The 185,610-nt window shown below is 69.3% G+C and carries 155 protein-coding genes, 2 tRNA genes and 2 pseudogenes; 73 read left to right on the top strand and 86 right to left on the bottom strand.

Features of this window, described 5'->3' with window-relative positions:
• Window positions 1-146: 146 nt before the first annotated feature.
• The gene (locus ABZX37_RS08130) at window positions 147-2,648 is read right to left on the bottom strand and encodes an ABC transporter permease (protein WP_354737187.1); all 2,502 of its coding nucleotides are present in this window, start codon (window positions 2,646-2,648) and stop codon (window positions 147-149) included.
• A 3-nt stretch (window positions 2,649-2,651) separates the two neighbouring features.
• Window positions 2,652-3,353 (bottom strand): ABC transporter ATP-binding protein, encoded by a 702-nt coding sequence (locus ABZX37_RS08125; RefSeq protein ID WP_354737205.1) that lies wholly within the window; start codon window positions 3,351-3,353, stop codon window positions 2,652-2,654.
• A 205-nt stretch (window positions 3,354-3,558) separates the two neighbouring features.
• Here ABZX37_RS08125 and ABZX37_RS08120 point away from each other — a divergent pair, with 205 nt between their 5' ends.
• The 14 genes from ABZX37_RS08120 (at window position 3,559) to ABZX37_RS08055 (ending at window position 24,073) form a co-directional block, all read left to right on the top strand.
• The gene (locus tag ABZX37_RS08120) at window positions 3,559-4,800 is read left to right on the top strand and encodes a sensor domain-containing protein (protein ID WP_354737185.1); all 1,242 of its coding nucleotides are present in this window, start codon (window positions 3,559-3,561) and stop codon (window positions 4,798-4,800) included.
• Entirely contained in the window at window positions 4,788-5,432 is a 645-nt protein-coding gene (locus ABZX37_RS08115; RefSeq protein WP_354737183.1) for a response regulator transcription factor, read from the top strand. The genes ABZX37_RS08120 and ABZX37_RS08115 overlap by 13 nt, the downstream gene beginning before the upstream one ends.
• Before the next feature lie 196 nt (window positions 5,433-5,628).
• A complete protein-coding gene (locus ABZX37_RS08110; protein WP_354737181.1) occupies window positions 5,629-6,177 on the top strand; it encodes a DUF1062 domain-containing protein in 549 nt (182 codons plus the stop codon).
• 416 nt (window positions 6,178-6,593) lie between these two features.
• Complete coding sequence (locus tag ABZX37_RS08105; RefSeq protein ID WP_344284506.1) at window positions 6,594-6,932, top strand: WXG100 family type VII secretion target; 339 nt, start codon at window positions 6,594-6,596, stop codon at window positions 6,930-6,932.
• A gap of 31 nt (window positions 6,933-6,963) precedes the next feature.
• Window positions 6,964-7,263 carry a WXG100 family type VII secretion target gene (locus ABZX37_RS08100; RefSeq protein ID WP_116206728.1) on the top strand — a complete coding sequence of 100 codons (300 nt, stop codon included), beginning with the start codon at window positions 6,964-6,966 and terminating at the stop codon, window positions 7,261-7,263.
• A gap of 46 nt (window positions 7,264-7,309) precedes the next feature.
• Window positions 7,310-7,864 carry a hypothetical protein gene (locus ABZX37_RS08095; RefSeq protein ID WP_354737179.1) on the top strand — a complete coding sequence of 185 codons (555 nt, stop codon included), beginning with the start codon at window positions 7,310-7,312 and terminating at the stop codon, window positions 7,862-7,864.
• Window positions 7,865-7,930: 66 nt separating this feature from the next.
• Window positions 7,931-11,449: a hypothetical protein gene (locus ABZX37_RS08090; RefSeq protein WP_354737177.1), complete on the top strand. Its 3,519-nt coding sequence runs from the start codon at window positions 7,931-7,933 to the stop codon at window positions 11,447-11,449.
• Window positions 11,446-15,462 (top strand): type VII secretion protein EccCa, encoded by a 4,017-nt coding sequence (gene eccCa, locus ABZX37_RS08085; RefSeq protein ID WP_354737175.1) that lies wholly within the window; start codon window positions 11,446-11,448, stop codon window positions 15,460-15,462. The genes ABZX37_RS08090 and eccCa overlap by 4 nt, the downstream gene beginning before the upstream one ends.
• Entirely contained in the window at window positions 15,459-16,844 is a 1,386-nt protein-coding gene (eccD, locus tag ABZX37_RS08080; protein ID WP_354737173.1) for a type VII secretion integral membrane protein EccD, read from the top strand. Before eccCa ends, eccD begins: the two co-directional genes overlap by 4 nt.
• A gap of 16 nt (window positions 16,845-16,860) precedes the next feature.
• Window positions 16,861-17,091 (top strand): type VII secretion protein EccB, encoded by a 231-nt coding sequence (locus ABZX37_RS08075; protein ID WP_063631965.1) that lies wholly within the window; start codon window positions 16,861-16,863, stop codon window positions 17,089-17,091.
• A 13-nt stretch (window positions 17,092-17,104) separates the two neighbouring features.
• Entirely contained in the window at window positions 17,105-19,570 is a 2,466-nt protein-coding gene (locus ABZX37_RS08070; RefSeq protein WP_354737171.1) for a hypothetical protein, read from the top strand.
• Between the two features lie 27 nt (window positions 19,571-19,597).
• Window positions 19,598-22,882, top strand: a complete 3,285-nt coding sequence (locus ABZX37_RS08065; RefSeq protein ID WP_354737169.1) for a right-handed parallel beta-helix repeat-containing protein — start codon at window positions 19,598-19,600, stop codon at window positions 22,880-22,882.
• 16 nt (window positions 22,883-22,898) lie between these two features.
• Entirely contained in the window at window positions 22,899-23,297 is a 399-nt protein-coding gene (locus ABZX37_RS08060; RefSeq protein ID WP_354737168.1) for a YbaB/EbfC family nucleoid-associated protein, read from the top strand.
• Entirely contained in the window at window positions 23,294-24,073 is a 780-nt protein-coding gene (locus ABZX37_RS08055; protein WP_354737166.1) for a hypothetical protein, read from the top strand. Before ABZX37_RS08060 ends, ABZX37_RS08055 begins: the two co-directional genes overlap by 4 nt.
• Here ABZX37_RS08055 and ABZX37_RS08050 read toward each other — a convergent pair.
• The 4 genes from ABZX37_RS08050 to ABZX37_RS08035 form a co-directional block, all read right to left on the bottom strand.
• Window positions 24,037-24,942, bottom strand: a complete 906-nt coding sequence (locus ABZX37_RS08050) for a hypothetical protein (protein ID WP_354737164.1) — start codon at window positions 24,940-24,942, stop codon at window positions 24,037-24,039. The genes ABZX37_RS08055 and ABZX37_RS08050 overlap by 37 nt on opposite strands.
• A 320-nt stretch (window positions 24,943-25,262) precedes the next feature.
• Window positions 25,263-26,147, bottom strand: coding sequence for a hypothetical protein (locus ABZX37_RS08045; RefSeq protein ID WP_354737162.1), 885 nt, complete (start codon window positions 26,145-26,147; stop codon window positions 25,263-25,265).
• Between the two features lie 420 nt (window positions 26,148-26,567).
• The gene (locus ABZX37_RS08040) at window positions 26,568-26,882 is read right to left on the bottom strand and encodes a hypothetical protein (protein ID WP_354737160.1); all 315 of its coding nucleotides are present in this window, start codon (window positions 26,880-26,882) and stop codon (window positions 26,568-26,570) included.
• Between the two features lie 93 nt (window positions 26,883-26,975).
• A complete protein-coding gene (locus tag ABZX37_RS08035; RefSeq protein ID WP_354737158.1) occupies window positions 26,976-27,329 on the bottom strand; it encodes a hypothetical protein in 354 nt (117 codons plus the stop codon).
• A gap of 271 nt (window positions 27,330-27,600) precedes the next feature.
• On the opposite strand from ABZX37_RS08035, the gene ABZX37_RS08030 reads away from it, so the two are divergent.
• On the top strand, window positions 27,601-38,535 hold the full coding sequence (locus tag ABZX37_RS08030; RefSeq protein ID WP_354737156.1) for a TcdA/TcdB catalytic glycosyltransferase domain-containing protein: 10,935 nt from the start codon (window positions 27,601-27,603) through the stop codon (window positions 38,533-38,535).
• Between the two features lie 43 nt (window positions 38,536-38,578).
• Complete coding sequence (locus ABZX37_RS08025) at window positions 38,579-39,100, top strand: type VII secretion system-associated protein (RefSeq protein WP_354737154.1); 522 nt, start codon at window positions 38,579-38,581, stop codon at window positions 39,098-39,100.
• On the opposite strand, the gene ABZX37_RS08020 is transcribed toward ABZX37_RS08025, so the two are convergent.
• The 8 genes from ABZX37_RS08020 to ABZX37_RS07985 form a co-directional block, all read right to left on the bottom strand.
• Window positions 39,090-40,229: an alpha/beta hydrolase gene (locus ABZX37_RS08020; protein ID WP_354737152.1), complete on the bottom strand. Its 1,140-nt coding sequence runs from the start codon at window positions 40,227-40,229 to the stop codon at window positions 39,090-39,092. The two genes, ABZX37_RS08025 and ABZX37_RS08020, sit on opposite strands and share 11 nt — an antisense overlap.
• Before the next feature lie 18 nt (window positions 40,230-40,247).
• Window positions 40,248-41,291 carry an alcohol dehydrogenase catalytic domain-containing protein gene (locus ABZX37_RS08015; protein WP_354737151.1) on the bottom strand — a complete coding sequence of 348 codons (1,044 nt, stop codon included), beginning with the start codon at window positions 41,289-41,291 and terminating at the stop codon, window positions 40,248-40,250.
• Complete coding sequence (locus tag ABZX37_RS08010) at window positions 41,288-42,502, bottom strand: MFS transporter (protein WP_354737149.1); 1,215 nt, start codon at window positions 42,500-42,502, stop codon at window positions 41,288-41,290. Before ABZX37_RS08010 ends, ABZX37_RS08015 begins: the two co-directional genes overlap by 4 nt.
• A 30-nt stretch (window positions 42,503-42,532) precedes the next feature.
• Window positions 42,533-43,411: an intradiol ring-cleavage dioxygenase gene (locus ABZX37_RS08005; RefSeq protein WP_354737147.1), complete on the bottom strand. Its 879-nt coding sequence runs from the start codon at window positions 43,409-43,411 to the stop codon at window positions 42,533-42,535.
• Complete coding sequence (locus ABZX37_RS08000; RefSeq protein WP_354737145.1) at window positions 43,408-44,451, bottom strand: maleylacetate reductase; 1,044 nt, start codon at window positions 44,449-44,451, stop codon at window positions 43,408-43,410. Before ABZX37_RS08000 ends, ABZX37_RS08005 begins: the two co-directional genes overlap by 4 nt.
• A complete protein-coding gene (locus tag ABZX37_RS07995; RefSeq protein WP_354737143.1) occupies window positions 44,451-44,846 on the bottom strand; it encodes a nuclear transport factor 2 family protein in 396 nt (131 codons plus the stop codon). Before ABZX37_RS07995 ends, ABZX37_RS08000 begins: the two co-directional genes overlap by 1 nt.
• A gap of 19 nt (window positions 44,847-44,865) precedes the next feature.
• Window positions 44,866-45,699 (bottom strand): NAD(P)-dependent oxidoreductase, encoded by an 834-nt coding sequence (locus ABZX37_RS07990; protein ID WP_354737141.1) that lies wholly within the window; start codon window positions 45,697-45,699, stop codon window positions 44,866-44,868.
• A gap of 109 nt (window positions 45,700-45,808) precedes the next feature.
• Window positions 45,809-46,537, bottom strand: a complete 729-nt coding sequence (locus ABZX37_RS07985) for a helix-turn-helix domain-containing protein (RefSeq protein ID WP_354737139.1) — start codon at window positions 46,535-46,537, stop codon at window positions 45,809-45,811.
• A 100-nt stretch (window positions 46,538-46,637) separates the two neighbouring features.
• On the opposite strand from ABZX37_RS07985, the gene ABZX37_RS07980 reads away from it, so the two are divergent.
• The gene (locus ABZX37_RS07980) at window positions 46,638-47,369 is read left to right on the top strand and encodes a hypothetical protein (RefSeq protein WP_354737137.1); all 732 of its coding nucleotides are present in this window, start codon (window positions 46,638-46,640) and stop codon (window positions 47,367-47,369) included.
• 867 nt (window positions 47,370-48,236) lie between these two features.
• Here the strand turns inward: ABZX37_RS07980 and ABZX37_RS07975 are convergent.
• Window positions 48,237-49,247 carry a helix-turn-helix domain-containing protein gene (locus ABZX37_RS07975; RefSeq protein WP_354737135.1) on the bottom strand — a complete coding sequence of 337 codons (1,011 nt, stop codon included), beginning with the start codon at window positions 49,245-49,247 and terminating at the stop codon, window positions 48,237-48,239.
• Between the two features lie 168 nt (window positions 49,248-49,415).
• Here ABZX37_RS07975 and ABZX37_RS07970 point away from each other — a divergent pair, with 168 nt between their 5' ends.
• Window positions 49,416-51,308, top strand: a complete 1,893-nt coding sequence (locus ABZX37_RS07970; protein ID WP_354737133.1) for a putative Ig domain-containing protein — start codon at window positions 49,416-49,418, stop codon at window positions 51,306-51,308.
• Between the two features lie 137 nt (window positions 51,309-51,445).
• Here the strand turns inward: ABZX37_RS07970 and ABZX37_RS07965 are convergent, their stop codons facing one another.
• Window positions 51,446-52,408: a hypothetical protein gene (locus ABZX37_RS07965; RefSeq protein ID WP_354737132.1), complete on the bottom strand. Its 963-nt coding sequence runs from the start codon at window positions 52,406-52,408 to the stop codon at window positions 51,446-51,448.
• Between the two features lie 175 nt (window positions 52,409-52,583).
• On the opposite strand from ABZX37_RS07965, the gene ABZX37_RS07960 reads away from it, so the two are divergent.
• Window positions 52,584-53,174 (top strand): hypothetical protein, encoded by a 591-nt coding sequence (locus ABZX37_RS07960; protein WP_354737130.1) that lies wholly within the window; start codon window positions 52,584-52,586, stop codon window positions 53,172-53,174.
• A gap of 46 nt (window positions 53,175-53,220) precedes the next feature.
• Here ABZX37_RS07960 and ABZX37_RS07955 read toward each other — a convergent pair whose 3' ends face one another.
• Genes ABZX37_RS07955 through ABZX37_RS07940 form a run of 4 tightly spaced genes read right to left on the bottom strand, consistent with a single transcriptional unit; the run spans window position 53,221 to window position 56,941 of the window.
• Window positions 53,221-54,138: a ribokinase gene (locus ABZX37_RS07955; protein WP_354737128.1), complete on the bottom strand. Its 918-nt coding sequence runs from the start codon at window positions 54,136-54,138 to the stop codon at window positions 53,221-53,223.
• Window positions 54,135-55,169 (bottom strand): phosphotriesterase-related protein, encoded by a 1,035-nt coding sequence (locus ABZX37_RS07950; RefSeq protein WP_354737126.1) that lies wholly within the window; start codon window positions 55,167-55,169, stop codon window positions 54,135-54,137. The genes ABZX37_RS07955 and ABZX37_RS07950 overlap by 4 nt, the downstream gene beginning before the upstream one ends.
• Entirely contained in the window at window positions 55,162-56,157 is a 996-nt protein-coding gene (locus ABZX37_RS07945) for a DMT family transporter (protein ID WP_354737124.1), read from the bottom strand. Before ABZX37_RS07945 ends, ABZX37_RS07950 begins: the two co-directional genes overlap by 8 nt.
• A gap of 31 nt (window positions 56,158-56,188) precedes the next feature.
• A complete protein-coding gene (locus tag ABZX37_RS07940) occupies window positions 56,189-56,941 on the bottom strand; it encodes a glutamine amidotransferase (RefSeq protein WP_354737122.1) in 753 nt (250 codons plus the stop codon).
• A gap of 113 nt (window positions 56,942-57,054) precedes the next feature.
• On the opposite strand from ABZX37_RS07940, the gene ABZX37_RS07935 reads away from it, so the two are divergent.
• The 5 genes from ABZX37_RS07935 (at window position 57,055) to ABZX37_RS07915 (ending at window position 61,511) form a co-directional block, all read left to right on the top strand.
• The gene (locus ABZX37_RS07935) at window positions 57,055-58,044 is read left to right on the top strand and encodes a LacI family DNA-binding transcriptional regulator (protein WP_354737121.1); all 990 of its coding nucleotides are present in this window, start codon (window positions 57,055-57,057) and stop codon (window positions 58,042-58,044) included.
• Window positions 58,041-59,099, top strand: a complete 1,059-nt coding sequence (locus ABZX37_RS07930; RefSeq protein WP_354737119.1) for a M20/M25/M40 family metallo-hydrolase — start codon at window positions 58,041-58,043, stop codon at window positions 59,097-59,099. The genes ABZX37_RS07935 and ABZX37_RS07930 overlap by 4 nt, the downstream gene beginning before the upstream one ends.
• 244 nt (window positions 59,100-59,343) lie before the next feature.
• On the top strand, window positions 59,344-59,907 hold the full coding sequence (locus ABZX37_RS07925) for a hypothetical protein (protein WP_354737117.1): 564 nt from the start codon (window positions 59,344-59,346) through the stop codon (window positions 59,905-59,907).
• A 146-nt stretch (window positions 59,908-60,053) separates the two neighbouring features.
• Window positions 60,054-61,079 carry an aldo/keto reductase gene (locus ABZX37_RS07920; RefSeq protein ID WP_354737116.1) on the top strand — a complete coding sequence of 342 codons (1,026 nt, stop codon included), beginning with the start codon at window positions 60,054-60,056 and terminating at the stop codon, window positions 61,077-61,079.
• 15 nt (window positions 61,080-61,094) lie between these two features.
• Complete coding sequence (locus ABZX37_RS07915; protein WP_354737114.1) at window positions 61,095-61,511, top strand: SRPBCC family protein; 417 nt, start codon at window positions 61,095-61,097, stop codon at window positions 61,509-61,511.
• Window positions 61,512-61,578: 67 nt separating this feature from the next.
• Here ABZX37_RS07915 and ABZX37_RS07910 read toward each other — a convergent pair whose 3' ends face one another.
• On the bottom strand, window positions 61,579-62,676 hold the full coding sequence (locus ABZX37_RS07910) for an FAD-dependent oxidoreductase (RefSeq protein WP_354737112.1): 1,098 nt from the start codon (window positions 62,674-62,676) through the stop codon (window positions 61,579-61,581).
• A gap of 93 nt (window positions 62,677-62,769) precedes the next feature.
• On the opposite strand from ABZX37_RS07910, the gene ABZX37_RS07905 reads away from it, so the two are divergent.
• Genes ABZX37_RS07905 through ABZX37_RS07890 form a run of 4 tightly spaced genes read left to right on the top strand, consistent with a single transcriptional unit; the run spans window position 62,770 to window position 66,341 of the window.
• Entirely contained in the window at window positions 62,770-63,033 is a 264-nt protein-coding gene (locus ABZX37_RS07905) for a hypothetical protein (protein WP_354737110.1), read from the top strand.
• 43 nt (window positions 63,034-63,076) lie between these two features.
• Window positions 63,077-63,886, top strand: coding sequence for a GAF and ANTAR domain-containing protein (locus ABZX37_RS07900; protein WP_354737108.1), 810 nt, complete (start codon window positions 63,077-63,079; stop codon window positions 63,884-63,886).
• Window positions 63,883-64,953, top strand: coding sequence for a GAF domain-containing protein (locus ABZX37_RS07895; protein WP_354737106.1), 1,071 nt, complete (start codon window positions 63,883-63,885; stop codon window positions 64,951-64,953). Before ABZX37_RS07900 ends, ABZX37_RS07895 begins: the two co-directional genes overlap by 4 nt.
• A complete protein-coding gene (locus ABZX37_RS07890; protein WP_354737203.1) occupies window positions 64,953-66,341 on the top strand; it encodes an ATPase domain-containing protein in 1,389 nt (462 codons plus the stop codon). The genes ABZX37_RS07895 and ABZX37_RS07890 overlap by 1 nt, the downstream gene beginning before the upstream one ends.
• Before the next feature lie 47 nt (window positions 66,342-66,388).
• Here the strand turns inward: ABZX37_RS07890 and ABZX37_RS07885 are convergent, their stop codons facing one another.
• Both ABZX37_RS07885 and ABZX37_RS07880 read right to left on the bottom strand, forming a co-directional pair.
• Window positions 66,389-67,075, bottom strand: a complete 687-nt coding sequence (locus tag ABZX37_RS07885) for a TMEM175 family protein (protein WP_354737104.1) — start codon at window positions 67,073-67,075, stop codon at window positions 66,389-66,391.
• 168 nt (window positions 67,076-67,243) lie between these two features.
• The gene (locus ABZX37_RS07880; protein ID WP_354737103.1) at window positions 67,244-68,197 is read right to left on the bottom strand and encodes a hypothetical protein; all 954 of its coding nucleotides are present in this window, start codon (window positions 68,195-68,197) and stop codon (window positions 67,244-67,246) included.
• Between the two features lie 395 nt (window positions 68,198-68,592).
• Between ABZX37_RS07880 and ABZX37_RS07875 the strand changes: the two genes are divergently transcribed.
• The 4 genes from ABZX37_RS07875 (at window position 68,593) to ABZX37_RS07860 (ending at window position 72,367) form a co-directional block, all read left to right on the top strand.
• Complete coding sequence (locus ABZX37_RS07875; RefSeq protein ID WP_354737101.1) at window positions 68,593-68,799, top strand: hypothetical protein; 207 nt, start codon at window positions 68,593-68,595, stop codon at window positions 68,797-68,799.
• Between the two features lie 5 nt (window positions 68,800-68,804).
• Complete coding sequence (locus tag ABZX37_RS07870) at window positions 68,805-69,872, top strand: serine hydrolase domain-containing protein (RefSeq protein WP_354737099.1); 1,068 nt, start codon at window positions 68,805-68,807, stop codon at window positions 69,870-69,872.
• Window positions 69,873-69,897: 25 nt separating this feature from the next.
• On the top strand, window positions 69,898-70,959 hold the full coding sequence (locus ABZX37_RS07865; RefSeq protein ID WP_354737097.1) for a serine hydrolase domain-containing protein: 1,062 nt from the start codon (window positions 69,898-69,900) through the stop codon (window positions 70,957-70,959).
• 196 nt (window positions 70,960-71,155) lie between these two features.
• Window positions 71,156-72,367, top strand: coding sequence for an LppP/LprE family lipoprotein (locus tag ABZX37_RS07860; RefSeq protein ID WP_354737095.1), 1,212 nt, complete (start codon window positions 71,156-71,158; stop codon window positions 72,365-72,367).
• A gap of 38 nt (window positions 72,368-72,405) precedes the next feature.
• On the opposite strand, the gene ABZX37_RS07855 is transcribed toward ABZX37_RS07860, so the two are convergent.
• Entirely contained in the window at window positions 72,406-73,041 is a 636-nt protein-coding gene (locus ABZX37_RS07855; RefSeq protein WP_354737093.1) for a hypothetical protein, read from the bottom strand.
• Window positions 73,042-73,263: 222 nt separating this feature from the next.
• On the opposite strand from ABZX37_RS07855, the gene ABZX37_RS07850 reads away from it, so the two are divergent.
• On the top strand, window positions 73,264-73,593 hold the full coding sequence (locus ABZX37_RS07850; protein WP_354737091.1) for a hypothetical protein: 330 nt from the start codon (window positions 73,264-73,266) through the stop codon (window positions 73,591-73,593).
• Here ABZX37_RS07850 and ABZX37_RS07845 read toward each other — a convergent pair.
• The 3 genes and pseudogenes from ABZX37_RS07845 to ABZX37_RS07835 all read right to left on the bottom strand — a co-directional run.
• Window positions 73,583-73,852 carry a hypothetical protein gene (locus ABZX37_RS07845; RefSeq protein WP_354737089.1) on the bottom strand — a complete coding sequence of 90 codons (270 nt, stop codon included), beginning with the start codon at window positions 73,850-73,852 and terminating at the stop codon, window positions 73,583-73,585. The two genes, ABZX37_RS07850 and ABZX37_RS07845, sit on opposite strands and share 11 nt — an antisense overlap.
• 839 nt (window positions 73,853-74,691) lie before the next feature.
• The gene (locus ABZX37_RS07840) at window positions 74,692-75,513 is read right to left on the bottom strand and encodes a hydrolase (protein ID WP_354737087.1); all 822 of its coding nucleotides are present in this window, start codon (window positions 75,511-75,513) and stop codon (window positions 74,692-74,694) included.
• Between the two features lie 355 nt (window positions 75,514-75,868).
• Window positions 75,869-76,111: pseudogene (locus ABZX37_RS07835) on the bottom strand (cytochrome P450); the annotation flags it as partial.
• On the opposite strand from ABZX37_RS07835, the gene ABZX37_RS07830 reads away from it, so the two are divergent.
• The 3 genes from ABZX37_RS07830 (at window position 76,092) to ABZX37_RS07820 (ending at window position 78,513) form a co-directional block, all read left to right on the top strand.
• Entirely contained in the window at window positions 76,092-76,418 is a 327-nt protein-coding gene (locus ABZX37_RS07830) for a hypothetical protein (protein ID WP_354737207.1), read from the top strand. The pseudogene ABZX37_RS07835 and the gene ABZX37_RS07830 overlap by 20 nt on opposite strands.
• 77 nt (window positions 76,419-76,495) lie before the next feature.
• Window positions 76,496-76,693 (top strand): hypothetical protein, encoded by a 198-nt coding sequence (locus ABZX37_RS07825; RefSeq protein ID WP_354737085.1) that lies wholly within the window; start codon window positions 76,496-76,498, stop codon window positions 76,691-76,693.
• Complete coding sequence (locus tag ABZX37_RS07820; protein WP_354737083.1) at window positions 76,693-78,513, top strand: HEXXH motif-containing putative peptide modification protein; 1,821 nt, start codon at window positions 76,693-76,695, stop codon at window positions 78,511-78,513. The genes ABZX37_RS07825 and ABZX37_RS07820 overlap by 1 nt, the downstream gene beginning before the upstream one ends.
• 3 nt (window positions 78,514-78,516) lie before the next feature.
• Here ABZX37_RS07820 and fxsT read toward each other — a convergent pair whose 3' ends face one another.
• From fxsT to ABZX37_RS07790, 6 genes are all read right to left on the bottom strand, one after another.
• Entirely contained in the window at window positions 78,517-82,917 is a 4,401-nt protein-coding gene (fxsT, locus tag ABZX37_RS07815; protein ID WP_354737082.1) for an FxSxx-COOH system tetratricopeptide repeat protein, read from the bottom strand.
• A gap of 1 nt (window position 82,918) precedes the next feature.
• A complete protein-coding gene (locus tag ABZX37_RS07810) occupies window positions 82,919-84,001 on the bottom strand; it encodes a MoxR family ATPase (RefSeq protein WP_354737080.1) in 1,083 nt (360 codons plus the stop codon).
• A 13-nt stretch (window positions 84,002-84,014) separates the two neighbouring features.
• Window positions 84,015-85,718, bottom strand: a complete 1,704-nt coding sequence (locus tag ABZX37_RS07805) for a hypothetical protein (RefSeq protein WP_354737078.1) — start codon at window positions 85,716-85,718, stop codon at window positions 84,015-84,017.
• A gap of 391 nt (window positions 85,719-86,109) precedes the next feature.
• Entirely contained in the window at window positions 86,110-86,262 is a 153-nt protein-coding gene (locus ABZX37_RS07800) for a hypothetical protein (RefSeq protein WP_354737076.1), read from the bottom strand.
• A 546-nt stretch (window positions 86,263-86,808) separates the two neighbouring features.
• Window positions 86,809-87,483 (bottom strand): hypothetical protein, encoded by a 675-nt coding sequence (locus ABZX37_RS07795; protein WP_354737074.1) that lies wholly within the window; start codon window positions 87,481-87,483, stop codon window positions 86,809-86,811.
• 247 nt (window positions 87,484-87,730) lie between these two features.
• Window positions 87,731-87,807: transfer RNA gene (locus ABZX37_RS07790), tRNA-Ile, on the bottom strand.
• Between the two features lie 154 nt (window positions 87,808-87,961).
• On the opposite strand from ABZX37_RS07790, the gene ABZX37_RS07785 reads away from it, so the two are divergent.
• Complete coding sequence (locus ABZX37_RS07785) at window positions 87,962-88,222, top strand: hypothetical protein (RefSeq protein ID WP_354737072.1); 261 nt, start codon at window positions 87,962-87,964, stop codon at window positions 88,220-88,222.
• 31 nt (window positions 88,223-88,253) lie between these two features.
• On the opposite strand, the gene ABZX37_RS07780 is transcribed toward ABZX37_RS07785, so the two are convergent.
• Window positions 88,254-88,844: a TetR/AcrR family transcriptional regulator gene (locus tag ABZX37_RS07780; RefSeq protein ID WP_354737070.1), complete on the bottom strand. Its 591-nt coding sequence runs from the start codon at window positions 88,842-88,844 to the stop codon at window positions 88,254-88,256.
• Window positions 88,845-88,889: 45 nt separating this feature from the next.
• Between ABZX37_RS07780 and ABZX37_RS07775 the strand changes: the two genes are divergently transcribed.
• On the top strand, window positions 88,890-89,339 hold the full coding sequence (locus ABZX37_RS07775) for an SRPBCC family protein (RefSeq protein WP_354737068.1): 450 nt from the start codon (window positions 88,890-88,892) through the stop codon (window positions 89,337-89,339).
• A 42-nt stretch (window positions 89,340-89,381) separates the two neighbouring features.
• Here ABZX37_RS07775 and infA read toward each other — a convergent pair whose 3' ends face one another.
• The 3 genes from infA to ABZX37_RS07760 all read right to left on the bottom strand — a co-directional run bounded on the left by infA (window position 89,382) and on the right by ABZX37_RS07760 (window position 91,151).
• Entirely contained in the window at window positions 89,382-89,603 is a 222-nt protein-coding gene (gene infA / locus ABZX37_RS07770; RefSeq protein WP_116202922.1) for a translation initiation factor IF-1, read from the bottom strand.
• On the bottom strand, window positions 89,593-90,375 hold the full coding sequence (locus ABZX37_RS07765; protein ID WP_354737065.1) for a GNAT family N-acetyltransferase: 783 nt from the start codon (window positions 90,373-90,375) through the stop codon (window positions 89,593-89,595). Before ABZX37_RS07765 ends, infA begins: the two co-directional genes overlap by 11 nt.
• Window positions 90,376-90,506: 131 nt before the next feature.
• A complete protein-coding gene (locus ABZX37_RS07760) occupies window positions 90,507-91,151 on the bottom strand; it encodes a DsbA family protein (RefSeq protein ID WP_354737063.1) in 645 nt (214 codons plus the stop codon).
• A 17-nt stretch (window positions 91,152-91,168) separates the two neighbouring features.
• On the opposite strand from ABZX37_RS07760, the gene soxR reads away from it, so the two are divergent.
• A complete protein-coding gene (gene soxR / locus ABZX37_RS07755) occupies window positions 91,169-91,621 on the top strand; it encodes a redox-sensitive transcriptional activator SoxR (protein WP_344284167.1) in 453 nt (150 codons plus the stop codon).
• 249 nt (window positions 91,622-91,870) lie between these two features.
• Here soxR and ABZX37_RS07750 read toward each other — a convergent pair whose 3' ends face one another.
• Window positions 91,871-94,123 carry an ATP-binding cassette domain-containing protein gene (locus ABZX37_RS07750; protein WP_354737061.1) on the bottom strand — a complete coding sequence of 751 codons (2,253 nt, stop codon included), beginning with the start codon at window positions 94,121-94,123 and terminating at the stop codon, window positions 91,871-91,873.
• Window positions 94,124-94,428: 305 nt separating this feature from the next.
• On the opposite strand from ABZX37_RS07750, the gene ABZX37_RS07745 reads away from it, so the two are divergent.
• A complete protein-coding gene (locus tag ABZX37_RS07745; protein WP_354737059.1) occupies window positions 94,429-95,529 on the top strand; it encodes an aldo/keto reductase in 1,101 nt (366 codons plus the stop codon).
• A gap of 829 nt (window positions 95,530-96,358) precedes the next feature.
• Window positions 96,359-98,539: an RNA polymerase recycling motor ATPase HelR gene (gene helR / locus ABZX37_RS07740; RefSeq protein WP_354737057.1), complete on the top strand. Its 2,181-nt coding sequence runs from the start codon at window positions 96,359-96,361 to the stop codon at window positions 98,537-98,539.
• A gap of 3 nt (window positions 98,540-98,542) precedes the next feature.
• Here the strand turns inward: helR and ABZX37_RS07735 are convergent, their stop codons facing one another.
• The gene (locus ABZX37_RS07735) at window positions 98,543-99,508 is read right to left on the bottom strand and encodes an AsnC family transcriptional regulator (protein ID WP_354737055.1); all 966 of its coding nucleotides are present in this window, start codon (window positions 99,506-99,508) and stop codon (window positions 98,543-98,545) included.
• Window positions 99,509-99,619: 111 nt separating this feature from the next.
• Here ABZX37_RS07735 and ABZX37_RS07730 point away from each other — a divergent pair, with 111 nt between their 5' ends.
• Window positions 99,620-101,032, top strand: coding sequence for an amidase (locus tag ABZX37_RS07730; protein WP_354737053.1), 1,413 nt, complete (start codon window positions 99,620-99,622; stop codon window positions 101,030-101,032).
• 45 nt (window positions 101,033-101,077) lie between these two features.
• Here the strand turns inward: ABZX37_RS07730 and ABZX37_RS07725 are convergent, their stop codons facing one another.
• Entirely contained in the window at window positions 101,078-104,206 is a 3,129-nt protein-coding gene (locus ABZX37_RS07725; protein ID WP_354737051.1) for a BTAD domain-containing putative transcriptional regulator, read from the bottom strand.
• Between the two features lie 95 nt (window positions 104,207-104,301).
• On the opposite strand from ABZX37_RS07725, the gene ABZX37_RS07720 reads away from it, so the two are divergent.
• From ABZX37_RS07720 to ABZX37_RS07710, 3 genes are all read left to right on the top strand, one after another.
• Window positions 104,302-105,168 (top strand): NAD(P)-binding domain-containing protein, encoded by an 867-nt coding sequence (locus tag ABZX37_RS07720; RefSeq protein WP_354737049.1) that lies wholly within the window; start codon window positions 104,302-104,304, stop codon window positions 105,166-105,168.
• A gap of 10 nt (window positions 105,169-105,178) precedes the next feature.
• A complete protein-coding gene (locus ABZX37_RS07715) occupies window positions 105,179-106,039 on the top strand; it encodes an NAD(P)-binding domain-containing protein (RefSeq protein ID WP_354737047.1) in 861 nt (286 codons plus the stop codon).
• Between the two features lie 176 nt (window positions 106,040-106,215).
• Window positions 106,216-107,178, top strand: a complete 963-nt coding sequence (locus ABZX37_RS07710) for a helix-turn-helix domain-containing protein (protein ID WP_354737045.1) — start codon at window positions 106,216-106,218, stop codon at window positions 107,176-107,178.
• Window positions 107,179-107,412: 234 nt separating this feature from the next.
• Here the strand turns inward: ABZX37_RS07710 and ABZX37_RS07705 are convergent, their stop codons facing one another.
• Window positions 107,413-108,327, bottom strand: a complete 915-nt coding sequence (locus tag ABZX37_RS07705) for a hypothetical protein (RefSeq protein WP_354737043.1) — start codon at window positions 108,325-108,327, stop codon at window positions 107,413-107,415.
• 184 nt (window positions 108,328-108,511) lie between these two features.
• On the opposite strand from ABZX37_RS07705, the gene ABZX37_RS07700 reads away from it, so the two are divergent.
• Entirely contained in the window at window positions 108,512-109,255 is a 744-nt protein-coding gene (locus ABZX37_RS07700) for a trypsin-like serine protease (RefSeq protein ID WP_354737041.1), read from the top strand.
• Here ABZX37_RS07700 and ABZX37_RS07695 read toward each other — a convergent pair.
• Together ABZX37_RS07695 and ABZX37_RS07690 are read right to left on the bottom strand one after the other, a co-directional pair.
• The gene (locus ABZX37_RS07695; RefSeq protein WP_354737039.1) at window positions 109,234-109,914 is read right to left on the bottom strand and encodes a bifunctional DNA primase/polymerase; all 681 of its coding nucleotides are present in this window, start codon (window positions 109,912-109,914) and stop codon (window positions 109,234-109,236) included. The genes ABZX37_RS07700 and ABZX37_RS07695 overlap by 22 nt on opposite strands.
• Before the next feature lie 201 nt (window positions 109,915-110,115).
• The gene (locus ABZX37_RS07690) at window positions 110,116-110,532 is read right to left on the bottom strand and encodes a hypothetical protein (protein ID WP_354737037.1); all 417 of its coding nucleotides are present in this window, start codon (window positions 110,530-110,532) and stop codon (window positions 110,116-110,118) included.
• A 319-nt stretch (window positions 110,533-110,851) separates the two neighbouring features.
• Here ABZX37_RS07690 and ABZX37_RS07685 point away from each other — a divergent pair, with 319 nt between their 5' ends.
• A complete protein-coding gene (locus ABZX37_RS07685; RefSeq protein WP_354737036.1) occupies window positions 110,852-111,532 on the top strand; it encodes a response regulator transcription factor in 681 nt (226 codons plus the stop codon).
• 5 nt (window positions 111,533-111,537) lie between these two features.
• Window positions 111,538-112,842, top strand: a complete 1,305-nt coding sequence (locus tag ABZX37_RS07680) for a HAMP domain-containing sensor histidine kinase (RefSeq protein ID WP_354737201.1) — start codon at window positions 111,538-111,540, stop codon at window positions 112,840-112,842.
• Here the strand turns inward: ABZX37_RS07680 and ABZX37_RS07675 are convergent.
• The 3 genes from ABZX37_RS07675 to ABZX37_RS07665 all read right to left on the bottom strand — a co-directional run bounded on the left by ABZX37_RS07675 (window position 112,831) and on the right by ABZX37_RS07665 (window position 116,919).
• Complete coding sequence (locus tag ABZX37_RS07675) at window positions 112,831-114,054, bottom strand: DUF1501 domain-containing protein (RefSeq protein ID WP_354737034.1); 1,224 nt, start codon at window positions 114,052-114,054, stop codon at window positions 112,831-112,833. The genes ABZX37_RS07680 and ABZX37_RS07675 overlap by 12 nt on opposite strands.
• A gap of 6 nt (window positions 114,055-114,060) precedes the next feature.
• Window positions 114,061-115,359, bottom strand: a complete 1,299-nt coding sequence (locus ABZX37_RS07670) for a DUF1800 domain-containing protein (protein WP_354737032.1) — start codon at window positions 115,357-115,359, stop codon at window positions 114,061-114,063.
• Between the two features lie 750 nt (window positions 115,360-116,109).
• Complete coding sequence (locus ABZX37_RS07665; protein ID WP_354737030.1) at window positions 116,110-116,919, bottom strand: hypothetical protein; 810 nt, start codon at window positions 116,917-116,919, stop codon at window positions 116,110-116,112.
• A 270-nt stretch (window positions 116,920-117,189) separates the two neighbouring features.
• On the opposite strand from ABZX37_RS07665, the gene vanY-N reads away from it, so the two are divergent.
• Both vanY-N and ABZX37_RS07655 read left to right on the top strand, forming a co-directional pair.
• Window positions 117,190-117,759, top strand: a complete 570-nt coding sequence (vanY-N, locus tag ABZX37_RS07660) for a D,D-peptidase/D,D-carboxypeptidase VanY-N (RefSeq protein WP_354737028.1) — start codon at window positions 117,190-117,192, stop codon at window positions 117,757-117,759.
• A gap of 4 nt (window positions 117,760-117,763) precedes the next feature.
• On the top strand, window positions 117,764-118,399 hold the full coding sequence (locus tag ABZX37_RS07655) for a TetR/AcrR family transcriptional regulator (RefSeq protein WP_354737026.1): 636 nt from the start codon (window positions 117,764-117,766) through the stop codon (window positions 118,397-118,399).
• A 166-nt stretch (window positions 118,400-118,565) separates the two neighbouring features.
• On the opposite strand, the gene ABZX37_RS07650 is transcribed toward ABZX37_RS07655, so the two are convergent.
• Window positions 118,566-119,009, bottom strand: coding sequence for a MarR family transcriptional regulator (locus ABZX37_RS07650; RefSeq protein ID WP_354737024.1), 444 nt, complete (start codon window positions 119,007-119,009; stop codon window positions 118,566-118,568).
• Between the two features lie 167 nt (window positions 119,010-119,176).
• Here ABZX37_RS07650 and ABZX37_RS07645 point away from each other — a divergent pair, with 167 nt between their 5' ends.
• From ABZX37_RS07645 to ABZX37_RS07635, 3 genes are all read left to right on the top strand, one after another.
• Entirely contained in the window at window positions 119,177-120,397 is a 1,221-nt protein-coding gene (locus tag ABZX37_RS07645; protein WP_354737022.1) for an MFS transporter, read from the top strand.
• A gap of 572 nt (window positions 120,398-120,969) precedes the next feature.
• Window positions 120,970-121,473 carry an acyl-CoA thioesterase gene (locus ABZX37_RS07640; protein WP_354737021.1) on the top strand — a complete coding sequence of 168 codons (504 nt, stop codon included), beginning with the start codon at window positions 120,970-120,972 and terminating at the stop codon, window positions 121,471-121,473.
• Window positions 121,474-121,892: 419 nt separating this feature from the next.
• Window positions 121,893-123,512 (top strand): alpha/beta hydrolase, encoded by a 1,620-nt coding sequence (locus ABZX37_RS07635; protein ID WP_354737019.1) that lies wholly within the window; start codon window positions 121,893-121,895, stop codon window positions 123,510-123,512.
• Between the two features lie 339 nt (window positions 123,513-123,851).
• On the opposite strand, the gene ABZX37_RS07630 is transcribed toward ABZX37_RS07635, so the two are convergent.
• The 3 genes from ABZX37_RS07630 to ABZX37_RS07620 form a co-directional block, all read right to left on the bottom strand.
• Entirely contained in the window at window positions 123,852-124,403 is a 552-nt protein-coding gene (locus ABZX37_RS07630) for a hypothetical protein (protein ID WP_354737017.1), read from the bottom strand.
• A 320-nt stretch (window positions 124,404-124,723) separates the two neighbouring features.
• Complete coding sequence (locus ABZX37_RS07625; RefSeq protein ID WP_354737015.1) at window positions 124,724-125,389, bottom strand: hypothetical protein; 666 nt, start codon at window positions 125,387-125,389, stop codon at window positions 124,724-124,726.
• Window positions 125,390-125,542: 153 nt separating this feature from the next.
• Window positions 125,543-126,151 carry a VanZ family protein gene (locus tag ABZX37_RS07620; protein ID WP_354737013.1) on the bottom strand — a complete coding sequence of 203 codons (609 nt, stop codon included), beginning with the start codon at window positions 126,149-126,151 and terminating at the stop codon, window positions 125,543-125,545.
• A 352-nt stretch (window positions 126,152-126,503) separates the two neighbouring features.
• Here ABZX37_RS07620 and ABZX37_RS07615 point away from each other — a divergent pair, with 352 nt between their 5' ends.
• The 5 genes from ABZX37_RS07615 to ABZX37_RS07595 all read left to right on the top strand — a co-directional run bounded on the left by ABZX37_RS07615 (window position 126,504) and on the right by ABZX37_RS07595 (window position 133,189).
• Window positions 126,504-126,725 (top strand): DUF1905 domain-containing protein, encoded by a 222-nt coding sequence (locus ABZX37_RS07615; protein WP_354737011.1) that lies wholly within the window; start codon window positions 126,504-126,506, stop codon window positions 126,723-126,725.
• Window positions 126,726-127,079: 354 nt separating this feature from the next.
• Window positions 127,080-129,257 (top strand): trehalase family glycosidase, encoded by a 2,178-nt coding sequence (locus tag ABZX37_RS07610; protein WP_354737009.1) that lies wholly within the window; start codon window positions 127,080-127,082, stop codon window positions 129,255-129,257.
• Between the two features lie 949 nt (window positions 129,258-130,206).
• On the top strand, window positions 130,207-130,941 hold the full coding sequence (locus ABZX37_RS07605) for a dihydrofolate reductase family protein (RefSeq protein WP_354737008.1): 735 nt from the start codon (window positions 130,207-130,209) through the stop codon (window positions 130,939-130,941).
• 44 nt (window positions 130,942-130,985) lie between these two features.
• Window positions 130,986-131,969 carry a GTP cyclohydrolase, FolE2/MptA family gene (locus ABZX37_RS07600; RefSeq protein ID WP_354737006.1) on the top strand — a complete coding sequence of 328 codons (984 nt, stop codon included), beginning with the start codon at window positions 130,986-130,988 and terminating at the stop codon, window positions 131,967-131,969.
• The gene (locus ABZX37_RS07595) at window positions 131,966-133,189 is read left to right on the top strand and encodes a hypothetical protein (RefSeq protein WP_354737004.1); all 1,224 of its coding nucleotides are present in this window, start codon (window positions 131,966-131,968) and stop codon (window positions 133,187-133,189) included. Before ABZX37_RS07600 ends, ABZX37_RS07595 begins: the two co-directional genes overlap by 4 nt.
• On the opposite strand, the gene ABZX37_RS07590 is transcribed toward ABZX37_RS07595, so the two are convergent.
• From ABZX37_RS07590 to ABZX37_RS07580, 3 genes are all read right to left on the bottom strand, one after another.
• Window positions 133,186-134,487, bottom strand: a complete 1,302-nt coding sequence (locus ABZX37_RS07590) for a DNA methyltransferase (RefSeq protein WP_354737002.1) — start codon at window positions 134,485-134,487, stop codon at window positions 133,186-133,188. The two genes, ABZX37_RS07595 and ABZX37_RS07590, sit on opposite strands and share 4 nt — an antisense overlap.
• Window positions 134,488-134,567: 80 nt before the next feature.
• Complete coding sequence (locus tag ABZX37_RS07585; RefSeq protein ID WP_354737000.1) at window positions 134,568-135,530, bottom strand: 2OG-Fe(II) oxygenase family protein; 963 nt, start codon at window positions 135,528-135,530, stop codon at window positions 134,568-134,570.
• 27 nt (window positions 135,531-135,557) lie between these two features.
• A complete protein-coding gene (locus tag ABZX37_RS07580) occupies window positions 135,558-136,409 on the bottom strand; it encodes a mycofactocin-coupled SDR family oxidoreductase (protein WP_354736998.1) in 852 nt (283 codons plus the stop codon).
• A gap of 75 nt (window positions 136,410-136,484) precedes the next feature.
• Between ABZX37_RS07580 and ABZX37_RS07575 the strand changes: the two genes are divergently transcribed.
• Complete coding sequence (locus tag ABZX37_RS07575) at window positions 136,485-137,315, top strand: LLM class F420-dependent oxidoreductase (protein WP_354736996.1); 831 nt, start codon at window positions 136,485-136,487, stop codon at window positions 137,313-137,315.
• A 13-nt stretch (window positions 137,316-137,328) separates the two neighbouring features.
• Here ABZX37_RS07575 and ABZX37_RS07570 read toward each other — a convergent pair whose 3' ends face one another.
• Window positions 137,329-138,033, bottom strand: a complete 705-nt coding sequence (locus tag ABZX37_RS07570; protein WP_354736994.1) for an FkbM family methyltransferase — start codon at window positions 138,031-138,033, stop codon at window positions 137,329-137,331.
• A gap of 950 nt (window positions 138,034-138,983) precedes the next feature.
• On the opposite strand from ABZX37_RS07570, the gene ABZX37_RS07565 reads away from it, so the two are divergent.
• The gene (locus ABZX37_RS07565) at window positions 138,984-139,196 is read left to right on the top strand and encodes a hypothetical protein (RefSeq protein WP_354736992.1); all 213 of its coding nucleotides are present in this window, start codon (window positions 138,984-138,986) and stop codon (window positions 139,194-139,196) included.
• 127 nt (window positions 139,197-139,323) lie between these two features.
• Complete coding sequence (locus tag ABZX37_RS07560) at window positions 139,324-139,782, top strand: hypothetical protein (RefSeq protein ID WP_354736990.1); 459 nt, start codon at window positions 139,324-139,326, stop codon at window positions 139,780-139,782.
• A 159-nt stretch (window positions 139,783-139,941) separates the two neighbouring features.
• Here ABZX37_RS07560 and ABZX37_RS07555 read toward each other — a convergent pair whose 3' ends face one another.
• Together ABZX37_RS07555 and ABZX37_RS07550 are read right to left on the bottom strand one after the other, a co-directional pair.
• On the bottom strand, window positions 139,942-140,190 hold the full coding sequence (locus tag ABZX37_RS07555) for a hypothetical protein (protein WP_354736988.1): 249 nt from the start codon (window positions 140,188-140,190) through the stop codon (window positions 139,942-139,944).
• Window positions 140,191-140,806: 616 nt separating this feature from the next.
• Window positions 140,807-141,304 (bottom strand): hypothetical protein, encoded by a 498-nt coding sequence (locus tag ABZX37_RS07550; protein WP_354736986.1) that lies wholly within the window; start codon window positions 141,302-141,304, stop codon window positions 140,807-140,809.
• Between the two features lie 343 nt (window positions 141,305-141,647).
• On the opposite strand from ABZX37_RS07550, the gene ABZX37_RS07545 reads away from it, so the two are divergent.
• Complete coding sequence (locus tag ABZX37_RS07545) at window positions 141,648-142,082, top strand: hypothetical protein (RefSeq protein WP_354736984.1); 435 nt, start codon at window positions 141,648-141,650, stop codon at window positions 142,080-142,082.
• 480 nt (window positions 142,083-142,562) lie between these two features.
• Here ABZX37_RS07545 and ABZX37_RS07540 read toward each other — a convergent pair.
• The 5 genes and pseudogenes from ABZX37_RS07540 to ABZX37_RS07520 form a co-directional block, all read right to left on the bottom strand.
• Window positions 142,563-142,763 (bottom strand): annotated as a pseudogene (locus ABZX37_RS07540) (tetratricopeptide repeat protein); the annotation flags it as partial.
• 433 nt (window positions 142,764-143,196) lie between these two features.
• Window positions 143,197-143,607, bottom strand: coding sequence for a hypothetical protein (locus ABZX37_RS07535; RefSeq protein ID WP_354736982.1), 411 nt, complete (start codon window positions 143,605-143,607; stop codon window positions 143,197-143,199).
• A gap of 55 nt (window positions 143,608-143,662) precedes the next feature.
• On the bottom strand, window positions 143,663-143,944 hold the full coding sequence (locus tag ABZX37_RS07530) for a hypothetical protein (protein WP_354736980.1): 282 nt from the start codon (window positions 143,942-143,944) through the stop codon (window positions 143,663-143,665).
• Window positions 143,945-144,139: 195 nt separating this feature from the next.
• Window positions 144,140-145,471 (bottom strand): hypothetical protein, encoded by a 1,332-nt coding sequence (locus ABZX37_RS07525; protein ID WP_354736978.1) that lies wholly within the window; start codon window positions 145,469-145,471, stop codon window positions 144,140-144,142.
• A gap of 978 nt (window positions 145,472-146,449) precedes the next feature.
• On the bottom strand, window positions 146,450-149,242 hold the full coding sequence (locus tag ABZX37_RS07520; protein ID WP_354736976.1) for a BTAD domain-containing putative transcriptional regulator: 2,793 nt from the start codon (window positions 149,240-149,242) through the stop codon (window positions 146,450-146,452).
• A 763-nt stretch (window positions 149,243-150,005) separates the two neighbouring features.
• Here ABZX37_RS07520 and ABZX37_RS07515 point away from each other — a divergent pair.
• Together ABZX37_RS07515 and ABZX37_RS07510 are read left to right on the top strand one after the other, a co-directional pair.
• Window positions 150,006-150,524 (top strand): hypothetical protein, encoded by a 519-nt coding sequence (locus tag ABZX37_RS07515; RefSeq protein ID WP_354736974.1) that lies wholly within the window; start codon window positions 150,006-150,008, stop codon window positions 150,522-150,524.
• A gap of 98 nt (window positions 150,525-150,622) precedes the next feature.
• Window positions 150,623-151,129 carry an RICIN domain-containing protein gene (locus tag ABZX37_RS07510; RefSeq protein ID WP_354736972.1) on the top strand — a complete coding sequence of 169 codons (507 nt, stop codon included), beginning with the start codon at window positions 150,623-150,625 and terminating at the stop codon, window positions 151,127-151,129.
• A 260-nt stretch (window positions 151,130-151,389) separates the two neighbouring features.
• On the opposite strand, the gene ABZX37_RS07505 is transcribed toward ABZX37_RS07510, so the two are convergent.
• The 4 genes from ABZX37_RS07505 to ABZX37_RS07490 all read right to left on the bottom strand — a co-directional run bounded on the left by ABZX37_RS07505 (window position 151,390) and on the right by ABZX37_RS07490 (window position 153,755).
• Window positions 151,390-152,103, bottom strand: coding sequence for a hypothetical protein (locus tag ABZX37_RS07505; RefSeq protein WP_354736970.1), 714 nt, complete (start codon window positions 152,101-152,103; stop codon window positions 151,390-151,392).
• 75 nt (window positions 152,104-152,178) lie between these two features.
• Window positions 152,179-152,526 carry a hypothetical protein gene (locus tag ABZX37_RS07500; protein WP_354736968.1) on the bottom strand — a complete coding sequence of 116 codons (348 nt, stop codon included), beginning with the start codon at window positions 152,524-152,526 and terminating at the stop codon, window positions 152,179-152,181.
• Between the two features lie 102 nt (window positions 152,527-152,628).
• A complete protein-coding gene (locus tag ABZX37_RS07495) occupies window positions 152,629-153,309 on the bottom strand; it encodes an alpha/beta hydrolase (RefSeq protein ID WP_354736966.1) in 681 nt (226 codons plus the stop codon).
• A 74-nt stretch (window positions 153,310-153,383) separates the two neighbouring features.
• Window positions 153,384-153,755: a VOC family protein gene (locus ABZX37_RS07490; protein ID WP_354736964.1), complete on the bottom strand. Its 372-nt coding sequence runs from the start codon at window positions 153,753-153,755 to the stop codon at window positions 153,384-153,386.
• A 224-nt stretch (window positions 153,756-153,979) separates the two neighbouring features.
• Between ABZX37_RS07490 and ABZX37_RS07485 the strand changes: the two genes are divergently transcribed.
• From ABZX37_RS07485 to ABZX37_RS07465, 5 genes are all read left to right on the top strand, one after another.
• Window positions 153,980-154,753 (top strand): class I SAM-dependent methyltransferase, encoded by a 774-nt coding sequence (locus ABZX37_RS07485; RefSeq protein ID WP_354736962.1) that lies wholly within the window; start codon window positions 153,980-153,982, stop codon window positions 154,751-154,753.
• Window positions 154,754-154,970: 217 nt separating this feature from the next.
• Window positions 154,971-156,326, top strand: coding sequence for a HEAT repeat domain-containing protein (locus ABZX37_RS07480; protein ID WP_354736960.1), 1,356 nt, complete (start codon window positions 154,971-154,973; stop codon window positions 156,324-156,326).
• 90 nt (window positions 156,327-156,416) lie between these two features.
• Window positions 156,417-156,836 carry a barnase inhibitor gene (locus ABZX37_RS07475; RefSeq protein WP_354736958.1) on the top strand — a complete coding sequence of 140 codons (420 nt, stop codon included), beginning with the start codon at window positions 156,417-156,419 and terminating at the stop codon, window positions 156,834-156,836.
• A gap of 46 nt (window positions 156,837-156,882) precedes the next feature.
• Window positions 156,883-157,830 (top strand): RNA-binding protein, encoded by a 948-nt coding sequence (locus tag ABZX37_RS07470; protein WP_354736956.1) that lies wholly within the window; start codon window positions 156,883-156,885, stop codon window positions 157,828-157,830.
• Between the two features lie 369 nt (window positions 157,831-158,199).
• A complete protein-coding gene (locus tag ABZX37_RS07465; RefSeq protein ID WP_354736954.1) occupies window positions 158,200-158,661 on the top strand; it encodes a hypothetical protein in 462 nt (153 codons plus the stop codon).
• A gap of 37 nt (window positions 158,662-158,698) precedes the next feature.
• Here the strand turns inward: ABZX37_RS07465 and ABZX37_RS07460 are convergent, their stop codons facing one another.
• Entirely contained in the window at window positions 158,699-159,256 is a 558-nt protein-coding gene (locus tag ABZX37_RS07460) for a hypothetical protein (protein ID WP_354736952.1), read from the bottom strand.
• On the opposite strand from ABZX37_RS07460, the gene ABZX37_RS07455 reads away from it, so the two are divergent.
• Window positions 159,255-159,674: a hypothetical protein gene (locus ABZX37_RS07455; RefSeq protein WP_354736950.1), complete on the top strand. Its 420-nt coding sequence runs from the start codon at window positions 159,255-159,257 to the stop codon at window positions 159,672-159,674. The two genes, ABZX37_RS07460 and ABZX37_RS07455, sit on opposite strands and share 2 nt — an antisense overlap.
• A gap of 153 nt (window positions 159,675-159,827) precedes the next feature.
• On the opposite strand, the gene ABZX37_RS07450 is transcribed toward ABZX37_RS07455, so the two are convergent.
• Together ABZX37_RS07450 and ABZX37_RS07445 are read right to left on the bottom strand one after the other, a co-directional pair.
• The gene (locus ABZX37_RS07450) at window positions 159,828-162,950 is read right to left on the bottom strand and encodes an NACHT domain-containing protein (RefSeq protein WP_354736948.1); all 3,123 of its coding nucleotides are present in this window, start codon (window positions 162,948-162,950) and stop codon (window positions 159,828-159,830) included.
• Window positions 162,951-163,225: 275 nt separating this feature from the next.
• Entirely contained in the window at window positions 163,226-164,689 is a 1,464-nt protein-coding gene (locus ABZX37_RS07445) for an FAD-dependent monooxygenase (protein ID WP_354736946.1), read from the bottom strand.
• Between the two features lie 83 nt (window positions 164,690-164,772).
• Here ABZX37_RS07445 and ABZX37_RS07440 point away from each other — a divergent pair, with 83 nt between their 5' ends.
• Window positions 164,773-165,378 carry a TetR family transcriptional regulator gene (locus tag ABZX37_RS07440; RefSeq protein ID WP_354736944.1) on the top strand — a complete coding sequence of 202 codons (606 nt, stop codon included), beginning with the start codon at window positions 164,773-164,775 and terminating at the stop codon, window positions 165,376-165,378.
• 669 nt (window positions 165,379-166,047) lie between these two features.
• Here ABZX37_RS07440 and ABZX37_RS07435 read toward each other — a convergent pair.
• Window positions 166,048-166,120 (bottom strand) — tRNA-Asn (locus ABZX37_RS07435).
• Between the two features lie 177 nt (window positions 166,121-166,297).
• On the opposite strand from ABZX37_RS07435, the gene ABZX37_RS07430 reads away from it, so the two are divergent.
• Window positions 166,298-166,477 (top strand): hypothetical protein, encoded by a 180-nt coding sequence (locus tag ABZX37_RS07430; RefSeq protein WP_116204675.1) that lies wholly within the window; start codon window positions 166,298-166,300, stop codon window positions 166,475-166,477.
• Between the two features lie 34 nt (window positions 166,478-166,511).
• On the opposite strand, the gene ABZX37_RS07425 is transcribed toward ABZX37_RS07430, so the two are convergent.
• Genes ABZX37_RS07425 through dnaG form a run of 4 tightly spaced genes read right to left on the bottom strand, consistent with a single transcriptional unit; the run spans window position 166,512 to window position 170,355 of the window.
• Complete coding sequence (locus ABZX37_RS07425) at window positions 166,512-167,087, bottom strand: class I SAM-dependent methyltransferase (RefSeq protein WP_354736942.1); 576 nt, start codon at window positions 167,085-167,087, stop codon at window positions 166,512-166,514.
• Complete coding sequence (locus tag ABZX37_RS07420; protein WP_354736940.1) at window positions 167,087-167,854, bottom strand: trans-aconitate 2-methyltransferase; 768 nt, start codon at window positions 167,852-167,854, stop codon at window positions 167,087-167,089. Before ABZX37_RS07420 ends, ABZX37_RS07425 begins: the two co-directional genes overlap by 1 nt.
• Before the next feature lie 52 nt (window positions 167,855-167,906).
• On the bottom strand, window positions 167,907-168,431 hold the full coding sequence (locus tag ABZX37_RS07415) for a hypothetical protein (protein ID WP_354736938.1): 525 nt from the start codon (window positions 168,429-168,431) through the stop codon (window positions 167,907-167,909).
• 1 nt (window position 168,432) lies between these two features.
• Window positions 168,433-170,355: a DNA primase gene (dnaG, locus tag ABZX37_RS07410; RefSeq protein ID WP_354736936.1), complete on the bottom strand. Its 1,923-nt coding sequence runs from the start codon at window positions 170,353-170,355 to the stop codon at window positions 168,433-168,435.
• A gap of 42 nt (window positions 170,356-170,397) precedes the next feature.
• Here dnaG and ABZX37_RS07405 point away from each other — a divergent pair, with 42 nt between their 5' ends.
• Window positions 170,398-171,339: a sigma-70 family RNA polymerase sigma factor gene (locus tag ABZX37_RS07405; protein ID WP_354736934.1), complete on the top strand. Its 942-nt coding sequence runs from the start codon at window positions 170,398-170,400 to the stop codon at window positions 171,337-171,339.
• A 21-nt stretch (window positions 171,340-171,360) separates the two neighbouring features.
• On the opposite strand, the gene ABZX37_RS07400 is transcribed toward ABZX37_RS07405, so the two are convergent.
• From ABZX37_RS07400 to ABZX37_RS07340, 13 genes are all read right to left on the bottom strand, one after another.
• Complete coding sequence (locus ABZX37_RS07400; protein ID WP_354736932.1) at window positions 171,361-171,927, bottom strand: carboxymuconolactone decarboxylase family protein; 567 nt, start codon at window positions 171,925-171,927, stop codon at window positions 171,361-171,363.
• 63 nt (window positions 171,928-171,990) lie between these two features.
• A complete protein-coding gene (locus tag ABZX37_RS07395) occupies window positions 171,991-173,724 on the bottom strand; it encodes a glycosyl transferase (RefSeq protein ID WP_354737199.1) in 1,734 nt (577 codons plus the stop codon).
• 92 nt (window positions 173,725-173,816) lie between these two features.
• A complete protein-coding gene (locus ABZX37_RS07390; protein ID WP_354736930.1) occupies window positions 173,817-174,890 on the bottom strand; it encodes a serpin family protein in 1,074 nt (357 codons plus the stop codon).
• Window positions 174,891-174,924: 34 nt separating this feature from the next.
• Complete coding sequence (locus tag ABZX37_RS07385; protein ID WP_354736928.1) at window positions 174,925-176,223, bottom strand: deoxyguanosinetriphosphate triphosphohydrolase; 1,299 nt, start codon at window positions 176,221-176,223, stop codon at window positions 174,925-174,927.
• Window positions 176,224-176,253: 30 nt separating this feature from the next.
• Window positions 176,254-176,910 (bottom strand): YdcF family protein, encoded by a 657-nt coding sequence (locus tag ABZX37_RS07380; RefSeq protein WP_354736926.1) that lies wholly within the window; start codon window positions 176,908-176,910, stop codon window positions 176,254-176,256.
• A gap of 260 nt (window positions 176,911-177,170) precedes the next feature.
• Window positions 177,171-177,776, bottom strand: coding sequence for a response regulator transcription factor (locus ABZX37_RS07375; protein ID WP_009080931.1), 606 nt, complete (start codon window positions 177,774-177,776; stop codon window positions 177,171-177,173).
• Window positions 177,773-179,002: a sensor histidine kinase gene (locus tag ABZX37_RS07370; protein ID WP_354736924.1), complete on the bottom strand. Its 1,230-nt coding sequence runs from the start codon at window positions 179,000-179,002 to the stop codon at window positions 177,773-177,775. Before ABZX37_RS07370 ends, ABZX37_RS07375 begins: the two co-directional genes overlap by 4 nt.
• Window positions 179,003-179,025: 23 nt before the next feature.
• On the bottom strand, window positions 179,026-179,766 hold the full coding sequence (locus ABZX37_RS07365) for an ABC transporter permease (RefSeq protein ID WP_354736922.1): 741 nt from the start codon (window positions 179,764-179,766) through the stop codon (window positions 179,026-179,028).
• Window positions 179,763-180,692 carry an ABC transporter ATP-binding protein gene (locus ABZX37_RS07360; protein ID WP_354736920.1) on the bottom strand — a complete coding sequence of 310 codons (930 nt, stop codon included), beginning with the start codon at window positions 180,690-180,692 and terminating at the stop codon, window positions 179,763-179,765. Before ABZX37_RS07360 ends, ABZX37_RS07365 begins: the two co-directional genes overlap by 4 nt.
• Window positions 180,693-181,062: 370 nt before the next feature.
• Window positions 181,063-182,451, bottom strand: coding sequence for a glycine--tRNA ligase (locus ABZX37_RS07355; RefSeq protein WP_354736918.1), 1,389 nt, complete (start codon window positions 182,449-182,451; stop codon window positions 181,063-181,065).
• 85 nt (window positions 182,452-182,536) lie between these two features.
• Window positions 182,537-183,196, bottom strand: coding sequence for a class F sortase (locus ABZX37_RS07350; protein ID WP_354736916.1), 660 nt, complete (start codon window positions 183,194-183,196; stop codon window positions 182,537-182,539).
• A gap of 185 nt (window positions 183,197-183,381) precedes the next feature.
• On the bottom strand, window positions 183,382-184,020 hold the full coding sequence (locus tag ABZX37_RS07345) for a class F sortase (protein ID WP_354736914.1): 639 nt from the start codon (window positions 184,018-184,020) through the stop codon (window positions 183,382-183,384).
• Window positions 184,021-184,023: 3 nt separating this feature from the next.
• Window positions 184,024-185,133 carry a hypothetical protein gene (locus tag ABZX37_RS07340; protein WP_354736912.1) on the bottom strand — a complete coding sequence of 370 codons (1,110 nt, stop codon included), beginning with the start codon at window positions 185,131-185,133 and terminating at the stop codon, window positions 184,024-184,026.
• Window positions 185,134-185,610 lie beyond the last annotated feature (477 nt).

The raw sequence follows: 185,610 nt of genomic DNA, 5'->3' as shown, positions 1-185,610 counted from the left end.
CCACGAAGCCATGATCTACATCGCCATGATCATGACCATGTCCCGACGACTCACCCGCAACACAGACCAGTGACATCAGTTCTCAGACGCCCTCTGAGGGAATCTGATTCCCTCAGGGTTCCCCTCACGTACGGTCAGCTGGCTGGCTACTCGCGCATGCCGATCGCGTCCACCGGCCGGGCACGCAGCGCGAGCTTCGCGGGCACCAGCACCGACGCGGCGCCCACCAGCGCGGTCGCGGCGACGATCCCCAAATACAACAGCGGCGGGATGCTCGGAATCGGCGACCCGGTGAGACCGAGGCTCACAGTGGCCAGCGGGATCAGCGGGACCGCCGAGCCCACCGCCACCGCGATCAGCACCACCGTCAGGGCCTCGATCCGCAGCACCTTCAGCACCTGGTCCCGCGTCATCCCGACCAGCCGCAGCAGCGCGAACTCGCGCGTCCGGGCCAGCGTGGTCATCACCAGCGTGTTCGCCACCGCCAGCGCGATGTAGGCGAAGACCAGCACCAGCGGCAACGCGCTGCTCAGCACGGAAGCAGTCGCCGCGTCGCGTTGTTCTTCGGACAGGCCTGCCTTGGCCGACACGGTCAGTCCCGGATATTTCCCGGACAGGCTCGCCAGATCTGTCCCGGGGCGGGCCCGGACGAGGATCTGCTGGTCCAGCTGCCGGGAGCTGTGTGCGAAGACGTCGTCGTGCGCCAAGGTGACGTCGCCGAATCCCCTGCCCCGCTGGTAGATCGCGACGACGGCCGGGGTCGCGGCGAAGCCGTCCGGGAGGTTCAGCTTGATCTGCTCGCCGACTTTGACGCCGAGGGTGCTCGCCGCGCTGGCACTCAGGGCGACCTTTCCCGGGGCCAGATCAGCGAGGTTTCCTGCCGAGACACCAAGATCCATCGTCTGGGAAGCGTTGTCGACGGTGATGCCTTGGGCGGGGAATTCGAAGATCTCCGGCGAATCGAGCACCTTTGTCGACGCGAACACCTGCACCCGCGTCACGCCGGTCGCGGCCTCGACGCCCGATAACGCGGCGGCGTCCCGGACGGCGTCGGCTGGCAGGCCGCCCGCCTCGCCGGTGAGCGTGTACTGCGCGGTGATCCCCTCGTCGGCCTGGTCGGCGGCCGCGGCGCCGAGGGTGGCGGGAATGAACAACTGCACGCAGGCGAACCCGATCGCCAGCACCAGCGGTCCGATCCCAGCCGCCAGCCGACGCGCGTTCGCTCGGGTGTTGGCGGCGGCGAGGTAGCCGTATTCCTTGAACCGCCGGGTGATCGGCTTGGCCAGCAATCGCGTCGCGAACGCCGCTACCGGAGGTGCCAGCAGCAGGACCGCAATGATCATGATCAACCCGCCGCTGCCCGCGCCCGCCACGGCGAAGACGCCGGAGAAAAACACCGGGAGCAGCGACGCGGCCAGGCCGAGCAGCAACAACAGCACCCCGAGCGTCCGACGGCCGCCGCTGATTCCTGGCTGCTCGGCTGCGGCGTCGCTCAAGGCCTCGACCGGTCGTACCGACGAGGCTTTCCACGCCACCGCGAACGTCGCGATCTGTGCCGTCGCCACCCCGGCGAGCACCGCGACCAGCATCGGCAGAATACCGACAGAGAAAGAGAAATCGCTCGGTACGACGCCGATCAGGACGAGCGCGCCGCGCAACAATTGCGCGGCGAGAATCCCGGGCAGGCACCCGATCGCCGACGCCACGACCGACAGCACCAAGGCTTCCACCGCCAGCATTTTCCAGATCTGGCGCGGAGTCGCCGCGATCGCGCGCAGCACGGCCAATTCGCGGCGACGCTGGTGGGCGCTCAACGCGAGAGTGCTTGCCACCACCAGAATCGCGATCAGCAGCACGGTGCCGCCGAGCGAACCCGCGATCTCCTGCAGCGCGCCGCGCGCCGAGGCGACGTCGGGGTTCTCAATCCGGCTCCGGTCGTCTCCCGTCGTCACCTCCGCACCGGAGCCCAGCCGCGAGGTCAGCCGGTCGGCCAGCTCGTCAGGATCGACGCCAGGCCGGGGAAACACTCCGACGGCGTCCACCCGGTCGCCGCGTCCGGCCAAGCTCTCCGCTTCCGTATCAGCGAAAAACACGACGGGTGTGCGGAGTTCTCCGTCCACACCGGACAGTTTCGCCACGCCTGCGACGCGGTAGTCGGCCGCGGCTTTGGTCGTCTGGATCCGGACCACAGCCCCGGGTTCCTTGGCCAGTCCGGCGTCCAGCACGACCTCGCCCGGCCGTTGCGGTTCGCGACCGTCGACGAGATCGAACGGACCGAGCCGGGCGCTCGACCACCGATGTCCGGTTGCAGTCGTATCGCCCAGCACCGCGGGAAAACTCACGTCCGGCACCACTGACCCGACGCCGTCGGTCCCGGCGATCTTCCGCACGCTCTCGCGCGTCAGCGGGGCCGGTTCCTTGAGCGGCTTGGACTTGGTCTTGCCGTTTTCCCGCACCTCGAACGATTTCGGGCCGCCGACGACCACCGGGACCCCGGCGTACCGCTGCGGCGCCACCCCGGCTTCCGTCCCGGACTGCAGGAGAATGCCGAACGCCGTGACCAGCATGGCCGCGCCGAGAAGAGCGACGAACGCTCCCGCGAAACCGGAAGCGCGTCCGCGCAACGTTTTGACCGCGAGTTCGAACATCGCTCACCACTCCCCGAGCGTGGTCATCCGCTCGGCCACGCGGTCCGGGGCCGGCTCGGTCATCTCGTCGGCGAGCGCGCCGTCGGCGAGGAAGACCACGCGGTGCGCGTAGGACGCAGCCACCGGGTCGTGGGTCACCATGATCACCGTCTGGCCCGTCTCGTCCACGAGCTGCCGCAACAGCTCGAGCACCTGACGGCCGGTCCGGGTGTCGAGCGCGCCGGTCGGTTCGTCGGCGAACACCACCTCGGGCCGCGGCGCGAGCGCGCGGGCGATCGCCACCCGCTGCTGCTGGCCGCCGGACAACTGCGCCGGACGCCGGTTCAGCCGGTCGGCGAGCCCGACGCGCCGCACGATCTCCTCCAGCCAGGCCGGGTCGGGAACCAGCCCGGCCATCCGCGCCGGGAGCGAGATGTTGTCCGCGACAGTCAGCGACGTCAGCAGGTTGTAAGCCTGGAAGACGAACCCGACCCGCTCGCGGCGGAGCACGGTCAGCGCGGTCTCGTCCAGCCCGGCGAGATCAGTGCCGCCGAGCAGCACCGTTCCGCTCGTCGGCCGGTCCAGCCCGGCGGCGCAGTGCAGGAAGGTGCTCTTGCCTGCGCCGGACGGGCCCATCACCGCGGTGAACGATCCTCGGCCGAACCGGACGGTCAGGTCGCGCAACGCGGTCACCTCGCCCGCGCCGGAACCGTAGGTCTTGCGCACCGAGCGCAGCGAGACCACGTCGTCCGGCGGGGCTCCGGTCTCGGCCGGTGCCAGGCGTTGCCGTTTCTCGCGTGCCACTTCGTCCTCCGGGTGCGGTGATCTTGCTTTTCCCGGACGCTACGGATCCGGGAACCCGCCGGACAGCACGTATCCTGCAGATCCCAGGTGCAGAAAACTGCACCCGCGAATCTTCCGAGGGGGTCGGATGGGGCCGGTGCGCGCGAACCGGTTCAGCGTCCGGGACCACCTCGCCGGATTCGGCACGTCCTTCCGCTACCTCGCCGTCGGCGCCGCGATCGGTCTCGGCGGCCTGCTGCTCTTCTGGCTGGCCGCGGGCAGTCTGCTGCTGAGCCTGGCCGGGATCGGGCTCCCGTTGCTGGTCCTCCTCGTCCCGCTGCTGCGCCGGTTCGCCCGCGCGCAACGGAACCGGATCGAACGGCTGCTGGGCACGCCGGTCGCCGAGAAGTACGCGGTCCCCGGTTCGCCGCTCGGCGTGCTCAAGGACCGGGCGGTCTGGAAGGACCTGGCGTTCCTCGCGGCCACCACCGTCGTCGGCACCCCGCTGTGTTTCGTCGGGCTGAGCCTGCTGTCCGGCGCGCTCTGCTGGGGCACCGCGCCGATCTGGTGGACCGTCCTGCCGCCCGCCGCACACCTCACGTTCCGACCGGTCACGAGCTGGGCCGAAGCCTTCGGCGCGACCGGCATCGGCCTGGGGTACGCCGCTGGGCTGATCCTCCTGGTGCCGCTGCTGGCCCGCGGGCACGCGATGCTCGCCCGGGCGTTGCTGCGCCCGCCGCGCGGCAGCAAGCAGACCCGCCGGATCGAAGAGCTGACTGTCACCCGCGCCGAAGCCCTCGAAGCGCACGGGGCCGAGCTGCGGCGGATCGAACGGGACCTGCACGACGGCACCCAGGCCGGGCTCGTCGCGATCTCGCTCCGGCTCGGGTTGATCAAGCACGCCCTCGAGAATCAGCCGGACAGCGCGCTCAGGCTGGTCGACGACGCGCAGGAGCTGACCGAGCATTCGCTGGCGTCGCTGCGCACGATCGTCCGCGGGATCTATCCGCCGCTGCTGACCGACCGCGGCCTGGTCGGCGCGGTGCAAGCGCTTGCGTCGAGCAGTGCGATCCCGGTCGGGGTCGACGTCTCCGGCTCCGGGCAGGCCCCGGCCGCGGTGGAGGCGGCGGCCTACTTCGCGGTCGCCGAGGCGCTGACGAACATCGCCAAGCACAGCGGGGCCGACCGGGCGTGGATTACGCTCGCGCTCGACCGGGAAAGGATCGGGATCACTGTGCGGGACAACGGGAAGGGCGGCGCCGCGGAGAACTTCGGCACCGGGCTGGCCGGGATCCGGCGCCGGGTCGCGGCCTTCGACGGCAGCTTCGAGCTGAGCAGCCCCGAAGGCGGCCCGACGGTGCTGCGGGCGGAGCTGCCGTGCGTGTCGTGATCGCCGACGACAACGCCTTCATCCGGGAAGGCCTGGCGTTGATGCTGTCCACGGTCGGCCACGAGGTGTGCGCCGTGCTGGAGCGCGGGCCGGACGTGCTGCCCGCGTTGCTGGAGCACCGGCCCGACCTCGCCGTCCTGGACGTCCGGCTCCCGCCGGGCTTCACCGACGAGGGGCTGCGGGCGGCCGCGGCGGCGCGCGCGGAGATTCCGGGCCTGCCGGTGCTGATGCTGTCGCAGTACGTCGAGCACGCCTACGCGGCCGAACTGCTGGCCGGCGGCGCGTCCGGGGTCGGCTACCTGCTGAAGGACCGGGTCGGGCGGATCGAGGAATTCCGCGACGCCATGGACCGGGTGGCCGCCGGCGGCACGGTGATGGACCCGGAGGTCGTCTCGCAGCTGATGGCGCGCCGGCGAGCCGCAGACGCGCTCGACGTGCTCAGCCCCCGCGAGCGCGAGGTGCTCGCGCTGATGGCCGAGGGCCACGGCAACGGCGCGATCGCCGGGAAGCTGTTCATCGCGGAAACGTCGGTGAACAAGCACGTGGGCAACATCTTCGCCCGGCTGGGGCTGTCCGCGGGCACCGGCGACCACCGGCGGGTGCGGGCCGTGCTCGCCTATCTCAACGCCTGACCCGCGGCGCTCAGCCGGAAATCCAGTGGAGCCGCGCCCGCGCCCGCGGCTACTGTCGCCCGACCAGTGTCGGCCAGGCAAGGACGTGCCGTTGTACCTCGCGTGAGGCATCCCAAGCTCTGATCCCGTCGCGCGCCGCGTTGTGCGCCGCGCTTCTTCGTGCTGCGGAATTCTCACTGGAAATCGGTGTACTCCTGTGCTCTACAACTGGACAGTCCTGCCCACTTGCCTGCCGCTCGTCCGGCGGCGCTGCCACACGTGCGCGTCCGGACGCTTCCGGACCGGCGGCAAGTTCCGGGTCAACGCCCATCACAAACTCATCGACGCCTGGCTCCTCGTGCTCTGTACCGGCTGCGGGGAAACGGCGAAACTCACCGTGTTCGAACGGGCGAGGGTGCGCACGGTCCGGCCGGAACTGCTGGACCGCTTGCACCACAACGATCCCGGCCTCGCCGCCGAGCTCCTCCAGGACCCGGTCCTGCTGCGGCGCAACCGCGTCGCGCTCGACTGGGACGGCGCCTGGCGGCTCGACACCGGTGGTTCGGACCACTTGGACCAGGACGCGATCGACGTCTCGGTCGGTTTCGCGGCCCGGATCCCGGTCCGGCCGGTACGGCTGATCGCCGAGGGCTGCGGGCTCGCCCGGGCCGAGGTCGAACGGCTGCTCTCCGGCGGGAAGGTCGTGTCGGGAGTCCGGCTGAGCGGCAAGCTCTCCGGCGACTTCGCCTTCACGCTCAAGTACTGAGCCAAGTCCGTGAGGGGAACCCTCCGGGACTCTGAGTCCCGCAGGGTTCCCCTCACGGACAGCTGTCTGTCCACAACAGACTCCGCAAGTCCATTCCCGACTTCCGCTCGCATGAGCGCGAACCGCGAACCAGGGCACCAGCGCTGCCTGAACGGGCACTCGTGCGTAACCGGATCGCACGGAAGGCGTTGCCGCAGCTCAGCGCCCCCCAGGTGGAGGAGCCGCTTGCCCCGCCGTCCGCGCGCCGGTGTTCAGAAGGGAACAACGCGGCGACAACCCGTAGACCGGCGCTTACCGTAAGTCCGCAGTCTCCCCCGTGCTCTGTCGTATCGGCCGAACGAAGGGCATCCGCGGCGACGTCGGCGGTCTGGCATGCCAGTCCGTCATATCCGGAGAACCCGACCAGAGGAGAAAGCATGGCTTCGCAGGACGGCGCCCGCGTCGACACCAGCGTCATGCGCAAGGGCGCGCAGACGATCAGCGACACCGGGCAGAACATCACCGGGGTGAACCAGAAGGTCGACGGCACCATGCAGACGCTGTTCGGCACCTGGCGCTCGGACTCGGCGAACGTGTTCAACCAGGCCATGGGCCAGTTCGACCAGACGGTCCGCAAGATCGTGCAGAAGCTGGACGAGCTTTCGCAGAACGTGCAGACCTCGGCGAGCGAGTACGACAGCCGGGACTCGGACAACACCTCCACCGCCAACAACGCCGCCACGGTCATCGGCGGCGGCGGCCTGCAGGGCTTCTGATCCCCCTCCTTCCCACGAAAGGACGCTTCCCATGGCTTTGGGCCAGTTCCAGATCAGCTTCGCGACCATGCAGGACACCGTCGGGCAGGCGAAGCAGCAGTCGAACCAGATCACCGAGCTGCTGGACCAGATGAAGGCGGTCATCGAGGGCCAGCGCGAAAACTGGACCGGTGTCGCGGCGGACATGTTCCACGAGACCTACAACTACTGCCACCAGGCGGCGCTCACGCTGCCGCAGGCGCTCGACGCCGCCGCGCAGACCCTCGGCCAGATCAACGAGGGCACCTCGAACACCGAGGGCAACAACGCGAAGCGGTTCGCCTCGAACTGACGCCGCCGTCGCGGGCGCAACTGACCTGAAAGGAGGGTGACCGGCCATGGTTTCGTTGGGCGACACCGATTACGGAATGCACAACGACACGTCGAACAAGCATCAGACGACGTCGGACGACGGCAAGTTCCACAGCCCGGGCGACCAGGCTCCGCCGGACGTGAAGAACGAGTGGATCCCGCCGGGCGACGTCGGCAAGCCGCCGCCGGTGCCGGGCGGTTCCGAGCATCCGGGCAAGGGCGTCACCGCGGTCAACACCGAGGCGATGCGCACGTTCGCGAAGAACCTGCAGTCGCTCGCGGACGGGCCGCTGAAGGACCTGCCGACGAAGCTCGACGGGGTCCAGCTCAAGCCCGGCGTGTTCCTGACGGCGCAGAACAAGATCTTCACGCCGATCCAGGGCGCGAACTCGCTGCGGGACACCACCCGCACCGCGATCCACGACCTCTGCAAAGCGCTCGACGAGGTGGCGGACGCGGTGAACAAGGCCTCGAAGGCGTACGACAACGCCGACGAGGTCAACAAGATGTCGGCCGACGACTACAACCAGTACTTCAACACAGTCAGCGGCCACATCACCGGCGCCGGTCAGAAACCCTGACCGGACGGGCGGCGGTCTTTCCCGGTTCTCGCCGGGGTCTCTCAGGTTCGAAGCGATCGAGGGAAGATGGCGGACGACAACAACACCCACGGGTTCACCTCGGACGACAACGGGGTCTGGCCGGACACCACGCAGACCGGCAACCAGAACAGCACCGGTGACCCGTCGAAGGATTTCGACGGCCTGACGTGGAAGCAGATCGAAGCGGCGATCCTCGGCGGCGGTTCGCTGTCGGGCGGCCAGGACAACCGGGACAAGGCCTACGGCAACGTCAACTGGCAGTCGCTTCAGGACGCGGCCGGGGTGTTTCAGGAGACGCAGCAGAACCTCGCGATGGTCGCTCAGTCCATTCAGGACCAGACCGCCGCCCTCGCCGGACCGGACGGTCCGTGGAAGGGCGACGCCGCGACGAAGTTCAAGGACATGATGACCGCGCTGGGCAACAAGTTCTCCGATCTGGCGGACCGGATCGGCGACGGCGGCGGGTCGAACAACGTGCCGAACAACCTCGTCAATTCCGCGGCGTACCTCAAGTGGGCGCAGGACACGATCCGCTACATCGACAGCTATTACGCCAGCCAGGTCCTCGCCCAGGGCAGCAAATACCACCTCAGCGACGGGCGCGCGTACATCTCGCAGTTCCCCGAGGCCGTCGAGATGATGACCAACGACATGCGCAAGGTCGGCGGGCAGCTCGCGCAGAAGTACAACACCGTGCACGTCAACGCGGGCAAGACGACCCCGCCGCCGACTCCTGGTGGCGGCGACGGCAACACGCCCAAGCCTCCTCCGCCCCCGCCGACTCCTCCCCCGCCGCCCACGCCTCCGCCACCTCCGCCGCCGGTGACTCCTCCCCCGCCGCCGCCCACTTCTCCGCCGCCGCCACCGGTGACGCAGCCGCCTCCTACTCCGAAACCGCCGCCCGTGTCACCGCCTCCGGGTGGCGGCAACGGTGCTCCTCCGCCGGTGAACAAGGCCGCGATTCCGCCGCCTCCCAACGGGGTCAACGGTCCCAACGGTCCGGGCGGCCCTGGCGGGAGCAATGTGCCGCCGCCGTTGAAGAACGCCCTCGTGTCACCGCCGCCGGGCGACCTCAAGGGTCCCGGGGGCAACGGCACGCCGCCTCCGATCACCGCTGCTTCCATTCCGCCGCCGCCTAACGGGGTTGGCGGGAACAAGTCGCCGAACCCGCAGAAGCCGCCGGGTTCGGAGGTCAAACCGCCGTCGATTCCCGCGCCGCCGGGCGATTCCGGCAGCGTGAAGCCGCCGAAGGTCTCACCGCCGCCGGGCGACGTTTCGGGAGGGAACAACCTCAAGTCTCCGTCCATCCCGCCCCCGCCCGGGGCTTCCGGCAACAACCTGGGCGGGCACGTCAACCCGCCGTCGATCCCCGCCCCGCCGGGAAGCTCGGGCGGGTCCGGGCACGTGAATCCCGCGTCGATCCCGCCGCCTCCGGGAGATTCCGGCGGCAACCTGGCGAACAACGCGCTCAACCCGGCGCACCTGCCGCCGGGCCTCAGCAACCCGCCGGGCAACCAGAACCCGGGCGGCAGCGGCATCCCGATGATGCCGCCGGGAGGCATGGGCGGCGGTGGCGGGCTGAACCCGCCGTCCGCGGAGCGTCCGGATTCGTCCGGGTTGCTCGGCAACATCAAGAAGCCGTGGATCAGTCCTCCGCCGGACGGCATCGGCAACCCCGATTCGCACGGCGAAACTCCCCCGCTCAGCTCGGCCAAGTGGGCTCCGCCGCCCGGCGCGAGCGGCGGGACCGGCGACGGCGCGAGCGGCAACAGCGTCGGCGGGCCGGGCGACAGCGGTCCGGGCGCGATCAAGGGCCTCGGCGAAAGCGATCTGCCGAAGGTGCCGAATCCGGTCGGGAACCACGAGCAGGTTCCCGGTGGCGGGACTCCGCCGATGGTGCCGCCGGGCGGGATGGGCGGCGGCAGCGGAATGAACACGCCCGCCGCGGAGCGTCCGGATTCCTCCGGGCTGCTCGGCAGCATCAAAAAGCCGTGGATCAGCCCTCCGCCCGACGGCATCGGCAACCCCGACGCCCACGGCGACACGCCACCGCTGCACTCGGCCAAGTGGGCCCCGCCGCCCAGCGCGAACGGCGGGACCGGCGACGGCGCGAGCGGCAACGGCGTAGGTGAGCCGGTCGGCCCTGGGGTGAAGGGGCTCGGCGAGAGCGACCTGCCCAAGCTTCCCGACCCTGTCGCCAACCACGAGCAGCAACAACTCCCGGCCTCGGGAACGCCACCGATGGTCCCGCCGGGCGGCATGGGCGGCGGCAGCGGCATGAACACGCCCGCCGCCGAACGACCCGACTCCTCCGGACTCCTCGGCAACGTCCAGGAGCCATGGCTGAGCGCACCGCCCGACGGCATCGGCAACCCCGACGCCCACGGCGACACACCACCGCTGCACTCGGCCAAGTGGGCCCCGCCGCCCGGCGCGGACGGCGGAACCGGCGACGGCGCGAGCGGCCCCGGAGTCAGCGGCAACGGCATCGGCGGCCCGGGCAGTGAGCCGATCGACCCGGGTATGAAGGGCCGCGGGGAAAGCGACCTGCCGAAGCTGCCCGACCCCGTCGCCAACCACGAGCAGCAACAACTCCCAGCTTCGGGAACCCCGCCAATGGTCCCGCCGGGCGGCATGGGCGGCGGCAGCGGCATGAACACGCCCGCCGCCGAACGACCCGACTCCTCCGGGCTGCTCGGCAACGTCCAGGAGCCATGGACGGCCGATCTGCCTGGCGGCGTCGGCGACCCGAGCACGTCCGGGGAGACGCCACCGAACGAATCCGCTGGCTGGGCTCCTCCGGCACCTGGCATGCCGATGGTCCCGCCGGGCAACACCGGCAACGGGACGCCCGCCGAACGACCCGACTCGGCCGGACTGCTCGGCGACGTCCAGCAACCCTGGGCGGCAAGCGCACCGTCGGGCATCGGAGACCCCAGCGCACAAGGCGAAACCCCGCCAAGCACCTCAGCAGGCTGGGCGACCGGCGCTGGCATCCCGATCGTCCCCCCAGTCAGCAACGGGACGAGCACGCCCGAACGACCGGACTCCGCCGAGCTGCTCACCGAAGTCCAGCAACCCTGGGTCTCTTCGGCCACTGTGGACGCACCCGCCAACACCGGCTGGGCCGCCACGAGCAACGACAACGACCTCGTCCGCATCGCAGTCGTGCAACCCCTCGACCACGAGGACACCTCGGCCTGGGACGTGGGCACCGCCGAATTCCTCCCCGGTCTGCTGCCGGTCACCACACCGGCAGAAGACCGTCCCGCGGAAATCACCACCGATTTCCTGCAGCGCACCGACGAGCCGTGGCGGCCGAACCAAGCCGACGAGGAACCCGCGCTCGGCACCTACCAGCGGGTCCGCGGCGGTCCGGCCGAGGTCGTCCCCGACGAGTTGCCCACCTGCGGCGACGCGCCGGAACCCGAGGAGCCCGAAGCGGACACCGCCGAAGAAGAGACCGAGGAAGAAGAGGAACGCACCATGGCCGACCTGCTCCGGCAGGACGACGCGGCCTGGGGCAAGCCAGCACACCGCAGCTCCCCGGGGGTGCTCGAATGAGCACGGAAACCGTCAAGCGCGGCCCGCGCGCCGCGGGCCCGGAAATGCCCGAGGGCCAGGAAGAACTGCAAGAACCGCCCGTCATGGCGGAACCGGCGGCGCGCGATTTCAACTCGCTGCTGATGATGCTGCCGATGGCCATCGGGTCGCTGGTGATGGTGCTGGCGTTCTCGGGCGTCGCGGGCAGTTCGCCGTTCACCTACGTGATCGGCGGCGGCATGGGCGTGTCGATGATCGCGATGAGCCTCGGACAGCTCTCCCGCGCCGCCGCCGAGCGCAAGCGCAAGATGCAGGCCGAGCGGCGGGACTATCTGCGCTACATCGGCCAGGTCCGCGAGCGGGCCCGTTCGACCGCTGAGGACCAGCGGCACGCGGTGGCCTGGAACAACCCGTCCCCGGATTCGCTGTGGTCGCTGGCGATGGGCCCGCGGCTGTGGGAACGCCGGATCAGCCACGAGGACTTCGCGCGGGTGCGGATCGGGCTGGGCACGCAGCAGTCGGCATTGGAGCTGGTGCCGCCGGTGACCAAGCCGATCGAGGACCTCGAACCGCTGTCGGCGATCTCGCTGCGCCGGTTCACCGAGACCTACCGCACGCTGTCCGGCATCCCGACCGCGGTGGGACTGCGGAGCTTCACCAGCGTCGAGTTCGACGGAGATCCGGAAGCGGCCGTCGGGCTGGTCCGGGCGATGCTCGCGCAACTGGTCGCCTTCCATTCGCCGGACGAACTGCGGCTCGCGGTGCTCACCACCGAAGCCGCGCAGGCGCAGTGGGACTGGGTGAAGTGGTTGCCGCACAACAACCACCCGACGCTCCGCGACGCCGCCGGCCCGCTCCGGCTGCTCGCCGCCGACCACGACGAGCTGATGGACCTCCTCGGCCCGGACGTGGCCGATCGCGACGACCACGACAAGACCGTCGGGCCGACGACGACGGAGCCGTTCGTGGTGGTCGTCGCGCATCTGGCGGCGATCCCGGAATCCTCGCGGCTGGTCGGCGCGGGCCTGCGCAACGTCGTCCTGCTGGACGTCACCGGCGCGCTCCCCGGCGGCCCCAAGGTGCTGCGACTGACCACAAAGGACGGTCTGGTCGAGTTCCCGGCGGGCAGCGGAGTGGGTTCCGCGACCCGCGACGAGCTGTCGGTGACCCAGGTGGAAGGCCTCGCCCGGCTGCTCGCGCCGAAACGGACCAGCGGCACCCTGGAGATCGCCGACCAGCCGCTGGAAAGCGACTTCGGACTGACCGCGCTGCTCGGCATCAAGGACGTGCACACCTTCGACATCCCGGGCCAGTGGCGGCCGAGGGCAGCTCAGCGCGCTCGGATGTCGGTGCCGATCGGCGTGACCGAGGACGGCGAGATCGTCGAACTGGACCTGAAGGAATCCGCGCAGGGCGGCATGGGCCCGCACGGGATGCTGATCGGCGCGACCGGGTCCGGCAAGTCGGAGCTGCTGCGCACGCTCGTGCTCGGGCTGGCCGCGACGCATTCGTCCGAGATCCTCAACTTCGTGCTCGTCGACTTCAAGGGCGGCGCGACGTTCCTCGGGATGGACCGGCTGCCGCACACCTCGGCGACCATCACCAACCTCGCCGACGAACTGCCGCTGGTCGACCGCATGCAGGACTCGCTCAACGGCGAGATGGTGCGCCGCCAGGAACAACTGCGCGCGAGCGGCTACCCGTCGCTGTACGAATACGAAAAGGCCCGCGCGGCCGGCGAACAGCTGGCCCCGATGCCGACGCTGTTCCTGGTGGTCGACGAGTTCTCCGAACTGCTGAGCGCCAAGCCGGAGTTCATGGAGCTGTTTGTCTCCGTCGGACGGCTGGGCCGCAGCCTCGGCGTACACCTGCTGCTCGCGTCGCAGCGGCTGGACGAGGGCCGCATCCACCGCGTCGAGGGTCACCTGTCGTACCGGATCGCGCTGCGCACCTTCTCCTCGATGGAGTCTCGCAGCGTGATCGGCGCAGGCAGCGCATACGAGCTGCCGCCGGAACCAGGCAACGGTTACCTGAAGATCGACACCACGAACCTGGTGCGGTTCAAGGCCGCTTACGTCTCCGGTCCAGTGCCTGCGGGCAACGGCGAGAACTCCGCGGTCGCCGCGGCACGGGCCAGCCGCGAGGTCGTCCCGTTCCGCACCGAAGCCCGGCCCGCCAAGCTGATCATCCGCGACGACGAGCCGGAACCGGCCGAGAAACAGTCCGATGTGGACGCTCTGGAAGCAGCCGTGCCCGGCGGGCCAACACTCGCCGACGCGTTCATCGACAGGCTGACCGGCGCGGGCCCGGCGGCCCGTCAGGTGTGGCTGCCGCCGCTGGCCGAATCGCCGAGCCTCGATTCGCTGCTGCCGAGCGTCACGCCGGACCCGGTGCGTGGGATGGCGGTGGCCGACCCGGCGCACTGGGGCAGGCTCCGGGTGCCGATGGGGATGATCGACCGGCCGTTCGAGCAGGTCCGCGAACTGCTGACGGCGGACCTGTCGTCGGCGGCCGGGCACGTCGCGGTGGTCGGCGGGCCGAAGACCGGCAAGTCGACGCTGCTGCGCACGCTCGTGCTGGCGCTGGCGATGACGCACACCCCGCAGGAGGTCCAGTTCTACGGGCTGGACTTCGGCGGCGGCGGGATCATGTCGCTGTCCGGGCTGCCGCACGTCGGTTCGGTCGCCACCCGGCTCGAGCGCGACCGGGTCGTCCGGACCATCGAGGAAATCTCGCAGGTCATGGAAGGCCGCGAGACGCTGTTCTCCGAGCACGGCATCGAATCCATGGACGCCTACCGCGCGTTGCGCCGCAGCGGCCAGATCGAGGACCCGTTCGGCGACGTGTTCCTGGTGGTCGACGGCTGGTACAGCCTCAAGAACGACTACAGCGACCTCGAGCAGAAGATCGGCGAGCTGGCCTCGCGCGGCCTGTCCTTCGGGGTGCACGTGGTGATCGGCGCGACCCGCTGGTCGGAGATCCGGCCCTACCTGCGCGACCTGCTGCAGACCCGGTTCGAACTGCGGCTCGGCGATCCGATGGAGTCGGAAATCGGCTCGCGCAAAGCGAAAACGGTGCCGAACCAGCCGGGCCGCGGCCTGACCCCGGACGGCCTGCACTTCCTCGCCGGACTGCCGCGAATGGACGGCAGCGGCAACACCGACGACCTCGCCGCCGCGGCCAAGGCGGTCGCCGAAGAGGTGCATCTGTTCTGGCCGGGCGCACCGGCTCCGTCGGTACGGCTGCTGCCCGCGAAACTGCCGATGGCGCAGCTTCCCGCGCCGGACGGCGACCTGCGGATCGCCCTCGGCCAGGACGAGCAGCGGCTGCTGCCGGTGTGGCACGACTTCGCGGCCACTCCGCACCTGCTTGCCTTCGGCGACAACGAAACCGGCAAGACCAACCTGCTGCGGGTGGTGCTGCGTTCAGTGCTGGCGCGCTACTCGTCGAGCGAGGCGAAGATCGTGCTGGCCGACCCGAGCCGCCAGCTGGACGTCGAAGTGCCCGAGGAATACCGCGTCGGGTACGCGACCACCACCGAGGCGTTGCAGGAATTGGCGCAGCAGGCCAGCGTTTCGCTGACCCCGCGCGTGCCGGACCAGACCATCACCGCGGACCGCCTCAAGCGCCGCGACTGGTGGACCGGCCCCCGGCTGTTCTTCGTGGTGGACGACTACCAGCTGCTGACCAGCGGCATGGGCTCGCCGCTGGAACCGCTGTTGTCGTTGCTGTCGCAGGGTTCCTACATCGGGTTCCACCTGATCCTCAGCCGCAGCACGTCCGGCGCGATGCGCGCGCTGAGCGACTCGGTGGTCCGCCGGATCTGGGAACTCGGCAGCCCGGGCGTGGTGTTCTCCTACCCCAAGGAAGAGGGCAAGTTCCTCGGCGAGGCGGCCCCGCGCCAGCTGCCCGCCGGCCGCGCGCAGCTCGTCACCCGCCGCGGCGTGAAGCTCGTGCAGACCGCGATCGCGGAAGAGGACCGGGCCGACGAGGGCTGGTCCCCGCTCGCGACGACCGAAAGGGGCGTGCGATGACCGCGTCGACCGGCGAACTGTGCCGGATCACCGTGTACGGGCCGCAGGGCCGGGCGGATCTGGCGGTGCCGATGTCCGTCCCGCTGACCAGCCTGCTGCCGGTGCTGCTGGAACACACCGGCAGCCGGGAGGACCTCGGCGACGGCTGGGTGCTGCAGCGCCTCGGCGAGGAGCCGCTGGACGCGTCGGGCACGCCGGAGTCGCTGGACTGGAAGGAGGGCGAGGAATTCCACCTTCGCCCTCGCACGGATCCGTTGCCGGAGCTGGATTTCGACGACATCGCGGACGGCATGGCCACTGCGGTGAGCCGGCACCCTGGCCGCTGGCGTCCGGAGTTCAACCGCGGCCTGTTCCTCGGGTTCGCGATCTTCTCTCTCCTGGTGCTCGCCAAGGTGCTGCTCTACCCGGGTTCGGCCGGGCTGACCGCGGTCGGCGGCGGCGTGGTGTCGCTCGGGCTGCTCGTCGCGGCCGTGGCGACCGGGGTGCGTTCCGACGACAAGGCGCTGCTGACGTTGCTCGGGCTCGGCGGCTGCGCGTTCGCGTTCCTCGCCGGTGCGGTCGCGGTGGCCGGACTCGATCCCGCGTTCGACCTGCAGGGCGCACCGATTTTGACCGGCTGCCTGACGTTCGCGCTGGCCGGCGGTCTCGTGCTCGGAGGACGGGCGGCGTGGTCGCACGCCATCCCGTTCGTGCCGTTCGGCGCGGTCGTCGCGACCGGACTCGCCGGAGCGCTTTCGCTCTGGCTGCACCTCGGCGCCGGGTTCACCACCGAGCAGGCGGCCGGACTGGTGTCGTTCGTGCTGGTCGGGCTGATGGTGTTCGCGCCGCGGATCGGCATCCGGTTCGCTCGCATCCGCGGGCCGCAGCTGCCGCGTTCGGCCGGGGAACTGCAGTACGACATCGAACCGATGCCCGCCGCGCAGATGGTGCACCAGACCGGGTACGCCGACGGTTACCTCACCATCGCCTGCCTTGCCGCCACGGCCGTTTTCGTCGGCTGCTTCCCGTTCCTGGTCGGCCACGGGCTGTTCCCGACCATCCTCGGCGGGCTGGTGTCCGCCGCGGTGCTGATGCGTTCGCGGGCGCTGCTCGGCGTGTGGCAACGGGTTCCGCTCGCCGCCGCCGGGGCGATCGGTCTGGTGCTGCTCGGGCTGTCGCTGATCCAGCCGTTGCCGACGCCGTGGCGAGGCGCCTGTCTCGCCGGGCTGTGCCTGGTGTTCTTCCTGCTCCTGCTGGCGATGCTGCGCCCGCCGCCGCGGCGGTTGCTGCCGATCTGGGGGCACCTGGCGAACTGGCTGGAAACGCTGAGCGCGGTGGCGATGATCCCGATCCTGCTGCAGTTGTTCGGCGTCTACGCGTGGGCCGTCGGGCTCACGTCCTGAGCGAGGGAGGGGTGACATGGTGCAGACGCAGAAGGACCACGTCGAGGCGTATTCGTTCCTGATCGGGCGGATGACCTCGGCGCTGGTGCTCGGCGACGCGAGCCACCTCGACGTGCCCGCCCGGCGGGCCTGGGTCGGCCTGCTCGTCGGGCTGGTCCTCGGGCTGCTGATCGCGGTCGGGTTCTTCGTGTACGGGCTGATCGCGCACCACACGGGCGCGGCTCCGGCCGTCGGCCGCCGAGTCTGAGAAGGAGGCAGCCATGGAACTCTCGCTGATCCGGCGCGGCGACGGCGCTTTGGAGAAGAAGACCGTCGGCAACGCGCTGGTCGTGCACCTCGCGGAGGGGATGACCGGCGAGGCGCAGTCGCTCGCGCTCGGCGTCGCGGCCGATCCCGACCACGACCTGGTCGTCGTGGACCTGCCGGTCGATTCGCCGATCGCGATGTGGGAATCGGTGGCCAAGGCGCTCCCCCGCCGCCGCCGCGGCGTGCGGCTGGTCATCGGCGGCCGCTCGCGCGAGACGACCGCGCTGGCCGGGCAGTGGCTGGCCGAGCGGATCAACCGCCCGGTGCTCGCGCCGGACGGTTCGGTGATCCCGAGCGCGGGCGGCGCGCTGTTCGTCCACGCCGGACGCGGCGGCGGCTGGGTGCGCTTCCGGCCGGGCCGTCCGCCGGCTTGGGAGGCGAAGCGGTTCCCGCGTCCGGCTTGGGATTCCGGGATCGCCGCCGAGCTGACCCCGACGAGTTCGCGCGGGGTCGCCGAACCGCTGCCGGGCGGATTGTGGGTCCGTCCGGTCGGTTTCGACGCTCCTCAACGGCACCATCGCACGGCGCTGATCTCCCGGATGCCCGCGCAGCACGACACCATGACCATCGTCCTGGGCTGCCCCGGCTGCCCGCCGCTGGCGCTGGACGACGCGGCCCGGCTGTGGGTCCAACTGCCGGAGAAGGTGCGGGCCAAGGCGCGGTTCGTGCAGTACGGCCCGATGTCGGTGCCCGGCGAGGCCACCATCGGGCAGGCGCTGGCGGACCTGCTCGGCAAGCCGGTCGCGTTCTACGCGGGCGTGCCGGTCGGTTCGCCGCAGCTGCCGACGCTGCGGACCGTGATGCACGACGGGCGCTTCGGCTGGCGTCCGTTCACCACCGAACTCGGGTACGAACCAGGCTCGGCCGCCGTCTTGCCTGAGCTGCTGTCGCACCGTCCGCCGATCCACGGACTCGACCAGGTCTCCCCCGCGGTGTACTGGTACTCGCCGGACGCGGTGGTCGAGGTCGTGCAGTCCGGTCTGCTGGTGCGTCCGCCGCAGGACGGTCCGTCGACGGCCGCGGTCCGCGAGATCACTCTTGACGCCGCGGTGCACAACCTGACCTTTGACGCGGCTGACGAGGGCTCGGTGTCGCGGATGCGGTTGCTGGCGGAGGATTTGCTGGCGCGGCTGGATGAGGAGACTCGCCGGATGAGCCGGGTGTTGCCTGCTGCTGCGTTGCTCGCGGAGCGTGCGCGACCTCGGGTGGTGACTCGGGCGTTGGAGGCGATCGAGTCCGGGCATCCGGCGCCGGTTGTTGCCGCGGCTCCTCCGGCGGCTTACTTGCCCGCGGCTCCGGCGGCGTTGGGGATTGCTGCGCCTACGGAGGTTCCTGGGGCGATCGCTGCTCCTAGCCCCGTGGTCACGCCCGTCGTTGCGCCTGCCGTTGTGCCTGCCGCTCCGGCTGTTCCCCCGGCCAAGGCCTCCGCTGCTCCTCCCGCAGCGGTGCCGGTCAGCCGCATCGCTCCGGCGGACGTCGCCCCGGCTAAGCCCGTCGAACCGCCGGTCGCCAAGCCCGCCGCCCCGGTCGCGGAGAAGGTGCCCACGCCGTCCAGCCCAGTGTCCGCTTCGGACAAGCCGGAGCCCGCGCCGAAACCCTCGGCAGACCTGCGCTTCCAGGAGACCCCCGGCGCGGAATCGACCGCCCTGCTGCCCAAACGCGGCGCGGACAAGGAACGCCAGTGGCTGCGCAAATCGCTCGGCGCGGAGTACGGCCTGATGTCGAACACCGTCGCGCGGATCCTGTCCGAACACCCGGGGTTCCAAGGCGTGCTGTCGACCTCGTCCTCGGCCGAGGTGCTGACCGACGCGGTGGCCGTGCAGCTTTACCTGTCCCCCAAGGGGTCCACGATCGACGCCGGGCTGCGGCGCGGCGCGAACGGTCCGCACGTGCCGGTCGCCCGATGCGTCGTGGCCGGGCTGAGCCGCCTGCCCTCGCACCGCGGTCCGGCCACTTTCGCCACCGAGCTGCCGCCGCCGGTGTGGCCGCTGCTGGACGGGCGGAAAGTGCTGACCGAATGGGGCTTCCTGAACGCGCTGACGCAACCGTCGTCCACTGTGGACGGCGAGACGGACGTGCTGGTGTGGTCGATCACCGGACGACGCACCAAATTGCTGGAACCGAGCGAGGGCGGCGTCGAAAACCGGGTGCTGTTCGTGCCGGGAACCAGCTTCAAGGTGCTCGAAACGCGCAAACCGGCCGCGGGAGCGCGGGGTGCGGTGCTGCTGCGGGAACTGACCGCGAGCGAGATCGACGAGACCGGCCGGGTCGCGAATGACCGGGCGTCGCTGGACGAGCTGGCGATGAACTCGCTCCGGCAGAAGCTCGAGACGTGGGCGGAAGCGGGCGAGGACCTGGTCCGGACCGTGATGGACGAGCAGGCGGCGGAGCGGTTCGGGGCGCTCCCGGGCCTGGCCTGAGTGCGGAGAGGCGGAGAGGCGGAGACGATGAACCGACAGCTGCTCGTGGTCGGCGGCGACCGGCCGGGTGCGTTCGGAACCATCGGCGCGGCGCTGGCGCAGGCGCAGCCGGGGGCGACGATCAGCGTCCACCCGGGACGGTACGAGGAGAACCTCGTGGTGAACCGGATGGTGTCGCTGGTGGCCGAACAAGGCGCGGGCACCGTGGAAATCGCGGCGAGCACCGGAAGCGTGCTCGTCGCGAACGCCGAAGCGGTGCAGTTGAGCGGATTCATCCTGACCGGTGCCGACGACCAACTGGTCACTGTGGACGTTGTCCGCGGCGAGGCGGCGCTGGACGGCTGCCGGCTGTCCGGGAATTCGTGGGCGACTTTGCTGGCCCGCCTGGAGGGTTCGCTCGCACTGCGCGGATGCACGGTGACCAGCACCGGCGGCGCCGGGGTCGTGATCGCCTCGCCGGTGCAATCGGCCATTGAGGACACTGAGATCGTCGATGCCGCGTCGTCCGGCGTGGTCGTGGCCGAGACCGGTTCGGTGCTGCTGCGCCGTTGCGCGGTGCGGGGCGCGGCGGGCAACGGGGTGTGCGTCAACGGCGAAGCGGTCGCGATTGTCGAGCAGTGCGAGATCGTCGGCGCGCAGAAACCGGCGATGGTCGTGGAACAGCAGGGGCGCGCGACCATCACTGGGCTGACCGTGCGGGACAGTGCGAACGTCGACCTGTACGTCACCAGCAAGGGCCGAGTTTCCGTGGCGTCGTCGCAGTTCCGGTCGGCGCCGATGCAGGCCGCGCACATCGCCGCGTCCGCCGAACCGCTGCTGCGCGAGTGTGTGTTCGCCGGGGCTGGCACGAACGCGGTGCAGGCCACCGGAACCGCCGCGCCGCAGTTCGTGGACTGCACCTTCGAGGGTTCACCGGTCACGATCCTGGTCGACGACCAGGCGCGGCCGCGGTTCGAACGCGCCACCGTTCGGGGTTCTACGCACACCGCGATGTCGGTCAGCGCGGATTCCGCCGTGACCGTCGGCGGGCTGCGGATGACGCCGGACAGCGGCGTCGGGATCGTCCTCTCCGGACAGTCCACCTTGGACCTTGCCGACGCCTCCATCGACACTGGCCGGGAAGCCGGGGTGCAGGTCACCGAGGACGCCCGTCTGACGGTGACCGACATTCGGGTCGACTCGACGGCGGACAAGGCGGTCTCGTTCGCTGGCGGCGCGCCGTCCTCGGCGAAGTCGGTGCAGGTGCGCGGCGGCGGCCTGCACATTTCCGGAACCGCGGAAATCTCCTTGCAGGACTGCGAGGTCATCGACTCCACAGTGGACGGGATCACCGTCGCCGCGGGCTCGGCGCTGACCGCTTCCCGCTGCCGGGTGCGCAATGCGCGAGGCAACGGCGTGTACGTCGGCGCTCAGGCGTCGTTCACCGAATGCGAGGTCCTCGGTGCGGGCGAGGACGGCTTCCACGTGGAAACCACCGAACCGGTCAGCATCCGGGACTGCGTGGTCAACGACGCCTCCGGCGAACTCGTGAGCGGCGAACACGCGGACGTCGACAACCTGCTCACCGATTCCGCACGCCCGCTCGAAGTGCTGGCCGGTCCGGCCAGCGACGTCGCGGAGCAGACCGTGAGCGAGGCCGCTGGCGAGGTGCTCGAAGGCCCGCTGGGCGACCTGGAGGCGCTGGTCGGGCTGGCCGGGGTGAAGAAGGAGGTCACCGGCCTGATCAACCTGATCAAGATGTCGCAGATGCGCGAGCGGATGGGCCTGCCGATGCCGCCGATGTCGCGGCACCTGGTGTTCGCGGGCCCGCCCGGCACGGGCAAGACGACCGTCGCCCGGCTGTACGGCACGGTGCTCGCCGAACTGGGCATCCTGTCGAAGGGGCACATGATCGAGGTGGCCCGCCAGGACCTGGTCGGCCAGTACATCGGGTCCACCGCGATCAAGACCACCGAGGTCGTGGAGAAGGCCGTCGGCGGGGTGCTGTTCATCGACGAGGCGTACACGCTGAGCGCGCCGACCGGCGGTTCCGGCCCGGACTTCGGGCAGGAAGCCATCGACGCGCTGATGAAGATCATGGAGGACCAGCGCGATTCGCTGGTGGTGATCGTCGCGGGCTATTCCGAGCAGATGGAGCAGTTCCTGCAGTCGAACCCCGGTCTCGCTTCGCGGTTCACGCGCACCATCGAATTCCCGAACTACAGCGTCGACGAACTGGTCACCATCACGACCGGCCTGACCCGCAAGCACTACTACGAAATGACCGACGACGCGCTGGCCGCGTTGCGCGAGTATTTCGAGCGGGTGCCGAAGAACTCGACGTTCGGCAACGGTCGCGTCGCGCGCAAGCTGTTCGAGGCGATGGTGAACAACCAGGCGTCGCGGCTGGCGCTGTACCCGCCGTCCAAAGACATCGAGCTGAACCGCCTCACCGCCGACGACCTGCAAGCCGAGCTGACGCAACTGCCTTCCGCGGCCAAGTCTTCCGTTTCGGTCACCGCCGACCCCGCCGCCGCGGTCAAAACCAGCGCGGGCTGGAAACGCCTCAGCGGACTGGTCGGCCAGAACTCGGTACGAGAGAACGCCGAACGACTGCTGCTCAAACTCGGCCGCCTCACCCACGAACGGCAACCGCTGGGCCACCAAGCGAACCTGGTGATCAGCGGCAAACGCGGCACCGGACGCTCCGAGTACGCTCAGTTATACGCGCAAATCCTCTCGGAATTCGGCATGACTCCCACGGGACAACTGGTTCACCGCAACCTCGCCGAAGAACTGTCACCGCAATGGCCGGGCCAAGCCGAACACCTGGTCCGCGCCGCGGTGGAAGACGCGTCCGGCGGCACCCTGGTCGTCGACCTGGACGGCGACTGGGACACCTCGCAGCACACCCCCGGCATCGAAGCCCTGGAAGCACTGTCCGAAATGGTCTCCCGACGCCCCGCCGACCCGGTCGTGGTGTTCACCGGCGAAAGCGACCGCGTCGGCGAACTGCTCGCCCAACTGCCCACCCTGCGCGACGCCTTCCCGTACGGCTGGCAACTCGCCGAGTACACAGTGGACGAACTAGCCGAAATCGCGGTCCGCTTGCTGGTCCGACGCGGCCACGAGGTCCCCGACGACGTCCGGGACGCACTCGCCCACGAACTCTCCGCAGCCTCCGACCACACCGCGCACGCCGCGCACGAACTCGCCCGCACCCTCTCGGCCGCCGCCGCGTCCCGCACGCTAGCCGCCGCCGACCTGCGCGGCATCCGCCCGCCCGACACCGGCGCCATGGCCCTCGGCCCCGGCCTGGCCTCGGTCGGCTGACCCCGGGAGGAAACCGATGACTTCGCACCACGAAAAGATGCTCGAAGACGCGATGGCCGCCTATCAGCACCAACGCGACCACTTCGACCAAGCGCGCCAGGACATCGAAACCGCCACCAGCACCGTCACTTCCGCCCGCCGCGAGGTGACCGCGACCGTCGGCCGTACCGGCGAATTGACCGAACTTTCCTTCCCCACCAGCGCCTACAAACGCATGGCACCCGCGGAACTCGCTTCAGTGATCGTGCACACCATCTCCGCCGCCCGCCAGAAATCCGTCGCCGCGGCCGCGGAATTGATGGCCCCCATGCTTCCGCCAGGCATCTCGGCCCAGGACCTGATGAGCGGAAAAGTGGACGTCAACGCCCTGTTCTCGGCGCGAGTGCCGGGATTCGACGAAGGGAATCTGTCATGACAGACCAGTTTTTCGTCGACGCCGACGGCCTGGACGGCGGCCGCGACGGCTTCGACGGCAAGAGCGCCGAACTGCGCACGCTCGCCCAGCTGGTGCAAAGCCTGGCGAACCCCAGCCGGATCCAGGACGCGGCCGGAAACGACAAGAACGGCAACGAGTTCTCGAAGACGCACATCCAGTCGGCGGGCGAGATCTACAACGGCATCAATGCCTGGGCGCTGGCGGTGGAAGCGACGCGCGACGCGATCGGCGACATGGCGACGTCGTTCCGCGAGGCCGACCAGGGTGCCTATGACGGTTCCAACGCTCTGTTCAAGAATTTCACCGACCTCAACCACAAGGTCCGCAAAGCTGACCCTGGCTCCGAGGCACCGCCGACTGAGTACCAGCGCGGCGTGCGAATCCAAGGCAAACTGCTCGGCAAGGAAGAGGGCTGGACCGCAGCAAAGAGCGTCCGGGCGCGAATCCCTGACCGGGGCGAGGAACCGCTGCCGTCGAAACCAGGCGAGGAACCTCAGCAGTTGAGGCGTCTGGCGGTTGAACGCCCGGTTCAGGAAAAGGTCGTGACCCCGCTGCAGCCGACCGAGTCGACCGTCTTCGTCCGCTCGGAAAAGCCAGTTCACGCGGTCGAAGACAAGATGGAAACCCCCGAGGGCGAAGTCACCCCCTTGGAGCCCGCCGAGCGCTGGCTGCCCGCGGCGGAAGGCACGGGTTGGGCCCCGACGAAGTCGATCCCCGCTCAGCCCGCGATCACCCCGGAAGAACCCATTTCCTGATTTGCCGTTCCGCGTAAGGAGGTGCCCCCGCGATGAGCCTCATGGTGGACCCCAGCCTGAACTGGGTGTTCTACATCATCGCGGGTGACGCCTGGCCGCAGGGCGACGAGGACAAAGCGCGCGAACTGGCCGCCGAATGGGACCAAGTCGCGCAGCAGATCTCCGCCGCGGGAACCGGTTTCAGCCAACTGGCGGAACAGGTCGTCTCCAACGTCGGCGGAGACGTGGCGACCAACTTCGCCGACTACGCCAACAAACTCAGCACCATGGGCGCCGGTTTCTCCTACCGAGCCCAGCAACAAGCCGCCGCTCTGCGCGAATACGCCCTGAACGTCGAAAACGCCAAATACGGCATTCTCATTTCGATCGCGGTCACCGCCGCGGACCTGATCTGGGCGATGACCAACCCGTTCACCGCACCGCTGATCCCAGGAATCTGGGCAGCCGGCCGGACCGCGGTGATGCAGATCGAACGCTCCCTGATGTCGCGGTTGATGAGCCTGCTGTCGAGGGTCGCGCGAGAGGCCGCGCAGGAAGCCGCGGAAGAAGCGGCCGAGGAGATGCTGGCCGAGTTCATCCAGATCGCGCAGGGCAACCGGGATGGCTTCGACTGGAAACAAATCGGCCAAAACGCAGCCCTGGGAGCCATCGGAGGCGCGTTCGCCGCGGGCGCGCACAGCGGCCTCGGCAAGTGGGGCCACAACGTCTTCGGCGCAGCAGGCGTAGAAGCGGCCACCGAGGTGGTAGTCGGCCTGGCCGGCGCCGGACTCTTCGGCGGAGACCTGGACAGCCTGGGCTGGGGAGCCCTCAACGGCGGGCTCAGCGGCGCCGCCACCCACGGCGCCCACCACGCCGGGCAGAACCTGCACGACAAACTCAACGGCGGCGGCAAGGACGGCGGTCAGCAGAAGGGCCCGAACGATCCCGGCGGGGCCGACGGGACCGGGAACATCAAGGTGGGCCCGGTCAACGGCCCCACCCCGCCTGCCAACTCCGGCGGCTCGGGTGGCTTCGGTGGCCCGGGTGGCCCAGGCGGCTCCAACGGATCTGGTGGCTCCGGCGGTCCCGGTGGCTCAGGTAGCGCTGGCCCAGGCGGCTCGAACGGCACCGGCGGTTCGGGCAACAACACCCCCCACGGCGAAGGCCAGAACAACGCCCACTCGCCGAACACCAACTCCACCACAACGAATCAGCCTCCGGCGAGCAACCCCACCGCCAACAACCAGACCCCGCCGAACAACTCCACCGGCAACCCCACCTCGGCAGGCGGTCCGAACTCCACCACCGGCGGTGCCTCCACCGGCAACTCCCCTTCAACCGGCGGCCCCAACTCCACCGCCGGCCCCAACTCTGCGAGCGGCCAGAACTCGTCCAGCGGCCCCAACCCTTCAGGCGTCGCTAACTCCGCAAACGGCTCGCACTCGACGAGCGACAGCACTTCAACCGGCAACCCCCCTTCGACGCACAGTTCAACCTCCCCAAGCAACTCCCACCCAACTGGTGACAACACCTCCCCTGGCCCCAACACCACCGGCAACTCGACTTCAACGAGCAACCCGGACTCGGCAGCCAGCTCCCCCAGCGGCTCACAGTCAACCGGCAACCCGAGCTCCACAGGCAACTCCGGCTCAGCGAACGGCTCCCCGGGCACCTCGCATTCAGCCGACAACGCCACCTCCCCAGGCCCTAACTCCACCGGAAGCCAGGACCCGGCGAACGGTTCCCACTCCGCGACCAACCCGAACGCCCCCAGCGGCAACGACGCAACCCACGTCTCCAACCCCACTGGCACCAACGCTCCCCAGAACGGCTCGGCCAGCAATCCCGACCAGAGCCCCCACTCGCCCAGCAGCAACACGAACCCCGCTGGCGGCACCGACTCGCCCGGCACCGCCAACCACAGCACCCCCGCCACCAGCTCGAACCCGCCCGGAACCAGCACCGAGAACCAGGGCGGCACCACCAGCCCGACCGGCAACCAGAACTCCAACCCCCCGGCCGCCACCCCCAGCCCGAGCGGCAACTCCAGCACGAACAGCCCCCAGAGCCCCGGCCCCAGCGCTACGAACAGCAATCAGGGCAACAGCCCGAGCTCCGCCTCCACCACCCACCCGGGGACGAACACCAACCCCGGAACCAACACCAACCCAGCTCCCGGCACGAACCCCAGCCCAGCCGCCCCGACCAACCACGGCGGACACGACACCGATCACCACGCCGCCCCGCCCCCGTCCACACCGGACTCGGTCAAAACCGGCACCCCCACTCCGCCGCCGGACACCGCCGGAACCCCGACACCGTCAACGTCGGACGCCGCCAAAACCGGAAACCCAGCCAACTCCACCGGCACGAACGGCCAGGCCCTTCCTCCCGCTGGCAACCACCCCTCCGCCAACGGCACCCCCACGCCCACCCCACAGCACGACACCGGCCTCCCCGGCTTCGGCGGCAACCGGAGCGCGGACACCGCCCCGCACTCCACCACCGACCCCAGTCAGGCGAACCACTCCCCGACCCCGACGGCTCGCCCCGGTCTGGAGACCACCGCAACCCCGTCCACCCACACCAACCCGGCCCCCGCGACGAACATCAACGTCTCTTCGAACCCGTCGCCCGGCCCGAACGTCACCACCGCCCCGAGCCCGGCCGCCAACCGCGCCCCGGGGACGAACTCCTCCCCCGACTCCGTCCGCACCCCGAACCCCAACACAGGTTCGAACAGCACCAGCCCCAACACCTCCGCCAACCCGACCGCCACCGCGGACCCCAAGCCGGTCCCGCCGCCGACGTCGACCAGTGTCAAAGGCATCGATTCGACCCCGAGCCCCGACCCGAAGACCGCCGTCGACGGCCCGAACCCCACAGCGCAGCCCGCCTCGCACTCCCCCGCCCCGAGTCCCCTTCAGAGTTCCGCTGCCGATCCCAGCCAGACGACGGCCAGTCCGAGTCCGCACCAATCCATCAGTCCGAACCCGAGCACCGCTCCGAGCCCGGACCGCCCTGCCAACCCGAATCCCTCGGACAACCCGAGTCCTGCCCCGTCACCGAACCCCGGTCGAAGCACTGCCCCCTCGCCGGATCCGGCCACCAGCGCGAAGCCCGCCCCAACTGGGGAGCCGACCTCGGGCGACACCACCCCCAAGCCATCCAAAAACGGGCCGTCCCCCGCTTCGGCGAAGCCGATCAGCACCAAGCCCACCCCTGCCCCGCGCTCCCGCGACAACACCGCCCCCCACACCCCGGTCGCCGCGCCCACAAAGCCAAACCCCTCGAGCCGTAACCTGGACACGCCAGTCGCGGCACCCAAGAAACCAACCTCCGCGACGAACCGCGACCTCCACACTCCCGTTGCCGCGCCCAAGAAGCCGAGCCCTTCAGGCCGCAACCTCCACACGCCAGTCGCCGCCCCGAAGAAGCCGACCCCGGCCGCCGCCACCGGGCCTGGGCCCAATGTCGGCAAGCATCCCCCGGTCACCGGCGGCAAGGGCGACTTCGCTCAGCACCACAAGAACTTCAAGTTCACCGTCGTGCACGAAACCGGGATCATCGGCGACCTCGGCACCCGCACCGAGGACAACCAGAACAGCATCGGCGTCGTGGCCACCGTCGCCGCGACTCCGGACGACAATCTTCAGGCCATCGCGGAGAAATACTCCACCGGGTTCACCGGCAACTCCGCCGACGGACGTTTCGGCCTGGTCATCGGCATCAACGGCACGCCAGGATCAGAACAAGCGATCAACCACAAGATCCAGCAATTCCAGAATACCTGGGACAACCGCTTCCCAGTAGCGATCATCGGGTTCACCTGGAAACACCCGAGCAACCCGGTCATCGACCAGAAGACCATCCCCTACGGGGGCATCCGCGAGACGATCGCCCGGAACCCGATCACCGAGAAGCTCACCGAGCAGATCCGCGAAGCCGGTGGCACCAACGAGGTCTACCTGCACACCGGCGACGCCGACGTCCATTCCCTCACCACCCGCAACGGGCCGCTGTTCGACGCGGTCAACACTGCGGTCCAGCAGAATCCCGAAGGGCCACCGGAGTTGATCAGCGGTGGTTATCACGTTCGACCCGAGGACGGGGATCTCGCCAATCACGCCGCGCAGTTGGATCTTGACGTCCGGCAGGCGCTGGCCGGAGTCGATTCCCGAGCGGTGTATTTCCCGGAGCCGAACACGTTTGTCCGGATGCCGGGAAACAAGCTCGAGAACGATGTCACGTTCGGCACCAAGAACCCGAACACCGGAAACTTTGATTACGGAGCCAAGGAAGGCCAGGGGCTCAGCGATTCGGTGTTGTCGCAGCGCAACCCGAGTTGGCAATACAGCGACCATCCGACGGCGATCGCGAAATTCTCCGCGAATCTCGCCGTTCAGACCGACGGGACGCGCATCGCGGGCAAGGTCGGCACCGACCCGAACGGCATCACCGCGCTGGCCCAGAGTCACGCCAACGAGACCAGGTGGTCCGACCAGATCGGCCATTACCTGGGCAATCACACGACTCTCGACCCGAATCTGGCGAAGATCGCCGCGAAAGCCGCGTTCCACGGGATCACGCCGAGCGGGCACACCCCCACCAGGCCGGAGGTGTTCTCCGACGTCGTCGCGAATCTGCCCAAGAACGAGCGCACTTCGCTGGTCAAGGGCATGAAGGAGAACGTCGAGGACGGCAAGAAGCTCGCCGATCTGACGCTCGCGACGCGCCAAGCCCTCGTCGACAACCTCAGTGGCAACCGTCCGGCGAATACACAGACCCCTGCTGCCGCGCCGAAAAACCATGGGCAGGCGACGGAAGCACCGAAGCCGAATCCGAAGACCCTGCCGGGACCGAAGGACTGGAAGGGACGCCGCGACACCGCTCCGGTCACGCGATTTTCCTCGGAACGATTCGATCCGATCAAGAAGATCGCCGAGCAGTTCACCGGAAACCGCGCGGGGCTCAGGGGCGGGCAGCTCGCCGGCGCGATGGCGCACATCCGGTTCGACGTCCGCCGGTTCGAGATCGCGCCGGGGCAGTGGGTGCGCGAGCACACCATCCCGATCGACTTGACCTCGCATTCGGGCTCGGTTTCGCCTGAGCAGCGGGAACAGTTCGTCCAGCAGCTGAGAGACCACCTCGACGACTGGGTCAATCAGAGCACCCGGCTGCCCGGCGGCGACCAGGTGCACGTCCGTCTCGACGTCCGCGTCGCCGACGACATCCACCCGGACGACACCGGCTGGCAGGCCGACCCCGGCCGCCGGATCCCGGTGAACCTGCACGATTCCACTGTGGACCCGGACACCCCGGAGACGAACCAGCTCAACTGGGACGTGCACGACTCGGCCTTCGGCGTCACGCACGAGCTGATGCATTTCCTCGGCCTCGGCGACGGCTACAAAAACGATGAGATGCTCTTCAACCGCGGCGACCAGCCCGGCGTGATGGGACCGGACGCGTGGCACGATTCGCGGCTCAACCAGGGCAATCTCGACCAGCTCGAAAGCGTCTCGAACACCGCGAACATCCGCGACCACCACCTCGGCGACGCCCCCGCGCCGAAGCCGCTGCCGCACTCCGAGAGCCCCCGGACAGAGCCTGAGCCGGACAGCAAGCCGAACCTCCACACGCCGATCAAAGCGCCGCACGAAACCAGCACGGATCAGCCGCCGCGGCAGGACGAAGCCGTGCTGGTCGCGGACGAGCAAACCGAGGAACCACCCGACACCCGCCCCCTCGCGGACCGGCTGCCCGAGTTCGTCCGCGACGGCAAGGCGCTCGGCTCCGTGGTCCCGGTCGACGTCCGCGGCGCGAAGGACGTCGGCACCAGCATCGAGAACCTGATCCACCGCCTGAACCCGAACCAGCAGAACCCGCCGCCGGCGCACGGCATCGACGCGATCACCGATTCCCTCTCCGGCCCCGAGTTCGAGTCCTTTATGGGCGATGGCCGCAAGTCGATGGTCCGGGTCGGCGAGAAGTGGTACGAGGTGCACGTCACCGCGGAGCCGGACTTCAGCGCGGTCAACGCCGACCAGATCACGAAACTGCCGCAGCCGACGATCGGCGACGTCAAGAACGAGGTCAAGACCACCCACGCGAGCCCGAACACCGACACCACCGCGAAGGTCGTCGGCAGCTCCTACTTCGCGATGTTCCCGGCCGGACCGTACGCGTCCGTCGGCGGCACCGCGCAGCTCGCCAGCCCGTCCGCGGAGCACACCGGCACCACGACCGGCACCGAGCAACGCGTGATCCGCACGGCGGGCGACATGCAACGCGCCGACGCCCCGGTGACCTACCGGATCACGGTGCGCACCGAAACCGGCGGCCTGGTCGGTTCCACAGTGGACGGCCACGTTGGCCTGGTTCTCTCCACTGACCTGGCCAACCTGAAGCAGGAACCGACTGTCGGGCCCGCCGAGCCAAAACCCGACTGGGCCAAGAAGATCGAATTCCTCTCGCCGGAGGCGGTCGATTTCGACGAGAACGCCCTATTCGATCAGGTAAGCAAGAACCTCCATCCCTCGGTGACGAAATTCGGCGCCCCGGGCCGCACCTCGCTGCGGGAGTTCCTCAGCCGCGGCGGGGTGCGCAGCATGCTCGGCACCGCGATGCAGGGCAACCCGGTGGTATCAAACGACCTGCTCAGCCCGCATGGTGCCCACCGCGAAGCCGTGCAGCTCGCGGTGCGGCCTACGAACGTCGAATACCTCGGCACGATTCCCGGCGACAGCGAACTGCGGTTCAACGATTCCGCGGTGAACGGCGGCAGCACCACCGTCTCCTCCAAGTCCGGCGGAGAGGTCAACGCGATCTTCGGCGGCGGGTCCTATGTGCCCGGTACGGTCGGTGGCGTTGGCGGCGTCAGCGGCAGCTACTCCCGGAAGGTCAACCAACAGTCCACAAGCGGCACCAGCTTCACCAACAAGTCCACAGTGAACGCGAAGGGCGACATCGGCCTGTACAAGGTCACTGTCGACCTCGATGTCACCACCTCGAACGGCGAGAAGACCACCGTCAAGGCCACTTCGTACACGCGGATGGGCTTGCCCGAGGCGAAAGCCCAGGGACTGCCGGTCCCGAAGAACACCCCGGCGAAGTTCAAGGACGTCGGCGCGCGCTACGAACCGCCGTATCTCGCGGCGGCCGTCGCGGCGGGCACGGCTCGGCCCGGATCGTTCGAGCCGGCGACCCGCGTCCAGCCGCAGATCGAGAACGCACTGCGGAATCTGCCCGGAGCGGACAAGTTCCTGCCGCGCTGGGACCAGTTCCAGAGCGACAAACAAGGCTCAAGCCGGGACATCGCGGACCGGTTCGCGAATCTGCGCAAGATCACGTCCACGTTCTCGGTCGCGTCGCTCCGGGGCAAAATGGACAGTCTGTTCACCCAAGGCGTTTCCGCGCACATGAAGCGGCGGGGGCTGTTCACCGACGAGTACATCAACGTCACGGTCAAGGCGAAGCCCGGGCCTGGTCGTCATCTCGGACAGGCGGACGGCCGGTCGATCAAGAACAGCAACGAAACGAGCCCGTCGCTCACCAGCGCGACCACCACCGAACGAGGCTGGTCGGTCGGCGTCGAAGGCCGGGTCATCATTCCCGGCGCCACGACGGTCGCGAACCTCGGCATCAGCCCGACCGTCACCCCGCTGCAATACTCGGACAACCGGACGTGGAAGAACTCCGGCGGCCCGACGGTGACCACGGCGACCGGCAAGGGCGGCAGCCCGAATTCGCAGGTGTTCGACCACGACATCGAGTTCGAGGTCGAGATCACCAGCTACACCCGCAACCGGCCGTGGGTGCGGCGGCTGACGCCAGGGTCGCCGTTCCGGGTCACGCCGAAGGTGTCCACAGTGGCCAAGACCGGCGACCCGGACCTGCCGCCGATCTCCGGCAAAGTCGACATGTGGATCAACGACGGCGCCGCGCTGACCAAGGACCCGTCCGAGTTCAAGCCGGGCAAGCCGGGTGTCGTCTCGATGAGCCGGAACGAAACCCCGAGCATCGACGACCTGCTGACCCAGCAGCAAAACCAGACGACGCCGAAGTTCCTGCACGTGGAGGCGTTCGCCAATACCGAAGCGCTGCGGGACGAGGCGTTGCGCCAGCTTCAGCGCGCCGCCGGCGGTGACGCGGTGCTCGGCCTGTCCGGCAGCGAAGCACGTGCCCGCGTGGACCGGATGTTCTCGCCGGAAAACTTCCGCGGTCTCACGCCGAAGCTGCTGAAGCAGGGCGGGACGGCGAACGGATTCCGCTACGAACGCCGGGTGGCCGACCGGGTCGGCGGCCTGGGCATGGGCCTCTCGCTGAGCAATCCGAAACTCGTCGCGGTGTCCGAAACGGGCGGCGGCGACCGGACGTACTCCGGCGGTTCGAAGGCCAGTTACGAGGGCACGCACAAACAATCCGTCGAGGCCAACGTCCAGCTTGGCCTCACCGTGCGACCGACCGGCACCGACACCCACGGCCAAGGCCAGTTCTTCGGCACCGCGAAGTGGAGCCCGTGGCAGCGCAGCTCCGGATCGTCGCATGAGATCACCGCGAGCGTCGACCACACCAACCGGTCCTCTTCGGACAGTCGCACGGTGCTCGTCCAGTACGACACCAAGGTCCGGCTGATCGCGGAAAGCCGCCAGGAAGGACTGGTCAACGGGTCGATTTCGCGGGCGGGCGCGGACGTCCGGCTGCCGGGTTCGGTCTTCGTGGCGATGACCGAGGACGAGGCTCGCGCGGAAGGATTGCTGCCGCCGGTCGAGCCGCGCACCCCGGCGCCGGGCAAGCTTTCGGCCCCGCCGCTGGTCGGCGGCAAGTCCAGCTCGCTCGGCTCGGCGGTGCTGGAGGACGCTCCCAACCTGTCGAAGCTGGTGCAGGACGCCCGGCAGCAGCTCGGCAAACTCGGCGACAAACTGCTGCCGAAATCGGTGCTGGACGATTCGATGAACAACCTCCAGCGGACGCTCGACACCGCCTCCCCGGAGGCAGTCACGTCTCTTGTGGACGGTGCGCTGGACGGCGGCGTGTCCTTGGTGGCACAAGACCCGGGCGTGCTCTGGACGGACAACTACCAGCTGCTGCTCAAAGCGAAGATCCTCGACACCCAGTTCCTCGACGTGAAACACGACGGCAGCGAGGTCGATCACGTCGTCAACTCGACCGTCACGGACAAAGAGAATTCCGGTCACGGTTCGTCCTACGGCGGGCAGATCCGCGGTGCCGGACGCGGCCTGTTCCAGGACAGCCAGCCCAAGGTCAGCGGCTACGACGGCGCGTACCTGGGAGCTTCCGGAACTCGCGCGAAGAGCGACCAGACCGTCGAGAACAAGGCCACGACCACGGCGCTGACCTCCTCCTCGAGCGGTCCGTCGGCGCGGTATCAGCACCAGTTCCAGTTCGAATTGGTCGTCGCCAGGGACGGGCACACTTACCCCGTCGCTTCCCAAGAGGCGACCGTGACCTCGCGGTCGTCCGCAGACGACCAGAAGATCTCCGCCGACGAGCAGTACCACACCAAGCTATACGGATCACGGACAACCGAACTCAACGCCACGGAGTCAACTTCGGACCGTCTCGCAGCGTGGCAGCAGGAAGGTTTCGGCCCCCTGCCGAAGTCTTCGACTGTCGAAGGACTCCGCGGTGCCGCGGACGTGCGCGCTGGCGCCCTCCGCGCTTTGCGACTGGCCGGTGCGGGCAACGGTCTCACCGGCCCCGGCACCGGTGCGCACAACACCCTCTCGTCCTCGATCACCAATGAAACGCTGCAAGCGCATCTCCCGAACATGGTCGGCAAACCGTTCGCGACTCCGGATTTGCATTCCTCCGCGGTGACCGGCAGCAGCCACGCCTCGGTGAAGGTCTACACCCGCGTGGTGAAACCGGATCTGGTCGGACTCAGCGATTCGGTGAAACTGGAGCGTTCGGACCAATCCGGGTCCACTTTCACCGGCGAGGCCAAGGAAACGGTCACCGGGGAGCAGCAAGGCAACATCGGCACTGGCGGGATCACCGACCCGGGCCGGAACACGCATGCCTGGGGCGGGCTTGATGTCCGAAGCCCGGTCGGCCAGAGCGATCCGACGTCCAGCACAGCTGCCGCACAACGGTCGGTGGTCGGCAAGGACAAGGGCCGGACCGGGCTGGTCGGGCTGGACGTCGAGTACCGGATCGTCGCGACGGTCGACGGCAAGACCGCGGCGGTCGAGGTGCGGGTGCCGCAGTCTTCGCGGGCGCGGATGAGCGAAACCGACCTGGAGCAGTCGCTCGGCCAGCCGTTGCCCGAAACGCTCGCTTCAGCGCAAGACACGGTGAAGAAGGCCGCTGAGGATTGGCGTACCGCGGAAGAGGAACTCGAAAAGGCACAGCGCGATTTCGATGATGCGTGGCTGTCCGAAAACGACAACGTGCGCACTACGACCGACGGTGCACGCGGGCTGAACCTTCCGGTCGACAACAACCCAGTGCAACAGATGCGGCAAGCGGTCCGGACGGCACAGAACGAGGCCCGCGACGTGGGCCAACGACTGCGGGCGGGCAACGACGAAATCGCCCGGCTCAACGAACTCGACGAACAGCTTCTCTCGCTGGCTCTAGGCGAGGAAACAGGCTCTGTCGCGCAAAGCGATCTGGTCGCGCGTGCCTGGGACACGCAACGGCAGACCCAGCAGATCCGCAATGAGCAAGCCGAACTGGTCCAGCAGCGGCAGGCAGCGCAGGACCGCGCCGCCGAAATCCTGGCCGTGCTGGACGAGTACCGCAACAACCACACGGACCACACCGCGCGGCAGGACGACGCGAACAACCGGATCCAGGAAGCCCGGGAGAAGGCCGACGAGGCCCTGCGGAAGTGGTGGCAGGCCAAGTCCGAAGTGGACAACCAGATCACCGCGCACGCATGGCCGCGTCCGCCGGAGAACACTCCCGAACAACACCGCGAAGGCACTGTCGAGGCGAACGACACAGTGTCCGGTTGGGACACTGACACCGACCGGCCCTACAGTTTCGATCCGGGCGAGATCCAGACGCGCACGATCACCGACAGCTCCGGCCGGGTTCGCGCGGTCTCGTTCCTTCCGGCGAACGAGCACACCGAAAGCGTCGAGCGAGACTGGGTAGCCACCAACTCCAGAACGGTCAGCACGCTTCCGGAAGGCGCGACGCCGGACAGGTTCGACCCGCTGCTGAAGCAGGCCAACAATACCGGTGCCACGCCGGAGCTCTCCGGACGCCGGTTCGGCGAATGGGCCGACCACACCGCGGCGCCTTGGGACGACGACTCCCTCTTCGTCTTCGCCCACGGCCGCGAGCAGTCAGTCAAGGTGACCCTGCTGGGCGGCCGGACGGTGCGAGTCGACGGCGATACGTTCGCCCGGATCGTGGCGCAGGCCGCTCCGCTGGCCCAATCCCATTCGGTCACGCTCATCGCGTGCAGCACCGGCCAGACTGACGGCCCGGGCGGGCTCGCCCACGATTTCCAGCGTGCGCTCGGCGAACTAGGCGGACCGTCCACAGTGCACGCGCCGACCAAACCCGCTTTGTTCGGCCGGGATTCGGCAACGCTCGGCAAGGCCATCGGCGCGACGCACGGCTTCACCGCTGTCACCGATGGCGGCCAGTTCCGCACCTTCGGCGATTCTCCGGCACAGTCCACAACGGACACGGCACCGCGCGCCGAAGAACACCGCTACTCCGCACCGGAAGATCTGGTCGCCGACCTGCGCCAGACCGCAGTCGACAACCCGCCGCCAGCGCCGCTGCTGGGGCCGGACCTGTTCGGCCTGTATCGTGCCCCTGAACCGCCGGAGTTCCTGCGCGGACACGACTTCCGCACCCTCACCGCCGGACAGGGCATCAGCTTCCTGGACCTGCTGGACCTCACCAAGGGTTACCAGCTGGGCAACGAACACCTGGACCCCGCGCACCTGGAAGACAATCGCGCGTGGACCCTCGAGAAGGAACGGCCAGACGACAAACTGGCGGCGTGGGCGCCCGGAGACGTCGAACCCCTCGCCAAGACCACCTCGACCCCGCTGCTCATGCACTCCATCTGGCTCGGCGGCCCATTGAAGGACGCTGGCACCATGCACACCTTCCGCCGGAACTTCGGCGACGCGGCGGACCGGCTCGGCGACGGCGTCGTCCCGATCCTGTGGACGGACGTGCCGCGCTGGCAAACCGAATTGGCGCTGACCACCGCGGCGCCGGAGGAAGGTCCGGATCCGCTGCACGACGTCCGGGATCTGCTGCGGTGGGCGGCGGAACACCGAGTCCAACTGATCAATGTGGACGAAGTGTTCACCGGCGAGCATCCGATGCGGACGCAGGAGTTCTACCTTTCCGAACTGGCCAAGCAGACCGGCCCGGGGTTCGCGGCGGCGAGCGACATCCTGCGGCTGGAGCTGATGCACCGGTTCGGCGGCCTCTACACCGACGGGGACAACGTCGTGCACGGTCTGGACGACGTCGTCCGTGCCGCCGAGTCCGACGCCGGTTACGCGGTGCACCGGGTCGGCGGGAACATCGCGAACTCGGCGTTCACCATGTCGAAAGGACATCCGTTCGCCGCGTCCTATTTGGACCAACTGCGCGAGAACTACGGGAAGACCCAGGCGAATCTGATGCCGCGCGAGGTCGACTCCCTCGGCCAGGGCTTCTTCGCGACGCCGATGGGCCGGGTGCACCGGCAGTCGGTGATGTACCGCTCGGGCCCGGTCGCGATGACCGAAACGGCCAGGCGGATCGGCCTGAACTCCGCGCTCGAACTGCCGGGCATGACGGAGATCCGGATGAACAGCGACCACAGCTGGCTCCTGCCGCCGCAGGGCGATCCGGCTCCGCTGTCGGACCGGTTCGAGACCCTGGAGTTGACGCAGCGCGTAATCCAGACGCTGGTGCGCGGCCTGCACAACCGGGACGGCGACCTGCATCTGACCGCTGTCGAGCCCGCGGTGCGTCGGCACGCCGAGCCAGATCTGGTGTGGCACGCGGCTTTGTCCTACCTCGCGGCCGACCCGAGACTGTCGTCCCTCGTCCGCACCGTCACGGACCGCAGCAGCTACACCGGCGAGGTGCACGACGTCCCGCTGCCGCCAGCTGCCCGCGCACTGCTGACCATCGACGACAGCCGCGTGCATTACCACCTGGGCGAGGTCCAGCGCGGTGCCACGATGCACGCCGCCGACGCCGTCCTCGTGGCGGATACCCCGCTGGAAAGCCTGCTCTCCCGTCTGCGTTCGACGGACGGCGCAGTCCCGCCGATCGAGGTCACCGGAACCGGACCGGACGGCCGAGCACACGCCACCGCCGCGGCCCGCGAACTGGCCGGTCAGCTCGCCGAAGCCCTGGGCGCCGACGTGCTGGACCGCGTCCCGGTGAAGATCCGAGTGTCCGAAGGGGACGGTCGCGTCCAGATTTCCCTCCCCGCTGTCGAGATGTCGACTGGCACGCCAAGGGTCTTCCTCGGACTGGACGACAGCCCGGCACCCGCAACGCCCCATGCTTGGACGCACAACGGCCGTACCGTCGGAGTGCATTACTCACCGTCCGATGTGTCCGTCCCTAATGGATCGTCCATCTTGACCACCGACGCGACAGCCGTCCGAAACTTCACCGAGCAGTTGCGCACCGACGGCACCGACCGTCCAGCCGACGCAGTCACCGTCCGCCCGTCGGCGGCCGCACACCCGACCACGGCCTACTTGCTCAACGGCACCTCTGAAACGGATCTGCTGCTCCAAGAGCTAGTGCGGACCGCTACGCACCGCTGGTGGTTCCGCCCGACCCCGCCAGCCGGGCCGATCGCGCTGAGCGACCAGGACGGCACCGCCAAACTGCTCGGCTGGGTCCTCGCGGAACTCGGCCGCGGCGAGTCGACGGCCTCGATCACCGAGACCGTCGCCCGGCACGAACGACCCGACCTGATCTGGACCGCCGCCCGCGAACTCGCCACGCTCCACCACGAACTGGCCGAGCAGCACGCAGTCCTGCACCTGCACGGCGTGACCGACACCTTGCTGGGCAAGCCGGACGCCGCCGAAGTCCTCTCTGACCTGGCCAAAGCGACCCGAGGCGGCGCTGACGTCACCCGCGTCGCCGAGGCTGTCGAGGTCCTGGACCGGCACGGCGCCCTGGACGCCGTCCTGAGCGCCCCCGGCGGCCGGGCCTTGCTGCTCGAAGAACTCGCCCGGCTCGCCGACCGTCCGAACCCCGACGGTTACGCCCGGGATCTGGCCACCGTCATCCAGAAACTGGCGGCGGAGGACCTGCCCGCGGACGCCTTCCGCACTGCGCTGCGGAATGCCCTCGACGGCCCGAGGACGCGACCGACCCTGCACCGGCTGAGCGTCGTCGGCCTGGGCTGGCTGGACCGTTGGCACACGGCCGCCGCCATCCGCCGGTACCAGGCGGAGGAACGCGCGGCGTCCGCCCGGCAAGCCGCTGACCTGGCCGAAGGAGTTCCCCGCCGTGAATGAGCCCAGGCCGGTAGATTCACCGGACGCGAAGGAGGTACCGGCGATGTCCGAGGACCAGTGGGTGCTGCTGGTCGACCCGGCGTGGCAACCGGCGTCGACGACCGACGGGACCGAGATTCCGAGCCCGCCGCCGCAGGCCGTGGTGGGCGGCTGGCTCGCGCGCGAGGACGGGTCCGTCAGCCGTTTCGAGCCCAACCCGTCCTACGAACCAGCGGCGGAAGACTCCCCGACCGACCCGCTGGACGCCGTGCTCCGCCTGACCGCCCGCGGCGAAGCCGACTTCGACCAGCTGGCCGCGGTCTTCCGCGAATCGGCTTTCGCGGTGGCCGTGGACACCGATGAGTCTCCGCTCGTCGCGCCCTCGCCGGACAACATCCCGTGCCTGCTCGTCACGACCGCCCCGGCACACCGCCGCCGAGCCCGCGCCGCCGGGTGGCGTCCCGCCGGGCCCGCGGATCTGGTCCGCCTGCTGGACAGTTACGACGACGTCGATCTGCTGCTCAACCCGGGTGCGCCGGGGTGCCTTCGGTTGCTGGCCGACAGCGTCCGCGAAATCATGGCCTGACCGGCATGAGCACCTCCGCGATCCAGTCCGCCATGAAGTCGGTGCCCAATGACATGTTGCCGATCTGGCAGTGCTGCTCCCCGCCCTCCTCCGCGGTGAAACGACGCAGTTCCCGGCGCGCACTGTTCACGCAGCCGTCGTAGGTGGACCACGCGTCGGAGACCGGGATCTGCTGGTCTTCCTCGCCGTGGGTGATCAGGATCGGCTGAGTGATCCGGTCGAGAATCCCGCGCAGGTGGAAGTCGCGCGTCGCCTCGACGCACTCCTCGAGCGAACTCGTCCCGAACACCCACATGAGATGTTCGAACAGATGCGGGACCGAAGGCTGACCGGCGCTTCCCGAGACGCGGTTGCGCAGCCGGGCGGCGAAGTCGTAGTTGGCGCCCCAGCACACGCCGAGTTTGAACCGCGGTTCGAAGGCGATCGCGCGGGCCGCGTGGTGCCCGCCGAGGCTCAGGGCCACCATTCCGATGCGCTCCGGGTCCACGTCGGGGCGGCTCTCGAGGTAGTCCACGCACGCGCCCGCCGGGATCTCCGCCTCGGCGAAGTTGTGCAGGCCGTGTTTGCGCAGGGCCTCCCCGACGCCGGGGTTGTCCACGAACAACACCGAGACTCCCCGACGGTTCAATGCTGAGCCGAAGCCGGTGAGGAACAGGAACTCCTTGATCCCGTCGAGACCGTTGAAGTGCACCACGGCCGGTGCGGCCGCATCGCTGGCGGGCACCCACAGCGCAGGCAGCACCGACCCCTGATACGGCACAGCGACCCGCTGACAGTTCACCTCGCCGAGTTCAAGATATTTCCGGAAGGTGGTCAGAAGGCGGTCGTATGTGTCGATCCGGGCGGGGTTGCCGTGTTCCGGCATCCGCTCGCCGGTGAGGTACATGATGGTGGCGCGGCGATACTTCTCCGCGGCGGAGTAACGCCGTCCCGCGCCCTCGTCCGCCTCGGCCGCGCGGACGAGCCGGTCGCCCGCCCCGGCCCAAGCCTCGAAGAACGCCTCCGCCAGGCCGGGCCCGGAGTCGCGGAGATCCCGGCACGCCCGGTCGATCTCGTCCAGGTTGGCGCCCATGTCCAAAGCCATGGACAGCGACAGGTTAGCCGGATAGTCCTTGAAGTACTGCAGCACAATGCTTTCCTCTCTGCTTCATGGCGCCACGAGAATCTTGCCGTCGACGGCACCGGAGGCCAGGGGTTCGAGGCCGCGCGCGACCAAGTCCGCCAGCGGGATCACCGAGTCCAGCAGCAGCGACTCCAACGTCCCTTCTGCCAGGATTTCGAGCGCTGGCACCAGATCCGTATCGCAGACATGGGCCACAGTGGACTCGACAGTGACTTCGCGCAGCGCCAGCGAGGCCAGGTCAATGGCCGGTTTCTCCTTGGGCAGTCCCACTGCCAGCACTCGCCCGCCGGCAGTCACCATTCGGAGCGCATTCTCGAATTGCCCGGGAGCACCGCTGGCTTCGATCACCACGTCGGCACCCCGGCCGCCGGTCCGTTCGAGGACTGCGTCGGCAATATCCGGGCCAGCGGGCAGCGTATGAGACGCACCGAGTTTCCCGGCTCGCTCCAGCTTGGCGCCCGGCAGGTCGATCACCGTGACCTCAGCCTGGCACAGGCGGGTGAGCCCGGCGAGCACGAACGTGCCGATCGCACCCGCACCGATGAGCACCACCGAATCCCCGTCCCGGACGCCTGCCCGGCGCGCCGCGTGCAGGCCGACCGCGAGCGGCTGTGCCATTCCAGCGGAATCGACGGACACTCCGGCGGGGACCGGCCGCAGCGTTTTCACTGGCACCGCGACGTATTCCGCCAAGCCGCCCGGTGCGTTCAAGCCGAGCGTGTAGTAGTTCCGGCAGACGTTCGTCCGGCCCGCGGCACAGCGGTCACACTGTCCACACCAGACTCCCGCACCGGAGGAAACCGAAGCCCCGGAAGGGAGACCGGGAACTCCGTCCACGACCTCGCCGACGAACTCATGTCCGGGAATCATCGGTCCGACGTGTCCGCTGGCCGGATGCGGCCGATGCAGCGGCACCATGACCGGCCCCTTCGCCCATTCCGTCGCGTCGGTTCCGCAGAGGCCGTTGCGCCGGACGGCGAGCAGCACTTCGCCGTCTTTCGGCTTCGGGATCGGCACCTGTTCGATCCGGACATCCCCTGGGCCGTGATAAACCGCCGCGCGCATCATGCCGCGGCTCCTCGGACGCGTTCGTTCGCAGGCGTCAGGGAGTCGGCGGAAGTGGTGCGTGGCAGGAAAAGCGTCGTGATCGCGGCGAGTGCGAAGAATCCCGCGCAGACGATCAGCCCGCCGCTGAATCCGATGGTCCCGGCGAGACCAGCCAGGGCGAACGGGGCGAAGGCGGAGATCCCGCGGCCGACGTTGAAGCAGAATCCCGCGCCGGTAGCTCGTGCCCGGGTGGGGAACAGTTCGCTGAGATAGGACCCGAAGAGGCCGAAGAACGCGGTGAACGCGCCGAAGACCGGGCCGAGCCACATCAAGGCAGACTGGTGGGTCACGAGTGCGTAGACGGGCAGGGTGACGGTGACCCCGACGAGGGTCAGCACGATCGTCCGGTGCCGGCCGACGCGGTCGGCGAGAAGCCCGAAACCGTTGTAGCCCAAGAACATGCCGAGGTTGAGGATGGTCACGAACACCGCGACCGACGGAGTGGGCAAGCCGCGTTCGACGGTCAGGTAGGTCGGCAGCCAGGTGGTCGCGCCCCAATACCCGGTCAGCGCGAGCGCGGCCATGAGGGTGCCCAGCAGAGTGGTGCGGCGCAGCGAACCGTTCAGCACGTGCGCCACCGTCACGGACCGGTCTGCGTGCGACTTTTGCTCGGCCCAGCTCTCCGACTCCGGGAAAAAGGCGAGGACGACCAGCACCGGGACGACGACCGCGGCCCCGGCGGCGAGGAACATCATCCGCCAGTTCGGCAGGAACGGCGCGGAAAGGACCGCGGCGATCGCCCCACCGGCGGGGAACGCGCTGATCACGAACGCGGCGGCCCGCCCGCGGCGGCGCGGCGGCCAGGTCTCGACCACGTAGGCGGACACGACGCTCCAGACCGCGCCGAGTCCGATGCCCGCGAGGAACCTGAGCACCAGGAACACGCTGAAGTTCGGCACGGCGGCGAGCGCCGCGGTGAACCCGCCGAACACCAGCAGGGAGGCGATCAGTGCTTTCTTCCGGCCGAAGTTGTCCGCCACGTAGCCGCCGGTGACGCTGCTGACGCCGATGCCGAGCAGGGTCGCGGTCGCGAGCAGTCCGGCTTGGGTGACCGAAAGCCCCAGGTCATGCCGGATCGCGGGCAGGGCGAGGGACAGCAGCACAATCTCCAGCGCGTCGAACAGGTAGGCGAGGAAACAGCCGCCCAGAACGATCCATCGGGAATTTCTCATCTTCGCATCTCCACGTTGAGGTGCCGGGGTTCAGGCCGGTTCAGGGGCGAGCACCAGGTCGAAGGCGATGCTCGACCAAGGCCCGGTTGGTTCGGTCCCGTCGGGGGCGGGGCCGGATTCGTGCGAAACCGCCTCGACGACCAGGCTTTCTTTCACGCCGAACACCGCGTCGTCGCCCAGGTGCGGGTCGCCGGCGAGGAAAATATGGGTGATCAACCGCCGGTATCCGGGCGCGGTGACCATGAAATGCAGGTGCGCCGGGCGCATCGGGCCACGTCCGGCGGCCTTGAGCAGATCGCCGACCGGGCCGTCGTGCGGGATCGGATACGGCGCGGGCAGCACCGACCAGAACCGGTACTCCCCCGCCGGGCCGGTGCGCAGCCACGCGCGGCCGGCCGAGCGGTCGTCGGAATACTGCACGTCGTAGAAGCCGTCCTCGTCGGCCTCCCAGACGTCGATCCTCGCATCGGCGATCGGCTTGCCACCGGTGTCGCGCACCTGCCCGGACACGTAGCACGGCGTCCCGGCCGCGCCGCGGGCGATGTCGCCGCCGAGCGGGATTTCCGGTGCCTCGTCGTGGAAGAACGGACCGAAGACCGTCGCCTCGGTCGCGCCGGGCGCCTGTGGTTCGTTGATCGCGACGGTCAGCATGGACAGCCCGAGAACGTCGGACAGCAGGATGAATTCCTGCCGCCGGTCGTCGGTGAGATGCCCGGCGCGGGTGAGGAATCCGATCGCCGCTTCCCACTCGCGTTCGCTGAGCCGGACTTCCCGCGCGAAACCGTGCAGGTGCCGAACCAGGCTCCGCACTACCTCGCGCAGCCGCGGTCCGGCCCCGTCGAAGCTGGCCAGCACCTCGTCGGTGACGGCTTGTTCTCGTTCAGCGGCAAGGGTTTCCCGATTGGTCATGCGAAGTCCTTCCCTGGTTCGGCACCGGCCCATGCGGCGTGCAGCAGAGACCGGAGGCCAGCGACCGTGACCGGACGGGGATTGTCGGCGGGCGCGTGGATCTCGGCCAGCACTGTGTCCACATCGGACTCAGCCATGCCGAGTTCGCGCAGCCCGGCGGGGATGCCCAGGCGTGCGCCCAACTGGTGGAGACCGGCGACCGGATCAGACACGCTGAGCGCGCGGGCGATGCGGGACGCGGCTTCGGCAGCGTGGGGAGCGTTGAACGCGAGGACGTACGGGAGCACGATCGCGTGGGTCTGGGCGTGCGGCAGGTCGAACGCTCCGCCCAAGGCGTGACAGATCTTGTGGTGCAGTCCCGATCCGGCGACGGCGAACGCCGATCCGGCCAGATATGCGCCCAGCAGCAGTTCTTCGCGCGAGGCCGGGTTGGCGAGTCCTGTCGCGAGATGCCGGATTCCGTCCTCGGCGATCGCGCTGGACACCGGGTTGCGCCGGGGAGCCCAGAACGCTTCCACACAGTGCGCCATCGCGTTGAGACCGCTGGCCACCGCCAATTCCACCGGCAAGGTCCCCGTCAAGTCGGGGTCGTAGACGACGGTTCGCGGCAGCGCCCGCGGATCGGTGCCGGTTGTCTTGCGGCCCGCTTCGGTCAATCCCCACACCGGGGTGACTTCCGATCCCGCGTAGGTCGTCGGCACGGCCAGGATCGGGAGGCCGGTGGTGAGGGCGACCGCTTTGGCGGTGCCGGTTGTCGAACCGCCGCCGACCGACAGGACCAAGTCGGCTCCGTCTGCCGCGGCTCGTGCTTGCTCGACGACCTCGATCGGGACGTGTGGACGGACTTCTGTGAACGTCGCCGCTATCCGGTCGGCGAAGGGTTCGCACAACTCGGTGGCCAGGTCGGCTTCGGAACCGGTCGCGATGACCAGAATCTTCTTGGCCCCCAGGGCTTCCACTTCGGCGGTGAGCTGTTCCCGGGCGACACCGGACCCGAAAATCACCCGTCCGGGCAGTGCGTTGTAGGCGAACGCCGTCATCAATTCGGCTCCGGCAGCACGGTGGGCTGGTAAGCTAGCAGCAGCCAACGGTCGTTCTCGCGTACCCACACTGCTAATGCCTTGTTGGCCAACGTCTTTCGCGTTCCGCCAGCGGTGATGTCCGCGTGCATTTCCCCCACCACGACCGCGGTGTCGCCGGACGTGATGATGCGGTCGATCGGGTGGTCGATACGGTGGTAGACGTAGTACCCCGACCGCAGCTTCTCCTGGTACGAGTCCAGGGTGTCGGTGACGGCGTTCGAATGGGTGTAGGCGAGGTCCGGGTGCGCGAGCGCGACGAAAGCGTCGATGTCGCCGGAAGCCATTGCGGCGTAACGGTCTTCCTCCAGGGCACGGATGGCCGCTTCGATCTGCGCGATGGTGCTGGTGGGCATGGGATCGTCTCCTTTTCTTTCAGGCGCGAGCATTGCGCAGCCGCAGTGCGGCGAGAACCTGAGCCATGTCTTCGTCGCCGAGCCCCGCGGCGATCGCATCGTCGAGGACGGCTCGGGACGCTTCCGCGCCGGGCAACTGCTGGCCCGCCACGTCGAGGGCGAGGCCGAGGTCCTTGCGGATCAACGAAACCGGCGCGGCGACCCCGGCCGACGCCGGGGAGAGGAACGCTTCTTCCTTGTAGCCCACGTAAGGGGCACCGGCGGCGCTGGTGCGCAAAACGTCGTAGAACACCTTCAGGTCGAGCCTGCCCGCTTCCGCGACGAGCAGACCTTCGGCGACGCCCTGGTTGACCGCGGCCAGCACGGTGTTCACCGCCAGCTTCGCCGCCGAACCGGAACCGACCGGGCCGGTGTGCACCTGCGCCGCGGTCATCGCCGCGAGGACCGGACGGAGCCGTTCGAACTGCGCGACGGTTCCGCCGACCATCGTGGTGATGGAGCCCGCCTCGGCCATCGAGACGCTCCCGGACACCGGTGCGTCCGCCACTTCCACCGGCCCGGCGGCCAGTTCGCGGACCAGCGCAGGCCCGACAGTGCCCATCACCACGTGGAGATGGCCCGGCTCAGCCCTGGTCAGGCCGTGTTTCACGAGGTCCCGGGTGGTCGCTCCGTCCGGCAGCATGCTGAAGCTCAGCTGCGCTTCCGCGAGCCGTTCGACGTCGTCGACGACAGTCAGGTTCTCCGGCGCGCTGCCGAGCCCCGGGTCGTAGGCGAGAACGGTGTGCCCTGCCCGGGCCAGGCGAGCGGCCATCGGACGGCCCATCCGCCCGAGCCCGGCGAATCCGATCAGCACGGAACCCTCCCGAGGGGTGCGTCAACACTTGTGTTCAGCTACATTAAACATTGGTGGGCAGATGTCAAGTGTCAGCGGACACAAGGGGTTGCGGGAGGAACCGGTGCGATCAGGCGGGGGAATCCGGCTCGGCGGACCGCCGGTCGAGGCCGAGCAGGTCGAGGGCCTCGACGGCGTTCGACGGCCTGCCCGCGGCGGGCGCGGCGCCGAGCTGCGCGGCGACCCAGTCGCGGGTGTGGTCGAGATCGTGCCGTCCGGCGACGAACCACACCCCGCGCGCCGGTTCTTCGCCCTGGTTGACGTACAGATGCGGACGCGAGGAGTCGAAGCTGAGCGAATCGCCCGCACGGATGTGGTGGCGTTCGAAGTCGAGCAGCAGGGTCAGCTCGCCGGACAGCAGGTAGGCGTACTCGATTCCGCTGTGCCGCATGAGTTTCCGGTCCGCCGCGCTCGCCGCGCCGGGCTCGTAGGTGACGAGCAGGGCGTCCGCCGCGGCGCCCGGGCCGACCGCGAGGCGCTCCCACCGGACCCCGTTCGCCATCTCCAGCACGGGGTTGTCGGCACCGCGCTGGACGACCTCCGGCCGTCCCGTTTCGCTCGGACGCTCGGCCTCGACCTGCTCGGCCCGCCGGTCGCCGCCGAGGCCGAGCAGGTCGTCGAGCGACACTTCAAGGTGGCTGACCAGGGCGTACAGCGTGCCCACCGAGGGCTGCGACTTGCCGTTCTCGACCTGGGACAACAGGCTCGGCGAGATCCCGGCGGCCGCCGCCACGCCGCGCAGGCTCAGGCCGCGGGCCAAGCGCGCTTGCCGCAGCGCCGGGCCGATCTTGTCCTCCACCCGCTGCTCCCGTTTGCTCTCACTGAACATTACTGGTCAAATCGTGAGCCTACACCGGAAGAACGTTCAATCCCGGCACCTCGATCCGCAGGAGGAAGCCATGCCCGCTCCTCTGTCCATCCGCACCGTCCTCGCCGGACGACCGGTCTCCCGCGACGCCGTACTCGCCTGGGAGACCGGCCGCATGCGCAAGGCCGCCGCGAAAATCGGCCTCCCGGCCCCGACCGGCGACCTCCCGCGCATGCGCGAAGCCTTCACTGAAGCCAAACTCGCCCTGGGCCCCGCCGAGGTGCGCCGCCGGCTGGCCCGCGACCTGCGGCTCAGCGACACGGCGAGTCGAGCGCTCACCGCCCTCTCCCGCGGACGGCGGACCACCAGCACGTGCGACCTGTACGTCACCGGTGCGGGCACCGCCGCCGAGTTCGTCGCCTGGTTCTCCGACACCGGCCGCGACGACTACGCGCACAGCATGATCGCGGCCAACCCCGACCATTTCCTGATCGACACCGCGCCCGACGGCCGCCAGGAGGTCGTGGAGACAACTGGCGGCAGCCCGTTCGCGACGAGGTTCTTCGTCGACTACTCGGAGACCGCTTCGCTTGCCACGCCCCGAAATCCCGAGTTCCCGCTCGAAGCGTCCGGCACCGCGCGCAGCAACGCGGGCTTGGCGATCGGCGGAGTGCGGCACGAATTCCGCGACCACGACGGCGGATTCCACGCGCACCTGTGCGTGGAGTTCCCCCGGTTCACCGCGCCGTCGATGATCGCCGGGCACCGGATGCACCTCGCTTGCGAGTTCGGGAACTGGATCACTCTGTCGGGTGGTCACTGAGGGGCCGGTTTTGTCGGTGGTGCTGGGGATGATGGTTCGGACAGCGAGCGAGTTGAGGAGGAACGGCGTTGGAGGGGGGTGAGGGCTAGGTGCCGGGAGATCGTACTCGTGGCGTGGAGGGCGGCTTTGGGGAGTGCGATGGCTTTGGCGCTAGCGCTTTTGGCGTGGGGAGTTCGGCGCGAGCGGTCGGCACGGCGCGGTCTGACACGGCACGGCCCGGGCTGGCTGGCTGGCACGGCACGGCCCAGGCTGACACGGCCCAGGCTGGGCTGGCATGGCACGGCCCAGGCTGACACGGCCCGAGCTGGGCTGGCACGGCCCGAGCTGAGCTGGCACGGCACGGGCTGGCACGCCCCGCCCCGGCCCGGGCTGGCAAGGCACGGCGCAGCGCAACCTGGCCCGCCCTGCCCGACGGGGCACAACCTGGCATGGCATGGCACGGCGACCCACCGAGCCGGGCTCGACCGGGCTTGGCAACGCGGGGCCGGGCAACACCCGAAACCCAGCCGCCGCGAGCGGGGTGCGGGGCGAACCGGAAGCGGCTCGCCGAGTGTGCGGCACCGGAGCTCTGGCGCGCCGTTCGCACGGAGGGACCGCGCACTTCGGATCAGCGGAATCTCCTGCGGCGCAACCGTCCTAGCCCACCGCCCCACCGCACGGCAGAACAGATCGCACCCCGGGCGCAACCCCGCAGAGCGCAACCGTCCCACCACACCCGCAGCCCTGACTCACAGCGCGAGAGACCACACCACCGAACGGAACCCGGCCGCACGGAAGCGCCCAACCCCACCAACCGCCCCGCCGCACAGCCGACCAGATCGTCCGCGGGCGCATCCCCGCGGAATGCAACCTTCTAACGCACCAGACTCACAACGGCACGGACCGCACCGCCGACACCCCAGGCTGTGCGTCCACCGAAAGCCAGTCGTTCCGCGTCGCATGCAACGCCAGCTGAAACCGGTTCGCCGCCCCCGTGCGGGCCATCAGGTTCTCCAAATACCGGAACATCGTCCGCCTGCTCACCCCGAGCACCCGGGCCACCTGGTCGTCCGTGAGTCCGGCGGCGAGCAGCGAGAGCAGCCGTCGTTCGCTGGGGCGGATCGCGGGGCCTGAAGTGTCGTCGGCGAGGCCTAGCGGCAACGCGACCTGCCAGCACATGTCGAACAGCCCGGCCAGCGCGTCGAACAGGCCGCACGAGCGGATCAGCAACACCGTGCGGTCCGCGCCGGACAGGGCCGCGCAGTCGTCGACGATCAGGAGTTTCACCGGGACCTCCGGCAGAACCCGCGCCTCCTCCCCGCTTTTGCCGCAGGGCAGGATGTTCTCCGCGACATACTCGGGCCGTTCCAGCGCGAGCCTGCCGTAGACGGCTCGGTAGCGTACGCCGCGGGCCAGGTTCTCCAGTTCGATCTCGTTGGCGTCCGCGTCGGCGTAGTACGGCGGGGAGTCCAGTCCGCGGACCTCGGTGCGCGCCGATCGCTCCAGTTGCTGCACCCGTTCGGCGGCCGTGGTTCCGCTGACTACCTCGATCATCGGGTCGGCGTCGTAGGTGACCGAGTGTCTTCGGTATCGCTCGTACAGCCGGGTCATCGCGGCCCGGGCTCCGGCCAGTTCGGCCTCGCGTTGCCTGGTCAGCACCTCCAGCACCGGTTCCGGGCGCAGCGCGGACATCGGCGAGCCGGGGCCGTCGACCGGGCCGGCCAGTCCGATTCCGGCCAGCACCGCCAGCACGCGGCGCACCTCGCCGGGGTCGCGGCCGGTGTCGCGCGCTAGCCGATCAGGCGGAACCGGTCCCGACGAAAGTAGGTCCAGATAGATTTCTGCTTCGTCCGCTTTCAGCCCGAGAGTCAGGAGATGGCCGATTGCTTCGGGAACCATTCGGAGGCACCTCCATCGGGCTGGCCGACACCATTGCGCCACTGGCACCAGCGCGTCACCGCCAGGGCTGAACGAACTGTAGACAACTGGGCACCGAATGGCCCGACGCCGTTCGCAGGAAATTCCCTGGGAGGGATCGTGTCCCGTTCAGCCCGAAGAATCCTTGCCATGGCCGGTTTCGCGGCCTTGGCCTTGACTGCCCCGGCCCTGCCGGCCGTGGCATCGCCCGCCGCGGCGCATCCGACCGCCCGCGTCTGCGCCGAGAAGGCGAAGCCCGGCATGGTCACCTGTTTCGCCGAACGCCAGACCGACACCATGCGCGCGCTCCTCACGCCGGGCGCGCTGCCCGGCGGGTTCGGTCCCTCGGACCTGCGTTCCGCCTACAACCTCACCGCCGGGGGCAGCGCGTCGGCCACCGTGGCGATCGTCGACTCGAACGACGACCCGAATGCTGAATCGGACCTCGCGAGCTATCGCTCCACCTACGGGCTGCCCGCGTGCACCACCGCGAACGGCTGCTTCAAAAAAGTGAACGAAAACGGGCAAACCAGTCCCCTCCCGACCGCGGATTCCGGCTGGGCGGGCGAAATCTCGCTCGACGTCGACATGGTTTCGGCGATCTGCCCGAATTGCCACATTCTGCTCGTCGAAGCGAACCAGCCGAGCATGGCCGATCTCGGCACCGCAGTGAACACCGCCGTGTCGATGGGCGCGAAGTACGTGTCCAACAGCTACGGCGGCGGCGAGGACGGCACCGAACCCTCCTCTGACTCCAGCTACTTCCACCACCCCGGCGTCGCGATCACCGCGAGCACCGGCGACAGCGGCTACGGCATCAGCTACCCGGCCTCGTCGCAGTACGTGACCGCGGTCGGCGGCACCTCGCTGAGCCGCAACAGCAGCGCGCGCGGCTGGGGCGAAACCGCTTGGAGCGGCGCGGGAAGCGGCTGCTCGGGCTACGTGGCCAAGCCGTCGTTCCAGAACGTGGCGACCAGCTGCGGCAAGCGCGCCGCCGCTGACGTCTCGGCCGTGGCCGACCCGCAGACCGGCGTCGCGGTGTACCAGACCTACGGCGGCAGCGGCTGGGCCGTCTACGGCGGCACCAGCGCGTCCGCCCCGATCATCGCGTCCGTGTACGCCCTCGCCGGCACGCCCGGCGCGTCCGACACCCCCGCCGCCTACCCGTACTCGCACACCGGCAACCTCAACGACGTGACCTCCGGCAGCAACGGCAGCTGCTCCGCCTCGGTGCAGTGCAACGCCGGCCCCGGCTGGGACGGCCCGACCGGTCTCGGCACTCCCAACGGCACCGCGGCGTTCAGCGCGGGCGCTCCGAGCGGCGGCGTTACCGCGGCCAACCCGGGCAGCCAGAACGGCGTCGTCGGCACCGCGGCGAGCCTGCAGCTGTCCGCGTCCGGCGGCAGCGGCGGCTACACCTGGACCGCCAGCGGCCTGCCCACCGGGCTGTCGATCAGCTCGGGCGGCCTGATCTCCGGCACGCCGACCACCGCGGGCACGTACTCGGTGACCGCGACCGCCAAGGACTCCTCCGGCGCGACCGGCTCCACCACGTTCAGCTGGACGATCGCCCCGACCGGCGGCGGCACCTGCTCCGGGCAGAAGCTGGGCAACCCCGGCTTCGAGAGCGGCACCAGCCCGTGGACCGCGTCCAGCGGAGTGATCAGCACGTCGTCGAACGGCGAGGCCCCGCACAGCGGCACGTACCTCGCCTACCTCAACGGCTACGGCACCGCGCACACCGACACGGTTTCGCAGTCGGTGAGCATCCCCTCCGGCTGCCACGCCACGCTGAGCTACTACCTGCACGTCGACACCGCCGAGACGACCACCACGACGGCCTACGACAAGCTGACCGTCAAGGCCGGTTCGGCCACGCTCGCCTCATACTCGAACCTGAACCAGGCGACCGGATACCAGCTGCACACCGTTGACATGTCGGCCTACGCCGGCCAGACGGTGACGCTGACCTTCACCGGCACCGAGGACTCGAGCCTGCAGACGTCGTTCTGCCTCGACGACACGTCGCTCGCTGTCAGCTGAATCTGAACCCCGAGGAGAGGCCGTCCCGTGCGCGGGGCGGCCTTTTCCGGTGCGTTGCGCGAAAAGCGCGCGATGCAGGTGTCCGCGAGGCAGCGAACTCGACGCCCTACGGCGCTACTGAGAAAACCTTATTCGGCTCAGTTCGGTTTGGCGGCAAGCAGATCAAGCCCGAGCGGGGTGCACTCGTGGCACACCGCCTTGCCCTCCCGACGCGACACGATCAAACCCGCCTCGCGCAAAGTCTTGGCGTGCAAGGACGCCGCGGCAACCGACACGGACAGCTCGCGCGCGAGACCGGTGGTCGTGCGTCCGCTGATCAGGGACCGCAGCGCACCAGCGCGAGTGGCGCCCAGCAGTGCGGCCAGCGGGTCCGGCGGACCGGACGGGGCGAGCAGGGGCAGCGGGGTCAGCGCGGGATAGATCAGCGTGGTGGGCCGGTCGGCGTAGTACGCCACCAGCGGGTGCCCCGACCACAGCAGCGTCGGGCGCAGGACGATGCCGTGGCCGTGCAGGGTCAGGTCGAGGTCGCGGGGGAAGTCGGCTTCGAGGGTGAGGCCCTTCCAGCGGAGCGTCGGCCGGAAACTGGCGAACAGTGCGTTGATTCCTTGGCGCGCAAGGATTTTCGCTCGCCACGCTGTCTCGGCGTCGAAGCCCGCCCGCAGACTGTGCCAGCGTTCGGCGAGGACGCTCTGGTAACCGGCGCTGATGGCCTGGTGCAGCACTCTCCACGCCTCACGGTCCTGCCCGGCCAGCCGCTTCGTCCAGGAGGTCAGCGGACGGTCGATCGCACACACCCGCCGCAATTCGGCGCGCACTTCGGCCCGCGGAGTGGACAGCACGCGGTCCAGCCCCTCTTCCACGGTGCGGCTGGGCGGATCGAGGAACATCGGGCCCGCGCCGGAGGGCGAGACGAGCTGCAGCAGCGGTCTGCCCTCGGCCGGCAGTTGCCGTGCGACCTGCTCGCGCCACGGCGCGAACGCCGGGTCCGGATCGCGGCGCTGCAGCATCTGCATCGCGAGGGTCAGCTCGCCGAGCGGCGCCGGATGTTCGGCGATCGACACGTGCAGAAGATCCTCGGGCGTACAGCGCAGCCGAAGCACGGAAACCCCCTTGTTTTGAGTTCTAGCTTAAACCATCGCGTCTCTGGCCCAGGGTGCGCAAATATTGCTTTCCAGCAGGGGGACGGGAAATCACCGGAGCGGCAGCATCGCATTCGGCCTATCGGTATACGCCGTTCGCGTCCTCCTGGACATTTCCAGCAGAAGAGGGGTTTCCATGCGAGTGAGAATCGGCGCGGCACTGGGGGCGGCATTGGTTTCGCTTGCCGCCGTCGCGACAGTGACGACGCAGGCGGACGCGTCTCCCACCAGCACGTCAGCGGGCTTTACGGCACAACTGCGGTCCGCGGGGTTCACTGGCCAGCAGAGCGCCGCGCTTCGGGGCGAGATCGACCGCGACCTGGCGACGCTGCACGGCAGACAGGTCACGCCTAATCAAATCGTTACCGGAGACAATTCAGTCATCACTTACCCTTTGCCCGGAGATAAGTATGCGCACGCATTCGGCGACGGACTGAACGGCAACGACCCGCGCACTCCGTTCGAACTCTGTTCCTATGGCGCGTTCTGCGGATGGAAGTACGCGAACTACGAAGGAAAGGGATTCACGCACGCGGACTGCGCCGATTTCTACGAAATCCCGAACGGCTTCAACAGCGGCGGTTCTTGGATGAACAACCAGACGCACCACTACACGACGTCGTTCTGGGGCAAGGGATACACCTACTTGTCCACCTCGCCGAAGGCGTACTACGCCCAGCCGCACGGGAACTGGCACCCTGTGTGGTACATCTCGAACGACTGCTGACCGAGGACAGCGTGCTGCGGCGGCATCCGGCGAGGATGCCGCCGCCTCAGGCGTCGAGGACCTCGGCCAACGTCGGCAGCGAAGGATGCGCCCCATGCCGCGTCACGACGACGGCGGCCACTGTGGCCGCGAAACCGCAAGCCGCCACCACGTCCGCGGTCGTCGGCTCACCCGGGATCTCCGCGAGCCGCGCGGCAAGCGCACCGACGAACGAATCACCCGCGGCAGTGGTGTCCACCGCTCGCACGGCAACCGCCGGGACGTGCACGGACGACGACGCGTCAAGGACCGCGCACCCCTCGGCCCCCAGCGTCACGATCACCCACCGGCATCCAGCGGCGAACAGATCGGCACTGCCGCGTCGCAGACCGTCGACGGGGTCTTGGCCGGTGAGCTGCCGGAACTCGATTTCGTTCGCCACCACCACATCGCTGAGCGGCACCAGCTTCGCGGCGACGTCGCCGACCGGCGCGGTGTTGAGCACCGTCAGCACGCCGCGCGCGCGAGCAGCCGCGAACGCGCGTTCCGTCGCGTCGGCCGCCGCCTCCAACTGGCCCACGACAACCCGCAGCCCCGGCAATTCGCCGATCGCCGTTTCGGCCGCCGCAGCCGGGATGTCGGCGTTCGCCCCGGCCACGACGACGATCGAGTTGACGCCCTCCGCGTCGACGGTGATCGCCGCCCGGCCGGTCGGCAGCGCGGAGGTTCGCAGGTGCACGACGTCCACGCCCTCGGCGAGCAAGGCTTCCCGGTACTCCTCCCCGTCCTCGTCCTGGCCGACACACCCGATCACAGCGACTTCCGCGCCGAGCCGGGCGGCGGCGACCGCTTGGTTGCCGCCCTTTCCGCCCAGCTCCCGGCTCGTCGAGAAGCCCATCAGGGTCTCCCCCGGCTCCGGGATGCGCGGGGCCTGGACGATGTGGTCGACGTTGAGCGACGCGACGACCGCTACCGCTGGGCTCATGCGGTGAGCCATCGGGCCGGGACGTCCCGCATCAGCCGGGCCACGGCGTCGGCCGCCACGCCCTCGGCTTCGAGCAGATCGGCGAAGATCGTCGGCACGAACACGAGCCCGTTCCCGCCGTTGTGCGTCCACATCTGCTTCAGGAAAAGGTCGTGCGACACCATGATCTGCTCCCCGAAGCCCTCGTGCACCCACCGCGCCACAGCGCGAGCGGTCTGGGAAACCGTCGGGGCCACTCCTTCGCCGGGGAACGAGATGTCGAGGCCGATCATGTCGAACTCCAGCAGCACGCCGCGTTCCAGAAGCTCGCGCTGGTAGCCCGGATCGGCACCGGACGGATCGCTGTGCGCGAGCGCCACTTTCCCCGGCACCGCACCGCATTCCTCGAGCACCAGGTCGAGCACCTCGTGCCCGCGGCGTTGCCAGCCCGGCATGTGGATGTTGAGCCCGACAGCCGGCCGCGCCGCCTGCGCGAGCGCCGCGGCCCGCAAGGAAGCCCGTTCCCCGTCGGTGAAAAGCGGAGAGACGCCGACCTCGCCGATGACGCCGGCCCGGATTCCCGTTTCGCCGACGCCCTCGTCCAGGTCCGCGAGGATGCGCGAGGTCTGCGCTTCGACGGTCACCGCGGTGATGCGCTCGCCCTCGAACTTCTCCAGGTACGCACCGGTGCCCATGACGACGTTGACCCCGGTCGCCTCGGCCACTGCCGCCAGGGCTCGCGGATCCCGGCCGATCGCCGCGCTGCCGGTGGCGTCGACGACCGTGCCGCCGCCCGCCGCGGCGAAGGCGGCCACCTCGCGCACGACGCTCGCGTGATCCTTCACCGCCACGTTGTCGGCGCAGCAGTACGGATCCTGGCGAAGCAAAAACTGCCAGCTCGGACCCACTTCCGCCGCGACGAGCCGCCGAGTGGAGGCGTACGAGGGTTCGGCGACCGCGGACGACAGATCGTTGAAGAGGTGCTCGTGCGGCAGCACCAGCCCGAGGTCCGCCGCGTCGATCGCACCGAGGACGCCGCGCACCTCAGCCACGATGCACCTCGGCCGGCTGGGCAAGGACCGCCGGTTCGGCCGTGTGCCGCGACGGAATCATCGCGATCGCCGCGGCAGCCAGTGCCACGCCGGCGCCGAGCACGGTGACCAGATGCAGGCTGGAACCCGCTGCGGGAGCGACGATTTCGAGCAGCAGCGACCCGATCAGCTGACCGGCGGTGGAGGCCAGGCCCAGCAGCAGGAGCCCCAAACCGCGCACCAGCAAAGCCATCAGCGCGATCGACAGGAGGCCAAGCGGTCCGCCGAAGTACATCCACCACGTGCCGGGCAAGGCGAAGTGCGCGCCCGCGGTCGCCATCCGCACCACGTACACGAGGCCGAGCGCCACGAAGCCGATGAGGAAGTTCCAGGTGATGGAGATGAACATCGAACCGGACAGCAGGCCGATCTCCGAGTTGCCGGCGGGCTGCCAGCCGGCGAGCAGACCGCCGACGAACGGCATGATCGCCAGCGCGATCATGTGCGGGGCCGACCAGTTCGGGGAAACGACCAGCACCGTGGCGCAGATGGCCAGGATCGCCCCGGCGACGCGCGGCGCGCTCATCGCCTGCTTGAACGGGACGCCGATGCCGAGCCGGTCGCACACCACGCCGGAGATGACCATGCCGGAGATCAGCGAGGTCTGGAAGATCGCCACCCCGAGGAAGCCCACCGTGACGCCTTCGGACAGCACGATCACCGCGCCGCACAGTCCCGCGAAGAAGTTCCACCGCGGGATCTCGCCGCGCACCAGCTGACCCGGCAGCCGGAAGAACGCGGTGCGCGTGCGGGCGCGCGCCAGCACGATGATCAGCATCAGCACCAGGCCGGTGCCGAAGGACACCAGCGCGGCGGCGTGCCCGTCGCCGAGCGCGGTGCCGAGGTGTCCGTTGACCAGCGACTGCAACGGGCCGAGCATTCCGGCGAAGACGGTCGCGATCGTCAATACGACGGCCGAGGTCGCGCGGCGGGTGGGTGACGTACTCATCGAATCCTCCTTGATCCTGAGTGCGCGCGGCTCAGATTTCGCGTCCGGCAAGCCAGGTCAGCGCCTGTGCGAAGAGCTTGCCGTAGCCGTCCCAGCTCATGAACTCCTCGGGAGCCCAGTGCGGGGAGATGTCCGAGGTGAAGGCGAGGGTGCGGCCCTGGCCGACCTGGCGGGCGGCCAGCATGACGTCGCCCTCGACGGTGGCGAGCAGTTCGGCGTCCGGCTTCAGCGTGGTGTGCTGGTAGCCGAGCAGGATCGGCCACTCCTGGTCGAGACCCGCGACCACGGGGTGGCCGGACCGCACGACCTGGGCGCGGACGCCCTCCGGGGTTTCGACCCGGTCGTCATACGGGTCGATGTCGACCGGGAGGATCTCCTCGATCGGCGTCCGGTGGTAGTTGGCCTTGCCCTCGAAGCCCTGGAAGCTCAGGTAGCCGCCGGCCATCATCAAACCGCCGCCGCCCTGGACCCACTCGCGCAGCAGCTTGAGCCGGTTGGGCGCGGGACGGCCGCGGGTGAACGTGTCCGGGTGCAGCAGCAGGGTGTTGGAGCCGACGTCGGAGAGCAGGACGACGTCGTAGGCCTCGAGTTCCGCCAGCGTCTGCGGGAACTTCTCGGCCACGTCGTGCGAACGCAGGTGAGTCACCTCGACCCCTTCCGCCGCCAGCGCCGCCAGCAGCCGCTCGCACCCGATCTCCACCTGCGTGTGCGCGAACGGGTCGTATCCCTTGTGGTCGATCGTCGCACTGACCCACGACTCCCCGGCTAGCAGGACCTTGACCATCGACGACTCCTTCGGGGCGAAAGTGCTTAGCGCGTGTTGCGCAACGTAGCGCAACAACGCCAATATAGGATGCGGTTGCAGTCGCCGTCAACGCTCGAACGGGGAGGAGCCGGATGTCGCTGGCGAAGGTGGCCCGAGAGGCCGGGGTGGCCGTGTCGACGGTGTCGAGGTACGTCCGGGGGGAGCTCAATGTCGCCTCCGAGACGGCCCGGCGCATCGACGCCGCGCTGTCCGCCGAAGGGCATCCGCCCGTGCCGAAACAGGTGACCGGGCTCAGCCTCGGCCTGGTCGTCCCGTCGCTGGACAACCCGTATTTCTCCACGCTGGCGGACGCGGTGGCCGACGCCGCGGCGGCGGACGGCATCGACGTGTTCACCGCCCTCACCGGCTCGTCGCCGTCGCGGGAGCGCGCCAGCGTCGAACGCCTGATGCGCGTGCCGGACGTCGGCGGGCTGATCTACCTGGGGATGAACAACACCAACGAGGCCTTCGCGAGCCGGCTGGCGGGCGATTTCCCGGTGGTCTTCCTCGACGAGTACGTCGAGGCCGCCGGCCCGCGGATCGCGCACGTCACCGCGAACAGCTTCGGCGGCGCGTACCAGGCGACCACCCACCTGATCTCCCAGGGCCACCGGCTCATCGCCCACGTCGGCGGACCGGCCGGACTGCGGACGGCGGACCAGCGCGAGGCCGGATACCGCGCGGCCATGAAGGCGCACGGGGTCGAGGTCGACGAATCGATGATCGTGCGCGGCGCCTTCAGCTCGGCTTTCGGCATGAACTTCTTCGCCCACATGGCACGGGCCGAAGCGTCGCCGACAGCCGTGTTCACCGCCAGCGACATCGCAGCCGTCGGGCTGCTCGAAGCCGCCCGCCGCGCGGGAGTCGCGGTGCCGGGCGACCTGTCGGTGATCGGCTGCGACGGAATCACGCTCGGCGAATGGACGTCGCCGAGGCTGACCACCGTCGCGCAGCCGACCGAGCAGATGGCCCGCAAGGCGGTCGACGAGATCACCCGGCTCGCGGCCGGCGACAGCCCCGCGGACCACGTGCTCTCCATGCAGCTCGTCGTCCGCGAATCGACCCGGGAGTACTCCGCATGACCGACGAAGCCCTCGCGCTGTTGCGCGACCTGGTGCGCCAGGACACCACTTCCGGCGACAGCGCCGCGCAGGCCGCCGCGCAGGAACTGGCCGTTTCCTACGCCACTTCGACGGCGGGCGTACGGGTGCTGCAACGCTCCACCGCTGGCCGACCGTGGGTACTGCTCGGCACCGGTTCCGCCAACGGCGCGTTGTTCGTGTGCCACATCGACACCGTCCCGGTCGGCTCCCGTGATTTGTGGGAGCGCGCCCCGTTCTCCGCGGACGTCGACGAGGAGTTCCTGCACGGCCGCGGCAGCGTCGACATGAAGGGCGGCCTGGTCGCCGCCTTGGCCGCGTTGCGCAACGCCGCGGAAGCCGGTGCCGGCGCACAAGTCCTCATCACCAGCGACGAAGAGATCGGCTGCCGAGGCGCGGCGGAGGCCTCGGCGGCGCTGGAGCTGACGCCGCGCATCGTCGTGGTCCCGGAGGCGACGCAGAACCGCGTCTCGCTCGGACATCGAGGAGCCACGTGGCTGCGGCTCGCCGCGGCGGGCAAGGCCGCCCACGGGTCCACGCCCCGGCTCGGCCGCAACGCGATCCAGCTGCTCGCCGACCGGGCTCTCGGCGCGCTCGATTCGCTCCCGTTGTCCACTGAGGACTATCTGGGCGAGGAAACCGTCAACGTCGGCACGTTCGAGGGCGGCACCGCGACGAATATCGTTCCCGCATCGGCTGTTCTGACGCTGGACGTGCGCACTGTGGACGGTGGCGCGCCGGTGATCGCCTGGGCTTCCTCGCTCGATCCGGCGATCAGCGCCGAGGTGGATCTTGACCTGCCCGCGGTTCGGACCCCGAGTTTGCCGGCCGCGCTCGCCGATCAGGCCACCGCGCCCGCCGCGACGTATTTCACCGACGCCTCGGCGTTGGCCGGGTCCGTGGCCGGTGCGCCGATCGTGATCTGGGGCCCGGGAGATCCCCGGCAGATGCACGCGGCGAACGAGCAGCTGGAACTGGATTCCTGGCGGCAGGCTTTGCGCAACTACCGCGAGCTGGTGTTGTCCGCCGCGCGCTGACCATCCAAGTCCTCTGTGGACTAGCGCTGCCCGGTGTGCGGATTCCGGCGTTGCCCGGCCTCCCAGCAGCGGATCGCGCATTCGGACCGCCCGACCATTTCCGCCAGCCCTTTCCGCGACGTTTTCGGCAGCCGTCCTCCTCGCCGACGACGGCTTCGGCTATTCCGGCCACCGCGCGCCAGCCACTACCCTCTACTGAGCGCACCGGAACCCCCGGGCCCGGATCTGCGATTGCGAGCGCCGCATGGACGCTGACGAAAGCGGGGCCCCGGCGCCGCGGAGCCCCGCCCTCGCCGACTACCTCGCCCGTTTCCCCTGTCCCCTCGCGGCGGCGAACGGAAGCACTGCCGCCGGTTGGAGCCTTCAAGGTGTCGACACCCTGGTAACCGCGCTGGAGCTGGTCTACGAGAGCGACCACCGCTGCCAGTTGACCGTGAAGACCGTTCGCTCCCACGAGGGCCTGAATCCCCGCGGCTTGCCGGTCAACACCACCGCCGACCTGCTGAGCAATTTCCTCAGCCGCAACGAGCTCGTCACCGAGCCCGGCCGACGCACCTTCGCTCAGGAGCACCCAACTGCTCGCCTCGAGCGCTATCAGCACATCCAGCGCGCCGCCGACGACGCCGCCAGACTCCCCGCGACGGTGTCCTGCGACGGCGCCCCAACCACCGGGCAACGCCTCGACGCCCTTGGCCTCTCCGTACTCGAACTGCCCTGGCACGACGGCGCGACAGTGCTGTGCGTCGGCGTCCCCGAGTTCATCGACCACCTGGCCTTGCGCACCGCCACACCCGAAGACCTCCCCTGACCGGGCGATGGACCCGCCCGTACCGGTGACCCGGCGCACTTCCCTTTGCTATACCCAGCGCGTGCAACTATTGTCGGCGCATGTAACCGGCTGGGACAACCCAGCCGCGAACAGGTCAAGCAGTACGCGAGAGAGAAGAAAAACCCATGTCGCTCACCCACATTCTCCCCGGACGGCTCGGGTTCGGGACCGCTCCGCTCGGGAACATGTTCCGCGCCATTCCCGACGACGAGGCCCTCGCGACCGTCGAGGCAGCCTGGGAGCAGGGCATCCGCTACTTCGACACCGCGCCGTTCTACGGGGCCGGGCTGGCGGAGTCGCGGCTCGGCCAGATGCTGGCGGGCAAGCCGCGCGATTCCTACGTCCTGTCGACCAAGGTGGGACGCGTCGTTCTCGACGAGCACGAGCACCAGCCCCAGCACGAGGACGCGGACGAACTCGGCGAGAAGGGCGGCCTGTTCGAGCACGGCAACCCCAACAAGCTCCTCCACGAGTGGACCGCCGACGCGACCGAACGCTCCATTGAGGACAGTCTGAAACGGCTCGGCACCGACCGCCTCGACATCGTCTGGGTGCACGACATCGCCCAGGACTTCCACGGCGACCGCTGGCTGCGGAAGTTCGAAGAGGCCCGCACCGGAGCCTTCCGCGTGCTGTCGCGGCTGCGCGACGAGGGCGTCATCAAGGCGTGGGGTCTCGGCGTCAACAAGACCGAGCCGATCGAACTGACCCTCGACCTCGACGAGCCCCGGCCGGACGGTTTCCTGCTCGCCGGGCGCTACACGCTGCTCGACCACGAGCACGCCCTCCAGCGGCTGCTGCCGATGGCGCAGGAGCACAACGTCGGCATGGTGATCGGCGGCCCGTACAGCTCCGGCGTCCTCGCCGGCGGCACCCACTTCGAGTACCAGCAGGCCCCGCCGGAGATCCTCGAGCGCGTCGAACGGCTCAAGACACTCGTCGCGCGGCACGGCATCAGTATCAAGGCCGCCGCGCTGCAGTTCTCGCTCGCGCACCCGGTGTCCGCCGCCGCGATCCCCGGGGCCACCCGGCCCAGCCGGATCGCCGAGGACACCGCCGCGCTGGCCGAGAACGTCCCCGTCGAGTTCTGGCACGACCTGCGCGCCGCCGGTCTCGTCCACCCCTCCGCCCCGCTGCCCGACAACGCCTGAAACCGGAGCACCACCATGGCATCCACCTCAGTCAGCCGCACCGTCCCCGCGTCGCCCCAGCAGGTCTGGGACCTCATCGGCGGATTCGCCTCGCTGCCCGACTGGCTCCCGTACATCCCGGAGAGCACCGCCCTCGACGGCGGCCGCACCCGCCGGCTCACCAACCCGGAAGGCGAGACCATCGTCGAACGTCTGGTGGCATTCAGCGACGCCGAACGCCACTACAGCTACGCCATCCTCGAAGCGCCGTTCCCGGTCACCGGCTATCTCTCGACGCTGCGCGTCCATGCCATCCCCGGCCAGGAAAACGCGGCCGAGGTGCAGTGGTCCGGCAGCTTCACCCCCGACGGCGTCACCGACGAGCAAGCCGTCGACCTGTTCACCGGCATCTACCGCGACGGCCTCGACGCCCTGCACAAGACGCTGGCCTGAACCCCGCTGAGTCCTTTATGGACACTCGGTTCACGCGCCGACCGGACCGCCCGGTCGGCGCGCGCCGTCACCGCAACGGGTCGTAAGCCTTGAGATCGATCCCCGGGTCCACGTCGCGCGCCACCCGAGCCGCGATCGAACCCGCGTACGGCCCCATCGTCAACCCTGACGCGCCCAGTCCGTTGGCCACCACCAGCCCCTTCACGTGCGGAACCGCACCCAGCAGCGGCCGGATGTCGGGGCCCGCGGGCCGGAAGCCGACCCGCGTCTCCGCATACGTCGCGTCCGCCAGCCCAGGCGCCACCGACAGCGCTTCGGCCAGCACCTCCGCCAACCCGGCCGCCGTCACCCGGTAATCGAAACCAGCCCCCTCCTCCCGCGTCGCCCCCACCACGATCCGCGAATCGTCGAACGCGAGAAGATAGTGCCGCGACTGCGGCAACACCACCGGCCACCGCGAGGTTTCCGCCCCCGGCAACCGAAGATGCACGATCTGCCCCCGCTGCGGCTCGACCCGAACCTCGACCCCGAGCGGCCCCAGCAACGCAGGCGACCACGCCCCCGCCGCCGCGATCACCGCGTCCGCACCGATGAACTCCTCGCCGACCAGCACCCCGCGAACCGCCCCGTCCGCGACGATCGACGCCGTACCCTCCGCAATCCGGGCCCCGCGCCGCACCGCAGCCCGCCGCATCGCGTCGCGGACCAGCCGCCCGTCCAGCCGGGCCGCGCCCGGGATGTGGATCGCCGGACCGTCGTGCCCGAGCGGCGGGAACATTTCCTGAGCCTGCCGAGCGTCAATCACCTCGACGTCCCCGGCCAACGGCGCTTCCCTCGCCCGATCCGCGACCCGCTGGAACGCCTGCGCCGCTTCGCTTTCGGAGACCAGGCTCAACGACCCGACCCGCCGATAACCGAGATCGGTCTCCCCGTCCTCAGCCAGCGCCGCCCGCAATCCCTCGTAGTACTCCGCCCCGCCGGCCGCCATCCGGTACCAGTCCGGATCGTCCACGGCGGACGCCCACGGACAGATGATCCCCGCCCCCGCCGACGTCGCCCGTCCGCCGGCCGCCCCGTCGACCAGCACCGTGTCCACTCCCGCCCGGACCAGCTCATACCCGGCTGCCGCCCCCACGATCCCGCCGCCGACCACGACCACACGCATTTCGCCCCGCTCCTTCACTGCTGTCTGCCTCCCGTTCACCGCTCATCCGCCGCCCCGCCCGCTCCGGCGAAGCAAAGGCTGCCGATCCCCCTCGTGATCCGCAACCAGGCGAACGGCGGCGTCGCGAGTCTCACCAGAACCGAACTGACCCGCTCGGTGCCCGCCCACTGGCACACCGCCCCTGGGAACAGCGGACATCCGCGATCAACCGATGCCGCTCGACGCGCGGACCCGGGCGAACGCGGTGCCCCGGTCCGCGAAGAACTGTCCGCCACGCCGGCTGACGCAGCGGCCGGGGCCGGAAGCCTCCCCGGCAAGGGCATTGTTGCTCTGGCCGAGATGGACGGCCGGTTCTAGCGTCGCGGTTCGTGCAGTCCTCCGGAGGGATGAGGCGCCGATTGTGGTGATCGAGCAGGAGCTGGCCAAGATCTACGAGGCGATCCGGGTCCGCGCGCTGGCCGAGGGTTCCCCGGTGGCGCTGCGGCATGTGGCCCAGGTGTGCCGGGACCTGCTGGGCGCCGACGGGGTCGGGGTGCGGCTGGGCGACCGGCTCGGCCTCGGCGAACCCGCCTACGCCACCGACCAGCGCGCCGAACGGGTGCTCGAACTCCAGATCACGGTGGGAGAGGGCCCCGGGCTGACGGCGCTGCGGCGCAGGTTCGCGGTGCTGTCCGCGGACCTGGACGAGCCGCGGCGGTTCCGGCAGTGGCCGATGTTCGCGCCCGCCGCGGTCGAGGAGGGGCTGCGCGCGGCGTTCGCGTTCCCGCTGGCCACCGGGGCGGCGTCGCTGGGGGTGCTGGAGTTCTACCGGGAGGCCGGGCGGTCCCTGTCCGACGCCGAACTCGACCTGGCGCTCACGCTGGTCCAGGTCACGACCGGCCACATGCTCGCCCAGGTGGCCCTCGCGGCGTCGGGCGAGGCGGAGGCGATGGTCGACGAGGGGCTTTACCGCCGCTGGCGCACCGTGCACTCCGCCACCGGAACAGTCGCGGCGCAGCTGGGCTGCCCGGTCACGGAGGCGTTGCTGCGGTTGCGGGCCTTCGCGTACGTCAGCGGCAGGCGGTTGTCCGAGGTGGCCGACGACGTCACCGCGGGCGTGCTGCGGCTGCCCCCTGATCACCCGTCGTGGCAGCGCGACGGCGACCGCGGCAAGGACGACGCGGACGAAGGCCCCGACCAGGACGGCGAAAGCGGGAGGCGGACGGAGTGAACAAGCTGAGCGAGGAGTGGGTCCCGATCCTGCTGGAGGCGGCCCGGACGGTGACGGGCCGGCGCGCCGGGCTGGACGCGGCCTACCTGCTCACCGGCATCTGCGCGCGATTGCCCGGCGTGGACGAGGCGATCGTGCTGCTGCCCGACGACCAGGGCCGCGGCGTCCCGCTCGCCGGGACCGACTGGCCGCTATTCGACGACCTGCTCGCTTTCCGGGCCGACGAGGACCTGTGCGGGACGGCCGGGGAAGGCGCCCGGGAAGCTGTCGTTTACGCCGATCTCGCCGGTCAGGCCGGCCGGTGGCCGGGGCTGGCGCGGATCGCCGCCGCGCACGGCATCGCCGCCGTGCACACGGTCCCGATGGAGGCGTTCGGCGAACTCGTCGGCACGGTCGTGCTGACCAGTCGCGAGCACCAAGCGCTGTCCGCGGGCGAAATCGCCTTCGTGCGAGGCTGCGCCGGGATCGCCGCGGCGGGCCTGCTGGCCGACGCCGTCGCCGAAACCCTGCCGTCCGCCGTCCTCCGGCTGACCCGCCACACCGCGCAGCAGGACCAGATCGCGGTCTGGCAGGCCGTCGGGATGCTCGCCGCCCACCGCGGCGTGGATCTGCCCTCGGCGGAGGCGATGCTGCGCGCGCACGCCCGGGACCTGGCCCAGCCGCTCGTGCACAGCGCCGAGCGCGTGGCGGAAGGCGGCGCGGACGAGATCGCCGGTCCCGGGCACGACACCCGGATCCTGGTCGTGGACCCGGACCGCTTCGCGGTCAGCTGTTTGTCGGACACGTTGCGCGCGGCCGGATTCGACGTCACCGCGGTCGTTTCCGCGGCAGCGGCACAGACCGCGGTTCCTCCTCCCGTGGCGATCATCGACCAGACGGCCTCGGGCGCGGGCGACCTGATCCGCGCTCTCTCCGAAGGACCGGGCACGCAGGTGATCGTGATCTCGCCGGTGGCGGTACAGCAGGCTCCGCCCGCCACCGCCCGGGTGCTGCCCAAACCGGTCCACCCGTCGCAGGTCCTGGACATGGTCCGCGATCTGCACCCCGCGGCCCGGCAGGCCGCGTGATGAAACAGAGACTCGCCAGCGGCTGCGAACGGCTGGACGCGATACTGGGCGGCGGGCTGATCGACCCGTCGATCACCCTGCTCGCGGGAGCCCCCGGGTCCGGCAAGACGGTGCTGGCCCAGCAGTACGCGTTCGCCAACGCCGACCCCGCCCGTCCCGTGGTGTACTTCAGCACCCTCACCGAACCCCTCACGAAGATCACCCAGTTCCTCGACGGCCTCGCGTTCTGCGCGCCGGACCTGATCGGCACCGCGGTGCTGTTCGAGGACCTCGGCGACGCGGTGACCGCTGACGGGCTCGACGCCGGGCTCGCCCGGCTCACCGAGGTCGCGACCCGCACCCGGTGCGGGATCCTGGTCGTCGACAGCATCAAGGCCCTGCGCTACGCCGCCCCGGACCAGGCCGCCTACACGCGCTTCCTCTACGAACTGGCCGGACGGCTCAGCGCGCTGGCGACCAGCACCCTGTGGCTGGCCGAATACGACAGCGCCGAACTGGCGTCCTCGGCCGAGTTCACCATCGCGGACGCCACCATCGCGCTGTCCACCCAGGCCACCGGACAGCGCACCAATCGTGCCCTGCAGGTGCTCAAGCTCCGCGGCAGCACCTTCCTGCCCGGCTGGCACACCTACCGCATTTCCGAGGACGGGCTGGACGCTTTTCCCCGGCTCAGCGACCCCGGCGACGGCAACGGCTCCGTCGACCCGGCCGCCACCGCACGGGTCAGTTCGGGCATCCCCGGCCTCGACGCCATGCTGGGCGGCGGATTCTGGCCCGGTTCGAGCACCATCGTGGCCGGGCCGCCCGGCTCCGGGAAGACCGTCATCGGCCTGCATTTCGCGTTCGACGGCGCGGACCTGGGCCAGCACAGCACTTTCACGACGCTGCAGGAAAGCTCGCTCCAGCTCAACCGGGCCATCCGCAGCCTGGGCTGGGAACCGGGGTCCGACACGGTCACGCTGCGCTGCGAATCCCCCAACGACATCTACATCGACCAGTGGTTCTACGACCTGCTGGACTCGCTGACCGCGAGCCGGACCCGCAGGCTGGTCATCGACAGCCTCACCGACCTCGCCGCGGCGTGCGACGACGACCAGCGATTCAACGAGTTCCTGCACTCCCTGCTGGGCCGCTGCGCCCAAGTGGGCATCACGACGCTGCTCACCCTGGAGATCCCGGACCTGTACGGGCAGGCGGGCCTGTCCGGCACCGGGATCTCCCATCTGTCCGACAACGTGATCCTGCTGCAGTACCAGCGTTCCGGGGCGCGCATCGACCGGGCGCTGACCGTGCTGAAAACCCGGGCCAGCCCGAATCTTCCCTACACCACCGCGTTCGACGTCACCGGCCGCGGGATCGTCATGGACGGCACGGCCGATCGGTCCTGACGCGATTGACTGCGGGAGGTCCGGCGACTGCTCCGGCCAAGCGGCGGTCAGCGGGCGCGCCGGCTCCGCAGGAGCGCTCGCCTGCCAGGCAGGACGAGCAGCAGCAGGCTGTAGTACTGCAACGCGGGCACGACGAGGGCGAGGGCCAACGCCAGGACCAGAGCGAGGACGTTGAGGTAGCTCTCCGTGTAGAGCTCCCGGAGCGCTCCCGGATCCTGATCGTCCTCGTCCATCAGCTCCGGTGCGGTTTTCAGGATCCGCAGCATCGCGAACCGGCACACCATGCTCGCCAGGAGCGTCGCGTAGTAGAACACCGCCACGAACCGGTCGCGGCCGAAGGCGCCGATCATCTCCGTCGGGAGGGGAAGGACGACGACCGACAGCAGCCACCCCATATTCCACATCGTGAAGGGGCGGGTGACCCTCGCGACCGAGGAGAACGTCCGGTGGTGCTCCCGCCAGATGTTCGCGATGACCGCGAAACTCAGCAGGAAACTCCAGATCTGGTCGAAGTGGCCGGTGATCACCTCGCTGGCGTGCTCGTGGGCGGAGGCGACCTCCGGGACGAGGTCGACCAGCGGCAGGATCAGCAAGGTGATGGAAATCGCGGTCACCGCGTCGGTGAACAGCACCAGCCGCTCCCCGGACGCACCGCCCTTGCCCCGGCCCGGCGCGGAAACCGGCGGCCGGGGCCCTCCCGCGCCGGTTTCGTCGGCTGCGTCGCTGGCACTCATCCGTGTCGCACCTTTCCTCTGTCCGGTCCGCGGAGCGGCTCCCGCGTCCCGCGGAGAGTGTCACCGCCGGCTGCGGAGATCGCTCCGCGACACGCCCGCCTCGCGGCAACTGCCCGGAAGTCCGTTCCACAGTGGACGAAAGGATCCAGAATCGGTTCCCGGAGAGGATCAACGATCCGCGACGACCCGGCGATAGTCGCGGATCCCGGCGACAGCCAACGCCGCGACGATCACCCCGGCACAGCAGACCTGTGCGATCACCATCGCGCCGAACGGAATGATCCCGTTCTTCAGCACCACGTTCTGGACCACCGCGAGGGCAATGCACAGAGCCAGCGCCAGCGTCCATCCCGGGCGTGGCCCGATGCGGTGCCGAAACACCAGGTATCCGGCTCCGGCGAGCACGCAAAGCCAGACAAGCGGGGACAAACCGGTGATCTGGTCCGGATCGCCCGGAAGCCCGAACCTGAGCGCGAGCGCGGGAGCGAAGACCAGGCTCCCACCGATGACCCACCACCACGGCCGCGACGGCGGCAGCGGGGCGTCGACGTGGAAGGCCGCCGGCAACAGCACCAGCGGAAGCCACTGCGGAGCGAAGTACAGGACCGATTCGGGACCGAGGCCGGAGGAATGCTTGGCCAGGAACCAGATCGCGCCCGCGGCCAGGATCGCCCCGGCGGCGATCCGTGCCGCGCGGCGCCACCCGTCCACCAGCAGCACGAGCGGGATCAGCGAGACGGCCAGCCGGATCAGCTCCGTGAGCAGATCGGACGTCAGCACCGAGCGGAAGTTCCCGGGGTAGGGGCCGGAGAAGGAGAAGAGCACCCAGAGCGTCTCGCTGGCTTTGCCCGCGGATCTGAGCACGCCCCAGACCAGGCCGAGGAGCACGACCTGCCGCACCAAATCGCCGAGGGCGACCGTGCGCGCGGGCGCCGCCCTGCCCGCCAGCCGCGTCCGCACCCCCAGCGCCAGCAACGCCCACAGTTCGCTCCACAGCGCCGCACGGTCCCGCTCGCCGTGCAGATCGAGCAGGGTGCCGACCATCTCGTCGCCGCGGTCGGCGCGATACCAGGCCGGGAGCACGCGCACCACCGCGCGGTACTGAGCCTCCGTGTCGATCATGCGCGCGCTTCCGCTGAGCCGGACCAGCCGTCCGGCACGCCGGAGAAGGTGCTTGCCCGCAACCGCGTCCGGCGTTCGGGCAGTGCGCTCGGGACTACTCCGTCTCGCTCAGCCATGGTCCACATATATCCTAAGACGATATATAGCGGCGTCCGTTGCTTCGTTGTCCGCGAAACTTCTCCAAGCGGCTGGAGGTGCCGACCCGCCTGACTGCCTCCCTCCCGCCAGCGCAGAGCTGAGGCCCCGGCTATCAACGGCCTCGCCCTCCGGCGGAGCGAACAGCACCACCGGGCGGGTGCCGACCTGGCTGAACGGCAAAGGTAGCGCAGACACCACCGTCAAGTTGGGGGTTTAGGGCATGTTGGCGGCCACCGGCGGTTCCTAGTGTCATCAGCATGGAAATGGAAGCTTCCCGCAGCCGCAAGGCCGGCGGTCCGACCGTCACCACCCTGCTCTTCCTGTTCTTCGTCGCCGGTGCCGCCACGAACTCGATCGGCGCTTTCACCGGGCTGGACACCATGTTCCGGATGACCGCGGGCGGGATCGCCGTGGCGTGCCTGCTGATCCTGATCGTGCGCTTCGTCGCGCGCCGCAAGGACTGACGCCGGTGTTGAACACTGTGCCGTTGGTGCTCGCCGCGTCGCTGCTAGCGCCCGCGGTGCCGGCTGCCGCTGCCCCGGACCCGGTTCGCGCACTCGCGAAGGACATCGTCTCGTCCGGCGCGAGCGGTGTGCAGATCCGGACTGTCCACAACGGACGTTCTCGCACTGTCACCGCCGGAGTGTCCGAACTGGACTCCAGAAAGCCGTTGTCTCCCAACGGACGGTTCCGGATCGGCAGCGCGACCAAGATGTTCACGTCCACTGTGGTACTTCAGCTCGTCGCCGAACACCGCATCCTGCTCGACACCCCCGTCGACCAGTACGTGCCCGGACTGCTCCCGCACGGCAAAGAGATCACCGTGCGGATGCTCCTGCAGCACACCAGCGGGCTCTACGACTACACCGAGTCCCTCCCGCTGTTCGGGCCTGAGCTGGAGAAGATCCGGTACCGGCATCATTCGCCGGAGTCGATGGTCGCGGTCTCGACCGCCAAGCCGCTGGACTTCCCGCCGGGCAGCAGGCATTCCTATTCCAACACCAATTTCATCGTGCTCGGCATGCTCATCGAGCGGACCACCGGGCACGCTTGGGGAACCGAAGCGGCGCAGCGCATCCTGTGGCCGCTGGGACTGCGGCACACGTCGGTTCCCGGGGACCGGACCGGGATCGCGGGTCCGCACGCGCACGGGTACCAGGAGATGAACGGGGAACTGGTCGACGTCACCGAACTGAACCCGAGCATGGCCTGGGCGGCCGGCGAGATCATTTCCACCACCGCGGACCTGGACGAGTTCGTCCGGGCACTGGCGGCGGGGCGACTGGTGCCACCGGACCTGCTGACGCAGATGACCACGCCGCGTTCCGCGACCGAGGAATACGGGCTCGGAGTGCGCACCCCGGTCACCGCGTGCGGCAACCGGGTGTTCGGGCACACCGGCGGGATTCCCGGGTTCCAGACCGTCGCGTTCACCAGCCCGGACGGGAAACAGCGCGTCGAGGCCTCGGTGACGCTGGGGCGGGGCCCGGACTTCGACTGGACTCGCGCCGTGCTCGACAAGGTCTTTTGCAGCTGAGTGCCAACACTGAACGAGGAAACCCATGCTCAACACTGTGCCCTTTGTCCTGACCGCAGCCCTGCTCGCGCCGACGACGCCGGCCGCGGCTGACCCCATTCGGACGGTCGCGCGGGAAACGGTCGCCGCCGGTGCCACCGGCGTGCAGATCCGCGCCGTCCGGGACGGACACTCTCGTACCGTCACCGCAGGAGTGTCCGAATTGGACACCCGCAAGCCGGTCTCGCCCACCGGACGATTCCGGATCGGCAGCACGACCAAATCGTTCGTGGCCACCGTGGTCCTGCAACTCGTCGCCGAGCGCCGGCTCGGGCTGGACGCCCCGGTCGAGCGGTACCTGCCGGGATTGCTGCCGCGTGGCAGCGAGATCACCGTGCGGATGCTCCTGCAGCACACCAGCGGCCTCTACAACTACCTCCGGACGATCTCGCTGGAAGACGCCGATCTGGAGAAGATCCGCTACCAGCACCATTCGCCGGAGTCCCTGGTGGCCATCGCGGCCGCGCGGCCGCTCGATTTCCCGCCGGGCAGCAGGTTCTCGTACTCGAACACCAACTACGTCGTGCTCGGCATGCTCATCGAACGGACCACCGGGCACGCTTGGGGCGACGAGGCGGCCAAGCGGATCCTGCGCCCGCTCGGCATGCGCGAAACGGTGATCCCCGGCGACCGCACCCGGATTCCGGGCCGGCACGCGCACGGATACCAGGAGATGAACGGGAAGCTGGTCGACGTCACCGAACTGAACCCGAGCGTCGCCGGCGCCTCCGGCGAGATGATCTCCACCACCGCGGACCTGGACAAATTCACCCACGCGCTCGCGGCGGGACGGCTGGTGCCGCCTGCGCTGCTGGCGCAGATGACCACCCCGCGTTCCGCGACAGAGGAATACGGGCTCGGAGTGCAGACCCGGACCACTCCGTGCGGGATTCCGGTTTTCGGGCACACCGGCGGGATTCCCGGGTACGGGACGATCGCGTTCACCAGCGCGGACGGGAAGCGCCGGGTGGAAGCTTCGCTGACGCTCGGGCGCGGCCCTGGGGACGGGGCCTTCTACTCGTTGATCGACAAGGTGATCTGCGCCTGAGCGAGACACGGTCTGGGTCCGGCCGGAGAACCGGGCCCAGGCCGCGGCGGGACGACCTCGTGCGGACGGTGCGCCCAGACCCGCGCCCGGGCGTGCCACATTGCTGAGAACGATCAACCGGCACGAGTATTTCAGTGCTCAGTAACGCGATCCGGCACCCCTCCGTCTGTCTTGGTACAGACGAGGAGTTCACGCGATGACCGATCCCTTTTCCGGCGGCCCCGCACCGTGGCCGAGCGCTCCGCCCGCCGCGTTCCCGTGCCCGTACTGCGCACAACCCGTCCAAGCGGGCACAGTTCAGTGCTGGCGATGCGGCAGCCGGCTGATCCCCGCGGCCGCGCCGGGCGAGAGCCTTCGACGGTTCGCCGCCGCGACCGGGCTGGCCGCGGGCGGCGTGCTGGTCGGGGTGTCGCCGGTGCTGCCGTGGTTTCAAGTGGTGCTGCTGGGGAACGCGAGCCTGTTCGACGTCGCTCGCCTGGCGAACAGCCGGACCGTGCCGCTCGTCTTTCTTCCCGTGGCGCTGGCGGTCTGCGGGGCCGCCGCGATCGTCGCGGCTGTCGTGCTGCGGGAGGGCGTCGCTGCCCGAGCGACCGGCTTCGTCCTGTTCGGCGTCGCCGGAGTCCTGGGCGGCTTGCTCCTCGTCAGTCTGCTGAGCGGTCTCGCCGACGCCGGCGGCCTCCTGCGCATCGGACTGGGCCCCTGGGTCGCCGTCGCTGGTGCGCTCTTCATGCTCATCGGCGCGGTGGTGCCACAGCCCGCCACCCGACCGCCGCGCGCCTCCGGCCGCGCCGTCTTCTCCAGCATCGCATGCGCGGTCGCCATTGTGGTCGCCGTGCTGGGATTGACCGCCGCCGTCGGCACCGACAGAGCGACCCGCACCACCGCGGACAGCACGACAACTACGCCGGAGCCGACGCCGACCATCCCGTCGTCGCCGGAACCCGTTCTCCCGCCGGTGTCCACGCAGTCCAGCGTCCCGACCGCCACCTCGACCGAGGATCCAGAGCCGACGGCTGGCCCGCGCACCACCCTCGCCGACGCCGAAGCGGTCGTCCAGGCGAAGGGATACCGCCCGTATCCAGGCACCTCCTGGGTATCCGCCGACGGCTTGCAGGTCATCCTCGCCACCATCGCCGAGTCGGCCGACGGCTACGCGAACCGGGCCTTCTTCTTCCACGACGGCAAGTACCTCGGCACCGACACCTCGGCCGACAGCGCCGGCATCCAAGAGGCGTGGTCCACCGACACCACCATCGCCCTCTCCTACGAGCTCTACAACACCGAAGACCCGCAGTGCTGCCCCACCGCCAACACGGCGACGGTCCGCTACCACTGGACCGGAACCCGCCTAGTCCCCCTCGACGCGATACCTCCCGCCGACCCCACCGCGAACCCGAGCCGGCGCTGACCGCCAAGCTCAGCCGGGACACACCGTGAACCGGCCGCTCAGCGACGACCTTCGGCCCGGTCGCGCACGCGTTGACGCAGCCACTCCAGCAGCTTCGGATCGGCGCGTTTCAGGAGAAGACCCTCGATCATCGCCTCCAGCACCTCAGGATTCCCGTCGTCCACCCGGAGGATCACCTGGCTGAACTCCAGCCCGTAACCGCCCACGACAGCGAAGTCGCGACTCGGTCCGCCGTGAGCCGCCATGAGCAGTCCCGCCGGATCCAGGAAACTCTTCCACTGCGGGATCGCCACCGCGCGAAGATAGTCCTGCGCCTGAGGACCGTACTCGTCCATTGTGTCCGGAAGAAAATCCCAGACATGGCCGCCGAGATGCGAAGCCGGGCCGCGATCGGGCGGCGCCGCCTGCCTCGTCCGGACAAATCCCCCATCGAACTTCGGAGGTTTCACCGCCGAGCCGCCTTCGTAGTACTCCCGCAACACTCGCGGAATCCCGGAAGCTTCCACATGGAACGCGATCCTCGGATCCATCGGATAGGCGCGGAACTGCACGAAGGCCGCGTTCCCCTCCGGCGAGGGCAGCCACCATCGCCGGGTCCGGAGCCGCTTGAAGCCCGCTTCTTTCATCAGCGGATCGACATAGCGTTTCGCGAACTCGTCGAGCAGCTCGGCCATCCGCACCCCCGTCAGGAACCCGTTTCCAGGGTCCTTTCAGCGTAGACCAGATTCGTACGGCTGGAGTGGCCACTGTGGACGGTGTGCGACACCGACGCGACTGAGCCACTGTCCGAAATGGGCCTTCGCGCGGCAATTCACCCGCGCGCCCCACGGACTGTGCGCACTCGGATACCCGTTGCTGATCACCGCGCTACCGGAGCGAAGGATCCGCGCGGTCGAATGCCCGGGTACCTGACCTCACCGGAAGGCTTTTCTCCCATGCCGATTCCGGAACACACCCCGGAGTGCGACTACCTTCAAGCCTGCACAGAAGTCCTCGGCGGCCGCGTGTTCCTCGCGCTGGTCGAGCGCCTCGACAAGATCCATTTCAACCTGGACGGAATCGACGATCCGGTTGCCGCGGCACGGATCGGCGACGGATTGGATCCCATCTTCGACGGTCATGCCACAGCGTGGGAGCTAAGCTACATCCGCGACAACCCCGGTTCGTGGCCGAACGTGATCTTCTACCGAGGAGGAGCCCCCGTTGCCAACCCCTTCATTCCCTGACCGAGATACTCGCCCGGGCGCGGCGCTTCCCCTCGCGTTCGACCGGACTTTTCGCCCGTGGCGCTATACCGTCAGCCATTCGGAACTCCGGTTGCGCACCGTCGACGTCGAAGCCGGGGACCTGATCGAAGCCTCCTTCTTCGGGGTGGTCGGGATGAAACTCAAGTCCGTCTATCAGTCCCTGACCATCGACCACGCAGACCGTGCGCAGACCGCTGAAATACTGGAGTTCGCAGACATCAAAGAGAAATCCGCCCATCACGTGCGATGTTTGACGCTCCGCTCGGCCGGCGACTGCGGGTTCATAGCGTGCCTCAGTTTTGCCGTCAGATCCTATCCCCCTGGAGTCGACCCGGACCAGGCCGCCGACCGGTCCGACAATTCCACTTTGCTCTTCAGGAGTAATCAATAGGGTTCCTCTCCGACGCTTCGTTAAGCCCTACGCGAAAGCTGGCGGGCGACCCGGTGTCGGCAGAGCCGGTGACGAAAGTACCTGCCACGCGAACCATTTCCCTCTCGCAATAGTCCAAAGCAGACAGTTCTGCCGCAGTCATCGGCGAGGAACGCGGCCGGAGTCGGCGGACGGGTGGCCGCGTGCTCGATGCGCGGGTCCGTGGCCAGAGTGCGAACTCCGGGATGGCCGCCGCGCTGTTTCGGCGGGACGAGCGCGATGCTGATTCCCTCGCCTGCGACGTCCAGGAGGTCATGGATGGTGTCGAGCTCGCAGATGCTGCGCCGGGACAGTCCGATGCGGTCGCAGGCGGCGTCGATCCGGTCGGGCAGGCAGCACCCCGCGCCAGCTGTTCATTCGCAATCCTCCCAGACATCCGTGCCGCGAGCCGCTCAGGCTATCGGCTAGTCGGCCTGGGCTGCTGGCACCAGGAGACGGCCGTGACGCGGGGTCCAGCGGTGGCCGAGAGTGCGAACTCCGGCGAAAGTCACGGTTCTGCACCCTGGGAAGCCCGGGCGGCGGCAAGATCTCCCAGGCGCGTGAGGCAGTGACAGCCGAAGCAGGAGCAACCTGGAGTGACGCGCAGCCGGCGGCCACGCGCCACTCTCCGGCAAGCCCATTCCTCCGGGCGAGCCGGAGGAAGCCGCTCAGGTCAGATGGTCAAATTCTCCGCTGACCCAACGGATGTGCGCCTCGGCGGAGCGCTGCACGACGGCTTTGGCGTCCGCGTCGACGGTGTCGCCGCCGAGCGTGTACAACCGGTCGTAGGACCAGCCGTCGAGCCGGTCCACGATCCGCCGGACCACCGCGGCGGACAGCGGAATGTGCTTCGGGAAATTGCGCTGGAACGACACCCAGTTCGGCGCCAGGCCGCCGCTGATCGTGTCGCCGGACAGGAGCGTGCCGTCCGGGGTGCGCAGCGCCGCGCTGCCCAGCATGTGGCCGCCGACCTGGATCAGCTCGACCCCGGGCACCGGCTCGGCGTGCTCGGTCCAGAACTCGAGCACCGGGTCGGTGCGGCCCAGCCATTCCCGGCCCGCGGCGTTGACCAGCACCGGAATCCGCCCGAACGCGTGACTCCAGCTGACCTGGGCGGCGAACATGTGCGGGTGACTGGTCGCCACCGCGACGACCTCGCCGAGCGCCCGGACCGCGGCGAGCGTATCCGGCTCGATGGAGGTCGGCGGATCCCACAGCACGTTCCCCCGCGCGGTCCGCACGACGAACGACCACTGCCCGATGCCCACCATCGGTTCCCGCCGCAAGCTGTGCACCCCGCGGCCATGGTCCCGCTGCCGCACCGTGTGCGCTTCGGCGGCAAGCTGTTCGTGAGTGCGCCAACTCCCGGAATGCGGGCCCAGGTCGCCGCGCTCCTCGATGCCGACCTCGCCGCGGTCCATCACACAATGCGGGGGCTCGGGGGAACCGGGCTGCTCGATGCCGCATCGGTCGCAGATCCATAGTGTCATGATCGCGATTCTCAAACCTCGACATTGGTAGAGGTCAACCAGTTGCACGATCTTCAGTCGCCGCCGTGCGCATCCGCGCGCCTCGCGGCGTTCTCCGGAAATATTCGAAATACCGCTCCAGGTCCGAGCGCCCGGCACGGCCACGCTGTCGAGTCAGGCGGCGATCCTGGAGTCGGCGGGGCTCTTGACCCTTAGGCGCGTTCTCCAGCCCGAGTCGAGCCCGCTGAGGCCAACGGCGGGCATCACGACAGCCGTACTCGAACGATCCGAGATCGCGACCGTTTCCGCAGTTCATAGCCTATGCAAAGGGAGGCAGAGCGGGCCGGGTCGGGCTCGACGCGGCCGCCAACCGGACTGCGATACCCGGCCGCAGCGGGTTCATCCGCTTCGCGGTGAACCGCTTCCCGACCATCCGCCGCCAATTCAGATGCGCAGTACCGTGCTGCGGGATCACCGTCGCCATCTCGCTGTTGAACACCCCGCCGCTCTCGGTATCCGCTGCCCGAGCCGCCTCGTCCGCCGAAGTCGGCCGGGTGCACCGCTGGCGCGACAGCACGTTCTTGACGTCGGCGTAGCGGGTGATCAACGCCGCCTCGTCGAGGAGATCTTCCCGTGCCGCGGCGATCCGGTTGCCGCAGTCCGACCGCCTGCGGCTCGAGTCCGGCGGGCCGGATCTCCCGCAACGGCTCGCCACGGCACTCCAGGAGCCGGCACTCCAGCACGACCTCGACTGGACCGTCGAGAACCAGGTCGAACTCCTCTTCGACCAGGCGGAACTGGCCGGATTCGCGCGCGTCTCCCGCAGACGAACTCGGTGCCTTAGGGCGGCGCGCACGGCCCCCAGCGTCACCATCACCGGGCCCCGCGCGCTCCGTGAACTGGCCGCCCCGCCGGAAGAGGACTGATCGGTCACGAGATCTCGGCTATCCTTGTCAAGGTCCAACTCTCGCAACCGTTCCACGGGGTGGAGGGAATCGGCACGATGAGTTCTTTCTCGGCTAGTACGGAACCGGACATCGAATCAGCGTTGATCGATCTCGACGCGGTCTCTTTCACCGCGTTACGGGAACTGGACAGTGAAGCCTTCCGCCGTTCGGCGCACCATGTCGTCGAACGCGCCAGGCAGGTGCACGCACGTTATCGGAGCCAGAACGCCGGGGGTGGCGAGCGGATCGACTGATGTCACCGCCAGCCGAGACCGGCCCCGCGTTCCACCGCTTGCCCTGGCGGGATTTCGACGCACTCGCGCGCCTTGACGGCGACGAGGAGATGGCCCGCCGCCTGCGCCGGGCCGAGCGGAGCAGACGAAAGCTCCTGATCCACGCCCTGCTGACCGAGGCCACGAAGACCCCGGACCACTCGGGGCCCTTGCCGCCGCTGGATTCCGCCTGGGAGCTCCTCGGCCGCGCGGAAGCGAGGGAACCGCGTGCGGTCAACCGGATGCTCACCAATCCGTACACCGGGAGCTGGGCGGGCTACACGACTCGCTTGCTGCGCAACGGAATCGACGGCGTCGGTCCGTTGTGGATGCACCTGGGCCAGGCGCACGCGATCGCGGCGGCCGCGGCGATCCGGGCGGGGCTGGATTTCGAGACCGCCATCCCGGTGTGGCTCGGTAACGCGATGCTCCCGTCGCTCGGCATGGCCAGATTCCCGGGCATCGGCACGTTCTCTTCGGCAGTCGTGCGAGGAGCGGCCGGCCGGTACTCCGTATCGAACGCCGAAACGACGGTCCGCATCCCGGACGCGCCCGATTCCGACGCCCCGGGCTGGTGGGGAATCCGCCGGGTGCGGAGCCAGGTCGGCGCGCACCGGTTTTCGCTGTGGCTCGACGACCTCGACCCGTATCGCGGACTCTACGAGCCGATCCCGCCGGATCGCCTGCCCGGCAAGGACATCGCGGACTGGCAGCGGCTGATCGACGAGGCCTGCCGTCTGATCGACGCCCATCTGCCCGGGCTGGCCCGGATCATGCCGGTGGGGCTGGCGGCGCTGGTCCCCAAACCGCACGTGCTCTTCCGGAATCCGAGCGCGTCGACCGGCGAGGCGTTCGGCAGTGCGGTGGTCGCCCTTCCCTCCGACGGCGCGGCGCTCGCCGACACCCTGATCCACGAATTCCAGCACATCGTGCTCGGCGGCCTGCTGCACCTCGTCGAATTGTACGAGCCGGATCCGAGGGAACGGATCTACGTCGCCTGGCGAGACGATCCGCGGCCGTTGAGCGGTGCGGTGCAAGGGGTCTACGCCTTCTTCGGCGCGACGGCCTTCTGGCGGGCACTCGCCAACGCCGGTCTGACACCACGGCGCTCGGCATTCGAATATGCCTATTGGCGCGGCCAAACCTGGCGGACCCTGCAGGTTCTGCGGACGGACTCGACGCTGACCGCGGCCGGACGTCGTTTTCTCGACGGTATCGCGGAACGCCTCGGCCCCTGGCAGGACGAGGCTGTCCCGGCGGAGGCGCGCGAACTAGCCGACGCCGCCGGCCTGGACCATCTCGCCGGCTGGCGCGTCCGTCATCTCCGCCCGAGCCCGACGCTGGTCACCGCGGTGGCGGAAGCGTGGCTGAGCGGCCGTTCACGACCGCCCGCCCCGCACACCACCGATCTGCCGCCGACGCCGGTGCCGGACGGCTCCTGGTCCCCTGCGCGGACCGATCTGATCCGGCTCGCTGTCGGCGACGCCGCACCACTGCTCGACCCGGCCGGACGGCCCGCCGTCCCCGGTGCCACCACCGCCGATTTCGCTTACGCCCGAGGCGAATTCACCGAGGCGATAGCGGGCTATCGCACAGAACTCGCCGCGGATCCCGACCGTCCGGCCTCGTTGGTCGGGCTCGGCCTCGCGCTTTCCGCGCGAGGTCCGGACCCGGCCGCCCGCGCCTTGCTGCACTGCCCGGAACTCGTCCGCGCGGTGCACCGTCAGTTGCGCACGCTGGCTCCGCCGCCACCGCCGGTGGAGCGGATCGCCGCGTGGATCGGCCAGCTCGTTTCGGGCTGACCGTCACATCAGCATGGGGTCGATGTCGCAGTCGGCACGAGCACCGCGCACCGCCGCCTGGGTCCCGGGGTGGGCCTCGCCGAGGACCCGGCGGTACTTGCCCAGAATCGGGTCTTGGAAGGGAGCTGCCTCCTCCGCGTGCCCCGCGGCGGCGAAATCCAAGCCCAGGTTGAAGCTCGCGGCCAGCGTGGTCGGATGCTCCGCCCCCAGCACCTGGCGGCTGCGTTCGGCCGCGTCCTTGCCGAGCTCGATCGCCTTGTCGAGTTCTCCCGACGCGGACAGCCCGCTGGCCAGGTTGATCGTGACGACTACCGCATACGGGTGATCCGGGCCGATGCTGGCGCGGAAGTATTCGAGGGCGCGTTCGTCGAGGGCGCGTGCGGCCGCGACGTCGCCCTGGAGCCGCAACGTCACCGCGAGGTCGGCGCTGGCGGCCAGGGCGTGCGGGTGGTGCTCGCCGAGCCCGTTGCGGTACCGGTCGAAGGTCTCCTCGCCGAGTTTCTTCGCCGCCGCCAGGTCGCCCGAGTGCCGGAGATCGATCGAGTGGGCGAGGGCGCAGGCCATCGTGGTGGCGTGATCGTCCCCGTAGACGAGCCGGAACCGGCGGAGCGCGTCCGTCGACAGGTACAGCGCGCCGGGGTGGTCACCGTCCTTCCGGCGAGCCACCGACAGCAGGAAGGAGTTGGTGACGGAGTCCGGCTGGTCCTCGCCGTAGCGCGCTTGGAAGTTCTCGGTGAGCCGTTCCTGCTGGACCCGGGCCTGGCCGTATTCGCCCGACTCGCGCAGGTCCACGATCATCGCGCTGTTCGCGCTGAAGGTGCGGACGTGATCACGGCCGAGGACCTCGGTACGCCGCCGGTACGTTTCCTGATCGAGTTCCAGGGCCGCCTGGTAGGCACCGGAAAGCCGGAGGCTGATCCCGTGCTGGAACGCCGCGTTCAGCGTCTCCGGATCGTCCTCGCCGAACATGCGCTCGGCCTTGTGGTAGATCTCTTCGCTCAGTTTGTTCGCCGCGGCGAGATCCCCCCGCGCACGAAGGTCGATCGTGATGTTCCGCTGCAGGGCGAACGTTTCCTCGTTCTCCTCACCGGATACCTGCAGGCGCAGCGCGAGAGTGCGCTGGTTGAGTTCGGCGGCCTCGCCGTAGCGGCCGATCGCCCACAGGTAGAGCCCCAGCCGCGAGGAGACTTCGAGCGTCTGCGGATGGGTCGGGCCGAGGATTTCGGTGAAGCGGCTCCGCGCCTGGAGACCGAGCCGGGCGGCTTCTTCGTGGTCGCCGTATTCGAACAGGTAGCGCATCAGGTTGATGTAGAGCTGACGCGGCCAGTCGTCGTCGCAATCCAGCACGTTCGCCGCGTACGCGTGCGGCAGGAGTTCGCGGTAGCGCGGCCAGTGCCTGCTGGACTCGGGGTCGTTCGGGTCGAGCGCGGCCAGCAGCTGATGCGCGCCGTGCTGCATCCGCGCGTGCACCTGGGGAGCCATGACCCGGTTGCGCAGCACCAGCTGGACCAGACGGTGCAACTGGAGGGTGTTGCTGCCGTGGTCGATCTTCGCGAGACCGTACCGGTTGATGTCACGGATGGCGCGAGCCAGCTTGATCGGCTCGCGAAGAGCGGAGTCGAGCTCCGGGGAGATGGACACCCGGCTGACCCCGGTCAGCAGATCGCGCGAAATCGGTTCCGGGGAAAAGAAAGCACAGATGTGCAGGATCTGATGTGCCGCCGGGTTGCGGGTCTTCAGCTCCTCGAACGAGACGTTCCACGCCGCGGCGACGGAGACCTCGTAATCCGGCGCCGACGCGGTGTCGAGGATTTCCTCGACCGATTCGTCGAACAGGCGCAGATACTCCTGCACCGGCATCCCGGTCACCGCGCGCCAGGCCGCGGCCTGCTCGACGGCCAGCGGCAGATCGCCGAGTTTCTCCGCGAGTTCGTCGGCGTCGTCCGGGTCGATCTCCGGTCCGCGGCGGCCGAGCAGTTCGATGCTCTCCTCGCGTTTGAAGACCGCGAGTTCGAGCGGGCGCGCGATACCGGCCCAATCGGAGTTCCGGGAGGTGATCAGGATTTCGCCGGGTCCGTTGCGCGGGAAGAACGGCAGCACGGTCTCCGGGCTCTCCGCGGCGTCGAAGATCAGGAGCCAGCGGCGGAACGGCCGTCCGGTGCGGAGCGCCTCGATCACCGCGGGGACCGCGATGTTCGCCTCGGACGCGCCTTGGAGACCAAGGATCCCGGCGAGTTCGGTGAGGCCCGCGCGGATCTGCGTGGTGTGCGCGGCGTCGATCCACCACACCAGGTCGTAGTCCTGGAGATGCCGATAGATGTATTCGGTGGCCATCTGCGTCTTGCCGATACCGCCGAGACCGTGCAACGCCGACGGGAGCACCGCGGTGGTGCCGCTGCTCAACCGCTTGGTGAGCTGGTCGAGCAGCTCGTCGCGGCCGGTGAAGTTGGGGTTGCGCGGCGGGACGTTCCCGAAGACCAAGGGCGGATCGTCCGGCCGGCGCGCCGGGAAGGCGCGCGAGGCACCCGAGGTGGCGGGATGAACGATCCTGGTCGTCGGCTCGTTCACTTCGGATTCGCTGAGGTAAGGCGAGCGTCCCTGCGGCGCAGGTGTCGAGGCAGGTGGACGTTCGGCCGTCTCAGGCATCTTTGGGCTCTCACTCTTGATGGGTGTCTTGATTGATTCAGATCCGGACAGGACGAAATTTCGGCCTTGAACCACATTCCGCAACCGGTCCGCGCGGGACAGATACGGCCCGGACAGCGCGCGCATGACGACGCTTTCCAGTTCGACGTCGGACGAGGACTCTTGGGTGAGCACGGGATCCGGCGTGTTGTTCGGGTCGGCGAGGGCGTCTCGGAGGTGACCGAGCAGCGGAATCCGGCCGCCGAAATGGGTGGCGGCCACTCGGACGACACTGGCCGTTTCCGACCGTCGCGCGCCGCTGAGCAGCAATTCCCGGACTGCCTCGGGAAAAGCGAAGACCCCACCGGTGTCCCAAGTGGACTTCCCTCCCCTAGGTCCGGGAGCGTACATGATCCCCGAAAGCAAAAGTTCGAGGAGGTGCTCCAGTCCGGCTTCCGGCACGAACCGTTGTCCCACCAGCTTCGCCACGTCGAGCCGGACCGGTACCGCCGCGAGCACCTGGGCCAAGCGTAGCGCCGGCGGCGACGCGACACTGCGAAATTGGTGCACTCTTTCGGCGGGTGACAAAGCTACCGGCGGGTCGGGGGAATCAGGCCGGGAAGTCCGTTCCGCGGCAAGCACGATCGTGCCTTCGACGGCGGCGCTGTTTTCGCCGGTCATCAGTCCGGCCCACCACGCCAGCGCGCGCGGGCGCAGTTCGAGCACCGGTACCGGCACGACGCCGGCGGGCGCCGGCGGACCGGGCTCGAGCCAGGAGTCGGCGAGGTCGAAAGCCCACCGGCCGTTGGGGGCCAACGCGTTCGGGACCCGCAGCCGGGCCTCGCGGGGGTTCATCCCGCAGCGTCCCCACAGCCATCGCGGGAGCAGATGCACGATGCTCACCGGCATCGCCGCGCCCCAGCGCGCCAGAATCGGGTACAGCGCGTCCTTCTTCTGCCAGGTGTCCCCGACCCCGTCGGTCAGCAGCAGCACCGCGCGCCGTCCCGACGCGTCCAGGATCTCGTCCGGGTCGCGGGCGGGCGCGCCGGCCGTGCCGCCACGGACCACGAGATCTTGCCGGCCGTTGTCCTTGGCTGTTTCCAGCAGGCGGACCTGAACGGTGCGGAAAGCACCCGCCTGCCGGAGCAATTCGACGAAAGCGGACACACGAGGGCGCCACAGCGCCATCGACGGCCCGTTGTCGAGGACAAGCGTCAGGTCCAGCCAGCGCTCTTTTCTCGATCGGGTGACCGGCCACCACCGGCCGGTCTCCGCGACCCGGACGGCGGTCGCCTCTTCGTCCAGGACCACATTGTTGTGTCGCCGCGAGGGCTTCTCTCGTTTCAACGTTCTCAGCGCCCGGAAGTACTCCAGCGATTCCAGGAGCGCGGCGCCGCCGGGCCCGGTGCCGTCGACCGCGGGTTCGGGCAGTTCACCGCGCACGACGCCGATCCCGGTCGCCTCGCCCCCGTCCTCGCCCGGCGACGGGACGTCGGCGATCGGAAACCGTCGTGGCTCGGGTGCCGGGGGGATCTCCCGGCGTTCCGAAGGCGCATTGCGAATCCGCACGTCTTCGCCCGCCGGTTTCGGCTCCTGGACGCGATCCTCGCGCGCGGGAGAGGAGGGCGCGATGGCCGCTGCCAGCCAGACGATGTCCGCGACATCGGTCCAGTTCAGGTCTTCGAACTCGAACCGCCTGCCGCTCCGCGGAAAGTCGGTCGCCCGCCGCTCCGCCGCCGGGACGGAGCGCGGGGCGGGGGCACCGCCCGGCACGCCCATGTCACCGCACCGTCAGTCGTTGCCAAAGAGCGTCCACCAGCCGCGGCCACGCTTCCTGATCTGGCTGGTAGGCACCCGAAGTGGCCAGATAGACGGCGTCGAGCAGCCTGTCGGTGGGAAGTCCGCCTTCCGCCTTGCTGCGTTCGGCGAAGTCGCGGATGAGCTTGTCCCGGTGTTCGCCGTTCTCGCTGACCAGGTGACTGGCCACGATCGCCGCGAGCTGGTCCTGATCCGGGTTCTCGATCCGCAGTTGCAGGCACCGGCGGAGGAACGCGGGCGGGAATTCCCGCTCCCCGTTGCTGGTCATGACGATGATCGGGAAGGCGTGGCACGCGATCCGGCCGTCCCGGACGACGGCGGTGCGCTGCGGGTCGGCGGTGTGCACGGTGACTTCGGGATGCCGGTTGCGGACCCTGGCCAATTCCTCGACCGAGAACTCGCCGTCCTCGAAAATCGACAACAGGTCGTTGGGCAGGTCCGCCTCGGACTTGTCCAGTTCGTCGATCAACAGCACCCGCGGCAGCCTGCTGGGCAGGAACGCGGTGCCGAGCGGGCCGATCCGGACGAAATCGCCGATCGGCGGCTCTTCGGCCTCACCGCCGAGCTGGGCCTGGCTGGTAGCCGCGGCCTGGACCCGGCCGATCGCGTCGTAGCCGTACAGCCCGGAACTCAGCGCGGTATGACTGGTGATCGCCCAGCGCAGCACCCGGCCGAGGCCGAGTTCCCTGGCGATCCGGTAGGCGAGACTGGACTTCCCGGTTCCCGGATTTCCGGTGACCAGCAAGGGTCGCCGCAGATACAGGGCGGCATTGACCATGTTCAATTCGCCCGCGTCGGCGTCCTGCTCGGAAAGAGTGAACGCGGTACCGAGCCGGCGCTCCGCCTCGCCGTCGTCCGGCGGCGGCACGTCGTGTTCCGGCGGCGGGTCGCCGCGATAGGAACGCCACGGCGGCGGCGCGGGCAGCAACTGGGCGAGATCGATGTCGTGGATCGGCCTGCCGGTGCCCCGGTAAATCCACCAATCGGGTGCGTCGAACTGCGGCGTCCGGCCGTCCACCGTCGCGTCCTGATCGTTCACGCTCATCCGCGGCGTCCCCTCATCGTCGGCTCGGGATCAACGGCTGGTCCAGAACGATCACGCGTTGCGGATCGTCCCACATTACCACCAGATCGTGGGCCAGAGAATTCTTGAACGGTACCGCCGCACCGGAATTCGCCAATTTCCGGCGGTCCGGAAGTTCGATGAATCCGGACTCCGCGGCCAGTACCCAGTCGAGCAACTCGCGCAGATCCTCCGGCTTGGCGTCCGGATGCCACAACACCACCGGAAGCCCACTGCGGAGGGCACACGTCAGCCCGTCCGGTCCGGCGCCCGGTTCCGCCTGGGACGACGGCGGTTTCTCCAATACGAGCCCGACCCAGTGATCGTCGCTGAGTATCTCGTCGATCGGATGCTCCCCGGACTCCGTGCCGCCGGAATAGTGCAGGCGATCGGCGGACGGATCCTTCACCATCGAGTCCCAGCGGACATGCCATGCGCGATGCCAATGCCTCGCCCGCATCCTCTCCAGAGACCGTATTCCCAGCCGGTACCCGTAGCGCAGGGGCAGGGGCTGGCCGGTCTCGTGTTCCTTGGCCCACCGCTGCACGGGCAAATTGATCAACGTCCTCGGCAGCAGGAATTCCACCGACGCGGACACACTCTGGGCAGCCCAGACGCCCTCAGTCTCCAGGATGACGTCATCGACCCTGAACTCGACCTCGTCTATTCCGATTTCGCACACCCCGCCGAGCGCCGGCGGCCACACTTCCGGGTCATCCTGACGCCAGAATGCGAGGGTGCAGCGCGTCGGATCCGCGGAAACGGGTTCAAGCATGATCATCAAATGCAGATGCGGACATTCCGGAATCGGCGGCCTGTTATTCCGCTGGCGGCCGAGGGCGGGCCCGAGGCGCAGCGATCGGGCCTGGTCGGCGATCCAGTCGGCGATCATGGCGCCCGGCTCCCCGTCGGCGTTTTCGGCGAGCAGACGCAGAAAGGTTATGGCGGGCGGGATCCCGTCCGGGCCGGCGTTGAAGTCGGTGAGCAGGTGAAAGGCGCTCCACGCATCGGTGATTCCCTCCAGCCGCGGCAGCGGAACCGCCGGGCCGAGCGCGCGGCTCACCATAACCGCCAAATGGGGGACATCCATCTGGGTCAGATGGTGGTGGAGGCCCGCGAGATCCTTGCGGGGAATCACATCCAGAACCGCACTGTTCACGTCCTCGAGAAACAGGGCATCCAGGGGTTCCGGCACGACGGCGGACGGTTTCGAGATCAGCGCCGCGGGTTCACCGAGCAGTCGTAAATAAGCCGTTCCAGTGAAAGTCTTCACCGAAACCGGTATCGGTGTGTACGACTCGGGCAAGAGGCCGGGATCCCGCTCGATGACGTCGGCGAAGAAGCGCTCCGAAGAGATGAAGGCGACCATCCGGCCGGATTCCGCGAACGCGTCCTTCGCACGTTGCGCGTCCAGAATGCGGAAGGCCGTGTCGACGGCCTCGCCGACCCAGCCGTTGCCGTCGTTCAGCACCTCACCGGAGTTGAGGCTCACCCGAAGCCGGATCTGCGCCTGCGGAGTCCGGGTGTGGTTGTACCGGCGGAGGGCGACCGTGATCCGATCCGGCAAGCGGTCGGCGACAAGGCTTTTGGCCGTGCCAAGCGGCAACAGGATCAGCGCGCCGTCGCCGCGATCCCCCCGCGCGCAGGAATCGAAGTCGACGTCGCATTCGGCGAACGCGGTCTTCAGCACGTCGTACATGCCTTGGCGGACGGCCAGCCGATCGGGAAGGTACCTGTCCGGGGAGGTGAATCCCGCTACGTCCGCCACGACGATCGTGCGGTCACGAGCCTGCGTCGGTCGCGCCACTGGCCCCCTCCCAAGGTCCGCGGCGCCGACCCGCCGGCGCCGACCGCCACATTATCGCGTCCATCAACCCCAGGATTGAGTGTCAATTGACAAATGAGTCCTTTCCGTCCTGTGCCGCAGCCGCGTGGTCCCCACGGGACGAGTCCGTGAAGGTTCCCTTTCCGTTCTGAAGGCAGGGGCCGGCAAAGTCGCAGAGCCGCTGTTCAGTGCGGCTCTGCCGCGGGCCGATGTCTCCCATGCGGCATCGGAGACTCCCTGTTTCTCCCATGCCACGTTGAGGTTGTCACAGCAGGACTGGCTTTTCGAAGATCGAGTCCGAGAAATCCGGAGGCCCCACGTGATTGCCCATGGTGCCACGCTTGACGTGGCGCGCGAGTTGGCCCTGCTCGTCGCGCTTGTCCTGCACGCCGAGCGCCGCGCGGCCGGGGACGCGCACGTGATCTCGACAGCGCCCGCATCGGCTGCGACCGGGTCACCGCGACCACGATCAAACCCACAGGCCGCGACCGCGGAGCCACCGTGCACCTGTGGTACGCGGGCAAGCACCGCCGCTTCGGCGGAAACGCCCAGTTCCTCCCCCGATCCGCAGGGTTCCCGCTCTGGAGCCCCCTCCCCGTTACCTTTTTCGTGGTTCCTGTTCGAGGAGCTGTGGTCGCCAGGTCCGGCATGACTGACGCACCCAGTCTTTCCATGATCCGGGAGGTGGTGCCACCGGGCGTGGTGGCATCGACCGACCGCTGATAGGGACACGGCCGCCCACCGTCCGCGGTCGCCGACGACCACCTTGATTCCGCGGCGGCCACGACGACCTTGACGGCATGACTCGCCAGCAGCCGCGAACACACCACCCCAGAACAAGCCCGCGACGCCGTCGCCTGGCTGTCCGGCACGTTGGGTACCAGGCGGCTGACCTGATCCGCACGAGCGGATTGATCGGCCATCCGGACGCGCCCGACCTCACTTTCGACGAAGGAGCCGAGCACTACAATGGAGCATCACAATTCACGCTCTCCATGACGTTACTCAACGGCGCGCTGGTATCCATCGTGGCAATGGGCGATCCGGAATGGCTTCGGCAGTTGACCTCAAACAGGCAAGACCACCGAACCAAGCCGCAGTCGTGCGCCTGCCGTAAGGATGGCTTGCACAGGCACGAAAGTAGCGCCTGAGCACCTCCGCCGCCGCAGGGTTGAAAGGCACGTATCACGTCAAAATCGAAATCGAGACTCCCGCGCGTCGGCTCCGCCGGTTCGCCACGCACAACGGTGCCAGCTCGCCGATCCGGACTCCGCAGTCGTTCAGCACCAACATAATCACCCGGTCCCGGAGTTCGGCAAACCCCTTCCCCTTTGCAGTGTCGAGCAGCGCCTTCATCGGAACCACGCAGAACCGCCGGAGGCTCCTCCGAGACGTGAGGCACCTCCATTTTGCACAACGGAGAAAATTCGACGATCTTTTCTACATTATCGAGCCAGCGCCAGAATTGTTGCAGGTGCCGATAACGCTTCGCCAGGTAGCTGTGCGACAACGACTCACCGGTGCGGAAATTAGGCCGCTGGCGAAGGCATTCGAAATACCGCTCCAGCTCCCGTCGCCCGATTTCCGGGGCGAGGATGGAGATGTCTTCGTCGTCGAGGTAGTTGACCAGCATGGCCACGCTGGCGAGGTACGCGTCGATCGTCGAGTCGGCGCGGCTCTTCGCCCTCAGATGTGTTCTCCAGTCCGGGACGAGCTTCCGGGCGCATCAGGCTCGAACACCTCAACGGCGGTCATGAAAACAGGCTTACTCGAACAATCCCTTGGGTTACCAGCGCCGTGCTCGTTTCCAGCGCCTCCGGGAGGCCTCGGTTCAAGATCGTTTTTGAGCCCGTTTTCGCTGTTCAGCAGCTGTGTCGAGGGCAAGATGGTGGGCCGGGTCGGGCTCGAACCGACGGCCAAGGGATTATGAGTCCCCTGCTCTAACCAACTGAGCTACCGGCCCCTGGGTTCGCTTCCGCAGGTCGATCCCCCCAGTTCACGTCAACTTAGCACAGGGCCCGCGCGGGCCGGGGAGCGTAGGCCGATCGGGTCGGGAGCCCTCGCGAGAGCCTCTGGTCGCCTAGATTGCTGAGGTCGGGTCCCGAGAGGAGACCGCCATGCCCATCCCAGGACGGGTTCCGCTCGCGCTTCTCGACGCTCTCGCCGCCGGGCTCGGGCTGGGGTATCTCGCCCGCGTCTACCGGGACACCCTGATTTCGCACGGGCCGGTCCTGTCGATTGCCGCGGTCGTCGTTGCCGCGGTAATCGTCATGGCATACCGGGGATACCGCGGGCTTCGCAGTGCGAACAGCCGCCTGGGCGCGATAATCGCGGACGAGCTGTCCCGTCGCAAGCCGTCGCCGCGACCTCGGCGGTGAGTGCGGGATCCGTTGCGGCCGTGGGGGAAAATCACTTTCCTAGCTCGACAATGGCACCGTACAAGCCGGGGGCGAGTGCGTCGGCGAGGCCGCCTGGTGGCACTGCTTCGCGCAGAAGGTGCAGCCACGCGAAAACTGAGCCGAGCAGCATCGCGTGCACTGCGGGCACTTCGGGTCGCCGGGCGAGTTCGCCACGGGCGATCGCGCGGTCTAGCACCTCGACCAGGTAGGCACGTTCCCGGATCAGGAACAGTTCGCCGAGCCGGGCGGTGGGGGCGTCTTCGGTGCGGAGGTCTGCGAGCAAGCCGGGCAAGGCGTTTCGCACTTGCGGTCCATCCAAAGCGGACTGGATGTCGGCGAGAACGCCTGCCACGTCACTGCGCAGGGTGCCGGTGTCAGGCGGCGGCGCCAGTGCATCGTCGTGCACGACGGCCGCGAACACGAGTTCCGCTTTCGACTTCCAGCGCCGGTAGAGCGCCGCCTTGCCGACCCTGGCGCGCGCGGCGATCGCGTCGACCGTGCACCGCTGGTAGCCGACCTCCTCCAGCAGTTCGTTGACCGCGGCGCGCACGGCCTCGTCGATCCCCTGCTCCCGCGGCCGTCCGCGCCGGTTGTGCGTCATAGCGCACAGTTTACGAGACTTCCAGTTCCGTATATCTTCGGGGGCATGACCTGGGACAAAACCTCCACCCGGACCCTCGCCGTCGACCCGGCCGCGCTCTGGGACGTCCTCGCCGACGTCGAGAACTGGCCGCGCTGGGATCCGGACGTCGCGCGCGTCGTCCTGCACGGGCCGGTCGCTGCCGGATCGACCGGATTCCTTTACCCCAGCGGCGGATTCCGCGGCAGTGTGCACGCGAAAATCGCGAAGGACTTCACCTTCACGAGTTGGCGGCCCAGACACGAGTTCACGCTCTGCCAGCCCGTCCCGCTCGGGCGGATGGACCTCCGGCTGAGCGTCGCGGCCGTCCCCGGCGGGGCCGAGCTGACCCAGCGCATCGTCCTCGACACCCCGCTGCGGGCGGTGATGGTGCGGATCATCGGCGCCGACGTCGTGGCGAACTTCGGCCGGAAATGCGACGCGCTGACCCGGCTCGCCACCGCGAAAACGAGCTGACCGCCCTTGCGGTCCCAGCTGGGACCGCAAGGGCGGACCGGACTAGTTCCGGTACCGGAACAGGATCCGGCCCCGGTCGAGGTCGTACGGGCTCAACTCCACCAAAACCCGGTCATACGGCACGATCTTGATGAAGTTCTTCCTGATCTTGCCGCTGATGTGGGCCAGCACGTGGTGCCCGTTCGCCAGTTCGACGGTGAACCGGGCGTCGCGCAGGCACTCGACCACGGTTCCCTCGACTTCGATCCCGCCCTTACCGGCCATGGCGCATCAGCTCCACCGTACTGTTCGCCCGCCGCGCGCCGACGCCCTCGAACAGGGCCGTCGCCGCCGCATTCGCCTCGTTCACCTCGGCCGACGCCGTCTTGATCCCCGCTCGGTGCAGGACGTCGAGTGTGTGAAGCAACAACCCGCGCGCGATGCCCCGGCGTTGCCGATCCGCCCGGACGGCGATGAGCCCGATCCGGGGCAGGCGTGTCACCTGAACCACGCGGATCAGACCCACGTATTCGCCGCCTTCGACAGCGACGGCGTACTTCGACGGATCCACGACGGTGTCGCCAGCCGGGTGCGGCAGGACCTCCGCTGGCATTTCCGACCAGCCGACGGTCGCCTCGACCTCAGCGCGGACGACGCGGTCGAGCTCGCGCAACGGGCCCTCTTCAGCGGATCCGGCGGGCACGAACGTGATACCCGGCGGCGGGACAACCGGGCTCGGCTCGGTGGGCACGACGTACTCCCACTCGCGCTGGCGGATCGTCAGACCGGCCTGTTGCCAGCCGTTCAGCAGTTCGTGGTCGGTCTCGTCGACCACGGTGTGGACGGGGTCCGGCAGCGCGGCCAGCATTTCGCGGGCGAGCTGGTCGAAGACGGAGCGATGCCACGCGTCGATGCTCAGGAAAACCCGTCCGTCGGGGCGGGTGGTGGCCTCGCCGCGACCGGCCAGCCTGCCGTCGTCCAGCGCCTGCCACAGTCCGGGTTCGGCCCGGGTGATGCTCACCGCGGGCTCGCCCGCGGTGAAACGCACAGTGTCCATGATGGTCACCTTTCGGAGTGCCTTCTGCTCAAGGCGCTCCTGGCAACCCCTACGTCAGTCGCCCGACCGTGACGACACGGGGAGCACCCACATCGAAACAGCGTTCATGGGGCTCACCTCCCGGTGTCGAGTCACGGTCGTGGCGAACCATAACGGCGGCCTGATGACCCCGTCCACCGATTTAATTCGTCCTCAGCACCACCTTGCCGCGACCGTGTCCGACGGCCACCTCGCGATGGGCGCTCGGTCGATTTCGCCTTAGCTGCCGACCGGACGAATTCCGTCAGTTCCGCGACGCTGCGTGCCCCGGCGAGAAGACGGTCGCCATGCACCACGGTCGGCACAGAATGGATCCCGCGCGACTGTCCTTCTTCGTGATCTGCCAACACTTCCGTCACGTAGTCCTCGTTCTCGCCGAGCGCGAGCACCTCGTCGCGCTCCAATCCGGTCTTCAAGTCCGCCAGCACATTCCACTCCGCGAGATCGAGGTTGTCCCGCAGATGCGCGGCGAACATCGCTTCCCACGCAGGAGTTTCGGCGAGTCCCCGGGCGGCGGCGAGCTTGAGCACCCGATGCGCGGGCCGGGAATCGAGCGCCCAAGAGGTGTCCATGCGAATCGTCAGCCCGTCCGCGCGCCCCGCCTGCTCGATCCGGTCTCGGCGGCGTCCCCATTCCGCCTCGCTGATCCCCCATTCGACCGCGGCGACCTCGCCGGGACAACCGCCGCCATCCGGGCGGTGCTTACAGTGGACTTCATCAAGCGGACTTGATGTCAAGCACGGAAAGAGCTGCCATGCCCCAGATCACGCGCGAGGTCGTCTGGCTGAAGCCGGGACAGATCGCCGAACGCGCCGGCGTGAGCGTCCCGACGCTGCACTATTACGAGAGCCGCGGGCTCATCGCGAGCAGGCGCACGAGCGGCAACCGGCGCGAGTACCGCCGCGACACGCTGCGCATGATCGCGTTCATCCGGACCGCGCAGCGCGTCGGGGTGTCGCTGGAAGAGATCAAGGACGCGCTCGCCGAACTGCCGGACCAGCGCATCCCCACCAAACGCGACTGGGAGCGCATCTCCCGCCGCTGGCACGACCGCCTCACCGCCCGGATCGAGGAGCTGACCGCGCTGCGCGACCGCTTCACCGACTGCATCGGCTGCGGTTGCCTGTCGCTGAAATCCTGCCCGTACTCGAATCCGGACGACGTCCTCGGACAGGGCGGCGCGGGGGCGCGGCGGTTCCCGCATTAGGTTCCCGCGCGCTCCCCGTGCCGCACGGCTTCCCGCGCCACTCGCCTCGTAGAGCGCGGGTCGTGAGGGGAACGTTGGTCCGTGAAGGGGTCCCTCACGGACGTCGGCGGGTCGTGAGGGCCACCTTGAGGGACTCAGAGTCCGTGCGGGTTCCCCTCACGGACCCGAACTGCCGTGAAGGTGGCCCTCACGGAATCAGCAAGCCGGGCAGCGCGCGTGGAACGGCCCCGCGCGCCAGCGGGGCCACCGCTATCCTCCGAGCGCCGACCGGAAGTACCGTCCCGTCGCGCCGTCGTGCTCGGCGAGTCCCTTCGGCGTGCCGGTGTAGAGCACCTGGCCGCCGTTCTCGCCCGCGCCGGGGCCGAGGTCGAGCACCCAGTCCGCGGCGGCGACCACGTGCAGCGAATGCTCGACCACGACGAGCGTCCGGCCCTCGTCGACGAGCCGGTCCAGCAGCGCCACCATCCGCGTGGTGTCGCTGGGATGCAGGCCCGCGGTGGGTTCGTCGACGAGCAGGTCGTCGCTGGTCGAGTCGAGCTGGCGGGCGAGTTTCAGTCGCTGCCGCTCGCCGCCGGAGAGGGTGTCGAGCGTGCGGCCGCTCGCCAGGTGCCCGAGTCCCAGTTCGCCAAGCAGCGCGGCCAGCCGGACGACGTCCGGGTGCGGCACATACCGCGCCAGCGCCGACACCGGCGTGCCCAGGACCTCCAGCACAGTCCGTCCTTCGAGCCGCGTTTCCAGTGCCTCCCGACGGAATCCGGTCGCGTCGCACTCTTCGCACGGCGTGTCGACGTCCTCCAGGAACGCCAGATCGGTCCGTCGGACACCGGTGCCGCGACAGGCCGGGCACCCGCCCTGCGAACGCGGGTTGAACAGCTTGGGCGACTCTCCACTGACCTCGGCGAACGCGCGCTGCACCGGCTCGGCCAGCCCGAGCCAGGTGCCGACCGTCGACCGCGACGTCGCGACGATCTGGCTCTGGTCGACCACCGTGAACCGCGGGTGCCGCTCGGCGAGTTCGCCCGCCAGTGTCGACTTCCCGGACCCTGCTACCCCGGTGATCACCGTGAGCACGCCCGTCGGCACATCTACGTCGATGTCGCGCAGGGTGTGCCGGTCCAGTCCGCGCAACGGCAGCCAGCCGGTCGGTTCCCGCAGCGTGTCCTTGAGCCGGACGCCCGTGCGCAGCGCCCGCGCGGTCGTCGTGTCCGCCTTCCGCAATTCCGCCGGCGGACCGTGAAACACCACGCGTCCGCCCGCTTCTCCCGCTCCCGGACCCAAGTCGATCACGTGGTCCGCGGCCACCATCACCGCTTCGTGGTGGTCCACCACCAGCACTGTGTTGCCGTGATCACGCAACCGCCGCAGTACGTCGACGAGGGACGCGACGTCGGCCGGATGCAGCCCGTCCGTCGGTTCGTCGAGCACGTACGTGAGGTCGGTGAGGCTCGATCCCAAGTGCCGCACCAGTTTCAGCCGCTGCGATTCGCCGCCGGACAACGTCGGCGTCGCGCGGTAACAGTGCAGATGCCCGAGGCCGAGCGTGATCATCGATTCCAGCCGCAGCCGCAGCGCCGCCACCAGCGGACGCGCCCACTCGTGCTCGACTCCGGCGCAGAATTCGAGCAGTCCGGCCGCGTCGCGGTATCCGAGGTCCACAATGGACAGACCGTTGACCCGGCTCTCCCGAGCGGCCGGAGCGAGCCTGCTGCCGCCGCAGTCCGGGCACGGCCGCTGCCGGGTCACGTCGGCCAGCGCCGCCCGCACCGCCGGGCCCATCTTGGCCTCGCGTTCGACCAGCAGGCGCCGGATCCGCGGCACCATCGACTGGTACTTCGCGCTGGCCGGGAAGCGGGGCAACGGATTCGGCGGCTTCTGCGTCGGTCCGTGCAGCAGGAATTGCACCAGCTCCTCAGGCCACTCTCGCAACGGCAGATCGTTGTCGAAGAATCCCGAGTAGACATAGCGCTTCCAGATCCAGCTGTCGATCGCGAAACTGGGGAAGACCATCGCGCCGTCGTTGAGCGAACGGCTGCGGTCGATCATCCGCTCGCCGTCGATGTCGGTGACCGTGCCGAGCCCCGCGCACGCCGGGCACATCCCGGACGGATCGTTGAACGAGTAGGCGGGCGAGTACCCCGCGGACGGTTCGCCCAGGCGGGAGAACAACATCCGCAGCATCGTCCACACCTCGGTCGCGGTGCCGACCGTCGACCGCGAATTCGTGCCGAGCGGCCGCTGGTCCACCACGACGACGGTGGTCAGCCCGCTCAGCGAACTGGCCTCGGGAGCCGGGTCGTGCGGCAGTTTGGTCCGGACGAACGCGGGCATCGTCGAGTACAGCTGCCGCCGCGACTCGGCCGCCAGCGTCGCGAACGCCAGCGACGACTTGCCGGACCCGGAAACGCCGGTGACCGCGACCAGCTGGTGCTTCGGAATGTCGACGTCCACGTCGGCGAGGTTGTGCGTGCGCACACCGCGGAGGCTGATCATGTTCGACGGCATGTACCGCAGCGTACGTCCCGGCGGGGGTTCGGGTGGGACGGGTTGAGCCGGGGTGCGGCTGGCGCGGCGCGACTGAGCGACGAGTGACTCGGCTCGACCGAGCGGGGTCGACAGGTCACTGCTGGGTTGCAGTCTCGGCGGGTTGCAACTGGGCCGGTCGCGACTCGGCGGGCGCGACCGGTCACCCCATCCTGCCCGGCACTCCCCCAGCTTCTGGACTTGCTGGTCCATTTTTCCGAGGGCACCCTGGCCGAGCCAGGCGGGCACGGCCCGCGCGTGTTTTCGGGAACGGAGCGATGACCCCGATGTCTCTTGACCAGTATTACCTGCTCGGCCGGTCCGGATTGCGGGTCAGCAGGCTCGCGCTCGGCACGATGAATTTCGGCACCGACGGGTTCCACGCGGCCTACGGAAAATCCGAGGAGGAGGCGCGGCCGATCTTCCGCAAGTACGTCGAGGAAGGCGGCAATTTCATAGACACAGCGGACTTTTACACCGCGGGCGAGAGCGAGCGGCTGCTCGGAAAGTTCATCGCCGAGACGGGCGAGCGGGATCGGCTGGTGCTGACGTCGAAGTTCACCAACAGCGTCGACCCGGGCGACCCGAACGCGGGCGGCAACGGCCGCAAGCACATGATCCGGTCGGTAGAGGCGTCGCTGCGGCGGCTGGGCACCGATTACCTCGACCTGTTCCTGCTGCACACGTGGGACCGGATCACGCCGGTCGAGGAGGTGCTGCGGACGTTCGACGATCTAGTCCGGGCGGGGAAGATCCGGTACGCCGGGCTGTCCGACGTGCCCGCGTGGTACGCGAGCCGCGCGCAGACACTCGCCGACGCGCATTCGCTGCCGCCGATGATCAGTCTTCAGCTGCCGTACTCGCTGATCGAGCGGACGATCGAGACCGAGCACGTCCCGGCGGGTCAGGAGCTAGGACTGGGAATCACCGCGTGGAGCCCGCTCGGAAGCGGGTTTCTGAGCGGCAAGTACCGCAGCTCATCGGCTGGCCTCAGCGGCGAAGGACGGTTGACGGGTGCTGCCGAGGCCTGGAGCGCGCAGCAGTGGGAACTGCTGAAGACGCTCGAGACTGTCGCCGACGAGCTGAACGTGACGATGGCGCAGGTCGCGATCAACTGGGTGGCGACGCAGCCGGGCATCGCGTCGGCGATCGTCGGGGCGAGCAGCGCCGGCCAACTGGACGCGACGATGCACGCGCTCGACTTCACCCTGCCCGCCGACCTGCGCGACGCCCTGGACCGCGCGAGCGAGGTGCCGCCGGCCGGGCCGTACCGGATGTTCACGCCGGACTACCAGTCGTGGCTGATCAACCCCGGCGCGAAGGTGGGCGACAAGCCGGAAGGCTATCGGCCGGTGGTGCGCAACTGGGTGCCGGCGAAGCAGCCGTGAACCGCGCGGGATTCCGCGCACTGGTGAAAAATGATTTCCCTCGCCCTTTCTAAGATATAGCGCACCCCGGGGCTTGCCGCAAGCCCCGGGGGATGCCGCAGAATCGCTGCTCGACCATGAAATTCGGGCTGTCGGGAGCGAACGTGCGATTGTTGCGGGCAGGTTCAGGGCTTGGGGTGTGCGGGAAAGTCGCGTCGGCAGCAATGGGCCCGATGCGACCGCCGAGGGCGCGTTCGCGCGGTTCCTTGAGGACCCTCTCGCCAAACGGGGTGATCGCACGGCCGCACGCCATCGATGACTGGCGTACGACTCCGCAAGCGAGTCGGAGCCGCAGCGAGCCCTTCCCGGCAATGCTGAGTCCGCCCGGCTCGACCTGGCCCAGCTCGTTCCGCCCGACTCGCCTCCGCCGCCTCGCCCGGCCCAGCTCGGCTCGCCTGCCCAGCTCGGCTCGCCTGCCCGGCCTGGCTCGCCTGCCCAGCTCGGCTCGCCTGCCCCTCCTCGCCCGACTTGGCTGGCCCGACCGCGGTGCCCCAAGCCGCCCGCCATGGCCCGACCCGCCATCGCCAGGCGAGCACCACGCCAGGGCCAGGCCGCCGAAACTGGATGCTTAGCTCGTCGCGGCCCAAAGCTCCTTCAGCCGCTTCATAACGCTGGTGCACCCGAAGCGGCTTGACCAGCCACCGCAACCCGCCGTGAGACAAAGCCGGAAAAGCAACCAGACCACCACGTCACTTGACAGAAGGTGGACAATAAAAAATCGACGCGTCTTCACCAGGAAAGCAGAAGTTCGCGCCGAATCTGGGTTCAGAATAACAGCAGCGAGGGGCACGTGTCAACTCAGGGGTACGAAGAAGAACTGCGGTCCGAACAGGACTACGTCGCCGGGCTGTACCGGCGGCTCGACGACGAGCGTGAGCGGGCCGATGGGCGCTACACCGCTGCCCTCAAGCGAAACGACGGGACTCCGGGCGAGCGCGAGGTCGAGGTGCGCGCCCTTACGCGCGAAAAGCGGCGGTTGGCGTTCGCCGACTCCGGGTTGTGTTTCGGGCGGCTCGACTCGCTCGAAGGCGGCCATTCCTACATCGGCCGGGTCGGGCTTTTCGATCAGGACGACGAGTACAAACCCGTTCTTCTCGACTGGCGCGCTCCGGCGTCGAGCGCGTTTTACACCGCAACCGCCGCCACGCCCGAGGACATGCGGCGGCGGAGGCAGTTCCACACGCATGGCCGCCAAGTCACGTCCTTCACCGACGAGGTCTTCGGGCGGCCCGGCAGCGACGAGGAGAACGACGCCGACGCCGCGCTGCTCGCCGCGGTCAACGCGCCCCGCGGCGAGGGGATGCGGGACATCGTCGCGACGATCCAGGCCGAGCAGGACCGCATCATCCGGCTCGACCATCCTGGCGTCCTGGTCATCGAGGGAGGGCCAGGAACCGGGAAAACGGTCGTGGCGCTCCACCGCGTCGCGTATCTGCTCTACACGCAGCGCGAGCGGATGGAGCGCCACGGCGTCCTCGTTCTCGGGCCGAATCCGTCGTTCCTGAACCACATCGGCCGCGTGCTGCCGTCGCTCGGCGAGTCCGACGTGGTCTTCACCACTCCGGGCGGGCTGCTTCCGGGGCTGCGAACGCACGTCGAGGACGAGCCGGAAATCGCGCAGTTCAAGGGGTCTCTGCGGATGCTCGACGTCCTCAACGCGGCGGTCGCGGACCGGCAGGAGTTGCCGCCGGAGCCGATCCTGATCGAACTTCGCGACACCACGGTCCGGATTGACGCGGCAACGACCGAGTGGGCTCGCGACGAGGCAAGGCAGAGCGGACGGCCGCACAACGAGGCGCGGGCGGTGTTCGTCGAGATCGTCACGTACGTGCTCACCGAACGCGCCATGGCTCGCATCGGGCGCGGTTGGCTCACTCGCGACGACAAGGAGGAATGGGAGGACTTCCGTTCCACGCTCGTCAAGGAACTTCTCTCCGACAAGGCGTTCGTCAAGGCGATCGACCGGCTTTGGCCGATCCTCACCCCGGAAAGCCTGCTGGCCACGCTGTATTCCTCCCCCGCACGGCTCGACGCGGCCGGTGCCAGCCCGGCGCTGCTGCGCGAGCAGGGAGACGCCTGGACGGTGTCGGACGTCCCGCTCCTGGACGAGCTGATCGACCTCCTCGGCAAGGCGCCGGACCGGGCGAAACAGAAGGAGGACAAGGCCGAACGCGAGGCGGAGGCCGAGTACGCGGCCGGTGTGCTGGACATCATGCGGCTCGACCGCGAGGAGATGGACGAGGACATCGGCCTGTCGGCGGAGCACCTGCTCTACGACACTGATCTGGCCGAGCGGTTCGTCGAGTACGACACCCGCGACCTCGCCGAACGCGCCGCCGCGGACCGGGACTGGACCTACCGGCACGTCGTCGTCGACGAGGCCCAGGAACTGTCCGAAATGGACTGGAGGGTCCTCATGCGGCGCTGTCCGAGCCGGTCGTTCACCGTGGTCGGCGACCTGGCGCAGCGCCGGTCGGCGGCGGGGGCGACGGACTGGGGCACGATGCTGGATCCGTACGTCCCGGGCCGCTGGGCCTACCGGTCGCTCACCGTCAACTACCGCACCCCGGCGGAAATCATGGCCGTCGCGGGCGCGGTGCTGGCGGAGTTCGCGCCGGGGGTCGAGCCGCCGGAATCGGTTCGCGCGTGCGGGGTCCGGCCGTGGTCGAGGAAGGTCACCGACGGCGAATTGCCCGCCGCGGTGGAGGAATTCGTCCGCGACGAGGCAGGCCGGGAAGGGACCAGTGTCGTGATCGGGCCGCCGGACGTGCCGGGCGCGGTGCAGGCGTCGGAGACGAAGGGGCTGGAGTACGACGCCGTGCTTCTCGTGGACCCGGACCGGATTCTGGCGGACGGCCCGCGCGGCGCGGCCGAGCTGTATGTCGCGCTTACCCGTGCGACGCAACGGCTCGGCGTGCTGCACCGCGGCGCGTTGCCGTCGGTGCTGAACGGGTTGGCGGAGAGGGTGTAACCGTCAGGAGCGCAGCTCGGGAGCGAGGACGCTGCTGCGCTTCAACGCCTTCAGCACCACCCCGGTATGCACCGAATCCGCCTGCCGGGACCATCCGGAGCTGCCGACGAACTCGTGCAACGCGGCGATGTCGGGCAAGGTCACGTCAGCCAGCAGCTGATACTCGCCCGTCATCGCCGCCGTGTACCGCACGTACGGCGAGCCCAGCAACGCCCGGCCGATGTCGTCGACGTCGTGCGGGCGGCACCGGATCCACAGCAGCGCCTCGACCGGCAGCCCGAGCACGGCCGGCTCCACCACCGCCCGGATGAAGACCTTTTCCTCCCGCCGCAACGCTTCCAGCCGGCGGCGGACGGTCGATTCCGAGATCCCGGCGGCGCGGGCGAGCTCCTCGTGGGTCCGCCGGCCGTCCTCGCGCAGCGCGCGCACGATGGCGCGTTCGTCGCTGCTGAAGTCGACGCCGTCGGGCTGCCGGGGCTGCGGGGTCGGCTGCGGCAGCGAGGAGATCGCCGACGTCTCGGAAGGGCTGAGCAGGCCGGGCTGCCATTCGTGGATGGTGCGGTAGTAGCGGGTGACGGTATCGGCCGTCAGATCGAGCAGGCCGGGGATTGCCGCCATCTCGTCGAACATGAAGGTCGGCAGCCGATTGCGGTCGCAGAACACCTCGGCGACCAGTTCGCCCTGTCCGGTGATGAGGTAGCAGAAACTCGTCTCCGGCCGTCCCGCGAGCGCGGTGCCCGCCGGACGGCCGAGCCCGGCCCGGCAACGGCCGCGGACCAGCAGCGGCACACCGTGCGGCGAAACGGCGACAACCGTCACGACGCCGGTGCGCAGCAGGTGCGTCCCGCGGCGGGCCACCGTGCGCTCCGGCGAGTCCAGCACCTCGGCGATCCGCCGCCAGGACGCGCGGCCGTCGACTTGCAGCGCACCGGCGATCCGGCGGTCGAGGGGGTCCAGCCGTGCGGTCATCAGCCAATACTCTGGCTGATTCCGTCATTTGTCGAGTAGCTCTTGTCCGACCCCGGCAGCACGCGCGAAGCTGACGTCGCGAACGGACACCGGGGTCAGGAAGGGAAGCCAGTGAGCGCCGAGGAGATCTGTTACCTGCCCGCCCGCGAACTGGCCCGGCGGCTGCGCACCCGCGAGGTGTCCGCCCGCGAGGTCCTGCAGGCGCATCTCGACCGGATCGAGCAGGTCAACCCCCAGATCAACGCCATCGTCACGCTCACCGCCGAGCGCGCGCTGTCCGAGGCCGCGGCCGCCGACGAACGTCTCGCGCACGGCGAGGAGGTCGGTCCGCTGCACGGGATTCCGGTGGCGCACAAGGACACGCACGACGTCGCCGGGGTCCGCACCACCTACGGCTCCCCCATTTTCGCCGACCACGTGCCGGACAGCGACACGCTCGTCGTCGAGCGGATCCGCAACGCCGGCGCGATCACGCTCGGCAAGACGAACGCGCCGGAGTTCGGGGCCGGTTCGCACACGCTGAACCCGGTCTTCGGGGCCACGCGCAACCCGTATCGGCGGGATCTGTCCGCTGGCGGCAGCAGTGGCGGCGCGGCGGCGGCGCTGGCCGCGGGCCTGCAGCCGCTCGCCGAGGGCAGCGACATGGGCGGTTCGCTGCGCAATCCGGCGTCGTTCTGCAACGTCGTCGGCCTGCGTCCGTCACCGGGACGCGTGCCGACCTGGCCAGCGACGCTGCCGTGGGAGGCGCTGGGCGTGCAGGGGCCGATGGGGCGGACAGTCGCGGACGTCGCGCTGCTGCTGTCCGTGATCGCCGGGCACGACGAGCGCAACCCGATCTCGCTCGACCAGCCCGCCGCGCCGTTCGCCGGATCACTCGACGCCGACCTCGCGGGTCTGCGGGTGGCGTGGTCGCCGGATCTGGGCGGCCTGCCGGTCGACCCGGCGGTCAGCGCCGTGCTCGAACCGGCGGTGAAGGTGTTCGCCGATCTCGACTGTCGCGTCGAACCGGCCTGCCCGGACCTCGCCGCCACCGACGAGGTGTTCCGCACCCTGCGCGCATGGCTTTTCCACGCCGGGTTCAGCGGCCTGCTCGAAGAACATCCCGACAAGATGAAGCAGACCCTCAAGGACAACATCGCTTTCGGCGCAACGCTATCCGGCGCGGACATCGCGAACGCGCAGACGCGGCAACTGCAGCTCATCAGCGGGATGCGGGAGTTCTTCGCCCAGTACGACCTGCTGCTCGCGCCGGTGAGCCAGGTGCCGTCGTTCCCGGTGGAGTGGGAGTATCCGGAAACCGTTGCCGGGCAACCGATGCACGACTACCTGGAGTGGATGCGCTCGGCGTATTCGATCTCGGCGACCGGCTGCCCGGCGCTGTCGGTGCCCGCGGGGTTCACCGACGACGGACGGCCGGTGGGACTGCAGATCATCGCGCCGATGCGGGGTGAGCTAGGACTGTTGCGCGCCGCGCACGCTTTCGAGCAGGCCACCGGGCACGGGAATCGGCGGCCGGTCTTCTGAGCCGCCCAGCTCGAGCGAAGGTCCGTGAAGGGCTCCTTCCGGGAGTTAGATTCCCTCAGGGAGTCCTTCACGGACCGTAAGCGGTTCTCCCAGCTCGCCGCCCGCGCGGAACTCGGCGGCGAATTCCTCCGCACCGAGGACGCCGCTCGCGCGGGCGGTGATCCGGTCCACGTCGTCCCGCTCCGCAGCGGGCAGCGGAGCGCCGACCCCGGCGCGGGAAGCTGCGGCCGCGCCCAGCAACCGTGCGGCGTCGCGGGCCGCACCGGCCAACGCATGTGCGCCCGCCAACCCTTCCAACGCCAGCGCGATCGCTCGCGGGTCCCCAGCACGGTGGGCGATCTCGTAACCTTCCCGCTGCCTTCGCAACGCACTGTCCGGGTCTCCGCGCAATTCAGCGACGAAACCGAGTTCCGCGAGAATCAAGGTGTTCCCCGGTTCGAAATCGACCTGCTTGTTCCACTCGAGCAGCGTTCGCAAATGCCGCTCAGCGAGATCGAGATCGCCCTCGCGGCGGGCACCGAGGGCCAGCCCGGTCAGCGCATACATTTCCCCCGGCGTGAAGCCGTGCTCCGCGGCGACCTCGCGAGCCCGGTCATGCAGTTCGCGGGCGGCGGCGTAGTCCTTGCGCAGCAACGCTACCCGGCCCAGCCACGACAGCTGGTACGACGCTTCCGGCCACAAGCCCAGTTCCTCGGCGATCCGTAATCCTTCGATGTGGATCTCCTCGGCGCGCGTGTAATTCCCGGCGAGGGAACTGAGTGCGCCCTGCGCGAAAATCGCCTGCAGCTGACCCCATTTGTCGCCGATCTCGGCGAACAAATCCGCGCAACGATCGGCGTAACGCCATGCTGCCGCGACATCGCCTCTCGACAACACCTGGCTCGCGCGGTCGCCGCTAGCGGCGGCGATCCCCCATCGGTCATCGGAGGCTTCGAAGGCGGCGAGGGCGTCCAGGGTCAGCGGTTCGGCACCGGGCAGATCGGCCACTGTGGACAGTGCGTAACCGATGAACCACTTGGCACGGGCGCTCATCGGCTGTTCGGCGACAGGACGCCAGTCCGGCCGGTCGCCAGCGAGGATGCCGAGCGCGGTGAGCGTCGCCTGAGCTTCCGCGCGCAGTTCGGGATCGCCGCCGGGCAAGCCGAGCGCGGCGCGCAGGGAGCGCATCGCCTCGGCCATCCGGCCGCGCAGGAATCGGTACCAGGACAGCCGGTTCGCCAGCCGCAACGCGTCGTCGGCGCTCCCCCAACCCGCCAGGTTTTCCGCTGCGGCACGGAGATTCGGCAAGTCCGCGTCGAGTCGTTGCAGCCAGCGACGTTGGTCTCGGCCGCGGAGACCGACGTCCGCGACACCGGCGAGCTGGACGTAGTACTCCGCGTGCCGACGCCGTGTCTTTTCGACCGCACCGGCCTCGCGCAACCGCTCCAAGCCGTAAACCGCCACCGATTCGAGCAGCCGGTACCGCGCGTTGTTCGCGGGCACGACCAGCGAGCGGTCGACGAGCTTCGCCAGCAGACCCAGCACCTCGCCTTCTTCAACGCCGTCGCCAGCACAGACCGCCTCGGCCGCGTCTAACGCACAATCCTCGGTGTGCACTGACAACCGTTGCAGCACAAGGCGTTCGGGCTCGCTCAGGAGTTCCCAGCTCCAGTCGATCATCGCGCGCAAAGTCTGCTGCCGCGCAGGTACGCCGCGACGGGTGGTGTCCAGCAGGCGGAAACGATCGTCCAGACGGCGCAGCAACTCCGGGACGCCCAGCGCGCGCACGCGGGTCGCGGCGAGTTCGAGTGCCAGCGGCAATCCGTCCAGTTTCCGGCAAATCTCCGCGACCGCGGCAGCATCGGCACTGTCCACAGTGCACCCGGTGTCGGCGACCCGTGCGGTGAAAAGCCGCGCGGCGCTGTCGTGGTCGAGCGGCGGCACGGGGAACTGTGTTTCCCCGGTAATCCCGAGCGGCTCCCGGCTGGTGGCGAGGATCCGCAGGCCGGGCGCGGCCGCCAGCAGTCGTGCGGTCAGCGCGGCGACCGGCTCGATCAGCTGCTCGCAGTTGTCCAGGACAACGAGGGTTTCCTTGCCCCGCAACGACTCGGCCAGCCGTTGCACCGGATCCGCCGGGGAGGGAACTGCCGCGTCCCGGATTCCCAGCGTCGCGGCGATCGCCTCGACGACCCACTCGATCGGCGGGCACTGGCTCAGCGCGCATTCGTGCCGGTCCATGCCGGTGAGTTCCACGAGCCACGCGCCCGCGGCGAAGTCGCCGCCGAGCCGGTGCGCGGTCTCCAGCGCGAGCCGGGTTTTGCCGACACCGCCGGGTCCGGTGAGCGTGACCAGGCGAGATTCGCTGACGAGCGTGCTGACGGCCCGCACCGCGGCGGTCCGGCCGACCAGTTCGGTGAGCGGTACCGGAAGCTGCGGGACGACGGCCGTCAGCGCCGGGTCCTGCGCCAGGATCGACCGGTGCAGCGCGGTGAGTTCCGGACCGGGGTCCAGGCCTAGCTCATCGGCGAGACGGCGGCGCAGCTCGTCGTAGGAGGCCAGCGCTTCGCTCTGCCGCCCCGCCGCATACAGCGCGCGCAGCTGGAGAGCGCGCAGGCGTTCCCGCAACGGATGCTGGCGGACGAGGTCGGCGAGTTCCGCGGTGAGCGCGGCATGTTCGCCCAGAGCGAGCCGGGCGTCGGCGAGGTTTTCTTGCGCGACAAGGCGATCCTCTTCGAGCCGCTGGATCACCGGCTGCGCGAAAGGTTCGTCGGCGAACTCGGCGAGCGTCGGGCCCCGCCACAACGACAGCGCTTCGGTGAGCAGCGCGACCTTCGACCGCGAGTCCTCCGCAGTGTCCGCGGCAGCGGTCAGCGCACGGAACCGTCCGACGTCGACCGCCTCCGGCTCGACCCGCAGGACGTAACCGGGGGCCTGATGCACGAGCGCACGGCCCTGCCCCGGTTCGGCGGCTTCGAGCGCGCGCCGCAGCTGCGAGACCTTCGTCTGCAGCGTGTTGACCGGGTTGCCGGGCAGCTGGTCGCCCCACAGGTCGTCCGCCAGCCGGTCCGCCGACACCGGACGGCCCTCGTGCACGAGAAGGACCGCGAGCAGGGTCCGGACCTTGGCCTCGGGCACCCGGACCGGCTCGCCGTCGTCGCTGCTCACGGCCAAGGGCCCCAGGATGCCGAATCGCACAGATCCACCGTAACCGCACCCGTGCGCGGACCCCCAGCGAACCGTGCGTACGCCTCGGCACCGTGGTCGGCAGATCGACGAACTGGAGGGACGACATGTCCGGGAACACGACCTCGGCGACCGTGCTGGGGCTCGGCGCGATGGGCAGTGCGCTGGCCGGCGCGCTGCTGGGGACGGGACGGCCGGTGACGGTCTGGAACCGCTCGGCGGACAAGACGAAGCCGCTGGTGGCACGGGGTGCGGTGGCGGCGGAGTCGGCCGCCGAAGCGGTCGCGGCGAGCGAGCTGGTGATCGCCTGCCTGCTGGACGACGCGTCGGTGCGCGAGGTGCTCGGCACGGCTTCGCTGGCGGGCAAGACGGTGGTGAACCTGACCAACGGCACCCCTCGGCAGGCGCGCGAGCTGGCCGAATGGGTCTCGGAGCAGGGCGGGAAGTTCCTCGACGGCGGCATCATGGCGGTGCCGCCGATGATCGGCCAGCCGGGCGCGTTCGTGTTCTACAGCGGGCCCAAGGACCTCTTCGACACGCACCGCGCGGCGTTCGACGCGTTCGGCGGCAGCAACTACGTCGGCGAGGACCCGGGGCTGGCGGCGTTGCACGACCTCGCGCTGCTGTCGGGGATGTATGGCCAGTTCACCGGCATCTTGCAGGCCTACGCGCTGATCCGCAGCGAAGGCCTCTCGGCGGTCGAGTTCGCGCCGCTGCTGAGCGGATGGCTGACCGCCATGGGCGCCTTCGCCGAGCACGCCGCCAAGGAGATCGACAGCGGCGACTACACCCAGGGCGTCGTGTCGAACCTGGGGATGCAGGCCGCCGCGTTCGACAACCTGCCCGCTGCCGCCGCTGACCAGGGCGTCAGCTCCGAACTGCTCGCGCCGCTGCACCAGCTGCTCCTGCGCCGGGCCGCGGACGGCCACGGCGCGGAGAACCTCACGAGCGTCATCGAACTGCTGAAGAAATAAGGAGAAACCCGTGAATGTGACGTTGATCGGTCTCGGCCCGATGGGCCAGGCCATGGTGCGGTCCTACCTGGCCGCCGGCCACGAGGTGACGGTGTGGAACCGCACCGCGAGCCGCGCCGACGAGCTGGTGGCCGCGGGCGCGAAGCGCGCGGAAACGGTCGTGGACGCGCTGGCCGCGAACGAACTGGTGCTTCTCAGCCTCACCGATTATCAGGCGATGTACGACATTCTCGCGCCGACCGAGGACGCGCTGCGGGGCAAGATCGTGGTGAACCTGAGCTCGGACACGCCGGAGCGGACGCGAGTGGCCGCGGAATGGCTGGCCGCGCGCGGTGCGGAGATGATCGCCGGCGGGATCATGGTGCCCGCGCCGGTCGTCGGCACTGAGGGTTCGTTCGTGTTCTACAGCGGCGCGCAGCCGGTGTTCGACCGGATCGAGCCTGCCCTGCGCGTCATCGGACGGCCGGATTACCGGGGTGCGGACCCGGGCCTGGCGCAGCTGTACTACCAGTCGCTGCTGGACCTGTTCCTCACCACGCTCTCGGCGTTCCTGCACTCCGCCGCGCTCGTCGGCACGGCCGGGGTGTCCGCCGCGACGCTGGTGCCGTACGCGACGGAACTGCTGGCGCTCGCGCAGTCGATGCTGGACGAGACCGCGAAGAACGTCGACAGCGGCACCCACCCCGGCGACCAGGCGAACGCCAAGATGATGGGCGCGACAGCCGACCACATCCTCGCCGCCAGCCGGGACGCGGGCATCGACACGGCCCTGCCCGCAGCGGTCAAGGAGCACTACGACCGCGCCATCGCGGCTGGGCACGGCCGGGACAGCTGGTCCAGCCTGATCGACGCGATCCGCAGCAAGGCTTGATCCGCTCGCGGTCTGGGAAGCCGCCGTCGTTCAGCCCCGCCGAATCCGCGGCCCCGCCCGCCGACGGATCCGCGCCGGTCGGCGGAGGACGCTTCCCAGACCGCGGTCCCGGGCCGCATCCTGGACGCAGAGCCGCGCTGGGGAGGCGCGGACCAGGGGTGGTTTCGATGCTGCGCATGATTTTCACAGCCGAAGACCTGTGCCGGGTGCGAGTGGCCAGCGGCGCGCACCCGACGTGGGAGCTGATTCTGAGCATCAACAGTCTCCAGGACCCTCACCTGCCCCTGGAGTACCGCGGCTGGCGAGCGACAGTCCTGACTGGCGCCCGGCGCGCCCCTGCTCGCTGGCGCTGTCTGAAGGCCGCCGCGGAACTGGTCCCGGCCGGGAACTTCCCGGACTTCCTGACGCCCGCGCTGGACGAAACGGACGTCGGAGCCCACTTCGAAACCATCCTGGCCCAGCCGAAAGCAGCCCTGCGCGAGGACATCGTCCGCACTTTCGCCCGGCACCGCCGCGTGCCGCGCTGGGCCCGCACGGTCTATGCCGACGGCAGCACGCGCGACGTCGTGCATGCACTGCGCGAGTACAGCGACCTGGTCCTCGGGCCTGCGCGGCCGATACTGGACCGGCGGGTCGAGACCGACCGGGCTCGGTATGCGCAGCAGTTGCTCAGCGGTGGGGTCGAGGCGCTGCTGGGAAACCTGCATCCGTCGATCCGGTGGCGCAATCCGGTGCTGGAGGCGGACTATCCGCGTGACCGCACGGTGTCCTTGGACGGCCGGGGGTTGGTTTTGGTGCCTGCCCATTTCTGCTGGGGCGAGCCGGTGACGTTCATCGATACCGCCCAGCGGCCGATGCTGGTGTGCCCGGCGGTGGGGCTGGTGCCGCATGAACCGGTAGGTACTCGGGAGGATCAACTGGCGGGGCTGGTGGGTCGTACGCGGGCCCGGTTGCTGTGCGAGTTGGCGGCGGAGGCTTCTACTACGGCGTTGGCTGCGCGGTTGGGGGTGTCGCCTGCGTCGGTGAGCCAGCACACGAAGACGTTGCGGACGGCTGGGTTGATTACGACGACTCGGGAGGGGGCGGGGGTGCAGCATTCGCTTACGCCGTTGGGGAGGGCGTTTCTCGAGGCGCGGTAGGCAAGGGGAAATAGCTGCCCGGAAGGATCCGCACGCCGAGCACGAGCGCGGAAACAACGGCGATGACGCTTGCCCACCGATCCGGCCGCGTCCACCGGGCGATCCCCGCCAAAACTAGCTGCTCGCCAGGAAAACCCTCAATAGCCGTCCGCACGCGAAGCGCTCCGCCCAAGACGGCAGCCGTCTTCCGTCCACAAAGGACCTGTCTGCAGTGGATCGCGGACGGTCACCGGATCACCACCGCCACCGCATGCCGTGAATCCCGGGCCCCTGCCCGGTCCGGATCGCATGCGCCGGCACGCCGGAGCGCACCCGCACCTCCGCGGTCTCCAGCTCCGGCCCCACCGGCGAATCCTGGCGGTACGACACGCATTCCACGGGCAGCGCCGCCGGATCGAAATGCACTTCCAGCAGGTGTTCCGCGATCGGCAGCCGGAACCGCCGGTCGTAGCGCGAGTCCGGCTCCTCGTCCCGGAAGGCGAACCGGTACTCCACGATCGCCGTCTCGCCCGGCGCCAGCGGGTGGTCCAGCACCAATTCCGTCACCGAGAACGCCTGTTCCGGCGTCGCCTGCACGATTCCCGGACGGCAATACCGCGCCGACACCAGCTCCGGCGACCGTCCGGGCGTGAATCCCCGCAACGCGACAATGCGCACGAACGCCGGTTCGTCCAGCGCCCGCAGCACTTCTCGCACGTGGAGACTGCGCATCCGGCCTTGGGCGTCGACGTGCAGTGTCTCGTGCACGCTCACCGATTCCGGCGAAGAATCCTCGAACGAATTCAGCACCATCGGGAGGAGACTGCGGTTCTCCCACAACCGGTCCCATCGCGCCGCGCGCGGGGCCGGGCCGCCGGTGCGCGGCCGGTCCAGCAGGGCGCGCAGCGAACCCGGCGGCACGTCCAGCACGGGTTCCAGCAAAGCCAGTGCCCGCAACGATTCCGGCCGCTCCGGACGGCTGCGGCCAGTACGCCACGAGCTGAGCGTGGTCGTGCTGACGGGCACGCCGGACGCCGCGAGCCGTTCGCGCAGCCGGGCCAAGCCGAGGCCGCTGCGCTCGATCGCCAGCGAGAGGGCGCGTTCGAACGGGCCTTCGGCCAGTGCCTGGGCCAGCCGTTCCCGCATCGGAGCCGGGGCGAACAACCGCATTTCGCCCCTCCTGGAAAAAACGGACTGAGACGGATTGTCGGCATTGATTCACCGGTTGGCAACCCGTCGAAAGTCGCGTCGCCGCCGCTTGCCCGTCACGGGCGTTTCGGCGGATTCCGCTGTCCCGCCGCGCTGCTTACGTTCGAAAGCGTCCCCATCGAAAACGCCTTCCCCAAGGAGCGACATGCGCGCACTCACCCGGGCCCTCGCCGTGCTGACCGGTTCCTGCGCGGTGCTCGGCGCGGCCGCCGTGACCCCCGCGTCCGCGAGCCCCGCCACGCCCGAGGCCCAGCCGTCGATCATCGGCGGCAGCACCGCGCAGAACCCCGGCTACATCACCCGGTTCAACGGCCATGCCAACGGGTACACGTTCTTCTGCACCAGCACGCTGATCGGCAGCCGCTGGGTGCTCACCGCGAAGCACTGCATGTACGACAACAACGGCCAGCGCCTCACGGACATCGACCTCTACATCGGTTCCAACAGCGCCAGCGGCGGCGTGCACGCCAAGGCCTCCTCCACCTACGTCTACTCCGGCGGCGACCTGGCGCTGATCAAACTGAACACCGACGGCGGCAGCACGTTCGCCCGCCTCGCCGGCAGCTCCAGCGACGCGCAGGAGGGCGACCGCGCCACCGTGTACGGCTGGGGCGCCACGCAGAGCTCCGACGAGGGCCACCACCAGTCGAGCGTGCTGAAGCAGGCCGTGGTCACCATCTCGAACACCCAGGACAGCGACAACTCCGGCGGCCCCGCGATCACGGCGAGCACGCCGAACGGCGCGGTGGCAGGCGGGGATTCGGGCGGCCCGATGGTGGACGACGGCGTGCAGGTCGGCGTGTGCTCGACGAGCGACCGTTCCAGCGTGACGACCTACGGCAGCGTGGCCGCGGGCCGGGACTGGATTCAGCAGACCTCCGGGGTCTGACCGGCGCGGCCCGGGCCGGAGGGGCTGGTGCGTGTCCCCTCCGGCCCGGGCTGTCGCAGTTCGCACCCGGATTCGCGGGAAAGTTCGGCCAGCTTGCCCAGAATCGCGGCGCCGTCGCCTAACGTGTCCCGATCCGCCGGGGAAATGCGCCACCACACGACCCCTGAGACAACCCTGCTCGGCGGAAGGACAACCAGGTCTCCCGGCGCGAGGACCTCAACCCCGGGGGCCGGTTCGCGGTCCGCGCGGATGCCGGACTCGACGAAGAAGTACGCCCCGTGCGGCGACAACGCCACCGGACCGAGCGGCAAGCCGCCCTCGAAGGCGGCGAGCGTCCGCCAGCCGAGGTGGGCCGTAGTGCGCAGGACCTCGAAATGCCGCCCGACCGGCGCGAGAATCGCCTGCCGATGCGCAGACCACCACTCCGAAATAACGCGGCGGTCGACGGTCGCGCCGGACCGCGACACCGCGGTCTCCCGGCCGCCGAGCAGCTCGAGAGTGACCGGATCCCAGCTGGTCAGCCCGTCGCACACCGGCCCCGGCAGCACCGGCCAGCCCCGTGCGGCGTAGTTCTCGGCCGCCGCGCGCAACGCACGCAGCGCGGCTCCGTGGTCCCCGGCCAAGCAGCGCGAACGGCTGCCACGCGCAACAAGGGTCATCGCGAGAATCCCTTCCGAGAGATCAAGCCCGGACCGCGCGGTTCACGGTGGACTGCGCGGGACTGGCGGGAACCGGCTGCCGGAGTGCCACCGACCACCATGGGACCGCGACGCGTCCCAGACCAGCCAGAAAACCGCCCGGGAACCGGCAGCAAACCGGGAGCGGTCGTCCCGGACCCCGGGACGCGAGCGCGAAGACCGTCAGCCCCGGTCCCAGAGCGCCAGGAAACCTTCGATGATCTCTCTCCCCTGGGGCACGTCCGCGCTGACGCCCAGAGCCGCTTCGCCCGAATCGAAGATCCGGAACAGCACCAGGCAGCGCGAGAAGTCGTCCCGATCCAGCTCTTCCCGGACGTAGTCCGCCTCCGAACGAGTGGCCACCACCAGCACGTCGACGGACTGGCCTATCCCCTCCGCCAGCCGAACCACGCCCGGCCAGGCGATCCCGGGCCGGGATGCCGCATAGCCGCCGAAAAGTTCTTCGACCACCGCGTCAGCCAGCCCCAGCGCTTCGACCTCCAGCACCCACCAGCACCAGTCGTTGTCCGGAATCAGCGGGACGACATCGCGCAAATCGGGATAGCCGTTTTCCAGAAGCTCCTTCTCGACGATTTCCATCCTCGGCACTCCAAGACGTGTCACTCGGGCATTGCTTGACCGAACACCATAGCGGTGCCCAGAGCGGTCGCGGCCGACGCGAAGATCTTCGCTGACGCCGTCCTCCGCAGCGGAATCTTGTTGTCCCGCAAAATTTTTCGCGGCACGGCAAGGTCGCGGACACCACCCGGCAGGTGAGGCCGCGCGCCAGGTTTTCCGGCTCGAAGTAGTCCGAGCCGGAGGGACCCGCTGCCAGCGCTCTGATCTCGTACAGCGCGCCGGATTGCCGCGCGGCCGTCAGCGGTCCGCTTCGCGGCGCCGGGACGCCTAGACTCCGGCCATGGTCCAGGGCGAACCGCGCATCCTCGTCGTCGAGGACGCCGAAGCGATCCGGCTTTCGGTGGAAGTCGCGTTGCGGGCGGCGGGGTTCGCGGTGCGGACGTTGCCCGACGGCGAACAACTCGAAGCGGAACTTGCCCGTTTCCGGCCCGATCTGGTCGTGCTCGACGTGCTGTTGCCCGGACGCGACGGGTTCGCGCTGCTGCGGGTTGTCCGGCGGCACCGCGCGGCGGGGGTCGTCATGCTCACCGCGCGGGACGGCGTCGAGGACCGGCTGCGCGGGTTCGGCGAAGGCGCGGACGACTATCTGGTGAAGCCGTTCGTGCTGGCCGAACTGGTCGCGCGAGTCACCGCGGTGCTGCGCCGGACGGGGCGGACGCAGCCGGCGGTCGAGGTCGGCGATCTGGTCGTGGACTTGGACGCCGGGCTCGCGCTGTGCCGCGGCGAGCAGGTCGAACTGACGGTCACCGAGTGGAAGCTGCTGGCGTATCTGGCCGTGCATCGCGACCGCGTGGTCGGGAAGGCGCAGATCCTGAGCGCGGTGTGGGGTTACGACGAGTACAGCGCGAATCTCGTCGAGGTGAACGTCAGCACGCTGCGCCGGAAACTCGAAGCGCACGGGCCGCGGCTGCTGCACACGGTGCGCGGGCAAGGCTACGTGCTGCGCGGTGACCGTCCGTGAGCCGGATGAAGACGGGCTCGCTGTACCGCCGGGTCACGGTTTCCTCGCTGCTCGTGCTGGTCGCGGTCCTGGCGCTGGTCGGGTTCGTCGTGTTCGCGGTGTTCCGCGCCCAGGCCGAACAGGACGTGAACCGGGTGCTGGCCGGACGGGCCCAGCTCGCACAGCAGCTCGCCCGGCAGAACGTGAGCCCGCGCAGCCTGTTGCGCCGGGTCGAAACGACCGGCGTGCACGGGCGGCTGGCGTTGCCGGACGGCACGGTCGTCGGGGAACCGGCGCCGCCTGCCGGATCGCGGCTGAAGCAGGTCAAGGCGACGTTGACCGGTCCGGCGCGGATCGACGGCGCGAAGCTGACGCTGATCGCGGACGATTCGATCGTCGCCGGCGCCGAAGCACGGCTCGGAAAGCTGCTGCTGATCACCGGGCTCGCCGCGATCGTCGCGACCGCGCTCCTGCTGCTCGTCGGCGTCCGGCTGGCGCTGACGCCGATGGACGCGATGACCCGGCTCGCCCGCTCGATCGTGTCCGGCGGGCGGGGCGGCCGGTTGACGCCGACCCGGACGAACACCGAGCTCGGCCGCGCGGCGGCGGCCTTCGATTCGGCGCTCGACGCGTTGGAGGGCGCGGAGCAGACCGCCCGGGCGTCCGAAGAACGGACCCGCCAGTTCGTCGCCGACGCCGCGCACGAGCTGCGGACGCCGATCGCCGGGGTCCAGGCCGCGGCGGAGGCGCTGGTGCAGGCGTCCGGCGACCCGGAGCACGCCGCGCGGCTGCAGCTGCTGCTGGCCCGCGAAGCGCGCCGGGCCGGAAAGCTGGTGAGCGATCTGCTGGATCTGGCCCGGCTGGACGCCGGCGCCGAGATCGCCCGCGAGCCGGTCTCGCTGCTCGCGCTCGCCCGCGCGCAAGCTGACCGGATCGCATTGCTGGCCCCGGAAACCCTCGTCGAAGCGACCGGGGCGGACACCGTCGTCCGCGGCGACGCCGACCGGCTCACCCAGATCCTGGCCAACGTCGCCGACAACGCGGTGCGCGCGATGCACGGGCGAGGCAGCCTCACGCTGACCGTCACCGCGGACGGCTGCACGGTGACCGACACCGGGCCCGGCGTCCCCGAACCGGATCGGGAGCGGATCTTCGACCGGCTCGTCCGGCTCGACGACGCCCGCGACCGCGACTCCGGCGGATCCGGCCTCGGCCTGGCCATCGCGCGCGGCTTCGCGCGAGCCCACGGCGGTGACCTCCGGTGCGTCGAAGCTCCGGGCGGCGGCGCGCGGTTCGTCCTGTCCGGATTGGAGCCGGTGCTAGGCGAGTAGGCCCTCCAGCCGGCCGGAGTGGCCGGGCAGCACCCGGCCCGGATCGGTGCCGAGCACCTGCTCCAGCACGGTCGCGTAGACGTCGCGGAAATCGGTGGTTTCCTTCAGGTCCCCGTCGGCGAGGTCGGTCAGGCTCGGCTCGTCGCCGTGGAAGCCGCCGCGCACTCCGTTGCCGAGGACGAAAACCGGACCGGCGGTACCGTGGTCGGTGCCTTCGCTGGCGTTGGCGACGACCCGGCGGCCGAACTCCGAGTACACGAGCACGACGGCCTGCTTGCCGCGGTCGGTGCGGCCGAGCCGCTGTACGAACGGCGTCAGCGAGCCGTCCAGTTCGGTGAGCAGCCGTTGCTGGGTGCCGCGCTCGTCGGCGTGCGTGTCGAAACCGCCCAGCGACACCGAGTACGCGCGCGTCGGCACCCCGGCCTCGATCAGCCCGGCGACGACGTCGAGCTGCGCGGCCAGCGCGCCGTCTTTGCGGCCGCCGGCGGCCTTGTGCGCGCCCTTGGCCGGGTGTGCCGCCGAGCCCAGGACCTGCTCGGCGCGGTAGAGGTCGGCGATCGAACGCGCCGCCTTCGCCTGCCAGTAGCCCTCGCCGTTCTGCGCACCGCCGAGTGCTTGAAAAGCCTTGCCCAGCGCGCCTTTCGGCACCGTCAAACCACCGACCGGCATGGACGCCGCGGCGGTCTGCGCCCCGGCCAGCATCGGCGGCAGCACCGGCTCGACCGACAGCGCGCGCAGCGGGTCGTCGCCGGACCCGTCGAGCCACCGGCCGAGCCAGCCGGTCGGCACCGGCGTGTCCGGCGAGGCGGTCTGCCAGATCGCCATCGAACGGAAGTGGCTGTGGTCCGGCTTCGGGTAGCCGACGCCGCGCACGATCGCCAGCTCCTTGGTGTCCCACAAGCCTTTCAGGCCCTTCAAGCCCGGGTTCAGGCCCAGTCCGTCGCCGAGGTCGAGGACGTCCTCGGGCTGGTACGCCAGCTCCGGCCGGGCGTTCTGGTAGGCGCGGTCGCCGGCGGGCACGACGGTGTTGAGGCCGTCGTTGCCGCCGTACAACGTCACGACGACCAGGACGCCGTCCTTCGGGTCGAGCGGGGTCTGCTGGGCCGCGGACATCAGGTGCGTCCAGTCGACCTGGGTGGCACCGGCCGCGAGCGCCCCGGCGGCCGTCACGCCGCTCGCGAACAGGAACCGCCGACGAGTCAGTTTGTTCATGGTCTCCTACCCGCTCACCACGTACTCGGGCGCACACGCGGCGATCGCCGCCAGCTGCCGGGGATCGTTCGCGACTCCGCTGAGACAGGCGCGGGTCCGGTCGGACCACCCGTCGACCCCCAGCAGGTCCCCGATCGCCGCCGGCTTGTCCCGCGCTTTCGCCACCGCGGCGAGGTCGGCGTGCTGCGCGACGAGCTGCGCCAGATGCAGCCGGGCGAGGCCGGCCGACGTCGTCAGCCACGCACCGCCGGCCGCCCAGCCGCCCACGCTCGGCGGCTCGAAGGGCACTTGCCCCATCCCCCGCAGCCCGGTCAGCAGCTGGGCGCCGGACTTGGCGTCGAGCGCGGACGGACGCACCCGGAGCGCGCGCAGCAGGCCGCCGAGCCATTCCACCGGCTGTTTGACCAGAGACGTCGCCGAGTCGTGGAACGCGTCCTCCTTGACCAGCGCGGTCAGCAGAGACCGGATGTCGCGGCCCGGTCCGTATGCCGCCACCAGCCGGGCCAGCGTGTCCGCCGTCGGCGGCGTCGCGGAGACGAGCCGGAACCAGAGCCGCCCGACCACGAACGGCGCCGAGGACGGCCGGGACAGCACGAGGTCGACGAACGAGCCGGCGTCGAAGTTCGCGGTCTGGCCGAGAACGGTCTTCGGCGTCGAGTCGTGGCGGCGCGCGGCCAGATGAGCGGCCGGGTTCTCGCGGGTCGCGGTCCAGCCGGTGAGGGCACGCGCGGCTTCGCGGACATCAGTCTCGGTGTAGTTGCCGACGCCGAGGGCGAACAGCTCCATGAACTCGCGCGCGAGGTTCTCGTTCGGCTTGCCGGCTTTGTTGCTGTTGCCGTCGAGCCACAGCAGCATGGCCGGGTCGACGATCATCGCGTGGGCGAGCTGGGTGAAGCTGCCCATGCCGAGCGTCCGCAGGGTCTGGTTCTGCGCGAGCATCAGGCGCGGGCTGCGCACCTTTTGCTCGCTGGTCGCGAAATGCCCGTGCCAGAACCAGGTCAGCCGTTCGACCGCCGGAAGGTCGGCCGCCGCGATCCGGTCCAGCCACCACAGCGCCGCACGCGTGACTTGCCCCTGAAGTTGCTGCGCGGCTTGCTGTTTCGCCGCCTTGTCCGCTTTCGCGGGCCGCGGGGGCGGCGCCCCGACGTCCGGAAGCGGGGTCGCCTCCGCACCCGCGTCCGGCCCGGCGGCCAGCAGCCGCGCCATGGTCGCGGCCAACCCGGCGTCGAGATCGCCCGGCCGGGGCCCGAACCCCAGCCGATCGTGCAGCCGACGCACCGCCGCGCGCTCGGAAATGACTGCCATGCCCCGATCTTCGGGACCCCCGGGGCGCATGGCCAGCAGCCGGGGACTTCCTTAAGGGAACCCACAGCTCCGGCCGGTTCGACGCGGTACGCGCGAGACCGCCTTCATCCGGCCGGTCCTGTCGATGCGGTGCGGGTGTCTTCCTTCAGTCGCCCGCAGTTGCGGCCTGCTCAAGGCCGAGCGGCTTCCGTTGACCGGTCCACGGTTTTGCTTCTTCTAGGCCAGGCGGACGCCTTCTTGCAACCGGCCCACACCCGCACGCGGAGCAGCCACCGAACCCATCACCCCCGCACGACCGGACGAGTCCTCAAGCGCCCACCCCGCGCTGCCGTCGAACTCGGCCGGGACCGCTGCCCGCAGACAAGGATTCCTCGACCGAAGCCGACGGGTCCGACTCCCACAGACGCCGTACCCCTGGCAGGAACGCCAGCGCCAGAGCCAAAATCCCCAACCCCGCCACGGCTGTCTTCGCCCTCATCGACCCGCCCAGTCCCGAAACGTCGCCGACACGCAGTTCCGGACCGTACCAATCGCATCGGCCGATCACGGGCCTGGCCGGTTCCCGCCCCTCCGCCGACGCCCTCTCCTCAGACGACACTAGTTTCGCTTCGCACCTCATTGACACAACGGACGGACACCGGGCGACCCACCCGCAGGTAGCGAGTGGTGCCGGTGTGCTTGCGTCGAGGCAGTGTCTTGCGGGTGCTCCCCTGGGTCGAGGCAAGCGCTCGTGCCGGACGGCCGTCGCGGTCAGCCTCGCAAGACCAGCAGGCGACGGGGCGGGTGGTAGTCGTACTGGTAGCCGGGGTCGCGGAAGCCCAGGCACAGCGCGAACGGCCTGTCGCCGAATTCCCGTTGAAGGGATCGCCAGTTGCGGGCGAGGTATTCAGTCGCCGCCCACGTCGTGTCTCCTCGACGTCCCAGGCAAAACACCACGGTCGTGCCGCGCGCGGTATCGTGCACTTTCTCGACGACCGCGAGATCCAGAGAATCCGACGTGATCAGTTGGCCGAGGTCCGCTCCGTTGAGCACCTCAACGTATTTCGCTTCCCGCGACAGCTGCTCGTCTCCTGCGTCCGAGTGTTCGTTGGAAATTCTGAGGCTCACCAGATTCTCCCGCAGATACAGCCTCCGGATGCTGTTGCGGGTGGAGGCACCGATGACGATGAGGTTGCTGCTGAGACCGGAGAAATGCCTGGGGTCATCGCTCGACGAGGGGCTCACGTCGTTGCGGAAGTCGTACCGGTGACGTCCTAGGTAAATCGCGTCGACCAGCCCGCGGACCAGATCCGGAAGCCGGAACGACGCCGAGCCGAACAGGCGCGTAATCGCCTCGGATGCGCGCAGCTCATGCAAGGAAATCGAATAGCCGCGGGGACGAGCGCTTTCCGCAGCGGTCCACAGATTCGACAGGCAGACGATCAATTGCTGGTTCGTCTGCAAGCCGAAGAAGCCCCGGAAGCGCCGCTGCGCGAACCGAGCCATCGCCGCGACCGCGACGCCCAAGCCGAGCCAGAACACGATGTTCGCGATGACGTTGGTAGCGATCTCCAGCAGCATCCGAACAGCATCACCGCCGCGCCGACCCCGCCTCCGGCCAGTGACCCAATCGTTAACCCGCGCGCCACAACCCGAGCTGTGCACGCGGCCGGTCGAGGCCTGCACCGCTTTAACGCCGGTGCCCTGTTACACCTCGGCTTCGGCCGTCGACGCGCTCAAGTCGACGACCTTGCCGCTTGAGCAGTTGCTCAAATCTCGTCTATGCTCTGATTTGAGCAACTGCTCAAAAGCGGGTTGGCGGTCGCGTGCACGACCGGAGTGGGGGTAGCAATGGCCAGCGTCCGTCCCGATCGCGGTTGGGCACACCGCCGCGATCGTTGGTACAAGGCGATTACCCGGATGCTGGCAGCAGCGCTGCTGCCAGTGGCGTTCGTGATCACGCCGGGCCGAGCGCGGCATACGGCCTGCCGATGGGCCCTGGCGGTGCGTTTTCCCGCCGAGGACCTCACCGGCCTGACGCCGCCGACCCGTGCCGCGTTCACCGCGGCGCGCACGCAGGCGTTGTGGCGAGACGGTGAACTGATCGGACTCACCTCGGGACACCGGGATGCCGGGGAACAGGAACGCTTGTTCGCCGCGGAGGTCCGCCGGAGCGGGTCGCCGGCGGCGGCCCGGCGGCGGGCGCTGCCGCCGGACGAGTCCCGGCACGTCGCGGGGACCGCCCTGGACATACGCCCGGTCGAAGGCGCGCGCTGGCTGGAGCGGCATGGCGCACGCCATCACCTGTACCGGGTGTACGACAACGAGTGGTGGCATTTCGAGCACCGGCCCGACGGCCCTCCGCAGCGGCTGCCTCACCCGGGCTCCGTCGGTCACCGGCTGTCGGGGCCTCTACGGTGAAGCCGTGGCCGACACCCGACAACGCCTGATCGACGGCACCATCGAGACGATCCGCACGCACGGCCTAGGCGGCACCACGGCCCGGAGCATCGCCGCCACCGCCGGGGTCAACCAGGCGCTGGTCTTCTACCACTTCGGCACCGTCCACGACCTGCTGCAGGCCGCGTGCCTCGCCGCGACCCAGGCCAGGGTCGCACCGTTCGCCGAACGCCTCGGCCAGGTCACCGACCTGCGGCAGCTTCTCGCGCTCGGCCGCGCCCTGCATGCCGACGAACGCGCCCGGGGCAACGTCACGGTGCTCGCCCAGATGCTCGCCGGCGCGCAGGCCGACCCCGAACTCGCCGAAGCGACCGCGACGGCCCTGCAGCTGTGGATCACCCCGATCGAGGACGCCCTGACCAGGCTGCTGGCCGACTCCCCGGTAGCCGAGGCGATCGACACCGCGGGCCTCGCACGGGCGATGAGCGCCGGGTTCGTCGGACTGGAGCTCTACGAAGGCGTCGACCCGGAAGGAAGCCAGACAGCCCTGGACGCACTCGACCGGCTGGCCGTGCTCATCGAGGTGGTCGACGACCTCGGACCGATCGCACTGCGCGCACTCCGCGGCAAACTCCGCAAGACGACCAGGAAAGTGCGGTAGCGCGACCACCGGAGGTCTCCGCGACAGCTTGTTCTCGCGACCGCGGATCCGGCGGCCAAAGCCAGCCGCTGCGGAAAACGTCGCCGCCCTCAGCGGTCTCAAGGGCAAGATCAGGACTGCGACACTGCTCCGCCCTCGGTCTCCGCCGACGCCTGGCACCTCCGGTTCAGGCCGAGTCTTCCAGGGCTTTGACGAGAAGACGGGACAGCCGGCGGAACTCCTCGGCGTCGGCCCGGCCGAACTCCTCCAGCGCCGGAGCCAGCCGAGCCTCGATCTTGACGAAGGTTTCGTCCACCAGCTTGTGCCCCTTGGCCGTGAGATGGTTGTCCACCACCCGGCCCCGGGCCGGGGAGCGCTCCACCAATCCCTCCTCTTGCAGGGTCCGGACGAGGCGGCTGACCGCCTGCGGCGTGTGGACCGCGGCGCGCGCGAGTTCCGAGGCGGAGGCGCCGGGCGCCCGCTTCAGCTCCCGCAGCACCGTCCACTGCCCGAGGGTGAGCCCCAGCGGGTGGATGACCTGCTCGATCCGGTCGGCGAAGTGTTGCCGGACGATCCTGGACAGCGCACCGATCTCGATCCCCTGAGGCAGCGGGTCGCCCGGGTTCTTCATGGTTGACAGCGTACCTGTCGCGTTCTACATTGAACTCAGATTCAATATAGAACCTTGGTTCTATACCAGTCGGCCGCTCGGTCGAGAGAGCACGCCCTGAACTGGCCGACTTGTGGAGCCGCCCCGGCCTCCGACCCTGCCCGCGCCCGTATCCGGAGAGACAGACCATGCCCGCAGCCGCCCAGCCGAATACGCGACAGCGAGCACTGCCCGGCCGGCTGGTCGTCCTGCTGGCCGTTTCCTGCGGGCTGACCGTGGCCAACCTCTACTACGCCCAGCCGCTCCTGGAGACGCTGCGCCGGACCTTCCAGCTCCAGGACTCGACCGCCGGCCTGCTGATCACCTTGACCCAGTTCGGCTACGCCGCCGGCATGGTGCTCCTGGTCCCCCTCGGCGACCGCATCGAGAACTCCCGCCTGGTTTCCGTCCTGCTCACCGTCACGGCACTGGCCATGGCCGCCGGCGGACTCGCCCCCACCTTCACCGTCTTGCTCGTCGCCGCGCTCGTCGCGGGCGCCACCTCCGTCGTCGCACAGGTCCTGGTCCCCTACGCCGCCGACCTCGCCCCCGACCACCTGCGCGGCGCTGTGGTGGGCAAGGTCATGAGCGGACTGCTCGCCGGGATCCTGCTCTCCCGCACCGTCGGCAGCCTGCTCGCGGACGTCGCGGGCTGGCGCGCCGTCTACCTGGTCTCCGCCGCGCTGATGGCGGTCCTGTCCCTGGTCCTGCGCCGCGCACTGCCCCGCCGGGCCCCCACCAGCACCCATTCCTACGGCGCGCTGCTGCGTTCCACCACCAGCCTGGTTCGCCTGCACCCTCGGCTGCGCCGCCGGTCCTTCTACCACGCCTGCATGTTCGCCGCCTTCAGCGCGTTCTGGACGACCATCTCTTATGTCCTGGCCGCGGCACCGTACAACTACTCCCAGCTCCAGATCGGCCTGTTCGCTTTCGTCGGCGCCGCCGGCGCGCTCGTCGCACCTCTCGCGGGCCGCCTCGCCGACCGAGGGCTCGCCCACGGGCTCACTCCCGTGACCTGCCTGCTCGCCTCAACCGCTCTCGCCTGGGCCGGCCTGGCCGCCCACCAGATCGTCGCTCTCGCCGCCGCCGCGGTCCTCCTGGACTGCGCCGTGCAGTGCTCCCTGATCTTCGGACAGCACATCATCTACCAACTCGACGCAGCCGCCCGCGCCCGAATCACCAGCGTCTACATCGCCACTTTCTTCATCGGCGGCGCCATCGGCTCCCAACTCGGCACCCTTGCCTATCACTGGGGCGGCTGGCCTGCGGTCACCCTCACCGCGGCGGCCTTTCCCGTCCTCGCCGCGCTCGCCTGGACCACTGACCGCACCCACACCCGCGGAAAGCGCCGGGCAGCAGACACCGGGTGAACGCAGCCGTCAATTTCGCCACGCCGCCCACCCGGGTCTTGCCCGCTTTATTCCGCAGCTGAGCTTTTCTGTTCCAGCAGACCACGCCGCAGGGCCACGCTCCCGCGAATACCACAGCGAGACAGGCTGTCCGCAACTCGCTCGACGACGCACCCCGGAAATGGATTACCGACGTCCGCCCTTCACTCGGAGCGATTCCGGAATCACGGTCGCGCATCACCCGAAATCGCATAATGCGTTTGGTTTTCATGTTTCGGCCGTCGTTCGCGTGAAGCGGGCGCGATCGCGCGAAGCGACTTACCTCCCATGCTAGGATCGATTCAGAGAGCATCCACTGACCGTCGACGCGCTCCATCGGCGCATTCCCCCGCACCCGAACGGGAACTGTTCCCCGATCGGGCTAATTCGGCATGCTTCCGGGAGACCCCCGGGACATGCGGACGCGTCTCGTCGGGACGAGCGGAATTCCACGAACAGTTTCCGCCGGCCTCCTGAATTCCCCTGCTTTCCCACCGCGCTGACGCGCGGAATTTTTTCGCGCGAACCACCCGACGACCGAAAGGACTACCGAGATGAGCACCAGTTCGTCCGCCCCCTGTGCGCGGACACTCGTTCAGCGCACCTTGACCCACCTGGCCCAGCCCGCCGACCTCAACCACCAGGGAGACGTCGCCGGCGCGGTTATCTTCCGGCTGATCGACCACGCGGCCTGGCTCGCGACCCTCGAATACAGCAACGGGCCGACGGCGACCCGCGCGGTGAAGCAGATGGAATTCCTGAACCCCGTGCGCGAGGGCGGTCTGCTGCACGCCCGCGCGCAGATCGAGCGGGTCAACAACACCTCCATCGAAGTCCGCACCACGGTGACCGCTACCTATTGGTCAGGCTGGGCCGACGATCCCGAGGACCTCGCGGCCCCGCCGACGCCGGTGGCTTCCGCGGAGCTGGTGTTCGTGGCGATCGACGTCACCGGAACCCCGCGAGCCGCGAACCCGGTGCCGGGGGCCAGGCCGTCGTCGGAGAACCTGTATCTGCACCAGGCCGCGGCTTCCGGCTATCGCCGCGCCAGTCCGTAACTTCTTCGGCATTCCGCGAGAAACCGGAGCTGAGAGCAGCGTCGGCAACCGTGGTCATCGCGGACCAAACAGGCTAGCGGCGAGCCGAGTGCACGCCGCTAGCCAGTTTCGCGCTGCCTGCGGCGAAGCGGAACGGGCGACCGGCCGCCTCCGCTGACTGCAGCCGGTTCGCAGCGATCGGCCCGCTGCCGACGCGGCCAGACCGTCTTGGCATGCCGCACGATCACGGGCGTCGCGGCATGCCAAGACGGAGAAACCGCGGTACCGCTGTTCGCCGGACTGCGGCAGCATCGCCGGGACTGTCCGGTACCGATTCGATCGCGGCACTCCGCGCCACCGACCAACGGCGGTTGTCCCGCCCTGGCCAGCGCTATAGGAATAGCCCGTTCACTGGCGAAATACCCAAAAGGGGCAACCATATGAGACGACTCCGCTACGCGGTGGTGATCCCGGCGATCGCCGGCACCTTGCTGGCCGGCTTCACGCCCGCCTTCGCGGGCCAGGAGGCCGCCGCCGGCAAGCAGCCGCTGAACTCGACCGGCATCCCCGCGCAGTACGCGAGCCAGAAGCTGGACTGGCACCTGTGCGCGGTCCCCTCCGAACTGCCGACTCCCCCGCCCGAGGGCGCCAAGGACATGGAGTGCGCGACCTACAAGACGCCGCGCAACTGGTACCAGCCGAACGCCCAGATCGACCTGACCATCGCGGTCAGCCGGCTGAAGGCGACCAAGAACGCGACAGCCAGCGTCGTCACGAACCCGGGCGGCCCGGGAGCTCCCGGACGCAACTTCCCGGCGCGGCTGCGCAACCAGGCCAAGCTGCGCGAGCACCAGGAGATCGTCGGATTCGACCCGCGCGGCACCGGCAAGAGCACCAACATCACCTGCGGCGGCGCCATCGGCACCGGCTCGGACCTCGACCCGCGCGACCGCAGCAAGCAGAACCTGAACCTGATCCTCCAGGCGACGAAGTACGCGGCGCTGTCCTGCCAGCAGAAGTCCGGCGAACTGGGCCCGCTGATCAACACCGACCAGACCGTCAAGGACATCGACCTGCTGCGCGTGCTGCTCGGCCGCGACAAGATCAACTGGGTCGGCTACTCGGCGGGCACCTGGATGGGCGCGCACTACGCGCAGGCCTTCCCCGCGCGCACCGGCCGGTTCGTCCTCGACTCCTCGACAGAGTTCACCACGACCTGGCAGAAGTCGTTCGACGCGCAGCCGCTCGGCTTCGAGCGCCGCTGGCGGCAGGACTTCCTGCCGTGGATGGCGAACTACGACAAGCTCTACCACTTCGGCACCACCGGCGAGGCCGCCCACCAGACCTACGAGCAGCTCCGGTACGCCCTGACCCAGAACGCGGTAACCCTGCCCGACGGATCGCACGTGTCGGCCAACGGTCTCGACTCGTTCATCGCCGCGCAGATCTACTCGAAGCGCGCCTTTCCGGGGCTGGCCGACTACCTGGTCAACGTCCGCGCGCTGACCCAAAGCACCACTTCGGCCCAGGCCAAAGCGTCGGCCGCGCAGCGGGTCAAGGCCGCCGACAAGAGCACCACGACGTCCGGCCCGCAGCCGCTGATGGTCCCGGCCGACGGTGACTCCTACGACGCCTCGTTCTGGACGATCCCGTGCAACGAAGGCCCGTGGACCGGCTCGCCCCAGAGCGCCGTCAAGCAGTCGCAGAAACTGATCGACCGGCAACTGCCGCTGCTCGGCGCCGGCTGGTTCATCCAGCCGTGCCTGTTCTGGAAGAACACCCCCGCCCCGCTGCCGGTGCTCAACGGCAAGGGCGTTCCGCCGGTGCTGATCGTCGAATCGGAGCACGACCCGGCGACGCCCATCGAGGGCGCGCGCCGCGCACACAAGGCATTCGACAACTCGCGGATGCTGACCATCACCGGAGAGGGCGACCACGGCATCTACGCCGGCGGCAACGCGGGTGTGGACAACGTCGTGGAGGCCTACCTGGTCGACGGCGTCGTGCCGAACGACCAGAACCTTCCCGGAATGCCGCTGCCGGTACCTCCGGGAGCCTGACCCCGCAAGGGCCTTTCCGGCCTTGAGGAATCGGCATCGTCGGCCGGGCATCGAACCCCGCTGCCCGGCCGACGCGCTGTGCCGCCGAGTTGCGACCGTCACCGATCACTGGTGTCGAACGAGGTATCGGTCGCTGCGGCGGGAATGATGAGTCCGCTGCGAATGCGGTAGCTGATCGTTTTCTCGCTCGACGCGTGGACCTCCGTCCACACCGACCGCGCAGGTCACTCCCCGATGAGGCGAATCCTCACCGTTTCGTCTCCGAACCTCGCTTCAGCTCGTTCAACCGACCGCACCGAACACTCTCTCCCGGCGCGAAAGCCTCGCCGCACCAACGGGTTACTCGGCACCGGGATTCGCCAGCAGGGCGTACTCGTCTTCCGCGAGTTCGCGCACGGCCTCGACCCGGTCCTCGTCGGTGACGTCGACACGAACTGCCTGGCCGAGCCTGCTCGACCGTGTCTCGGCGGGCAACGTGGAGACGAGATCCGCGAACAGTTCGCCGAACACGGCCGGGTCACCGCGTTCGCCGAGCCGGACGAGCACCTGGTCGGCCAGCATCCGCAGCAACCACAGGCGACGCTTCGTCTCGCTCGTGAAGTCGACCAGCCGGATCGGCAGCGGCCAATCCGACCGAGTCAGGAAGTCGGTGTCCGGGTAGAGATCTGGAGGCTCCGGACCAGGACAAAGCCAGACACCCGCCCCGTCGCCCACCGCGTCGAACTCCCGCTTGTCCAGTTCGACCAGCTCCTCGATCTCGCCGGGCGAAACCTCGAGACCGTCTCGCGCACGCACCAGAACCGACAGCTCGGCCGTCGACAACGGACAGCAGAACTCCTGCAGCAGGGCGAGAACCGATTCCCGCACGACGGCGGATTCCCGCTCGTCCATGTCATTCCTTTCGTTCCGCACGGCGGCCTCAGCAGCGGTTCATGCCGCGCTTGTGCTGCCTCTAACTATTTATGACAGTTATTCGAAGTCGGTTGCGGTGGTGCCGGTGGCTTTACTGGCGAGAGTGCCGCGCGCTGTAGCTGTAGGCGATGAAGCCTTGGCTGACCAGTTGGTTGCGGGCGCTGTAGGTCGCGGTGACCTTCCCGGCTTGGGTGCGGTTGCCAGCTGCGCGCCCACCCGGTTCCTTGCCCTCGCCAACCAGGAGACCTGATCCCCTCCAGGCGGTGTTCCAGACCTTTGGCCGTGTGCCTTCCAAACCCCTAGGCCCGGCGGTGCAACTCGCCCGCGTAGGTGTTGATCGCGCGCCGAATCCGCACCGGATCGCGAAAGTTCCAATTGTCCAGTATCTGCACGCGACCAGGGATTCCGTTAATGCTGCTCGACTCGCCCTTCCAGCTGAACTCCGGTGCGTCGGCATTCGCCTTCACCCAGAGCCCGCCCGAGTCTTCGGACCAGATATTCGCCAGGTGCGTCCACGGAATGGTGAGGTGCTCGCGTGCGGTGCGCCTGTTCTCCCGGAAAGAGATTTCCAGGTACGCGGGAGCGAACTCCGCCCAGTAGTAGAACGTCCACCAGGAGTTCACGGAGATACCGACGCAGAACACGGCCACCAGGAGCATGCCGACCGCGGCCGGAGTCGAATACCAGCGGTCGCTCGAAAACCAGAACAGGGCTGTCCCGGTGGCGCCGAGGAACACTCCCATCGTCATCCAGATTCTCGAGCCGCCGCCGTCGCCGTCAGACCGGATTCGCACTTTCTGCGAGCTGCTGGCAACACCGCCCTGCGCCAACTGGATCGCGGTCAAGACCGCTGCCACTCCCAGTCCCGCGGCGACCGTCCCCACGCTGTTGCGATCGCTGGCCAGGTTCACCAGGTAGGCCGCGCCGACGGCGCAGACGGCACCGCACAGGATCCGACCGACCATGAGACTCCCCACGCGGCGTCAAAAGACGCCTCAGCTTGCCCACCGTGCATTCATCCGCGGGCAGGACTGCCCACCACAATCTCTGGTCGGCCGCGCTTCTGCTGGTGTTACGGCCCTGCGCTGGCCGTAGTCACCGTTGCGGCGGTCTACGCGCTAACGCTGATCGCGGGCGCGCGAGTCGGAGTTCCCCGGGCGAGCCTTAGCGCGAAAATCCTTCAGCCCACCGGGAGGTGTCGCGCTGGCGGCCACGGTCTCGGTCCCTTCGCGCGGGCGAGGGATCGTCGGGGACAGCGCACACCAGAGACCGCGAGTCAGGCGCGCGCTGGCGGTGGCGCCGATGGTGTTCAACAGCACGTCGTCGGTGGCACTGACCCGGCCGGCGTCCAACAGGTACTGCACGGCTTCGATTCCGATCGAGACGAGCGCCGCCGCTGCTGCTACTCGGGCGAGCGACCGCAGCCACTGCACCCGAAACGGGACCAGCGCGGCGAGCGGCGCCAGCAGCACCAGGTTGCCCGCGATCTGCCAGCCCGCGTCTTCTCCCAGCGTGGCGACGTCCTGGCCGGGGATCAGATGCAAGGTGCTGCCTTCGGCGTCCCCGGCGGGCGCCGTGACCAGGACGACGACCAGTCCGCCGCAGAGCAGGATCGCGGTGTCGATCGCCGCGGTGAACGTCGCGACGGAGGCCGGCCAGCGCCGACTTCGACGCACCGCCAGCACGACCCAGAGGATCTGCGACAGCGGCAGCGCGACGACCGTCACCGGAATGAGGCGTTCGACCACCGAGTCCACCCTGCACCCCTCCCCTGACCACCCCTGGCAAGATCACCTTCGCATCGGCCGGGAAGGGTGTCTCGTCGTCACGATCACCCGACCTGGTGGAGGCCGCGCCTCGGCCGTCGCACCGAATGCCGTGTCTTGCAGCGGGATCAACCAGCCCAAGGCTCGGTGACCGGTTAACGCAATTACGCCGGTCGTGTAGCCGAAGAGAGGGTGAATTCCGGGACGAGCGCGACACGCCGCCACCCGGGTGCGCGCTGCTCGCGGATCGTCCGGAACCCGTCGGTGGCGCGTGCGAAGCTGGCGACGTGGAAGTGCACTTCGACGCTGAACTGTGGATCTGGGACGCGCGGCGGACCGGGAACCGGGCGGGCCGCGCCGCGGGTTCGGATCGATGCGCGTGCAGGTCGGGGGCGGCACCACCACCTGGCGGACATCGGTCTTCCCGGACAGCACGCGCGGCTACGTGCTCCCGGTGAAGCGCGCCGTGCGCAAGGCCGAGAAGCTCGATCCCGGCGACGTTGCCCGGGTGATCGTGACGGTCCTCGACCTCTGACGTCGGAGAAGGCGGTCCGCCCGCCGGAGGTGTGCGGGGGCGTTCGTTGTTACGCGCGTGATCAACTTGACGAATGCAGAGAAATTTCGAGCTGCGCAAGGCGGTAGTGCCAGCCACCGCCCCGCATGCAGATGGTCGGCCGCGGAAGGCAGGGACGCGGTGGGGAACCGTGTGGCTCAGGGTGCTCGGTCAGGGTCGGTCGATGGGCGGGCCGACGGGAGTCGGCACCGCGACTGCCGCCAGTCGGCCAGCCTGGTTGTCATGACTTTGCGTGCGAGGTTGTCGGCTGGCGGGCACACAGCAAAGGTCCGCGGCGCTTTGGCCGGATCGATTCACTCGCTCAGGAAGGTGTTCATGTTCCGTTCGCGCACAGCTCTCGCGGCGATCACCGTCGGCGCCGCTCTTCTTCTCCCGCCCCCCGCGGTCGCGTCTGAGTCCTCCGGGAACGAGGCCGCCTCGTCCTACGCGGACGTGCTCGATCTGCAAGGCGTGCCCACCTCGGCGCTGCCCGGCTCGGCCGGCGGCGATGTCAGCGACATCAACGTGTTCGCCGACCGCGGCGCGTGGCACGCTTACGCGCTGCCCAAGGCCGGCGACACCGCGTCCTACGGTGCGTTCACCGGGCCGCTGTACCTCGCGCAGGAGTACCCGTGGTGGCTGAGCGCCGGTTTCAGCCGGCTCGACCTGAGCGAGGCCGGGCACCCGATCAACCTCGCTGACGCTCGCGACCCGGCATTCAGTTCGCTGCCCGGCGCGCTGCGGCAGAGCTTCGAGGTCGACGGCCTGCGCGTCGTCATGGAACTGCGCTACGCCAGCAACCGCACCGCGCTGGTCCAGGCCACCGTGGAGAACACCGAGCACCGGTCGCGGTCGGTCGGCGCGGGCTGGAGCGGCACGCTGCTGCGGCCGGACGCCGGACCCCAGCACGGCGCTCCCCGGCTTTCCGCGACCAAGGACGGCGTCGCGGTCGGCGTCGCCAAGGTGCGCGAAGCGAACGACTACCTGACCGACGGCACCGAACGGTTCCAGGTCGTTCACGCCGACCCGGTGACGACAACGGTCACCGGCGACGCGTACACCACCACGAGCGACGCACCCCTGCTGCTCGGCCCGCACGGCCGGCGGACGCTGAACTGGACCGAGTCCTACACCTTCACCCCCGCCGAGGCTGCCGCCGACGCGTCGGCGGCGAGGCGCGCGTTGGCTCAGCCGTGGCGCACCGTCGCCGAGGACGACGCTCGCTGGCGCGGCTACGTCGCGGCGGCCACCCGCGGGGTGCCGCCGAACCGGCAGCGGCTGGCGGTGAAGTCGGCCGAAACGCTGATCACCAACTGGCGAAGTCCGGCGGGCGCGTTGAAGCACGACGGCATCACGCCCGCGATCTCCAACAAGTGGTTCAACGGCCTGTGGGCGTGGGACACCTGGAAACAGGCGGTCGGCACCGCCGTGTTCGATCCGGCGCTGGCCGAATCCCAGATCCGGTCCATGTTCGACTACCAGGTGACCGCGGCGTCCGCGGGCCGCCCGCAGGACGCCGGGATGATCCCGGACGCAGTCTTCTACAACGACCCCGCCCACGGCGGCGGCAACTGGAACGAGCGCAACTCCAAACCGCCCCTCGCCTCCTGGGCGGTCTGGTCGGTCTACCAGCGCAACGGCGATCTCGGGTTCCTGCGCGAGATGTACCCGAAGCTGGCCGCCTACCACGCCTGGTGGTACCGGGACCGAGACCACGACCACAACGGCCTCGCCGAGTACGGCGCCACCGTCGATCCGGCCAACGCGACCGCCGAGGACAAGCGCCTGGCGGCGGCGTGGGAAAGCGGAATGGACAACGCACCGCGCTTCGACGCGAAGCTCGGCGCCACCGCCGTCGACAACACCTCGCCGAGCGGACAAGTCGTCGGTTCGTCGCTCGCCCAGGAGTCGGTGGATCTCAACTCGTACCTGGTGATGGACAAAAAGACCCTCGCGCTGATCGCCGACCGGCTCGGCGACCGCCGGGCGGCCCGGTCCTACCGCGCCTCGGCGGCCAGCGTCACGGCCGCCGTCCAGCGCACCATGTTCGACCCGGCCACCGGCTGGTTCTACGACACGGAACTGGGCACCGGCCGACGGCTCACCGCACGCGGCAAGGGAATCGAAGGCGCCATCCCGCTGTGGGCCGGCGTCGCCACCCCCGGCCAGGCAGCAGCCGCGCGGAAGAACCTCCTGTCCCCCAACGAATTCGACACCCGCATGCCGTTCCCGACCACCTCGGCGAGCTCGCCGTACTACCAGCCGACCGGCTACTGGCGCGGCGCGGTGTGGCTGGACCACGCGTACTTCGCCTTGACGGGCTTGCAACGCTACGGATACGGCACCGACTCAGCGGCACTCGCCGACCAGCTGCGCTCCAACGCGGCCGGCCTGCTGGACAACGGGCCGCTGATGGAGAACTACAACCCCGCCACCGGCGCGCCGATGAATTCGCGCGGCTTCAGCTGGTCGGCGGCGATGCTGCTGGCACTCGACCACCCACAGCGAGGCTGACGCCGGGACCGCCCGTCGCGCCGGGGCCGACCGCAGAAAGCGGCCGGGCCCGGCGTTGCGGGGTGCGGCCGAGAAGACGGGTGGCGAACACACTGGGTCGCCGAACTTCTCCGTTTGCGCGCAGGGTGGCCGAGACCCGTCGGTCTCGGAGGTGTCCTTCACCCGCAGGGCGACGGCACGATGACGTCCTTCGAACGGCTGGGCAGGAGCGCCGTCCATCACGGCCGGTGAAACTCGCGGGCTTTCCGGCCCCAGGAACCAGATTCGCCTCCAGTTCCCCTCGACTCCGCCTCACCGCGGCCCGTAAGGCCTATCCCCGGGCGGAATTGGCGAGAGCCGGGATTCTGTCGGCAGGAGCGCCGAGTTCGGGTCAGCGCGCGCCGAGTTGTCGTCCGTACCCGGCGGCCCCGGTTCGGGTCAGTCGCCTTCCGGAGAGTCCCGGCGGTACCGGGCCAGCCATTCCCGGCTCACGTCGTTTCCCGGCCGGCGCGTAAGCGGCCGCACCGGCCGGTCGCTCTCGCCGCTTCCGCGAAACAGACCGCGGCTGCGGTCAGAAGAAAGCCCCGCACACCACCGGCTTCCCCGCACGAGCCACCATCGCGCGGGTGAACGCCGCCAGCGCCGAAGTCGCGTTCCTGGAAGGCAGGAATCGGCTCCAACCCAGGTTCTGCCGCGTGCTCCGCCGACGGAGTTGTGGTCTCCGCGGATTCGCGTGGCCGACGCCCGCTCGCGTCTGTTTCCGAAGGGCCCGCGCACGCGAACATGCGCGGCGTAGGGCGAAAGAGCGCGTGCGGGTGCTGTGCCTTGACGCGGAGGAGGCTTCGGCTCCAGACTGTTGGTGCTCATAGCACTGAATGCTCATGAAATCGGCACGGTCGCTCGTGTAGGCATGGCATCGACAGGTCGCTGAGGCAGGGTTTACGCGGCATGAACCCGCAAGGCTCGACTCGTGAGTGAGAACGCAAGCGTGGCAGCGTGTCTGGCCGCTTCCGCGGACGGGCGGATCTGGCATCCGGAAGTTCCGGTGCTGGGCTCCGACGACGATCGTCAGGTGCTGGAGGCGGTCCGGTCGCAGGCCGACGTCCTTCTGTACGGAGCCGGTACGGCGCGAGCGGACAGCCGCCGGCGGATCCAGTTCCGGTACGAGCGGTACGCGGCGGTCGCCGCGGCACGGCTCGCGCGGCCCGTCCCGCCGATCGCGGTGCTCTGCCGCTCGCTCGATTTCGACTTCTCGTCGCAGTTCTGGACCTCTGACTGCCCCATCGCGGTGGTGCGGGACACGTCCTCGGCCCCGTCGGCATCGCCGCCGGAAGGCGTGGAGCTGCTCGACGTGAAGCCCGAAGCGTCCGGGAAGCCGCCGTTGGCGGTCGTGGTCCGGGCGGTGGCCGCGTGGGCGCGGCGCGTGCTCGACGGCGCGGCGGACGACCGCGCGGTCCGGGTGCTCTGCGAGGGCGGGGGCGGTCTGGTCGGATCGTTGGTGCGAGCGGGGCTGCTCGACGAACTCTTTCTCACGGTGACGCCGTGGGTGCTGGGCGACGGCGGCACGCCCGCTGTCTCCGGAACCGTCGCGCCGGCACGGCTGGCCTTGCGCGAGTGGCGAGCGGGAGCCGACGGGGAGATATTCCTCCGCTACTGCCGGCCGGGGGCGGCCCGCTGGGCGCCCGAAGGGATCACACAGCCGTGACCTCCGCCTGAATTCCCCACGTTCGCCAACCGAAGGAGTCTCCGGTGACTGCCGTCCCGGCCGCGAAGAACAAGGTGCCCGCCGCCGACTGGGAACACGACGTCCCCGCCCAAGCGCCCGAGATGCCGCTGGCGGTGGACGAAGTCTCGATTTTCAACCAGAGAGCGCCGTTCACGGTGACCGATCCCCTCTTCGGCAGCGCCGTCGTCCTGTGCGACGTGGTGGTCGGCTGCACGCTGACCGAGCGGCAGCGCGGCATTCACATGTCCAGGATGGAAACCGCGATGGGAGACGCCTCCCGCGGATCCGGAACGCTCGCGAACGCGGCCTCGCTCGTCGCCCGGCAGGTTTCGGGGACCCAGCGGATGCCGGACAGCTGGGCCAGCTTGCGCGGCGAATGGATCCTCGCCAACCAGACCCGCGTGACCGGGCTGCCGTCGCGCGACCGGGTCGTGCTGGGCGCGGCCGCGCGGCTGGCCCCGGAAGCCGGACGCGTCGAGGTCAGCCTGTCGGCGACGACCATGACGGCGTGCCCGTGCATGCAGGCCTACGCTCTCGACGATCTGCTCGCGCACTTCGGTCGCGACAACGGCTCTCCCGAGGAAGTCGCCGCGGCTCGTTCCGCGGCCAGGGCCGAGGTTCCGGTGGCGACGCACAGCCAGAAAGGGCGGGTCACGGTGACAGTGAGCGTTCCCGCTGCCCCGGACGGCAGGTGCGCGGTTCCGGTCCCGATGTACGCCGACCTGATGGATGTCGTCGGCGACGGGACGACGTTGACGAGCGAGATGCTCAAGCGGCCCGACGAGTACGAGATGGTCAAGCGGGTCCATCTTCGCGCCCAGTTCGTCGAGGACGTCGTGCGGGACACAGCGGCGGCCGTCGCGCGTCACGCCGCCGTCGCGTCCGAAGCGACCCTGACGGTGGCCGCCGAGAGCTACGAAAGCATTCACGGGCACGACATCCGGGCACGGCTGACCCGTTCTGTGTCCGAGCTGCGCGCACGGCTCGGCGACGCCGCGCCGCGGTGAGCGCTTCGACAGGCTTGTGGATCGTCCGGCTGCGTGCGGAGCGCTGCGCCCGCGGCTGGGACGAACGCGCCGCTGTCGCGGAGCTGGGCAGGCTGCTCCCGAAGGGCACCGGCCGCGGACTGAACGAGGACGCCTGGCGCGCCTGGGAAAACGGCAGACGTCCCCCGGCGGGAGTCCGGCCTGCACTGGCTCGCCTCTTCGGCACTGTCACGACAGGTCTCTTCGCCCGTGCGGCACCGCCTCGCACCGGGTTGTCGCCTTCCGAGCGGCGGCGGGTGGCGTCGCTGGTGCGGGCGGGCCGGGCCGGAGAGGCGCTGGAAGGGTTGACCGTCGTGGTCGACCACCTCTGCGGCGACTACCCGACGAGGTCGCCGGCCGAGCTTTCGGGCGAAGCCCGGTGGTGGACGGTGGTGCTCCGCGCGGCCGACCTCCCGAGCCTGCCGCGCCACGTCAGCGCTGCTCTGCGTGCGCTGGACGGCTGGCTCACGCTGCTGCGGTCGTCCGTCGAGTACGACCAGGGACACGTCCGCCGTGCCCGGGAACTGCGCCGCGCGGGCCTGGAGATCGCCGCCCGGTCGGGCGACCGGCGGATGACCGCGTGGGGGCACGAGATGGGCGCGTGGTTCGCGTTGACCCAGGGCCGCCACGACGATGCCCTCGCGGAGGCGTCCGCGGCCCAGAAAGCCGGTTCCTCGACTCCGGTCTTCTCCCAAGCCTCCGGGCTCGCGGCGCGCACCTGGGCCCGGCTCGGCGACCCGGAGCGGGCCGACGAGTGCCTGAAAGCCGCTCGCGAAGTCCTCGAGTCGTTGTCCGAGGCGGTCGATCCCGACCACCAGTTCTCCGTCGACCCCGGCCGGTTCGAGTTCCAGCTGATGGATTGCGAGCGCGTGCTGGGCAGGACCGCGCTGGCCCGGATCCACGCCGAGCAGCTGATCCGGCTGGGCACGCTCGCGGACGGGACCGAGCGGACGCCGCTGCGCAATGCCGAAGCGCGGATCGCGGTGGCGACGGCATACCTGCGGGACGGGGAGCCGGAAGTCGCGGCCGAGATCGGGCTGCGTGCCTTGGCCTCCGAACGCCGGTCCTTGCCGTCGCTGGCGATGGTGGCCGAAGAACTGGCGCGAGAGTTCCGCACCCGGTATCCGGGCGACCCGGGAGCGCGCGAATTCCGCGAAGCGGCGCAGGTACTGCGACGTCAGGTCGACGCCGCGGGGCCCTAGCCGCGCGACGTCAGGTTTCGGCCACCGGTCGCGGTTTCCGCGGTCAGAAAAGCGAAACCGCCGTCCAACGGCGGAGCAGATCCGTTGTCCCACGCGCCGTCCAGGACCCGCCGCAGGCGCGCGGCGGTCAGGCGACGTGCCACGGATTCCGCCGGGCCGCCGAAGCCCTGCTCGATCAGGAGGAAGGTCCGTTGCGCGCCCGTGCGGCGGTTGAGCCGGAGCACGGCGTGCCCTGTGGTGCCCGATCCCGCGAACGGGTCGAGGACGCTGCCGTCGGTCGGGCACCACAGGGCGATCAGCCGCTCGAACAAGTGCGTCGGCTTGACGGTGCGGGCGGCGAAACCGTGCCCGGGACCGAGAATGGCACCGAGTTCGGCGGCTCCGGTCGGGCCGGGGATCTCGTCCGCGCTCCAGTGCACCGCGCCGAGGGCCGCGGGCGGTTCGCCGTCCGCCCGGCCGGTCGGGCGGCCCGTCAGCCCGCGCTTGAGTTCCTCGAGGTAGACCTTGAGCTGCGGCGGATCCTGACCGGACTGTCCGAAGTGGACGCGCGGCCAGCTCCCGCGAGCCAGCACGCCCTCGGCCGCGGAACGCGCGGTCCCGGCGTCGGCCGCAGGTCGCGCTATGGGACCGTCCGCGTCCCGCGCGAGGAGGAACGGGCAGCCCCAGCCTCCGAGTTCTTCTTGCAACGCCTGGGTGTTCGTCGCCCACGAGCCGGGAAGCGGGCGGTGGGTCCGGCCGGTGAAGGGCGACTGGATCGCGACCCGGCTGCCGTCCAGCGGGCCTCGCACCCGCAGCGGCGCGGGCCGCCAGAAGCGCGGATCGCCGTCGACGCGGGCGTAGCGCGGGTCCTTGGCCTCGTCGGGCGGCGGCGCGCCGCCGGTCTCGCGCGCCGGGTCGTGGACGTAGGCCAGGACGTGCTCGACCGCGAGGCAGACGGGTTCCGCGCCCTCGCTCGGCGTGTAGGGATGTTCCCAGCTGATCAGGGCCAGCCGGTTGCCCTCGCCCAGCATCGTGTCCAGGAGCAGGCCCAGCCGGAAGAGTTCGCGGTGGTCGACGCACACCGCCAGGACGCCGCCGGGGCGGAGCAGGGCCCGCGCCGCTTCGATCCTGGGCCGGAGGAAGCGGATCCACTTCTCGTGCCGGTCCGGGTCGTCCGCCTCGACGAGGCCGGTGCCGTCCGGTCCGCTCCAGAAGTAGTTGCCCGCGTTGAACGGCGGATCGGCGAGCACCAGGTCGAACGCGCCGCGGTGGGTGTTTTCCCACGCCCGGAGGGCTTCGAGGTTCTCTGCCTCCGCCACGGCGTTCCGGCTCCGGTCCGCTCCGTGCCCGAGCCGGGGAACTGTCCGGAACGAGTCCGGCCAAGGCTGTCCGGCGACGGTCATCGCTCGGTGAAGGACACGTGCCCCGCCCGCACGCGGTCGTCAAGGTAGGAGAACGCTTCGGCGGTCTGGGACCACAGGTGCTGGCCCGCGACGACGGAGCCGCGCGCGGGGCGGCCGGCGCTGACGAACTGCGGGCGCGGGGCGACGGCGGTCCAGTAGTCGACGGTGCAGAACACCGGCCAGGAGCAGCGGTCCCCCGCGGTCTGGCGGACCCGGTGCGTGGTCGCGGGGAATTCGCCGTTGGTCCAGATCTCCATGAGCTGGCCGAGCGTCACGGCCAGGCGGCCGGGGGCCGGGGGCGTGGCGATCCACTCGCCGCCGGCCGTGAACTGCTCCAGGCCGGGCGAACTCGCCCGCAGGATGGTGAAGCATTCGTAGTCGGTGTGCTCGTGGCAGGCGGAGACATTTTCGTCGCGGTCGTCGTCGGGCGGGTAGTGCAGCAGGCGCATGGCTGTGCTCGGCTGTTTCAGATACGGGTCGAAGTAATCGGGCTCCTCGCCCATGGCGATGGCGAGGCCGCGGAAGACCGCGCGGGCCACCGTCAGCATGTGCGCGAAGTACTGCTCGACCGGCTCGCGGAAACCGTCCAGCCCGGGCCACTGGTTCGGGCCTGCCATCGGGTCTCGCCCGCATCCGGCCGGCAGTTCCCGGGCGAGTTCGAACACCTCGTTGTAATCGGTTCCGCCGTGCTCCTCCCCCAGCGGAGCGAAGCCCCGGTGGTACTTCGAGCGGTCGATGTGCACCGCCATCCGGGCGGCGAAGGGCTGGGCGAAAAAGGCGCGGGTGGCCCGGTCGACCGCCCGCAACAGGCTCGCGCCGGGCATCGCGCCGCTGATGGTGAAGGGCCCGACCTCGGTGACAGCCGCCCGCATCCGCTCGCCCGCCGCTCGTTCGGCGGAGTCGCCGGTCCGGGCCAGCAAGGGGGTGATGTCGATGTCGGGGATCGATGACGTGCTCACGTGGGCGTGCCCTCCTCCGAAACGGTGTCAGCCGACGAGGAACCCCCCGTCGACGGGAAGAGCCGCCCCGGTGACGTACCGGGCGAGGTCGGATGCCAGCCACACGACGGCATGCGAGACATCGCCGGGATCCGCCAGCCCGAGCGGCAACGGGCCGCCGAGCCGCGTGCCGATTCCCGTGCGGTCGTAGTACTCCTCGGTGCTGGGATTGGCGACCATCACCGTGTCGACCCCGCCCGGCAGCACGGCGTTGACCCGAATCCCTTGGGGGCCAAGGCTGTTGGCGTAGGACCGCATCAGCCCCAGTACCGCGTGCTTGCTCGCCGTGTACGCGATGGCTCCCGGGGAGTCGCCGCCGACGCCGGACAAGGAGAAGGTCGAGCCGGTCACGACCACCGCGCCGTGCCGGCTCTCGAGCAGGCACTCGCGCGCCGCCTCGACGGTGTGCCACACGCCGGTAACGTTGACGTCCAGGACATCCCGGAAGACGTCGGGGTGGCCGCCGTCGAGAGCGACCGGCGCGATGCCCGCGTTGGCGACTACGATGTCGCAGCCGCCGAACTGTTCAATCCCTCGACGGAAGGCGGTCTCGAGATCCGCCCGATCGCGCACATCGGCTTGCTCGGCAACGATTTCGCGCCCTAGTTCTCGGACCAGGCGCGCTGTTTCGTCGAGATCCGCTTTCGTGGACAAGGAATACGGCACCGACTCGATCGGGCGGGCCAGGTCGACGGCGATGACGCTCGCTCCCTCGCGGGCGAGCGCGACGGCGTGGCTTCGTCCCTGCCCGCGTCCCGCACCGGTGACAAACGCGACCCGGTCAGCGAGAAGACCTTGCGCGGCAACAGTTTTCGGCTGCGACGTGCTCTCGCCCGGCATTTCCCGATTGTCTCACACGGGGTGCGGGCGATCGAGGCTTGACGCGGCCGAACCGCGGCCCCTTACCCTGGGCGGATGCCCTCCTCGGAGCCGGACTCGCGGCCGGCGAGACGGATCAGGATCGGCGCGCACCTGGAGCCGGAGCACGTCGGCTACCGGGAAATCAGGACCGCGGTCGGAATCCTGGAAAACCTCGGCGTGGACATGATCACGACGTGGGACCATTTCTTCCCGCTGAACGGGGACCCGGACGGCCGCAATTTCGAGTGCTGGACCATGCTGGCCGCGTGGGCCGAACAGACCAGCGCCGTGGAGATCGGGCCGCTGGTGAGCTGTGCGGCATACCGCAACCCGGACCTGGTCGCGGACATGAGCCGCACGCTCGACCACATCAGCGGAGGACGGTTCGTGCTCGGCCTGGGCTCGGGATGGGCCGAGCGGGACTTCGCGGAATACGGGTACGAGTTCCGCACCGCCGGGGAGCGGGCGACCGTCCTCGACCAGGCCCTCCCCCGGATTCGAGCCCGCCTCGCCCGGCTGAACCCGCCGCCGGCCCGGCGGATTCCGGTCATGATCGGCGGAACGGGCGAGCACCGGACCTTGCGCACCGCGGCCCGGCACGCCGACATTTGGCACGGCGAGGGAACTCCCGAGGAACTCGCGCGCAAGCACGCGGTGCTGGACGCCTGGTGCGCCCGGGAAGGGCGTGAACCGGCGTCGATCGAACGCGCGGCCATCACCGACGAGTCGCCCGGCCCCGTCCACGGGTACGGCGACCGGATCGCGGCGACCGGAACGACGCTGATCGCCGTGGGCGTCAACGGGCGGCGCATCACCGAACTGGACAAGATCCGGGACTGGGTGCGGTGGCGCGACCAGCGCAACCTCGACCGCCCCCGGGAATGACTTCGACGCGCGCTCACGGCGTTCGGCGGTTGCGGAAGACGCCGTCGACCATCAGCATCCGCCCGTCCTCGAGGTCCCCGTGGTTCTGCTCCACGGCGACGAGGTCGAACCCGAACCCGTCGAGCGCGTGCAGCACCTCCCCGAGACGCGGCCCGCCGCGGAAGTTCGGCGCGATCGAAATCTCCAGCTCCACCAACGACACCTCGGGCAACACCGACCGCGCACCGCGCAGCACGGCGAGTTCGTACCCTTCGACGTCGACCTTGAGGAAAACGCTCCCCGAGCAGCCAAGGCCAGCCCAGACCGCGTCGAGGCTGGTCACCGGGACCAGCTCGGTGGTGCGCGCCGCCGCCCCGGGCCAGTGGGCGACCACGTGCGGCGAAGGCTCGAGCGCCGAAGAGAACTCCGACTCCCGCGTCACGGTGAGCTCCAGCTGCCCGGAACCCTCGCCCAGCGCGGTGCGGCGGCATTCCCAGGCGTCGTCCCCGGCCGAGTTGCGGGCCAGCTCTTCGAAGACTTCCCGGACCGGCTCGAACGAGACGATGCGCCCGGCGTACCCCACTTCGCGGCGAAGCCATCGCGCGTACTGCCCGGTATTCGCACCGACATCGAGCACCGTGGATATCGCGGACAACAGAATCTGCCGCCGCCGTCGAGGCGGCATCGGCACGTCGCCGCACGGAGGAAAGTCCGGTGACTGCTGGAGTTCGGCAACCATGGCACCCCGATCCCGCGCACTGTCCGCGGAGTCAAAGAATACGCTCGACGCTGCCCACACCTAAGCCGCAGCCACTTCGCGCCCGCTCGGATTCCCCCGGCGGACGCGGCCCCGCTGGTCTGCAGGAGCTTCCTCGCCGGACCCGCTGCCGCGGAACCGAAAAATACCCTCCTGGTCAACGAGTTCCTGCCCGGAGTCCGAAGATCGTGCGCACCGCGACCGACGGGGGCCACACACAAGACACCTCGCGTCGCTGCTGCTCTGGGTCCGGACCATCCGCCGCGGCTACCTCGCCGCACCCCTCTGCACCGCACGCCGCGACGCCGCACCCGCCCACCACCTCGCGCAAGGACCCGCCACGCCCGACAATCGCGGCCGACCTCCTAGACGCTCTCGCGGCCTACCAGACCGACCTCGAACAGGCCGTCGACCAGTTCCGGGATCCGCACGACGAACACCGCCGCCGCACCGCCCAGGCTGTGTTCGCGCTGAGATGCGATCGCGTTTCTCCGCGGCCGCCGACCGCGCCCGGCATGGAACCGGTCGGCACACGCTCGTCCCCCGCGCCGCACAACTGAATATTCCCGCTCCATTTTTCAACCAGTTCTGCACGACGTTTTCTCCGGACGGGACAACGACTGCGTGCGTGAGTCTTCGCCGAGGAACCGCACGTCGTCGCGGGCTTTCGGCAGGCAGTCGGCGACGAGTTGCGATGCGTGCGGCGCTTGCCGGATGCGCGCGGGTGTGCGGCAAGGGGCTGTTGGTCACCGGTTTGCGGTAATTCCGGCCCCTGCAGGTGATCTCGGGACTGCGGGAGCGTGGGCGTCGGCAAGTCACGGCCGGCCTGTTCGTCGATGTACCGAGGTGGCTGGGAAGCGAGCGCCCGGTCGTGACCGATGCGGTTCTGGCAAATGGGCCGCCACACGGGCGCCGAAGGAGAAACCGCTCCCATGACGCATTTCATGCGAGTCCGGGGAATCTCGGAAACCGGTGCGGGACGCTCGCCTCGTCGCGGACCCCGCTGTCTGGCTGTGCTCGCCGCGGCCGGGCTGCTGGCCCTGCTCGGGCTGACGGCCAGCCCCCACTGGGACCGCACCTGCCGCCACCTGAACGTCACCCTCACCGACGGCAGCACCCACACCGCCGACTTCCGCTTCCACTGACCCGCTGTCCCACACGGCTTCCGCCGCGAGGCCGACAGCGGACAACCTGGGTTTCACCCACCGGCTTCGCGGCACCCGGCAGGGAAACCGTCCCGGCCGGGACGAACACACCCAAGGGAGCAATTCGATGTCCAGCTTCGCCCGCAGAACGCTGATCCTGACCGCCGCCGTGCTCACCGGCGCCGCCGTGCTCACCGGCGGGGCGGTCGTCGCCAGTTCCGCGCCGGAACCCGCCTCACCAGCCTGCGCTGCCGCCACCCTGCGCGGCACCTACCTGTTCGCCGGCGACGGATGGTCGCTCACCGGCACCGGCACCGTCCCGCTCGCGTTCGCCGGTTCGGAACACTTCGACGGAGCCGGTCACGTGCAGGGAATCTCCAGCACCAATACCAATGGAGTGCCCAGTTCGCACAACGCGTTCACCGGCGTCTACACCGTCGCCGCCGACTGCACCGGAACCCTCGTCATCGGCGGCAGCCTGCACTTCGACCTCTACCTCGACCCCTCCGGCGACAGCTTCGTCTACGTCCAGACCGACCACGGCGCAGTCAGCGCCACCACCGAACACCGAGCCACCCGCACCTGACCCACCGAACAATCGACCCCGGCGTCCGCCGCCTTCCCCGCCCTTGAGCAAGAAGGCGGCCCCGCCAGGCTCGGCCGACTCGCGAGTCCGGATCGGCCCAGCCCCAAGAATCCCGGCCAGCCGGTGACGCCCACGACGAACCGTCGCGGGCGTCGCCGGTCATTTGCCGGAGTGGTCGATCACGTTGCCGTTGGAGCAGTTGTTGTGATGCTCGCCGACCCACGCGCCGAGCGCCGGCACGACGGCGAGTTCTTGGATGCAGACGTCGGCGGCGGTGAAGTTCCAGTTGTTGGCCGCGTTGACGCCGACGCCGAAGTTCGAGTCGTTGTCGGCCGCGGCGGGCGTGGCGAGCAGTACGGGCACGCCGACGGCGAGCACGGCGGCGGCGACCTTAGCGGGCAGAGACACAGGGGCTCCTCTCGATCTTGCCGGTAGTGGCGAACGAGGTATCGGTCGCCACGGCGGGAATGATCAAGCCCGCCGCGAATGCCGTACCCGATCGTGTTCCGTTCGATGCGGCGTCTGCCGCCGAACGCTGGTGGCAACAAGGGAAATGCGTGTGCCAGTCGCTGTCGGCAGGCACACACGTGACCGGGCGCGTCAGTTGTCACCGCCGCGGCAGGCGGGCATCGGACCTGACGTCCGGCTGCGCGGTTGTCGTCTGCCGTGTGCTGTCTCCGCGACCGCGCAGCGACGGATCGCGGCCTCGGCCGGACGGCAGCGTCCGTTCCCAGCACGTTTGACAGCCGCAGACACCATGGCATCAAAGGAAAACCGCTCGCCGTGATTGTCGCGCTTGCGGCGCGGATCCGCCCCTGCCCGGACACGGTCCCTTCTCCGACCCCGACCGGGGACTGGTGCGGGGGTGGTCCCGGGCAGAGCCCCGCGAACTGGTGCCTGGTGCTGTCTTCCCCGAGCGTGCGGGGGTCCTCTCCGGAGGGCCAGCACCAGTCGCTGGCGGGCAAGGCGAAGCCAGGACGGGTTGAACATGTTTCCTTGGGCGGTCCGGGGAACCACGCGTCCTTCAGCCCTGCTGCGCGGTGCGGACCACCTCCAGCAGGCGGTCCGCTTCATCGCCGACGAACAACGCCAGCGGCGCGATCAGCATCCCGTTGGAACGGTGGCCAGGGTTGCTGCTTTTCTCCCGATCGCCGAACTCGACGGCCCGGCCGCCCCGGTAATCGGTGACAGCGGCCTTCGCCAGGTCCGACAGGCGCTCGGCGCGACAGATCGGACGTCCCCACCACGTTGCCTCGACCAGGACCCGCCGGGTGGTCACGGTGTAGCGGCCGCGCGTGAGAGTCGCCTTCATCCGCCACCGATCGGCCACTGTGAAGAACAACGTAGTGAGGCCCGACTGGATGGCGACGCCCCAATTCCAGGCGGACCCGAGCGCCGCGAGTCCGATCAGGTATCCGAGCAGCAACACCCACAGCCACCGGGGCCGCTTCCGGGACGGGGAATGGCCGGTCCACAGGACAGTTTCGCCGGGTTCCAGCTCCTGCGGTCTTCGTCCTCCCATACTGAGCGCATACCCAGTCGGCCCTCCCCCGACTCATGATTTCCCCATCCGGTGAGACGCCTTCCGGCGCGGGAATCGTCGAACGAGCCCAAGCAACGACGATCTCTGCTGTCGCGCTCAGGATGCTTCAGTGAAACGCCATCCCCACCACCGGCATCGTGACCGCCAACCCCCTGCGACCAGTCCACACCGGGTGTCCGTTCCTTATGCCCTGCCGACTTGGCCGACGGCTCGCGCCGCGGGGCGGCCGACGAGCACCACCGCACGCTTGCCCGGTGTCCCTGTAACCCTGTCGCGTATCGACAGGTGCAGACAATAAATTGCTGAGAACAGGGAGGATTCCGTGCGGTACAAGCACATTGCGGCAACCATGGTCGTCGCTGGTTTGCTCAGCCTTGTCGTCACCGGGAACGCCGAGGCCAGCCGGCGGTGCGGTCCCACCTCGGAGGCCGACGGCGTCGGGAACATGGGAACGTCGTGGACGCTGAAGTCCAAGCACGACGACGACGGGCCCGGCGGAAGCTTCGTCGTCGGCGAGGAGTTCGAGATCCACACCAACGTTCCCAACCAGGTCTGGTCGATCACGTTCGCCGACAACGGGCAGGTCTTCTTCACCGGCGACGACACCTCGACCGCCACCGGGATCAGGGAGCAGCACCCGACCGCCAACCACCCCGGCACCAACCAGCACATGACCGCGCACGCGGTCAACCACACCACCGGCGAGATCATCAACGCCGCCGTGGACGTCGCCCCAGTCCCCGCCTGCGGCGGCTGACCACGGATCACGCCACCACCGTCCCCTCAACGGCAGCCCGCTCCGGGGGCGGTGGTGGCCGAACGTCTCGAGGGAGGTCGCGTTGCCGCGCGACCGGCTCCGACGCCACCGTCAACGCGATCCTGGCCGTGGTCGACGCCGAGAACCCGCCGCTGCGCCTGCTGCTGTCGGGCACCGCGTTCGACCTCGCCCGAAACGTCTACCAGCAACGCCTGACCACCTGGTCGGAATGAGAAGAAACCTCCCGCTCCGCCGACCGCGCCCGCCAACGCAGCGAACTTCGCTATGAAGCCGACATACGCGTCCCGGGCAGGTACGCCTCAACCCTTTTCGCATCGGGCACGCCGATCTTCTCGCAGGAGTCGTGAGCGGCCTCAAGTTGGCTCGCACCCCGCGCCTCGTGTCCTTCGGTGCGCAACACCACTCCCAGGCCCTCGCGAGCCAGTAGGGATCGCCGGTCTTCCATGCGAATTCGAGCGCCCGCCGATGATGGTCGAGCGCGGACGACGTGTCTCCGAGCACCGTCAGGACCTCGCCGAGCCCGGTGAGCGCGGCGCGCTGGCCGACTGGGGTGCCAACCTCGCGGGCGGTCTCGAGCGCCCTGCCCAGATGGTCCAATGCACGGTCGTACTCCCGTTGTCGCTGGTACAAAGCACCAAGCGCCAGCAGGCTGTTGCACATGTTCGGCTGATGAAGGTGCCGTCGGGCTCCGGTGGGCGTCGATCGCCCCGGACGCCAGCGTCTGCCGCTACATCCGGTAGCACGGAAGGCGGTCGGGAGCACCGCAGTCGCGGCCAACTGCTCCGTCGACGACAATGGACTGCCGTTGGCACAGTGCCGCTGGACAATCACGCAGTCCCGTCGGGCGCGATTTCGCCAGCCTTTGGGGAAGCGCTTCATTTCCGGCGATCACGGGCAAAGTTGGCAACCAAACGCGACGCTTCCGGAGGTGTTGACGCGTCGGCGATCTCGCCCGGAGTTTCCCCTGCGGCAGTCCAGATTGGACCATCACAGGGGAAACCTCTGTTATTCGCGCAGCGTTTCGGATCCCGAAGAGCAAGCTACCTGGAACACGTCGCGGGGCCTGACGGCCGCGCGTACGCGAGATGCGTGCTCATGCCACGTCGTTGAACTTCCAACCGGCCAAGCGGTTCGGCTTGCACGAGCCGTGAATCATGTAGTCGCCGATTCCGTAGTAGGGACTGTTGTAGGATTTTCCGTCAGAGCAGTAAATAGTAATTTGAACCACACCCGCGGTGATTTTGCAGTTGACGAACAGGTCCTGAGGACCCTGCCAGTACTTGCAGTCATACCGAGCGTAAGGGCTCGCGACCCGTCTTTCCGCCGTGCTCAGCCCAGGCTGTGCCGCAACAGCCTCGTGCTCAACCGGTGAAAATCCCGGGGCCTGCGGAGCTGTCGATGCGCTGGCGCTCGCGTCGCTCAGCGCCCACATCGAAAGCGACGCCATGGCCGCGACCAGAATCTTCGACACCGTCCTGACAAGCGAGGCAGTTTCCGTCTTCACGCCGTCTCCTTATTATCGAGTTTCTCTATTTTTTGCCGCAGTTCGCTCTTGAAGGTCACTCGCGGACACTCGCGTCGAAGAGCCAGAGCGCCCACAGGCCGTCGTTGGCTCCCGCATCGCTGCTGTCGCAGTCATATGCTGACGACTGGCCGCTCGCGACCATCGAAATGCCATCACTCGTGCACTGCTCCGAGGTAATGTGCGATTCGTAGAGATATCGGCCAAGAGGAGAGGCGGGCGCCGCATTCGGAGTCTCGGCCGATGCCGTTGCGTCCGACGCTGTCGGCAGAAGCACAGCTGTCGCAGCGGTAATGCAGAGCAGCACAGTATTTCGCATGAAATCATCCTTTCTGGGAGCAATTCTCTCGGCTCGTGGAACAGCCGCCGCGTCAGACGCTATCGAGAGTGCGGGCGCTGACAGCCCCGTCTTGTACAACCTTGTACACATCCGGTACGGGAAGTCTGCGACACCAGGGCTGGTCGGGGCCGCCGGTTGGGCAGGTGCGATGCCGGACGGGGATGAGCCGTTGTCTCAGAAACCGGCCAATCTTCCCAGCAATTCGTCGCGTTGCCGGCAGGCGGGTCGGGCGCGGAGCGCTGCGCGCAAGCTGGCTGTCGCATGACACAGGTCGGCAATGCGTTGGTGCGGCGGCAACAGCAGCACCGGCTTCGTCAGGCGTTCGACGGCGTCCAGGTCGTCACGGTGCGCATGAACCTTGGCCAGCAGGAGATGCGCCAACGCAGCACGGTCGAAAGTCCATCCCGCGCGATGCGGGTCCCGGTAGCCTTGGGCAGCGTGGCGGGCGTGCTCTTCAAGCAGCGTCAGGACTGTGCGCTCCGGCGGAAAGGCAGCGAAGACTTCGGCGGCGTAGCTGAAGTAAGCGGATTCGGTATTGTCGTGGTCGTATCCCAACAGAGTGTCGAGTTCGTCGGGGATCAGCTTGTTCCGTCCGCGCTCCGCGTGAGCGACAGCGCGAAACGCTTCTGCTGTCCTGCCTCGCGTTGCGAGCGCACGCGCCGCCCGCAACGCGAGCAGTCCGGGCATCGTTCCCCGTGACGGCCGTGTCACGTCCATTCCTTCCAGCGCGAACCGCAGTGCGGCCGCGTCCCGTCCCTGGAGCAGGCCTGACAGCGACTGGATGTTGCAGATGAGCGCGTGTGCGGAGCCACCGTCGTCAGCCTTGCCGACAAACAGCCGGGCAGCTTGTGCGTAGCGCGCCGACAGGGGCCAGTTCGCCTGGTCATGACCGGCCGAAGCCAGCAGGTACCCGGACAGTCCCGCGTACAGGTACAGCCGTTTGGCCTGTTTTTTGCTCAACCGTGCGGCCGTCAAGTCGAGTGCGGCGTTGTGGAAGTCGACGAGTTGCCGCGTGATCGCCGACGAGGATTGTCGTCCGTACGCCGCCGCGAGGCGGCCGATCCCGGCGCGCAGCGAGTCCAGTGCGTCGCCCGCCGTTCCCGCCGACACCGCTTCGGCGATCCGGAGGGATCGCTCTGCTGTCGCGTCGAGCAGCGGTTCAGAGTTCTCGTGCGCGCTCGGTTCCGAGAGGCTGCGGCCGAGACCCCGGCGCAGATCCTCCACGCGGTCGCGCGCCGTCGCCAACGCGCGGCACAACTCCGCAGGCACCCCCAACGCCGAAACGATCAAGTCGAAACGGTCGGCCGGAGCCAGGACTTTTCCGGACAGGTACGTGCCGATCGTCGTATGCGGCAGGCCGGTCGACGCCGACAGTTCGCGGTAAGTGGCCGGACGTCGCCCGCCGGGCCCTCGATGGATGCGCCGCACCTGCGCGAGCACTTCGGCAAGGTCCGGGACAGTCCGCGCCCGCGTCGCCCCGAGAATGAGTCGTTCGTGCTCGTCCATACGCCGCCCATGGGATAGGTGCTCTGTCCGTCGAGCCAGGAGCCCCGGCTTGCTCGCGCAGTCGGATTCCGGGGAGCTTCGTGACCGGTTCGGGCCTCGTTCGTCCAGGTGACGTCGGCGGGCTTGTGCTCGAAGCGGACGCTGCTCCATGCCTGTGGCGCCAGTTCGGTACTGCGCCCGGTCCCGCCCGCGGCAGCCTCATGAAGCCGATTCGCGCTTAAGGACCCGCGCCGCGGACGTCGCTTCTTTCCGTCAACAGTTAACTCTGATGACGGGGCTCTTTGTAGTGCCGCTGGCTGACTGGGGCGTATAGCCTTTGGGAAAGACCACGGAATGGTGTCCCAACGTGTAATAGTACGCACTTCCGCCCTGGCATATGTCGTTGGCTGCCGACGTGACGTATGTGCCGGGTCCGTACTTGTATTGCCCGATCCCGGCGAGAGCCCAGCCGAAGTTGGGAAGCCACCGGTATAGTTCAGCCTGGGTGGCGACCGACGGAACGGGAACCGGGCAGCTTGTCGTGGATTCGCCGGCGACGAATCCTGGTATGTGTTGCGACCGGTGCGGATAGTTTGCCCGGATGGGGCAATTGATGACGTTCTGCGCACTGAATCCTCTGGCGTTATCGGGTGTGGCGCTCAGAACCACGGTTTCCGCGGCCGTCATTGCCGGGACGTCGGCCGGCGGCGGTGCGACGCTGTCGGCGGCCGAAGCGGATTGCGCCACGCACATGCTCAGAAGAACTGCGGCGGCTGAAGCGAATATCGCAGTGCGAGATCCCGATCTCGACATGCCCCCTCCTTCGACTGCGTATGAGACGTGCCCAGCCTGCTCGGCCGACCGTTGGTAAACCTTTGACGGGCCTTGTCACAGACTGACCGGAAGCGCGGTGGTCTGCCCGGCGATCCTCCTTGTTCACCTCGCTCAAGCAACTGGGTTCGAGAGCGTCTGGACTTCCGGGTGGACCCGCACGACGGCTCAATCCTGGGCGAGGCGGTCGAGCAGGAGGCTGACCCGCTCCGCGTCCCCGGGGCGGCGCTGCGTCCGGTAGTGCTCCAACGCCGCCTCCCACCGGGAACGAGCCTGCTCGCGCTGGCCCTGGGCGTAGTGCGCGGCGCCCAGGTTAACCAGCGTGTCCGCCTCCTCGGAGGCGTTGCCGAGGCCGTTGAACGCCGTGAGCGCCTGTTCGTAGTAGTGCGTGGCCTGCGCGTAGTCGGCGGCCCGCACGCAGATGTAGCCGAGGCTGTCCAGGACGACGGCCTCTCCTTCCGGGTCGTCGTGGCGCCGGGCCAGTGTGAGGGCGGCCGCACAGTGCGCGCGCCCCTCGTCGTGATCGCCGAGCCGGGCCTGATGCCAGCCGATCTGGCCGAGGGTCCAGCCTTCCCACACGGGCAGGTCAAGGGCCCGGAACAACGGCAGGGCGTGCCGGGCGCAGCGCAGCGCCTGCCGGTCGTTCGCCTGCTGCTCCCACGCACCGGCCATCAGATGGTAGGCGTGCGCCTGGCCAAGGCGGTCATCGGCGGCCTCGGCTAGCGACAGTGCTCGGCGCAGGTGCTTCTGCGCGTCATCGGCATGACCGGCCCGCGCGTAGGCGTAGCCGAGAAGACGATGCGTCAAGGTGTGCGCGGCGCGGTCTCCCGCGCGGTGCGCGGCGTCCAGTGCCGCGGACCAGACCGTGAGGTTGTCCGACAGCAGACCACTTCTTCGGTGATAGGTGCCTAGCGTCCAGGCCAGTTGCCAGACCTCGGCGCGCCAGCCCCGGTCCACGGCCAGCCGTTGGGCGGCAAGCAGATTGGAATGTTCCGCCGCGAACCACGCCAGCGCGGCGGACTCGTCGTCCGGGCACAGCGGTTGACAACCGGCAGCCACAGCGCCGAGCCGGATCGGCGGATAGTGCGGATCCAGCCGTCGATTGGCCGCGAACGCGGTGTGCAGGTAGAAGTCGACCAGTCGGCGCACCGGCTCCGCAGCGCGGCCGTCCGGATCGGTTTGCCTCATGTGCTGGGCGGCGAACAGCCGCACCAGGTCGTGCATGCAGAAGCGGTGCGGAGCGTGCTGCTGCACAAGGTGCGCGTCTTCCAATTCGCGCAAAACGATCCGCGCCCTCGCGGTGGGCAGGCCGGTCAGTGCCGCTGCCGCTGGCAGGCTGAGGTCCGGTCCCGGAGCCGACCCGACCAGTCCGGCCGCCGAGGTCGCGTCCCGCGAAAGGCCGCGGCAGGACCAGGAGAGCACGGCGCGGAGGTTCAGCGTGAGGTCGCCCCCGTCCAGCAGATCCAAGCGGCTGGCGGGGTCGCGAAGTTCGGCGGCCAGTGCGGCGAGAGGAAAGTCCCGGTGCTGCGCGGCACGCGCGGCGACGATGCCGATCGCCAACGGCAGCCCGGCGCACAGCTCGAGGATCTCGGTCGCCGCGCGGGGCTCGGCAGCCAGTTTCTCCGCGCTCAGGTGGCGGACCAGCAGTTCCCGGGCCTCGGCGGCGTTCAACGGATCAAGATCCAGCACCAGCCCGCCGTGCGTCGCCGCCAGCGTCGAGAGCTGGCCGCGGCTCGTGACCAGCACGGTGCACCGGGAATCACCCGGCAGCAGCGACCGGACCTGATCGCTGTCGGCGGCGTTGTCCAGCATGACCAGCATCCGTTTGCCCGCGACCATGCTTCGGAACAGCCCGGCCTGCGCATCGAAATCCGCCGGAACGGTGAGCGAATCGCCGCCGAGCGCGTCCAGGAAACCGCGGATCGCCGCGGCCGGGGCCACGGGTTTTCCGGTCGGGTCGAATCCGCGCAGGTTCACGTACAGCTGCCCGTCGGGAAACCGATCGAGATGCCGGTAGGCCCACCGCAGCGCGAGCCAGGTCTTGCCGATTCCGCCGGTGCCGGTGATCGCCAGGACAGACCCGTGTCCACGCCGGGAAGCGTTGTCGTGCATCGCGGTGAGCCGGGCCAACTCGTCGGCGCGGCCGGCGAACGGCCAGGGCATCAACGGCAGTTGACGGGGTCGGGGCACCGGGGAGATACGCACCGGATGCGGCGGCGCGGCCAGCGCCGGATCCGCCGTGAGGATCCGGCGGTGCAGGGCGCGCAGCTCGGGACCGGGATCGGCGCCCAGCTCCTCGCCCAACCGGTGTCGCAGGCGCTGGTAGCAGTCCAAGGCGTCGGCGGTGCGGCCGCAGCGGTAGTGGGCGAGCATGGACTGCCCGGCCAGCCGTTCGTCCAGGGGCTGCTCGTCGACCTGGTCGCGAATGCCGGTGAGCACAGCGGCGTGGCGGCCTTGGCGCAGGCGGATGTCGGTCAGGTCGAGCCGGGCCTCCTGGCGCTTGCGGGCGAGCGTCGTACGGATCGTGTTGAACCACGGCGTGTCGGCCCCTGCGAACGGCTCGCCGCGCCACAAGCCGAGCGCCTGTTCGAGCAGCGCGCCGTCCCCGCCGTCGGCGATGGCACCGGCCCTCTCGATGAGCCCGCAAAACCTGTGCAGGTCTACGTTTTCCTCGTCCACTTCGAGCACATAGCCCGCGGACCGCCGGGCGATGCCTCCCTGCCGCGCGGGCTCCAGAACCCGGCGAAGCAGCGACACGTACGTTCCCACCGCGCTGGCGGGATGGGCCGGAAGCTGCCCGCCGCCCCACACCCGGTCCACAACATGAGCGACCGGCACCGGACGGTTAGCCTCGACAAGCATCACCGCCAGCACGCACCGCTGGCGGTGATGTCCGATCTCGACGAAGGAACCGTCGACGAACATCTCGATCGCGCCGAGCAGGCGGAAGTCCGCGCCCATCGCTCCCCCTGGCGACGAGAAACCTTTCCTGTAGCGCCATTATCGCCGCGGCTCCCCAAGACCTTCAACCGTCGCTGGGAACGTGCGGCCCGCCATTAGCCAAAAATTCGACTAAAACCATCCATTTGCCCCAAATCTGCACGAGCACTTCGCCATTCCCCTCAATACCGTCCGGGCCGCCGACCGAAATGCCCCATGCGGATCATCGCACCAACATCGGCCAGCAGCCAGGGAACGATCCCAAAGCCGTGCGCGGGAGAACCGCGACCGGCCAGACATCTCTCAAACCGGCCGCGCGAGCGTACGGCTCCATCGCCTGGGCGAACAGGCGTTCCCCCTCCGCGGCGACGGCGACTCCGGAACCGGCGAGCCGCCAGGCCCAGTTCCCAAACCCGGCTCGCGACAGACCCAGTACATACTTCGCTCACCTGGCCGAGGCCTGGCAGCGTCCAGCCCGGTTCGAGCGGTGCCGCATCCGGATCGCACGGCTTTTCCCGCGGAAGTTCGCCGGAGCCGAAGGCGGCGCGGCACGGAAGACGAAGAAAATACGCATGATCGCGACCGATCTTGCGCCATTCCAATGAAGCGACACACAAAAACGAAGATCACAGAACATCTCGGAGAACCGCTGGGAGCGTCACCGCATAGGACGCGAAAACCGGCTGACCAGCTCACCGATGAATTGCCAAGCGATTCCTAAACCCCTGGTCAGTACGATGCGCTGCGGAATCGGCTCAACCCGTTGCGAGGGAGACGTAGATCCATGATTCGACCTCGAAGACCGCGTGCCGCCATTGCCTTGGCGGCGCTCCTGACCATGCTCTGCACCGTCGCACTCGTTCCCGGGGCGGCGAGCGCGGCAGCTCGGTTCCGCGGCGGCGAAGGCTCCGACCGCCACGGCGTCCTCCCGGACGCGGCCCCGGGGGTCCTCCGCCTCGCCTCCGCGCCGGACGGAACGCAGGCGAGCCCGGCAGATGCCGTCGACTGCTTCACCCACCTGGACCCGCTCATCCAAGCGACGTCCAGCATCCAGGCAACGGGTTCCGTGTGGTGCACCAGCCCGGTGCCGTCCCTTACCCTGCAAGTCACGCTGTTCTGGAACCACTTCCCGGGAGCCCACGACCGCCGGACCAGCACCCAGAACGTCGGCGTCCATGCCTTCGGCCCCTGCTTGAACGGCGAATGGTACGCCGAACTCGAACTCTGGATCGTCTGGCCGAAGGGCGTCAAAGGCCCGCCGTACCACCAGGAGTTCACCCGGACGGACACAGTTTCCTGCTGATGTGCCCGTGCAGGCGGCCGAGCGAACTACGCCGGAAAGCACCTCTGACAAAGGAATGCCAACCCAGTCCACGACCATACGGTGTGAGGTAGCAAGACATGCGCTCATCTGTTTATTCACGTCGCCGTCGCTCCATCACGGCGGCCGTCGTCGCCCTGCTCACGTTAGCCGGGGTCATCACCAGCACGCAGTCCGCCCAAGCGGCTGCGCCGCAGATTCTGACGTTCTGGAACAAGTGTGTCGACGTCCGCGGCGGCAAAACCGACGATGGCACCCGAATCGACGAGTGGACCTGCAACGGAACAGTCTCGCAAGAATTCACCATCGTACCCTTGGGCAACGGCTACTCGCTCATCAAAACGTACTGGGGCAAGTGCGTCGACGTCCGCGGCGGCAAAACCGATGACGGCACCCGAATCGACGAGTGGACCTGCAACGGAACAGTCTCCCAGGAATTCACCATCGTGCCCCTGGGCAACGGCTACTCCCTTATCAAGACATTCTGGAACAAGTGCGTCGACGTCCGCGGCGGCAAGTCGGACGACAACACTGATATCGACGAGTGGACCTGCAACGGAACGGTCTCGCAGGAATTCGCGCTCTGAGTAATAGGGCATTCACCCGAGCGTCAGTCCGCTCCCCCGACCCCCGCGCGACGCAGGGGCCGAGGGAGCGCAACCGATCCAGAACACACGCTGCCTGCGAAAGGAGGGCGTACTGCGAGCGGAACCCCTCAATCGCCCGCTGCTGCCACGGCACTGGACAGCGTCACGCCCGCATAGCACCACAGGGAGCCTCAGCGCATCGCCCTGAAGGCACCGCCTGCCTCGGTCACCCGGGCCGCCGAGGAACTCAACTTATTCGGCTACGGCAAGGAACGCGCCGTCCACCAGCACGAAGCCGTCGCCGAACAGCTCGAGACCGCCCTCGCCAGCCTCGGAGTGATCGAACGGGTCAAAGGCGTGCTCCCCCGCGCTGGTTCCCTTCCGATGGACGGTGCCTTCGACCGCATGCCGCAGAGACCTTGCCAACTGCCCGCCGGATCCCCGCGCGCAACCGCCGACAAACCGGACTGCTTCAAGTCAGAACCCGCGGTGACAGCTAACTTCTGGAAGCGACAACTATCGCCTGCAGCCACACCAGTGGTGGAAGTCAGCGCCATGGCGAGATGGCTAGTCGTTGCCGGCGGTTGATCGCGATCTGGCGCAGGCAGTCGTCGCCAGCGCTGACGAGGTTGTGTGTGGCCGCCGCGAAGGTCGCGCAAGAGTCGACGTCTGGCAACGCCGCGGTGCGGTGTCCGGGTCGCGTCATTCGGCCGCGTGCTGCGGCTACTTCTTGTTCTCTTCTTTCTGCTGTCGAGCTTTTCTGTTCCAGTAAAAGAGAGTGAAATCCCCAGAGAAATCAGGACGACCAGCAGCACTACGCCGAACACGGGCGGATAGATGTCCGCCTTGAGGAAGAAGAAGGTGACGGAGATCATGACGATGATCAGGAAGTAGCTGACGCCTTCTTTCCAGCTGACAAGGTCACGTGAGCCCAGCCAGTCGAACAGGCGGGGCAGCTTAGTCCGGCCGGTCATCGTCTCCGCACCTTTCTCGCGGTCAACATACGAAAAGTGAAGCAAGGCCGACGCCCGGTCCCACGCCAAACAAGACTACCCGGCGGGCGGAACCAGAAAAGCGGCGGCTACGAATCCGGTGGCGGTGCCGAGTGCGCCCGCGCTGCATATCCTCGACTTCGACCAGAACTTCTCTTCGTCCTGGTGGTCGTGGTTGCTGGTGAGGATTTGCTGCACGTATTCGCATCCCAGGTTGAGAGGTGTGTTGCATTCCGGGTTGGTGATTATGCCAGGCCTGCAGAGCAAGGTGGTGTACCAGGCCGCGACGGGTCCCTCGCCTTGGAGGCAGCCGGCCGGGGCCGGGCCCGCGCCGCCGTAGCCGTCGGCCGCGCCGCAACCGCCGGCGGGCGGGCTTTGCGGGTGGGCGATGGCGTCCCGGAGCACCTGGCTGGCCTCGTGGGCCGCTTGTGCGGCGTCCTTTCCGGCAGCGATCGCGCTGGCGTAAGCCGCACCGAGGGTCGCGGCACCTGCGCGAAGGCTCCCCGGTCAGAGGTCGATGATGAGCTTCAGGACGAACTCTGCAGCCTTGTGCATGAAGTTGTGCGTGGTGTCCCAGGCATGCACAGTGATCTGTTCGTCGGCGCGTGCTTTCGCCGTCATCGCCGCGAGCGGGGATTCGCCAGGCCAGCCTGTTGCTTCGACATAGTGTTTGACGGGTACGCGACGCCACGCCCCCGTGAGTTTTGAGGCTTGCATCAGGGTGGCCAGCGGGTGCGGGCGCGCACGCTTGTCGAAAAACGGCAAGGGGTCAACGAAAACTCCGGTACGGGCCGACCCGTCGACGTACCAGGCGTGCTCCTCGTCGTTGGTCATCGACCAGCTGGAATCCCCGTTTTCGGGGAGCAGAGCGTCCAGGTAGACCAGCGCTCGGATCCGGTCGCATTCGGCGTCCGCGACACCGCTGATGATGCTTCCGCCGTAGCTGTGGCCGACGAGGACCGCGTCGCGCTTGCCGTCCGCTTCCAAAGGAACTGCCCGCAGCGCCTGGATGGCCTGGTGCACGTGGTCGTCCAGGGTGATCACCTGTTGCGGCGGGTTCGCGTCCGGATCCAGGCCTAAAGGAGTGAGCGCGATGACGGTGTGCCCGGCCTCCTTGAGAGCGGGGACTACGGGGTCGTACCACCAGCCGCCGTGGCAGGCGCCCGGTACGAGCAGATAAGTGGTCACGGGTGGATTTCCTTCCGGCGGGTGAGTGCACAGCCAGGGCTGGCAGGGCAAAGCCGAGATATGACGCCCGTCAATCAGCCGTTGGGGCGTGACTCGAGAGCCTGGAGCGACCAGCTGTTGCCGTCAGGATCGCGGAAGTAGACGAAGCTGCCCCACGGCTGCACGTCCACCTCGCTCGCGTCGACACCGGCGTCGAGCAACTGCTTGCGGGCCGCCTCGGCGTCGGCGACCACGATCTGGATCTCCTGCGTGCCGGGTGTCTTCTCGGTGATGCCTTCGCCGATCACGATGGAGCAGGCCGAGCCGGGCGGTGTCAGCTGGACGAACCGCAGGCCTTCATGCACTTTGTGGTCGTGGTCGGCGTTGAAGCCGACCTTCTCGTAAAACGCCTTGGCCCGGTCGACGTCGGTCACCGGGACGGGGATGAGTTCGATCTTCCAGTCCATCGTCCTACCGTAGGACGTGGGTACGACATTCCGCGCTTCGCTCCGTACGGTCTTCCGAGAAGCGCGAGCGGCGGCAGGGCCAGCGCGGTCACTGCCCGTTGGCCGGATGAACGTGAAAGCCGCGCTAGGCACACCGCACCGTCCGCGGCATGAGCGGCCGGGTTGTCCCTGCGAAAACCATTGGTGAACCGACTTGCTCCGCTGATGTACTGATGTGCCACCGCGTGACGGAGGTAGTAGTTGTGACGGGCTATGACGCGCTTGCCGAGGTGTACGAGTGGCTCATCTCCGATGCGAAGCTGGCTCCGGCCGAGTTCGCTGCGTCGTTCGATGATGTCCTCAGTCTCCTGCCGTCGAACGCCCACGTCCTCGATTGTTCGTGCGGGACCGGACAGTTGGCGGTTGGCCTCGCCCATCGCGGCATCCAGGTTGTCGCAACTGACGCCAGCGACGCGATGGTCCGTCGGACTGCGGAGTTGGCTGAGGAGCTCGGGGCAACCGTCCGGGCCGTGCGGGCGGACTGGGAAGAGTTGCCCGACCATTTCGAGGACGCCACCTTCGACATGGTGTTCTGCGTCGGCAACTCGCTGCACCACGCCGTCGGCGCGAGAGGCAGGGTTGCTGCTCTGGAGTCGATGTCACGGCTTCTGCGCCGGGGCGGGCACTTGGTGCTCACCTCCCGCACGTGGGAACTCGTGAGAGCCAAAGGTTCCCGGCTGGACATCAGCGACCGACTCGTCCGCCGGAACGGTCGCGACGCCGTCGTGGTCTATCGCTGGGAGATCGCGCCGCGTTGGGAGGAGGAGCACCGCATCGAGATCGCGGTCGCGCAAGTTGATGCGGCTGGGTCGGTTCTTGTCCGCTCGGAACTGCTGTCGTGCTGGCCCTACCGATACGACGAACTCGAAGTCGAGCTGCACCGGGTCGGACTTCGGAGGGAAATGAGCACGTTCAACCCGGAGGCCGAGAACTACCTGGTGGTGGCGAGCAAGCTATAGACAACGGGCTCGCAGTCCCTGGCCAGACCGCGCGGTTGCTCGCAGGAGGCCTGCGCTCTCCCATCGGTATGAGTGCGTAGCCAGCACAACGCACGCTATGCGGCATTACCGGATGTTCAGCCTTCGGCGGGGCTTGCGGAGGCTGCTTCGCGCTAGCACTCCTTTTTGTGTGAGCAGGCCATCCGATCTGGCCTGCTGTCCTGGCTATCGTGTCGGTGTGGGCATCCCTGAGTTGATCGAACAGCTTGCTGCACCGGAGATGGAGGCTCGGCAAGCGGCTGGAGCCGCGCTGGTGGCGGCGGGCGCGGCCGCCGTCGGACCGGTGCTCGCCGTCTTGTGTAACGAGGCTTCACCGGTGTACTGGGGTGACCCGGCGAGCGTCCTTCGCCGGATCGGCGATCCGGCGTTCGATCCGGTGCTCGACGTCATTCTCTCGACGGGGACGGAGGAGGTGCGCCGGCGCGCACGCTGGACATTCGGCGGAATCGAGGTCTCTGACCTGACGAGGTACGCGGAGGTCTTGGCGCATCCGGATTCGTCGATCCGGGACACGGCCGCGTTTGTGCTTCAGAACGCGGGCAGCGCGGCGTTGCCGCTGGCGCCCGCGTTGGTGCCGCTGCTGACAGACGCCGACGAAGACGTCTGCCAGCGGGCCGTGTGGGCGTTCGCGGGGATCGGTCCCGGCGTGATTCCGTTGCTGCGCCGGGTGCGGCGGTCGACCGCGCCGCAGCGGCGGCAGGCGTTGACGGCGTTGGCCGAGGTGGGCGGCTGGGATGCGCTCGACACGGCCGATCAGCGGCTCGTCGAGCGGCTGATCGCGGTCAAGCTTCGTGACGAGAAGCCGGCGTCGATGCATCTCTGTGGCGGCTGGTACGCGCTGCCGACGAAGGACCAGGGGGCGGTGCTGGAGGCGTTCGGACTTTCCGACGCGATGCCGGTGACGATGCGCCTCGGCGAATCTGCGTGGAACTCCGATCATCACGGCGGAACCCTCGGGCACGAACACGGCAGGTGCTCCAGGACGTATGTAAGTCCGGTTCTCGACGGCTGGACGCTGGTGTTCGGCGATCCGCCCGGATCGGCGCATTCGGCTTCAGCGGAGACCGAGTCCGGGCGACGGCAGTACATCCGGCGCCGCTGCGCCGAGCTGAGCGGTGTTTTCGGCGCCGCTCACTGGTACGGGGAGAGCTGCGGTGACGGGTGGACCGCCTGGTGTATTGCCGAACACGGCCGGATCATCCGCTGCTACGACGTTTTCGAGCCGGAGGACCAGGTCGGTAACGGGCACGCTGCCGAAGACGGCTACCAGTTGCCTCATGAGGACGGGGGTTTCCCGGAGGGGTGGGTCGACGGGATCGACGTCTCCGACACAGCGGTGTTAGAGGAGCGCTACGAGCAGGTCAAACGAGACTTCGCGATTCCCGATGTTTGTCATGCCGCGGATATCGCCGGACGGCTCTCCGTCGATCCTTCGGAGCTGGACGAGCGGACTTCGGTTCTGGGTCACGGTGTCCTCGCGCTGACCGCTTGCGGCCGACGGTACGGGACGCCGCGTGGGGCCTTGCACATCTGACGCACGCGAGGTCTTGCCGGACCGAAGGTCCTGCGACATCGGCTCAATGCTGGCATGAGCGGACGTCAGTGTTTCTGCGATGCTGGGATCATGACCGACCGCTGCGATGGCCTTCCTGTGCTCATTGTCGACGGAGCCTGCTTTTCCGACTTCGACGGCTTCGCCCGCGAGTTCTCGCGGCTGCTGAGTCAGCACACCTGGCGCGGGAGTCTCGACGCCTTCAACGACCTGCTCCGAGGTGGCTTCGGGACACCAGAGAACGGATGGGTTCTGCGATGGCTCCGCTCCGAGTCGTCTCGATCCGCACTGGGCTACGCCGAGACAGAGCGACAACTGGAACGTCTCGTTCTCACCTGCCACCCCTCGAACCGTCCGGACGTCCAAGCCAGGATCGACAGCGCGCGGCGCCGGGAAGGGCCGACGCTATTCGACGAGATCGTCGCTATCATCCGCGATCACGGCCCCGGCGGCAGCGAGGCGGAAGACGGCATCTTGCTGGAGTTGCTGTAATGATTGAACGGATCACTTGCGCTTCCGAAGGGCACCTCAGCCGATCATGAGCACATCGCACGTCTGCCGGATCACCAAGTACGATCCGGCCGATCGTGACGACCGGGGCGCGTACCGCGGGTCCGAGGACGTGGTGAGCGACCACGGTCCGGTGGAGGCCGCCTACCTCGCCGCCGTGACGGCGTTCGCCGAGGACACCGGCGTGACCTCGCTGACTATCCGCGACCCCGCGGTCAGCGGATTTGTTCACTTCGGGGTGGAATCGCCCCTCGACGGCCACGGGCTGCATGGGCTGTTCCCGCCAGACCTCACCGGCTACCACGACGGCGCGCGGGTCACCCTGGACCTCGGGCGCGAACTGGTGCGCGCCATGCTGAGGGACAACGGCGCGTGGTGCCGGCTCGAATCCGAGGACCGGTTCTTCGTCCATGTCGGCTACGACCAGTACCTGTACATCGGAAGCGCGCAACCGTGCGAACGTGCGGTCGCGTTGACCACCGCGAGCGGTCTGTTCGTCGAACCGCTGGACGGATCGCCCTACGACCCGGATGGCGACGGGCCCTACGAGTCGCGTCCGGCGGACGCGACGTTCTGGGCCGAGGCAGCGGCGCTCGCGGCACGGCACGACAGTGTGCTGCTGGAGGAGCAGTTCGTCGGTAGCTACTCTCGTTGGCATCGACTCACAGCCGACACCACGGTGCCCGACCTCGGTCCGCGCGCCCTCCTGTACGTGTGGCCGGACCTGTCGACTGATATTCCAGCAGTGCTGCGCACGATGTCACCGGACTTCACCGGCCAGGCCGTCGTGGAGCACGCGGACGGCCGAATCCACAGCTTCCACACCGACGGCGACGACCGGGCGGGCCTGGCCGAGGCATTGGCAGGCGTCCGCGCGGCGATCCTTCTGCCGAACACCACCGACGACCACAACCCACTGCTCGTGGCCGTGCGACCAGACGATGACGGGATCGTCCGCGCTCGCTGGCGGATCTGAACCCGTCATCGAGAACGTGTTCTTACCATGACGCCGAGCCGCCACGACCTTGGCAACTGACGGATCCCCGCGCCGCACCGTCCACTGCGCTGCAGTCTCGGACTTCCTCGTCCGGATCGGTCGGTACACCCGAGGGGATCGTCGTGAGGTCGCCGCAGTTCGGCGTGCCACCACGGACTTGCTCCGGCTTTACTGTCATCGGACGGGAACCGATCTCGCCGACACCGCGGGCGGGCCGGGACGCCCGCGTCCGTCGGGCGTTGCGCTGTTGGCTGCGGCAAGCACGCGTTCCGCGGGGAGCCACGCCCGCGGCGCAGCCGTATCGTGGCGGGCGGGCCTGACAGTCTTCGAGAGTGCCGGAAGGGTGCTGTGGCGAGCCTGGTGTCGTCGTTGGACGACTTCGCGGATGTGGAGTGGGGCAAGTTCGGCCTCATCGACGACGAGCGGGTGCGACCGGGCGAACCAGGCTGGCTGGCGCTCGGCTCCCCGGACACCTTGCTCACGGGCAAGAACGGGGCCATCCTCCGCAGCGGCGGCACCGCCCATCGCGCGGGCGTGCGGCTGGAGTTCTGGGACGGTGTCCCGGCAGCCGCCGCCGACGGCTGGGACACCGCGTGGGAGGACCGGATCCCGATGACCTCCGGGGTGGTCCGGCTGGCTTTCGTCGCGTCCGGGGTCTCGGAGCGGACACTGCCTCTGGACGGTCCCGGGGTCTACGGGATCCGGGTGCTGTGCCGGGGCAGGCAGGACGCCCGGCGAACAGGCGACCTGCCCTACACCGGCGAGGTGGTCGAGCACTGGGTGCTGCAGTTCTGGCTGCAACGGCGATGAGCGGGGCGCGGGCCCTGAGAAGCCCGCACCCCGACGATCACGGTGTCGCGTCGACGTAGAAGTCGTCGCTGTCCAGGATGCGGTCGTAGGAGTACCACGCACCCAGCCACGTGCCGGCAGCCTCGTTGTCGGGGCCGGAGATGCGCTGCACCGAGAATCGCCCGTCGCCACGCGCCGCACCCTGTTGCGTGGTGTTGAACGGATACTCGTCGCACTGGTACTTGGCCGGGTTGCGCGGAATCGTGTTCTGCGGGAACTGCTGCGCGTACCGGTAGTGCGCCGCCGATTCGCCGCGCTGCGCTGCGTCTGCCTCTCGGTGCTCTCGCCGAACAAGCGCGCCATCACCGCATACGAACGCGCCGGATTCCGGATCATCGGCGAGAAACGCAACTCCGGATACCGGCTCGGCGAGCCCGCGAACGAGACGCTGATGGACGCGGTGCCCGAGGACCTCACGCAGGTCGATTCCCGTGACGTCCGCGGATTCGAGTCCTGCTCTCCGGCGTACCCGAGGCTTGCGGGGCGGCAGCGGGCCGCGTGGAACCGCCTCCCCGGTCCCGCATCGCGGCACGCAGGCCTGACACAATCCGATCATGGCCAGCCTCCCCGCCGATGTCGAACAGCGCTACCGCCGGCTGGCAGCCCGCAGAGGCTGGTCCGCCGAGACCGAGACCGCGTTCCGGGCCGCCGTCACCTGGTACCGGACGCTGGACGAGACACCCGGCCCGCGGTCCTGCTTCGAGTACGTCGACGACGGACTCGCGGACCCGGGCGCCCGCTGCCTCTGGGAAACCGTCACCGCCGACCACGAAACGGTCGCCGTCAAGCAGATCGACATCAGCTCCACCGGGACCGCCCACCGCTACTGGTGGCAGAACCTCGACGACGACTCCGGCACGCTCACCGACCAGCCCCTCGGACTCGACCAGCCCGGCCTCACCAGAATCCCCGACTCCGCCTTCTACGCGCTCTGGCACACCATCCGCGACCCGGCGGCATCCCCCGAGGAATGAAGCGGCGCAAGAATCCCCTGCGCCAGTCAGCAGCATCGATCCCGGACCCGGCCGCCGAGGCAATCCTCGAGCCCGGCGTCACCCACGCCGGCCGCCATCTCACGACTCGCTGAACCGGGAACGCGATCGACCCGCGAATTCCGCCCGAGCAGCCTAATTGCGCAGCTTCGCGGCGAGCTCGTCGCCGACGGCCTTCGCCGCGATCCGGGCGTCCGCCTGGTCCACCCCGCGCAGTTCCAGGACGTGGAGCCGGTCGGCCAGCGGTCGCAGCAGGGCCAGGTCGTCGAGCGGATACGGGTCGCGCAGCACGAGTCGGCTCAGCGCGGGCAGTTCGCCCAGGGCCTCGACCTCGTCCGGCAGCAGCACTCCGCTGACCGTCACCTTCTCCAGCGAGGGCAACCGCTCGATGCCCAGCAGCGACCGGCTCTCCGGGCGGTTGTGGATCGCCAGCTCGGTCAGGGCCAGCCCGGCCGGAATCGGATGCAGGCCTTCGGAAAGCCCGGGATGCCGAAGCGACAGGGAACGCAGCGGGGTCCCGGCCAGCGTGCCGAGGGCCGGATAGGCCCGCACCGTCTTGCCGATCGTGAGCAGGCGGAGCTTCTCGACCGAGGACCCACTCAGGCCGGACAAATCCCGCAGCGCGCTGTACGCGGAAATGGTCAGCACTCGCAACGCGGCACAGTCCGCCAGCGGACGCAGGTCCCGGATCACCTCGTTGGACGCGATCTCCAGCCGCCGCAGCTGCGGCACGGCGGCGAGCGGGCGGAGGCCGTCGCGGTCGCTGACCAGCGCCATGTCGCCGATCATCTTCACCGCGCGCAGCGTGGCCAGGTGCCGCAGCCGGGGCAGCATCCCCCACCGGTGCACGTTCAGCACCAGGTCTCCGAAGTCTACTTTGGACAGCAGCTCGGCGGCGTAGGCCTCGGAGAAGTCGAACGCCCGCCATCCGCGCAGCAGCTCGTTGACGACCGTGGACTGGTGCATCGCGGTGAACGGCCGGATCTTCTGCCAGGCTTCCTCGCCGCCCACCAGCGCGAGAGTGCGCAGCACCGCGGCGGCGGCGGTGTCCCGGTTCGGCCCGGTCAGCTCGTCCGGTCCCGGCAGCAGGCCGACGACGAACCGGCCGGCCTTCGCCAGCATCTCCGCCTGCTGCACGTCGACCGGCGGCAGCAGCTGGCGCGCCGCCGCCTCGACCTCGACGCGCTGGCTGTGCGGATCCACCACGTCGGCGTACTCCAAGCACGCCGCGGCGACCAGCTTCAGCCGGTCCGCGACGGCCTTGTCGGTGCTGCGCCGGGCCCGCCGCAAGAGATTGCCGAGCAGCTCGGCGACCTCGCCTTCCCGCGCTCGCGCCGCGGCCATGAAGACGACCTCGTACCAATAGTCCTCGTGCGCGTGGCCGGCCAGTTCGTCGAGCTGCCCCCGCTTCACGAGGTCAGCCGCGGCCAGGTAGTCGCGGAACGTGCGGTGGATGAACTGGATCTGGCGGTCGGCCGGGCTCTCCCGCAGCACGGACCGCTCCAGCAAGTGCTGCAGCAGCGGCCCGGAGGAGAGATCCTGCGCACGCAACCCCTTCTTCGCATCGTCCAGCCGATCGAGCGCCTCCGATCGGGGCACCAGCAGCTCGTTGCGCCGCACCATCGCGGAGGCGAACCGCTCGAGCAGAATCTGCTTCTCCGCCTTGACCAGGTCGACGCCGTCGACGACCGTCATCCCGCGGTGCGCCGTGTCGTCCCAGCGCGTGAGCAACAGGTCGATCGCCTGGTCGAGCAGTTCGCGGCGGGTCCGGGGCAGGTACTGGTCCTCGCGGTAAAGAGCACACAGCAGCCCGGCCATCAGCGGGCTGGACACCAGGCCGCGGAGGTTCGGGCGGGCCTCCAGCTCCGTCCGCAGCCGCTCCGGATAAGTCCTCAGCAGCTCCCGCTGCTCGGCGCTCGGCTCCTGGTCGGCAGCAGCGGCGAACCAGCGGCCGATGACCCTGCCGAGACCGAGCCGGCTCAGTTCCGGCAGCTCGAACCGCTCCAGGCCGATCCCGGTGTCGGTCTCGACGAACCACTGGTCGTCCACAGCGGACGGCCGGGTGCTCACCACACACCGCGCGTCCGGGTAGGTGAGCACCAGCGTCTCCACCCACTGCCGAGCGCTCGCTCGCCGGTCCGCCACGAGCTCGTCGAGCCCGTCCACCAAGAGCATCGCCCGGCCGGACGCGAACAGCTCGGCGGCCCAGCCCTCCGGTTTCTCCTCGGCGAGCGTGGGCGCGACGGCGCCCAGCAACAGCTCCGGGTCCTTCGGCAGGTCGGTCTCCGCGAACAGACGCAACGAGATCGGGAAGGGCACGACCCCGCGCCACGGCCCCTCCTCGTCGTGCCGGCGCGCGACGTCGTTGGCGAGCCAGGCCAGGAACGTCGTCTTGCCCGCGCCCGCGCCGCCGAGCAGCAGAACCCGGCGCGCGTCGGCGATGGCATTGGCCGAGTCCGTGCCCGCACCGGTCAGCTCCGGGTCGGGCACCGCCGTCTGCCGCCGGGTGACCGGCGGGACGACGTAGTACTTGTCGAAGGAGCAATCGGCCGGACCGCGCCTCCGGGCGACCTTGAACAGCTCGAAACCCGCGTTGTCCTCGCGGACGAAATCGACGTAACGTTCCTCGAAATTCCGATCCGGAATGGGGTCGCTGTCGGATGTCCGGTCCGGGTAGGAATCGTCCGGACGGCTGATCCACGCGTCGCTTCGGGTTTCCTTGTTCTCCACGCGAACGCGCCGGTACGACTTCGGCCGCGCGGCCGCGATGTGCTGGACCACCTCGTCGTAGAACCACGCCGACACCGCGAGCGCCACCACTCCGGACGACTTGTCCAGCGCCCCGCGCAACGGCGCCGAGTTGACCAGCCGGAAGGCGAGGTTGATGGCGGTACCGGCGTAGCCGTGACTGTCCGCGGCAACCTCGCCGGCGTGCATCGCCACCCTCAGCTGGATCCGCTCGTACTCGGGCAACCGGCCATTGCGCTCGCCGAGGGCACGCGCCAGCTCGTCCGGCAGCGCCGCCGCGAGCGGATTCTTGGAAAGCTGACCCGGAATCAGAATCAGCACCCCGTCGCCACGATCCTCGCGCGGGCACTTGTCCCACGGAACACCGGACCGGTCGAACGCCGTCTCCAGAGCGCGGTAAACGCCCGTCCTCGCCTCGATTTGCGCCGGCCGGGTCAGGAAACGGCTGAATTCCTTGATGTCGACGACGACAATCGCATAATGGCCGTCGGCGGGCCCGATCCCGGTCACGAATTCCAAGCTACACTGGCGGCGCGGGAACAGCACCGGGTTCGCCGCACACCCGGGAACGACGCCCGAGGACGCCTTCCTCAGTCACGTGAACAACGGACTTCCGACCGCCCTCCGCACGACTCGCCGGACCCAGCAGCAGCGATCCGCCGCCACGGCGCCACCGACCAGTTGGCCGGCTCGATGACCACGGCCTGGCTTCCAGCCAGCATCGCGGAAGGTTCCGGTCGTGTCCGGGTCGGGCGGGTGCGGGTGCCATGCCGCGCGGGGTTCGATCAACCCTGGCGATCAGCGGGCACTCGCGGCAGTCCGAGGGCGCTCCTCGTGCCGATCGCCGGCATCGCACCGGTTCCGCGCCATCCGAGGTGACCGTCGGGGCGGATCAGGACGCGCTCGCCGGGAAGGGGCTCGTAGGCCCGGCGCAAGCAGCCGTCGGCGTCGAGCGCGTCGGCGTCGAGGACCTGGGCGCCGACGACTGGTTCCGCGGTCCCGTCGAAGGCCAGGACCGTCCAGTCCGCTCGCCGGCGCAGCAGGAACAGCGTGGTGTCGCCGAGCGGGGCGTCCGGGGCGCGATCGCCCGGTCGCAGGCCAGGCTCCCCGGGATCGGCGCGGTAGCTGATGTCGAACTGCAGGCCTTGGCGGGCCAGTGCCGCCGGTCGATCGGCGTAGCCGATGGCACCGGTTTCGAGCACGTAGCGCGAGAGTTCGCTGGAGAGCCCCAGAACCTCCGCGGCGACCGGTTTGCGCTCGGCCTCGTAGGTGTCCAGCAGAGCCTCCTCCGCGCCGTCGAGAACCGCGGCGAGCTTCCACCCGAGGTTGACCGCGTCCTGGATGCCGGTGTTGAGACCTTGGCCGCCGGCGGGCGAGTGCACGTGCGCGGCGTCGCCGGCGAGGAATGCCCGCCCGACGCGGAACCGGTCCGCCATCCGTACGTTGAGCCGCCACGTCGAGGACCAGCCGATCCGGCGCAGCCGCACCCGCGGCCGGATCCCGTCGACCACGGCGTGCAGCGTCGCGTCGTCCGCCTCCCAGCCCGGATCGGGCGAGCGCAGCCCCAACGCCCAGGTCGGGCTCGCCGGCATCGGGCACAGGGAAAGGAAGCCGGCGCCGTGGGCGCCCACCAGGTCGAACTGGTGCCAATGGTCCCGGTCGAGCCCGTCCAGCTCCACCTCGGCCAGAAGCATCCGCACCTCGTCGCGGGTCTCGCCGAGGAACCCGACCCCGAGAGCCCGCCGGACAGCGCTCGAACCACCGTCGGCGCCGACGAGATAGCGCGAACGCACGCGTCTCCGATCGGCGAGCACGGCAGTGGTTCCGTTCCGGTCCTGCTCGACGGCCACCACGCGAGCGTTCTGCTCGACCGCGGCGCCGAAGTCGGCGAGCCGCTCGCGCAGCACCTGCGTGGTCCGCCATTGGGGGATGATCATCGGCCGCGCGAACGGCTTGTCGGGCGTGGGGTCGAGACCAGGATGCCTGTCCCGCTCCCGCACGGCGCCATCCGTCGCGTACTGGCGGAACGGCAGCCCGAATGTCCCCAGCGCCACCAGGCGGTCGGTCACCCCGAGCGGGTCGAGCACCTCCAGCGTCCGCGGCTGGATGCCGTTGCCGCGCGGACCGGGGAACGCGCCCGGCGCACCGTCCAGCACTCTCACCCGGCGGCCGCGCCGAGCCAGTTCGGCCGCCGCCACCAGACCCGTGGGGCCCGCTCCGACGACGGTGACTTCTGTGTCCGTATCCATGGCCACGACCTTAACAGAAAATAGGACTGAGTCTCAAAAGATACTCAGTCCTATTATCGCGGAGGTGTGCCACACTCTGCGGGGTGAGCTCCCTGCGCGAACGCAAGAAGGCGCGCACCCGTGCCGAGATCCAGCGCCAAGCGCTGCGCCTGTTCGCCGAGCGCGGGTACGAGGCGACGACCGTCGAAGACATCGCCGGCGCGGCCGAGGTCGCCCGCAGCACGTTCTTCCGCTACTTCGCCACCAAGGAAGACGTCGTCCTATTCGACGATGTCGACCCGCTGTTCGAGAAAGCCCTCGCCGCGATCCCCGCAGGCACCCCGCTGGTGGTCGCACTGATCAAGGCGTTGCGCGCCACCTTCACCGAACTCGACGAGCAGAAACGCGCCGACGAGGAACTGCGCATGCGGCTCGTGCGCACCGTGCCCGAAATCGGCGCCGCGTCGCGGGCCCGCAGCGCGGGAGACGTCGAGCAAACCGCGTGTTTGCTGGCCTCCGCACTCGGCCGCTCCGACGAGGACCTCGAGATCGTGACCCTCGCCGGAGTGCTGATCGGCGCCCGCCTCGTCGCGCAGACCCTCGTCGCGCGCGAACCCAGCCGCAGCTACGTCGACGCCACATTGGAAACCCTCGAACGACTCCGCGGCGGCATCCCCCTGTTCGACGAGCCCGTCGTCGGCTCCCCGTGACAGCTTGCCCGGCACCGCACTGCGATGACACACACTGTTCGCGTTCACGATCTCGCAGGAACCGAGAGCAATTTTCGGGCTCGCCGGGACGAGAGTGAAGAATTGAGCATCGCCACCTCGGCATGCATACACCAACGGCGGATCACGGTTTTTCCGGAAATTGTCCGGTAGTGTCAGGAACTGATTATGGTAATTTTTAAGCTGATATTTGCCGCCGAGCGCGTCTCTGCCACGACGGTTGACGTCCGACCACAGAATCTCCGGACGACGCACGGTCCGCGGCTTCAGCACGCCGCTGGCAATGACTCTTCCAGCGCTGCGGCGTTTCGCCCCGTAGCCCGCATTGATCGACTCAACCGCAACGAACTCGACGGCCGCCCAGCCTGAATCTGTCTGCTCACACCTGGCTCGGTCCCAGAACTCGATCGTCAACCCGACGCTGCCTCAGGCCCTGGATGCACGCGTCAGCACCGAATCGACATATCGAGCGCGCCAAGATCGATGGCAGCCAAGCGGAGCGCCGCCCCACGGCTTCGAACTGCCACCCGGCAACCGCGACGCACCACCGGCGACCCCGCCAGCCGACCGCTTGGACGACTGTCAAAATCGACCCTAAATCGCCCCTGCTCACAGACAGCAAAAAAGCCCAGGTCGCTGACCTGGGCTTTGCTCCCCCGCTTGGACTCGAACCAAGAACCCTCCGGTTAACAGCCGAATGCTCTGCCAGTTGAGCTACAGGGGATCGTGCTCCGCCGGTCCGGATCTCTCCGGGCTGACACGAAGAACTTTAGCCCATGTCGTTCCGGCCTCGCACAGGGGGGTGGGTCTTGCGGCCCGGCGGAGGGAACTCCGCGCGGAAGCCGATTGTGTTGGACAATGGACAGTCGGAAGTCCTGCTGAGAAAGAGGTGTGGCCGCCGATGAAGAAGTTCCTGCTGGGCGTGGGCCTGGGGTACGTGCTGGGCACCAAGGCCGGCCGGGGACGGTACGAGCAGATCGTGCGCACCTACCGCAAACTGGTCGACCATCCGATGGTCCAGGGTGCGGCGGGGGTGGCGCGGGCGAAGCTCGGCGAGAAGTTCGGGCGCGGGAACGGCTGAGCGGGCCCCAGCAGAACCCAGCAGAAGCCCCAGCTCAGGACGGTTTTTGCCAGGTGAGCGAGTATCGGCGCAGCACGTGCCGCCGGTACCGCACTCCTGGTAGCAACCGTTGCGCGGTCGTGCGCACCTCGCGGTAGCTCATCTGCGGCTGCATGGCTGGCATGCCGTCTGGGCCATGTGCTCGGCGAAGCGTCTTCACGGTGCGCACGATCGGTGCGGCTGCGATCGTCGCCGCCCAGTCGGTCACGCTCGCGTCGCGGGCCAGGCCGACGACGACCAGCGCGCCGCCTGGGTGCAGCAGGTCTCGCATTCGGGCGAGGGCTGGCTCGAAGTCCAGGTGGTGGATGGTGGCGACGGAGCAGATGAAGTCGTAGGCACCGAGGTCAGCGGAGAGAAAGTCTCCCTCGACGAAGGTGTCAGAGGACAGCGAACGGGCCTGAGCGACCATCTCCGGCGACTTGTCGATCCCGGTGACCGAACGCACCGCGGAAGCCAGTTTCCGCACCAGCAGGCCGTCTCCGCAGCCGACGTCCAGGGCGGTCGCGCATCCGGCGGGCACGGCGCGGAGGATGCCCGGATGGCGGGCGACGTTCGTGTTCCAGTACGACATCAGCCCGGGATCTTGGCGACGAAGAAGATCCGCCGGAATTCGAACCAGGTCGTGCCGTCCGGGCGGGGCGGGTAGGCCTCGTCGAGGAGCGGGGCCAAGTCATCTTGAAACTTGGCCCAGTCCTCGTCGGTCAGGGCCGCGCGGATGGGGCGGAGTGCGGTGCCGGTGATCCATTCCAGGACTGCCCCCGGGCCGGAAAGTTGTTGTACGTACGTGGTTTCCCAGGCGTCGACCAGGCATCCCGCGTCGGCGAGGAGGTCCGCATAGTCGCGAGGTTCGCCGACCGCGTCTTCGGCTCGCAGCGACACAGACGACAGCCTTGCGGCCCACTCAGGTGAGGCGGCTAGCTGGCGGCTGATGGCGTGCGAGGGGGCGGAGAAGTTGCCGGGCACCTGCACCGCCAGGACCGCTCCGGCCGGGAGTTCCGTGACCCAGCGGCGCAGCAGGTCCTGGTGCCCGGGCACCCATTGCAGGACCGCGTTCGAGACGACCACGTCGGTGTCTGGTTTCGGCGTCCACGTCCGGACGTCGCCGACCTCGGCGGCCACCCCGCGTTCGCGGGCCGCGGCGACCATCTCCGGCGAGCTGTCCATCGCCTCCAGGACCGCGTCGGGCCAGCGGAGCGCCAGGTCGAGGGTCAGGGTGCCGGGGCCGCAGCCCAGGTCGGCCACCCGGCGGGGCGAATCGGCCGAGATTCGCCCGATCAGGTCGTAGAACGGCCGGCCGCGCAGGTCGGAGTAGTCGAGGTACTTCGCCGGATCCCACACGAGCAGCCTCCCGCCGAGTAACAGTACAAACGTACTGAGTACGATCGTACTGCTACTCGCCGAGGTTGGCCAGCTTCTCCGCGACCTCCGCCGCGACCGCCTCGACCAGCGCCGGGTCGGTGCCCGGATCGGGGCGGACCTGCAGTTCCACGCCGTCGCGGCCGGGGACCTTGCGCTGGACGAACCACGCGCCGCCCTCGGGGAACTCGTGCCGGTGCCGTCCGCGCACCGAGCCGTCGACGCGCAGGCGCACCTGCTGCGGCACCTTTCCCGGCTGCGGCAGCCGGTACCGCACCGGCCCGCGGTCGGCCAGCACCGCGACCGCGCCCGCTCGCCCGGTCTCCTCCGATTCGGTCAGCGTGAACACGCCGTCGGCCCAGGTCGCCTTGCCCACCAGGTGCCAGCCGACCCGCCGCGTCGTGCCGTCGCCGGACGGGACCCACAGGCCCAGCGACGTCACGACCAGGTGCCCGCCGCCCTCGACCGCCGCCGCGGCGACCGGATCCTCGCCCTCGTCCAGCGTGCCGGGGAACCCCGCGGGCAGCCCGCCGCCGAAGAACCGGTTCAGCAGTCCCACGTCACTCCCACCCGCTCGCCGCCTGCTCGCGCAGCGACTTCCGGTACTGCTCCAGCGCGACCAGGTCGCCGAACAGCGCGCGGTAGTCGTCCGGGGCCTCGACCGGCGACAGCCGCTGCAGCTTCGACTTGATCTCGCCGATCTGCCTGCCGACGAGGTTCTCCTGCACGCCCGCGAGCACGCCGGAGATGTAGCGCGAGTCCACTTCCCCCAAGGCGCGCAACGGTTCCACCGCCAGTTCGCTGAGCACCCGGCGGACCGTCCCTTCCGGGCAGTGCGCCGACGCGGCGTCCAGCAGCGCGGGCCCGGTGAGCCCGGACGCCGCCCCGCCCGCCTTCAGCACGGCCAGGTGCACCGCGATGTACACCGGGTGCGTGAACGCCTCTTCGGGCAGCGAGTCGTACTCCGGACCGGCGATCGCGGGCTGCTGCAGCGCGGCCTTGAGCGCCTCGCGCTGCCCGACGAACCTCGGGTCGTTCGGCGCGGGACGCGGCAGGTCCTGCTTCTCCGGTTCGGGCGCCGGGGTTTCCTGCCGCGACGCGCCCCGCCGCGGCTGCGGTTCGGCCGGTCCGCGCCGGGACGCCGCTCCGGCCGCGCCGCGCACCCGGTTGACCACCTGCGCGACGTCCTGCCAGCCGACCCACCAGGCGAGCTTCGACGCGTAGCCGTCCCGGCTGGCCCGGTCCTTGATCGCGGCCACCATCGGAACGGTCTTCTGCAGCGCGGAAACCTGGCCGTCGACCGAATCCAGGTCGAACTGCTTGAGCATGCTCTTGATGACGAACTCGAACAGCGGCGTGCGCCGGGCCACCAGGTCGCGCACCGCGGTGTCGCCCTTCGCGATGCGCAGCTCGCACGGGTCCATCCCGTCCGGCGCGACCGCGATGTAGGTCTGCCCGGCGAACGTCTGGTCGCCCTCGAACGCCTTGAGCGCGGCCTTCTGGCCCGCCTCGTCGCCGTCGAAGGTGAAGATCACTTCGCCTCGGAAGGCGTCGTCGTCCATCATCAGCCTGCGCAGGACCTTCATGTGGTCCTCGCCGAACGCGGTGCCCGAGGACGCGACCGCCGTCGGCACGCCCGCCGCGTGCATCGCCATCACGTCGGTGTAGCCCTCGACCACCACGACCTGGTGCCGTTTCGCGATCTCCCGCTTGGCCTGGTCGAGGCCGAACATGACCTGCGACTTCTTGTAGATCTGCGTTTCGGAGGTGTTGAGGTACTTCGCCGAGATCCGGTCGTCGTCGAACAGCCGCCGCGCGCCGAAGCCGACCACGTCGTTGCCGACGTCGCGGATCGGCCACACCAGCCGCCGGTGGAACCGGTCCATCGGGCCGCGCTGGCCCTCCTTCGACAGGCCGGACGCGATCAGCTCCTTCACCTCGAACCCGCGGTTGAGCAGGTGCTTGGTGAGCTTGTCCCAGCCGCCGGGCGCGAAGCCGCAGCCGAACTGCTTGGCCGCCGCGGCGTCGAAACCGCGCTCGGACAGGAAGTCCCGCGCCGCCCGCGCGTCGTCGGTGACCAGCTGCTCGATGTAGAACTCGGCCGCCGCGCGGTGCGCCTCGATCAGCCGGGACCGGGTGCCCCGGTCGCGCTGCACCGACGCGCCGCCGCCCTCGTAGTTCAGCCGGACGCCGACCCGGTCGGCGAGCCGCTCGACCGCCTCGACGAACGACACGAGGTCGATCTTCTGAATGAACTTGATGACGTCGCCGCCCTCGCCACAGCCGAAGCAGTGGAAGGTCCCGTGAGTGGGGCGCACGTTGAACGACGGGGTCTTCTCGTTGTGGAACGGGCACAGGCCCTTCAGGCTGCCCCCGCCGGCACGGCGCAGCGCGACGTACTCCCCCACGACCTCGTCGATCCGGTTGCGCTCACGCACCTCCGCGATATCGCTCTCCCGAATCAGTCCAGCCACGGGAACCACAATAGTTCTCCCTCCCCCCGCGCCGTGCGGCACACTCGGGACATGAGCACACCGACAGCGCTCGAGGAGTTCGCCGCCGAGTTCGACGCCCATCGGCCGCACCTGATCGCTGCGGCCTACCGGCTCACCGGCGCCCGCGCGGACGCCGAGGACGCGACGCAGGAGGCCTGGCTGCGGCTGTCCGGGCTCGACGACGCGGGCCGCGCCGGGATCCGCGACCTGCGCGGCTGGCTGACCGCGGTGGTCGGCCGGATCTGCCTCGACCGGCTGCGCTCGGCGGCGGTGCGGCGCGAGAAGTACGTGGGCGAATGGCTGCCCGAGCCGATCGTCACGCCGCTCGGCGCGCCCGCGAGCGAGGACCCGCTCGAAGCTGCGGTACGCGACGACGGCCTGCGCATGGCCGCGATGGTGGTGCTCGACCGGCTGACGCCGGAGCAGCGCGTGGCGTTCGTGCTGCACGACGCGTTCGCGGTGCCGTTCGCGGAGATCGCCGACGCGCTGGGCTGCAGTGTGGCGGCCGCGCGCCAGCACGCCTCCCGCGGCCGTCGCGCGGTCGAAGACTCCGATCCGCCCGCCCGGCTCGAGCTGGCCGAGCAGCAACCGGTGCTGGAGAAGTTCGTGGTCGCGCTGCTGGCGGGCGACATCCGCGCGGTCACCGAACTGCTGCACCCGGACGTGGTGATGATCGGCGATTCCAACGGCCGCTCGCGCACCAGCCGCCGCATGATCGTCGGACAGGACAAGGTCGCCCGCTTCGTGCTCGGCGTACTGGCGAAGTACGCGCCGGGCACGATGGACAACGGGCGGCCGGTGCTCGTCAACGGCGACCTCGGCCTGTGGCTGCCGCAGCTGCCCGCGGTCGACGGCTACCTCGCCCTCGACGAGCGCGTGCAGACGTTCAGCGTGCGCGACGGCCGCATCGTCGGCGTCTACGACCAGGTCAACCCGGAGAAGCTCACCCGCATCACCCGGCCGGAGCAGTGACGCTCCGGCCCGGGCGGGCGGTCACGGGATCGGGACTCGGCATGCGTCGCCGGAGGTGAAGCCCTGGTCGACGATGCCGAGCGCGCTGTTCATCCGCGCCCGCGAGTTCTCCAGGCCGATCTGATACGTCAGCTCGACCACGCCCTTCTCGCCGAATTCGGCCACCAGCTCGGCGATCTGCTCGTCGGTGACCGTGACGGCCGGGCCGGACATCGCGTCCGCGAGCGCGAGCGCGAGCCGCTCCTGGCGGGTGAACAACGGCGACGTCGCGTACTCGTCGATGTGCTTGAGCCGGTCGATGTCGAGGCCGTCGTGCCGCTGCAGCATGGTGCCGAAGTCGACGCACCACGAGCAGCCGATCTGCGTCGCGACGCGATACACAGCGAGTTCCCGCACGTTGGCGGGCAGGTGCTTCGACGCCCTCTCCGCCATCAGCTCGTGCGCGATGCTGGTCCGCAGCAGCCCGCGGTGGTGCGCCACGACGGCCATCGGCTCCGGCACCGCGCCGTACCGCTTCCCGGCGATCCGGTAGAAGAGCTTCAGCACCGGGCCGCTGTCCGTGGCTCGTTTGACCGGGATACGAGGCATGTCGGGTCCTCCTTCTGAGTGGTTCGAGGGAGGAACGGGACAGCCGCTCGAGACGTGACAGCGTCAGCGGTGCCCGGTGATCGGGCGCACATCCCAGACCCAGACGCCGTCCACGTACTGCCCGGGTTTGCGCAGCAGGAGGTCGACCGTGGCGCGGTAGGCGTCGCTGTGCTCGCGCGGGATCAGCACGAGCACGCTGGCGTTCCAGTAGCGCAGGTCCTCGATCGCCTGGTTCCGGTCGGCGTCGGTGACTTCCTGTGCCTGTTTGGAGTCGCGGACCCGGTCGAACAGCGTCGAGGTCGGCCGCTGGTAGGAGCCGTAGCGGCCGCGTTTGTCGTTCGGACCCTGCGGACCGACGAAGTAGCCCTCCGGCATCGCGTACCGCAGTCCGGCGTCCATCTGCCAGTGCAGCGGCTCCGACTCCCCCGAACTCGGCAGCGGCACCGGCACGACCGTCCCGCCGGGCGCGACGTACATCTGCCAGGTGCCGTCGGCGAAGAACGCGGGCGTCGGCGGGCGTTTCTGCACGAGCAGCTGGGTCGGCGCGACCGGCAGCAGCACGGCCGCGACCGCGCCGATCCAGATCAGCCGCACCGGCAGCTTCAGCTGGCCCTTCCCGGCCGCGGTGAACACGCGATCAGTCGCGATCGCCAGCAGCGCGCCGATCGCGGGCACGCACGCCATCGCCAGCCGCGATTCCAGCAGCGATTCGAACAACGGCAGGTCCGCGAGCAGCTTCCACGGGCCGGGCACGCCGGTGTTCTCGTGCAGCACGGTGATCTCGGAGCCGAGCGAGAGCCAGGCCATCAGGAACATCGAGATCGCCAGCGAACGCGCCACGACCTCGCGCCACAGCCACGCCGTGATCACGACCATCAGCACGATCAGCGGCCAGCCGAAGAACGCGTTCTCCTCGGTGCGGTTCAGCGACACCGCGGCCGCCGCCTCCGACTGCCCGGACACCGACTGCGTCGCGAACCGGGTCATCGCGGCGGTGTCGTTGCCGACCTGGCCGTGCTCCAGCCCGGTGTAGCTGTCCGGGCCGAAGAACTGCCACCACAACGGGAACGCGACGACCACCAGCGTCAGCGCCACCGCGATGCCGCCGCCGAGCAGCACCGGCCGCACCATCGCCTTGACCTCGTGACGCCGCGAAGCGCAGTACGCGACCGCGAAGATCAGGAAGCCGAGCGCGAAGATCAGCAGCGGCTCTTCGCCGAGGAAGATCTGATACGCGGTAAGCACGCCGAGCCAGATCCCGTTGCGCACCGGGCGCTGGCCCCGCGCCAGCTGGATCACCTTGAGCGCGATGAACGGCAGCAGGAACCACGCGACGAAGTTCGGATGCGCGTTGGCGTGCGAGATCATCGGCGGCGCGAATCCGGCGAACGCGCCGCCGATCGCCGCGGACACGCGGTGCCGCACGAGATGCCGCGAGAACACCCAGTACCAGGCCGCCGCGCTGCCGGCGAGGCTGCCGGTGAGCGCGATCGCCCAGGTGGCCGTCGGGCCGAACACGAGCGTGATCGGGGTGAGCGGGATGCCCAGGCCCAGCATGGCCGTGTTGGCCATCATGTTCACGCCGAGCGGGTAGTTCTGCAGCCCGCTGGTGAGCGGGTTTTCCAGGTGCTGCACCGATTTCGCGGTGACCGCGAAGAACCATTCCCACAGGTTCTGGTCCGACGCGCTGTTCCACAGGTAGCCCTGGCCGAGGTCGGCCCACAAGCCGCCGAACAGGAGCACGGAGAACGCCAGGTACGCGCCGATGATCCCGGCGTCCGCCCAGGACCGGCGCATCCGCGGTTCAGCGGCGGTGACAGCGGCTTCGCCGGGTTCGCGAGGCGGTGCTTCGGGTTTCGCTTCGGGGTTTGCTTCGGGCCGGAACACGCTCACGCGGGGCGCACCACCCGGGCGAAGAAGTACACCGCACCGGTTTCGGCGTGGCGCACCAGCAGCAGGAACGGCCGGTCGACGCGGACTTCGAGCGGGTCGCCGGAGATGAGCGACAGAGTGCGCATCTGGATCGCGGTGGCGGCGGCGCCTTCGAGGCCTTGTTCGTCCAGGCGCAGCACGGCCTGGTGCAGGATGCTGTCCACCCACAGCGGGCGGTAGGGCGTGAGACCGGTGAGATCCGCGTCGTCGGTGAACAACTCGCGGACGCCGAGGCCCTGCAGCGCCCGTTCGAGGTCGGAGCGCACGTCGAGCGAGATCTTGGGCAGCGAGAGCTGGATCTTGTGCTGCTTCGGGCTTTCCAGCAGCCCGCGCAGCGCTTGCGTGTCGAGCGCGGCTTCGGCGCTGTCGAGGTCGCCGTCCGGCAGCAGGACCACCGTCTCGACGCCGCCCTCGGCCGTCAGCCGGACGACCTGCCAGCCGTTTTCGTGCGCGTAGCCGACGGATTCGTCCAGGTGCATCGTCGGCACCTGGCGCACGCCGTCGGGGGTGTGGAAGTCGGCGTCCGAGGTGGCGTGCTCCGGGAACGGGTGTCGCCAGGCGGTTTTCAGGTAGAGGGCGTTGACCAGACTGGCGCGCGTGTCCGGGTCGATCGCGCCCTCGGGCAGCAGCGCCGGGATCAGCCCGTGAGTGGTCTGGTCCACGTCGGCGTTGATCCGCTCGCGCGCGCCCTCGGGGTCGGATTCGAACGGCGCGGTCTCGGCTTTGCCGCCGGGCCAGCGCACGAGCTCGGCCTGGAAGCTGTCCTCGACGGTGATCAGGTCCGAGGCCCAGAGCGTGTTCGCCACGGCCAGCTGGGCCTTGTCGCCCAGCTCAGCCGCGGCGTGCAGCAGCCCGCTCTGGTCGCGGCCGAGCACGGCGGCCAGTTCTTCCGCGGTGCGTCCGCGCGCGGCCTGCTCGGCTAGACCGAGCGCGCTCGCCGCCGAGTAGGGCGAGAAGCACGCGTCGGTCCCCGGGGGCGCGGTCGCACCGTGCAACGCCAGGGTGAAGGTGAGGTGGCTGTCCAGGGCCATGCGGCGACCGTACCGGAACGGGTGGTTCCGCGGCTCACGGTTCGGCAGGCGGCGCCGTTCCGTGCCGTCCGGTGTGCCATCGATGCCATTCGTACGCCTGCGCGTCGGTGAGCGACGCCACCTGGTCCACCACCACCCGCAACCGCGCCGCGTCGCCGGAGGCCGCGTCCCACGCGGGCACCAGCAGCGGGTCGAGTGCCTCGGGCGCGCGGCGGCACAACGCCGCGACCAGCTCGGTGATCACCTCGCGTTGCCCGTCCTGCATCGCCAGCCGGCGGCGATCGCTCATCACGTACCGCAGCGCCAGCGCCTTGAGCAGCGCCACCTCCGCCCCGACCTGCTCCGGCACCGCGAGCCGCGCCGCGTACCGGGTGAGCGGGCCCTCGCCGTAGCCCGCGCGGGTGCCGGTGACCGCGGCCGAGGCGAACCGGCCGACGAGTTCGCTGGTGAGCCGTTTGAGCGCGACCTGCGCGCGCAGCGAACCGTCCGGCTCCGCGCGCACGAGCTCGGCGACCACCGGCAGGTCGAGCAGTTCCTTCGCCGCACCCTCCAAAGTGGACACCGACAGCGTGGAGAAATGCCGGGAAGCGGCCTCGGCGACCGCCGCGCGTTCCTCCGGATCGGCCAGCAGCCGCAACCGGATCCGGCCGGCCAGCACCCCGTCCTCGACGTCGTGCACCGAGTAGGCCACGTCGTCCGCCCAGTCCATGACCTGCGCTTCCAGGCACCGGCGAAGGCCCGGCGCGCCCTCGCGGATCCAGCCGAACACCGTGGTGTCGTCCGGGTACACGCCGTATTTCGGCTCCCCGGACCGGCGCGGCCACGGGTATTTCGTGGTGGCGTCCAGACACGCCCGGGTGAGATTGAGCCCGGCCGTCGCGCCGTCCGGGCCGACCGCCTTGGGTTCCAGGCGCGTGAGGATGCGCAGCGTCTGCGCGTTGCCTTCGAAGCCGCCGCACGCCTGCGCCACCTGGTCGAGCGCGCGTTCGCCGTTGTGGCCGAACGGCGGGTGCCCGATGTCGTGCGCCAGCCCCGCGGTGTCGACCAGGTCCGGGTCCGCGCCCAGCTCCTCGGCGATGCCGCGGCCGATCTGCGCGACCTCCAGCGAATGCGTGAGCCGCGTCCGCGGCGCGCCGCTGACCTCCGCGCCCTCGCCCGGCCCGACCACCTGGGTTTTGCCCGCCAGCCTGCGCAGCGCGGCGGAATGCAGCACCCGCGCGCGGTCGCGGGCGAACGCGCTGCGCCCGTCCGGCCGCGCGCCGGACAGCGCCGCGCCCTTGGGTTCCTCGGCCAGCACGCGGGCGCGGTCGTGCTCGCGGTAGCCGTCACTCACCCCGTCAGCTTAGGCGCGGGGACCGACAATTCAGCCCATCGTCGTGCCGAACAGGTCGTCCGCGGGCGACTTGGTCAGCTCGTAGAACAGCAGCGCGCCGGTTTCGCGGAAGATGTAGCGGACCTGCGTCGAGCGCTCCTGCACGATCGGCCCGCTGTGCGTCGGCGCGGTCCACGCCTCCAGCCCGAGGTCCTCGGACATCGTCCGCGACCGGTAGGAATGCCACGGATCGCTGACCAGCACCACCGAACGCCAGCCGCGCGCCTTCACCTGATCGGCTACCGCGCGGAGGCTGCGCAGGGTGTCATTGCCCTCGCCGACCGGCAACGTCGCGGTTTGCGGCACGCCGTGCTTGGTCAGCCAGCGCGCGCCCGCGGTCGCCTCGGTGAAGTTGTCGCGGGTTTTCTTGCCGCCAGCGGTGATGACTGTCTTCGAGACGCCCTCGGCGTACAGCTGACGCGCCTTCTCCAGCCGTGCGGTGAAGATTTCGGAAGGCTTGCCGTTGTACTGCGCGGCGCCCAGCACGACGATCGCGTCCGCGGGCGTCCGGTCGTTCTCGCGCGCGACCTGCCACACCCGGAACGCGGTGCCGCCGACGACCGCGACGAGGGCCAGCACCACACCGAAAACGATGCGGCGCACCCAGTTTCCCGCGGTGGGTCCTGTCCACGCGTCCATGGCGGACATCCTCGCAGAGCCGCTCCCGGGTGCCGGGAAGGCGCCCCGATGCCACTCTGAGTATGTCCCGAGACCGCGCGGTTCTGGGTGCATTCCCCCACGCCCGTCACGCCTTCGACGCGTTCGCACGCCAAGGTGGCCTTTGGCGCGTCCAACGCACTCGACGCGGCGTGGGGCGTTCCTGGGGCGTTCACGGCACTCAGCGCGGCTTTCGGCGCGTCCACATACCCCACGCCGCACCGAGGTTCTCGCCGGGAAACCGCGCGCCCCTAAAGCCAGCCGCGTTCCTCGGACAGCCGCACCGCCTCCGCACGGGTGCGCGCGCCCGTCTTCCCTATCGCCGACGATAGATGGTTGCGCACCGTTCCGTCGGACAGGAAAAGGGATTTCGCGATGTCCGCGACCGTGCTCCCGTCCTTGGCGGCGCTGAGCACGTCACGTTCCCGGGCGGTCAGCGGGCTCGTCCCGGTAGCGAGCGATTCCGCGGCCAACGCCGGATCGACCACCCGAAGTCCACTGTGGACTCGACGCACCGCCTCGACAAGCTGTTCCGGCGGCGCGTCCTTGACGACGAACCCGGCCGCGCCCGCCGCCATCGCCCGGGCGAGATAGCCGGGGCGGCCGAAAGTGGTGCAGATGATCACGCGGCACGCTGGCAGCGCGGTTTTCAGCTCGGCCGCGGCGGTGAGGCCGTCCATGCCGGGCATCTGCACGTCGAGCAGCGCCACGTCCGGCGCCGTTTCCTTCGCCGCGGCCACCACCTCGTCGCCGCTGCCGACCTGGGCCACGACTTCGATGTCGGCTTCCAGGCCGAGCACGGTGGCCAGCGCCCCGCGCACCATCGCCTGGTCGTCGGCCAGCAGCACCCGGATCACGCAAGTCCTCCAGCGGGTTCGGCCCGCACCGCGACGGCGGCTCCGTCCGGGCTCGGCTCCGGGGCCTCGGCCCGGACGACCCATCCTCCCCCGGGCCGCGCCCGCGTCGTCACCGTGCCCCCGATCGCGGCCAGCCGTTCGGACAACCCCCGCAACCCGTTGCCCGGCGTGACCTCCCCCTCGGCGCAGCCGTTGTCCTCGATCTCCATCCAGTCGCGGCCCAGCCGCACCTTGACCGCCTTCGCACCGGAATGCCGCAGCACATTGGTGATCGCCTCGCGCAGCACGTAGCCGAACGTGCTGTGCAGCTCCGCGCGCACGTTGTCCACCGCGTGCGGCAGCTCAGCCTCGATCTCCGCCGCGCGCAACGCCGCCCGCGCCCCCGCGATCTCCGCGGGCAGCGACACCTCCCGGTACTCCGTCACCGTCGCCCGCACATCCGACAGCGCCGAACGGCTCAGCCCTTCGACCTCGCGGATCTCCTGCACCGCGCGGTCGATGTCGCCGGAGCTTTCCAACACCCGCCGCGCCAGCCCGGACTTCACCGTGATCGTGGTGAGGCTGTGCCCGAGCAGATCGTGCAGGTCGCGAGCGACCCGCTCGCGTTCGCTGGCCACCGCGAGCGTCGCGATTTCCTTGTTCGCCAGCTCCAGCCGCCGGATCGCCCGGATCAGGTTGGACATGAAGAACATCGCCGACGTGACCGAGACGACCGTGATCACGTCGGAGACGTGCTCGGACAGGTCCCCGCGCAGCCACAGGACCAGCACCAGCAGGCCCAACGCCGTTCCGTTGAAGATCACCGACCACGCGGCCGGGAACAGGAAGGCAAGCGTGGCGGTGGCGTAGAGCAGGACGTAGGGGTTGGCGTCGGTGGCGAGCGCGCACGCCAGGCCCAGCACCAGCATGACCCCGCCGAACCAGAGCTTCATCCGCCGGGGCTTGCCGAAGACCGCGGGGAACACCGCGTAGCAGGCACAGTAGGCGTAGACCAGCACGCCGAGCAGGATCCGGATCCCCAGCGGCCCGGAGTCCACGACCAGTCCGCGGGTCGCCGGGATCAGGAACGGCAGCACGAACGCCAGGGCGAAGATCGGCCAGCCGATCTTGTGCGGGCCGCGTCCCGGGCGCACCGGCGGATCGTCCCACCAGGACGCCCGGTCGTTGAGCCCGAACCGGTGCGCGGCGGGGTCGCCGGTCGTCGCCTCTCGGCCGAGTGGCCACACGTCGTTCTTCCTTCCCCGCCCGGTCAAACCCGAGCGCTGTCCTTACGGTATCGCCTGACCACGACAATCCCGAGCGCCAGCGTCCACGCGCCCAGCACGCCGATCGCCGTCGGCAGGCTCACGAGCAGCTGATTCGTCACCGCGGGCCGGACCAGCCCGAGGACCCAGTAGGTCGGCATGATCTGCGCGACGTCGTGCATCCAGGACGGCATGCCCTCGAGCGGGATCCAGAGCCCGCCGAGGAAACCGATGCCGAGGGTGACGATCATGCTGATCGGCTGCATCGACTCCGGCGTGCCGAACTGGCCCAGCAGCAGTCCGAGCAGCACCAGCGGAATGGTGCCGAGGAAAATGCCGAGGAAGATCCGCAGCCAGCCCGCTGGGTCGAGGTGCACGCCCTGGGAGAACGCGGCGATGACCGGGACCAGGACCAGCGCGGGCAGCCCGGCGAGCATCCCGGACACTGCTTTGCCGCCGAGGTAGCCCGCGCCGGACAGCGGGGTCAGCCGCAGCTGCCGCTGCCAGCCGCCCGCCCGCTCGATCGCGAGCCGGGCGCCGTTCGTAGTGGCCGCGGCGAAGGTCCCGAATGTCATCATGTTGACCATGAGCACGCCCGCGACCGCGACGTGGTCGGGCGCGGACTTGTCGGTGAACACGTTGGCCTGCAACAGGAACATGATGACCGGGAAGGCCACGACGAAGATCAGGAACCGCGGCGAGCGGAACAGCCTGCGGGTTTCGACGACCAGGTAGGCGGGGTTCATCGGACTGCTTCTTCCGTTTCGTCGGAGGTCAGGGAAAGGAACGCGCCTTCGAGGCCGACCGCGCCGATCTCGATGTCGTGCACGGCCGGGACGGCGGCGAGCAATGCGCGCAAGGTGGTGTCGGAGTCCGAACTGGACAGTGCGACGCGTTCGCCGCGCAGTTCGAAGGACGTGACCGCGGGCAGCGTCGAGACCAGCTGGTCGCTGACCCCGGCCGGAAGCACCGCGCGGATCGTGCGGCCTCCGGCGAGGGCGCGGACCTCCGCGACGGACCCGTCGGCGACGATCTCCCCGGCCCGCATCAGCACCACCCGGTCGGCGAATTCCTCGGCCTCTTCGAGGTAATGGGTCGCGAACAGCACGGTGCGGCCGGTGTCGGTGAACGAGTACATCGACTTCCAGAACTCGCGCCTGCTGCCGACGTCCATCGCCGCGGTCGGCTCGTCGAGCACGAGCAGATCGGGATCGGACACCAGCGCGACCGCGAACCGCACGCGTTGTTTTTGGCCGCCGGAAAGCTTGTTGGCCCGCCGGTCGGCGATATCCTCGATGCCCGCGCTGCGCAGCGCGTCCCGCACCGGCATCGGACGACGGTGCAGTTTCGCGACGAGACCGACGGTTTCGCGCACGGTCAGGTCGTCCAGCAGCGTTCCGCCCTGCAGCATCGCCCCGATCATCCCGGCGCGCACCGCGTCGGCGGGCGTCTGGCCGAACACCGAAACGGTGCCCTGGTCGGGTTCGGTGAGCCCCAGAATCATGTCGACGGTGGTCGATTTGCCCGCCCCGTTGGGCCCGAGCAGCGCCACCACTTCCCCCGGCGCGATGGTCAGGTCGACCTGCTTGACCGCGCGCACGTCGCCGTAGCGCTTCGCGATCCCGCCCAGCCGGATCGCCGCCCCCGCTGCGATTTCCTGTGTGTTGTCCATGGCTTGAAGCCTGCCGCGCCGAGGCGGCCGGTACGCAGGCCGAGCGTCACGACCCGACCGTGACAGGTGTCAGGGGTGCCCGGGGCTGAACGCCAGGGACATAAGCCGCGTGACCTCGGCCCACCGACCGTCCACAAAGGACGCCAATAGCACCGAAATACCCGATTTGTCGCTAGGTGGCCGTGTCTTGAAGTCCGGCTTCCGTACCCGGGCCCGGGGCCCACAGCGACGTGCGCTAACTCGGATCGAGCCAGCTGAGCTGGGGAAACACGCCAGCAGCGTGTCCGCGTCACAGCCTTAAGGAGCTGAACGCGGGACGGCCCTCCCCCGCAGCGCGGGAAAGGGCCGTCCGGAAGGGCTTTCGCGTCGGTCAGCAGCCGAGCAGGCGACCAGCCAGGTACGACTCCACCTGGTCGATCGAAATGCGCTCCTGGCTCATGCTGTCGCGCTCGCGGACCGTCACCGCGTTGTCCTCGAGCGTGTCGAAGTCGACCGTGACGCAGTACGGCGTGCCGATCTCGTCCTGGCGGCGGTACCGGCGGCCGATCGCCTGGGCGTCGTCGAAGTCGACGTTCCAGTGCTTGCGCAGCCGCGCGGCCAGGTCGCGCGCCTTCGGCGACAGGTCGGCGTTGCGCGACAGCGGCAGCACCGCGGCCTTGAACGGCGCGAGCCGCGGGTCGAGGTGCAGCACGGTGCGCTTGTCGGTGCCGCCCTTGGCGTTCGGCACCTCTTCCTCGTCGAACGCGTCGACCAGGAACGCCATCATCGACCGGCCCACGCCCGCGGCGGGCTCGATCACGAACGGCCGGTAGCGCTGGCCCGAGGCCTGGTCGAAGAACGACAGGTCCACGCCCGAGTGGTTCGAGTGCGTGGTCAGGTCGAAGTCGGTGCGGTTGGCGATGCCTTCCAGCTCGCCCCACTCCTGCCCGGCGTTGAACGCGAACCGGTACTCGATGTCGACGGTGCGCTTCGCGTAGTGCGAGAGCTTTTCCTTCGGGTGCTCGAAATGGCGCAGGTTCTCGGCCTTGATGCCGAGGTCCTTGTACCAGTCGGTGCGCGCGTCGATCCAGTACTGGTGCCAGGTCTCGTCCTCGCCCGGCTCGACAAAGAACTCCATCTCCATCTGCTCGAACTCGCGCGTGCGGAAGATGAAGTTGCCCGGCGTGATCTCGTTGCGGAAGGACTTGCCGATCTGGCCGATGCCGAACGGCGGCTTCTTGCGCGAGGCGGTCTGCACGTTGAGGAAGTTGACGAAGATGCCCTGCGCGGTCTCCGGGCGGAGGTAGGCGAGGCCTTCCTCGGTCTCGACCGGGCCGAGGTGCGTCTTCAGCATCATGTTGAAGTCGCGCGGCTCGGTGTACTTGCCGCGGGTGCCGCAGTTCGGGCACGGCACCTCGGACAGGTCGTCCTCGGTGGTGGTCTTGCCGGTGCGCGCCTCGAAGTCCTCGGCGAGCTGGTCGGCACGGAACCGCTTGTGGCACGAGAGGCACTCGATCAGCGGGTCGGTGAACACGTTCACGTGCCCCGAGGCGACCCACACCTGGCGCGGCAGGATGACCGAGGAATCGAGGCCGACCACGTCCTCGCGGCCCTGCACGACGGTCTTCCACCACTGGCGCTTGATGTTGTCCTTCAGCTCGACGCCGAGCGGCCCGTAGTCCCACGCCGACCTGGTGCCGCCGTAGATCTCTCCCGACGGGAAGACGAAGCCACGGCGCTTGCACAGACTGACGACGGTTTCGATTTTGTTGGCGGGCACTCCACGCTCCGGACGCATGCGGGGTCAGTTATCGGAAGGTCCAGCGTATCCGGCCGGTTCCCGGGGCCTCCGCGCAGGTCGGAGGTCACGAACGGGTGAGCGGAGAGGCCGTCACGACCCGGTTGTCGTCGTAGCCCTCCTGGCCGCCCACGTAGTCGCCGCCGCACGTCACGAGCACGAGCCGGTGCGGGCCCTCGGGGTCGAAGAGTTTCGCGGATGCGGCGGCGAGATCCGATTTGTGGATCGTGCGCGCCTCGTCGATCTTGTACTCCCACTGCTTGCCCGCGGTGTCGGTGACGGTGACGACCTGGCCCGCCTTCATCTTCCAGAGCTCCTGGAACGGCCCCGACTTGCCCGCCCAGTTGACGTGCCCGGACAGCAACGTGACGCCTTGCGCGGCCCCGAGCCCGGATCCCCACCAGGCCGCTTCGGCGAGGCTTTTCGGGATCGGCAGCGCGCCGTCCGCGCCGACCTCCTCGGGGATCAGCTTCGCCTGCCCGCCGCCGGGCAGCTTGACGGTGCCCGGGGTCTGCCCGGGTTCCGGCTGGGTGTTCCCGGCCTGGCTGCTTCCGGCCTCGCCGGTGCCGACCTGCGCGGTGCCGGTCTGCTGCTGCGGCTGTGCGGCGTTGTCGTTGCCGGTGAAGAAAATCAGCACCGCGGCGATGACGGCTGCCACGACTACGACGGCCGCCACGACGATCAGTGCGCCGCGTTTGCGTGCTGGTTGGGCCTGTGTCCCCTGCATCGTGCTCCCCTGGTCTGGAGGTTTCTCCGGGGAGACATGCGGTGGGACGGCGAAGGGGTTGCACGGATTTTCGCCGCGAGGACGGGTTTCTTCGCGGCCTTGGTGTTCAGGCGTTTTCGGATGAGGGGACCCGTCGCGCGGCGCTGTTCAACGGCCGGTGCCCTGAACGGCGCGGTCCGGCCGGTTCAGTCCGGACGGGAGACCAGGTCCGCCGTGACGATCCGGTTCTCGTCGTAGCCCTCGGTGCCGCCGACGTAGTCGCCGCCGCAGGTGACCAGGACCAGGCGGTGCGGGCCGGTCTGGGCGAACCAGCCGGGGGCCTGCGCGGGCAGCTGTTCCTTCGGGATCGTGGTCGCGCCGGTGACGCGGTAGAGCCAGCGACCGCCGGACGAGTCGACGATGCTGACGTTGTCGCCGGTGTGGACGCGCCACAGGTCGTCGAAGGGACCCTTCGTACCGGCCCAGTTGACGTGTCCGGACAGCACCGCCGCGCCCTGCTGCGCGCCGAGCCGGGCACCCCACCACGCCGCGTCGCTGAGGCCGCGCGGGATCGGCAGGATGCCTTTCTGGGTGATCTCGGTGCGCTTCAGCCGGGCCTCGGAGCCGTCGGGCAGCCGGATGCTGCCGGGGCGTTGCAGGCCGATCGCCTGGCCGTCCGAGGGCAGTTCGGCGGGCGCGCCGTCCTCGCCTGGCAGCGAACCGGGCGGCGGATCGGCCACGACGGCCGTGGTCGGGGCGGGCACCCAGGTCAGGACAATCACGCCGGCCGCGATCGCCAGGACGGCGATTACCGCTGACGCGACCGTCAGCACGGTGCGCGACACGGTCTATTCGCCGCGGGAACGGACGACCCGCGCCGCGCGGCGCCGGCCGAGCACGATCGCGACCGCGCCGAAGAGCAGACCGCCGCCGAGCAGGCCGAACCCGAGCGGCAGGCGCAGGTCGTCGGACGGCGTGGCGGCCGCGGCGCCGAGGTAGCCGGCCGGGACCTCGGTGGGCACCGACGGCTGCTGCACCGTGCCCCCGCTGCCCGAGCCGTTGCCCGCCGCGGCGACGAAGTTCTTCGGGATCGAGCAGCTGACGCCGCCGAGCACCATGGTGGTCTGCACGTCGCTCAGCTTGGTGTCTTTGGCGTCGCGCGCGTGCGTGGTGATCTCGACGCGCCAGCCCGCCTGCGCGGTGACGTCGCCGGAGCGCCAGCCGTCCTGCTTGATCAGCTGGTCGAACGCGGAAACGCGGGACACGACGACGTCGGAGACGGTCTTGCCGGGGTCGCTCTGCGGCACGCTCGTGGGCGAGCCCATCTTGAGGCCGGTGACGCTGAGCGTCCCGTTGGCGGGCATCGCGACCTGCTTCAGCGCGTCGTCCTCGCCGCGCACCCAGACGCGGGCGGCCGTGGTGGAGCCGGTGGCCTTGCCGGGACCGGAGCAGTCGACCGAGCTGCGCGCGCCTTCGAGGACCAGCATCGTGTTGTCCAGCGCCTTGGGCTTCTTGCGGCCGTTGTCACGCAGCGCGTAGTTCGTCTCCGCGACCGCGGTGGGCACGTGCGTGGTCTGCAGCGCGGCGACGACCTGGTGATCGCGGCTCGCGATGCCTGCCGGGTACGGGCTGGCCGAGCTGTCCCCGTATTTGCCGAGGTCGATCTCGTAGTTCGGGCCGAAGGTGTTGCGCTCGCCGTCGTTCTTCGGCACCGCCACGCGGTCCGTGCCGAGCTGCGACTGGCCGGGGGTGAGCGGGGACCGCTGGGTCTCGGTGATCAGCGCGCCGCCGTGCTGCGGGTCGCCGCCGAGGCGGACGGACGCCACGTTGGCGAACGACACCGGCCCGGTCTTCTCGTCGACGGCCTGCCCGGCCGGGGTCTGCGCCGCGGCGGCCGGAGCCAGGGCCGGAAGCGCCACCAGGGCCGCCACCGCGGCCTTCGTCACGAAACGAGTCATGTCTCCCCACTGCCCTCCGGCAACCCCGAGCGGTCCGCCACTGTACGAGACGCGACGAAACGCCCCCGCGACAACCTTGCACCGTCCGCCACGACTTGCGAAGCCGACAAGCCAAATCTTCCCGAACTCACCCGATCGGGTCACGCGGAAGGCTAGTCCCCGCGCGACCCGGCGATCACCGGGCCCGGGGAAGGGAACACTACGATGGCGGCGAAGGTTATCGGCAATGACATCCGGCTTCGGAAACGCCGCCCCTCGGACTGGCCACGGTTTCGCGCCGTCGCCGTCCCCGGAGGCAGCGGCCGGGGCGGGCGGCGGGACGCGAGTTGGAGGCATCGATGACATCGGCACCTTCGAGCGCCCTGTCCGACGGCCTGGGGGCTGGGTCTCCGGCTGGGGCAGGTTCCACTGGGGCAAGTTCTGCTGCGCCGAGTTCCGCTGGGACGGGTCCTGCCGGGGCGGGTTCCGCCGGGTCGA

The sequence above is a fragment of the Amycolatopsis sp. NPDC004079 genome (assembly GCF_040610415.1).
In the GTDB taxonomy this organism is placed as follows: domain Bacteria; phylum Actinomycetota; class Actinomycetes; order Mycobacteriales; family Pseudonocardiaceae; genus Amycolatopsis; species Amycolatopsis halotolerans.
The sequence above is the reverse complement of the archived record's forward strand: the minus strand, read 5'-3'. Positions and strand labels throughout refer to the sequence as shown.

Excerpts from the sequence above, each read along its gene's own strand:
- ABZX37_RS08130 (WP_354737187.1), bottom strand. The coding sequence starts at position 2,648 with ATGTTCGAACTCGCGGTCAAAACGTTGCGCGGACGCGCTTCCGGTTTC.
- ABZX37_RS08120 (WP_354737185.1), top strand. The coding sequence starts at position 3,559 with ATGGGGCCGGTGCGCGCGAACCGGTTCAGCGTCCGGGACCACCTCGCC.
- ABZX37_RS08105 (WP_344284506.1), top strand. The coding sequence starts at position 6,594 with ATGGCTTCGCAGGACGGCGCCCGCGTCGACACCAGCGTCATGCGCAAG.
- ABZX37_RS08100 (WP_116206728.1), top strand. The coding sequence starts at position 6,964 with ATGGCTTTGGGCCAGTTCCAGATCAGCTTCGCGACCATGCAGGACACC.
- ABZX37_RS08095 (WP_354737179.1), top strand. The coding sequence starts at position 7,310 with ATGGTTTCGTTGGGCGACACCGATTACGGAATGCACAACGACACGTCG.
- ABZX37_RS08090 (WP_354737177.1), top strand. The coding sequence starts at position 7,931 with ATGGCGGACGACAACAACACCCACGGGTTCACCTCGGACGACAACGGG.
- eccCa (WP_354737175.1), top strand. The coding sequence starts at position 11,446 with ATGAGCACGGAAACCGTCAAGCGCGGCCCGCGCGCCGCGGGCCCGGAA.
- eccD (WP_354737173.1), top strand. The coding sequence starts at position 15,459 with ATGACCGCGTCGACCGGCGAACTGTGCCGGATCACCGTGTACGGGCCG.
- ABZX37_RS08075 (WP_063631965.1), top strand. The coding sequence starts at position 16,861 with ATGGTGCAGACGCAGAAGGACCACGTCGAGGCGTATTCGTTCCTGATC.
- ABZX37_RS08070 (WP_354737171.1), top strand. The coding sequence starts at position 17,105 with ATGGAACTCTCGCTGATCCGGCGCGGCGACGGCGCTTTGGAGAAGAAG.
- ABZX37_RS08065 (WP_354737169.1), top strand. The coding sequence starts at position 19,598 with ATGAACCGACAGCTGCTCGTGGTCGGCGGCGACCGGCCGGGTGCGTTC.
- ABZX37_RS08060 (WP_354737168.1), top strand. The coding sequence starts at position 22,899 with ATGACTTCGCACCACGAAAAGATGCTCGAAGACGCGATGGCCGCCTAT.
- ABZX37_RS08055 (WP_354737166.1), top strand. The coding sequence starts at position 23,294 with ATGACAGACCAGTTTTTCGTCGACGCCGACGGCCTGGACGGCGGCCGC.
- ABZX37_RS08040 (WP_354737160.1), bottom strand. The coding sequence starts at position 26,882 with ATGCCTTTGACACTGGTCGACGTCGGCGGCGGGACCGGCTTGGGGTCC.
- ABZX37_RS08025 (WP_354737154.1), top strand. The coding sequence starts at position 38,579 with ATGTCCGAGGACCAGTGGGTGCTGCTGGTCGACCCGGCGTGGCAACCG.
- ABZX37_RS08015 (WP_354737151.1), bottom strand. The coding sequence starts at position 41,291 with ATGATGCGCGCGGCGGTTTATCACGGCCCAGGGGATGTCCGGATCGAA.
- ABZX37_RS08010 (WP_354737149.1), bottom strand. The coding sequence starts at position 42,502 with ATGAGAAATTCCCGATGGATCGTTCTGGGCGGCTGTTTCCTCGCCTAC.
- ABZX37_RS08005 (WP_354737147.1), bottom strand. The coding sequence starts at position 43,411 with ATGACCAATCGGGAAACCCTTGCCGCTGAACGAGAACAAGCCGTCACC.
- ABZX37_RS08000 (WP_354737145.1), bottom strand. The coding sequence starts at position 44,451 with ATGACGGCGTTCGCCTACAACGCACTGCCCGGACGGGTGATTTTCGGG.
- ABZX37_RS07995 (WP_354737143.1), bottom strand. The coding sequence starts at position 44,846 with ATGCCCACCAGCACCATCGCGCAGATCGAAGCGGCCATCCGTGCCCTG.
- ABZX37_RS07980 (WP_354737137.1), top strand. The coding sequence starts at position 46,638 with ATGCCCGCTCCTCTGTCCATCCGCACCGTCCTCGCCGGACGACCGGTC.
- ABZX37_RS07975 (WP_354737135.1), bottom strand. The coding sequence starts at position 49,247 with ATGGTTCCCGAAGCAATCGGCCATCTCCTGACTCTCGGGCTGAAAGCG.
- ABZX37_RS07970 (WP_354737133.1), top strand. The coding sequence starts at position 49,416 with ATGGCCGGTTTCGCGGCCTTGGCCTTGACTGCCCCGGCCCTGCCGGCC.
- ABZX37_RS07960 (WP_354737130.1), top strand. The coding sequence starts at position 52,584 with ATGCGAGTGAGAATCGGCGCGGCACTGGGGGCGGCATTGGTTTCGCTT.
- ABZX37_RS07955 (WP_354737128.1), bottom strand. The coding sequence starts at position 54,138 with ATGAGCCCAGCGGTAGCGGTCGTCGCGTCGCTCAACGTCGACCACATC.
- ABZX37_RS07945 (WP_354737124.1), bottom strand. The coding sequence starts at position 56,157 with ATGAGTACGTCACCCACCCGCCGCGCGACCTCGGCCGTCGTATTGACG.
- ABZX37_RS07940 (WP_354737122.1), bottom strand. The coding sequence starts at position 56,941 with ATGGTCAAGGTCCTGCTAGCCGGGGAGTCGTGGGTCAGTGCGACGATC.
- ABZX37_RS07935 (WP_354737121.1), top strand. The coding sequence starts at position 57,055 with ATGTCGCTGGCGAAGGTGGCCCGAGAGGCCGGGGTGGCCGTGTCGACG.
- ABZX37_RS07930 (WP_354737119.1), top strand. The coding sequence starts at position 58,041 with ATGACCGACGAAGCCCTCGCGCTGTTGCGCGACCTGGTGCGCCAGGAC.
- ABZX37_RS07925 (WP_354737117.1), top strand. The coding sequence starts at position 59,344 with ATGGACGCTGACGAAAGCGGGGCCCCGGCGCCGCGGAGCCCCGCCCTC.
- ABZX37_RS07920 (WP_354737116.1), top strand. The coding sequence starts at position 60,054 with ATGTCGCTCACCCACATTCTCCCCGGACGGCTCGGGTTCGGGACCGCT.
- ABZX37_RS07915 (WP_354737114.1), top strand. The coding sequence starts at position 61,095 with ATGGCATCCACCTCAGTCAGCCGCACCGTCCCCGCGTCGCCCCAGCAG.
- ABZX37_RS07910 (WP_354737112.1), bottom strand. The coding sequence starts at position 62,676 with ATGCGTGTGGTCGTGGTCGGCGGCGGGATCGTGGGGGCGGCAGCCGGG.
- ABZX37_RS07890 (WP_354737203.1), top strand. The coding sequence starts at position 64,953 with ATGAAACAGAGACTCGCCAGCGGCTGCGAACGGCTGGACGCGATACTG.
- ABZX37_RS07885 (WP_354737104.1), bottom strand. The coding sequence starts at position 67,075 with ATGAGTGCCAGCGACGCAGCCGACGAAACCGGCGCGGGAGGGCCCCGG.
- ABZX37_RS07880 (WP_354737103.1), bottom strand. The coding sequence starts at position 68,197 with ATGATCGACACGGAGGCTCAGTACCGCGCGGTGGTGCGCGTGCTCCCG.
- ABZX37_RS07875 (WP_354737101.1), top strand. The coding sequence starts at position 68,593 with ATGGAAATGGAAGCTTCCCGCAGCCGCAAGGCCGGCGGTCCGACCGTC.
- ABZX37_RS07865 (WP_354737097.1), top strand. The coding sequence starts at position 69,898 with ATGCTCAACACTGTGCCCTTTGTCCTGACCGCAGCCCTGCTCGCGCCG.
- ABZX37_RS07860 (WP_354737095.1), top strand. The coding sequence starts at position 71,156 with ATGACCGATCCCTTTTCCGGCGGCCCCGCACCGTGGCCGAGCGCTCCG.
- ABZX37_RS07855 (WP_354737093.1), bottom strand. The coding sequence starts at position 73,041 with ATGGCCGAGCTGCTCGACGAGTTCGCGAAACGCTATGTCGATCCGCTG.
- ABZX37_RS07850 (WP_354737091.1), top strand. The coding sequence starts at position 73,264 with ATGCCCGGGTACCTGACCTCACCGGAAGGCTTTTCTCCCATGCCGATT.
- ABZX37_RS07845 (WP_354737089.1), bottom strand. The coding sequence starts at position 73,852 with ATGGGCGGATTTCTCTTTGATGTCTGCGAACTCCAGTATTTCAGCGGT.
- ABZX37_RS07840 (WP_354737087.1), bottom strand. The coding sequence starts at position 75,513 with ATGACACTATGGATCTGCGACCGATGCGGCATCGAGCAGCCCGGTTCC.
- ABZX37_RS07825 (WP_354737085.1), top strand. The coding sequence starts at position 76,496 with ATGAGTTCTTTCTCGGCTAGTACGGAACCGGACATCGAATCAGCGTTG.
- ABZX37_RS07820 (WP_354737083.1), top strand. The coding sequence starts at position 76,693 with ATGTCACCGCCAGCCGAGACCGGCCCCGCGTTCCACCGCTTGCCCTGG.
- fxsT (WP_354737082.1), bottom strand. The coding sequence starts at position 82,917 with ATGGGCGTGCCGGGCGGTGCCCCCGCCCCGCGCTCCGTCCCGGCGGCG.
- ABZX37_RS07810 (WP_354737080.1), bottom strand. The coding sequence starts at position 84,001 with ATGAGCGTGAACGATCAGGACGCGACGGTGGACGGCCGGACGCCGCAG.
- ABZX37_RS07805 (WP_354737078.1), bottom strand. The coding sequence starts at position 85,718 with ATGTACGACGTGCTGAAGACCGCGTTCGCCGAATGCGACGTCGACTTC.
- ABZX37_RS07785 (WP_354737072.1), top strand. The coding sequence starts at position 87,962 with ATGCCCATCCCAGGACGGGTTCCGCTCGCGCTTCTCGACGCTCTCGCC.
- ABZX37_RS07780 (WP_354737070.1), bottom strand. The coding sequence starts at position 88,844 with ATGACGCACAACCGGCGCGGACGGCCGCGGGAGCAGGGGATCGACGAG.
- ABZX37_RS07775 (WP_354737068.1), top strand. The coding sequence starts at position 88,890 with ATGACCTGGGACAAAACCTCCACCCGGACCCTCGCCGTCGACCCGGCC.
- infA (WP_116202922.1), bottom strand. The coding sequence starts at position 89,603 with ATGGCCGGTAAGGGCGGGATCGAAGTCGAGGGAACCGTGGTCGAGTGC.
- ABZX37_RS07765 (WP_354737065.1), bottom strand. The coding sequence starts at position 90,375 with ATGGACACTGTGCGTTTCACCGCGGGCGAGCCCGCGGTGAGCATCACC.
- soxR (WP_344284167.1), top strand. The coding sequence starts at position 91,169 with ATGCCCCAGATCACGCGCGAGGTCGTCTGGCTGAAGCCGGGACAGATC.
- ABZX37_RS07750 (WP_354737061.1), bottom strand. The coding sequence starts at position 94,123 with ATGCCGTCGAACATGATCAGCCTCCGCGGTGTGCGCACGCACAACCTC.
- ABZX37_RS07745 (WP_354737059.1), top strand. The coding sequence starts at position 94,429 with ATGTCTCTTGACCAGTATTACCTGCTCGGCCGGTCCGGATTGCGGGTC.
- ABZX37_RS07735 (WP_354737055.1), bottom strand. The coding sequence starts at position 99,508 with ATGACCGCACGGCTGGACCCCCTCGACCGCCGGATCGCCGGTGCGCTG.
- ABZX37_RS07720 (WP_354737049.1), top strand. The coding sequence starts at position 104,302 with ATGTCCGGGAACACGACCTCGGCGACCGTGCTGGGGCTCGGCGCGATG.
- ABZX37_RS07710 (WP_354737045.1), top strand. The coding sequence starts at position 106,216 with ATGATTTTCACAGCCGAAGACCTGTGCCGGGTGCGAGTGGCCAGCGGC.
- ABZX37_RS07705 (WP_354737043.1), bottom strand. The coding sequence starts at position 108,327 with ATGCGGTTGTTCGCCCCGGCTCCGATGCGGGAACGGCTGGCCCAGGCA.
- ABZX37_RS07700 (WP_354737041.1), top strand. The coding sequence starts at position 108,512 with ATGCGCGCACTCACCCGGGCCCTCGCCGTGCTGACCGGTTCCTGCGCG.
- ABZX37_RS07695 (WP_354737039.1), bottom strand. The coding sequence starts at position 109,914 with ATGACCCTTGTTGCGCGTGGCAGCCGTTCGCGCTGCTTGGCCGGGGAC.
- ABZX37_RS07690 (WP_354737037.1), bottom strand. The coding sequence starts at position 110,532 with ATGGAAATCGTCGAGAAGGAGCTTCTGGAAAACGGCTATCCCGATTTG.
- ABZX37_RS07685 (WP_354737036.1), top strand. The coding sequence starts at position 110,852 with ATGGTCCAGGGCGAACCGCGCATCCTCGTCGTCGAGGACGCCGAAGCG.
- ABZX37_RS07680 (WP_354737201.1), top strand. The coding sequence starts at position 111,538 with ATGAAGACGGGCTCGCTGTACCGCCGGGTCACGGTTTCCTCGCTGCTC.
- ABZX37_RS07675 (WP_354737034.1), bottom strand. The coding sequence starts at position 114,054 with ATGAACAAACTGACTCGTCGGCGGTTCCTGTTCGCGAGCGGCGTGACG.
- ABZX37_RS07670 (WP_354737032.1), bottom strand. The coding sequence starts at position 115,359 with ATGGCAGTCATTTCCGAGCGCGCGGCGGTGCGTCGGCTGCACGATCGG.
- ABZX37_RS07665 (WP_354737030.1), bottom strand. The coding sequence starts at position 116,919 with ATGCTGCTGGAGATCGCTACCAACGTCATCGCGAACATCGTGTTCTGG.
- vanY-N (WP_354737028.1), top strand. The coding sequence starts at position 117,190 with ATGGCCAGCGTCCGTCCCGATCGCGGTTGGGCACACCGCCGCGATCGT.
- ABZX37_RS07650 (WP_354737024.1), bottom strand. The coding sequence starts at position 119,009 with ATGAAGAACCCGGGCGACCCGCTGCCTCAGGGGATCGAGATCGGTGCG.
- ABZX37_RS07645 (WP_354737022.1), top strand. The coding sequence starts at position 119,177 with ATGCCCGCAGCCGCCCAGCCGAATACGCGACAGCGAGCACTGCCCGGC.
- ABZX37_RS07640 (WP_354737021.1), top strand. The coding sequence starts at position 120,970 with ATGAGCACCAGTTCGTCCGCCCCCTGTGCGCGGACACTCGTTCAGCGC.
- ABZX37_RS07635 (WP_354737019.1), top strand. The coding sequence starts at position 121,893 with ATGAGACGACTCCGCTACGCGGTGGTGATCCCGGCGATCGCCGGCACC.
- ABZX37_RS07630 (WP_354737017.1), bottom strand. The coding sequence starts at position 124,403 with ATGGACGAGCGGGAATCCGCCGTCGTGCGGGAATCGGTTCTCGCCCTG.
- ABZX37_RS07625 (WP_354737015.1), bottom strand. The coding sequence starts at position 125,389 with ATGGTCGGTCGGATCCTGTGCGGTGCCGTCTGCGCCGTCGGCGCGGCC.
- ABZX37_RS07610 (WP_354737009.1), top strand. The coding sequence starts at position 127,080 with ATGTTCCGTTCGCGCACAGCTCTCGCGGCGATCACCGTCGGCGCCGCT.
- ABZX37_RS07580 (WP_354736998.1), bottom strand. The coding sequence starts at position 136,409 with ATGCCGGGCGAGAGCACGTCGCAGCCGAAAACTGTTGCCGCGCAAGGT.
- ABZX37_RS07575 (WP_354736996.1), top strand. The coding sequence starts at position 136,485 with ATGCCCTCCTCGGAGCCGGACTCGCGGCCGGCGAGACGGATCAGGATC.
- ABZX37_RS07570 (WP_354736994.1), bottom strand. The coding sequence starts at position 138,033 with ATGGTTGCCGAACTCCAGCAGTCACCGGACTTTCCTCCGTGCGGCGAC.
- ABZX37_RS07565 (WP_354736992.1), top strand. The coding sequence starts at position 138,984 with ATGACGCATTTCATGCGAGTCCGGGGAATCTCGGAAACCGGTGCGGGA.
- ABZX37_RS07560 (WP_354736990.1), top strand. The coding sequence starts at position 139,324 with ATGTCCAGCTTCGCCCGCAGAACGCTGATCCTGACCGCCGCCGTGCTC.
- ABZX37_RS07550 (WP_354736986.1), bottom strand. The coding sequence starts at position 141,304 with ATGGGAGGACGAAGACCGCAGGAGCTGGAACCCGGCGAAACTGTCCTG.
- ABZX37_RS07530 (WP_354736980.1), bottom strand. The coding sequence starts at position 143,944 with ATGCGAAATACTGTGCTGCTCTGCATTACCGCTGCGACAGCTGTGCTT.
- ABZX37_RS07525 (WP_354736978.1), bottom strand. The coding sequence starts at position 145,471 with ATGGACGAGCACGAACGACTCATTCTCGGGGCGACGCGGGCGCGGACT.
- ABZX37_RS07520 (WP_354736976.1), bottom strand. The coding sequence starts at position 149,242 with ATGGGCGCGGACTTCCGCCTGCTCGGCGCGATCGAGATGTTCGTCGAC.
- ABZX37_RS07515 (WP_354736974.1), top strand. The coding sequence starts at position 150,006 with ATGATTCGACCTCGAAGACCGCGTGCCGCCATTGCCTTGGCGGCGCTC.
- ABZX37_RS07510 (WP_354736972.1), top strand. The coding sequence starts at position 150,623 with ATGCGCTCATCTGTTTATTCACGTCGCCGTCGCTCCATCACGGCGGCC.
- ABZX37_RS07505 (WP_354736970.1), bottom strand. The coding sequence starts at position 152,103 with ATGACCGGCCGGACTAAGCTGCCCCGCCTGTTCGACTGGCTGGGCTCA.
- ABZX37_RS07490 (WP_354736964.1), bottom strand. The coding sequence starts at position 153,755 with ATGGACTGGAAGATCGAACTCATCCCCGTCCCGGTGACCGACGTCGAC.
- ABZX37_RS07475 (WP_354736958.1), top strand. The coding sequence starts at position 156,417 with ATGACCGACCGCTGCGATGGCCTTCCTGTGCTCATTGTCGACGGAGCC.
- ABZX37_RS07470 (WP_354736956.1), top strand. The coding sequence starts at position 156,883 with ATGAGCACATCGCACGTCTGCCGGATCACCAAGTACGATCCGGCCGAT.
- ABZX37_RS07455 (WP_354736950.1), top strand. The coding sequence starts at position 159,255 with ATGGCCAGCCTCCCCGCCGATGTCGAACAGCGCTACCGCCGGCTGGCA.
- ABZX37_RS07460 (WP_354736952.1), bottom strand. The coding sequence starts at position 159,256 with ATGATCGGATTGTGTCAGGCCTGCGTGCCGCGATGCGGGACCGGGGAG.
- ABZX37_RS07445 (WP_354736946.1), bottom strand. The coding sequence starts at position 164,689 with ATGGATACGGACACAGAAGTCACCGTCGTCGGAGCGGGCCCCACGGGT.
- ABZX37_RS07430 (WP_116204675.1), top strand. The coding sequence starts at position 166,298 with ATGAAGAAGTTCCTGCTGGGCGTGGGCCTGGGGTACGTGCTGGGCACC.
- ABZX37_RS07425 (WP_354736942.1), bottom strand. The coding sequence starts at position 167,087 with ATGTCGTACTGGAACACGAACGTCGCCCGCCATCCGGGCATCCTCCGC.
- ABZX37_RS07405 (WP_354736934.1), top strand. The coding sequence starts at position 170,398 with ATGAGCACACCGACAGCGCTCGAGGAGTTCGCCGCCGAGTTCGACGCC.
- ABZX37_RS07400 (WP_354736932.1), bottom strand. The coding sequence starts at position 171,927 with ATGCCTCGTATCCCGGTCAAACGAGCCACGGACAGCGGCCCGGTGCTG.
- ABZX37_RS07395 (WP_354737199.1), bottom strand. The coding sequence starts at position 173,724 with ATGCGCCGGTCCTGGGCGGACGCCGGGATCATCGGCGCGTACCTGGCG.
- ABZX37_RS07390 (WP_354736930.1), bottom strand. The coding sequence starts at position 174,890 with ATGGCCCTGGACAGCCACCTCACCTTCACCCTGGCGTTGCACGGTGCG.
- ABZX37_RS07380 (WP_354736926.1), bottom strand. The coding sequence starts at position 176,910 with ATGTCCGCCATGGACGCGTGGACAGGACCCACCGCGGGAAACTGGGTG.
- ABZX37_RS07365 (WP_354736922.1), bottom strand. The coding sequence starts at position 179,766 with ATGAACCCCGCCTACCTGGTCGTCGAAACCCGCAGGCTGTTCCGCTCG.
- ABZX37_RS07360 (WP_354736920.1), bottom strand. The coding sequence starts at position 180,692 with ATGGACAACACACAGGAAATCGCAGCGGGGGCGGCGATCCGGCTGGGC.
- ABZX37_RS07350 (WP_354736916.1), bottom strand. The coding sequence starts at position 183,196 with ATGCAGGGGACACAGGCCCAACCAGCACGCAAACGCGGCGCACTGATC.
- ABZX37_RS07340 (WP_354736912.1), bottom strand. The coding sequence starts at position 185,133 with ATGACTCGTTTCGTGACGAAGGCCGCGGTGGCGGCCCTGGTGGCGCTT.